The sequence below is a fragment of the Metabacillus halosaccharovorans genome (genome assembly GCF_002019635.1).
GTDB classification, from domain to species: Bacteria; Bacillota; Bacilli; order Bacillales; family Bacillaceae; genus Metabacillus; species Metabacillus halosaccharovorans.
Map to the genome: position 1 here is coordinate 57,672 of NZ_KV917372.1, position 230,686 is coordinate 288,357.

Annotated in this window: 217 protein-coding genes, 6 pseudogenes, 2 riboswitches and 1 other annotated feature (1 of these 226 running past the window's edge); of the genes and pseudogenes, 190 read left to right on the forward strand and 33 right to left on the reverse strand. The window is 35.2% G+C overall.

Features of this window, described 5'->3' with window-relative positions; all coding sequences use genetic code 11:
- Positions 1–443, reverse strand: the beginning of a protein-coding gene (locus tag BK577_RS14595; protein ID WP_078433628.1) for a DUF3231 family protein. The gene continues 565 nt to the left of window position 1, outside the view; 443 of the gene's 1,008 nt are visible here — the first part of the coding sequence; it begins with the start codon at positions 441–443; its stop codon lies off the left edge, out of view.
- A 285-nt stretch (positions 444–728) separates the two neighbouring features.
- On the opposite strand from BK577_RS14595, the gene BK577_RS14600 reads away from it, so the two are divergent.
- Positions 729–1,181 (forward strand): GNAT family N-acetyltransferase, encoded by a 453-nt coding sequence (locus BK577_RS14600; protein ID WP_078433629.1) that lies wholly within the window; start codon positions 729–731, stop codon positions 1,179–1,181.
- A 220-nt stretch (positions 1,182–1,401) separates the two neighbouring features.
- Entirely contained in the window at positions 1,402–2,157 is a 756-nt protein-coding gene (locus tag BK577_RS14605; RefSeq protein ID WP_078433630.1) for a class I SAM-dependent methyltransferase, read from the forward strand.
- 397 nt (positions 2,158–2,554) lie between these two features.
- Here the strand turns inward: BK577_RS14605 and BK577_RS14610 are convergent, their stop codons facing one another.
- Entirely contained in the window at positions 2,555–3,025 is a 471-nt protein-coding gene (locus BK577_RS14610) for a DinB family protein (protein ID WP_078433631.1), read from the reverse strand.
- Positions 3,026–3,749: 724 nt separating this feature from the next.
- Between BK577_RS14610 and BK577_RS14615 the strand changes: the two genes are divergently transcribed.
- The 13 genes and pseudogenes from BK577_RS14615 to BK577_RS14675 all read left to right on the forward strand — a co-directional run bounded on the left by BK577_RS14615 (position 3,750) and on the right by BK577_RS14675 (position 14,820).
- Positions 3,750–5,318, forward strand: a complete 1,569-nt coding sequence (locus BK577_RS14615) for a metal ABC transporter solute-binding protein, Zn/Mn family (RefSeq protein ID WP_078433632.1) — start codon at positions 3,750–3,752, stop codon at positions 5,316–5,318.
- A gap of 504 nt (positions 5,319–5,822) precedes the next feature.
- Positions 5,823–6,002 carry a hypothetical protein gene (locus tag BK577_RS14620; protein WP_078433633.1) on the forward strand — a complete coding sequence of 60 codons (180 nt, stop codon included), beginning with the start codon at positions 5,823–5,825 and terminating at the stop codon, positions 6,000–6,002.
- A gap of 253 nt (positions 6,003–6,255) precedes the next feature.
- Positions 6,256–6,924 carry a DNA alkylation repair protein gene (locus tag BK577_RS14625; protein ID WP_078433634.1) on the forward strand — a complete coding sequence of 223 codons (669 nt, stop codon included), beginning with the start codon at positions 6,256–6,258 and terminating at the stop codon, positions 6,922–6,924.
- 350 nt (positions 6,925–7,274) lie between these two features.
- A complete protein-coding gene (locus BK577_RS14630; RefSeq protein ID WP_078433635.1) occupies positions 7,275–7,832 on the forward strand; it encodes a CBO0543 family protein in 558 nt (185 codons plus the stop codon).
- Between the two features lie 517 nt (positions 7,833–8,349).
- Positions 8,350–8,997 (forward strand): ribulose-phosphate 3-epimerase, encoded by a 648-nt coding sequence (gene rpe, locus BK577_RS14640; protein WP_078433637.1) that lies wholly within the window; start codon positions 8,350–8,352, stop codon positions 8,995–8,997.
- Between the two features lie 148 nt (positions 8,998–9,145).
- Positions 9,146–9,565: a GNAT family N-acetyltransferase gene (locus BK577_RS14645; protein WP_078433638.1), complete on the forward strand. Its 420-nt coding sequence runs from the start codon at positions 9,146–9,148 to the stop codon at positions 9,563–9,565.
- A gap of 162 nt (positions 9,566–9,727) precedes the next feature.
- Positions 9,728–10,585 carry a PhzF family phenazine biosynthesis protein gene (locus tag BK577_RS14650; RefSeq protein WP_078433639.1) on the forward strand — a complete coding sequence of 286 codons (858 nt, stop codon included), beginning with the start codon at positions 9,728–9,730 and terminating at the stop codon, positions 10,583–10,585.
- A 482-nt stretch (positions 10,586–11,067) separates the two neighbouring features.
- Entirely contained in the window at positions 11,068–11,970 is a 903-nt protein-coding gene (locus tag BK577_RS14655) for a macrolide 2'-phosphotransferase (protein WP_078433640.1), read from the forward strand.
- Between the two features lie 271 nt (positions 11,971–12,241).
- Positions 12,242–12,565 carry a hypothetical protein gene (locus BK577_RS14660; protein ID WP_245823515.1) on the forward strand — a complete coding sequence of 108 codons (324 nt, stop codon included), beginning with the start codon at positions 12,242–12,244 and terminating at the stop codon, positions 12,563–12,565.
- Between the two features lie 271 nt (positions 12,566–12,836).
- Positions 12,837–13,049, forward strand: a complete 213-nt coding sequence (locus BK577_RS14665) for a hypothetical protein (RefSeq protein ID WP_078433641.1) — start codon at positions 12,837–12,839, stop codon at positions 13,047–13,049.
- Positions 13,050–13,271: 222 nt separating this feature from the next.
- Positions 13,272–13,349, forward strand: a pseudogene (locus tag BK577_RS25745) (AMP-binding protein); the annotation flags it as partial.
- 52 nt (positions 13,350–13,401) lie between these two features.
- Positions 13,402–13,851 carry a VOC family protein gene (locus tag BK577_RS14670; protein ID WP_078433642.1) on the forward strand — a complete coding sequence of 150 codons (450 nt, stop codon included), beginning with the start codon at positions 13,402–13,404 and terminating at the stop codon, positions 13,849–13,851.
- Between the two features lie 354 nt (positions 13,852–14,205).
- Positions 14,206–14,820 (forward strand): PH domain-containing protein, encoded by a 615-nt coding sequence (locus tag BK577_RS14675; protein WP_078433643.1) that lies wholly within the window; start codon positions 14,206–14,208, stop codon positions 14,818–14,820.
- A 178-nt stretch (positions 14,821–14,998) separates the two neighbouring features.
- On the opposite strand, the gene BK577_RS14680 is transcribed toward BK577_RS14675, so the two are convergent.
- From BK577_RS14680 to BK577_RS14690, 3 genes are all read right to left on the reverse strand, one after another.
- Positions 14,999–15,838, reverse strand: a complete 840-nt coding sequence (locus BK577_RS14680) for a multidrug effflux MFS transporter (protein ID WP_078433644.1) — start codon at positions 15,836–15,838, stop codon at positions 14,999–15,001.
- Between the two features lie 18 nt (positions 15,839–15,856).
- Positions 15,857–16,225 (reverse strand): nuclear transport factor 2 family protein, encoded by a 369-nt coding sequence (locus tag BK577_RS14685; protein WP_078433645.1) that lies wholly within the window; start codon positions 16,223–16,225, stop codon positions 15,857–15,859.
- A 104-nt stretch (positions 16,226–16,329) separates the two neighbouring features.
- A complete protein-coding gene (locus BK577_RS14690) occupies positions 16,330–16,791 on the reverse strand; it encodes a nuclear transport factor 2 family protein (protein ID WP_078433646.1) in 462 nt (153 codons plus the stop codon).
- A 219-nt stretch (positions 16,792–17,010) separates the two neighbouring features.
- On the opposite strand from BK577_RS14690, the gene BK577_RS14695 reads away from it, so the two are divergent.
- The 3 genes from BK577_RS14695 (at position 17,011) to BK577_RS14705 (ending at position 18,810) form a co-directional block, all read left to right on the forward strand.
- Complete coding sequence (locus tag BK577_RS14695; protein ID WP_078433647.1) at positions 17,011–17,559, forward strand: TetR/AcrR family transcriptional regulator; 549 nt, start codon at positions 17,011–17,013, stop codon at positions 17,557–17,559.
- A 264-nt stretch (positions 17,560–17,823) separates the two neighbouring features.
- On the forward strand, positions 17,824–18,309 hold the full coding sequence (locus tag BK577_RS14700; RefSeq protein ID WP_078433648.1) for a YsnF/AvaK domain-containing protein: 486 nt from the start codon (positions 17,824–17,826) through the stop codon (positions 18,307–18,309).
- Positions 18,310–18,378: 69 nt separating this feature from the next.
- A complete protein-coding gene (locus BK577_RS14705) occupies positions 18,379–18,810 on the forward strand; it encodes a YsnF/AvaK domain-containing protein (protein ID WP_169908290.1) in 432 nt (143 codons plus the stop codon).
- A gap of 599 nt (positions 18,811–19,409) precedes the next feature.
- Here BK577_RS14705 and dapA read toward each other — a convergent pair.
- Complete coding sequence (gene dapA / locus BK577_RS14710; protein WP_078433650.1) at positions 19,410–20,294, reverse strand: 4-hydroxy-tetrahydrodipicolinate synthase; 885 nt, start codon at positions 20,292–20,294, stop codon at positions 19,410–19,412.
- Positions 20,295–20,405: 111 nt separating this feature from the next.
- On the opposite strand from dapA, the gene BK577_RS14715 reads away from it, so the two are divergent.
- Positions 20,406–21,272 carry a LysR family transcriptional regulator gene (locus BK577_RS14715; RefSeq protein ID WP_078433651.1) on the forward strand — a complete coding sequence of 289 codons (867 nt, stop codon included), beginning with the start codon at positions 20,406–20,408 and terminating at the stop codon, positions 21,270–21,272.
- Positions 21,273–22,249: 977 nt separating this feature from the next.
- Here the strand turns inward: BK577_RS14715 and BK577_RS14725 are convergent.
- Positions 22,250–22,753: a CBO0543 family protein gene (locus BK577_RS14725; RefSeq protein WP_078433653.1), complete on the reverse strand. Its 504-nt coding sequence runs from the start codon at positions 22,751–22,753 to the stop codon at positions 22,250–22,252.
- Between the two features lie 310 nt (positions 22,754–23,063).
- Here BK577_RS14725 and BK577_RS14730 point away from each other — a divergent pair, with 310 nt between their 5' ends.
- From BK577_RS14730 to BK577_RS14740, 3 genes are all read left to right on the forward strand, one after another.
- A complete protein-coding gene (locus BK577_RS14730) occupies positions 23,064–23,528 on the forward strand; it encodes a DinB family protein (protein WP_078433654.1) in 465 nt (154 codons plus the stop codon).
- 272 nt (positions 23,529–23,800) lie between these two features.
- Positions 23,801–24,625 carry an AraC family transcriptional regulator gene (locus BK577_RS14735; protein WP_078433655.1) on the forward strand — a complete coding sequence of 275 codons (825 nt, stop codon included), beginning with the start codon at positions 23,801–23,803 and terminating at the stop codon, positions 24,623–24,625.
- Between the two features lie 140 nt (positions 24,626–24,765).
- A complete protein-coding gene (locus BK577_RS14740; protein ID WP_078433656.1) occupies positions 24,766–25,704 on the forward strand; it encodes a proline dehydrogenase family protein in 939 nt (312 codons plus the stop codon).
- A 583-nt stretch (positions 25,705–26,287) separates the two neighbouring features.
- On the opposite strand, the gene BK577_RS14745 is transcribed toward BK577_RS14740, so the two are convergent.
- From BK577_RS14745 to BK577_RS26625, 6 genes are all read right to left on the reverse strand, one after another.
- The gene (locus tag BK577_RS14745; RefSeq protein WP_078433657.1) at positions 26,288–26,587 is read right to left on the reverse strand and encodes a spore coat protein; all 300 of its coding nucleotides are present in this window, start codon (positions 26,585–26,587) and stop codon (positions 26,288–26,290) included.
- 17 nt (positions 26,588–26,604) lie between these two features.
- On the reverse strand, positions 26,605–26,805 hold the full coding sequence (locus BK577_RS14750) for a hypothetical protein (protein ID WP_078433658.1): 201 nt from the start codon (positions 26,803–26,805) through the stop codon (positions 26,605–26,607).
- 17 nt (positions 26,806–26,822) lie between these two features.
- The gene (locus tag BK577_RS14755; protein ID WP_078433659.1) at positions 26,823–27,959 is read right to left on the reverse strand and encodes a zinc-dependent alcohol dehydrogenase; all 1,137 of its coding nucleotides are present in this window, start codon (positions 27,957–27,959) and stop codon (positions 26,823–26,825) included.
- A gap of 15 nt (positions 27,960–27,974) precedes the next feature.
- On the reverse strand, positions 27,975–28,343 hold the full coding sequence (locus BK577_RS14760; protein ID WP_078433660.1) for a spore coat protein: 369 nt from the start codon (positions 28,341–28,343) through the stop codon (positions 27,975–27,977).
- Positions 28,344–28,360: 17 nt separating this feature from the next.
- Positions 28,361–28,606, reverse strand: a complete 246-nt coding sequence (locus tag BK577_RS14765; protein WP_078433661.1) for a spore gernimation protein GerQ — start codon at positions 28,604–28,606, stop codon at positions 28,361–28,363.
- A gap of 494 nt (positions 28,607–29,100) precedes the next feature.
- Positions 29,101–29,580 carry a CBO0543 family protein gene (locus BK577_RS26625; protein WP_078433662.1) on the reverse strand — a complete coding sequence of 160 codons (480 nt, stop codon included), beginning with the start codon at positions 29,578–29,580 and terminating at the stop codon, positions 29,101–29,103.
- Between the two features lie 434 nt (positions 29,581–30,014).
- Here BK577_RS26625 and spxA point away from each other — a divergent pair, with 434 nt between their 5' ends.
- The 18 genes and pseudogenes from spxA to BK577_RS14860 all read left to right on the forward strand — a co-directional run bounded on the left by spxA (position 30,015) and on the right by BK577_RS14860 (position 42,780).
- On the forward strand, positions 30,015–30,413 hold the full coding sequence (gene spxA, locus BK577_RS14775) for a transcriptional regulator SpxA (RefSeq protein ID WP_078433663.1): 399 nt from the start codon (positions 30,015–30,017) through the stop codon (positions 30,411–30,413).
- Between the two features lie 137 nt (positions 30,414–30,550).
- Positions 30,551–30,964 (forward strand): RrF2 family transcriptional regulator, encoded by a 414-nt coding sequence (locus tag BK577_RS14780; RefSeq protein ID WP_078433664.1) that lies wholly within the window; start codon positions 30,551–30,553, stop codon positions 30,962–30,964.
- A gap of 143 nt (positions 30,965–31,107) precedes the next feature.
- Positions 31,108–31,446: an IDEAL domain-containing protein gene (locus BK577_RS14785; protein ID WP_078433665.1), complete on the forward strand. Its 339-nt coding sequence runs from the start codon at positions 31,108–31,110 to the stop codon at positions 31,444–31,446.
- 61 nt (positions 31,447–31,507) lie between these two features.
- A pseudogene (locus BK577_RS14790) lies at positions 31,508–31,982 on the forward strand (Rossmann-fold NAD(P)-binding domain-containing protein); the annotation flags it as partial.
- 782 nt (positions 31,983–32,764) lie between these two features.
- A complete protein-coding gene (locus BK577_RS14795; protein ID WP_078433666.1) occupies positions 32,765–33,394 on the forward strand; it encodes a TetR/AcrR family transcriptional regulator in 630 nt (209 codons plus the stop codon).
- 42 nt (positions 33,395–33,436) lie between these two features.
- Positions 33,437–33,610, forward strand: a complete 174-nt coding sequence (locus tag BK577_RS26400; protein WP_078435260.1) for a DUF2197 domain-containing protein — start codon at positions 33,437–33,439, stop codon at positions 33,608–33,610.
- A 253-nt stretch (positions 33,611–33,863) separates the two neighbouring features.
- The gene (locus tag BK577_RS14805; RefSeq protein WP_078433667.1) at positions 33,864–34,778 is read left to right on the forward strand and encodes a phosphotransferase; all 915 of its coding nucleotides are present in this window, start codon (positions 33,864–33,866) and stop codon (positions 34,776–34,778) included.
- Positions 34,779–35,213: 435 nt separating this feature from the next.
- Complete coding sequence (locus BK577_RS14810; RefSeq protein ID WP_078433668.1) at positions 35,214–35,609, forward strand: hypothetical protein; 396 nt, start codon at positions 35,214–35,216, stop codon at positions 35,607–35,609.
- 234 nt (positions 35,610–35,843) lie between these two features.
- Positions 35,844–36,245 (forward strand): hypothetical protein, encoded by a 402-nt coding sequence (locus BK577_RS14815; protein WP_078433669.1) that lies wholly within the window; start codon positions 35,844–35,846, stop codon positions 36,243–36,245.
- Between the two features lie 62 nt (positions 36,246–36,307).
- A complete protein-coding gene (locus BK577_RS14820; protein WP_245823516.1) occupies positions 36,308–36,604 on the forward strand; it encodes a hypothetical protein in 297 nt (98 codons plus the stop codon).
- A 380-nt stretch (positions 36,605–36,984) separates the two neighbouring features.
- Positions 36,985–37,434, forward strand: coding sequence for a S1 domain-containing RNA-binding protein (locus tag BK577_RS14825; protein WP_078433671.1), 450 nt, complete (start codon positions 36,985–36,987; stop codon positions 37,432–37,434).
- Between the two features lie 409 nt (positions 37,435–37,843).
- Positions 37,844–38,716 carry an alpha/beta fold hydrolase gene (locus tag BK577_RS14830; protein WP_078435261.1) on the forward strand — a complete coding sequence of 291 codons (873 nt, stop codon included), beginning with the start codon at positions 37,844–37,846 and terminating at the stop codon, positions 38,714–38,716.
- Positions 38,717–38,841: 125 nt separating this feature from the next.
- Positions 38,842–39,339 (forward strand): annotated as a pseudogene (gene dfr, locus BK577_RS14835) (DfrD/DfrG/DfrK family trimethoprim-resistant dihydrofolate reductase).
- A 208-nt stretch (positions 39,340–39,547) separates the two neighbouring features.
- Positions 39,548–40,018: a DinB family protein gene (locus tag BK577_RS14840; RefSeq protein ID WP_078433672.1), complete on the forward strand. Its 471-nt coding sequence runs from the start codon at positions 39,548–39,550 to the stop codon at positions 40,016–40,018.
- 210 nt (positions 40,019–40,228) lie between these two features.
- A complete protein-coding gene (locus BK577_RS14845) occupies positions 40,229–40,576 on the forward strand; it encodes an ASCH domain-containing protein (protein ID WP_245823517.1) in 348 nt (115 codons plus the stop codon).
- A 285-nt stretch (positions 40,577–40,861) separates the two neighbouring features.
- The gene (locus BK577_RS14850) at positions 40,862–41,365 is read left to right on the forward strand and encodes a DUF402 domain-containing protein (RefSeq protein ID WP_078433674.1); all 504 of its coding nucleotides are present in this window, start codon (positions 40,862–40,864) and stop codon (positions 41,363–41,365) included.
- 51 nt (positions 41,366–41,416) lie between these two features.
- Positions 41,417–41,827, forward strand: a complete 411-nt coding sequence (locus BK577_RS14855; protein WP_078433675.1) for a GNAT family N-acetyltransferase — start codon at positions 41,417–41,419, stop codon at positions 41,825–41,827.
- Positions 41,828–41,958: 131 nt separating this feature from the next.
- Positions 41,959–42,780 carry a GNAT family N-acetyltransferase gene (locus BK577_RS14860; RefSeq protein ID WP_078433676.1) on the forward strand — a complete coding sequence of 274 codons (822 nt, stop codon included), beginning with the start codon at positions 41,959–41,961 and terminating at the stop codon, positions 42,778–42,780.
- Between the two features lie 685 nt (positions 42,781–43,465).
- Here the strand turns inward: BK577_RS14860 and BK577_RS14865 are convergent.
- The 3 genes from BK577_RS14865 to BK577_RS14875 are packed head-to-tail and all read right to left on the reverse strand — an operon-like array spanning position 43,466 to position 45,695.
- Positions 43,466–44,716 carry an FtsW/RodA/SpoVE family cell cycle protein gene (locus BK577_RS14865; RefSeq protein WP_078433677.1) on the reverse strand — a complete coding sequence of 417 codons (1,251 nt, stop codon included), beginning with the start codon at positions 44,714–44,716 and terminating at the stop codon, positions 43,466–43,468.
- Positions 44,713–45,144 carry a PadR family transcriptional regulator gene (locus BK577_RS14870; protein ID WP_078433678.1) on the reverse strand — a complete coding sequence of 144 codons (432 nt, stop codon included), beginning with the start codon at positions 45,142–45,144 and terminating at the stop codon, positions 44,713–44,715. The genes BK577_RS14865 and BK577_RS14870 overlap by 4 nt, the downstream gene beginning before the upstream one ends.
- Positions 45,145–45,146: 2 nt before the next feature.
- The gene (locus tag BK577_RS14875; protein WP_078433679.1) at positions 45,147–45,695 is read right to left on the reverse strand and encodes a sigma-70 family RNA polymerase sigma factor; all 549 of its coding nucleotides are present in this window, start codon (positions 45,693–45,695) and stop codon (positions 45,147–45,149) included.
- A gap of 78 nt (positions 45,696–45,773) precedes the next feature.
- Between BK577_RS14875 and BK577_RS14880 the strand changes: the two are divergent.
- A pseudogene (locus BK577_RS14880) lies at positions 45,774–46,102 on the forward strand (GNAT family N-acetyltransferase); the annotation flags it as partial.
- A gap of 605 nt (positions 46,103–46,707) precedes the next feature.
- The gene (locus BK577_RS14890) at positions 46,708–46,929 is read left to right on the forward strand and encodes a hypothetical protein (RefSeq protein ID WP_078433681.1); all 222 of its coding nucleotides are present in this window, start codon (positions 46,708–46,710) and stop codon (positions 46,927–46,929) included.
- An 11-nt stretch (positions 46,930–46,940) separates the two neighbouring features.
- On the opposite strand, the gene BK577_RS14895 is transcribed toward BK577_RS14890, so the two are convergent.
- Positions 46,941–48,061, reverse strand: a protein-coding gene (locus BK577_RS14895) for an IS3 family transposase (protein WP_139367353.1) whose coding sequence is annotated in 2 segments (ribosomal slippage) — positions 46,941–47,812 and positions 47,812–48,061 — 1,122 coding nt in all. Because the reading frame shifts where the segments join, the coding sequence is not laid out codon by codon here.
- A 642-nt stretch (positions 48,062–48,703) separates the two neighbouring features.
- Between BK577_RS14895 and BK577_RS14900 the strand changes: the two genes are divergently transcribed.
- The 7 genes from BK577_RS14900 (at position 48,704) to BK577_RS14930 (ending at position 55,122) form a co-directional block, all read left to right on the forward strand.
- Positions 48,704–49,504: a phosphotransferase gene (locus BK577_RS14900; protein ID WP_078433682.1), complete on the forward strand. Its 801-nt coding sequence runs from the start codon at positions 48,704–48,706 to the stop codon at positions 49,502–49,504.
- 268 nt (positions 49,505–49,772) lie between these two features.
- Positions 49,773–50,216 (forward strand): GNAT family N-acetyltransferase, encoded by a 444-nt coding sequence (locus BK577_RS14905; RefSeq protein WP_078433683.1) that lies wholly within the window; start codon positions 49,773–49,775, stop codon positions 50,214–50,216.
- A 99-nt stretch (positions 50,217–50,315) separates the two neighbouring features.
- Positions 50,316–50,616 (forward strand) — a sequence feature (23S ribosomal RNA rRNA prediction is too short).
- A 5-nt stretch (positions 50,617–50,621) separates the two neighbouring features.
- The gene (locus tag BK577_RS14910) at positions 50,622–51,164 is read left to right on the forward strand and encodes a HicB family protein (RefSeq protein WP_078433684.1); all 543 of its coding nucleotides are present in this window, start codon (positions 50,622–50,624) and stop codon (positions 51,162–51,164) included.
- An 881-nt stretch (positions 51,165–52,045) separates the two neighbouring features.
- On the forward strand, positions 52,046–52,816 hold the full coding sequence (locus BK577_RS14915) for a hypothetical protein (RefSeq protein ID WP_078433685.1): 771 nt from the start codon (positions 52,046–52,048) through the stop codon (positions 52,814–52,816).
- A 2-nt stretch (positions 52,817–52,818) separates the two neighbouring features.
- Positions 52,819–53,094: a hypothetical protein gene (locus tag BK577_RS14920; RefSeq protein WP_078433686.1), complete on the forward strand. Its 276-nt coding sequence runs from the start codon at positions 52,819–52,821 to the stop codon at positions 53,092–53,094.
- A gap of 464 nt (positions 53,095–53,558) precedes the next feature.
- Positions 53,559–54,104, forward strand: a complete 546-nt coding sequence (locus BK577_RS14925) for a CBO0543 family protein (protein WP_078433687.1) — start codon at positions 53,559–53,561, stop codon at positions 54,102–54,104.
- Between the two features lie 244 nt (positions 54,105–54,348).
- Positions 54,349–55,122, forward strand: a complete 774-nt coding sequence (locus tag BK577_RS14930) for a Cof-type HAD-IIB family hydrolase (RefSeq protein WP_078433688.1) — start codon at positions 54,349–54,351, stop codon at positions 55,120–55,122.
- A 204-nt stretch (positions 55,123–55,326) separates the two neighbouring features.
- Here BK577_RS14930 and BK577_RS14935 read toward each other — a convergent pair whose 3' ends face one another.
- Positions 55,327–56,562, reverse strand: coding sequence for an IS110 family RNA-guided transposase (locus BK577_RS14935; RefSeq protein ID WP_078433689.1), 1,236 nt, complete (start codon positions 56,560–56,562; stop codon positions 55,327–55,329).
- 341 nt (positions 56,563–56,903) lie between these two features.
- On the opposite strand from BK577_RS14935, the gene BK577_RS14940 reads away from it, so the two are divergent.
- The 7 genes from BK577_RS14940 to BK577_RS14970 all read left to right on the forward strand — a co-directional run bounded on the left by BK577_RS14940 (position 56,904) and on the right by BK577_RS14970 (position 61,934).
- Positions 56,904–57,386, forward strand: coding sequence for an NUDIX hydrolase (locus BK577_RS14940; protein ID WP_078433690.1), 483 nt, complete (start codon positions 56,904–56,906; stop codon positions 57,384–57,386).
- 139 nt (positions 57,387–57,525) lie between these two features.
- Complete coding sequence (locus BK577_RS14945; protein WP_078433691.1) at positions 57,526–58,056, forward strand: GNAT family N-acetyltransferase; 531 nt, start codon at positions 57,526–57,528, stop codon at positions 58,054–58,056.
- A 163-nt stretch (positions 58,057–58,219) separates the two neighbouring features.
- A complete protein-coding gene (locus BK577_RS14950; RefSeq protein WP_078433692.1) occupies positions 58,220–58,654 on the forward strand; it encodes an HIT family protein in 435 nt (144 codons plus the stop codon).
- Positions 58,655–58,754: 100 nt separating this feature from the next.
- Positions 58,755–59,384: a nucleotidyltransferase family protein gene (locus BK577_RS14955; protein ID WP_078433693.1), complete on the forward strand. Its 630-nt coding sequence runs from the start codon at positions 58,755–58,757 to the stop codon at positions 59,382–59,384.
- Between the two features lie 176 nt (positions 59,385–59,560).
- Complete coding sequence (locus tag BK577_RS14960) at positions 59,561–60,004, forward strand: NUDIX hydrolase (protein WP_078433694.1); 444 nt, start codon at positions 59,561–59,563, stop codon at positions 60,002–60,004.
- 103 nt (positions 60,005–60,107) lie between these two features.
- A complete protein-coding gene (locus BK577_RS14965) occupies positions 60,108–60,527 on the forward strand; it encodes a GNAT family N-acetyltransferase (RefSeq protein ID WP_078433695.1) in 420 nt (139 codons plus the stop codon).
- 573 nt (positions 60,528–61,100) lie between these two features.
- Complete coding sequence (locus BK577_RS14970) at positions 61,101–61,934, forward strand: hypothetical protein (RefSeq protein WP_078433696.1); 834 nt, start codon at positions 61,101–61,103, stop codon at positions 61,932–61,934.
- A gap of 88 nt (positions 61,935–62,022) precedes the next feature.
- On the opposite strand, the gene BK577_RS14975 is transcribed toward BK577_RS14970, so the two are convergent.
- A complete protein-coding gene (locus BK577_RS14975; protein WP_078433697.1) occupies positions 62,023–62,532 on the reverse strand; it encodes a GNAT family N-acetyltransferase in 510 nt (169 codons plus the stop codon).
- 817 nt (positions 62,533–63,349) lie between these two features.
- Here BK577_RS14975 and BK577_RS14980 point away from each other — a divergent pair.
- From BK577_RS14980 to BK577_RS15020, 9 genes are all read left to right on the forward strand, one after another.
- A complete protein-coding gene (locus BK577_RS14980) occupies positions 63,350–63,757 on the forward strand; it encodes a hypothetical protein (protein ID WP_078433698.1) in 408 nt (135 codons plus the stop codon).
- Between the two features lie 247 nt (positions 63,758–64,004).
- On the forward strand, positions 64,005–64,316 hold the full coding sequence (locus BK577_RS26405; RefSeq protein ID WP_245823518.1) for a hypothetical protein: 312 nt from the start codon (positions 64,005–64,007) through the stop codon (positions 64,314–64,316).
- Positions 64,283–64,609 (forward strand): HAD family hydrolase, encoded by a 327-nt coding sequence (locus BK577_RS26410; RefSeq protein WP_245823519.1) that lies wholly within the window; start codon positions 64,283–64,285, stop codon positions 64,607–64,609. The genes BK577_RS26405 and BK577_RS26410 overlap by 34 nt, the downstream gene beginning before the upstream one ends.
- An 88-nt stretch (positions 64,610–64,697) precedes the next feature.
- Positions 64,698–65,282, forward strand: a complete 585-nt coding sequence (locus BK577_RS14990; RefSeq protein ID WP_342743298.1) for a histidine phosphatase family protein — start codon at positions 64,698–64,700, stop codon at positions 65,280–65,282.
- Positions 65,283–65,602: 320 nt separating this feature from the next.
- Positions 65,603–66,379, forward strand: coding sequence for a DUF3891 family protein (locus tag BK577_RS14995; protein WP_078433700.1), 777 nt, complete (start codon positions 65,603–65,605; stop codon positions 66,377–66,379).
- A gap of 555 nt (positions 66,380–66,934) precedes the next feature.
- Positions 66,935–67,207 (forward strand): hypothetical protein, encoded by a 273-nt coding sequence (locus tag BK577_RS15005; RefSeq protein ID WP_078433701.1) that lies wholly within the window; start codon positions 66,935–66,937, stop codon positions 67,205–67,207.
- Between the two features lie 1,113 nt (positions 67,208–68,320).
- Positions 68,321–68,761 (forward strand): YaiI/YqxD family protein, encoded by a 441-nt coding sequence (locus tag BK577_RS15010; protein WP_078433702.1) that lies wholly within the window; start codon positions 68,321–68,323, stop codon positions 68,759–68,761.
- Between the two features lie 43 nt (positions 68,762–68,804).
- Positions 68,805–68,996 (forward strand): hypothetical protein, encoded by a 192-nt coding sequence (locus BK577_RS15015; protein WP_078433703.1) that lies wholly within the window; start codon positions 68,805–68,807, stop codon positions 68,994–68,996.
- 390 nt (positions 68,997–69,386) lie between these two features.
- Positions 69,387–69,785 (forward strand): multidrug DMT transporter permease, encoded by a 399-nt coding sequence (locus BK577_RS15020; protein WP_078433704.1) that lies wholly within the window; start codon positions 69,387–69,389, stop codon positions 69,783–69,785.
- Between the two features lie 867 nt (positions 69,786–70,652).
- Here the strand turns inward: BK577_RS15020 and BK577_RS15025 are convergent.
- The gene (locus BK577_RS15025; RefSeq protein WP_245823520.1) at positions 70,653–71,045 is read right to left on the reverse strand and encodes a hypothetical protein; all 393 of its coding nucleotides are present in this window, start codon (positions 71,043–71,045) and stop codon (positions 70,653–70,655) included.
- 1,949 nt (positions 71,046–72,994) lie between these two features.
- Here BK577_RS15025 and BK577_RS15040 point away from each other — a divergent pair.
- The 20 genes from BK577_RS15040 to BK577_RS15130 all read left to right on the forward strand — a co-directional run bounded on the left by BK577_RS15040 (position 72,995) and on the right by BK577_RS15130 (position 87,808).
- On the forward strand, positions 72,995–73,531 hold the full coding sequence (locus tag BK577_RS15040) for a GNAT family N-acetyltransferase (protein ID WP_078433708.1): 537 nt from the start codon (positions 72,995–72,997) through the stop codon (positions 73,529–73,531).
- A gap of 209 nt (positions 73,532–73,740) precedes the next feature.
- Positions 73,741–74,373, forward strand: coding sequence for a type 1 glutamine amidotransferase family protein (locus BK577_RS15045; protein WP_078433709.1), 633 nt, complete (start codon positions 73,741–73,743; stop codon positions 74,371–74,373).
- Between the two features lie 460 nt (positions 74,374–74,833).
- The gene (locus BK577_RS15050) at positions 74,834–75,280 is read left to right on the forward strand and encodes a GNAT family N-acetyltransferase (RefSeq protein ID WP_078435262.1); all 447 of its coding nucleotides are present in this window, start codon (positions 74,834–74,836) and stop codon (positions 75,278–75,280) included.
- A 206-nt stretch (positions 75,281–75,486) separates the two neighbouring features.
- Positions 75,487–75,714, forward strand: a complete 228-nt coding sequence (locus tag BK577_RS15055) for a nucleoside/nucleotide kinase family protein (RefSeq protein ID WP_078433710.1) — start codon at positions 75,487–75,489, stop codon at positions 75,712–75,714.
- A gap of 512 nt (positions 75,715–76,226) precedes the next feature.
- Positions 76,227–76,700, forward strand: a complete 474-nt coding sequence (locus tag BK577_RS15060) for a hypothetical protein (protein ID WP_078433711.1) — start codon at positions 76,227–76,229, stop codon at positions 76,698–76,700.
- A 165-nt stretch (positions 76,701–76,865) separates the two neighbouring features.
- Entirely contained in the window at positions 76,866–77,195 is a 330-nt protein-coding gene (locus BK577_RS15065) for a hypothetical protein (RefSeq protein WP_078433712.1), read from the forward strand.
- An 86-nt stretch (positions 77,196–77,281) separates the two neighbouring features.
- Positions 77,282–77,434 (forward strand): hypothetical protein, encoded by a 153-nt coding sequence (locus BK577_RS26030; RefSeq protein WP_169908292.1) that lies wholly within the window; start codon positions 77,282–77,284, stop codon positions 77,432–77,434.
- A gap of 226 nt (positions 77,435–77,660) precedes the next feature.
- Positions 77,661–78,215: an HAD-IIIA family hydrolase gene (locus BK577_RS15070; protein ID WP_078435263.1), complete on the forward strand. Its 555-nt coding sequence runs from the start codon at positions 77,661–77,663 to the stop codon at positions 78,213–78,215.
- Between the two features lie 205 nt (positions 78,216–78,420).
- The gene (locus BK577_RS15075; protein WP_139367354.1) at positions 78,421–78,762 is read left to right on the forward strand and encodes a hypothetical protein; all 342 of its coding nucleotides are present in this window, start codon (positions 78,421–78,423) and stop codon (positions 78,760–78,762) included.
- A gap of 435 nt (positions 78,763–79,197) precedes the next feature.
- A complete protein-coding gene (locus BK577_RS15080) occupies positions 79,198–79,716 on the forward strand; it encodes a sigma-70 family RNA polymerase sigma factor (RefSeq protein ID WP_078433714.1) in 519 nt (172 codons plus the stop codon).
- The gene (locus BK577_RS15085; protein WP_245823521.1) at positions 79,703–80,395 is read left to right on the forward strand and encodes a DUF3600 domain-containing protein; all 693 of its coding nucleotides are present in this window, start codon (positions 79,703–79,705) and stop codon (positions 80,393–80,395) included. Before BK577_RS15080 ends, BK577_RS15085 begins: the two co-directional genes overlap by 14 nt.
- Before the next feature lie 365 nt (positions 80,396–80,760).
- The gene (locus BK577_RS15090) at positions 80,761–81,417 is read left to right on the forward strand and encodes a DinB family protein (protein WP_342743300.1); all 657 of its coding nucleotides are present in this window, start codon (positions 80,761–80,763) and stop codon (positions 81,415–81,417) included.
- Between the two features lie 57 nt (positions 81,418–81,474).
- A complete protein-coding gene (locus BK577_RS15095; RefSeq protein ID WP_078433716.1) occupies positions 81,475–81,981 on the forward strand; it encodes a DinB family protein in 507 nt (168 codons plus the stop codon).
- Between the two features lie 412 nt (positions 81,982–82,393).
- Complete coding sequence (locus BK577_RS15100) at positions 82,394–82,834, forward strand: SRPBCC family protein (protein ID WP_078433717.1); 441 nt, start codon at positions 82,394–82,396, stop codon at positions 82,832–82,834.
- A gap of 524 nt (positions 82,835–83,358) precedes the next feature.
- Positions 83,359–83,847: a GNAT family N-acetyltransferase gene (locus tag BK577_RS15105; protein WP_078433718.1), complete on the forward strand. Its 489-nt coding sequence runs from the start codon at positions 83,359–83,361 to the stop codon at positions 83,845–83,847.
- 254 nt (positions 83,848–84,101) lie between these two features.
- Positions 84,102–84,584: a hypothetical protein gene (locus BK577_RS15110; RefSeq protein ID WP_139367355.1), complete on the forward strand. Its 483-nt coding sequence runs from the start codon at positions 84,102–84,104 to the stop codon at positions 84,582–84,584.
- Between the two features lie 93 nt (positions 84,585–84,677).
- Positions 84,678–85,697, forward strand: coding sequence for a phosphotransferase enzyme family protein (locus tag BK577_RS15115; RefSeq protein ID WP_078433720.1), 1,020 nt, complete (start codon positions 84,678–84,680; stop codon positions 85,695–85,697).
- Positions 85,698–85,776: 79 nt separating this feature from the next.
- Positions 85,777–86,610, forward strand: a complete 834-nt coding sequence (locus tag BK577_RS15120) for a hypothetical protein (RefSeq protein WP_078433721.1) — start codon at positions 85,777–85,779, stop codon at positions 86,608–86,610.
- Between the two features lie 207 nt (positions 86,611–86,817).
- The gene (gene fabZ / locus BK577_RS15125) at positions 86,818–87,243 is read left to right on the forward strand and encodes a 3-hydroxyacyl-ACP dehydratase FabZ (protein ID WP_078433722.1); all 426 of its coding nucleotides are present in this window, start codon (positions 86,818–86,820) and stop codon (positions 87,241–87,243) included.
- A 199-nt stretch (positions 87,244–87,442) separates the two neighbouring features.
- Positions 87,443–87,808: a hypothetical protein gene (locus BK577_RS15130; RefSeq protein WP_078433723.1), complete on the forward strand. Its 366-nt coding sequence runs from the start codon at positions 87,443–87,445 to the stop codon at positions 87,806–87,808.
- 174 nt (positions 87,809–87,982) lie between these two features.
- Here BK577_RS15130 and BK577_RS15135 read toward each other — a convergent pair whose 3' ends face one another.
- Complete coding sequence (locus tag BK577_RS15135) at positions 87,983–88,450, reverse strand: DUF3291 domain-containing protein (protein ID WP_078433724.1); 468 nt, start codon at positions 88,448–88,450, stop codon at positions 87,983–87,985.
- 358 nt (positions 88,451–88,808) lie between these two features.
- Here BK577_RS15135 and BK577_RS15140 point away from each other — a divergent pair, with 358 nt between their 5' ends.
- Both BK577_RS15140 and BK577_RS15145 read left to right on the forward strand, forming a co-directional pair.
- Positions 88,809–89,258, forward strand: a complete 450-nt coding sequence (locus tag BK577_RS15140; RefSeq protein WP_078433725.1) for a DUF1569 domain-containing protein — start codon at positions 88,809–88,811, stop codon at positions 89,256–89,258.
- A 148-nt stretch (positions 89,259–89,406) separates the two neighbouring features.
- Positions 89,407–90,192: an arylamine N-acetyltransferase family protein gene (locus BK577_RS15145; RefSeq protein WP_078433726.1), complete on the forward strand. Its 786-nt coding sequence runs from the start codon at positions 89,407–89,409 to the stop codon at positions 90,190–90,192.
- Positions 90,193–90,541: 349 nt separating this feature from the next.
- Here BK577_RS15145 and yidC read toward each other — a convergent pair whose 3' ends face one another.
- Both yidC and BK577_RS15155 read right to left on the reverse strand, forming a co-directional pair.
- A complete protein-coding gene (gene yidC / locus BK577_RS15150; RefSeq protein ID WP_078433727.1) occupies positions 90,542–91,324 on the reverse strand; it encodes a membrane protein insertase YidC in 783 nt (260 codons plus the stop codon).
- 34 nt (positions 91,325–91,358) lie between these two features.
- Positions 91,359–91,646, reverse strand: a complete 288-nt coding sequence (locus BK577_RS15155) for a hypothetical protein (protein ID WP_078433728.1) — start codon at positions 91,644–91,646, stop codon at positions 91,359–91,361.
- Positions 91,647–91,980: 334 nt separating this feature from the next.
- Here BK577_RS15155 and BK577_RS15160 point away from each other — a divergent pair, with 334 nt between their 5' ends.
- A complete protein-coding gene (locus tag BK577_RS15160) occupies positions 91,981–92,211 on the forward strand; it encodes a hypothetical protein (protein ID WP_078433729.1) in 231 nt (76 codons plus the stop codon).
- A gap of 247 nt (positions 92,212–92,458) precedes the next feature.
- On the opposite strand, the gene BK577_RS26035 is transcribed toward BK577_RS15160, so the two are convergent.
- Complete coding sequence (locus BK577_RS26035) at positions 92,459–92,611, reverse strand: hypothetical protein (protein WP_169908294.1); 153 nt, start codon at positions 92,609–92,611, stop codon at positions 92,459–92,461.
- A 94-nt stretch (positions 92,612–92,705) separates the two neighbouring features.
- Here BK577_RS26035 and BK577_RS15165 point away from each other — a divergent pair, with 94 nt between their 5' ends.
- From BK577_RS15165 to BK577_RS15205, 8 genes are all read left to right on the forward strand, one after another.
- The gene (locus BK577_RS15165) at positions 92,706–93,206 is read left to right on the forward strand and encodes a GNAT family N-acetyltransferase (protein ID WP_078433730.1); all 501 of its coding nucleotides are present in this window, start codon (positions 92,706–92,708) and stop codon (positions 93,204–93,206) included.
- A gap of 24 nt (positions 93,207–93,230) precedes the next feature.
- Positions 93,231–93,668 (forward strand): NUDIX hydrolase, encoded by a 438-nt coding sequence (locus BK577_RS15170; RefSeq protein ID WP_078433731.1) that lies wholly within the window; start codon positions 93,231–93,233, stop codon positions 93,666–93,668.
- Positions 93,669–93,832: 164 nt separating this feature from the next.
- Positions 93,833–94,840: a DUF3231 family protein gene (locus BK577_RS15175; RefSeq protein WP_078433732.1), complete on the forward strand. Its 1,008-nt coding sequence runs from the start codon at positions 93,833–93,835 to the stop codon at positions 94,838–94,840.
- Between the two features lie 114 nt (positions 94,841–94,954).
- Positions 94,955–95,401, forward strand: a complete 447-nt coding sequence (locus tag BK577_RS15180; RefSeq protein WP_180321222.1) for a hypothetical protein — start codon at positions 94,955–94,957, stop codon at positions 95,399–95,401.
- A 268-nt stretch (positions 95,402–95,669) separates the two neighbouring features.
- A complete protein-coding gene (locus tag BK577_RS15185) occupies positions 95,670–96,125 on the forward strand; it encodes a GNAT family N-acetyltransferase (protein ID WP_078433733.1) in 456 nt (151 codons plus the stop codon).
- Between the two features lie 186 nt (positions 96,126–96,311).
- Positions 96,312–96,800, forward strand: a complete 489-nt coding sequence (locus tag BK577_RS15190; protein ID WP_078433734.1) for a hypothetical protein — start codon at positions 96,312–96,314, stop codon at positions 96,798–96,800.
- 481 nt (positions 96,801–97,281) lie between these two features.
- Positions 97,282–97,755, forward strand: coding sequence for a GNAT family N-acetyltransferase (locus BK577_RS15200; protein ID WP_078433736.1), 474 nt, complete (start codon positions 97,282–97,284; stop codon positions 97,753–97,755).
- A 400-nt stretch (positions 97,756–98,155) separates the two neighbouring features.
- Entirely contained in the window at positions 98,156–99,259 is a 1,104-nt protein-coding gene (locus BK577_RS15205; protein WP_169908296.1) for a GerAB/ArcD/ProY family transporter, read from the forward strand.
- Here the strand turns inward: BK577_RS15205 and BK577_RS15210 are convergent.
- Positions 99,222–99,737: a GNAT family N-acetyltransferase gene (locus BK577_RS15210; RefSeq protein ID WP_078433738.1), complete on the reverse strand. Its 516-nt coding sequence runs from the start codon at positions 99,735–99,737 to the stop codon at positions 99,222–99,224. The two genes, BK577_RS15205 and BK577_RS15210, sit on opposite strands and share 38 nt — an antisense overlap.
- Before the next feature lie 153 nt (positions 99,738–99,890).
- On the opposite strand from BK577_RS15210, the pseudogene BK577_RS26415 reads away from it, so the two are divergent.
- The 31 genes and pseudogenes from BK577_RS26415 to BK577_RS15355 all read left to right on the forward strand — a co-directional run.
- Positions 99,891–100,045: pseudogene (locus BK577_RS26415) on the forward strand (MarR family transcriptional regulator); the annotation flags it as partial.
- Between the two features lie 20 nt (positions 100,046–100,065).
- A pseudogene (locus BK577_RS15215) lies at positions 100,066–100,355 on the forward strand (GNAT family N-acetyltransferase); the annotation flags it as partial.
- A gap of 91 nt (positions 100,356–100,446) precedes the next feature.
- Complete coding sequence (locus BK577_RS15220; RefSeq protein WP_078433740.1) at positions 100,447–101,001, forward strand: TetR/AcrR family transcriptional regulator; 555 nt, start codon at positions 100,447–100,449, stop codon at positions 100,999–101,001.
- Between the two features lie 84 nt (positions 101,002–101,085).
- Positions 101,086–102,546, forward strand: coding sequence for a serine hydrolase domain-containing protein (locus tag BK577_RS15225; protein ID WP_078433741.1), 1,461 nt, complete (start codon positions 101,086–101,088; stop codon positions 102,544–102,546).
- A gap of 353 nt (positions 102,547–102,899) precedes the next feature.
- Positions 102,900–103,098, forward strand: a riboswitch (cobalamin riboswitch).
- Positions 103,099–103,292: 194 nt separating this feature from the next.
- Positions 103,293–104,840, forward strand: a complete 1,548-nt coding sequence (locus BK577_RS15230; RefSeq protein WP_245823522.1) for an ABC transporter substrate-binding protein — start codon at positions 103,293–103,295, stop codon at positions 104,838–104,840.
- A 6-nt stretch (positions 104,841–104,846) separates the two neighbouring features.
- On the forward strand, positions 104,847–105,779 hold the full coding sequence (nikB, locus tag BK577_RS15235; RefSeq protein ID WP_245823523.1) for a nickel ABC transporter permease: 933 nt from the start codon (positions 104,847–104,849) through the stop codon (positions 105,777–105,779).
- Between the two features lie 13 nt (positions 105,780–105,792).
- Positions 105,793–106,620 carry an ABC transporter permease gene (locus tag BK577_RS15240; protein ID WP_169908298.1) on the forward strand — a complete coding sequence of 276 codons (828 nt, stop codon included), beginning with the start codon at positions 105,793–105,795 and terminating at the stop codon, positions 106,618–106,620.
- Position 106,621: 1 nt separating this feature from the next.
- Positions 106,622–107,341: an ATP-binding cassette domain-containing protein gene (locus BK577_RS15245; protein ID WP_078433743.1), complete on the forward strand. Its 720-nt coding sequence runs from the start codon at positions 106,622–106,624 to the stop codon at positions 107,339–107,341.
- Positions 107,341–108,111 carry an ABC transporter ATP-binding protein gene (locus tag BK577_RS15250; RefSeq protein WP_342743302.1) on the forward strand — a complete coding sequence of 257 codons (771 nt, stop codon included), beginning with the start codon at positions 107,341–107,343 and terminating at the stop codon, positions 108,109–108,111. The genes BK577_RS15245 and BK577_RS15250 overlap by 1 nt, the downstream gene beginning before the upstream one ends.
- A 98-nt stretch (positions 108,112–108,209) precedes the next feature.
- Positions 108,210–108,387, forward strand: a riboswitch (cobalamin riboswitch).
- Between the two features lie 140 nt (positions 108,388–108,527).
- Positions 108,528–110,150, forward strand: coding sequence for a precorrin-3B C(17)-methyltransferase (gene cobJ, locus BK577_RS15255; protein WP_078433745.1), 1,623 nt, complete (start codon positions 108,528–108,530; stop codon positions 110,148–110,150).
- A 9-nt stretch (positions 110,151–110,159) separates the two neighbouring features.
- Complete coding sequence (cobK, locus tag BK577_RS15260; protein WP_078433746.1) at positions 110,160–110,936, forward strand: precorrin-6A reductase; 777 nt, start codon at positions 110,160–110,162, stop codon at positions 110,934–110,936.
- Positions 110,917–111,591, forward strand: a complete 675-nt coding sequence (locus tag BK577_RS15265; protein WP_078433747.1) for a precorrin-8X methylmutase — start codon at positions 110,917–110,919, stop codon at positions 111,589–111,591. The genes cobK and BK577_RS15265 overlap by 20 nt, the downstream gene beginning before the upstream one ends.
- Positions 111,566–112,702, forward strand: a complete 1,137-nt coding sequence (locus BK577_RS15270; protein ID WP_078433748.1) for a cobalt-precorrin-5B (C(1))-methyltransferase — start codon at positions 111,566–111,568, stop codon at positions 112,700–112,702. The genes BK577_RS15265 and BK577_RS15270 overlap by 26 nt, the downstream gene beginning before the upstream one ends.
- A complete protein-coding gene (gene cbiE, locus BK577_RS15275; RefSeq protein WP_078435268.1) occupies positions 112,677–113,873 on the forward strand; it encodes a precorrin-6y C5,15-methyltransferase (decarboxylating) subunit CbiE in 1,197 nt (398 codons plus the stop codon). Before BK577_RS15270 ends, cbiE begins: the two co-directional genes overlap by 26 nt.
- Positions 113,870–114,574, forward strand: a complete 705-nt coding sequence (cobI, locus tag BK577_RS15280) for a precorrin-2 C(20)-methyltransferase (protein WP_078433749.1) — start codon at positions 113,870–113,872, stop codon at positions 114,572–114,574. Before cbiE ends, cobI begins: the two co-directional genes overlap by 4 nt.
- The gene (gene cobM, locus BK577_RS15285; RefSeq protein ID WP_078433750.1) at positions 114,574–115,356 is read left to right on the forward strand and encodes a precorrin-4 C(11)-methyltransferase; all 783 of its coding nucleotides are present in this window, start codon (positions 114,574–114,576) and stop codon (positions 115,354–115,356) included. Before cobI ends, cobM begins: the two co-directional genes overlap by 1 nt.
- Positions 115,349–116,482: a cobalt-precorrin 5A hydrolase gene (locus tag BK577_RS15290; RefSeq protein ID WP_078433751.1), complete on the forward strand. Its 1,134-nt coding sequence runs from the start codon at positions 115,349–115,351 to the stop codon at positions 116,480–116,482. Before cobM ends, BK577_RS15290 begins: the two co-directional genes overlap by 8 nt.
- The gene (locus tag BK577_RS15295) at positions 116,482–117,867 is read left to right on the forward strand and encodes a cobyrinic acid a,c-diamide synthase CobB (protein WP_078433752.1); all 1,386 of its coding nucleotides are present in this window, start codon (positions 116,482–116,484) and stop codon (positions 117,865–117,867) included. Before BK577_RS15290 ends, BK577_RS15295 begins: the two co-directional genes overlap by 1 nt.
- The gene (locus tag BK577_RS15300) at positions 117,836–118,465 is read left to right on the forward strand and encodes a precorrin-2 dehydrogenase/sirohydrochlorin ferrochelatase family protein (RefSeq protein WP_078433753.1); all 630 of its coding nucleotides are present in this window, start codon (positions 117,836–117,838) and stop codon (positions 118,463–118,465) included. Before BK577_RS15295 ends, BK577_RS15300 begins: the two co-directional genes overlap by 32 nt.
- On the forward strand, positions 118,462–119,223 hold the full coding sequence (cobA, locus tag BK577_RS15305) for a uroporphyrinogen-III C-methyltransferase (protein WP_078433754.1): 762 nt from the start codon (positions 118,462–118,464) through the stop codon (positions 119,221–119,223). Before BK577_RS15300 ends, cobA begins: the two co-directional genes overlap by 4 nt.
- Positions 119,217–119,771, forward strand: coding sequence for a nitroreductase family protein (locus BK577_RS15310; protein WP_078433755.1), 555 nt, complete (start codon positions 119,217–119,219; stop codon positions 119,769–119,771). Before cobA ends, BK577_RS15310 begins: the two co-directional genes overlap by 7 nt.
- Positions 119,772–120,011: 240 nt before the next feature.
- Entirely contained in the window at positions 120,012–120,842 is an 831-nt protein-coding gene (locus tag BK577_RS15315) for a class I SAM-dependent methyltransferase (protein ID WP_078433756.1), read from the forward strand.
- A gap of 70 nt (positions 120,843–120,912) precedes the next feature.
- Positions 120,913–122,112 (forward strand): CbiX/SirB N-terminal domain-containing protein, encoded by a 1,200-nt coding sequence (locus BK577_RS15320; RefSeq protein WP_078433757.1) that lies wholly within the window; start codon positions 120,913–120,915, stop codon positions 122,110–122,112.
- Between the two features lie 461 nt (positions 122,113–122,573).
- On the forward strand, positions 122,574–123,641 hold the full coding sequence (locus tag BK577_RS15325) for a sulfite oxidase (RefSeq protein WP_078433758.1): 1,068 nt from the start codon (positions 122,574–122,576) through the stop codon (positions 123,639–123,641).
- Between the two features lie 175 nt (positions 123,642–123,816).
- Positions 123,817–124,341, forward strand: a complete 525-nt coding sequence (locus BK577_RS15330; RefSeq protein ID WP_078433759.1) for a GrpB family protein — start codon at positions 123,817–123,819, stop codon at positions 124,339–124,341.
- Positions 124,342–124,601: 260 nt separating this feature from the next.
- Positions 124,602–125,165 (forward strand): RNA polymerase sigma factor, encoded by a 564-nt coding sequence (locus tag BK577_RS15335; protein ID WP_078433760.1) that lies wholly within the window; start codon positions 124,602–124,604, stop codon positions 125,163–125,165.
- Entirely contained in the window at positions 125,146–126,771 is a 1,626-nt protein-coding gene (locus BK577_RS15340; protein ID WP_078433761.1) for a DUF4179 domain-containing protein, read from the forward strand. The genes BK577_RS15335 and BK577_RS15340 overlap by 20 nt, the downstream gene beginning before the upstream one ends.
- Before the next feature lie 233 nt (positions 126,772–127,004).
- The gene (locus BK577_RS15345; protein WP_139367357.1) at positions 127,005–127,427 is read left to right on the forward strand and encodes a hypothetical protein; all 423 of its coding nucleotides are present in this window, start codon (positions 127,005–127,007) and stop codon (positions 127,425–127,427) included.
- A gap of 105 nt (positions 127,428–127,532) precedes the next feature.
- Complete coding sequence (locus BK577_RS15350) at positions 127,533–128,396, forward strand: GNAT family N-acetyltransferase (protein WP_078433763.1); 864 nt, start codon at positions 127,533–127,535, stop codon at positions 128,394–128,396.
- Between the two features lie 273 nt (positions 128,397–128,669).
- A complete protein-coding gene (locus BK577_RS25765) occupies positions 128,670–128,828 on the forward strand; it encodes a tRNA U-34 5-methylaminomethyl-2-thiouridine biosynthesis protein (RefSeq protein ID WP_139367358.1) in 159 nt (52 codons plus the stop codon).
- 169 nt (positions 128,829–128,997) lie between these two features.
- On the forward strand, positions 128,998–129,396 hold the full coding sequence (locus BK577_RS15355) for a GNAT family N-acetyltransferase (protein ID WP_078433764.1): 399 nt from the start codon (positions 128,998–129,000) through the stop codon (positions 129,394–129,396).
- 121 nt (positions 129,397–129,517) lie between these two features.
- Here BK577_RS15355 and BK577_RS15360 read toward each other — a convergent pair whose 3' ends face one another.
- On the reverse strand, positions 129,518–130,453 hold the full coding sequence (locus tag BK577_RS15360; RefSeq protein WP_078433765.1) for a helix-turn-helix transcriptional regulator: 936 nt from the start codon (positions 130,451–130,453) through the stop codon (positions 129,518–129,520).
- 117 nt (positions 130,454–130,570) lie between these two features.
- On the opposite strand from BK577_RS15360, the gene BK577_RS15365 reads away from it, so the two are divergent.
- The 9 genes from BK577_RS15365 (at position 130,571) to BK577_RS15410 (ending at position 138,377) form a co-directional block, all read left to right on the forward strand.
- Entirely contained in the window at positions 130,571–131,098 is a 528-nt protein-coding gene (locus BK577_RS15365) for a dihydrofolate reductase family protein (protein WP_078433766.1), read from the forward strand.
- A 12-nt stretch (positions 131,099–131,110) separates the two neighbouring features.
- The gene (locus BK577_RS15370; RefSeq protein WP_078435269.1) at positions 131,111–131,311 is read left to right on the forward strand and encodes a DinB family protein; all 201 of its coding nucleotides are present in this window, start codon (positions 131,111–131,113) and stop codon (positions 131,309–131,311) included.
- Between the two features lie 472 nt (positions 131,312–131,783).
- The gene (locus tag BK577_RS15375) at positions 131,784–132,011 is read left to right on the forward strand and encodes a cyclase (RefSeq protein ID WP_078433767.1); all 228 of its coding nucleotides are present in this window, start codon (positions 131,784–131,786) and stop codon (positions 132,009–132,011) included.
- Positions 132,012–132,451: 440 nt separating this feature from the next.
- Positions 132,452–132,919: a hypothetical protein gene (locus tag BK577_RS15380; RefSeq protein WP_245823572.1), complete on the forward strand. Its 468-nt coding sequence runs from the start codon at positions 132,452–132,454 to the stop codon at positions 132,917–132,919.
- Positions 132,919–133,452: a hypothetical protein gene (locus tag BK577_RS15385; RefSeq protein WP_078433768.1), complete on the forward strand. Its 534-nt coding sequence runs from the start codon at positions 132,919–132,921 to the stop codon at positions 133,450–133,452. The genes BK577_RS15380 and BK577_RS15385 overlap by 1 nt, the downstream gene beginning before the upstream one ends.
- A 947-nt stretch (positions 133,453–134,399) precedes the next feature.
- Positions 134,400–134,975: a TetR/AcrR family transcriptional regulator gene (locus tag BK577_RS15395; RefSeq protein WP_078433770.1), complete on the forward strand. Its 576-nt coding sequence runs from the start codon at positions 134,400–134,402 to the stop codon at positions 134,973–134,975.
- Positions 134,976–135,275: 300 nt separating this feature from the next.
- On the forward strand, positions 135,276–136,124 hold the full coding sequence (locus tag BK577_RS15400) for an alpha/beta fold hydrolase (RefSeq protein ID WP_078433771.1): 849 nt from the start codon (positions 135,276–135,278) through the stop codon (positions 136,122–136,124).
- Between the two features lie 32 nt (positions 136,125–136,156).
- Positions 136,157–137,218, forward strand: coding sequence for an alkene reductase (locus BK577_RS15405; RefSeq protein ID WP_078433772.1), 1,062 nt, complete (start codon positions 136,157–136,159; stop codon positions 137,216–137,218).
- A gap of 157 nt (positions 137,219–137,375) precedes the next feature.
- Positions 137,376–138,377, forward strand: coding sequence for an NADP-dependent oxidoreductase (locus tag BK577_RS15410; protein WP_078433773.1), 1,002 nt, complete (start codon positions 137,376–137,378; stop codon positions 138,375–138,377).
- A gap of 713 nt (positions 138,378–139,090) precedes the next feature.
- Here BK577_RS15410 and BK577_RS15415 read toward each other — a convergent pair.
- Positions 139,091–140,479 carry an MFS transporter gene (locus tag BK577_RS15415; protein ID WP_078433774.1) on the reverse strand — a complete coding sequence of 463 codons (1,389 nt, stop codon included), beginning with the start codon at positions 140,477–140,479 and terminating at the stop codon, positions 139,091–139,093.
- Between the two features lie 312 nt (positions 140,480–140,791).
- Between BK577_RS15415 and BK577_RS26420 the strand changes: the two genes are divergently transcribed.
- From BK577_RS26420 to BK577_RS15440, 5 genes are all read left to right on the forward strand, one after another.
- The gene (locus tag BK577_RS26420) at positions 140,792–141,787 is read left to right on the forward strand and encodes an alpha-L-rhamnosidase N-terminal domain-containing protein (RefSeq protein ID WP_078433775.1); all 996 of its coding nucleotides are present in this window, start codon (positions 140,792–140,794) and stop codon (positions 141,785–141,787) included.
- Positions 141,769–143,667: a family 78 glycoside hydrolase catalytic domain gene (locus BK577_RS15425; RefSeq protein ID WP_078433776.1), complete on the forward strand. Its 1,899-nt coding sequence runs from the start codon at positions 141,769–141,771 to the stop codon at positions 143,665–143,667. Before BK577_RS26420 ends, BK577_RS15425 begins: the two co-directional genes overlap by 19 nt.
- Before the next feature lie 106 nt (positions 143,668–143,773).
- Positions 143,774–144,730, forward strand: coding sequence for an alpha/beta hydrolase (locus BK577_RS15430; protein ID WP_078433777.1), 957 nt, complete (start codon positions 143,774–143,776; stop codon positions 144,728–144,730).
- A gap of 263 nt (positions 144,731–144,993) precedes the next feature.
- The gene (locus BK577_RS15435) at positions 144,994–146,037 is read left to right on the forward strand and encodes a quercetin 2,3-dioxygenase (RefSeq protein WP_425435946.1); all 1,044 of its coding nucleotides are present in this window, start codon (positions 144,994–144,996) and stop codon (positions 146,035–146,037) included.
- Between the two features lie 6 nt (positions 146,038–146,043).
- Positions 146,044–147,018, forward strand: a complete 975-nt coding sequence (locus tag BK577_RS15440; RefSeq protein ID WP_078433778.1) for an alpha/beta hydrolase — start codon at positions 146,044–146,046, stop codon at positions 147,016–147,018.
- A gap of 290 nt (positions 147,019–147,308) precedes the next feature.
- Here BK577_RS15440 and BK577_RS15445 read toward each other — a convergent pair whose 3' ends face one another.
- Both BK577_RS15445 and BK577_RS15450 read right to left on the reverse strand, forming a co-directional pair.
- Positions 147,309–147,542: a helix-turn-helix domain-containing protein gene (locus BK577_RS15445; protein WP_078433779.1), complete on the reverse strand. Its 234-nt coding sequence runs from the start codon at positions 147,540–147,542 to the stop codon at positions 147,309–147,311.
- An 11-nt stretch (positions 147,543–147,553) separates the two neighbouring features.
- On the reverse strand, positions 147,554–148,030 hold the full coding sequence (locus BK577_RS15450; RefSeq protein WP_078433780.1) for a DUF2975 domain-containing protein: 477 nt from the start codon (positions 148,028–148,030) through the stop codon (positions 147,554–147,556).
- Positions 148,031–148,275: 245 nt separating this feature from the next.
- Between BK577_RS15450 and BK577_RS15455 the strand changes: the two genes are divergently transcribed.
- The 34 genes from BK577_RS15455 (at position 148,276) to BK577_RS15620 (ending at position 210,626) form a co-directional block, all read left to right on the forward strand.
- Positions 148,276–148,596, forward strand: a complete 321-nt coding sequence (locus tag BK577_RS15455) for a PadR family transcriptional regulator (protein WP_078433781.1) — start codon at positions 148,276–148,278, stop codon at positions 148,594–148,596.
- Positions 148,589–149,185: a DUF1700 domain-containing protein gene (locus tag BK577_RS15460; RefSeq protein WP_078435272.1), complete on the forward strand. Its 597-nt coding sequence runs from the start codon at positions 148,589–148,591 to the stop codon at positions 149,183–149,185. The genes BK577_RS15455 and BK577_RS15460 overlap by 8 nt, the downstream gene beginning before the upstream one ends.
- The gene (locus BK577_RS15465; protein WP_078433782.1) at positions 149,186–150,139 is read left to right on the forward strand and encodes a DUF4097 family beta strand repeat-containing protein; all 954 of its coding nucleotides are present in this window, start codon (positions 149,186–149,188) and stop codon (positions 150,137–150,139) included.
- A gap of 150 nt (positions 150,140–150,289) precedes the next feature.
- Entirely contained in the window at positions 150,290–152,587 is a 2,298-nt protein-coding gene (locus BK577_RS15470; protein WP_078433783.1) for an ATP-dependent DNA helicase, read from the forward strand.
- Between the two features lie 264 nt (positions 152,588–152,851).
- Positions 152,852–153,136: a heterocycloanthracin/sonorensin family bacteriocin gene (locus BK577_RS15475; protein WP_308222708.1), complete on the forward strand. Its 285-nt coding sequence runs from the start codon at positions 152,852–152,854 to the stop codon at positions 153,134–153,136.
- A 145-nt stretch (positions 153,137–153,281) separates the two neighbouring features.
- Complete coding sequence (locus BK577_RS15480; RefSeq protein WP_078433785.1) at positions 153,282–155,180, forward strand: putative thiazole-containing bacteriocin maturation protein; 1,899 nt, start codon at positions 153,282–153,284, stop codon at positions 155,178–155,180.
- A 2-nt stretch (positions 155,181–155,182) separates the two neighbouring features.
- Positions 155,183–157,129 carry a TOMM precursor leader peptide-binding protein gene (locus BK577_RS15485; RefSeq protein ID WP_078433786.1) on the forward strand — a complete coding sequence of 649 codons (1,947 nt, stop codon included), beginning with the start codon at positions 155,183–155,185 and terminating at the stop codon, positions 157,127–157,129.
- Positions 157,130–157,146: 17 nt separating this feature from the next.
- Entirely contained in the window at positions 157,147–158,712 is a 1,566-nt protein-coding gene (locus tag BK577_RS15490; RefSeq protein ID WP_078433787.1) for a SagB family peptide dehydrogenase, read from the forward strand.
- Between the two features lie 427 nt (positions 158,713–159,139).
- Entirely contained in the window at positions 159,140–160,354 is a 1,215-nt protein-coding gene (locus tag BK577_RS15495) for an ROK family transcriptional regulator (protein ID WP_245823524.1), read from the forward strand.
- Positions 160,355–160,483: 129 nt separating this feature from the next.
- Positions 160,484–161,743, forward strand: coding sequence for an ABC transporter substrate-binding protein (locus BK577_RS15500; protein ID WP_078433788.1), 1,260 nt, complete (start codon positions 160,484–160,486; stop codon positions 161,741–161,743).
- 127 nt (positions 161,744–161,870) lie between these two features.
- Positions 161,871–162,812 carry a carbohydrate ABC transporter permease gene (locus tag BK577_RS15505; RefSeq protein WP_245823525.1) on the forward strand — a complete coding sequence of 314 codons (942 nt, stop codon included), beginning with the start codon at positions 161,871–161,873 and terminating at the stop codon, positions 162,810–162,812.
- 17 nt (positions 162,813–162,829) lie between these two features.
- Positions 162,830–163,642: a carbohydrate ABC transporter permease gene (locus tag BK577_RS15510; RefSeq protein WP_026560420.1), complete on the forward strand. Its 813-nt coding sequence runs from the start codon at positions 162,830–162,832 to the stop codon at positions 163,640–163,642.
- A gap of 28 nt (positions 163,643–163,670) precedes the next feature.
- Positions 163,671–164,648 carry an ROK family protein gene (locus BK577_RS15515; RefSeq protein WP_078433789.1) on the forward strand — a complete coding sequence of 326 codons (978 nt, stop codon included), beginning with the start codon at positions 163,671–163,673 and terminating at the stop codon, positions 164,646–164,648.
- 41 nt (positions 164,649–164,689) lie between these two features.
- Positions 164,690–165,700, forward strand: coding sequence for a Gfo/Idh/MocA family protein (locus tag BK577_RS15520; RefSeq protein ID WP_078433790.1), 1,011 nt, complete (start codon positions 164,690–164,692; stop codon positions 165,698–165,700).
- Entirely contained in the window at positions 165,697–166,671 is a 975-nt protein-coding gene (locus BK577_RS15525) for a Gfo/Idh/MocA family protein (protein ID WP_078433791.1), read from the forward strand. Before BK577_RS15520 ends, BK577_RS15525 begins: the two co-directional genes overlap by 4 nt.
- Before the next feature lie 62 nt (positions 166,672–166,733).
- Positions 166,734–167,573 carry a sugar phosphate isomerase/epimerase family protein gene (locus tag BK577_RS15530; protein WP_078433792.1) on the forward strand — a complete coding sequence of 280 codons (840 nt, stop codon included), beginning with the start codon at positions 166,734–166,736 and terminating at the stop codon, positions 167,571–167,573.
- A 92-nt stretch (positions 167,574–167,665) separates the two neighbouring features.
- The gene (locus tag BK577_RS15535) at positions 167,666–168,628 is read left to right on the forward strand and encodes a Gfo/Idh/MocA family protein (protein ID WP_078433793.1); all 963 of its coding nucleotides are present in this window, start codon (positions 167,666–167,668) and stop codon (positions 168,626–168,628) included.
- 534 nt (positions 168,629–169,162) lie between these two features.
- Positions 169,163–170,314: an enolase C-terminal domain-like protein gene (locus BK577_RS15540; RefSeq protein ID WP_078433794.1), complete on the forward strand. Its 1,152-nt coding sequence runs from the start codon at positions 169,163–169,165 to the stop codon at positions 170,312–170,314.
- A gap of 521 nt (positions 170,315–170,835) precedes the next feature.
- Positions 170,836–171,585: a thioesterase II family protein gene (locus BK577_RS15545; protein ID WP_078433795.1), complete on the forward strand. Its 750-nt coding sequence runs from the start codon at positions 170,836–170,838 to the stop codon at positions 171,583–171,585.
- 100 nt (positions 171,586–171,685) lie between these two features.
- Positions 171,686–172,381 carry a 4'-phosphopantetheinyl transferase family protein gene (locus BK577_RS15550; RefSeq protein WP_078433796.1) on the forward strand — a complete coding sequence of 232 codons (696 nt, stop codon included), beginning with the start codon at positions 171,686–171,688 and terminating at the stop codon, positions 172,379–172,381.
- 29 nt (positions 172,382–172,410) lie between these two features.
- Entirely contained in the window at positions 172,411–173,676 is a 1,266-nt protein-coding gene (locus BK577_RS15555; RefSeq protein ID WP_078433797.1) for an ATP-grasp domain-containing protein, read from the forward strand.
- 88 nt (positions 173,677–173,764) lie between these two features.
- Positions 173,765–178,288: a non-ribosomal peptide synthetase gene (locus BK577_RS15560; RefSeq protein WP_078433798.1), complete on the forward strand. Its 4,524-nt coding sequence runs from the start codon at positions 173,765–173,767 to the stop codon at positions 178,286–178,288.
- A gap of 28 nt (positions 178,289–178,316) precedes the next feature.
- Positions 178,317–179,735: an aminotransferase class I/II-fold pyridoxal phosphate-dependent enzyme gene (locus tag BK577_RS15565; RefSeq protein WP_078433799.1), complete on the forward strand. Its 1,419-nt coding sequence runs from the start codon at positions 178,317–178,319 to the stop codon at positions 179,733–179,735.
- A 29-nt stretch (positions 179,736–179,764) separates the two neighbouring features.
- Positions 179,765–187,033, forward strand: a complete 7,269-nt coding sequence (locus BK577_RS15570; RefSeq protein WP_078433800.1) for a non-ribosomal peptide synthetase — start codon at positions 179,765–179,767, stop codon at positions 187,031–187,033.
- Between the two features lie 42 nt (positions 187,034–187,075).
- Positions 187,076–194,422 (forward strand): non-ribosomal peptide synthetase, encoded by a 7,347-nt coding sequence (locus BK577_RS15575; RefSeq protein WP_078433801.1) that lies wholly within the window; start codon positions 187,076–187,078, stop codon positions 194,420–194,422.
- 109 nt (positions 194,423–194,531) lie between these two features.
- On the forward strand, positions 194,532–197,642 hold the full coding sequence (locus tag BK577_RS15580; RefSeq protein ID WP_245823526.1) for a cyclic peptide export ABC transporter: 3,111 nt from the start codon (positions 194,532–194,534) through the stop codon (positions 197,640–197,642).
- Positions 197,643–197,710: 68 nt separating this feature from the next.
- Positions 197,711–198,424: a thioesterase II family protein gene (locus tag BK577_RS15585; protein ID WP_078433802.1), complete on the forward strand. Its 714-nt coding sequence runs from the start codon at positions 197,711–197,713 to the stop codon at positions 198,422–198,424.
- A gap of 12 nt (positions 198,425–198,436) precedes the next feature.
- Entirely contained in the window at positions 198,437–202,897 is a 4,461-nt protein-coding gene (locus BK577_RS15590; RefSeq protein WP_078433803.1) for a non-ribosomal peptide synthetase, read from the forward strand.
- Between the two features lie 29 nt (positions 202,898–202,926).
- Positions 202,927–205,449 carry a non-ribosomal peptide synthetase gene (locus BK577_RS15595; protein ID WP_169908300.1) on the forward strand — a complete coding sequence of 841 codons (2,523 nt, stop codon included), beginning with the start codon at positions 202,927–202,929 and terminating at the stop codon, positions 205,447–205,449.
- 144 nt (positions 205,450–205,593) lie between these two features.
- Positions 205,594–206,112, forward strand: a complete 519-nt coding sequence (locus BK577_RS15600) for a sterol desaturase family protein (protein ID WP_078433805.1) — start codon at positions 205,594–205,596, stop codon at positions 206,110–206,112.
- Between the two features lie 16 nt (positions 206,113–206,128).
- On the forward strand, positions 206,129–207,586 hold the full coding sequence (locus tag BK577_RS15605; RefSeq protein ID WP_078433806.1) for an argininosuccinate lyase: 1,458 nt from the start codon (positions 206,129–206,131) through the stop codon (positions 207,584–207,586).
- Positions 207,587–207,660: 74 nt separating this feature from the next.
- Positions 207,661–208,695, forward strand: a complete 1,035-nt coding sequence (locus tag BK577_RS15610) for a cysteine synthase family protein (protein WP_078435276.1) — start codon at positions 207,661–207,663, stop codon at positions 208,693–208,695.
- Between the two features lie 34 nt (positions 208,696–208,729).
- Positions 208,730–209,167, forward strand: a complete 438-nt coding sequence (locus BK577_RS15615; protein ID WP_078433807.1) for a GNAT family N-acetyltransferase — start codon at positions 208,730–208,732, stop codon at positions 209,165–209,167.
- 110 nt (positions 209,168–209,277) lie between these two features.
- A protein-coding gene (locus tag BK577_RS15620; RefSeq protein WP_139367359.1) for an IS3 family transposase occupies positions 209,278–210,626 on the forward strand; the annotation gives its coding sequence in 2 pieces (ribosomal slippage) (positions 209,278–209,737 and positions 209,737–210,626; 1,350 coding nt in all).
- Between the two features lie 52 nt (positions 210,627–210,678).
- Here BK577_RS15620 and BK577_RS15625 read toward each other — a convergent pair.
- Positions 210,679–211,689, reverse strand: coding sequence for a DUF3231 family protein (locus tag BK577_RS15625; RefSeq protein WP_078433808.1), 1,011 nt, complete (start codon positions 211,687–211,689; stop codon positions 210,679–210,681).
- A gap of 196 nt (positions 211,690–211,885) precedes the next feature.
- On the opposite strand from BK577_RS15625, the gene aspD reads away from it, so the two are divergent.
- From aspD to BK577_RS15680, 11 genes are all read left to right on the forward strand, one after another.
- The gene (gene aspD / locus BK577_RS15630) at positions 211,886–213,511 is read left to right on the forward strand and encodes an aspartate 4-decarboxylase (RefSeq protein ID WP_078433809.1); all 1,626 of its coding nucleotides are present in this window, start codon (positions 211,886–211,888) and stop codon (positions 213,509–213,511) included.
- A 225-nt stretch (positions 213,512–213,736) separates the two neighbouring features.
- Entirely contained in the window at positions 213,737–214,222 is a 486-nt protein-coding gene (locus tag BK577_RS15635; RefSeq protein WP_078433810.1) for a YehS family protein, read from the forward strand.
- A 272-nt stretch (positions 214,223–214,494) separates the two neighbouring features.
- Positions 214,495–215,127: a hypothetical protein gene (locus tag BK577_RS15640; RefSeq protein WP_078433811.1), complete on the forward strand. Its 633-nt coding sequence runs from the start codon at positions 214,495–214,497 to the stop codon at positions 215,125–215,127.
- Positions 215,128–215,148: 21 nt separating this feature from the next.
- Complete coding sequence (locus tag BK577_RS15645) at positions 215,149–215,478, forward strand: hypothetical protein (RefSeq protein ID WP_078433812.1); 330 nt, start codon at positions 215,149–215,151, stop codon at positions 215,476–215,478.
- Positions 215,441–215,785, forward strand: coding sequence for a hypothetical protein (locus tag BK577_RS15650; RefSeq protein WP_139367360.1), 345 nt, complete (start codon positions 215,441–215,443; stop codon positions 215,783–215,785). Before BK577_RS15645 ends, BK577_RS15650 begins: the two co-directional genes overlap by 38 nt.
- Before the next feature lie 132 nt (positions 215,786–215,917).
- Positions 215,918–217,732: a LysM peptidoglycan-binding domain-containing protein gene (locus BK577_RS15655; RefSeq protein WP_078433814.1), complete on the forward strand. Its 1,815-nt coding sequence runs from the start codon at positions 215,918–215,920 to the stop codon at positions 217,730–217,732.
- A gap of 670 nt (positions 217,733–218,402) precedes the next feature.
- Positions 218,403–219,299, forward strand: a complete 897-nt coding sequence (locus BK577_RS15660; protein WP_078433815.1) for a fumarylacetoacetate hydrolase family protein — start codon at positions 218,403–218,405, stop codon at positions 219,297–219,299.
- Between the two features lie 44 nt (positions 219,300–219,343).
- Complete coding sequence (gene gucD, locus BK577_RS15665) at positions 219,344–220,816, forward strand: alpha-ketoglutaric semialdehyde dehydrogenase GucD (RefSeq protein ID WP_078433816.1); 1,473 nt, start codon at positions 219,344–219,346, stop codon at positions 220,814–220,816.
- Between the two features lie 195 nt (positions 220,817–221,011).
- A complete protein-coding gene (locus tag BK577_RS15670) occupies positions 221,012–221,770 on the forward strand; it encodes an SDR family NAD(P)-dependent oxidoreductase (protein WP_078433817.1) in 759 nt (252 codons plus the stop codon).
- A gap of 97 nt (positions 221,771–221,867) precedes the next feature.
- Positions 221,868–222,611 (forward strand): polysaccharide deacetylase family protein, encoded by a 744-nt coding sequence (locus BK577_RS15675; protein WP_078433818.1) that lies wholly within the window; start codon positions 221,868–221,870, stop codon positions 222,609–222,611.
- A gap of 355 nt (positions 222,612–222,966) precedes the next feature.
- Positions 222,967–223,890 carry a phytanoyl-CoA dioxygenase family protein gene (locus tag BK577_RS15680; protein ID WP_078433819.1) on the forward strand — a complete coding sequence of 308 codons (924 nt, stop codon included), beginning with the start codon at positions 222,967–222,969 and terminating at the stop codon, positions 223,888–223,890.
- A 238-nt stretch (positions 223,891–224,128) separates the two neighbouring features.
- Here BK577_RS15680 and BK577_RS15685 read toward each other — a convergent pair whose 3' ends face one another.
- From BK577_RS15685 to BK577_RS15695, 3 genes are all read right to left on the reverse strand, one after another.
- On the reverse strand, positions 224,129–224,773 hold the full coding sequence (locus tag BK577_RS15685; protein ID WP_078435277.1) for a ThuA domain-containing protein: 645 nt from the start codon (positions 224,771–224,773) through the stop codon (positions 224,129–224,131).
- A gap of 14 nt (positions 224,774–224,787) precedes the next feature.
- On the reverse strand, positions 224,788–225,501 hold the full coding sequence (locus tag BK577_RS15690) for an SDR family oxidoreductase (RefSeq protein WP_078433820.1): 714 nt from the start codon (positions 225,499–225,501) through the stop codon (positions 224,788–224,790).
- A 466-nt stretch (positions 225,502–225,967) separates the two neighbouring features.
- Complete coding sequence (locus tag BK577_RS15695) at positions 225,968–227,233, reverse strand: erythromycin esterase family protein (protein ID WP_078433821.1); 1,266 nt, start codon at positions 227,231–227,233, stop codon at positions 225,968–225,970.
- 306 nt (positions 227,234–227,539) lie between these two features.
- Here BK577_RS15695 and BK577_RS26040 point away from each other — a divergent pair, with 306 nt between their 5' ends.
- The 4 genes from BK577_RS26040 (at position 227,540) to BK577_RS15710 (ending at position 230,670) form a co-directional block, all read left to right on the forward strand.
- The gene (locus tag BK577_RS26040; RefSeq protein ID WP_169908304.1) at positions 227,540–227,704 is read left to right on the forward strand and encodes a hypothetical protein; all 165 of its coding nucleotides are present in this window, start codon (positions 227,540–227,542) and stop codon (positions 227,702–227,704) included.
- Positions 227,705–227,926: 222 nt separating this feature from the next.
- Positions 227,927–228,922, forward strand: a complete 996-nt coding sequence (locus BK577_RS15700) for a macro domain-containing protein (RefSeq protein ID WP_078433822.1) — start codon at positions 227,927–227,929, stop codon at positions 228,920–228,922.
- An 84-nt stretch (positions 228,923–229,006) separates the two neighbouring features.
- The gene (locus BK577_RS15705; protein ID WP_078433823.1) at positions 229,007–229,663 is read left to right on the forward strand and encodes a vWA domain-containing protein; all 657 of its coding nucleotides are present in this window, start codon (positions 229,007–229,009) and stop codon (positions 229,661–229,663) included.
- A 248-nt stretch (positions 229,664–229,911) separates the two neighbouring features.
- Positions 229,912–230,670 (forward strand): CPBP family intramembrane glutamic endopeptidase, encoded by a 759-nt coding sequence (locus BK577_RS15710; RefSeq protein WP_169908307.1) that lies wholly within the window; start codon positions 229,912–229,914, stop codon positions 230,668–230,670.
- The last annotated feature ends 16 nt before the right edge of the window (positions 230,671–230,686 follow it).

Here is a 230,686-nt window from a genome sequence, read left to right on the forward strand (position 1 = left end):
ATTCCTTTTGAAAGCATTACATTTACTATTGTATTATAAAGATCCAATGTGGAAGTTAAACACTTAGAGAAGAAAGATCGAATATCTTCGCGGGCAACATTAGAAATTAGCATACTATAGTTTACCATAGACAAACGACTCATCCCGTAAGCATAACTGACAGGAAATAAATCGAAAAACAAAGGTGGAGCTGAAAGATCAATGTCTTCATCGGAAAATCCCTTTGGAATAGGGAAATTCTCCTTTTTAAAAATATTCTTGATTTCCTCAATATGTTTTTGTGATATATCTAACGTTAATTGAATAATAGGTTTCACATCTTCGTTGTTCGACTGTTGCATGAAATGCTTCGAGAGACAGATAGACATGCTATCATTAATATAAGTGGCCCATAATCCTGCAATTTCTGTTGATGATAAACCTACAGTATGTTTAGTATTCATTTTGAAGAACTCCTCATAATATTGGATTTTTCTAAGATAAGTATTTCTCATAGGGGATCAACTTATTCTTCTTTCTTATATAAACGAGTTTTATAAATCGTTGGTGAAGTTCAAGAGCCAATAATCTTCAATATACGAAGGGCTGTTTTTGAATAAAGCCAGTGACTTCTTTATATAAATAGGCATTAAATAGAATAAAACTTGGAATCACAATTGGATATTTATGTTAATATAGGTGTGGAGTTGTGAAGAAGTCAGGTGATAAAAAGGATACGGGGGAAAGTTATGATAAAAAAAATTGATATTACTAATCCAATACTTGCCCAAGAAGTGTTACACATTCAACTACTTTCATATAAGGTAGAGGCAGAAATAATTGACTTTTATGAAATACCGCCATTAAAAGACACAGTTGACACTCTACAACAATGTGGAGAGACTTTCTTTGGCTATTTTATCAATGAAGAGTTATGCGGAGTCATTTCTATAACAGCAGAAAATGGAGTAATTGATATACATAGGTTAATAGTACATCCTAAACATTTTAGAAAAGGAATTGCCAAGATGCTATTGAATTTCATTGAAAGCAATCATGGAGGAAATGAAACGATGATAGTGTCAACTGGAACCAAAAATATACCAGCTGTAACCTTCTATTTGAAAAATGGATTTTTAAAAGCAGGAGAAACAAAAGTAACAGACCGCCTTTCTCTAACTTCTTTTATAAAGGAAATTTAATATGGTTTTATTAAGCAACTATCGGGAACGTATGGTAAAAGCCCGATTTTTCACTTTATATATTGAGAAAAATTAGTTATCACAAAAATCACGAGATATTATTAGGGATCCATAATGACGGAGGCAGATCCATCTACATAAGTGGTAGACTTAGAGAGAATAGAAGGGGTACTTATGTAAATCAATCTGAACTTACAATCGAGGGGAAGAAGGTAGTATTGTGAAAACAACAGAAAACTTTACCGAAAAGGCTGATATATATGCGAAATATCGCCCACATTACCCTATTGAATATATCAATTATTTATTTTCAGCAAACAAACTGAAAGAGGATCAAATTGTTGCGGATATTGGTTCAGGTACTGGGATTTTTAGCCTTCAGATGCTTGAAAAAGGTTTAAATGTTATTGGAGTAGAGCCAAATGATGACATGAGAAAGTTGGCTGAGCAATCATTAAAACGATTTTCTCGTTATACATCAATTAAGGCAACTGCTGAAAATACCACATTAGAAGGGGAAAGTATTGATTTAGTAACTGTTGCCCAAGCATTTCATTGGTTTGATAAAAAAGCATTCAAAATTGAATGTCAGCGGATATTGAAACAAAAGGCAAATGTCGCTCTTGTTTGGAATAGTAGAGATTTAACTAACCCAATTATTAAAGAAATTTCAGAAATTTGCCAAAAGACCTGTCCGAATTTCAAAGGATTTAGTGGTGGAATGGAGGAATCTCCACAAATGTTTAACTGCTTTTTTCAGGAAGGAAAGTATGAGTTTAAGAAGTATCAAAATGATTTGCAATATGATTATGAAGGGTTTTTAGGAAGGAATTTATCAGCGTCTTATGCTCCGAAAGAAAATGACAAAGAGTATAAACGTTTTGTTTTTCTTCTTTCAGAGTTATTCGAAAGGTACAGTGAAAATGGAAACATTGTACTCCAAAACATTACGCGAAGTTATCTAGGAAATGTCTAGAATGGCAGGTTAGGTAAAGAAGAATTTTACATACTATCAGAGTACACTTTTTCAATAACTATCTTAAAATGTTTCCTTATATGGATATGGACAGCTGCATTATAATGAATAAGGAAGTTAACGATTGTATAAATTGGAGGGATTTGGTTGGGGGAACGATGGATTCTCTAAACAATTAAATTGCTTACCAAAATGGCGTTGTGACCTTAAGAAAATGTTTATCGGCATTAAAGTGGGACTTTAGTTTTTTGTGAAAAATTGGTTATTAATATGTGCAATTCGCTTAAAGAATGATGTAGCAAACTCAACTTTTCTGGAACAAGAAAGAGTACCTTTTGCAGGATTAGAAAAGATCGAAAAAAGGTGCATCACTTTGTGAATACACCACTCAAACAAATTAATCCCAAATACGTATTCTTGGAACGCCTCCTGTTCGTAAATAATCCAATAGCTGTCCTGTATGGACAGATTCGTGATAGGCAATACGAAGTAGCATATCACCTAATTTCCTTATGTAGCCTACATCAGATCTGTCAATCAGTATGTTCTCTAAATCTTCTTGTGAAAAATCTTTAATATTATCGATAAACTGATTTCTATATGAATCTGCAAATTCTAATTCTGCTTTTACAGATGTGAAAGGCCGATTTTCGAAAGGGGAGTTGAAAATAGATAAACTACCTCTATTTTGAATGGCCAAATGATAGTAATATTCGCTTTCCAAAACATGTCTAATCATTTCTAGGCAATTCATGGCCTCCTGATCTGGCTTCCATAGAAGGTATTCATTTGGAATAGATGTCCAAACCTTTATACTTCTTCTTCGAATTTCATTAAAGTTTAAAAGAATTAAATCAATAGAGTTCATATAACTTCCTCCCTTAAAAGGTATACCTTAATTATACACGAATAAACGTTCGTGAAAATATTACTATAGAAGCAAAAAAATACGCATTTCATGTTAAGAGTAAAGAGCCATCTTCAACGATAGATGTGTTTTTCGGGAATAGCGCTTACTGGGAGAGCTGAAAAGAAAAATGTGTTATGCAAGACCACAACAGGTTTTTGTTTACTGGATGCTTATTTATCTGAGGATGCTCTGGAAGAAACGTATATAGGTTGGTCATGATCCACAGACGGCAACCCAGAATAGGTCTGTACTAAAGGATATTTTGGTGGAATAATTAGGTAAATGGGAATTATGACTCTGGAGGAGAAAAGTGAAGTTAATAAGAATATTTTTAGCGGCTTTCTTGATTAAAGTTATTTTGATATTAAGCATTTAACATTATCTTTCATCATTCAAAATTTGGAGTAAGGCTTAAACTTTTTCTACATGAATTTTGTTCCTTTTTCAACAATCACTAATTACTTTGATTCAAATAATTACATAGTTAGTAAAGCGCTAATCTTGGTAAGGGTGTGTGTTCTTTATCATGTTTTGTCCAGGATGTGTTTTTTGAAAAATTTTGCACCTGATTTAACAACCTCTTCACACCTGAACAAAATTGTCCTAAAAAGGAATAATTCCTATTTACAAATCGTAATGATTACGATATATTATTTTATGTGAAATAAAGAGGAGGATACATATGAGAAAAATATGGATGGCTTTTCCTAGTTTATTGATTGTCTTTTTCCTTGCTGCATGTGGTGGAGACAATGCAAATAGAACTAATGGTGAGGAGGAGGAAGCTTCTTCAGCAGAGCAGCTGGAAATTTACACAACGGTATACCCACTTCAGTTTTTTGCAGAACAGATTGCAGGCGAAGAAGCGTTGGTCGAATCGATTTTGCCCCCTGGTTCGGACTCCCATACATTTGAGCCGACTACAAAAGAAATGATAAACATTGCAGAAGCAGATGCATTTATTTTTAATGGTGCGGGATTAGAGACTTATGCTGAAAAAATCGCAAATGCGGTTGAATCAGAAGATGTGAAAATCATCGAAGCTGCCGTAGGAATTGAGTTGAATGAAAGTGATCACGACCATGACCACGATCACGACCATCACCACGATCATGGAGATCAGGACCCGCACGTGTGGCTTGATCCAATCCGTTCTATTAAACTAGCCGAAAATGTAAAAGATATGTTAGTAGAGTTAAGGCCTGAAAAAGAAGAATTTTTTAATGAGAATTTTGAGTCACTAAAAGAGGAGCTTGAGGGTCTTCATGAAGAATTCTCCACTCAATTGAAAGAGACGCCAGGCAATCACTTCATTGTCTCTCATGCAGCTTATGGTTATTGGGAGGAAGCATACGATGTACATCAAATTGCTGTCTCTGGCTTAAGTCCAACAGATGAGCCTTCACAAAAAGAGTTGGAGAATATTATTGAAACAGCCGATCAATATGGGTTACACTACGTCTTTTTCGAACAGAACATAACAACAAAAGTAGCGGAAGTCGTCAGAGAAGAAATTGGCGCAGAAACCCTTCGACTACATAATCTTTCAGTTTTAACAGAAGATGATATCGAGAAGGAAGAGGACTATTTCACATTAATGCGTCAAAACCTTGCTCAATTGACGACTGCATTGGCAGATTCGGCTGCTGTAGAAGTTGATGAACACGATCATGATCATAGTCACGAGCACAACCATGAATTAGACGAAGAGGCACAAAAAATCTATGATGGATATTTCGAAGATGATCAAATTAAAGATCGTGACTTATCAGACTGGGACGGTGACTGGCAATCCGTCTACCCTTATTTAATCGATGGAACATTAGACGAAGTATTCGCTCATAAAGCAGAAGAGGGAGATATGACAGCTGAGGAATACAAAGAATACTATACAATCGGTTATAAAACAGCCGTGGATCGCATTATCATTGAGGGAAATACGTTTACCTTCTTTGAAGATGGCGAACAGTCGTCAGGAAGCTACGTCTATGACGGCTACGAAGTGCTGACCTATGAAAAAGGAAACCGCGGAGTGCGATACATTTTCAAACTTTCTGAAGAACAGGAAGGAAAAATGCCAGCCTATATCCAGTTCAGTGATCACAGCATCGAACCAACCGATTCACATCACTATCACTTATATTGGGGAGATGACCGGGAAGCACTACTTGAAGAAGTAACTAACTGGCCGACCTATTACTTCTCTGATCTAAGCGGTGAGGAAATCGCTGAAGAAATGATGATGCATTGATTAGCAACCTTTAAGATAAATCAATACAAAAACGATTTTAGTCAAATATCCGGTGCCCCTATCCATTGGTACCGGATATTTTTTATGAAATACGGCACTGTTGAACAGTAGGGTTGTGCTGTGCAGCAATGGTACCCCTTTTGGCAGCTTCTTAATTTCGTGTAAAATATTTATTAGCACCACTAAAAATGAGAAGTTAATCGTCTTAATTCCTTGATAGTACTGGGATTGAGGCTTTTTTAGTGTACAGAAACCAAGGATATGCGTTATTAACACCTCTAGAGGAATGAAACATCAGATTCTAAACATATCTCTTTCTTCGGCATACGGGCCCGATTGTGGAAGATCTCCGTTAAGTATGCAGTAGACAACATATTGCGCAATAAATATGATGATTATGAGGTGACTTTGTGAACAATGTACTTAAGCTAACGGGCAAATTTAGTGGAAGAAGTTGGTTATTAGAGATAGAATTAATGAATAAAGAAATGGGGAGATTTGTGAATGAATAATTGGTGGTACAGTTTTTACTTCTTGATTTTAGGTGTCATTGCTTTTTTTACAGGAGAAATTATAACCTTTATAATGCTAGGCTTTATATTATTAAGCCTAAATAATATAAACAACACACTGAAAAAGATATACAAAGTTAATCAGCAAGATAAATTAGATTCAGAAGATTAGTTATTCTTATTGAAGTAACAGGGGCTTTTTTATAAAAAGGAACGCTCTTTTCGGTATCTAATTAAAAGGAAGTAAATGTTATTATTATATTAAAGATGGTTGCTCTTCTATTATAGTCGGAGAAAGCTTTGCTACAATATTAAAAAAGGTAAACTTTGGAGGCACACCACTGCAATAAGACTTATAACGAAATTAAGATCTTGATATATCCCGTCAAGGACATAGTATAAAACTAATAAAGGAGTTGTATAAAATGGATGGAAAAAAAGATACAGTAATAAAACGCTCTTCAAAAGCAGTAAACATTCTATCTCAGATCAATAGTGAAACTAAGCTAGGCGACTTACGAAAAATCGCGAAAGACATTAAAAAAGATCACGAACTAGCTATGGAACTTTGGTCAACCAAAGAGTTTTTGCCCAGACTATTAGCAATCTTAATTATGGACAAAAAACTTCTTTCACTAGATGTGCTAAATAAGCTTGATAAGGATATGCAGACTCACACTTTTGTTGAGCGAAATAACTTAATGGATTGGTTAATGGCTAATCAGCTTACCAAAGACAAGAAAAAAATTGCATTGATGGAGTCATGGGAAAATAGTCCTTCTGCTCTTCAAAGGCGAACTTTCTGGTATTATCAAGCGCGATTGAGATGGACAGGAAAAACACCACCTGATAACACCGCAGACTTGCTATCTGCATTAGAAGCTAATATTACGCAGGAAGAACCGGAAGTTCAATGGGCCATGAATTTCACCGCAGGCTGGATCGGCGTTTATGATGAAAAGAATCGTGCACGTTGTATTAAACTTGGTGAGAAAACGGGTCTTTACAAAGATGAAATAGTAGCAAAAGGATGTACTCCCAGCTATTTGCCGGAGTTCATTTCGATTGAAGTAAACAAACGACAGAATAATTAGTTACCTCTGAAAAATTTATTAGTGTTTAATGCAATAAATATAGGAATTCAAAGCCTCAATATGAAAATTGTAATAGGCTAGGACCGAAAAACGGAGAACCTCAACTTTATAATTATTATGGGTACTATACCTTTTTTCATCTGTGCGGTAATGATAAGGATAAAATCAATTACGAGGGAGATAAATGGTGCTTTTTTATACCTTTAAAATGAGGATAGATATTATATATACTTAATAATAAAGACTTTTTTCAGAAATGATTAAAGATTTTTAAATAATTACCAAGATTTTGGAAAAAATATCTTTGATATGGTGATAATTAGAGGAATTCTTATAGAAGGAACTAGATAATGATTATTCCAAAAGAAGCTGCAAAAAAAATAGATGATGTTTATAAGGAGTTAGTCAAGGCTGATCAAAAAGATCATGATATTTGGTTTGAATATGTGTTTTTATCTTGGCAATGGTGGTTTTGTATCATACTCTCAATTATTCCCTGGATTTTATGGTGGAAATATAGAAAAAAGGAGTCTACACATCGTTTATTATCCGGGGCATTTTTTATCATGTTCATTTCAATATTTCTAGATTCTTTTGGAGCAGAATTGGGGTATTGGGATTACCGATATGAACCACTGCCTTTCTTGCCATCTTTCGTACCTTGGGATCTAAGTCTTCTTCCTATTACTTTTCTAATTTTTGTTCAAATAAAGCCAAATATTTCCCCGATTTTAAAAGCGGTTCTCTACGCATTTTTTTGCTCTTTTGTAGGGGAACCTTTTTTTGAATGGCTTGGATTTTATCAATCATTAAAATGGAACCATCTGTATTCATTTCCTATTCATATTATAATATTTCTAATTGGGTATTTCCTTGTTAATGGAAAGAATTTTGAGGCATTAAAATAAAGATGAAGCAATAATTATTTTTTCCATCGATTTAATAGGAAGGTATCTGTTTTTTTTACTTTAAAAAGGGAGAGAGTTTGAAAGAAACAATAACCCAATTAATTTGAGTTATTGTTTTTCTTTTTATTCTCAATGTTTTTCCAAAAATAGTATAAAATCCAAGCCGCTATTATTGCGAATGTAGAGAAGCCTTTTTGTCTGATGGTAGGTAGATGAACAATATAATGCTAATGATAAGAAATGGAGGCATAATTAATAAATATTTCCTTCTGTCAATGTTCATTAGGCTTGCTCCTTACACTTTCATTTTGACTATATATTACGATGAAAAACAAAAAAGGTTTCAAGCTATTTCTTTAGATTCAATATATTTCAAAGGTTTAAAATTCAGTGATAGAGGTCTAAAGTAAACGGTCGTTCTAGTATAATAGTTGTGTGAATTCTTTGAATTATGGTAAACTTCCAAAGTGAATTATAGGTCTTAGATGACTCAATAACTACTTGGAGTGATAACATAATGTTGATAGCACCATCCATTTTGTCTGCGGATTTTGGACAATTAAAAAACGAATTAGAAAAAGTGAAAAATGCGGGAGCAGACTTATTGCATATAGATATAATGGACGGGCAATTTGTACCCAATATTAGTCTCGGTATACCAGTTATGGAGGCTATTACTACTTATTCTGATTTACCTAAAGATGTACACCTTATGATAAATAATCCAGAGAACTTTATAAAAAAGTTTATTGAATTAGGGGCAGACTATGTAACGGTTCATCCAGAGTCAACCGACCAACTTGATTATTGTTTGGAAATAATCAAGTCTAATGGAGCTAAGGCTGGCATCGCCTTAAACCCAGAAACTAGTTTCGAAGTCGTCCTACCCTATATACATGATATTGATTTATTACTATTTATGACGATAAACCCAGGGTTCGGTGGGCAAAAATTTATACATAGTGTAGTAGAAAAAATGAGCGAAGCGAACAGATACAGAGAGTTCCACAATTTAACTGACTTATTCTTTGAAGTAGATGGAGGAATAAACGAATATACAGCAAAAATATGTATAGAAAATAAAATTGACATTTTAGTTTCTGGTTCAACTATTTTTGAATCTAATGATATAAATAGAACAATTAATACCCTTAGAAATTCATGATGCTATGGGAATAAAAAAGCGGTTAATAAGACTGCTTTTTTTGTGTTTGAAATGGCTAAAAAGACATTTGGTTGAGGAAGAGGTGTAAATAAAATGATGTCGAATACATATTTATTGTGAAATTTGCTGGGACTTTGGAGGAGACATTTTGACAAAATATAAGATTGATTATAATACTCCCACATTGGAAGAATACAAGTATTTGTGTGAGTCTGTGGGATGGACTAATTATATGAATTTTGAAGTGGTGGAAACCTCATTAAGAAATTCTATTCACTGCATCACAGTCAAAGAAAATGACCAAATTGTAGGTATGGGGAGAATTGTTGGCGATGGGGCAATTTATTTCTATATCCAAGATATAATGGTTCATCCAGATTATCAGAAAAATGGGATTGGAAATGTAATAATGAATACTTTGGTTGAATACTTAAATACAAATGCCCCAGATAAAGCGTTTGTTGGTTTGTTTGCATCCGAAGGTACAGAAACGTTTTATGAGAAATTTAATTTTAAAGATTTTACCCCCAATATGACAGGAATGTTTACTGTAATTACAACAAAATAGATATTAATCTTAGGCAATCAAGCGCCATTCTTAAATTAGCATGTGCGCTCTTTCTCATGTTAATGGCAGATTGGAGATTTATTAGTGTGAAAATACCGTAAAACTGAAATGATCATAGTAAAAGAGACATTTTTTGAATTACTATATGAGGGAGAATTTAACTTGTTATATTATGTAATTGATTCTTTTACAGAAACGAAATTTGGTGGGAATCCAGCAGGCGTAGTAATCCATGAAAATTTAGACGAAGTGTTTATGCAGAAATTTTCTGCAGAAGTTCGCTTTTCAGAAACAGCATTTATTAAAAAAATAGACGATAAAAAGTTTGAAATAAAGTTTTTTACACCAACTTCACAGGTAGAACTTTGCGGACATGCTACTATTGCTTCCTTTAAAGCCCTATTGGACAGCCAGGCTATTGAAGATAACAATACATATTTTATGAAAACACTCGCTGGTTTACTCTCCGTTGAGGTGAATCAATCATTTATAATGATGGAGCAGGCTAAACCTAAATTAGGAAAAATATTTGATGATTATGATTATTTGTCTGACCTTTTTAATATTGATAAAAACCAAATAGGGAGTTTGAATTTCAATCTATTACCTCAAGCTGCAAGCACTGGTCTTTGGGATATAATGCTTCCAATAAAAACAAAGGATGCTTTGTATGCTTTAAATCCTGATTTTAAAGCACTTGCTGAATATACAAAGATCAATACAGTGGGTGGTGTCCATGCATTTACGCTTGACACAAAAGAAGGAATAGCAGAAAGTAGAAACTTTTGCCCACTCTATGGTATTGATGAGGAAGCCGCAACAGGTACTTCGAATGGGGCTTTAACATATTATCTCTTTTATAACCACGTATTAAATAAATATAATCAAGAGTACTCTTTCCTTCAAGGGTATAGTATGGGCAGACCTTCTACTATCATTACAAAATTAGTGAATAAAAATAATCCAAGAGTTATGGTAGGTGGGAATGGAATTATATTAACAAAAGGTAAGTTATACTAAGCATCATTTTTATATACCAAGTAAAAATCAAGCCAAATCATTCCTTAGCAAAAAAAGCTTACATTGCTAAAATATAAAAAACAAAATATTAATTTGATGACAAGAAGTGATAGATTGGTAAAGGGAGATGCTCAAAGAAAAATGATCTACTAGAATAGGGTGCTTTTCTAAAAAGTAGTGATTGTGAAGGTTTGAACTTTAACAATTAGATGCTTTAGTTCAATAGATCTTACACAAACATTTGCATTACCATAACATTGGTAATGCTTCTTTTAAATAAATTAGGAATTTTTTCTAAATGTTAATGGTATAATTTTACATAGTTAATCGCATGAGAATAATTCGCAGCAAATCCGAAATAAGATTTTCGTTCATTATTATTGAACAATTACACTAATAAAATATGGTTAATAATTGATTTTGACAGCAACAAAAAAGTAAAGGATTTTGTTGTTGGGGAAATTTGAGCAGGAAGTGATAAAATGAGTAACTCGAAAAAAACAGTTTTAGAGATTGCTGCTAGACAGGGGCTGTTCCTAAATCCTGATTCTTTAGAATTTAATGAATCAGGTCTGGACTTTCAGGTTGTATTCGGGGTTGATCAGCAAGAAAAAGAATGGGTACTACGATTACCAAGACGTGAAGATGTTATGCCAAGAACAAAGGAAGAGAAAAAAGCATTAGATTTGGTAGCTGAGCACATTATTGTTTTTGAGGCACCATATTGGTCAATTTATACAAACGAGTTAATTGCTTATAAAAAGTTAACTGGAGTTCCTTCGGGTACGATTGATCACGAGATTCAAAATTACGTGTGGGTACTTGATATAAACAATGTGCCAGATTGTTTTTTCAAAACACTTGGAAAAGCACTTGCAGCTTTGCATAATGTTCCTATAGAAAAGGCGAAGGCTGTTGGGTTAACTGTTCATACATCTGAAGAAGCAAGACAATCAATGAAAGAAAGAATGAATGCTGTGAGAAATAAAATTGGAGTAGGAGATTCGCTGTGGGCCAGATGGCAGTCATGGATAAGTAATGATGAAATGTGGCCAAAGAAAACAGGACTCATTCACGGTGATGTTCATGCAGGTCATATATTGATTGATCAAGCAGGAAACGTAACTGGTTTGATTGATTGGACTGAAGCAAAGGTGTCTGATGTATCGAATGATTTTGTCGTACTTTATAGGACATTTGGTGAAGAAGGTCTCGAATTGTTAATCAATGCCTATAAAGAAGCAGGGGGATATGTATGGCCCAAAATGAAAGAGCACATCATTGAATTAGAAGCTGCATATCCTGTTGCAATCGCAGAATTTGCATTTGTATCTGGTAGTGAAGAGTACTTGAATATGGCAAAACAAGCTTTAAAACTAACATAAGGAAAAGTTATGACCAACTAAGGGTAATTTAGATATTATAATTCAATTAAGAAAGTGATATCAATAAAGGACCATCAATAATAGAAGCACCATTCTGGAATAGGAAAGGTGCTTATTTCTGTGTAGGTCCAGATTAATCTTGTAATTGAGAAATAAAAGTTTGAAATGTTCAACTTGCAAGGTCGTTTAATAAGTATGATGGAGAATTAATGAAACTTTTATTTTTTATACCCGTATAATTATTAAGGCCTTATAGAGTGGAGGTGTCATTTTGGAAACCAATGTCCAAACGTCTCGAAACGTTAAAATTGTAACCAAAAAAGAAATAATTATGAGAAAATTACTGAATATAATAGGTATGTTCATTTTTTGTGGTTTAGCATTAAGTAATGTGACAAATCCACTCCCATCGAATGATGACACCAAAGAGTTTTTGCTTTTTATTGGTGGAAGTGCAAGTATCTATTACCTTTTAGTGAACATCTATTTCATAGGACAGATAGGTAGAAAGATTGTTATTACAATTCTTATTTTTTTAGGTTGCTTTAGTATATTTATGGCTTTTTATCTTGCAAATAATTCAATACCACACTAATGAACTAAACTATATTGAATTCTTATCATTGTTAAAGTAACGGAAGCTTATTTGCAATAGTGAACTTCAAATCTAAGCGGGAGTGTTGACGTTCAAATTCACATGATATCTAACTAGACTAAGCTAAACACTTATCCAATTGGATATAAAAGTGAACAGTTTAAAGAAATTCCCTATTTAGTTTAGTTTATTTATTAATATTGTATTATAATTGATTGTAAAGTATTGTTTAAGCTTATAAATTATTTTTAACGATAAAGGAGATATCTCAATGTCAAATCATGAAAATAATAACGAACAAAATACACAACCAACAGAAAAGAAGAAGGTTAGCTTACAGGAGTTAATGAAACAACAACTTGCAAATAAAAAACAAGCTCAACAAAATGGAAAACAAGCAAATAAAGGATTAGCTCAAAATCAAAAGATGAAAAGCCAGCAAGCCAAAAAAACTAGTAATACACGTAGGAAAATGGGGAGCTAATAAGAATATATTGGATCAAAAACACCGTATTGATGTTACAATCTACACGGTGTTTTTTATTTTTTAAAGATTACTCAAGGTAAAGTGTTTTACTATACATAATTATGAAATGGAAAAAGGAATTTAATGAAATTAGTAGAAATATGATATGAATAGTGATTTATATCAAGGTGTAAACGCGATCAAATGGTGGCACGAATGAAAATGTATTTAACAGATGAACCAACGACAGAAGTTTTTGAATCAGATACCTACGCAATTATGTATACGAGTGGAACTACAGGTCGACCAAAAGGGGTAAAATGTTATATGACATACCCGAAAACCTAATTTCACATAAGGAGATAAGATTATGGAAAAAAACAAATTACTAAAAATGGACAATGTCGGCATTGTTGTAGAATCCCTTGATGACGCAATCTCTTTCTTTGAGGAGATTGGTTTGAACCTCGAAGGGCGAGCCACTGTCGAAGGCGAATGGGCTGGTCGAGTAACCGGATTGGGTTCTCAGTGCGTAGAGATTGCTATGATGGTTACCCCAGATGGCCACAGCCGACTTGAACTTTCGAAATTTCTCACCCCACCTACTATATCAGATCACCGGACTGCTCCTGTAAATGCCCTTGGTTATCTTCGCGTCATGTTCACTGTTGAAGACATCGACGAAATGGTATCCAGACTCACTAAGTATGGTGCTCAGCTCGTTGGCGAAGTGGTTCAGTACGAGGACTCGTATCGGCTCTGCTACATTCGTGGAATCGAAGGACTTCTAATCGGTTTGGCGGAGCAACTCGGTAACTAATAAGTAAGTGATGTTTTATAAAAATCCTTTACTGAAGTATAGATTTCTGAAGTGGAAATTGTTACAGAAAAGCAGTGTGAAAGTAACTCGAAGAAGTCGGGTACTCATCATATAACACAGTATTCACGCAGAGAGCTCTCCGAGGCTTGGTCGCCAGGAGAAGAAACATACTTTTCATAATCGCGAATTATTAATACTTAAAGACACAATTGAAGATATGTTGATTAATTTGTTTAGCTATTCATTGATTTTTTTGGAAGTTGTGGCTAGACAAAAAGAGTGTTTCATTTTCTAGTCCTAGTTGTTATAATTTAGGAGTTCTTCAACATACAAATTTGAGAGGAAGGGATAAAAATGTTCAAAAAAATTGCTGCAGATGCGTTAGGCTTGTCTGATATTGGGACAATAATCCAGCCTTCGGACTATGATAAAACGGATGCTGATGATTATGTCATGCATGAAGATCAGGAGAAAATTTACTTTCTAATAAAAACAAAGGCGGACGAATATTGTTTTACAAATCTAGCGATTATCCATGTGGATGGTACTAGTGCTGCTTCCTCTAAAAGAACACTAAAACGTTATCCATATTCTCAGCATAAAATATCAGGGGTAATGCTTGAAACAGCAGGAAAACTCGATATGGATGTTGAAATTAAATTTCACATTGGAAATGTAAAAATTGATATTGATGTGAGAAAAGATCAAATCGAACAATTAAAAGATCTTTACAAAGCACTCCTTCAAATTTCAGAAATTACCTATGAAAATGGAATAACATTAGACTTTGCATCTCAAAGTTTAGATAAAGCTGTTTCGGTGTTACAAAATGCTAGAACAGATGATAACAATTTAGCAGATACATACAAAGGATTAACAGATTTCAGTTTTCAATGGTTAACTTCAGCTCGTGAAAAATACCATGAAAAAGATTTTGGTGCAATATTTGAGAAATATATAAATAACTAATTTAGGATTTACAAACGCTAAAATGATAAATTATAAGATATTGACTTAAATTAGGTTAGAAAGCCGGCCGCATTTCTTTAATAGAGAGCACTACAAAACGAATACATTTTATGGGGAAACGCCTGTTTGGCGTTTTTTTGTTTTATCGAAGAGATAATCCCAGCCTAGACTAAGGGATCTAAAAAGCTTCTAGCGAGGTATAAAAAACTCCCCCTTGAGCCCCTAACATTAAACTAATTCCATTCAAAGCAAATAGGATTGAAAACACTTGAGGGGATACACCATAAATGTTTTGATAAATAAAAGGGCTTCCTGAAATGTAAGCAAAACAGCCTCCAAATAAAATACCAGAAGCAAGACCATACCCCATAAATTTTCTATCTTTAAGCAAGGTTTTATAGTTTCTTAATAGTTCTTTAAAATTACTTGAGATACGTTTCTCTAATGGTAGTGTTTCTTTCACTTTCCAAACTGTCATAATGGTCAAGTATATACCAACAATTCCTGTTACAATAAATACTCCTACCCATGAAGTAAAAGAAATGACCCCACTACCTGCAAGTGGTGAAAGTAGTGGGGTAACACTAGTAATGGTTGTAAGAAGAGCAAAAAACTTTGTTAATTCAACACCATTATATAGATCACTAACGATTGCACGAGCAATAACAAGCCCTGCAGAAGCTGTAAATCCTTGTATAAAACGTAAAATAATAAAAATTTCAACGTTTGGTGAAATTGCACAGCCGACAGAAGATATGAAAAAAAGAATCATAGAGAATAGCATAGGTTTTCGTCTGCCATAAACATCACTTAACGGACCAATTACAATTTGACCTAAGCTTAATCCCAATAGGGCAGATGTTAAACTCGCTTGGACCAACGATGCGCTTGTTCCAAAGAACCTCATAATTTCGGGAAATGATGAAAGATACATATCAACAGTAAATGGGCCTAACGCACAAAAGACTGCTAATAAAAGTGCAAATCGAACCTCATGTTTATTTGTCTTCGAATTCAAATTTTTTACAACTCCTTTTTAAATATTTGTTGCTATAGCATTCACTGGATACCAATTGTCTCCTCGCTTGTCAAAATGCATTTCTGTTTTCATATTCCAAGTGTTTCTAAAACCATAAATTCTAGCATCAATTTTTGTATCACAAATGAGAATAGCCGTATTAGAATTTATTGTGATTGTTGTTTTTTGAGGCATAGTTTTGAAGTATTTCATTTCTTCGTTTTCTATTTGTTCAAGCCATTCTTGCTTACTTTGATGGTATCCAGTCATGTGTACCGATACATAGTCATCACCAAGGATTTTGTTCAATGTTTTAATATCTTTATTAACCATTGCATCATTCATTCGATTAAATACAGTTAGGATTTTTTGTTTATCTTCACTCATATTTGTACGTGTGACCTCCTTTTCGTCATCATTCAATCTTTTAACCAAAATGGGTCAATCTATTAATTGGACAACCCACTTTAGAAATTACTGAAAATAAGTAATTATTGACTTAATTCTTGTCTATCATTCCACACAAAATTTGAAGTTCTTTTAGCGATCAGCCACTGTCCGTTCTCATAGACGTATTCATCAATATAAGATACTGCTGAAGCGTTATTTATTTTCTTTCCATTTAAGGAGTTTATAAGATCTACCCGACAATAGAGAGCCCCTTCGGCTTTATCCCCGTTTATTTTCACAACATGTTGACCATTAATATGATAAACAGTCTCGAAATTCGATAGGAAAGCCTCAAAAGCTTCTCCAATTTGTTTAGTCCCCTTTAAACTTGAAGTTAACTCTCCGTTTACATAGGAATTTACTGTTGCATCTTTAGTAAAAAGCTCTGTTTGCTTCCAAACCTCTTTCTTGTCCGCTAGTATTGAGAAATTATCCACGAGTACTCTGAGGGCTCTTACGTTTTCTAATTCTTCAATTCTCTTTTCTAAATTTGTTTGAGTCATATTATTTCCTCCTAAATTTGATTGGTGTGGTCATTGCAGTATTTATATTGATTTTGTTGTGAAGAGTAAATCATTATATTCTCTGCTAAAAGACCAATTCTTAAATATGCAATAATCCTTTTTTGATGCGATATATGAGAGCATAAATTCGCATTGGAGTATTAATTCACAGTATCAAAAAAACTGTGTAATATTTTTGGATAATGTGGAGGTCATCAGGTGGTTAAAAAAGTGGATAGAAGAATAGCTAAATCTCAAGAAGCAATAAAACATGCTTTTATTGAATTAATCAATGAAAAGCATTTCGACAAAATTACGTTACAAGATATTGCTGATAGAGCGAATGTTAGTAGAAGAACCATTTATCTTCATTACATGGATAAATTCGATCTGCTTGATAAACTTATCGAAGAACACATTAAGAAACTTGAAGAAATGTTCGAATCGTTATCTGAAGCTGACTTTATTACTAGTGGTCAGACAATCTTTGAATATTTTCAAAAGAATTATCTATTCTTTTCAACGATGTTGGTTGGTGGAGGAGCCCGTATTTTTCGAGCACAATACATTGAGTTTTCTGTTGAACTGTTAAAGAATGAGGTCAATATTGGCGAAGGCAAAAATAAGGGATTGAGTGAAGATATTATTCTTCGATTTGTTTCTGCTGCTTATGTAGAGGTAGTGGAATGGTGGCTGAATAATGAAATGCCTTATCCACCGCGTGTCATGGCAGAACAAGTGGGGTTATTGGTGAAGAGGATTTTATAATTTTCTTATATTCATTAAATTAAGTCGAGATTCCGAAGGATGGTACTTACACTAACTGGCAGGATAGTTCAATAGGAGGAATGAAAATTCAATTTCTATATAATATCGTATTTGACTCAAATTTCAAACTTAAAAGTCCCTTTAATAAAATGTTCATTTTATTATATCCCCAAAAATTCTTTAACTTATTTCTAAAAGAATAAATATCCTTCAAGAGTACAATATATAAACGCAAGATTAAATCAACTTGTGAGGGGGATTTTTATGGGCGACTTTTTAGGTTTATTTGGTGATGACAAATCAAGAAATCAAGAAAATGATAATGAACCAAGAATTCAAGGTGATCAAACAAGCGGTGCATTACAGCTTCATAAAGAAGAGTTAGATATTACAAAAAATAATGTCGATGCAGGAGAAGTGGTCCTATCTAAAGATGTTGTTGAAGAACAAAAATCCGTTGATGTTCCTGTAATGCATGAGGAAGTTGTTATAAAGAGAACTCCGATTAATAATGAACGAAGTGATGAATCCATCAGCTCTGAGGAGACTATTCATATTCCTGTTACCCAAGAACAAGTTGAGGTAAACAAGTACACGGTAACTACTGAGGAGATTTCCGCCTCTAAACGTCAAGTTCAGGAAACTCAACAAGTTCAAGAAACTCTTAAACACGAAGAGGCACATGTTAATACAACTGGAAGTGTAGATATTAGAGATGGTTCAGGCTTTGAAGATATAAATAACAGCTAAAAACAATTACACCTTTTCATTACTTAATGAAAAGGTGTTTTAACCATTTTTTTTGGGAGGACATTAAAGTTGCATAATGAGCAAAATTCAACTCATGATCATCAAGAGGAAATAACGCTTGAATTACATAAGGAAGAATTTCAGGTAAGTAAAAAAATTATTGAAACAGCAAAAGTTAATGTATATAAGAAAACTTATACCATAGAAAAGCAAATTTTGGTTCCTGTAACCTATGAAGAACTAATCATTGAGAAAAAGATATTAAATCCCGAAAGTACCACGGATGCAAAAGATGAAACGATACGTATTCCTTTAAGTGAAGAGCGTATTGAGATAACGAAACACCCAATAATATTTGAGGATGTTGAAATTTATAAGAAAAAAATAGAAGAACATATACAATTAAATGAAACTTTAAAGGAGGAGAAACTTCATATTGATACTGTAGGAGATATAAGGGTAATGGTTGATAATCAAACATCAACTTCTGAGTTACTATGAAAATGTACATAAGAAAGACCCCAAGAGAGGAAGGTTGGGCTTCTTAATTGGTACATAAAAATTTCAAATGAAATATATTCACTTTAAATTATTTTATTTATTCATCCTTTTATTAATTACTTGCTTATTTTCCCTACAAGATTTTTTCAATGGCTTAACAAACAAGGTAAAGAAAGCTCTTTGTTGTAGGATAGAAAGTGCTTAATGAACTAACGGGCGCAGTTCTAAAATAAGAAATGCGCTATTTCTTTATGTGAAATAAGACACTATTATTCCATATTAGTTTGTATAGTATTACAAGAAGTGGTGGATTTCTGTCTTTTATTATCAACTATAAATTAGTGTATAATCTCTTTTTTTATGAAAACTTGAATTTTTTGTATATTATTTTTGTGATGAACAAAATGGAAACGACAGTATCCATTTTTCAGCAGCGTTTTTATAAAGTTCAAGATTTATCCATGAAGCAAGTTCATGAAATGCCATTTCGTGTATTAGGTCGACAATAAACCCTACTATGATAACGCTGTTAAAATTATTTCAAACATATCTGTTGATGATTTTTTTGTTTTGTAATTATAACCTGTCTCCTCGCCCGGTTATTGAGTAAAATTCTCCAGTATTTCATTCAACTGTTTTCTTAATTCAATGCTTATGGGACCCATTGGCAGTCGCAAGGTGTCCGTTGCTAAGATACCTTGTTTTGCAAGGACCCATTTTAGAGGTGAGGGATTGGATTCTTGAAATAAGCTTTTGATTAATGGACCTAGAGAGTCAAATACTCTTTTTGACGAAACCAATTCATTTTGATTAAAAAGTCTATAAACCTCCAAAAAAAGATCTGTATGAATATTTGCAGAAGCTAGAATTCCTCCTGAAGCTCCTTGCTCTAACATTGAATAAAAATTAATATCATCACCACAAAGTATGGGTTTTGTTTTATCTAGTTTAGAGATGAGATTAATGTTTCTAGTACTGTCTTTCAAACCAATAACACCATTCATATCCAATATTGAATTGACTGTATCCGTTGATAAATGAATGCACGTACGGGAAGGAACCTCATATGCGACCACAGGGACTCCCACTCGCACAACTTTTCGAAAATGTTCAAGTACCCCCTCTTGTGAAGGTCGGTTATAATAAGGAGTTACCACTAGGACCGCATCAGCACCAATTTCACCGGCAATTTCTGTTCTTTTTACTGTTGTAGCTGTGCTATTAGTTCCTGTTCCAACAATTATTGGAATCCTTTTAGAACACTTATTAAAGTATTGCTTCGTTACTCGGACTAAATCTTCTACTTCTTTCCAAGACAATGTTGGCGCTTCGCCTGTAGTTCCATTGATTACTAGACCACGTATATCATGGTGTAATAAAGATTTTAAATATCTATTATAGGAATCCCAATCCAATTCCTCGTTCGATTTAAATGGTGTCACCGTTGGAACAAATATACCTGATAAATCCTTCTCTTTTAACACTATACTCACCCCTAACTTTTGATTGACTTCACTATAACATGGTATTATTCATCGGTGTTAGCTATAATATGTGATAAGTATTATCAAAAATTTTGATAAGAGGGTGATGATATGGATATCACTTATTTCCAAACATTTCGGGAAGTCGCAGCTCATAACAGCTTTACTAAAGCAGCATATGAGCTTGGATACGCCCAATCAAGCGTAACGATGCAAATTCAGAAGTTAGAGAAATTATATGAAGTTAAGTTATTTGAACGGTATGGGAAAGGTCTTCGTCTAACTAATGCAGGCGAAGAGTTGCTGAGAATAGCTGCTCAAATGCTTGATTTGTTTCAACAATCAAAGGAACGTTTGAATATTCTAGAAGGGGGTACCCTTTCAATTGGCACTATTGATTCGTTAGCTTCATACTATCTCCCTTCCTTTATTCAAAATATCCGCCAAAAATATCCGACTATGAACATAAGACTTCAGCCTGATCATGAACCGTTAATTATCGGAAAAGTCAGGGAAGGAGAGTTCGATATCGGACTTTTGTTTGAAAACAAGCCGTCTGATTCAATTCTACGATATTTGAAAATAAGGGAAGAACCTCTAGTACTGATTGCTAATAAAAATCACCCCTTTTCAACCCTACAGACAATTACTCTCGACCATCTCGCTGAAGTGGATTGGATTATGCCAGAAGCAAGCTGTAACTATCGGATTATGCTAGAAAGAGTACTTCGGGAGAACAACATCAATTATAAAGTCGGTTTAGAGTTAGGAAATCCAGAAGCAATAAAGCGTTGCTTGATGACAGGATTCGGTATCTCATTACTTCCTCGAATTACTGTTTTAGATGAAATCCAAAGAGGGGACATAGTCGTTCTCCCCTTTGCACATCAGGACATCAGGCTAGACCTTCAACTGATTATTCATCCGAAGAAGTGGATTTCTAGGGTACTTAAAGATTTTATGGAATTACTTCACTAACGGGCGCTTTAGCATAACTATCCAAATAAAAAAGTCGGTTCCTTAGCTTACAGGAATACGACTTTTTAGGTTGCAATTTCCTTAACGTATAATACCTTCATTTTGTCGCCAGGACCCCAATAAGGCGCTTAGTTTGGTTAATATCACAATTTTAATTGTAGTATTTTCCATTAAAGGTTGAATTTTTAATGATGAAAGTAAACAAGAAATCTTACGAAGCTCTATATGGAGACGTAGTGAGGATGAGTGGAAGATGGTCTTTCACCAAGGAACAAAATAAGACCTTACAATTTGAAATTCTTATTCAACAATATAAGCTCGATTGCCGTACAACTTTACGCCAGAAAAGGGCCATTTTACGGGAAAATTCCTTGGGGAGGAAGGAGTTATACGCTTGATTTATTTTATAGAAATCTTGCAAGTTGTAGCTAGTGTTTTGCTTATTATAAGTGCTGGTTTCTATCTAAGGCATTTAGAAAAGACTAAAAGGCAAAGGCGGTAATGGATTTACTACCTTTGTTTAGTAATCATGAAAGTATTCGGGTATTGGATTTAGGATCTTGAGTAGGCAGAAATAGTATTCCAATTGCACAATAAATAAAAAATAAAAACGGAAAAGTTGTTTGTATAGATTATTGGATCAGCATTAGATAAATTGAAACTATATAGCGCAGAGTATGAGCTCGTTCATAGATATCACCACTTATAATTTATGGTATTAGCATATCCACGAAAAAAAGATTATGAATTATATAATGTCTATTGCGTTGCAGTTCTCATCAATTGTGAATGAATGATGCAAATAGCAACATAAATAAAGCTAGGATAATCCTAGCTGTTGGAGTTTTTTTTGATTCGTTTGTTTGTATCAAGAGTAATTTTTATAAGGATAGCACTAAATATACTGGAAAGTAATGCAGAGCTAATACCCATCCACATAATTGTTTTAAGCTTGCCTTTGTAATTTGGAAACATATTCATTCTCCTTTATGAGGGTTATTTTCAGGGATTTGTTTATTAGGAAGTTTTCTAATAATAGCTATAAAAGTTCTAGACATTAAAAATGTAAATGTCATGGAATAAAAACTAGTAAAGGCATTCCATCCCTTTTTGAAATTAATCAGACTTGTTCTAGTTTCAAAGAAATACTCGACTAATGCCATTGGTACACTAAAAAAAAGAGTCTTAATTAAAATTCCAAATAAATTCGATGATTTTGTTACTTGGTTGTAGTATACACACGCAATTGGATAGAGCAAATAATCAAATATAAAGCTAATGTCAAACGACTTAAATAACTTAACTGGATATGAAATATAGCCTTTTCTTACAACTAACTTATCCAGAATTGAGGAAAGATACCCTTTAAATAAAAAAATAAGCATCCAGTCTTTGACTGGAGTTTTTCTCATTAAATTGAAAAAAGAAATTAAACCAAATACTAATAAAAATCTTAGTGTGTTTTTTTCGAATTTATTCATAAGGTATCCTTTCAATAATTTTATTAATAAAGTTAATTTCCGATTAATCAATAATATTTATTCATTTATCTATCACTTTTTAGATTGATGCATTATGTATTTTAATACGCAATTCGAGTAAATTGTGTAATAGTGACCTTCAACAATCTGAGCGCATTTCATAAGAAGTATGCTTTCTTTTTTATTTCAAAGGATTCTAAACTAACTAAGGAGAATATAGGTTTTTATTAAGTATTGTAAAAATTGTAGATCAACTGTTTAGTCATTAGATTCATTAGTTTTGGTAAAGTGTAATAGAAGGAGAGAAGTTATGAATTGCAGTAGTGTTTTACATCAAATTGAATTCGCAGTAAATACAATAGTTCAAATTATTGGGAATTTAGACGAAGAAGATTTACAAGATAGACCTAATCCAAAGAAACATTCAATTGGAGAGTTATTAGAGCATTTAGCAGTAATTTTTGAGGCTGATTGGCGTATTTCCAATGAAGCATCAGAAGAAGAAATGATCAGTTATTATGCTGGAGTATCATATAATACCTTGGATTCGATAAAAGAAGGCTTAATTACAAATTTTTATACATTGAAAAATAATTATTTGAAATTGTCTAATGACGAACTTATCTCTGAAACTACGTCATATTGGGGGCTGACCTACACAAGATATGAGTGGTTATTAGAGATTTTAGCACACGTTTATCACCATAGGGGACAATTACACTCAATGCTTGTTCACTGTTGTGATAAAGACCTTAATATCTTAATGTTTGAATAATTCTTACTCCGTTAATTATGATCTTCTACAATAAAGTAATAAAGCGATTGTTGAAGATATAATGTTAAATTATTTCTAACTAAACTAATTTAAATATCATTCATGGGTTTATACAAACATGAAGAGAGGGAAGAAACACCCTATTATTTAATAAAACAAATGGTGTGGCAATTTTTTAATCTGCCATGCCATTTTTATTAGTCAATATCTTACAAGAGAGCCTTAACCAAGTGTGTTACACTAACAATCAGAAATCAAAGGAGGTTGTCCGTATGGGACAAGAAGAAAGAACAGTTCGTTTTGATTATGATTTACAAATAGAAGCTTATCGTTTTGAAGGTATTATGCAAAAGTTTCCGAACCACTTCCATGAATATTATGTAATTGGGTTTATAGAGAAGGGACAAAGACAATTATCTTGTAAGAACAAAGAATATGTAATAGGTACCGGTGATATTATATTTTTTAACCCTCTGGACAATCATGCCTGTAAATCAATTGACAACGAAACATTAGATTATAGATGCTTGAATATCAAGCCTGAAATCATGCGAGAGGTTACAAAAGAGATTATAGGGCAAGATTATCTTCCTACCTTTGCTTCTCCTGTTGCCTATCGTAGTGAAAAAGCTCAATTGTTGCATAATCTTCACCAGATGATTTTGGACGAAATATCAGGTTTTAAAAAAGAAGAAACTTTTTATTTTCTAATTCAACAGCTTATTGAAGAATATACGGAAGCCGTCAAAGATACAGAACCGAGAGCTATTAATCAAGAAATTGAAAATGTCTGTCACTACCTAGAAGTACATTATGCAGAACGTATTGCTTTAGATGATTTAGCAAAGATAGCTAATATGAACAAATATTCTTTGTTACGCTCATTTACCCGAATTCGGGGGATTACCCCTTATCGTTACTTACAAACGGTACGTATTAATGAAGCAAAGAAACGATTGGAACAGGGTGTAAAACCCCTTGATGCAGCAATAGAGACAGGTTTTGTAGATCAGAGTCATTTTAGTAATTTCTTTGTGGAATTTATTGGATTAACTCCCGGACAATACAGGGATATTTTTATTCAGAGTGAAAAATGATCTGCTTTAATAATTCCCTCATTCTTTCCCTTTTTCATTGGGGATTCAACTCAAATGTAGGGGTTTGATTTTAGTGGGTAAAAAGTCATCGTAGGAAAAACGTAATCCAAATAAGATAAACATAAGGAAGTGATTATTTTATGTTTAATGAAGAAGTTCGCTTTTCCAAAGCTCTCAAATCGATTGCTAGAGATCAAGAACTAAAAGCTTATTTTCAAAATTCAAAAGAACTTTTCCCGATTTTTATGAAAGGCGCTAACCGATTTGTGGCTGGAGAAACACGTAAGGAAGGGATAGAGCGTGTTATAAATCTATATAACAAAGGGTATCAGGTTTCCTTAGAATTTATTGGTGAAAATACAACAACCGCAGAAGAATGTATGCTTGCTAAAAATGAATTCAAAAAATTAATAAACGATCTCGGGAATAAACAAATGAAGGCTACCGTATCATTTGATCTTTCTCATATCGGAATGATGGTTTCTGATGCAGTAGCATTTACTAATTTAGAAGAATTAGCAAAAGAAGCACAAAAGCATAATATTCAATTAATGATAAGTATGGAAGAATCACAAAAAACAGATAAAATTTTATCACTATATAAAAGAATATCAAATTCATTCTCAAATGTTGGGATAACATTACAAGTTCATTTGAATCGTTCATCTGTTGACCTAATCGATCTATTGAAAACTTCGGGTAGAATACGTTTAGTAAAGGGAGCTTATCAAGAGGCTGAAGGTAAATATATTCCAAGATCCGAAGAGTTAAATAAACGGTATATAGAATTTGTATCTATGTGTATAAATAGTAATCACCTAGTGTCTGTTGCTACACATGATGAAAATATATTGTTAGACCTAAAAGCAAAAGGATTTCTTTATAGTCCAAATGTTGAAGTAGAGATGTTAGATGGGGTTCGACCTGATCTATTAAAATCTTTAAAGGAGGATAATATCCGGGCTAAAGTTTATGTAACATATGGTAGTGAATGGTATTTATATTTAGTTCATCGTATTGCTGAATATCCTCCGAATATTTATACTTTTATTTCAGATATGATTGAACAAAATAACTGATAGAGAAAAAATAAATACATACTAAATAATGAAATATTATTATCTATTGTTTCGCTATAATTTAGTATCATCAACAAATGGGGCGATTTCAAAGATCTAATTTCACGTTTTATCTAACTAAACTAAGTTAAATTCCTTTCCAGTTGGATATAATAAGAAAAAGTTTTTAAATAGGGAGGAAACTCCCTATTATTCTTAAACTCTTAACTTCTAGTAAAATATCTATTAACACAACTGAAAATGAGTAGATAAAACGTCTTAAATCCTTGAAAATACTCGAGTTAGACGTTTTTTATTAGATCAGGAACTAAAAGATAGGTGTTATTAACACGTTATATGGCTCGTTTCTTCTTTTGGTTTCCGGTATAATGTATTGCTTTATTAATTTGAATATCAGATGGAGAAAAGACAACTCGTAGTTATACGAGGTAAATAGTATGTTTTATGTTTCTTGCTAATAATAATATGCTTAATTATCATCGAGCGAACTATAAAAATAGGTATGTCATTTGGTGGGGAAATGGAGAATTTATATGATAATTAAGGAACTATTTTCATTAATAAAAATAGTTCCTCTACTAGGTTATAGGGTCGGTAAATTCATTGCTGTATTAATATTTTGTAAATTAAGTTTAATTTGTTCCTTGGTATCATAAGCATGATACCATCCTTTTGATACCATATAGTTCGATATTTTTTCATGCATGTCAAGGGCTTCCTCTAGGTGGCGAGTAAGAGTGTGTTTAATTTCAGGGGTTCCTGCTTCAGTAACTGCCATTGCATAGTTTCTAACACCACTTTTTGCTGAAATCAATAAGTCAGTGGCTATGACTTGATCAGACATTGCATTCATTCCAGTTAAATTTTCTACGATTGAGTTCATGTTTATTCAGCTCCTAACTAGTGCATTCCTTGTGCTTTAGATAAAATAGAAGAATATTCATCTAACTGACGACTTGCTATCGTAATGTCCTGCTGCATGATGTCTTTTAGCTCTTGATCGGATACGAGTGCTCTCATCGTTTTGGACTTTGTTAAGCAGGTTGTTTTAAATGAGGCTATTTCCTGAACCTCAAGCACTTCATGTAATGCATAATCCATACTTAAATTCTCCTTCCTTATGGTTTTAAAACGACTTTAATACAATTGTCTGTTTTTGTGTCAAAAATTTCATATCCACGTTTCGCTTCACTTAGTGGAAGAACGTGACTGACAACATCACCTGGATCAATCTTGCCAGTGGAAACTAATTCAAACATGTATGGCATGTAGTGGATCATCGGAGCTTGTCCAGAGCGTATATTTACATTACGCTGCATGATATCTCCTAGTGGGAATCCGTTATATCGACCACCGTACACACCTGTAATTTGGATGGTTCCTCCTTTACGAACGGCTTGGGAAGCCATAACAATCGCACTCATGGCACCACCTTGAAGCTTTAATCCTGTCGCAAGGAACTCCATTTCGGTCATTTTTCCATCCATGCCAACTGCATCAATGACAACATCCGCTCCGCCTTTTGTGATTTCCTTCAGATAACTTCCTACATTCTCATGGTCTTCAAAATTAACGATCTCAACTTTATTTGTACGTTTCGCATGTTCTAAACGGTATTTGACATAATCTACAGCAATTACTCGTTTTGCACCTTTTAACCAACAAAACTTTTGAGCAAAAAGGCCAACTGGTCCACAACCTAGAACAATCACAGTATCTCCATCTTTTACACCTGCATTATCAACACTCCAAAAGCCAGTGGACATTGCATCTGCAATAACACTTAATTTCTCATCAGGTTCTTCACAGCTTTCTGGTATTTTAAAATGAGTAAAATTGGCAAATGGGACTCTTAAGTATTCAGCTTGACCACCTGGGTAACCACCTGTATTACCAGAATAACCAAAATAGGCCCCCATATCACCATTATCATTAGAATTATCACATTGACTCTCAAGGTTGCTTTTACAATATTGGCATTCACCACAGGCAATATTAAAGGGAATAATAACGCGGTCGCCTTTTTTCAATTTAGTTACTTCCGGACCTACCTCTTCAACGATCCCCATTGGTTCATGCCCAATCACATAGTCTTCTTGCATATTTGGAATCATTCCATGGATTAAATGTAAATCAGATCCACAAATCGCCGTACTTGTTACTTTAATAATCATGTCGTCGGGTTTTTGGATTTTTGGATCTTCAACTTCTTTCACTTCAACATTTTTGATGCCTTGATATGTTACGGCTTTCATACTATATAACCTCCATTAATGTTCATCGGGTGTACGGTCAAACATCCCTTTTCGATTGGTCTCAACAGGAAATAGATTCATGTTTCCAACCATAATTATGTTATTTGCAGAAAGCTGATCCAATTTATATTGCTCTTTTAAATCATGTGGATGAAACCATTTTTTCTCAACCATAAGCTCAGTAATTTCTTGATGCATGGCGATGCTCTGCATTAATTGTTTTCGCAACATGGCTCTTAAGTCAGGTGAAGAGGTTTCGGTTAAAGCCACAGCCGTATTTCTTACCGCCTCTTTTGCACGGATAAGAAAATCCATTGCAAAAGTTGTATCTGCAAGCTCAGGAACATGTAACGAATTTATCGGGTCTAAATAGTCATTGTTCAATCCTTGTAACCTTCCTTTCAGTTGATAATTGGGGTTGGACGATTTTGTGGAACAGGAGCTTGAAAAGGCGCACGCTCATAAATTGCCTGTAACTCATTTAGTGCCTGGATGGATTGATCAACATCTTTTTTCATTAGGTTTCTAAGGTCTTGATCAAAAGCTAATCCTTGCATTAACTTTGATTTTGCGACACAAAGTGTTTTAAAGTTAATAACTTCATGTAAGTCCAAAGATTCGTGTGGAGCTAATTTTTGAGAATCCATTCAAAGTTATCCTCCTTTTTAATCTAGTACTTGAGTATTTTCCCCGATATAGGATAAATAACTCAAAAAAAATATTTGTGATAATTTTTAAATAAGGTTGGAGGATACTTAGATGGTTTGATGTAGGATTATTAAAAAAAATGGCATTTTCCACATACTTTGTTGGATTTTATGAAGATAGGGAAGGGTGATTCCTGCTTTAGGAAATGATGTAGAGAAACGAAAATGATTGAGGCTTGTGATTTTATTAATTAGGTTGCACAAGATATAGAGATTACGCTAAACTTCGAAGATGGACACCGAATTGTTGAAATTAGCGATTGATGCACTAACATTATACATTTAGTGTAACCCCCAAAAACTTTCCTTATTTATTATTACTTCGAGCAATTAGCATTTCTACGGAGTTTACCCAAAAAGTAGAGGGAGGATAAAAAGACCAGTATCAAATTGATACCGGGTAAAGGTCTGGAGATGTAACGTTTTGTGTAATCCTATTTTGTATTTATTCTGAAAAACCATCTTTGAAAGATACGCGAAAGAAAATAGCTCATATACATTGTTATAAAACTCCAATGCCATGACCATTTGTTATATCTAATTAAGTTGGTATATTGAACTGCAATAATTTCAAAGATCGTTATTATTGATGTGTGAAAACTGTAATAAAGAACTTTTATTATTTTGGGTTTATTTTCAGGATAATACAAATTAAACAATGCACATAATCCAGGATAAACAAAGTATTCAAAAGTGAAACTTGATTTTATTGCTTTTTTGAAAAATAAACGATTGGGATAGGAAATTAAATCCTTCTCTACTACAAGTAAACCAAAGATCCAAGTAATTACTTGTTTAAATAAGAACGAAACTATTGCTTCACGAATCCTTTTTCTTGGTACAAACTTGATCAATAATAACGAAGTAACTATCCAGGCTAAGAGCTCTATTGTATTATCTAATATTTTCTTCATCAATTATCACCCAACAATTAGGATTACCTATAGTGGAAAATGTATTAGTAATAAAACTAAAGGCTGTTTTAATATACTTTGTTGGTTTTTATGAAGACATCGAAATCATCAGATTGAAGACATTTAACAACTAGTGGCCATACTTTAAAAGTATGGCCACTAATAAAATTTAAATATAAAGGTAAATTAATTAATAAAATATTTATTTAGATAAATAATGGATCATAAATAAAAATTTACAGTTGACATCCTTAACTGTAATGATTAAAATTACAGTAAGGTATTAATAAAATTTACAAAGTGAAATTGTAAGTCAATCTGTTACACAAAATATTTTTGATTCTGAAATGTAATATTTTTTATTACAGTTTAAAAGAACGATTATTTAAGAAAATACTCATTAATGATTAGTATTTTATAAGGAGTGTATAAGAATGGTAAATCTATATACAACACCAAGCTGTACATCTTGCCGAAAAGCTAAAGCTTGGCTTGAGGAACATCAAATAGACTATGTTGAAAGAAACATTATATCTCAGCCTCTTACAATTGATGAGATTAAATCGATTCTTCGCTTGACTGAAGAAGGGACTACTGAGATTATTTCTACTAATTCAAAAACGTTTCAAGAATTAAATGTAGATATTGAATCTCTACCACTTTACAAATTTTATGATTTAATCATTAAGCACCCACAAATGTTACGTCGTCCAATTATCCAGGACGAAAAAAGATTGCAAGTTGGATATAACGAAGAAGAGATTCGACGTTTTCTTCCACGCAAGCTTCGAACATTTGTAAACATAAATACGCAAAGAGCTGCCAACGTATGAAATAGTTTGAAAATTATTATAGGCCTTAAAATCAATCATTCTTGACAATCTAATCTGTAACATTTAGTATTACAGTGTGTTAATTCATCATCTAAATTATGTAAAAAATACAAAGACTAGTCACAAGGAGGCAGGCCATGAATAGTGACTTTACTCTTGCCGTTCATAGTTTAACATATCTTGCTTTACAGCATGACCGTATGGCAACAAGTGATGCTATTTCTGAGAGTGCTGGTGTCCATCCGGTTCGTATTCGTAAAGTGCTAAGTTTGTTAAAAAAACATGGATTTATTAAATCAAAAGAAGGAACAGGTGGCGGATTTATTTTTGCACTAGATTTAAGTGAAGTGAATCTTTGGGATATATATACAATTACTTCTGAAGGTGCCCTTCAGCCTAAATGTCCTGAATCAAATAAGCAATGTATTGTAGGCAAAAACATGCAACATGTTCTTTTTGCAATTTTTACAGGTGCAGAAAAACATCTTGGTACGTTTTTGAAGGATTATACGATAAAAGAGGTTGTGGACCTAATTAATCAAGAATCATAAGTGGCTGCAAAGGATTAATCTTCTCAGGCTGCTTTTTGATATAAATGTAATAAAAACAGTTACAGTTTTATACGACGTATCTATAAAAGAGAAGGATATTCAAATTTTAATAATCTAAAATCATGTAAGAAGGTGAAAAAAACATGTCAATGAATAATCAGGCCAATTTAAAAACAGGTGATTGGATAAAAGGAAAGTTACAGGATGGAGAAATAATCATTGGTTATATCGAATCACTGGATTTTCTCAAAGGAACAGTAAGAGTATCAGTCATTAAATGTGAAGCTGTTGAAACAATTGGTAAAAAAATATCCATTTCACTTAAACAGGTTAAGAAATTGCCGATTTCTAAAGTGGTAAACAAGGAACAAATTCTTTTTCTAATAGACTTAGCATTGTCAACTGGCGATGAGGACTGGTTTATCGAACTTTCTGCAAAGTTAAACTCAATGAAGCAGCTTGTTAACGAAGCTAAACATTAAATAGATTTTGTCATAAGCAGCTACGAGCTTGAAGTATTAGTTGGACTCATCTACAATCATTCTTGCGTATAATTGGTATTTGGAAAACGAAATTGGTAGCATTCAAGGTGCTATGGCAGGAGCTCCATGGGTAACTTCTGCTGGAGCTTGCTGGAGCTGGTAAAGTTGGTTGGGCACTACAACAAGATTATGCAGATGCAGCGGCAGCAGTTCTTTTAGGTGAAGGGAACGAAAATACAGTTTATGAACTTTCTGGCCCTCTTTTAACTCAAGAAGAATTAGTGAAGGCTATTGGTGATGTATTAGGCAAAGAAATACCTGTACAACAAGTTGGTGACGAAGAATATGCCGAAATAATGAAAGGCTTAGGTTTACCTGAATTTGTCATTCCGATTGTAGTAGGAATTCAAGAAAGCATTCGAAATGGTTCACTAGAAATTGAAAGCAATGATTTTGAAAAAGTTCTTGGTCGCCCAGTTACGCCGATCAAAGGGGCACTTACACAAATTGTAAATGCAAACGCTCAATCAAAATAAAATAGATAATCCCCAAATTTAATCATGTAGATAACCGATCTTCGTACGAGAAAAGGTCGGCTTTTAATTAAGGAGGTATAGAAAGTTGATGTTGGAGTAAAATAGGTCATCCAGTAAAGTTCCGATTGACCTTATAATTCGGTCAAGAAACCTTTTTGGTAGAAGAGCTTGATATCAAATCCTTAGTTAGACAATTACTCTAATATTGCACAGGCTTAATTTATTTCATTACTTTTAATTAACTTTTTACATCCCATAGCCAAAAACGTTGATATTTCAATACTTAATTAACTCAGTTTGATTAGATTTACCCCTATTTATTCCCCACCCAATTTTGACAGGGTAGAGGTCAGGGGTTCGAATCCTTCTCGGATCATCAAGATGAGAAGCTTCAGTTCCTTATAAAGGGATTGGAGCTTTTTTTATTTTCACTTGTGCTAAAACTTTTTGTATGAAAATTATTATGAATATTTCTAGATACATATTATAAGTCTTTTTTACATTTCACCGTACTATTCTTTCTATAACGATAAGTGTTATTAACACGCCTTAAGGAAGAGAAGCACCGATTTCAATCCATAAATCTATCTTCATCAATCGGGCCATATTGTGGAGCAACACAGTTATGGTATTATGTCAAAGTTGGGAAGATATTGTGAAGGAAAGTACTTAAAGTATCTACTTCTTAGTTGTATAAAGGTGTTCAAAAACCATTTAGACAAAATTCACCTAAATGGTTATTTTTGTTTGAATCTTTTGTACGACCGTACTAAAATAAGTACATGAGTAAAAAAAATAATTCAACTAACCAAAAAGAAATGTCATTCATCGAAAAAGCCCGTAGAGCTCAAATTGTGGAATGTGCGATTGAAACAATCGCAGAAGTAGGTTACGCTCAAGCCTCTTTAGGACAAATTGCAAAACGTGCAAATATCAGTAAGGGGGTTATTACTTATCACTTTGCAAATAAAGAGGAATTATTGGAGCAAATACCTATCGAATACTATTTGGCTTGGCAAGCCTATATTACTCCAAGAATAGAAGCTCAAAAATCACCTAAAGAAATGCTTCAGGTGTATATTGAATCCAACCTTACATTTATAGATGAAAATCGCCAGCATGTTTTCGCTGTTATAGAAACGGTTTCTAATAAGAGAACTGCTGATGGTAAACTTCAGTTTGCAGCAGACCATGATGAAGCTATCTTACTTCCAATTGAAAATATTCTTACCCTAGGGATGCAAGAAGGAGTTTTCAGAGAATTTACCAGACCATCAGCAAGGGTGATGGCGTTAACAATAAGAAATGCCATTGACGGGTTCACCCTTGAATTAACGAGAAAGCCTAATTTAGATGTTCAGGAATATACTAAAGAATTGGTTACAATCTTCGATAAATCAACTAAAAAGTAATGTGTCACTTTGGAGGATAATATGTTACACAAAGAGGATAATATGTTTTACTATGAGGTACTCTGTTATAGTTGTAGAAAAGTATTTAGAGTATACGAAGGTTCACTAAACTATAAACTATTTAAGGAAAATAAGACTAAGTTTTTTTGTTGCGAAGATTGTAGTCATAAAATACGTATGGATGCAATTAAAAATTTCTTTAGATACTTAAAATAACGTTGCATAGTTCTATATCAATCTTCAGCAATCTAAGCGCTATTCTTGAATAAGGGTAGTGCTTTTCCTTTTAAGGGCCATATTCTGGAGTAAGAAAGGAAAATAAATGGTTCATCTTGAATTTGTAAGTTATGCCAGAAAAAGGGCAGGATTTGAATAAGTAAAGTGAGTAATGACGGAAGAACAAGAGCTCAATGAGACTGCCGCGAGATAGATCGTAGCCTCACTTTTGCAAGGGAGTCGATAAAGGGATATGGGAAGTTCGAATCAATGGGTTGCAGAATGGGAAGTATCTGAAGAATTAGCTCATAAATTAATAAGCAGTCAGTTTCCGCAGTTAGCTTCAAAAAGTGTACAAAAACTAGGACATGGCTGGGATAACACTGTTTTTCTTGTCGGGACGGAATATGTGTTTCGCTTTCCGAGAAGAGAAATTGCAATTAATTCTTTAAGGATGGAAGGAAAGATACTGCCAAAGCTTAAAAATTATTTTTCCATCGCATACTCGATACCTTTATTTTTTGGGGAAGGGGATTATGGTTATCCAGCACCCTTCTTAGGCTACCACTATTTATCCGGAGAGTTTCCAATCGGATTAACTGACAAGCAACGTGCGCGATCAGCAACTACGCTCGCGCAATTTTTAAAAAACTTACATGCATTCCCTGTGAAAATTGCCCAAGAAAATGGAGTTCAACATGACCATAGAAATCTGACTGATATTGCGATGCGTAAGGAAAAGATGCATAAATTCATTTCCGACATTGCGCATTATTTTAGTGAAGAAGAATATCATGCATTATTGAATTATTTGGAACAGCTCAGAACTGAAAAAGTGAAGCAAAAGCATGTATTCCTTCATGGTGACCTTCATTTTAAAAATATGCTGGTAGATGAGAATGGAAGAGTTTCAGGGATTATCGACTGGGGAGATATCAATATAGGACATCCTGCTTGTGACTTGAATGTTGTGTATAGCTTTTTACCTCCGGATGCACGTTCAGATTTTTTCAAAGAATATGGAGATGTTGATGAAGAAACGAAGATACTAGCTCGATTAATTGCTATATATATCCCAATTTTAATAATGATGCAGGCAATTGATGATAACGATGAGAGGTTAGTAGATGAAGCAAAAGCGAACATAAAACGTGCTCTCGCTTATTAAGAGATGTCATTACGCTAACGCAGAACGAGAGCTCAATACATTATAGGAAGGTTGCTGACAATCAAGGATCGGTGGCTATTCAGCAATCGAAGCCTAGTGTTGAAGATCTAATTTCACGTTTTATCTAACTAAACTAAGTTAAATGCCTTTCCAGTTGGATATAATAATGAACAGTTTTGAAGAGAGGGAGGAAACTCCCTATTATTCTTAAAGCCTTAATTTCGTGTAAAATATCTATTAACACAACTAAATTTGAGTAGTTAAAACGTCTTAAATCTCTGAAAATACTGGAGTTGAGACGTTTTTTTAATTGATCAGGAACTAAAGATAAGTGTTATTAACACGTTTAAAAGAAGAGAAGTACCGGATTCTATTCATATCTTCATCAATCAGGCCATTCTTGTTATTTTTAAAAAGTACAATGAAAAGCTAAATTTGTTATCTGTTTTTTCAGCAGAAGATGTAGATGATTGGTTACAGGAAAACGCTCTTGTAAAACAGAAGCCTACTACGATCTGTCCTATTGATTATAATAAAGCTGCTATCGTCATTGGTAACGAGGGGATACTTAGGATGAATGAGCAGATTCCCCCTAGTGGTTACGATTTAGGAACTGTTGTGATGGCTAATAATCGGTGGGTCATTCAATATGAATATAAAAGTTCGTATGAACAGACTATTGAGAGACACCATCAATTAACCTATTACGGACCAAGTACTTGGAGTATTTTTCAGGCACCAATATTATTATTTACTTTATTTAGTGTTCTGCTAGTATTTTGGTTATTCTTAAGGAGACAAAATAAACGTCTTAAAGATGTGATGGGATAATTTATATTTACAGTTCGCTTTTACAAAGTGCGTTTAGGTCATAAATCTAAAAGTTGAATTGAGCAAAGATAAATAAAGTAAAGGGTGCTTTACTAATTAGTTATCTTCAGCAATCAAGCGCCTTTGTGGAACAAGGAAAGGTGCTTATTTTAGTTAAAGTCCAGATGTTGTAAAAGCCTAAGCCTTATACATATAAAATTAGAATTAAGTAAGAATATATATATGGTGATATTATTGAATAATAAATTGTTGGTTACTTTACTAATATTTGTCGGGTTATTTTTAACAAATATTCAAATTGTTAAGGCAAATAATCAAGCAGATAATACTGTAAGAAATTTTCTTGAGGCTTTAGTGAAAAAAGATGAAAAAAAGGCCCAATCATATTTAATAGAGGGTGTGGAAATTCCAGAATTAAAAGAAAGTACACCTTTAGGTAGTATTGCTGGATTACCTTCACCGAAAAAGGGAGTTAAAGTAATTGTAGCTTATTTCAGAAGTGAATTAGGTGGAGAACGCATTGCTTTCATTTGGGAAGTAGCTGTTAAAGACGAAAAAATAACACAAATAAGAGTAATTCATGATGGTACAAATCCTTTTATGGAAGAAGCAAAAATAGAAAAAAATATGAAATGAAATTCAAAAAAAATATATTAGTACCAAGTGAATTTCCGTTTGAAATCACTGGTTGCAATGGAATGATTAATAACCAAGAATTAATACTACATTATACAAACGAAAGTATAAATGGGTTTCTAAAAATAACTGTTTCTCCAGCCTCTGTTGATTTAGATAAATATAAATGGAAAACAGATAAATTCTACACTTTGGATGATGGAACAAGAGCTCTATACAGAGGAGATTTTGATTTAGGATATGAAATGAGGTTCCAAAAAGATGGATTGCATTACAGAGTTGCAATCGGTAATAAGAAATATTTAAAGAAAAAATTCCAAGCTGAGGATTTAATAGAAATTGTTGAATCCATGCAGTGAGAAGTAAGTTCACTTCTCACTTTTTATTTATTAGGTCACAATAGTTTGACTTGTTATTAAAGTATTCTAAAGTTCAACAATTGCAAATCTTTTAAGAATCATCAATCTTCAGCAATCTAAGCGCAATTCTCTAATAAGGATTAGCGCATTTTTTTATTTGACTCTGTTAAACAATAGTATTGATTTTTGGAAATTCCAAAATTAAATTCAGAAGAACCATTCGATGGAAAACTAATGTATTAAGAAATGTGCTGTGCTTTTGGTTAGAAGGAACAAATTAGAACAAATAAGAGGAAAACAAAGCCAATTGATATTATAATTTCACTTAATTTGTTATAATGAATTGTTTTTAACATATATTGAGGGGGAACATTATTTTTATGTCAATTGAAGTAGGCAGCAAGGTACAAGGTAAAGTAACAGGAATCACTAATTTTGGAGCATTCGTAGAATTACCTGGAGGCTCAACAGGTCTTGTGCATATTAGCGAGGTAGCAGATAGCTATGTAAAAGATGTTAATGACCATCTTAAAGTAGGCGACCAAATTGAAGTAAAAGTGATTAGTGAGAAAGACGGAAAAACTGCCTTGTCCATCAAAAAAGCTATAGATAGACCCGAAGGACAAACCCCTTCTTATTCACAAGCCCCACGACGCCAAAGAAGCGTTGATAGCCGTTCCAAAGACTTTCGTTCAAAAGGCAATTTCAAATCAAAGGAAAGTTTTGAAGACAAAATGTCTCGTTTTTTAAAGACTAGTGAAGAGAATTTGTCTACCCTTAAACGTAACACTGGAGCAAAACAGGGCGGTAGAGGCGGAAGACGCGGATAATCTGCAGCGTTTTTAAATACTTCATCATATAGATTAGAGGCAAGCCTGAATAAATTGGCTTGCCTTCTTTGTTCAGCAATCGAGCGCTTATCTTGAAGAAAGATAAGTGCATTTTTCATGTTAAGGGCCAGATTGTTGAACATCTCTAAAAATGCTTGCGATAAATTAATGTAGATCCTGATTTAAGAAAGTCTCTAAAATAAACTTAAGCTATATTTAAACTATCTTTAAATGAAAATTAAATATTGGACTATAAAATGTTAAGTAGTTATAGAAAAGAGAGTACTTATCACAGAAAGAAGTGAAAATAGTGAGAACTTGGAAAAAGTTTAGATTTTGGATTTTTATTAGAAATATGTCATTGATTGTTACGGCGATATTTTTTATTTTGATAATATTCAATCAGATTATGACTGCATATGAACAAAATAAATATCCTCCGTTAGGTCAATTAGTTGAAGTGAACGGTGAGAAAATGCATGTATATACAAAGGGCGAAGGTGAAAACACTATTGTCTTATTAAGTGGTGCCGGTACAGCAGCACCTGCATTGGATTATGAACCTTTAATAAATGAAATGGCAAAGAATAATAAGGTCGTAGTGGTAGAGTCATTTGGATATGGTTGGAGTGATAAAACTGATAGCGAACGAACAGTTGAAAACATCGTAGAAGAAATAAGAGACGCACTTAATAAAGCAAATATAGAAGGACCTTATATATTGATGCCGCATTCCGTTTCTGGTATTTACAGCATGTATTATGCCAATAAATATCCTGATGAAATTAAAGCGATCATAGGTATTGATTGCACCTTGCCCCAAGTAGTGGAGTATTTTAACGAATCTGCTCCAACCATGCCCCGATATTTGAGTGCTTTAGTCCCGACTGGAATTGCAAGGCTGGCAGTATATTTGAATCCTGAGGAGTACCTTCCCAATTCGGATAAAGGAACTTATTCTGATGAGAATTTAAAGATTACTAAGAGCATTTCTGCCTGGAATCTTGGTAATAAAAATATAGTTGCTGAAGTTAATGAAATGGATCATAATATCGATAAAACGATTGATATGTCATTTCCTCCAGAGATCCCGGTCATGATATTTACTCAAAAAGATGACAAAGTGACAGAAGATGGGAAAACAATTGTGTCTTTTTATCAAACGCAAATAAGCCATTTACCTTCTAATAAGATTGTTGTATTAGACGGACACCATTATCTACATTGGTCTCGTTATAAGGAAATAAGCAAAAACGCAAATGATTTTTTAGATGCATTATAACGAATAGGATGCTTAAATATTTTAAATATGTTCTTCAACAATCTAAGTGCGATTGCTTAACAAGGAACATCAATAGAAATAAAAAATTACATGGTAAAATAGTCAAAAAAGGCTGTGTTTTATATATGAAGGTCTCTTTAATTGTTGCAATGGACAAAAATAGAGTAATTGGCAAAGTGAATGATATTCCATGGAGAATTCCAAATAATTAGGAATATGTTAAAAATATTACAATGGGACATTCAATCATATTAGGTAGAAAGAACCTTGAGTCAATCGGAAGGGCTTTACCTGACAGAAGGAATATTGTTCTGACCAGAGGTAAGGAATTTGACTTTGATGGTTGTGAAATTGTTTATTCAATCGAAGATGTTTTTGAGTTATGTAAAAATGAAGAAGAGATTTTTATTTTTGGAGGAGAACAAATTTAAAATATGTTCTTGCCTTATGTTGAGAAAATGCACATTACAAAAATACATCATGAATTCGAAGGAGATACTTTTTTTCCTGAAGTTAATTTCAATGAGTGGAAAGAAGCATCTATTGAAAAAGGGATTATGAATGACAAAAACCCTTATAAATACTACTTTCATGTTTATGAAAGAAAAACTTTATTCAGCTAAAGGGCGCTTTTCCGAAGTATGAAGTATGCTCTTTCAGAGTATATAGGACTTTTTTGTAGAACAATCTTTTAAAACAAAGGGGTAGTTGGGTTCAAGTAGGGGGTTGGTTTATTGTGGTAAAATATTATAAGTCAACAAAAAATGAAGAAAAAGCAACTTGTATATAACGACCAACTTGAACATAAAAATATGGAAAGAGGTGAATGAAATGAGTGATTATATTTTTACTCAATTACGGTTTATTCGCGCTAATACACTCAGGGATGTTGTAAATATTGACAATAAAATATCTGAGATAATACCAGTAGGCTCCAACAACAATATTAAGTGGAACCTTGGACATATTTATTTCATCCAAGAGAGATTTGCCTTTCATTTTGCAAAGGAAAACTTGTTGATGCCTGAACAATTTACAGACTCATTTCGTCCGGGCACAAAACCACGAAGCGATGGGAAGATTGAAGTGGAATTTTCCGAGATCATTCAGTTACTTGAAGGTCAGGTTGACCGGATCGAATCAACGTTCAGTAATCGATTGAAAGAAAAAACAGAAGAATCATATACAACATCAAAAGGGTTGCATTTATCTACTATTGAAGAGTTTCTAAGCTTTTGCTTATATCATGAAGGGATGCATTATGAGAAGATAAAGGTAATTAAGAAACTTATAAGATCATAACTTTCAAATTAAACACAAAAGTAAGTTGATGGAAATATTGATTCATTTCTAAAAATATTGCTGTAACCGTTGGATTTTTTATATAACATTTAACCACCTAATAATAGCATTTAGTTACTCCAGAATCTAAGCGCCATTCTTGAATAAGGATGTCGCTCTTTTTCATTTTTAAGGCCAGATTGTTGAACATCAACTTAAAGATTGTGAAGAATGCAGGTTAGTACAACAAGTAGATATAATACATATAGAGGTGAAGAAAAAGTGGTACATCAAATGGGGTTATATGGAGAATACTTCAAAGTTATTAAAGAAGGAAAAAAGAAGGTTGAAGTTCGTTTAAACGATGAAAAGAGGAGAAAAATCAAAGTTGGCGATACCATTGAATTCGTTAAATTTCCTGATCAAAATGAAACAATGAAAGTTCAAGTTACTGAACTAAGAAAATACGATATGTTTGAAGCTATGTATATGGATATTGCATTTCAAGAATTCGGCTGTGAAGGTTGGACAATGGAAGAAATGTTGAAAGGAACTTATGAAATATATACACCCGAGTAAGAAAATCAATGGGGTACATTGGCTATTACAATTAAGTATTAAGCCTAAAATTACTTCAACTAAAGAAGAATAATTACAATCTTCAGCTATATAAGCGCCATTCTGGAACAAGGATGAGTGCTTATTAGTATATAAAGCTCCTGATTGAAGATTCTCACTTATGAAAACGATAATCAAGATTTGGGAAATTTCATTTAAAAGCTGCAACATGTCAATTAAATAAGGAACTTCCTAATAATTAGGAGAATTATTTAGGATATAAATTATTTAAAGGATGATTTTAAATTGGATAAAGTTCTAAAAATTAAGGCTCTTAAATTCCCAGATATTCCTCACTATGAATGGGAAGGAGAAATACTTCACCAAACCTCTGACTATTTACTTCTCTTATGTAAACCAGGTCGGAAACTGATTCATCACAGTAAAAATAAGGTTTTTACTATCAACAATACCTCAATAGAATTTTATTCATTGAAAGAATGGTACACTGCTGCTATGGAAATTAAAAAGGAAGAGGTTGTTTCTGTTTACTGTAATATCGCAAAACCTTGCGTTTTTAATAACGAAGAAATCTGTTTTATTGATTTGGATTTGGATTACGTTTGGGAAAAGAACAATGAATGGAAAGTAGTTGATAAGGATGAATTTGAAGTAAATAGTATTAAATACATGTATACAGAAGAGTTAAAAGTTGGAGCTATAAAAGCACTCGCAAAGTTAAAAGAAGAAGTAAGAAAAGGAAATTTCCCATTCAATAATCAATTTACTTTCAACTTGAAAACTTACTAGTCAGATTGTCAAATGGTTTATCAATGCTCTTTTAAAGAAAAGGATAATTATTTGAAAAAAATACTCAGTGAAAAAATTGATCCATCTATACGGGAACTTCTTTCCTTTGCCACTTCAGATCATAAGATCGATCGAGAATATGAAAAATACTTGGGATCCTTAAACCGAATTTTATTTGGTTTTGAACTTAAAGAGGAAATTGTTGGTTGCATAGGGGTTGAAATTATAAATTCAAAAGAGTGTGTAATTAAACATATTGCTGTATCTTCAAAACAAAGAGGAAAGGGAATTGGTAGCAAAATGATTACATTTCTTACCGATCAATACCCATTTATCACTGCTGAAACGGATAAGGATGCCGTAGATTTTTATCGGAAATATGGCTTTTTTATAACAAGTTTAGGAGAAACATATCCAGGAGTAGAAAGGTTTTTGTGTGAATATAGAGCTAAAAGACTTTAATGGTATTTTCTAAGCAGTTTAATTCAATAACCATCTTCAACAAATATGGGCGATTTACAAATCGCCTTATTACTGAAGCGTTTTCACGCATTTATAGAACCTAAAAATAAATTACCGGGAGTTGAATGTTCTTGAGATACACTGATCGTTCTTTAAGAATACTAAAATATGCAGAATTGGAGGCTGAAAGGACGACCAAGGTTGTTTATCCAGTTCATTTACTATTAGGGATATTACTCGATAAGACAGGTGTGTGTGCTGAGCTATATATTAATTATCCAAGTCTTACTGAGATATTAAATGATCGAATAGAGCAAATGCAATTTGATATAGAAGATAAAGGGATTATTTATGAACCTTTTAATATTAATATTTCGCAAACCACGAAAACAGTATTGGAGCACGCAGATTTTCAAATGAAACGTTTCAAACAAGTTTATATAAATGAAGGACATATAGTAGATGCCATTTTTAAAAATAATGACCGTATAACTAAAGCAATAATTGATGGTTTGGACGCTTCTCGTATCCTTGAAATTGTGTCTGTTCCTAGAGATATGATTGTTTCTTTAAGAGATTATTCGTTTCCTACTATTCCAACAAGTGGTATAACATTTAGAAAAGCAAAACTAAGTGATGCTTCATCTTTAAAAATCTTTGTGGAAAAAGAATTTGGGAATGGATGGCTAGATTCAATTGAAAACGGTTTTTTAAAAGAAGATATACCTATTTTTATAGCTCAAGATGACCAAGGAATTATAGGTTTCGCTTGCTTTGATGTAGTTCGAAGAAAAAAAGGATTATTTGGTCCAATGGGTACCTCATTTTCAAATAGAATACAAGGAATAGGATATACGCTGCTTCATGATTGTTTAGTTGAGATGAAGGAAATAGGATATAAATATGCTGTTATAGGTGAAGCTGGTCCCCTTGAATTTTATGAAAAAGCATGAAATGCCGTTGCTATACCCAAAAAATTTACTGATTTTCAGCAATAAAAGCGCGAGTGTTGAAGATCTAATTTGACATTATTTCTAATGTAGCTAAGTTAAATGCTATTCTAGGTGGATATAATAATGAACAGTTTTGAAGAGAGGGAGGAAAATCCCTGTTATTCTTAAAGTCTAAACTTCGTGTAAAATATCTATTAACACAACTAAATTAGAATAGTTAAAACGTCTTAGATCCTTGATAGTAATGGAATTGAGGCGTTTTTATATTTGATTATGAACGAACGATAAGTGTTATTAACACGTCTTGGGGGAGAAACTAATAGTTACGTAGTAGACTGATTTTGTGCAATAACGATTCAGATAGATATGGAAAATATGAACAATAATCCGTTATGTTCTGGTATGATTTTGTATGAAGATTTGCGATATTGTGAAGTTATTCACTTAAACTAAACCAGCTAATAGTTTGCAGTAGAAGATATAGTTAAAAAAATTGATTTGCCTTTATCTATTAATATTAGTCTTACAATCAATGGAAAAACACAATCTTTTAAGTTCAGCTACGATTTTTGTGGTAGGGTGACTAGGTTTAAATAGAAATCAGCCTGTATCAATGGATATTTTTAATCTAAGATACAGGCTTTCGATTTCAATTTATATTTATATAGAGTATTTGGTAACTAAATTAATTTACCATTGTAGGTTCTACAATATCCTTTCTTCGATAAACGTTTAGAAAAAGGCCTAATAGTGCTGAGTAAACTAGCAATATGCTTCCTCCATAACTAATAAACGGCAGGGGTACTACCATGATTGGGACTATTCCAAAACCCATTAGAATGTTCCAACAAGCCGGAACAATAAATAATGCAGCCCCTCCAATTGCTAATAATCTGCCGAATAAATCCTTTGTTTTAAAAGCATTTAATGAAATCCGCAATATAAATACAAACAGTAGTAGACAAAGGAAAATTCCGAATGCCCAACCAAGAGAATGGACGAGAAATGGGAATACAAAATCTGTATGTGCTTCAGGAAGATTTAGATCATTGTAAAGTCCCTTGCCGAACCAACCAGCCTCTGAAAGGATATCTTTCAATGGTATGAGTGTATCAGAGAGGTAGCTATTAGGGAATTTAAGGATCATCGTTCTAGTGAAAATGATACCTATAAGCAAATTACCCATGGCTACTTTAATGGCAAATTGTTTATGAACATAAGAAAAGACATACATCGCTAATACGCAAAAAAAGTATATAATACTAAACATAAATTGTGAGAGCATAGTGGAGAGAAGGACTGGAGTCCAAAATAGGAATAATAGCATTCCTTGTTTTTTCCACCCCTTAAACTCATTAACTTTGGCAAAAATGCCAGCCCATGCTATGAAAAATAAAAATAAGGATATTGCTGGAGCATCAATGGTAATACCCCCTAAAGAAATCCATCTTTTTACTCCATTAAGGTCAATGCCAGCTAAAAGAGTTGTGAAAAATAAGATTAAGCCACCTCCATAAAAATACATCCACAAATTTTTCAGTTTCCTGTAATCAAAGAAAAGAAACCCTATCAGAGCAAAAATAGCAAGGACGAGCCAGACTATTTGATTTTTGATAAAAGAAAAACTAGGTACTGATACACCGCCAATCAGTGGAAGAAAACTTATGCCTGAAAGAATGACAAATAAAACAATAAGGAGCCAATCCATTTTCGGTTTGTGAAGATAATTCATGTTTTTACCAATCGTAAAGGGATCTCCCATTTCCTGTATTACCTTTTTATCTGCATCCTTTTTAGATAATCCTCTCTCTTGAAAGGATAGGCTTAGCTCTTCCATATGGTTACTAAGCTCCTTTTTGATCATACCGTGAGCTACCTTGGATTTCACTTTAGATGTTACTTTACTTAAATATTCCTCAAAATTAGAAGAACTCATAAAGAAGCCTCCTCAATTAAATGTTTAAGTGATGCTTCTTGTATAAAACCTCTATGTTCGTAAGCAGTTACATATTTTTTTCCTTTCGTAGTTAAGGAATAGTATTTCCTATCTTCAATCCACTTTGAAGTAATGATTTTCTTATTTTCAAGTAGATGTAAAAGGATATAAAGTTGACCTTCATCGCTTTTAAAGCTAAGCTCCTTTTTTCGAAAAAGTTGGGTGGAAATATCGTACCCTTGCTTTGCTTCATCTTGTAGTGAATCTAATATATTTTTAAGGGTTTCTACTTTCCAATAGTGAAGTTCTAGGTGAGATTGCTTCCTCCGGATCGTTTCTTTCACCGCAGTTTTTCTCTCCTCGGAAAAAGAAAAACCCTCAAAATTTTTTTTGAAAGAATTCTTTAAGTTATGGAATGGATCGTCCATGGCTAAACCTCCTTTTTCATATTGTTTTTTAATAATTCTCTGGCATGTTTTAATCTAGTTTTTAATGTATTACTATTTACTCCAGTAATCTTGCTGATATTTGCTAAAGAAAGCTCTTCATAGTAATGTAAAAAAACAACTTCCCTGTACTTTACTGGTAAACCCATAACAGCACTCATTAAACTGTTTGCTACATTTTTTGAGATAATTTCCTCTTCAACGTGTTTTGACTTGGATGGGATATAATCTAAAATTTTTTCGCTAAAATTTATTTTGCGATAATGCCAACTACGCAAGTAATCCTTACAATGATTAATGGCAATTCGATATAGCCACGTTTTTATTGATGACTTATTATTAAACTGACCTAGTTTTTCATAGCACTTAATAAATATCTCTTGCGTTAAATCCTCGGCTGTCGTTCGATTCTTTACATATGAAAAAACTAGATGCAGTACATCATCGCTGTAGTTAGCCATTAATTGGTCGATAATTTGTTCAGTATCTTCTATGCTATTAATATTAATTGCTATTTCTTCAAGTTCAGCCATCTAAGTTTCACCCCTTTCTCCATTTTAGACGAAGCAAGCACCATTTTGGTTTGGAAAATTCTAAAGGAAATATTTATGTTTACTGTTTGGGATAAAAATAAAATGTTTGGTATGGTTAGAGTAATTTCAGACCAAATAATGGCGGCTAATATAATGGATTGGTTGTTTTATCAGAATATAGTGGTAAAGGAATTGGTAAAAAACTCGTGGAACTCTGTGTTCAAAAGCTTCCCCATGGTGATTGGTTTGTACACATATCAGCTAACAATTTCAGTTTCTATGGAAATTGTGGTTTTCAAGTTAAGGACTTAACCCAAAATGGTACTATGTTTCACAGGAAAATTTACTTTTTTAAACTTAATAATTTAATTACAACTAAAAAGAGGTGCACAATGAACTTTCATTAAACACATAATGAATTATTTGAAAAGATATACTCCATTATGTCCTACTTTGATCTTAAATTTATACCGTAATACTCTTTCCATCATTCAAAATGAGGTAATATCATCAGTAGAATAATTTGAAGTGACTCATATTAAAAATTCAAATATGCTATTTGTTTGTAAGTATATTCTAGAAAAACTTTCATTGACTATAACTTATTTTTAGAACAAGTTTGTGGTTCATTGGTGATTTCTATAGGAAAAGAGCGGATATAATAGTGAACAGATATAAAAACCAGAAGGGGGAGGAAAATCCCTCTTAATCTCAAAATCTCAACTTCGTGTAAAATATCTATTTACACAACTAAAATTTCGTAGTAAAAGCGACTTAAATCCTTGATAGTAAAGGATATGAGGCGTTTTTTTATTGTATCAGGAAGGAACGATAAGTGTTATTAACACGTCTAGAGGGATGAAACATCAGATTTTAAACATATCACTTTCTTCAGCAAACAGGCCAGATTGTTTAACAACAAGACAAAAGATCATGTTAAAATCAGGAAGGAATTGTAAAGGGAGAAACTTGTATTTACATAGTAAATTAGAGGTTTTTAAAGGAGACCTATATGAACAAAGATAAAATAAAAATGTACATTTTTTTAATATTGGGTGGTATTGGCTTAGCTTTAGTTGGTTTAGGCGGTGTGATGTTTATTGAGATTGATAATATGAAGGGATACCTTACCGTTATTTGTGGATTCTTAATTACAATTAGCTATATAGAATTTTTGGAACGGAGAGCAGGAATAAGCAAAAAAATAATTTGGGTTAGAGCAATAGTTGGATAGTCAACAGTAAACTAGACAACTTTTTTAAGGTGTTCAAGTTTGAATTCTACTGGGCTTAGATATCCTAGTGTTCCATGAATTCTTTTGCTATTAAACCAATGGATATACGTATGCAATTCCTTCTCTAAATCTTCAAGACTATCAAAATGACGCCCTTTGATGAACTCAGTCTTAATGATTTTAAACGTAGCTTCTGCTACTGCATTATCATAAGGACATCCTTTCATACTTAAAGATCGATCGATATTAAATGATGCTAACGCATCATCAATCAGTTTGTTTTTGAACTCACTTCCTCGATCTGTATGAAAAAGCTTAATATTACGTAAATCTGTTTTTATTGAAGCTAAAGCACGGTATACCAACAGGGCATTTTTATTACGACCGACACTATAGCCGATAATTTCACGGTTAAAGAGATCAACAAATACACATATGTACTGCCATTTTTTATTGACTCTGACATATGTTAAATCACTTACTACAACTGATAATGCTTCTTCTTGTATAAATTTACGATCAAGTTCATTTTTTTGTTCCGATTCATTCGTGTCACGGGAATGTGGTTTGAATTGCGCAAGAGTATAAGTAGATACTAGACCCTGCTCGTTCATAATTCGCCCAATCCGACGTCTAGAAACGATCTTGCCGAGCTTCATCAATTCCTTTTTTATTTTACGAGTTCCATAGTTTTGATAGCTTGAATGGAAAATCTCTATAATATCGGATGTGATGTCATCCTCTGCCTGACGCTCTTTTGCTTCATAATAATAGGTGCTTCTAGGGATTTGAAGGACTTTACACATTGCTGATATCGAGTATTTGTGTTGATTATTCTTTATCACATTTACTTTCGTCCTAGTATCAGCGCGGCTTGCTTTAAAATGTCGTTTTCCATTTCTAGTTGCTTATTTCGTTTCCTAAGTTCAGCTAGTTCCTTTTGTTCGGCAGTTAAATTGTCTTTTTCTTTAAAAGAACCGGAGGTTTGACTTTGACTTATCCATTTGTCTAAAGAAGAAGGGGTAAGATCATATTCACGGATAATTTCTTTTCTTGGTTTGCCGCTGTTATAAAGCTGTACGATCTGTTGTTTAAATTCTGCAGTAAATGTTCGACGTTCTCTTTTAGTCATCGTAGATTCTCCTCGAGTATATTATCTGTAGTCTACTTAACCTTAATTTTTTTGTCTAGTTCAGTGTAGCCGATTCAGACAAAACGTCTTAAATCCCTAATAGTACTGGGGTTGAGCCGTTTTTTATAGATCAGGAACAAACGATAAGTGTTATTAATACGTCTAAAAGAAGGGAAGTACCGGATTCTATTCATATCTTCTTCAACAGATTAGGGAATATGAAAACAGATTTGTATAATATTGAAACATTTATTATTATAAAAACGTATTAAGTTGTAATAGGTGCTGCATTAAATGAAGTTTAAATTTGTAGGAGTTGACGTATTATTTTAGACACCTTATTTGGTATTCTAATTATTTTGTTCATACTGGGAATATGCTTTTTAATGATTTATAGGGGGGTAAAACAAATCTATAATACTTCAATTAAGTCAAAAAAGACAGTGATGCAGAGTTAATAAAAGAATTATATTCTTTAAAAGAACGAGTAGAGTTGCTCGAAAGAAAATTAGATAACAAATAAAAGTAATATACACTAATTTGTTATTCAAGTAACGGGTTAGTTCAATAATAATCTTTAAAAAACATGCGCGATTGTTTAGTAACCGGTTAGAAAATTTTGCTTTTGAAGAGGAGTAATTTATGAAAATTGGTCAACTCCTTGGAGTAGGTAATACTGCAAGTGTCTATGAATGGGGAAAATCTGAAGTTATAAAGATTTTCCATGACTTTAAGAGTGCAATGTATGAAGTAACAAAGGAAGCTCAAAATGCCAAAATGATAAATAATCTAAATGTAAGGGCACCTAGATTTTCTAACATTATGGAGTATGAGGGAAAGACGTGTCTTATCTATGAAAAGGTAGAAGGTCCCACGATGCTCAATTACATAGAACCAACGAGATTTTCTGTGTCTTATAACGCTAAGCTATTAGCACAAATCCATTTTGAAATACATCAGGTTAAGATCGATATTAATTCAAATTTGAAGACCGAATTATCAAAGAGCATTACTAACACTGAGGTAATCACGGAATCAGAGAGGAAAATTGTTCTCAGAATTCTTGAGACATTGCCTGAAGGAAAAGTTCTATGCCATTATGACTTCCACCCTGGAAACATCATTCTTTCTCCTAATGGCCCTATAATTATCGATTGGCTGAACGCTTTGGTTGGACATCAACTCGCAGATGTTACTAGAACATACATGATGATTAATTCTAATGCATTACCTCCCAATGCTCCTTCTTGGGTAACTGAGAGGAAATATCGTGATCTATTCGGTAAAGAATATTTAGATGAATACTTTAACCTTTCAGGCATTGACCGAATTCCTCTTGATGAGTGGCTTGTACCAATATTCGCATCTCGAATAAGCGAGTTAAAGGGCAAAGATCAGTTGGAAATAATAAATAATCTAAAATCAGCTATAAAGGAACAATGAGTATTGCTACCTTATACTACCTGATTTCACTAACGGAAACGTCCTGATTTAAGAATGAGGTCGATTACAGTTATTCCATTATAGAGCGCTTATCTTGAACAAAGATAACGCTTTTTCAATATTAGGGCAGATTGTGTAAGATTAAAGTCGAAATAGCTTTGATAATTGTGAAGAATTGTACTTAATGTAACGACGCAAGTTAGTTGAACAAAGAGGGAGAACTGATTAGCTTAATAAAACAAACTTATAGCTGAAAGGAGAATTTTTGGTGGCAGAAACTATAGTACCAATTACGTTGGATAAAATGGAACAATGTATCGAACTCTATATTAACGTTTTTAATAGTGAACCTTGGAATGAAAAATGGACATATGAAGTTGCTAGAGAAAGGCTTACTGATTTACTTCATACCCCTAGATTTCTGGGATTTTTATTATACGATAATGGAAATTTAATTGGTTTCATTGCAGGGAACAGTAAAAAAACGTATAAAGGATTAACCTTTTATTTGTCTGAACTTTGTATTAATAATCAAATCCAAGGTAAAGGTTATGGTTCAAAACTACTTCTTTATTTAGAAGATGAACTAAAGAAAAGACATATTCAAAGTCTTTATTTATTAACCGCAAATGGAGGACTTGCTGAAGCGTTTTATCTAAAAAATGACTATACTTTAAATGAGAATAGAATAGTAATGAAAAAGAATTTTTAAATAACCTACTTGCACGATTGTGCTAATTAACAAGAAATTAATGATCTTCAGCAATAAAGCGCTTTTCTGGAATAAGTAGAACCTGTTATTTCATGAAGGTTTCCTGAGGAAGGCTCGTCCGCTCAGGGTTAGTCGGGACCTAAGCCGAGGCCGAAAGGCGTAGGCGATGGCCAACAGGTTAAAATTCCTGTACCTCCTCCTCACCATTTAAGCAATGGGGGGACGCAGAAGGATATATTATAATTTTTATTATTTTACAATATAGCCTTCAACAATCGAGCGCTTTTTTGAATGTCACTTATTTTTAACTATCGGGACTAGACAGATTATCGAGGAACATTAGAGAATGACATTAATAAAATTCAAAGACTTCCATAGAGATGTGGTAAGGAAGGATGTATAGTTATGATAAACTCCGAAAAATTAGTTTATCCAGCATTCATAAAACAAGAATACGAAGGAATGTTTTGTGTCTATTTCCCTACTCTTTTTCCTAAATCGGGGTGGGATTATCCTTTATCACGTGGGAAAATCAAAAGTATAGCAATAAAAAATGCAGAAAGAGACTTAGCATTCTGTTTAGCAGGAATCTTATATGACAATGAAAACCTTCCTGTACCTATCTCAATTGAAAACAATTGCATTTGCGAAGGGGTGGAATTAATAGAGGTAGAGACATCGTTTGAACCGTATGCCGAAGAAATACAGGAGCATTTAAAAGGACGTCATTGGCATATTGGTTATTATGTCGAAGAAAATGATGAATATATAGAAGCAATTGGGTTTAAAAATGACAAAGGAACGTGGGACATTTTTTATGAGGATAATTCTGACGAAAAGGAGACTCCAGATGATAACATACTCTTTACCGTCAAATTACACTTTGAAGCCGAGGAGAAATTTAAACAATTTGTTCAGGATGTAATTCTAAAACGAAGAGGTAATTAAGATAGGACTAAGTTAATTAGTTGTTTTCTATATTCTTAGTTTAACTAAAGGGTCCTATCCTAGGTAAATAACTAACTTCCACAAAACCAGCTAATAGTAATAACTTGTAATCTTCAGCAATCAAGTGCAATTGCTGAAGATCTAAATTCACGTTTTATCTAACTAAACTAAGTTAAATGCCTTTCCAGTTGGATATAATAATGAACAGTTTTGAAGAGGGGAGGAAACTCCCTATTATTCTAAAAGTCTTAACTTTGTGTAAAAGATACATTAACACAACTAAATTTTAGTAGACAAAACGTCTTAAATCCCTGATAGTGCTGGGGTTGAGCCGTTTTTTTTAGATCAGGAACAACCGATAAGTGTTATTAACACGACTAGACGGATGAAACATCAGATTCTAAACATATCACTTTCTTCAGCAAACAGGCCAGATTGTTGAGGATAAACGTATATCATAATAGAGATTGTGAAGAATTGCACTTAAAGTATCGTTTTGAGAAGGGGGTTATATATAGTTATATGTTCTGCATTGGCTGTTTTTTATGAATGAATAGCAGTAGGTACTGACTTTTTTTATCATAATGGTTGGAATCTAATGTATTCTGCTTTAGTCTATCCTCTGTTATTTCTCAGTTTATTATGGAATTATTATTTCATTATGAAGCTAAAAAATAGGGCAACTTTAAAAAACACTTTACCATTTTTGTTGAACAGACAGGTGCGTTGATCCAGGAGGATTGGGCACCTTTTTTGTTAAATTCCTAATTGGACTAAAATGTTAGTTAGACATTCGAATGAATAAATTAACAAGTATTGTTTAATTTATAAATAGCCAATAAACTTCTTTGGTTAATTCAAAAGTTAAGAGATGATGTCACTTGGCACTTCCGAATAGAAGGAAATTATCCATTGTTAAATCATGGAGCAACAATTACCTTAAATTTACAAACCCCTGGGTAATTGCATGGTGGTCTGCTACTTTTCCAGGGTTTGGATATATATTAGTTGGGGATTTTGTATTAGGGTTTATCTTGATGATGTTCGAATTGGCGGTGAATACCTTGGCAAACATCAATAGCAGTATTTATTATTCTATGATTGGAGATTTTGATCAAGCTAAGGAAATTCTTGATAAGAAGTGGTTTTTAGCATATATGGCCATTTATGTTTTTGCCATATATGACAGCTATCGGAGGGCTGTTGAATATAATAAGGCTTATATTCTTGCTTATCGGGAGGAGAAACAGAATTTGAACTTTTTTGACCTTGCACCATTGGGAGTTGGTCATATAGACAAGGTCTCCCCTGCTAATTCAGTAATATGGGCCGCTCTGTCTTCGGGGATTTCCTCAATGTATTTTAAGAACATTCCTAATCTGATATTTAGTTTGTTTTGGATTGGTGTCCTGAGTTATAAGTCCAAGTTGCTGGAAGGTATTTATTATTCATTTATATTGGACTTTACAAAGGCTAAATCTGTGTTAGACCCTCAATGGTTTTTATTTTTCCCATCTGTCTATGTATTTGTTTTGTACCACACCTATTTAACAAACATTTACAGTAATAAATCTTATGATATGACACTTTCCAGGTTTCTAAAAGAAAATTTTCAAAACACTGATTTCCCTATGCCAATTAAGGAGGATTAATATTGTATATCATCGCAAGTTTTGATTATTCCCCTGCATTGGAAATTGCTATCACTGAGTTAATGGAGAAAGATATTCCACAAAGTAATATTCTTGCTCTACCGTTAGATAAACAAACGGAAGTCCCACGTTTATTTGATAGCATTCATTATGCTGATGGAACCAGTCTGGTAGACGTTGCTGGGATATTAGGTTGTATTTTTATGCTTCTTGGCTCTATCTACGGTTTTTTATTGGAATGGGGCCCATCATTTGGGGACTTATTGGTCTTGTTGTAGGGCTGGTTTCTGGATTTTTCATTAAGTGGTTATATATCAAGAATAAGTACAAAAGAAGCCTCAATAAAAGTAAAACTGAAGTTTTTTTGATTGTATATACAAAAGAGGAAACTAAAGTTCAAAATATAAAGGAAATTCTCTGGCAACATAACGCTCAGGGACTAACCGTATATTCTGGACATAGTATTACTCAACTTTAATTTAAGTTACAATGTGTAACCCTAATATAGAAAGTCAGTCATATACTCTTTCTTTTTAATTTATGGAAAATAAGAGATAAATTATAGGGATGCTAACGCCTTTGTATTAAACGTTTTTGGTTTATATTTCAGGAGTTTTTCTTTATTTATCCAATTACCAGACATGATAATGAAATAATTTATCTATATAGTCAAATGGCGTTTCATTTATATATTTATTATGTGATGGGAATGGTATATATCTTACGCTAAGGTGTGAAGCTGTTGAAAAAGTCAAATATGAATTATGAGTATATACAAATACTCCAAAGTAAATTGGAGGAATTAGAAACCCAGTATTGGTTAGAATACAATTTATTTTCCTTTCAATGGTGGATACTCTTAATAGTACTTATTCTTCCGTGGGTTATATGGTCTAGATATGTTGAACGTAAAAGAAGGAAGGAAATACTTTTATTTGGTGCTTTATTGATCATATTAGTGGGACTATTGGACGACTTAGGTGTTAGTCTTAATCTTTGGTCTTATCCGTATAAATTAACAAATTTAATATCAAGATTAGCAGCAATAGATTATGGAATTATTATTGTTGCACATATGTTCATTTATCAATATTTTAGAGAGTGGAAATCTTTTATTATCGCCAATGTGATACTTGCGGCTATTTTTACTTTTATAGCTGAGCCAATTACAGTATGGTTAGGTATATATAAATTAGATAATTGGAAATATATCTATTCGTTTCCAATCTATATACTTAAAACAGCACTAATAAAATGGATAGTAGATGTTCACTTAGAGAAACCTTAAAAATTTTTTAAAACAGTTTTTACTTGGTGATATATGTTTTAGAATATCTTGTACTTAATTGAATAATATTGTGAACAGTTTCACTTAAACTAAAGGGTAGCTATAGTTCAACAAGGAGTTGTTGCGGCAACTCCTATTTTTTATTGAACTAACGGAGCAGTTTAGTTGAAGAAGGATTTCCTACTTGGAGGTCGAATATAGATTAAGATTTTAATTATAACCGGAACTATTTAGGGAGAGGTTTATGAGTTATAAAATTGTTTTTTTCGATGTAGATGGGACTATTACACATCACGAAGATGGCAGCATTTCTTCTTCTACTATTAAGGCTATAAAAACTTTGAAAACCAAAGGGATAAAGGTGGTAGCTGCAACAGGAAGACCGTTATCAATGTGTAAAGAACTACAAGAATTAGGTATTGAAACGTTTATAACAGCAAATGGTGGGTACGTGAAGCACATTCAGGAAGTTATTCATAAAGTACCAATAGATAAAAGTATCATTCAAGAAGTTGTTGAATTTGCCAAGACAGAGAATAGTGGTTTGTCTTTTTATTCAGAAGAATTTAGTATGAATGGTGTAACAGAGAAGGAAATCTTAACTGCCTTGAAGGAAACTTTGTCTCTAGATGAGTATCCTGAAACTAATCGATTTATTCATAATGAAGAAGTATTTTTAATGTGTTTGTTTGCAAACGATGAAACAGTTGAGAAGTACATACAAAAGTTTCCGCAACTATCATTTAAAAGATGGCATCCCTATGTGCTAAATGTTTTGCAGGAGGATGTATCAAAGTCTCTAGCCATAGTGAAAACATTAGAATTTTTCGGTATCGATAAGTCTGAAGCTGTTGCTTTTGGTGACGGTGAAAATGATGTTGATATGTTGGAATTAGTAGGGCTTGGTATAGCAATGGGAAATGGAAATGAAAAATTGAAAAATGTTGCGGATTTTGTTACAAAGCCATCTAATAAAGATGGAATTGACTATGCATTAAAAAAGTATGGAATTATATAGATTTATTAAGACTTGGTTCAGACAGCGATGGTTCTATTAAAAAATATCGCTGTTTTTCTTATTGAGCTAAACCAGCTAATAGTTTGTCAATATTTTTCATTAAAAACTTAAAATATATCATGCTATACTAAAAATAAGCATGCCAAATAACCTTCCGTTTGTTTAGATTTGGAAGGTTTTGTGTTAATTAGTTAGATTTAGGTTCTAAGCAATATCTTGGAAAGTAGTTCTATTTTTTAAAAGTGCAAATATCCAATGTAAGAGTTTATTTACACAGGCAATAACAGCTACTTTAAAAGGCTTTCCTTCATCACGTTTCTTATCGTAAAATTCTCGCATTCTTTTATTGCGAGGTATGATTTCATCCGTCGTTTTCTTCTTACGACAATCTCTAATGGCACAACGAACAGCCATGTACAAGGCGTGTCTAAGTCTACTAGATCCTCTTTTAGTAATTCGGTTTTTGGTGGCAGAAAACTTACCAGATTCAAATACACTAGGATCAACTCCAGCGAATGCTACAAGCTTTTTTGGGTCATTAAATCGATCTATCTCCCCAATCTCAGAAATAATCGTTGCAGCGATTTTTTCTCCAATACCAGGAATAGATTTGATAATATTATATTCTTCAATATCTTTAGCGAGGGCATCTATCTCGGTCTCTAACTTTGCTAGATGCTCTTTGTATTGAAGAATCATTTTAATATACATACCAAGGCTTAAAATATGACTCTGATAGACTGCCTTTTCAAAAGGATTACGTGCAGCCGCAGCTTTAAGTTGAATCGCTTTTTCCTTTGCCCACCTGCTTGATCGACTCTTACAAAGACCCTTTATCTTGTCTGTAACTACTTCTTCGCTTGCATTCAAAATATCCTCAGAGGAAGGGAACTCTGAAAGAGTTAAAAGTGACACCACCGAATATAAATCTCCAAAAACCCCTTTATATTCAGGAAACACTTGTTCAAGCACTGCCTGAAATTGAAGCTTTGTTTGTATCATCACTCCAGTTATATTTTCATGTTGTCTAGTAAGGTTGCGAAGGTTTAATAACTGGACTCCACGCTTTTTATAAGGCTCTAATTCCTCCTTATAAAACAACTCACAGAGAAGATAAGCATCAATGACATCTGTCTTTACTTTTCTTAAGCTTGATGATCTAGCCTTATAGGAAATCAATGGATTGATGATAATTAATAAATAACCTCGTTCTTCCAAGTAATGAACTACTGGTGTTTGATAATGCCCCGTAGCTTCTAAAATTATTGAAGGTTTCTTGCCGGACTCTTTTTTCACATCCTCAAGAAACGAAACAAGTGAACTAAGACCCTCAACAGTATGTGAAATTTTAAAGCTCTTACGATAAGGTTTGCCTTTATCTAAAAATGCTTGAACTTGACTTTCCCCTTTTGAAATATCCAGACCAACGACTGGATTCATTCTAAATCTCCTCCTCCTAAACTGGTAATTTGCCAGTAACCCCTAATTCCTCCATGCAGTATCACAGCTTCGCTTGTTATACGAGATCTACGTCCCAACCAGCCTCAATCATGTTTCTACAAGTAGGGGGCGAACAGTTTAGCTGACGGGGTCGAAGCCCCACGGGCAGATACGTTCTACCCTGGCTACTGATATAATAAAACCATTTTAAAAAAGGTCAACCAGAAATATTTAGCATTCTGGCTAACCTTATAATACGAAAGGGCAGTTTAGTTGAACAAGGGATATTAATAATTAAATGAGAAATATAAATACTTTAGATGATAATTAGGAGGAGAAAAATGGGATATATCTCTGAAATACGAAAGTTTATTGGTAGTCGACCTATCATAAGTGTGGGAGCAACTATACTTGTGATAAATGAGAAAAAGGAAATTCTTTTTCAACATCGTTCAGATACTTTAGATTGGGGGTTACCTGGTGGCTCAATGGAGCTTAGGGAAACTCTTGAAGAAGTTGCTTCTCGTGAATTAAAAGAAGAAACTGGACTAATTGCTAATCGGTTTGAATTAATAGGTGTTTTCTCAGGTCCACGTTATTATTTTCGTTATCCAAATGGGGATGAGACATATAGTGTAATTAACCTATATCGTGCGATAGATGTAAGTGGGAAGTTAGAAATGAATGATGGGGAGAGTATAAATCTTGAGTATTTCAGTAAAGACAACCTTCCAGAGAATATTGAAAAAAGAGCAAAAGCTCTAATAGATAGTTTAGGAGATAGGTTATGGAATTTACATAATTCATTTGTAGATTGTTCTTAGGCTAAAGGGTGCTTTCCTTTAAAAACCAGATATTTCGGTGGCTCTTTCTTGTTGTGCTAACGAAGCAGGTTAGCTTAACAGGGATTTGTCCATAGGAAACGAATTATCTACCTATTCTTACTAAAAAGTGAGGAATATTATGCTGTTTCAAAATGGTAATTTAAAAGTTCGAAAATTAGAAGAAAAGGATAAATACCTTTTAGTGAAATGGCTTTCAAACCCATTGGTCCTTGAATATTATGAGGGTAGGGACAATCCATTTAATTTAGAAAAGGTTGAAAAAGGTTTTTATCCCCCTGAAGATGATGAAGTTAGATGTATTGTGGAGTTCAATGATAACGAAATTGGGTATATTCAATTTTATCAATTGGATGATGAAACGAAAAAAGACTATGGATATTTTAGAGAAAATGTTTATGGCACAGACCAATTTATTGGTGAAGTAGAGTATTGGAATAAAGGGATTGGAACATTACTTGTATCATCTATGGTTCATTTTTTATTTGAAGAAAAGAAAGCAGAAAGAGTAGTGATGGATCCTCAATTAAGAAATACAAGGGCTATTAGATGCTATGAAAAATGCGGATTTAAAAAAGTTAAAATACTTCCTAAGAATGAGTTTCACGAAGGTGAATATCAGGATTGTTGGTTAATTGAATACCATAAATAATTTTTTCTACTTCAACTATCGGGAGTGATAGTGAAAGAACGTGTATCGCTGCGGCGAGCTTTTTTGTTATAGAACTAACGATGCAGGATAGTTGAACAAAGAGGACTTTTTCTTCTTTATGTTGAATATCAGGATATTCACATTTTATAGGAAGTGATTAAATTTGAACTGCTTGGGATGTAACTTAGCTAATGGATTTGCACCTGTAAATGTAGTTCATGAGAACGATTTTATTTGTTGTATATTAGACCACGACCCATTTAATGAAGGGCACGTTATGATACTGCCCAAAAAACATTTTGAAGATGTTGATGAACTTGATGCACATACCGCAAACGCTATAATTAAGGCATCAAGGTTAATTTCAAAAGCTATAAAGACACTTTACAAACCTGATGGGATAACAATTTGCCAAAATGGAGGCATCTTTAGCGAATTATCTCATTTTCATATGCACGTTGTACCAAGGTATAAGCACCAGTCGTTTGCTGATTTTTATCTAGAAGTGCCTTTAAATAATGAAAGTCCGAAAAATAAATTGTTAGAAACAAGGGATGAATTAGTAGAAGTTATCGAAAAAATAAATCATACTTTTTAGTATTCCAGCAGTCCCTTTTATTATTGAGCTAAAAAGGCAGTTTAATTTAAGAAGGGAAATTTGAATCTTAATTGAATTTATATCAATTGAGGTGAGATAAATGGAGAAAAGTTGGAAAAGTGCATTGTCTAAAGTGTGTGAGATTTATTTCCAGTCAAATACAAAAATTGACTGGATATTAGTGGGTTCAGTTGGTTCTGTTTTGCAAGGTTGTAAAATGGAACCAGGTGATATAGATATTTATGTTAAACATATTGAAGGTGTCTCACAATTTGCTGAATTATTAAATGAGTTTTCCCTTCCTACTATAAGTGAAAATCGGCACGTTAATGATTGGTTATCTTCTAAAGAAGAACCTGTTTTTAATCAAACATTTCCATCGGGTTTCACCTGGACAAAAGGTAGATGGATAATTAATGGATTTAATGTTGAAGTTGTACATATATCTAATTCAGCTGGAATTCCCGACTCCTTAACAGGTGATGGAATATGGGAGGGTGGACAGTATATTTGGAGTCACTTTAAAAATGTGAGAATTGGTGAATACACTATTCCCACTGTACCACTAGAGATACAATTGGAATCAAATTTAAGAAGACAAAGGCAAGATAGAATTAAATCGATTTTATACACAATAATTCATAATGGATATGATGAAAAGTTGATAAAAAAAGCACTTTCTTCACACAATTTATCATATTTTTATTCTGAAGTAGGTTTGCCGAGTTAAATTTCAAATGGTTCCATATAAAGCTAACGGTAGAAAGAGTTGAAGAAAAGGGCTGTCGTTACGGCAGCCTTTTCATATTAGGTTAGGCATCCCTGTTGGAGAAGGAAAATAAAACCAAATGTCAAAGTTAGATAGTAATGAGAGTTATAAGGGAAGTGTCTAATGGAGGTCTATTTATGAGTACGCCAAAGCATATTATTTCAGCAGCCACTATTGTATTGAATGAACAAGGGAAAATTTTATTAATAAAAGGCCCACGTCGAGGATGGGAAATTCCTGGTGGACAAGTAGAAGAAGGGGAATCGCTTAAAGATGCAGCAATCAGGGAAGCAAAGGAAGAATCAGGAATCGATATTGAGATTACAAAATTTTGTGGAATATTTCAAAATGTAGATCGTTCAATTTGTAATACATTATTTTTAGGAAAAGCAATTGAAGGGGTTCCTACTACTAGTTCTGAGAGCCTAGAAGTAGGGTTTTTCCCAATAGAAGAAGCACTAGAAATGGTAAACTGGAAAAATTTTAGGAAGAGGATTGAATATTGTTTAAATGAACGAATTCAACCTTTTTATTTAGAGTTTAATGGTAAAGATAACGAAGGAATTATTTATGAACTCTAAAAGTTGTCTAGCTCTGTTTTATTAAAGGGCAGGATAGTGTAAGAAGGATTTATTTTATTCAGTAGCGAATTTAGTAATCTAAAAAGTTAAGGAGACTGGCATTTTGAAATCTCTAGAAATGGCTAAATTAATTGATTTAGATGATATAGTGAAGATTGATGAAGAAGTAATCGGTAACAAAAGCAGATGTGAATACATTAGGAAAGCGATTGAAGAAAAGAGATGTATAGTTGCAAATGATAAGAGCCGTATCGCTGGTATTTTAATATTTGATACTCATTTCTTTGATTGTAGCTTCATTTCACTGATAATTGTTAGACCAACTGAAAGACGAAAAGGATACGCTACATCGCTTATTGAGTATTTTGTAAATATTTCCCCAACAAAGAAAATTTTCTCTTCAACCAATAAATCAAATCTAAGAATGCAAGAAGTTTTTAAAGCAAATGGATTTTTACAAAGTGGATTTATTGAAAATTTAGATGAAGGAGACCCTGAAATAATTTACTTTAAATCTAAATAAGTTCTTGTTCAACTAAAGGGTGCATTAGTTGAATAACAATCTTCAACAATCTAAGCGCAATTGTTGAAGATCTAATTTCATGTTTTATCTAACTAAACTAAATTAAATGCCTTTCCAGTTGGATGAACAGTTTTAAAGTGAGAGAGGAAACTCACTCTTATTCTTAAAATATTAACTTCGTGTAAAATATCTATTGACACAACAAAATTCGACTATAAAAACGTCTTAAACCATTGAAATTACTGGATTTAGACGTTTTTTTATTTTGTCAGGAACGAACGATAAGTGTAATTAAAACGTTCTTAAGAAAGAGAAGCACCGATTTCAATCCGCATATCTATATCAATCAGGCCATATTCTTGAATAACATATTTGAAGAAAATTATTCTGAGTTAACATACTGTGATGATTTTTACTTTAATGAAGCAGTATAGTGTAAGAAGGGATCCTTTCACTGGATGTAATTAGCCAATTTACTAGTATGAATTATAAATGTCTCTAAATTATTAAAGTGGTCTTGGTGAATAACAAAAATGTTCTGTGGAATGATAAATGAAAAATGGGGTCTGAACAATGCCCAACTATGTACCTTATTTAATTCTTACTATTATTAGCTTAACTATATTGTTTATAATAATTGTTCATAAACGTCAATTTGGTATTGCAGTACTATTTCAGAGCTTTTCTGGAATGGTTTATGTAGCAGAATTTTTTGTCATGATTATCGGTAACTGCTACGTTTATTCTCCTAAAGTGCTCTCTCAACAATACTATGATCACGCACTAGGGGCAATTGTTTCCAACTTATTTGTCATTCCTGTATTGGGTGTAGTAACAGCGGTGTATCAACTTCGGTTACGTTGGAGCGTACTATTTGCTGTAACTTTGGTTGGAGTAGGGTGGTTATTTGAGTGGCTTGATATTTATCATAAAAATTGGTGGAGAAAAGAATATACGTTTATTGCGGTATTATTTTTTTTGTTATTAGCCAAGTTTTGGATGCGCTCTCTTCAGTCAGGTAAGAAATGGTCACGTTTTCTATCGTTATGGATGCAAGGATGGAGTGGTGTGGGTACTGTGATGTATATAATGTCAGTTGCCGCAATTCGCCATTATGAATATGGTATCTTTGATAATCCTTATCGTGATGACCTTTTTATCTCCTCAATTATGGGAATGCTTAAAAGTCTAATCTTTGTTGTAGGGGTTATACTTTTTCGAAAGCTTCGCTGGCGTTTACTTACACCTATTATGGTCTACGGAATTGATTTGCCACTGTATTACTTAGGGATATTAGTGGTTGAAATACCTTTTTGGATATATACAATCATTTATATCATACTGGCAACTCTTTTACTCTGGTGGTACTTGTATGCCTACTCTTATATTTGCAAAATGGCAAGATGATGTTAAGAGGCAGGGGTCTTCTTCTGCTTCCGAATTGGTTATGATGGTAATTTGATGGAAAAGCGACATAAAAAAGAAAAGGACATAACTAGTCCTTTTCAAGTGGAATTCTTAAATGCATTATATGTTGTTCGCCACTTGGTCCTATGTAGACTTCATTATGATCTACAAATCCAGTCTTTTTATATAGATTGATTGCAGCCGTATTTCGCTTATTTACACCTAATACTATTTCGTTAACATTTTTTAAATTCTTGCTAACAAAACAGGGTAATAAGTGAAGACCCTTCTTGGCGAAGCCATTACCTTGAAAGTCATGATTAATAGAGAAAGCAGTTAGTAACCTAGCATTCAAGTTCTTAGTGTATTTCAACACTTTTGCTCCACTTTCTAAGGCGAAATAGCCAACTGGAATATCTTTATTCAGTATTAAAACATGAATTGAATCTTTTGATAAGTTAGGATTATTAATTTTTTCTAATGGATAACAAGTGAATTGTAGCTTGTCTGGAGGTAAGTGAAAATTCGAAAGATATGGCTCGTAATTTTTATTATACTCAATCAATTGTACCAAATCGTTTTTAGTAGTAGGTTCCATGCGAATGCTCCTTTTTTTATATGTATTAATTCAATTATAGAATAAAGTAAAAACAGAAACAACTGTTCGGTGCACAAGTCGTTTTATTTTTTTAAAATAATCAGATTTATGAAAAATAGTTCAGCAGCAAGAAAATTAGTGATAAATAAGTTAGTTCGTAGTTAGCATAAATATTGTTGTAGTGATTTTCAGCAATAGAGCGAGAGTGTTGAAGATCTAATTTTACATTATTACTAAGCTAAGTTAAATGTTATTCAAGTTGGATATAATAATGAACAGTTTTGAAGAGAGGGAGAACACTCCCCATTATTCTTAAAGTCTTAACTTCGTGTGAAATTTCTATTAACACAACTGAAAATAAGAAATTAAAACGTCTTAATTCCATGGTAGTAATGGGGTTGAGGCGTTTTTATTATAGAAGGAACTAAGGATAAGTGTTATTAACACGTCTTAAGGAAGAGAAGCACCGATTTCAATCCATAAATCTATCTTCATCAAAAAGGCAAGATTGTTTAACACCGCCTGTGGCAGAGAAAATTGGTTTTAAAAAAGAAAAAGAATCATATATTTTCGATAAAAATCATTATATATATGCTAGAACCAGAAATTAGATAAGGAATGCTTATTAATCTAACGGAACATAAGTTCAATAACAATCTTCAGCAATAAAGCGCTGTTCTTGAATAAGGATAGCGCTGATTCTCATTCTAGGGAAAGGAAAATATATAAAATTTTTAAACTTAGAATTGGATATATATGTTAATATATATGAAGAATAAATTCTTATAGGGTATCTTAAAAGAAGAAGGAGTTTAAATTGAAGAAACTTATTTTTTTCGTTCTTCTACCACAACTATTTCTAACAGGATATAGCATTCTTAATAAAGTTCACCATAATGTAGAACTAGGAAAGTCCATATATTCTATAGTAGAAGATGTAAATAATACTGAAATCAGTATTAATAGTTTAGCTGATTTTGACTGGGATAAAGGCTTCCTTATTACACCTTACAGTACCCAAGAAGGTATAGATGAGCAATTAGGGGTTCATTTTAAAGATCCTAGTAATATTGATTGGAGAGACGATATATTTCTTTTGATTTTCATGAAAGATGATGAAGTTGTTCAATATGTAGAGATAGATCGTCAAGGTGATTATTTTAAATTAGGGGAAAAGGAGTATCTTACTCCTTCCGATGATGTGATAATTGTTGAAAGATATTAGAAGTATCTCTTATTATACTCTTCAACAAACGAGCGCCATTCTTGAATAAGGATGTCGCTCTTTTTCATTTTTAGGGCCATATCATTGAAGATTTTAAAAAAAATCTAATAATAAATAAGAGATATAGAGTTATGAGGATTTAAAAGGTATGCAGTGTCTACTAACTGACCAAAAATTAAATAAGCAGGATTTTCCAATATATTACTTGAAATTAATAGGAAAGTAGTATTTTGGGAGGATTGAATAGGTGATTAAGAAGATTGACTTAGTTTTAGACATTGCTGGAGTAATTGCAAGTAACTTCTCTCCAATTTATTGGGAGGAGTTATCTTCAAAATTCGAAGTTACATATGAAAAACTTATTAAGTTTAGAAAGGAAGTCCGTGATGAGTTTTGGACTGGAAAAATTACTGAACAAGAATTTTGGGAGAGGTTGATAGAAAGGTTCCCAACAATTGATGGTAGTTATGCCAAAAAAAATTATTATCTGTCATTAAACCCTTGCCTGCTCTTGAAGAACTCCCATTGTGGAGTAGGTTTGCAAATATCCACTTATTAAGTAATCATCATATAGAGTGGATTAAACACATCATTAGACCCGTTGGAAATTCCATAAAGAGTATAACTATTTCTTGTGATGTGGGACTTTGTAAACCTCAAGTCGGCATTTACGTAGAAGTTAATTCGAAATTTAGCAGCGAGGGAAAAGCGATATTCATTGATGACCAAGAAAAAAATTTGATTGTAGGCCGAAATTTAGGTTGGAATACTATACTTGCTGATGATAAAGGTAAATGGATTGAAAAAGTCACTCAGATATTAGTAAGCCAAAATACGCATTATTTAAATTAAGCAGTACTTATAAACTCCTGTTGATATGTTAATTGAAAAGGAAAAGGTATAAAAAAAATATTTATTAATTGGGTGAGTTTTATTAGGAGTGAAAAGGTTGGAGTTTATATTCATTAGACATGGACAAGGTGAGCATACAGTCAATTTACCAGCTAGTTTACAGAATCCAGACCCTGCATTAACAAAAGAAGGTATTAATCAAGCCAAAAAGCTAAGAAAAGAATTTCCATTATCAGAAAAAGATGTTTTGGTAATTAGTCCTATAAGAAGAACTCTTCAAACAGCAATGATATGGAGCGAAGGTATAAATTGCAATAAAATAGTAACTCCTTTGGTAGCCCCAAGAATGTTCCCTCAAAATCCAAATTGGGACAGTCTACCTTGTGATGCAATTTTAAAAAAGGAAATAATAAAAGATGAATTTTCATGTTTTAAAATAGATGATGAACTATTATTTGATTTATGGATAGAAGGAATAAATACATTGCCTGAGTTCAAATTTAATATATTAGCAGAAAAATTCATTAAATGGTGTAAGCAACTTCATAAAAGAAGGGTTTATATCGTCTCACATGATGGAACAATTACTTCATATAGACAGTTTATTACACGGAAACAACTATCAAAAGGTGATTTTCTTAAAGAAACTGGTTGGTTTAAAATTGAATGTTAATTTTTAGAATGTACTTATTTTAGTATAGGGCAAGATTCCTAACAAAGCTAAATGAGATACTTTAAATATAAAATTTAAAAAACACTGAATAGTGTCAGGGAAAAAGTTTTTCCATGAAATTCACTGAAGTTACGTGTTGATTTTGCTATGTACTAAGGATTGATTATTTCTACCTTTTTTTGACAAGTAAGCAAATCAGTCGGAAGTTGTAAAAAATATCATTACATTGACAGAAGATAAAGTATTCTTATTGGTGGTAAAGTAGGATAAAGCATCTCTTTCTTTAAGGATTACATATCAAAAACAAGGGGGTTATATGATTGATTATTAATGAACGAGAAAGTGAATTTGTAATAATAGAGCAACATAACCATGCTGTTTTATCAGGTGATCTCTTTAGCTATTTGCAAGAAGAGTTTTTTACAGGAAAGGAACTCAAACAAGATATTCTGTTTGCTACCCAATATCATGATTGTGCATGGATAGGACTAGATGCTGCCCCTCTTTGGGATGATAAAAAAAATTCTCCATACTCATTTATTAATTTACCTTCATCACTTAAACTTCCGCATTATAGATATGGGATTGACTGGATTGAACAACGAAACAAGTATGCTGCATTGCTTTGTAGTCGGCACTATTCATCTTTTTTTAGCAACAGTAAGAGTGAAGATGAGATTAAATACTTACAATATGAAAAGACACGGCAAAAGAGATTATGTCTAGAATTGGGTATAGCAATAGAGGATAGTAATATTCATCTTGAGATATTAAAATTTTTGGATAACTTATCATTATATATTTGCATTAATGATCCAGGTGTGCCAAAAAGTGATGAATTTCCTTGGTATCAAAATGGCTTTGAAGGTACAGAACTCTTTTCAGTTGAGAAAAGTGATAGAATTGTAGCATATTGGCTTAATGAAAGGTATATCGGCTTAACTCACTTTCCTTTTACACGGGCATTCGAAGTAACGGTGCCAACAAAAATAGTAAGCAAATGTGATATTAAAGAAAAAGGAATTATTGTAGCCTATAAAGATGTACCTTCAGTATTTCGTACCTTTAAAATAGGTCCTATGGGTTCAACCAGTTAAAGAACTATTCTGTAATCAAGCATTGATTTTCAACAATAAAGCACCATTTTAAACAAGGATGCTCTCTTTTTCATTTATAGGGCCAGATTGTTTAATATAAGATGAAAAATATATGTTAAATTTAGGAAGTTTTTAAGAAATGTACCTAAACTAAAAATCTAGAAAAGCTCAATAAGGAGAGAAGAGTATTTTTGTTAAAGTAATTACGTTATGTATTATCACCAGCTGTTATTATAATAGCGGTTTATGGACTCATTACTAAGAATTATGATTTTCAATCTCTTATGATATTACTTTTGAGTTTATTAATGTTGGTAATGGGATTAGAAGAATTTAATAAGAAGAAAAAAACACTTGGCTAGTTACTTATAGATAGCTGTTTTCATATTTTCTTTATTTGTATCAATTCAAGGTTTTTTTTGAATTAATAGGTGTGTTACTTACGAACTAATAAGTGTCTTTTATTATGTTGAGTCTGATCTATTTATTCAGAATAGTTAAAGTTGAACGATTAAGGGAGGTCCTTAATGATTATAAAGTTTAGGGGGGAACTGTTTGTTAAATGAACATTTTAAAGGATTAAGTATTATTTCATCTTTATTAGTAATATCAGGATTAATTCTGATGTTTTCAAGTATTTCTTTTGCAACTGCTATAGGGGATTCTTGGGTTCTTAATCAAGAAGATGGTGTCGCTGATACAAGCCGTTACAACATGATTGTTGAGACTTATATAAATAACTTTGTAATTACTGGAAGCATACTGTTTAGTGCAGGTCTATTAATAGCTATATTTACATACTTTACATCCGTGCTATTTGGAAAATAGAAAAACAACAATATCTTCTAATTGTTCTTTAATAATCAGGCTAGTTTTCTGAATGGAAAGGGATTTTTAAAAGGGAATCAAGGGAGGTACAATGGGCTTATTTTTTTAAAAAAACCAGCAGTCAAAGCAAGGCTCAAAAAACATTCATAAATTTATTTATTTTATTAATAGTATTAAATTTAATAAATATCTTTTTGTTATATTTGGCTGGGTTAAGTACAATGACCATTTATTTATATGTTGTATTTATAATATTTTTCATAAGGGAACTTATGAAGAGAAAATACAATAATGGGTAAAGTTCAGGAATTTTTTAAGAATCCTCAGCAATCTAAGCGCTTATCTTGTGTAAAAGATAGGCTTTTTGGGATTGTTAAGAGTTACACTTAAAGTAACAGAGTTTAGTTCAAGATGGAGTGATACAATAATTAAAAAAGTTAATGAGTGAGGTTAATTTGAGTATGGAAGAAATTTAGGGAAGATGGGAACCAGTTCAGAGTTTTCCGAAGAGAATTTATTAATAGAGTCTAATTGATAATAATAATGGTCTAACTTTACTATTTGAAACAGGGGATGAACTTATAGAAACGCCGATGAAGGAGTTTTGTATAGACATTATGCGATTTAGATAAGGAGTATGGGGTTCAATTTTATAGTAATTGGTCACTTTTCAGAGTGAAAAATTCTTCTTATCTTAATTGGTTTAAGAAAGAGGATTGTGGGAAGTGGGATTACCAATATGATGTGAAGCACTATGTATTTATGACATCCGATGATGTTGTTGAAGTTTTATCAAACTATTCACCATCAATTAGACTTTAAAGTGCAGATGAGTTCTTATTTACTATAGAATGCGTTTCATGAATAATGAAATGTGTCTTTAACTTAGATGCTTTGTTGACTTTTAACTAAAAGCAGATGATTTAGCAACCTATTTTCTGGGCGTTTAACTTGGACGACCAATTGCCAACAAAATCCTATAAAGTATAATATGAGAGTGAAAATACAGCAGAAGAACTCCTTCATATTATTTTATAAGTGTCACCAGTCCCTTTTATAGTTGAAAAATTTCAGTTAAATAGTAAGTCGAACTTCTTAACAGGAGGAAGAAAGATGAAAATTTATGTGGATGCAGATGCTTGTCCGGTGAAAGATATTATTATTTCTGAAGCAAGGAATTTAGAAATCCCGGTTATCCTTGTTACAAGCTTTTCTCATTTTTCTAATGCAGAACAGCCAACAGGAGTGGAAACCATTTATGTTGATTCTGGAGCAGATGCTGCAGATTATCGGATTGTGAAGTTGGTAGAAAAAGGAGATATTATTGTGACGCAAGATTATGGTCTTGCGTCGCTAGGTTTAGCAAAAGGAATTATCGTCCTCCACCATACGGGATTCAGTTATACAAATGAAAATATTGACCAATTATTACAAACACGTTATTTAAGTGCAATGACTCGAAAAAGCGGACAGCGAACAAAAGGACCAAAGCCTTTTACAGCAGAAGACCGGGAGCAATTTAGGGATCTATTTAAACAGGTTATTTCAAGTTGAAAAATTAGGCTAAACTCAGAGATTCAGAAAGGAGTTAAATATTTTGAAGTACATAAAATCGCAAATGCAACAACTAATTAAGGAAAATAAAGAACTGCATACCCGCTTTAAAGAACTGAAGTCAGAAATGGGACTTGAAAAAAACAATGCCCTCAAGGCCTTGTACCATTCAGAAGTTGCCGATGGAGGAAAGTACCAGGTAGCTTACCAAGCACTTGATCAGCCTAAAAAGTAAATTCTTTTCTATTGTTTATTCTTACTAAAAGTTTGTTATAAATGTTGGATCGTTATAAGTGAATTAAGTTAAAGGGGTGCTTATCTTTAAGAAGGATAAGTCCCTTTTTTGAGGAAGTTATTAAGCTAATGGGCAGAATCTCAAAGAAGAATATTCAATTTCTTAATAGAATAGTGATTATGGTTAGCTGAGTTTAGTTAAGAAGAGAAAGGTGAAATGAGAATGGACAAATTAAGATTTATGGGTAAAAGATAGGTTAAATCCAATTAAGGAAACACTATCAGATGTTATTCATTCTTGTATGATGGAAGTACTTGAATTTCCTTCGGATAAAAGATTTCAGCGTTTTTTTCTATATAAATTACAAGATTATATGAAAAGAGGGAACAAATGAAAACCAATTGGCTTTTGAGTAGTAGTGCGGTTGTGATGGGGTTTTTAGGGTTAGCAGGAACCTTTCTTCCCGAAGAAATTTCAAACATTTTAGGGATAGATCCTTTACCAATAACTAAGGTTATAATGCAAATCATTGGAGGACTATATTTAGGGTTTGCTATGTTAAACTGGTTCACACGTTCTGCCCGGACCGGTGGTATCTATAACAGACCTGTCGTATTGGGAAATCTGATTCATTTCATCGTTGTCTTTTTTGCTCTAATCCGCCAGTTGACGGAGCAATTTAACTTCATATTCGTTATTTTGATATTCATATATTTTGTATTTTCCGTATGTTTCATATTTGTTATGCGCTCGAATCCTTTTACTAACGATGTAAAGAAGTCTGTATAGCTAAAAAAACCCAATAATTTGAGTGAACAAGAAATTTATACTGACGGTGGTCGCTATTTAAGGTATGAACTGGTTTACACCTTCCGCACAGAATCTACTCTGCTTCCTTAATTAAAATACATTGTTTCACAATCTTATATAAACTAGTTTTGATTGGAAGTCCTAATTCCATAAAATAGTAACGTTAGTTGAATAACAATCTTCAGCAATAAAGCGCGATTGTTGAAGATCTAATTTCACGTAATGCCTTCCTAGTTGGATATAATAATAAACAGTTTTGAAGAGAGGGAGGAAACTCCCTATTATTCTTAAAGTCTTAACTTCGTGTAAAATATCTAATAAATAACTCAATTAAATTTGAGTAATTAAAACGTCTTAAATCCTTGAAAATACTGGAGTTAAGACGTTTTTTTATTTGATCAGGAACTAAAAGATAAGTGTTATTAACACGTCTTGTATATGAAACACTATTATTTTCACTTTTATCCATATCTCTTTCTTCATCAATCGGGCCAGTTTTGTTGAGGAAGAGTTGCTGATTTTACTATTTAATTAGAAGGTAAATTAATTTAAGATTAATCGTGGTGAACCGTATCATAAATAGAGGCATAAGCAAGAAGTATCATTTGATTCAGAGGAGAATCCTTGTGTTAATTTCACTAATTATCACAGCTGTGGCCATCTTCGTAAAAAAGACCTAGGCAAGGTGCAGGCCAAACCAATGAAGAATGTGCTTTGTACAGTCTATAGAGCAAGGTTATCGCTATTGTGAAGACAAATTGGACAAGTCTTCGACTCGGAAATCTCCATGTTTTCAGTTACTTCGCTTTCCTTCTCCAATGAAGAGGACCTCAAGTCAGTTCTTGGTCATTTAGTCGCTTCGGGCTTTTTCAACACTTTGTCCTGCCACAGTTGATACAGATAGATGGTAAACGCAAAACCGACCATCATAGCAACAATAGCTATTGTAGACAAAGTCGATTCACTCGAAACAAGCCCTATCCGTTGCCATATCGGGTAAACGATGTACATAAATAACCCGTCCAAAAGTATATTGACAGTCAAATACATCCAAAATTTCCCGAAAGTAAAGCTGAATACCCAGATAACTATAACTAAATATGCTCCATACACCCAAGGAACCGGGACGACTTTATCCCACCCGAATAGACTGGAACCTGTCTCTTTCCACCATCCGTAATGGTAAGCAGCTTGATATGCCAAGGTATGAATAACGGTCATAAATAGAGCTACTGGCATGTACCTGCGTATAGTATTCATTTTCAATAAAAACAAGGACGCCCAAGGCAATATCAAGAGGGACCAGAGAATAATCTGTTTCATGTCATAAATACCCCACATTTGTTTTATGTGTAGTGTTACTCGCGGTTCATATATTTATTCGATTTATCTGATAAATGTAACTGAAACACCGACTTGGTTAAGCAGAATAACATTCATTAACAATGTATACAATCAAGCATAACCAACAAAAACGAATGTCAATCCTTCTTGAACGACAAGGGGGATGATGTAGGGTACTTCCTGTAATGAACCTTATAGAAACTAAGAGATTAAATAAAGGTTTCTAATATCTTGTTAATATAGCCTATATTTATGACTCTTTTCGTATTAACCTTAAATGCCAAGGTAACCAAAAACCAAAAACAATATTAAATACAGGGATAGATATGCCATCCTTTTAACTTCATGTATCCAACTTGAACAAGCATCCATTCAGATAAGGAGGACAAAAGTGTAAAGAGAGTAACATATATCCATTTCTTTTCCTGTTTTAAATGGTTGAGAAAGATAACAGCATAACAAGATGGGATGACACCATAACTTATCAAATCACCAATTCCTTCTTGCATTGGTTTACGACCCAGATCAAAAACATCAAAGTAATTTAGATAAAGAACATATCTATTATTAATGCTACATAACCAACCATAAACCTTTTGCTAATAAATCTAAGTTTTATATAAATTTTTCCATGATGTGTCTCCTTTAAGATTGTTTACCGAAATCTAAAAATCAATTACTATTATTTGTTAATTTTTAATTGGATATACTCATAAGCCTTAAATCCATTTGTACTTCCTAAAAGAAGATTTATGTTTATTCCGCAAACAGGAGATATTGATTACAACAAGATAAAAAATTATGTTAAAATCAGGAAGGAATTGGAAAGGGAGAATCTTGAATTTACATAGTAAATATAGAGGTTTTTAAAAGGAGACATGTATGAACAAAGATAAAATAAAATTGTACTTTTTTTAATATTGGGAGGTATTGGCTTAGCTTTAGTTGGTTTAGGCGGTGTGATGTTTATTGAGATTGATAATATGAAGGGATACCTTACCGTTATAGGTGGATTCTTAATTACAATTGGCTATATTGAATATTTGGAACGAAGAGCAGGAATAAGCAAAAAAATAATATGGGTTAGAGCAATAGTTTCCATTATGCTATTTGCAGTTTTGGCCTTCGTTTTATTTTTCTAATCATAACGTTGATTGTTGCTTAAAATATTCAAAAGGTTATAATATCAAGCTTCAAGCGCTTTTGTTGAATAAAGGTTCGTCATATAATTGAATAATTGATGAAAATTGCGAAGTAAAAGAAGTTCTTAAAAATAAACTCCTATATATTTTTATTAGGGAAACGAGTCGATATTAAAATGATAGAAAAGCGAAGGGGAACCTGAACTTTCTACTCATTATCAGTACTATACCTTTTTTCATTTTCATCTGTGTGGTTATGTTTGGGATAAATGAATATAAAACGAACTCCACAACAGAAAAACGGGTTGAAAATATGTCCGACAGTGTACGTGGTTGATGATTTAATAAGCATGTATGATTTAGGAGGAATGACTTAAAGTGAAGTTATGAGATTACTAGGTCCACCAATTGAGACAGAATATTTTAAAAGTGAAGAAAATATTGTTTATTATCTTGGAAATGAAAGAAAAAATAAATAAATGGGGAGTTTGTGTATGAATAAGAGTAGTTATTCTTTTTGAAGTAACGATTGCAAGAGTTTTACAAAGGTTTGCTGCGGCAACTGCTTTCTTTATTGCCTTTAACGGGGCAGTTTAGTGAAATAAGGAAGATAATGACTTTACTAAGAAGAAACTTGTTAAATATAGATTAAGAACAAATATCTATAAGGGATTAGTGTTGCATAATTAGTGAGGTGGCGGAATGATATATTTAGAAGATAATAATTTAATTATTCGTTCCATGGTGAAAAATGATATAGAAAGATTTTTTGATGCTTTCAGAGAACAGAATTGGTATAAACCAATTGAATTATTCAATACCTACTATAACCAGCAGGAAAACACAGATATGTCAGTGATAATTGCTGAGGTCAATAATGAAGTTGCTGGCTATGTTACATTAGTACCTAATGCAAATGTAGGTCCTTTCGCATCAAGAAACATTCCTGAAATTGTTGACTTAAATGTACTCATAAAATTTCAACGAAATGGTATTGGCAACAAAATAATGGACGCTGCAGAATCTTTGGCAAGCATGGGAAATGATTATCTATCTCTATCTGTAGGATTACATTCTGGTTATGGCTCTGCTCAAAGAATGTATGTGAAAAGGGGTTATATTCCAGACGGTACTGGGGTTTGGTATAAAAATAAACAATTAGAACAGTACGCTAAATGTGAAAATGATGATGATTTGACCCTATATTTTTTTAAAAGACTTAAACAAAAGAAAAATTAACAATTACATTAAGAACTATGGTTGCGATACTTCAATTGAAAAATATCGCTTTTTTATTTAACTATAGGGGCAGGTTAGTTGAATAAGAAATAGACTTTTTGTTAAATAGGGTATACAATTACGCTTAAGGGAACGTATGTTCCTTAGGGTGAGATTGCTTCTGATGTGTAAAAAATAAACTATAAAATTTATGATTGGAGTGATATTGGATGCAAACAAAAAAAGTCTTTCTATATGTATTTAATACAATGTCGGACTGGGAATATGGATATTTAATTTCTGAACTAAACTCAGGAAGATATTTCAAAAAAGATTTAGTACCTTTAAAAGTAATTACAGTAGGAGCTAATAAAGAAATGATTACTACTATGGGAGGACTAAGCATAAAACCAGATATTTCCCTTGATGAATGTACTCTTGAGAGTAAAGACCTTTTAATTTTACCAGGAGGAACTACTTGGAATGAAGAAATTCATCAACCTATCTTGGAAAGAATTGGACAAGCTTTAAAGCTTGGCACTATTGTTGCTGCAATTTGTGGTGCAATTGAGGCCCTTGCGAATATGGGATACTTAGATACTAGAAAGCATACAAGTAATAATTTAGAATACACTAAAATGGTATGTCCTAACTATAAAGGAGAAAAGTTCTATGAGGTGGGATCTGCGGTATCTGATGCGAATTTAGTTACTGCATCAGGAATAGCTCCTCTGGAATTTGCGATGGAAGTACTAAAAAAATTAGATGTATTTGCACCAGATACATTAGATTCTTGGTATAGCCTAAATAAGACTCATAAACCTGAATACTTCTTCCAGTTAATGAACTCAATGAATAAATGAGTTAAAATATCAAATGGCATTTTTATTTTTTGAAATAATCTCCATACTTTGTACGATATCAAAGTATAATTTTTTACACATAATCAAAGTTTTTAGATAAGTTAACAGAGGTTGTTGATAATTGTAAACTATCGGGGGTGTTGATCCAAGCTGGATTTAATGCCCTTTTATGTTGAACTCCTTATTGTAGAAACGGGGCAGGTTAGCATAATAAGGATTATGGTTTTTCAAGGTAAAGTTATTAGGGATTAAAAATATTTTATACATAGGGGATGAGTTTTTGAAAGTTCATTACTATATTGCTTCAAGCACATCCTCAACAATCTAAGCGCAAGTGTTGAAAAGGGAGGCATTTATCCAAGAAGGATTGATGCCTCTTTTTGTTGAATTTCATTTTTGAAGGGAAGCGGTTTACTTGAAGAAGGAAATAGAAACTCTATTTGAGAGAGGTAGAATTGTAATGAATACGCGTAACGTTATTGAAAATGATTATCTTAAAGTTATAGCTGTTATTAATGATTGGTGGGGAGGGAGGGAAATGACACATTTGTTGCCCCGATTATTTTTTGAGCATTTTCAATCAACTAGTTTTATAGTTGAAGATGAGAACAATAGCTTACTGGCCTTTCTTATTGGGTTTGTATCTCAAACACATCCAAACGAAGCCTATATACATTGTGTTGGCGTTAATCCTGAAGTTAGGAATGAAGGATTAGGAGGAGAACTATATAATTTATTTTTCTCAACAGTTCGTAATTTAGGCTGCAATACAGTGAAATGTATAACTTCTCCTGTTAACGAGGGTTCGGTTGCATATCACAAATCACTGGGTTTTACTGTTACTGTAGGAACTGATTATGCAGGTAAAGGACAGGATCGTATTTTATTTTTAAAATATATAGGTTAATGTTTTAATCATTATATAAATTGACTTTATGCAACTATTTTGTGAGTTAATATCATAGTGATCTTCAGCAAAATCAGCTAATAGTTGTCAACATTGCTTCGTTCTACTCCGAGTACCGTTATATTAAAACTAAAAAAAAGTTCAACCAGTAAAACCTGGTTAAACTTATATTACGTACAAGCGCAAGAGTTGAAGAAGTAAGTGGGTTGCAGAGGCAGCCTTTTTCTTATTTTTCTTTAACTTGGGAAAGACCTAATGTGGATATTTTGTCTGATATGGATCATTGCACTTCTAGAGGTAGAAGAGCTAATCTTAATATGCTTAATACGATTACACCTAAAGCTGACTTCGTGGTTGATGGTACATTACAAGTTGTAGATATTGTAGATAATATTTTGGATAGTTTAAAAAATCCTTTTAAGCCTGGCAAGTAAATATGAAATACCGATTTTCAGCAATCTAAGCGCCATTCTTGAATAAGAGGGCGTCTTTTTTTACAGAAAAAAGGTTGAGTTAAACTTTTTGTTTTGAAATAATTGGTAATATACAACTAGTCATCTATGATTAAAAGGTGATGAACTATATAGGGGTGATTGTTTGAATAAGATTGCTGCAATAGGTAAATGGCTTGGGATACTTTCTTTAATATTGATTGTACTTTGATTTAATTTTATCCTCTCCTTCTTCTATTACTTAAAGTTAGGAGATAAACGAGCTATTAAACAGACTAAATTAGCAGCAGTCTTCTGCCTTTCTCTTAGTTTGTTAGTTCCAGCAATATATAGTTTATTTAAATAACGAGATGATGAATTATATATCTTTTTAGTTGAGATCTTCGAACTGCTCAAGAATAACAAACCCTTATTAGGTTTAAAGAACATATACTGGAATACATATAAAATGAAAATAATGGATAAAAGCTACGATAATGTTATGGAGGTGTACTTTGGATAAAAAACTGAAAAGATTTATTAGTTACTTATTTTTCACTACTATTCTGCTTATAATAATTTTTCTAGGATTAAGATACCAATCTATTTTATATACAATTAGTAAAGAAAATTATGATTTATTCCCTTATCTCCGATTTAAAGCCATTTTCCCACTATTTTTAGGTGTATTTATAGCAATTCCACATATTTTCAAAGCCATCTTCAAGACTGGAGAATGGTATATTAATTGGATTAGACTTGTTGTGTTGAGTTTCCCATTTTTGTATGCATCTGTTGTACCAGTATTGTATTTAACAGGAATAATTAATATGAGTTTCCCTTTTTTATCTTATATTATGGGTGGGTATTTTGGGAATGAAGCATCAACCACATTCGAAACAATAAATGGGATAATTGCAGGCTATGTTGTTTTTACAAGCATAGATAAAAAAGTTCAAAGAAAAGATAAATTAGTGTTGAATGAGTAAAATTTACCAAATAAAATCACTTGTTCACCAGTTGATTATAATAGTTTAATCACAAGATCTTCAGCAATCTGAGCGCGAATGTTTAATAACATTTGCGTCTTTTTATGTAAAAGGTTAGGAGAAGGAGTTTCATTAAGTAAAAGAGAAGTTTTCATAAGAATCATAATGTCGATCAAAATTATTCCGATTATGTGGGGTACAAAAAAGCGTTTAATAAAAGACCTTGTAGAGCAAGAAATTCATACTGTTCAAAAGATATTTGAACAGGGAAGTTATGTATCACAGTGGGATGGTCGTGGTGTGGATAAAAAATACGTATATCGTTGTTTTACAGATGGAGACTTACCACCTAATGGAATAAAAGATAATGATAAAATTCAGACTATACGGATTCAGGGTAATAATGATGTTGTAGGGCTATTAACTACCTATCAAGATTATCCGAACCCAAAGACAATGTATATAACAAATTTATATATTGATCTTGAATATTAAAAACTAGGATATAGGCAAGAGGTTATAAATGAATTGTTACGTATATTAAACAAAATGAATATGATGAAGTAGGTGCAAATGTTGCAATGAAAAATTGGTATGCTCTTAGATTTTGGGCAAAACTTGGTCTTAATAAAATAAATGAGGTTTTTGAAGATAAAGAACACTCTTCTGATAATTATGCTGATGTTGAATTAATAATGGAGCTATCGAAAAGTAGAGCAACTTCAGTTTGTTAAAATTAGTTCCATGTCGTTCTTCAACAATATAAGCGCCTTTCCGGAATAAGGTGAGGTGCTTATTTCCAATAAGCGAATAAATTTTAGAATAACAAGGATTAAGGATATGTTAAAGTTAGGAAGATGTTGTAAAGATATACTTTAACGAACAGACAGCTTCGTTGAAGTTGATTTAATATTAGATACATAATTCTTAGTGGGTGAGGAGTTCATTTTAATGAATAATATTCGTAAAATAGAAGCTATATTTTTAGACCGTGATGGAACAATTGGTGGTGATGATACTGTACACTATCCAGGAACATTTGAATTATTTTTTCATTCTCAAGAATTAATAAACAAATTAAGGGAAGATGGAATTAAAGTTTTCTCATTTACAAATCAACCAGGAATATCTGGAGGAAAAGCAACTCTACAAGATTTTATTGAAGAACTTACCACATTTGGCTTCGATGATACTTTTATTTGTCCACATAGTCACAATGAAGGTTGTATTTGTAGGAAGCCTAACATAGGAATGCTTACCGAGGGTGCAGTAAAATATAAACTAGACCTAGAAAATTGTGTTGTTATAGGTGACAGATGGAGTGATATGTTAGCTGCTTCTAGAGCTAATTGTATTAAAATACTTGTGAAAACAGGTGCAGGTCATTCAGCAATAAATGAACACTATGACAAAATTAAAGATATAGACATTGAATATGTCGCTGAGAATATTAAGGTAGCAATAGATTGGCTTTATTGCCAATTCGATATTATGGGTTCATCTTTTTCGCCTTGAGATAGTCAGATGCTTTAGATATCTTCAACAAACTAAGCGCCTTTCTGGAATAAGGGAAGGTGCTTCTTTAAGATTAACACCCAGATTTTTTGAAATTTATTCAAGATTCATTTGACATTAACGTAGCGTAATACTCTAACTATTTTAATATGGAGAGGTAAATTGAGTGTGTAATACATATGAATTTATTGAAACGAGGAAGAAGATGAGGAAATATTTATGTTTTTTGCTTTTTTGCATATTTTTCTTAAATGGTTGTAGCAATAATTTGCCTACCTATCAATCAGAGGAAAATTTCAAGTCCGTAGATATTGATGGTACTGAATATTCTCTACATAAATTAAGTTACGATGGAAAAACATATATCTCTGAGCCAGAACAGTATACTAATCCTGATTATTATGAAGGATTAGAACTTGGAAAACAAATAGGGAAAACGGATGACGATATGCAAATTTATAAAATTGAAAATGATAATAAACGAGTGGTATTGAAGGGTTTTATGTTTCCAGAGACATTTTATAAATTAGATAATGGCATAAACTAAACCTATCTGTTTATTTTGTTATTAAGGTAAAGGGAAATCTTATAGGGGTTTCCCTTCACTTTATCTAGTTATCAATATTAAACTTTAACAACAGCCTATTATTAAGTTACTATTACAGGTTTGAAATATTATCAAGGATAATATAAATGGTTAATCAACAATCTAGCGCGTTTGACGTACAACTTTAAGCCTGATAATTGCTATTATTTTACGGGAAAATACCTTGGGGAGGAAGGAGTAATACGCCTGATTCTTTTTGTAGTGTTTTAAGACACATTTCATTGAAGAGAAATGTGTCTTTCTTTTAGTGAAAAATATATTTTTGACAGTTAAGTACTATTTGAGTTAAATATTTTTAAAAAAATAAAATTACTCAAGCCAAAAGTTGAGGTTATTTGTCTAATAAATGTAAAACAAAAGAAAGGGGAATTTTGTTTGAACATACGCTTGGTTAAAAAAGCTCAAAAAGGGGATGACAAAGCCTTCTTGGAACTTTATCAGAATTTTGAAGAAGAAATCTATCGGACAGCTTATATTTATGTAAAAAATAAGGATGACGCTCTTGATGTAGTTCAAGATGTTGCATATCAATCATTTAAAAAGATAAATTCGTTGAAAAATCCTGAGTATTTCAAAACATGGCTTATAAGAATTACGATTAATTGTTCAATTAATGTAATTAGAAGAAACAAAAAGGTAATACCATTAAATCCTAATTATGAGACTTTGTTAGGTAAAGAAGAAGAATCCTTGCCTTTATTATCATTACAAGAATTAATGGGAATTCTTCAAGAGGATGAGAAGAGTGTTATACTATTAAGGTTTTATCATGATCGTACAATAAAGGAAATCTCAGATATATTAGATATACCTTTAGGAACTGCTAAAACTATTTTATATCGTGCATTAAATAAACTGCGTAAAAATTTAAAGGAGGTAGGTGGTTTTGAATAATCATTTAAAACAAGAATTAGCAAATATAGAAATACCAGCAGAACTTCACGAAAGAAGTAGTTTAGGTGTGAAACAAGCAAAGTTAGAAATGAAAGGTAAGTTAAAAACTTACATGAGAAAACGTTTAGTTGCTGGAGTTTTTGCGGCTTCTCTACTCATTCCAACTGGAGCTTGGGCTTTCCAAACAATTCTTGCGGATGAGTTTTATGGTTCATTTGAAAATATTAAAAAACATATATCAAGTGCTACTATGGAAGGTTATTTGCTTTTGGATGCAAAATTATCGCAGGCTAGAGGAGAGTTAGAAAAAGATGAATACCTACATTTTAAAGACTTACTAACTGAAATTACTACTTCTAAACTTGAATACGGTAATGAGTATGGATATATAGATTACTCTCAAATCCCTATTTCAGACCTAAACGACATTAGGAACGCATTATATAACATTCAACCATATTTTGATATATTAAACGGTCAAAAATTAAGTGAAGAGGTTTTGTCAGCTACTGAATATGATAATTATATAGATGCTTTAATGACATACGAACAAATAATGGCACAAAGTGGTATGAAAAACTCTGATGAAATAGATAAGATTCCAGTGAACTTAAGGGGAGAGTTCGCAAAAGCTGAATCTTTTATTATTTATGTTAATGATAAGCAACTTCAAAATTAAGAGAGTAGTTAACATTGTTTATATTTTTAGCAATCAGGCGTAATTTTGATAAAGATGTGCGCCTATTTCTTTTTTAACTGTTTAATCACTATAAATAAAATACCTATTAATGCTGCAATAATTAAAGTAAATAAAAGTATTCCTGCAGGATTCCACATTGACATATAAACTCCACCTCTCATTATAATGTTATTACAAAACACCTTTCATTTAAGATAATTCTATCACATACAATTACTATGTTTCTCATGAAATTTCTAAGTAATTTTAATTATAAATAAGCTAATATTTTGAATCGTGATCTTCAGCAATAATGCGCGATTCCAGAGAAATTCACGCTCATTTTTTATTAAAGGGCCATTTTCTTGAAAATAGAGAAGGAATTATTTGTAAGTAAATCGAAGTTAATTCAGAAGATGTTATTTAGTTTTGCATTAGGTCGCTACTCAACATTATGGAGGAAGAAAATTATAAAGAAAGTTGGAGATCTATTGGATTCAAAAGAGATATTGAAGCAGTTCGAACATGTGGCTAAATACTATATTGAAGAGTTAAGTAAATATTCGTTAGATGAGTTTACGAGGAAGCCTTCTGAGAGTGAATGGTCTTTAGGACAAATGTACAATCATTTAATAAAGGGCACTCTCTATCTTCATTTGAAAGCCATTGAGCAATGTGCTAATGCTAATGCTAATGCTTCCGATGGTGGTAATAAAACAGAAATAGGCGAATTGATTTTCAAAGAAGGAACGTTTCCTCCAATCAGAGTAAAAGGTCCAGATACACCGGATTTTACACCACTTAATCCTACAGGAAAAAAAGAAGTAAAGGAAGGACTGCTTCAAATCATTGAGAAAATGCGGGAGATAGAAAGAAAGCTCTCTGACATTCCTGCCAGCCAGAAAGTTCAGCACCGGGCAATGGGACATTTAAATGCCGAGGAATATTTTCAGCTAATCGAGATGCATTTCCGGCACCACTTACGTCAAAAAGAGCGTATTGATCAATTTCTTTTAAAGTAAGAAAGCAATCGTACTAATAACTTTTCTTAATTTTAAAAATCAGAGTGGAGTGAGCTAATGGAAAATAATCGCGCAAAGAAAATGTACGATTACCACGTTTGGGCTAACCAAAAAATGATCCAACACTTAAAGCAACTACCTAATAGGGTTTTTAATGACACAGTTAATAGTGTTTTCTCATCAATCTCAGATGTGCTAATTCACCTATATGCAACAGACATTACTTGGTTGGAGACGATGAAAGGAAGTAGTTTCCACGATACTGTTAGAGAAGTTGAACGTCGAAAGTCAGAAACATCAAGAGCGTCTTTAGATGAACTCGAAGTGGTCTATGATTCGCTTTCAAAGGAATATTACAGCTTTTTTGCAGAGCAGAAGGATCCAGAGCGAATCATCATTACAGAGCACCCTCAATATGGTCGCTGGGAGTTCATACTTGCCGATCTAATTCACCATGTAGTGAATCATGGAACCTACCATCGTGGAAATGTGACAGCGATGCTGCGTCAACAGGGTGAACGAGGCGTACCTACTGATTATGTATATTTTCTTTTTGAATGTTAGCGTTTTGTGATTATGCCAGAAAACGGCCCCTTTGTTTAATAAGCCGTTTATATAGTTCTTTTGGAAGAAGGGAGGAAACTCCCTATTATTCTTGATGTTTGAACTTCGTGTAAAATATCAAATAACACAACTGAAAATGAGTAGATAAAACGTCAGAGGGCTTTTCAGGAACATTGTTCAGTATGGATTACCCGAACTTACACTTTTGTCATATCCTTATATTTTTATGTGTTTATCAGTTATATTAGGGAAAAGGGAAATCAGCACTGAGATTACATATTAAGCACGGAGAATAAAACTAAAAAAGAAAGGTAGTTTTAATTAGTGATGTAAGTTGATGATTTTTATGTAATAATTGTTTTGTGAAATGTAAATTTTGCAATTTTCATACATAGTGAAAGTAGGGATCATAATGGCAACGGGAACACATACAGTAGAAATTCCAGTAGATGTACAAGCAGTTTGGGATTATGTCAGTGATCTTGAAAAATGGGCAACGTCAGTACCAGCCTATAAAGAACATGAAATTATTAATGACAAGCAATCTATTTGGACATTTGAAGGTAAAGTGAAAGGTATTAAAAAAACAATAAAAGCACAGGTAGATATTACCGAATGGAATGAACCTTCAAATATAAAGTTTGAACTAAAAGGTTTAACTGATAATTTCACAGGAAGCGGTCATTTTACTGCAGAAGATATGAATGGTAAAACAACCATGACTTGTACTGTAAACGTACATGCAGGTGGAATATCGGGTGCTGTGATAACACCAATTATTAAATGGGCTGTTCCAAAAGTAGCATCTCGTTTAACGGAATCGATTGCACGTAAAATTGCAGTATTCTCATAGTTTTCAATGAGTTGTAGCTACCATCTCGGAAGTGAAAAAAGTGTTTAGAGGATAGGATGTTGTCCAAAAAGGATGGCCTCCTTTTTTACTACCCCACAAATGGCCGCTTATTGACAAAAGGAAGAATTTTTTAAAAAATCCATTTGGAAATGCCTCTGACGGGATTCGAACCCGCACTCCTTTCGTAAGCATAGGCTAGGGAAAGAACACGCTTCCCTACGGAATTTCACCGACAGGAGTTCCACCTGACTCAGCTAATTTGCTTTTCGGTGCTTCTGAAACCCTTGCCTTGCGACCCGTTCCTACAATGTTTTACGGCGCTCTTCCCTTCTAGAGCTACAGAGGCTTAGTTATCTTAATATTATACGATCAAAATTAATTAATGAAATACTTTATTTTAAAAACAAAACTTTCCCTAACGAACGTGTTTAAGATTATCCAGCTGCCTTTCTGTTGATTTTCTTCTTGGACAATATTAAAAGAGAGAGTTTCTATATTTCCATTGGAAGAGGGTATGAAAAAATATGGAAATTAAAATCGCGATAGATACGGACATTCCTGTTGTTTACAATCTCATGTTAGAAGCGTTTGAAGAATATCGAACCTTTGATGTTCCTTCCAGTGCCTTAAATGAATCATTAGAAGCGTTACAAAAAGCTGTAAAGAGTAATTTGGAGGAAGCTTTACTATGCTCAATTAATGGGGTTTCGGTTGGTTCATGTAGATTTACAATGAAAGAGGATACTCTATATTTTTCACGGTTATCGGTGACACCATTAGCAAGAGGAAAAGGAATAGCGAAAGCAGTGTTATTGTGGCTTGAAAAATATGCTTACAACCATTCAATAGGAAAAATTGAATGCCGTGTCCGAGTGTCCCTACCTAAAAATATTAGTTTGTACAAGTCACTGGGCTATTCTATAACGAAAGAGGAAGCTGTGACCAACCCTAATGGCATTTTAGTGAACACTGTTGTAATGGAAAAAACTTTGATAAACAGTGTACCTCTATAAATGAAATCGTTTTTTGCCATTGCGTTAGAGGGTGCTTTAATCAATAGAGTCTTTAACAATCCAGCATTTTTGAAGGGGAACTAAACTCTGGTACTATCATTTTCACTTCTTCTGAAAACGGGCCAACGTGAAAAAGCCAGCCAAACATTTATCTGGATCTGTTAGTTCGACGCACTGATCCCAGAAGGAATTAATGCTTTTTTAGTTGAATATTATAAATGATTCATAAAGCTTTAAGAAAACAGGTGTTTTTTGTGAAACGAAGTGTAAAGGTATTATTAGCTGTTCCATTTGTCTTTGTTACGATATGTATTTTGTTTTTGTTTTACGTTTTTGTTGGTCAAAAGTATATTTATGCTAAAAAATATGCAAATGAACTCTTAGAATTTAAATTGCCGGAACAAACAGAAGTCATAGAACAAGATTTTGATTACGGAGTTCTCTATGGAGGTGGTCCTTGGGGAAGCGGAGGTTATCCAACTGTTGTTGCATACAAAAAGATAGTAACTAAATTGAGTGAAAAAGAAATATATAAACACTACCAGTCAAAAGAATTTGAAATATATTTCAATGGTACAGAAGAGTTAAAAAGAAACAGTAGTAATCAAATTTGGTACGAAGGAATAATGAAAGACAAAGATAGTCTGAGTATAGAACAAAATAATGAAGAACCAATTGAAGTTATTATTCAATATAGAACTGAATTTAGTTATCCACTTTTTATTGATTTATATTAATCTAAAGTGTAATTTCTCATTTTTACTGTTATTTTGATTTAACCTTATAGGAATTCTAACTGTTAAGAAAAAGTAAGAAGAGGTGGACCTAACATGAAGTTTGATAATAGTGGATTGAACCTCGAATTTTTTTCTCAGTTTATCGAAGAAAATTACCAAATTGGGAGAATAAGCTCTATTCGCTTTATACCAAAAGGGGAAGATGGGTACTGCTATTCAATTAAAACGGATCGTAATAATCATTATTTTGTAAAGGCTCAGAAATCTAATGAGCACTTAGATCTCTTCAATTCGTTAAGAGCTGTTTCAGATTTAAGGTACAAATATAAAAAAGACTACGTTGTTGCACCAATCCAGACATCACAACAAAAAAGCATTGTTACGTTCGATAATATGTGGATTTCTTTGTATCCATTTATTCAGGGTACATCTTTGTATGAAACAAGTGAATTTACTAGCCACTTAGAGCAAATAGCAAAAACGTTGGCAGATTTTCATAATGTTAGTATTCACAATAACCAATTACCTAAAGAAACGTTTCAAAATCCATTTGAGAAGAAAATTTTATATCTACTAAATGTAGCAGAAAAACAAGATTTTAGCTCAAATCTATGCAAGCGGAAAACAGCTTCATTGTTTATAAAAGAAAGAAAAGACATAGAGACTGCTCTTGAAAAAATGAGAACGGGCCAAAAAAAATTCTCACAAAGACAATTTAAACAAACGATCACTCATGGAGATCCTAACTTTTCTAATATATTACGTGGTCCAAATGAGAAACTCTATTTTATTGATTGGGGAGAAATAGCGTTTGCTCCTGTTGAAAGAGACTTGATGTTTTTCCTAGAAGTTGATGGTAAACCATTAGATTTCGAACAATTCATTTCTACTTACTTGAATAATCGTCCTGACACGATTATTCATCCTGAAATAGTTGAGTTTTATTTATATCGCTGGTGTTTACAAGAAATTGCAGATTATGGGTATCGTTTATTAGTTGAAAATAACGGAGTAGAAGAGGATGAGCATAGCTGGAAAGAGCTACAACCTTATCTGCCAATCCCTCATCTTACTATGCATGACAGAATAAAAAATATTGTGAATTTCCTTTAACTTGCTACTATATATAAACTTTTTACCATTCCCAAAGAAATATAGATTTAATCCAAATTAAGGAGCTGGTATAAAATGTGTGGGATTAGAAACTAAATTTAAAGAAAGAGACTTAGATATTCCAAAACATCGGCAAGAATTAATAGCAGCAATTGAGTTAGATTTAACAAATGATCGTAATGTCCTGGCTATTTTTTATGGAGGGTCAATCGGAAATCAAAACGCTGACCTATACTCGGACATAGACCTTCGTATTGTGGTTAAAGATGAAGTGTTTGAGGAATACAGGATTAACAAAAAACAGAGAGCGAAGAATTGGGGTAATGTTTTATTTTTTGAAGACTTTCCCTGGGCAACACATAGTATTGCTCATTATAATGCTTTTATAAAAGTAGATAATTTTTATTATAAAAACAAAGATATTAAACCGTCAGTATGGCTTCAAAATATTAAAATTGTAAAAGATTCTTCAGGATTGATAAATGACATATTGAAGGAATCATTAGCTTTATCTTACATTCCGACTGTTGATGAAATAGAGATTTGGAGAACGAAATTTATTGCTTATATTCATGAAGCCTATCGAAGAGTAATGAGAAATGAAATTTATTATGCTCTACACTGTATAGATAATGTAAGATTATCAATGACTACAGCTTGGTATATGGAAGCAGGAATACAACCTAATTCTTTTGGAGATTGGGCAAAACTAGAAGGAAAAAGAAGTAAACTGAATGACAGGCAATTATTTCTTTTAGCAGAATGGAATTGTAGTAGAAATGCAAATGACATACTAAAAGTAATGAAAAGTATAGTCCCTGAATTTATAAAAATACATAAAAGTTTATGTCTAAAATATGGGGTAGATGAAAATCCAGAATGGGTAAAAGAAATTTTGAATTTGGTTATTTAATATATTAGAAGCATCCAATAGCTGGGTGTTTTTTTGTTTTATTCATAAGCTAACAGGTGCATGAGTGAATTATAGACTAAATTCTGTATTTAAAGTACAAAGAAGTCCTGTTAAAAAAATTTCCAATATTAGTATAAACTATTAATACCAAGTGATAAAATAAAATAAATGATTTAAAAAAATATTATAGTTACGGGGGGTTAAATGATGTTAGATATTCAAAAAATTATGGAAGTTATTAGACATCGTTATCCATTTCTTTTAGTAGATAGAATTCTGGAATTAGAAGAAGGTAAAAGAGCAGTTGGGATAAAAAATGTGACTATGAATGAAGAATTTTTTAACGGAAACTTCCCTAATTATCCAGTTATGCCTGGTGTATTAATTGTAGAGGCTCTAGCCCAAGTAAGTGCAGTTGTGATGTTAACAAAAGAAGGAAATCAAGGAAGATTAGGGCTGTTAGCAGGTATAGATAAATGTCGATTTAAACAACAAGTGAAACCAGGAGACCAACTCCGTCTTGAGGTTGAAATCACTCGACTAAAAGGTCCTATTGGAAAAGGGAAAGGAACAGCTACAGTTGACGGAGAATTAGTTTGCGAAACAGAAATAATATTTGCGTTTGGTGATTAAAAGCCATTAATTCATAATTGGTTTTCAGATTGTTGGACAAAAGAGTATCTTACATAATTAACCCGTTAACTTTTCGTTTATGAAGACAGATTTATAGAAATATCTTAAAGGACTTGGTGTTTTGTGAAAAAATTGCAAGTGAAATTAGGTTCTTAACGACTTCATCAAGTTCAAGCAAAATAAGGGAGAACGCAATAATATGGAAAACATATCAAATGTAGATAAACTGGAATCAATAAAATCCTTTCAATCGACAATCAGAAAACTCGAAAAAACCTTGGTTACGATGACGCAGAAAGCTGCGAATACTAACTTAGTAAAGAAAAGACTTAAAGCCAGTTATATCGGCTTAGCTATACTGGAAAACGTTTGGAATCAAAAACCTCATCAATACTCCCTGGAAGATGTAGCAGAAGCTCGCAATGTTCTTACTGGCTTATTTCCATCAATTGAGAACAGTTATGCGAAGTTAAAGGCAGGCAGTTCCCAAAGAACACTTTTAGAACGCAGAATTAAAGCGATGGAGCTAGCTGTTCAAGCGATTGACAATCTTTCCAAAGACTAACTTATAGCTAAATAGAAATAGGGTAACAAGTAGCCTTCGCTTGTTCTAAAAGAATTAAGTTTTTTAACTGGATATTCATGTGAAAGTGTAATAAAAATGCACTTAAACGACAGTCAGGTTTGATCAATAAGGAGATACTCTGCTACCTACACAGAACAGGAGAATTGACCCCACCTATTTAAGCAAGATCTTCTCTCCAAATTCATCAAATGCGGATTTAAAGTCAAATGCAAAAGGAGCTGGTCCATGTTGAATATAAAAGTCATATCTCTTGAAAGCCTCCTTCCATGAAACATCCGTTACTTTCTCCGTCCACCACACCACATAATTTGGTTGTCTTGCTTGAAGAGAGTCAAACCACTTGTTCCTTTCACGTAAAGCGTTCATATGATGACCTGAATAAGTAAAACGGTATAAGGTTTGAAGATTTTTCCATACTGTTAGTGTGAGAATAGGGGGACCCTCTCCTTTGATTGCTTTCTCAGGGAAAAGGACTCTACTAGGTGAAAATTCTTTTATTAGATCCCCAGTTTTAGCAGCCTGTCGTATTACTTCGTTTCCGACCTCAAAAAATTCACGAGAGGCAGGATGTTCATATGAATGTTTTAACCTGCCCACTGTATAAATGGCAACAAAAGCCATCATAATCCCTCCATTTACTTTTTTTACCTACATATATTCTAGAATGACTAGATTAATTCATAATAGAACTTCGCAAGACAAAAATATGATGTCATAAAGTCAGTACAGGCTACGTTATTGAGGATAATTGCGCTTTTCTAGTCCAAGGCTTCAAAATTAAAAAATAATCTAATCTAACCATGATTCCAGAAGCTTTGAGCTAAGGTTATGTAATTGAATAATATGTTCAACTGTAATTGGAATATTATGTTATTATTGTTTTGGAATATTGGTTAAAAATGCAATCTATTGAATCAGATCAGAATAAATGAATTTTTTATGGCGATATTGAAATAGATTGGTAAAGGGAGTGGCAAAAATGAAAAATATTTTTATTCAATTGCATTCTGAGGAAATGTTAAACCGAATTGACAAATTAAGTCCAAATTCAAAACCACAATGGGGTACAATGGATGTTGCCCAAATGCTAGCACATTGCTCTGCCTTTCAAGACATTGCAATGGGACATTCTTTTCCAGCGAGAGGTTGGTTAGGGATATTAATAGGAAACTTTGTAAAACCAATCCTGTATAACGACAAGCCATTAGCCAAAAATATGTCCACAATTCCGACCATTTTGATTGAAGATGCAAAAGAATTTGAGACAGAGAAGGAAAAACTGAAACAAAAAATTATAACTTTCCAAAATAATGGTCCAAAGAAGTGTACGACACATCCTCATCCTTTTTTTGGTAAACTCACTTCCGAGCAGTGGGGGAAAGGAATATACAAGCACCTTGACCATCATTTAAAACAGTTTGGAGTTTAGTTAGTTTTTAGAAATATAAAGTAGGTGAATATATCTACCATCACTACGTTAAGATTATTAAGTTGACATGAATTCCTTTTCCATACAATACTGTAATTAGAACCTTGTAATATGAGGTTACTCTAGATATTAGGGGAATAAATGATAAATGGACAAGTTAAATATGCTGTTTCGTCATAGAATAGGTATCCCAGAAACTGAGAATGTGACCTTTGAACATTTGGACATTATTCTTGAAAAGACTGCTAGAACAATCCCTTTTGAAAATTTGTGTATCATAAATAAAAGGACAACTGATATTACAAAAGGGAATTTAGCAAATAAAATACTTAATCGAAACGGAGGTGGGCTGTGTTATGAGCTAAATTCTATTTTTTATTTATTCTTAGTTGAAAATGGCTTCAATGCGAGCCTCCTTCGAGGTGTTACCTATGATCCTATCGTTCAACAGTGGAGTAAAACTGGAAGAACACATGTAATAATAATACTAACTTACAATAATCAACAATATTTGATCGATACTGGATTCGGAGGAAACTTACCATTAAAACCAGTGCCACTAATTGGGGACACAGTTAAATCGAGTAATGGTGAATTCAGAGTGGAAAAGGCCAACACTGAGTATGGTAATTACGTTTTCTATATGAAGTTAAAACATAAGCACGATGAGTGGAAGCTTGGTTATGCTTTTGATACCACAAAAGTAGTTATGGATCTCTCAGAACTTAATGAAGTACAAAACATAATAGTAGAGCATCCCGCATCTAGTTTTAATAAGAAACCATTAGTGACTAGACTAACAGAACGAGGAAACATCATTTTAACAGATACTTCGTTCACAGAATCGATCGATGGAAAAGTACAAAAAAAAGAAATTAACAACAATATGTTCAACGATCTTATTAAGGAAAAGTTCGGCATTGAAAGTCAATGAAACTCCCTTAAAATCTTTATTCACATATTTAAACGATAGGGTACATTGTAAATCATGTAATTAAATTATTTACTAGTTTAATATACATATTCATACAATAGAAAGGATATGGTATATTACTATCCCCACTTAATAAAGACAACCACACTATCAATGTTTGACTTTATCTCCATAAGGGATTTCATTATTTCCGACTATTATAGTATCTGGACAAAAAATAAGTTCAAGTAGACTAATCGTCATATCAGTGTATGCTTGCCTGATTGGCAAGCCAGATGTCTCTATATTTTATCAACATATAAATAAAAAATAAGCCTGTTAGCATTGATGACTAACAGGCTTATTTTTGCTATACGGTTTCTGATTTAACTGCATTGCTTGGTTTTGGCTTGTATAATCTCTTTCCTAACATGGACTGAAAAATTAAGAAAATTCCACCGACTGCCCAGTAAAGAGGGAGTGCTGCCGGAGCATTTAGAGAGAACATCACGATCATAAGCGGAGATATGAGCCCCATAATTTTCATTTGAGATTGATTTTGAGTAGGCATATTCGACATCGATACTTTAAATTGTACATAGTAAACAATCCCCGCAATTGCCGTAATCCAAATATCCGGCTGTCCTAGGCTGAACCATAGGAACGAGTGTGTCGCAATTTCTTCTGAACCCCTGATTGCATAGTAAAACCCCATCAAGATCGGCATTTGAATAAGCATTGGAAGACAGCCGATAGAAAGTGGATTAACTCCGTGCTTTTTATATAATCCAACCATTTCCTGCTGTAGCTCTAGTTGTTTTTTCTGGTCTTTGGCAGCCTTAATCTTTTTCTGGATGTCATCCATTTCAGGCTTTAATAAGTCCATCTTTTCCTTCATTTGCTGTTGATTTTTATACTGTTTTAACATCAATGGCAACAAAATTAGTCGAATAATCAGTGTAATCAGTATGATTGACAATCCAAAGCTGCCATTAAATAAATTAGCGATACTATGAATGGCTGATCCAAATGGATGAACAAATACATTTTGAAAAAAACCATCCCCATTTGAATTCTGTGCAGAACATGCAGAAAGTACAAAGGCAGATATCATCACTACAATCATAACAAAAAGGTTTTTAGTACGTTTCATCTTTCTTCCTCCAGTCATTTTTTAAAAATGAGTTTTAAGAGAAAGAATGAAAACCTTCAGAATCGTCACCTGAACTTTCTTTTCTGCGAATATATCTTGCAATCCAACCTAATAATGAGTTAGACATCCACTCATAAATCTGCAGAATAGAAGGTGTTGATAAAGTTATATTTACCTTTGAAGACGAGGCACATGCTGTTTCGATAAAATCATATTCTACATGCCAAGTCCAAATATATTTAATCGTTAAGCTTAATAGAAAGCTAGCATATAATGTATATAAAGTGGAGATATTCAATAAATCCGAAATAATCTCGTACAAATTTTCACCCCTAAAAAGAACTGCTAAGAGAAGTATAATAAAAGATTAAGTGTAAAGCAATGGAATGAATAGCTAAAGAGGGATGCTTAAATAAACAAAGGATCCAGTAATGACAAGGATTTTAGTTGGGGCAAGTTTCCTTTCCTTTTAGTCTTTTCTAAATGTCTTAGTTAGAAACCAGCATTTATAATAAGCAAAACACTAGCTACACTTCGTAAAATTTCTAAATATGAATCAAACGTAGGACAAGATAGTGAATAAAAGTGAAACTTTTATCAAGTAATACCGTAAGTATATGAAAGGAAACAGAGATATAAAAAAAGGATGGTTTTTTATGCTATGGATTTACACACAAGATAAACAAAGATTGATAAAAGTAAATGAAGTCACTGTAAAAGGAAAGAAAATAGTAGGTGTTGTCAGAAATTCGACATATGAAGAGAATATTGATTTAGGGAAATACGAATCAAATGAAAGAGCTTCAGAAATCCTTCATAAAATATTTTTAGAAATTAAAGAATGCAGTAGTGCTGTATCTGTGGAATTCGCTATGCCCGAAAAGTAATTCTGAACTTGTTCAAAAAACGAAGAACGAAAACTAATTAGACCTAGAGTAATTTAATTTCTTCATTTTACATTATTTCTATAAAAAATATATTCTTCAACAGTTTAGTGCTTATCTGGTCAAGGAAAAGCGTTTATTTTAAATATAGGACTTACTGAGTTGATGGAAAAAAGCGACATAAACAGTTCTAGTAAGTAAACTGTTTTTATAGCTGCATCATCATTCTAAGGTTTGGTTTTTCCACTTTTCATTTTAAAAATCTATGACTCAGACTTAAAATGAAAAGACCTGCAAACGAACAAATAATATTGTAAAAGATATGTGATTCATCGTAAAAAGCTAAAACGGCAAACGTAACGAGAGAGATTCCGATGGATGCAAATAAGCTTCTTGCTTTCATTAAAAACACCTCCCATAAAAAGGTATGTGGAGGAGTAACAATAAAACACAAAAACATTGCATTAAAATCAATAGCAAAGGAGCTTATCTAAAAGGTGATTACTTTAAGAAATGTTCAAACTACAGATTTGGCACAGCTGTTACTTATTGAGAATGAAGGTTTTCCAATAGAAGAAGCTGCCACGAAAGAGGCATTTGTAGAGAGGATTCAGCTGATACCTGATACCTTTATTGTGGCAGAAAAGGAAGGAATGATCCTTGGTTATATTAATGGTCCTATTATGAATCAACCATATATTACCGATGATCTTTTTGAGAAAATCAAGGAGAATCCGAAAAGAGGCGGATATCAGGGTATTTTAGGATTAGCTGTGTCCAAACAGGCAAGAAAAAAAGGGGTTGCTCAGATATTAATGAAGAAAATAGAAGAGCTTGTTTTAGATAATGAAAGAGAAGGAATTTCTTTAACATGTAAACAAGAATTAGTTTCTTTTTATGAAAAAATGGGGTTTGTTAATCATGGCCTGTCTGAATCTCAACATGGTGGAGAACGGTGGTACAACTTGGTCAAATTAAGAGCGGCTTTGAACAGTTAATACTAAAATGGGGGAACTTTAAGTATGAAACGAGTAGATGTCACATATGTTCTTCTCTTTGATGAGCAGGAGAAGAATGTATTAATGGTTAAAAATAAGGGAGACCACTTTTCTTATTATACTCTTCCTGGAGGAGCAGTTGAACCAGAAGAAACACTAGCAGAAGCAGCAATTCGTGAAGTAAAAGAAGAAACAGGCTTAGATGTGGAGATAGATGGTGTTTTTTCTGTAAGTGAAGCGTTTTTTGAAGAAAGAGGACATCACGCGATTTTCTTCACTTTTAGAGGGAAAATAATTGGTGGCGACATAAATATTTCAATGCCAGATGAAATCGAAGAAATTACATGGATGGATTCACAGGAAGCAGAAGAGTACATACACATAACCAATTCAAAGGGATTGATAAAAAGTAAATCCTCAGTACCATATTTACTTAGAGAAAGAGTTATTCGAAAGTCTTGAATATTTTTGGCTTAACGAGTTTAAGCAATAGAGAGTTTATCTCAATTTTAACACCTTTACAAAGAGTTTGGATTTTCAATTAGCTTTTTGAAACTACAGAAAAAATTCATTAAATACCTTTTTATGGGGATAATACCAATAGTTATTAAACTGGAGGTATTTTTATGGAAGATCATCATATTCGTTTAACTTCGTCTGAAGTAGGTGGTTTGTGGGCAAATTATATTGCTGATACCATGTTTGTATGTGTTTATAAGTATTATTTAGCTAAAGCCGAAGATGAGGAAATCAAAAAAGTATTAATGCATGCTTTAGATTTAGCTCAACAGCATGTACGAGTTGTTAAGGAAATTTTTAAAGAAGAAGGTCATGCTATCCCTCTTGGGTTTACTGAAAATGATGTCAATGTGGATGCTCCTAGGCTGTTTTCAGATGAGTTCTTTTTATTCTATACAAAACATATGACAAAAGGGGCTCTAGTAACCTACGGTGCCGTTTTGCCAAATACATTCCGTAAGGACATTAGAGAACACTTTATGTCTTGCATTTCCTCTACAATGGAATTATTTAATGAGACAACAGATCTTCTTCTTACGAAGGGTCTGGAAGTTCGCTCACCTTATATTCCATATCTGCAAGAAGTAGATATGGTTGAAAGGCAACACTTCCTAGCTGGGTGGTGGGGGAAACAAAGACCTCTAACAGCCCCGGAGATTACTCACCTTTATTCTAATATTCAAACTAATTATATGGGTACAGCGGTTATAACTGGTTTCGCTCAGGTTACGAATTTAAAGGAAATTAGAGATTATTTCAGAAGAGGTAAAGAGATAGCAATGAAACAAATTAAAGTATTTGGTGAATACTTACATGAAAATAATCTCCCTGTCCCTATAACCTGGGATCCACTAGTTCAAGACATAACAGAATCTCCTTTTTCTGATAAATTAATGCTATATCAAATTTCCATGATGTCTGCTGCTGGAATGGGAAACTATGGAACTGCCATATCTGCCAGTCCAAGACGTGATATTGGTGCAGATTATGTACGTTTACAAGGAGAGGTCGGACTTTACGCAGAGGACGGTTTAAATCTCCTAATTAAGCATGCTTGGATGGAAAGACCCCCTCATGCAGTCGACAGAGATGAGTTAATGAAGAAAAAAATATAGATTTAAAATTGAGTATGACAATCATAGAAGTAACGAACTATAAAAATGTATGGTTTTGAATATTTCTCATATATGAAATCAAACAAAAAATATTTTAAAAAGGGTCAAACAAATGTGAATTCAAAAGAAAAATTGTTATGGAGTATAGCATTTCCAGGTTTCGGTCAATTACTTAACGGAAAGTATCTTAAAGGGATAATATTTATATTATTGGAAATTATCATCAATGTACAATCCCATTTTAATATGATTATTTATTTTAGTTTTAATGGGGATATAAGTAAAGCTATTGAACATACCGAATACCAATGGCTCATGTTTTATCCTTGTGTTTATTTCTTTTCGATGTGGGATGCTTATAAGGATGCAGGTGGAGGCAGAGATCCTTATTCCTATATTCCCTTTGTAGTGTGTGCGTTTTTTGTTACTGTTGGACTTATGTATTCAGCTAGAGTAAAGATATTTGGAATCAGTTTGGGAACAGTTTGGTTTCCGATGCTATGTGTAATTCCTGGGGTTTTTTTAGGGATTTTACTGAAAAAGATATTAAGAAATCTATAGTGATCCTACCCCTATACTGTTAAAGTTAATGTTCATAACGGGATCACGAACAAACATAAGTCTCTAGGTACAGCTATTCTAACATTCGGTGTTAATCCAGATTAATTAAGCAATAAATAGCAATTAAATTAATCGAATCCAAACATAATAAATAAAAAATGAGTAGATCACGTCAAACTTAATCTACTCATTTAACATTTCAAAAAAAGCTAACTTAATGAATAGGTAATATAAAAATATTATTAAAGACTTTTGTTCTGGAGGATATATGGAGAAATATAGAGTAAAGCAGATAAATGATCTGTTTAGATATGATTTAAATAGTTTAATAACGCGAAGCAAAGAGGAGGGTTTCCGTTTTATTGAAAGATTAGTAAATGATTATAAAAATGGGTCTAACACTTTTAACAATTCCGGCGAGGCACTGTTTGGTGTTTTTAACGAAAAAGAAGAACTAATTGCCATTGGTGGACTTAATATAGATCCTTTTTCTCAAAAACAATATATAGGTAGACTAAGAAGATTTTACGTTATGAAAGAATATAGAAGAAATGGAATTGGAAGTCTGTTGATAAAAAAAATCATTAACGAAGCAGTAAAGTATTATAAAATTTTAGTTCTCCACACAGATACCAAACAAGCTGATCTTTTTTATTCCTCTCTTGGATTTTTAAAGGAAGACCTATATCCAAATTCAACTCACTATATAGCACTGAAAAACTAAAGTGTTATTAAACTAACCAAATATCAGTCTAGTAAAGAGATTTCACAATCGGATGTGAGTGTTGTAGATCTAATTTTCATTAATTTTAAACAAACTAACTAAAACACTTATCACGTTTTTATCATATTTGAAAATTGACAGGAACGTTCATAGTATGATTTTTCTTTTGAATGGAGGAGTAAGGAATTGAAGAAGACATTTTTGATAACAATTTTCATTCTGGTCGTTCTATTAATTGGTATTTTTTCTTTTATAAAAATTAATCCTCCACTAGTTAGTGGAACAATTGCTTCATCAGGGGATTTAACATTCGTTGTTATAAGTATCGGAAATAAAGGTTTTAGTCATGTGAAAATTAACGACGTCCTAGTAAATAATAATGAAGAACCACAAGATAAAAAAATTCAGTTGAGCAATCCGTTAAAAGGCTTCATTGTAGCTGATGATTTAGAAGGGGAGGCGAGGGAGTATGGCATTACGAATATTAAAGATGTAGTAATTGAGCCAAATACCTCTCCATCATCACAGTTAGATGAAGTTAATAACGGTACTGCTACTGAAGATGATAAAAGTTATGGTTTAACTGTTATCCATAACAAAGAGATAAATATGGTGACTATAAACTATCGCTATTTGGGACTGTCTTTTGAAAAACGTGTACCTATTAATCAATAAATTTTTGCTAGCCACATTTAAGGTAAAATATTCTTCAGCAATAGAGCACTTATCTTGAATAAGGAAATGCTTTTTTAAATTTATAAAGGTCGGGATTTTATGGTGATATCAAGTGCAAAGGAGGTATATTATTTGGAATTGCAATTGTCTAAAAGTATAAATAAATACTTTTGGATCTTCTTTCCCTTAATATTTATTTTAAAAGGCTATTATCATATCTTTACCAGTTGGGAACTTCAATTTTATAGATTTAATGAACTTGAAGATTTTGGAACACTATTGTTTGTACTCGGCTTAAGTGCATGTGAGAGCGCTTTAATCATAGTCTTTTTATTATGGATATTGGAACTTCTAAAGAAAGTATTTATTAAACCGAACAGTAGGTAAGGAAGTATTATTGTTTTGATAGGTGTAAGAAATTTCCATTTTACGTGGAATATTAAAGCTGTACAAGGTAACGTTCTTAAAGGAGGAGATTTTTATGTCGGGTATTCATTGTAACTTTATCCGAGCTTCGGAAAAGGATATTGACAGCATTATTAGTTTACGAATAGCACTTTTAAGAGAATTAGGTGAAATAAAATCTAGCCAAGAAGAACAACGGGTAATAGCTTCAACAAAAGAATATTTGCAGCAAGCTCTCTCTAATAATGAATTTATCTCCTATATTGCAAAGTGTAACGGAGAAACCGTAGGTGTCAGTGGAGTAGTTATCATTAAAAGACCTCCCTATTTAGAAAATTTAAATGGTTTGGAAGCATACATACTCAATATGTATACAATCCCTCAACATCGAGGTAGAGGGATTTCAAGGAAGTTGCTTGAGCTTTGTATTGATGAATGTAAGAATATTGGTGTAAAACGTGTATGGTTACATAGTTCCGAAAATGGAAAACATCTTTATCAAAAAGTGGGATTCACTCCTAAAAATAATGAAATGGAATTGTTTATTTAATATATTGATAGTTGTAACTACTTAAGTGGATAAATATTTAAGGACTAGACTTAGAGAGCAGCTGTGGGAATAAATCATCTTTAAATACTCTGATGCTGTTTTTTAAAAACAGCTGTTAGCCAATTTCCAGGTGAAAATTTTCGTGATAATAGGTGAGATATTTTCCAAAGAACGATCACATTAAAACAAAATCTAGATATGTATCTATCATAATACAATTATGGTAAATGACATGCATAGGAATAGTGATTTTTTATGCTTTAAAACTTTAAAAAAAGACGAGTGGATAAAACTAAAATACCAATTAGAGGCTTATTGCCCTTTATTTTTAGACTAAAATGTAAAATTCGCGGAAAGAATAGGAGGTGTCTACATAGCTTGAAAAAAGGTGGAATCATTTTTGATAGAAAACATAAAAATCTCACCACTTCAATTCGGATTATTAGTGGTTATTTTTACGATAGGCAGCTCTATTCTCCTTACCCCTTCTGGACTAGCCAGTATAGCTAAACAGGATGCGTGGATAGCATCACTGTTCGGAATAGGAATATCAATGATTATCGTTATTTTATTTAGTATTTTAGCTAGACAATATCCGAGTTACAATTTTGCTGAGTACTGTGAAATAATATTGGGGAAATGGCTAGGTAAAATAATTGCTGTTTCATTTGTGTATTTTTCTTTTGTTGGTGCATCGAGTTTATTATTTGATATGGGAAATTTTATGGTTACTCAAATAATGCCTGAAACTCCAATTGAAATATTTAATATTGTGTTTGCACTTGTGATTTTGTATGGATTGAGACTAGGAATAGAAGTAATAGCCAGAACTGTGGAAATATTTTTTCCCTGGATCGTTCTATTATTACTCCTCCTTGTTATCGCTGTTATTCCTCAGATAGAGATGACAAAATTCCAGCCTATTTTTGAGGCGGATTTAAAAACAGTTTTTCATGGTGCCATTGTATATGCCAGCATTGCTGGGATGCCTTGTGTAGTGTTTACTATGCTGATACCATTATTACATACCCAAAAAAAGGTTTGCAGGAATTTCGTAACTGGTAATATCCTTGGCGGAATAGTTATTACAGTTATTACATTAACTAGTATTGGTGTATTAGGTGCTGATACAACTTCACGTGTTGCATTTCCAAGTTATGTGTTAGCAAAGAAAATCAGTTTGGCTGATTTTTTGGAAAGAATCGAAGTTATTGTTGCAATCATATGGTTTATAACCCTTTTCTTCAAAATAATCCTATATTTTTATGCAAGTATTATAGGTACAGCTCAAATTTTAGGTTTAACCGATTATCGGCCTTTTTTATTTCCGTTTGGACTGCTCTTAGTTACTCATTCACTCTTTATGTATCCTAATACAATTTACGAAGCTGAATTTAACAATAGGGTATGGGTGGCATTTGCTTTAACGATTGGGTTTCTTCTTCCAGTATTATTATTGGTGATTTCTATTTTGCGGAAGAAAATGAAAGCAATTTTAAAATAATAAATAATCTAGTCGGATATAAATAGTGTAAACCAATCTCTCTAGTAGATCGTTCTTTTAGCATTAAAATGTGTGGAATTCCATCTTCCATAAATATGGGAGATGTGGTTTGATAGCCAAGTTTTTTATAAAAACCCTCTGCCTGTGTTTGTCCGTGTAATTTAACCTGCAATACTCCTTTTTCTTCCGCAATTTCTTCCAATGCTTTAATAATAATTTTACCTAGCCCAAATTTACGGTACGGCTTTAGGATACATATTCTTTCTAATTTTCCTGCACCATCGACAACTCTTATTCTTCCCGTTCCGACTGGCTGATCATTGTAATGAACTAAAATGTGCTCACAAAGTCCATTCAATGTATCAAATTGATCAAATTCATCTTCTAGTGGTACGCATTGTTCCTCGACAAATACTTGTTTCCGAATAGTAAATACTGCCTTTAAATCTTCATTAAATATAACTCTTTTTACAAACATTTTTTTTCAGTCCTTTTAGATTAATATAGTTATTTTGTTGCAAATACAACAAAAAATAAACTACATTTAATTTAAAACATTTTTATTGTAAATGCAACAAAAATGAATGTATGGAGGTAATCATGAGAGAAATTTTACGGGAAATTGGTATGATTCATAAAAAGAGAAAATGAACATTCCAATAATGTGGCTTTAGAGGGAGTTACTGATAATGAAGTGGAGACCATTTATCATTTACTCCAAAGAGTAAGGAAAATGTAGAAGTCGATTGGGAATTTGTTAAGAAAGGAAACAAGAGAAATTATTGATTATTTAAGGGGGGCGACTAATGACAATAACTATAAAGAAATGCACCATTGAGAATCTGAGCATGCTTCAAGAAATTAGTTATGTACCATTTAATGAGACAATTAAGAATCATAATTCAACAGAAAATATGAATGCTTTTTTGGAAAGGGGATTTAACTTACATCAACTAGAAAAAGAGTTATCAAATATGAATTCACCATTCTTTTTTTTTATTTTAATGATGAAGTAGCTGGATATTTAAAGGTTAATATCAATGATACTCAGTCTGAAGATATGAGTGATGAATCACTTGAAATTGAGAGAATTTGGTTTGGTGTTACTTGTTGTTTTTCAAAAAGTTTGACTAAAGAGTAACTAGGTTTTATAATTTGGTTGGTTAACCAAATTATGGAGGTGGAATATGGGAAAGGAAGATAAGAAACAACGTATAATAGATGCTTCTTATAAGGTTTTCGCCAATAAGGGTTATAATAATGCATCAATAAAGGATATTGCAAAAGAAGCTGATGTAACACCTGGACTCATTCACTATTATTTTAAAAATAAAGAAGAATTGTTATTTTCCGTTCAGAATTATGTTCAAGAGGGATATCATAACAAGTACACAGGGAAAGATGTGAATGATGTATCTCCATTTGACACATTACACGAGATAAAATCAAGGTCAGAAGAGGATCCTGAATGGTACAGAATGCGTTATGAATTATATTCTTTAGGCTTAAAGAATAAGGATATTCAAAAAGAAGTAGCTTCAATTTTAAGCAATGGAAGAGAAAGCTTAAGTAAACCTTTACAGAAACTTAGTGAAGCGGAAAAAAATATTGAAGGAATAGCCAGTATTTTGTTAGCGTGTTTCGATGGTCTCGCATTGCAGAAAATGTTAGATAAAGATTTTAATATAGATGAAGCATATGAAGTGTTAGGGAAATTGGTCGAAATCTATTTGAATGAATAGATTTTTTATTAACGGACAAATTGGTTGGTTGACCAATTAAAATGTATTCTTTACAAACTACATGTGAAAAAGGTGTGTTGAAAAATGAAAAAAGTATTTCTATCTATAATGTTGTTTACATTGTTCGTTAGCCCTATCTCTGCAATCGCCATGAGTAACAATCAGGGAGAACTCATAAAAGAATTTATGGACAATGCTATCGAAGAATACAACATTCCAGGTGCATCACTTGTCATTATTAAAGATGGAGATTTAGTTTTTCAAGAGAATTGGGGTGTTCAAAGCAATGGTTCTCCTGTAACAAATGATACGTTGTTTACATTAGGTTCTGTTAGTAAACCTTTAACAAGCCTTGGAATTATGATGTTAGTTCAGCAGAATATTATCGACCTTGATCAGGCAATTGATACGTATATACCATCATTTACATACAATCGAAATGGTCATGAACATAAAATCACAATTCGCCATCTTTTATCACATACAAGTGGTATTAGCTCTTATGAAGGCTTAAAAATAGCTGAGTTAAACCTAAGAGGAAAAGACGCCATAAATGATGCAGTTCAAAAGCTTAATAACGTAGAACTCAACCATGAGCCAGGTGAAGTGCACCAATACAGTGCAGCAAACTACTTACTTTTAGGAAAGATTATTGAAAATGTCTCAAACCAATCTTTTACTGAGTTTTTGAATGACGAACTATTCTCCAAGCTGGGTATGAACCAGACTGTCTCGAATTATAAAAGTGCCTCTGAACTAGGATATCAACCAGGATTTCAATCATGGTTTGGAAAGCCTATACAAAGTGAGAACATATATGATGATAGTGGGGCTCCATATGGATATATTTCTTCTACATCCAATGATATGTCTAAATATATACAATTTCTAATAAAGGGAGAAGGCTTATTATCTAAACAACACTTTGAAACGTACATTTCCCCCCAAGTTTCAAGAAAAGAAGATATGTATTATGGATTAGGCTGGAGAATTTCTACAAAAGAAAATGATTCTTATTTCTTCCATGGAGGAGAAACACCTGATTCACGATCTGAACTATTGGTTAACTCTGAAAAAAATTATGGTTTCATATTGCTGACGAATAAAAATAATATTTCTGAAGTGCTACAAACAACTTATATGAAAGAAGGTATTAAAGCAATTATTGAAAACGGTAAGTTACCTGAAAGTCCAAAGGTAACTCATCAAATGCAATGGATGACATTATTTGTGACGATCTTACTTGCGTTGTTGTCTGTATGGAATCTATTTGTCTTAAAGAGGAAAAGCACCGTACGAAATAAATTGTGGATTGTCGTTGGATTAACGTCCATTATATGTTCAATTGCTTTAATCCCCGCGTTAACCTATATATTTGGTGCACCTTGGCATACCATTAACTATTATGCACCTGACACAGCTTTTTTAATTAAATGTCTAGTTGGTGTATTAGCTTGTAATGGGTTTTTATTACTTTCTATTATTATCTTAAAAAAGAAAGATTTCTTAGAGAAAAGAATCCATGAAGATGAAACTATTTCGTAACAGATTGATCGTAAAGACGCTTATTAGATAAAATGTAACCAAAGAGAAGGTAATCAGTTGATTTTGCAGAATACTACTTCGTATGTATCAGCAAATTTTCCGAAAGATGTGTTCATATTTGACATTTATCCAGAAGTTAGAAGGAGAAATTAAGGGTGCTTCTATTATATTATTAGTCTCAGATATATTAATAAAAAACGGGAAATATCGTTTGTCCCTTTTATGAATTGAAGTATAGAGGTTAAGAGTGTAAGGTTAAATATTAGTTGTAACCCTCTAAATATTTTTTGCAATTAACATAAGTCTTAATTTTTCGCCAATATTTCATTATTGTATGGTATTATGTAAAAAACTTCATAATTTTTTCTATAGGTGCTATCCTTCTTAAAGATAGATAGCTTAAAAGGGAAGTTTGGTGAAAATCCGACACGGTTCCCGCCACTGTAATTTTAGAGCAACTTGCATAATGTCACTGCTTTTTATGAAAAAAGCGGGAAGGCGCAAGTAGTGTAGAAGATAAGTCAGGAGACCTGCCTATACGAACAACACTGATAGACCTACGGGAGATTAGGGAGGTGGCTAGTTTTGCTTATTAAATTTTGTGGATTTATAGACACAACCTGTGTATCTTTCTAAGGCATTTCTGACCTCTTAAGTCAGAAGTGCTTTTTATTTTGGTTTATTTAACCTACGTGCACAAAAGTAAACAGCCCGTTGTAAACTATTTATTTTTAGGAGGAGAACAATTGAAGAAAAGCTACAAAAGTTTGGCTACATGGTTTTTTATGGCATTATTCATAATTGCATTAGTAGGTTGCTCTGCTAAAGAGGAAAAACAAGTAGCTAATGAAAATAAAGAAGTGGGTGAAAAGACAGCTAGCTTAGCGTTTACTTGGAGTCCATCAAGCTTAGATCCACATAGTGAAGATAGTTGGGAGGTAATGCGATCAGGAACTGCGGAAACATTAATTAAATTAGATGAAGATTTAACACCAATACCATGGTTGGCAAAATCATGGGAGCAAGCAGACGATCGTACTTGGTTGTTCCATTTGCAAGAAAATGTAACATTTCATAACGGAAAAGTAATGGATGCAAAGGCTGTAAAGAATTCTTTACAACGTGCCATTGAAAAAAATCAAGGAACAAAAGATTTATTAAAAATTGAATCAATGGAAGTTGTATCTGAAGCAGAGTTGAAAATTGAAACAACAGAAATCAATGCAGCTCTAATCTCAAATTTAGCAGCCCCAGGTACGATTGTCGTGGATGTAGATTCTCTAGATAAAGTGGATAGCTATCCTGCGTTTACAGGTGTATATATGATTAAACAATTCAACCAAGACGAATCTCTAATTGTAAATCGTTTTGAAGATTATTGGGGTGAAAAAGCAAAACTAGCTGAAGTAACGATTAAATTTATTGCTGACGGTAATACGCGTTTAATGGCTTTACAATCTGGAGATGTAGATGGTGCAACCGATATTTCAGTTGACAATATTGAAGTTTTAGAAAAAAATGAAAAATTTGAGGTTTTAACAGCTAAATCATTACGTACACACTTAATGATGTACAACTTGGAATCTCCAATATTTAAGCAACTAGCTATTCGAAAAGCTGTCGATTCATTAATTCCACGCCAAGACATTGTGGAAGCTGTTATGAAAGGTCAAGGAACTGAAGCAGTTGGTCCATTTTCATCAGTATTACCATTTGGACAATTAAATGAAACACAGGAGGACGTTTCTGTTGAACAGTTCATGCACCAAGATGGTTGGACAAAAGGCAAAGATGGGTTGTGGGAAAAAAACGGAAAAGTTTTTGAAGCCACTCTCTTATCATTCCCACAACGCCCTGAGCTAACTGTTATGGCAGAGGTTATCCAAAGCAAATTACTTGAACAAGGGATGAAAATAAACATTCGCCAAGTAGAAAATATTGATGAAACACTGGATAAGGAAGAATGGGATTTAGCAATGTATAGTATGCTTACAGCTCATACGGGTAGTCCAAATTTTTTCTTAGAGGTTTTCTATAAATCGGATAGTTCGTCAAACAAAAACCATTTTGCCTCACAACAAGTTGATAAAATGATCAATGAATTACACCAAACAACTGATACAGAAAAAAGTAATGCTTTAGCAATCCAAATTCAAGAGGAAATCGGAAAGGAAGTACCCCATTCATATATTGTATATCCAAATACTGTATTTGCAGTGAACAAAAAATTGAAAGGCTTTGAGGCATTTTCAATTGAGTATTATTACAATAATGCTAATGTTGACAAAGAATAATCGTATATGATGCAAAAATTTCTACTACAACATATTACTCAATTAGTTCTTGTTATTTTTTGTGTTGCGACGCTATCATTTTTATTGGTTAGAATTTCTCCTGGAGATCCAGCAACGATTATGTTAAAAGCCAATGGTGTTCCTGCTTCTGATGAAGCTATTTATGCACTAAAGAGTGAATTAGGCCTAACAAATTCAATAGGCATTCAATATATTGAATGGTTACAGCAAATATTTACTGGGCAATGGGGCGAGTCATTTGTTTCAGAAAAACCGGTCATAAGTGAGTTGTTTGCAAGGTTACCAGCTACGTTAGAGCTTGCATTTGCAGGGCTTGTCATTATGCTATTAGTAACCTTGGTTTTAGGAATCTCTACGGCTGTTTATGAAAATGGAGTAGTGGATAAAATAGGCCGTGTTTTAGCACTCTTAGGTTCAGCAATACCTACATTTTGGTTAGGATTCCTATTTATGTATCTTTTCTCGGTTCATTTTGGATGGTTACCATCAATGGGAAGAAATAATTGGGAACATTTAATTTTACCAGCGACAACATTAGGTTTAAGCCTTGGGACAGTATATGCGCGGGTTTTGCGCATGCAGATGCTGGAAATGTTGCAGCAACCATTTGTTAAGGCATCTAGAGCAAGAGGAATATCAAAAAACAGGGTTTTAATCTTTCAAGTATTAAAGCATGCGCTATTACCAATTGTAACGATGATTGGTACAAGCTTTGCATATATGTTAGGCGGAAGTATCATTGTAGAAACAATTTTTTCATGGCCGGGTTTAGGTCGATATGTCATAGAATCTATTAATATGCGAGATTATCCTGTTATTCAAGGTTACGTTGTTTTTGCAGCTATCATATTTGTCGTCATTCATATACTAGTAGATTTTATCTATTTACTCATTGATCCGCGTTTAAAAGTTCAATAGGAGGATGCAGATGATGTGGAAGAGATTCAAGCAAGTAAATATAGGTTTGCTTGCAGGGTGTGGTATCCTAGTTTGTTTTTGTTTGGTAGGATTTTTTGCACCATGGATTGCACCTCATGATCCGATAGCCATAAATTTGGCTGCTAGATTACAGTCTTCAAGTTGGGGTTATCCATTTGGAACAGATCATCTGGGGCGTTGTATCTTATCTCGTATTATTTTTGGTGTTCGAATAAGTATTACATCTGCTTTGATCATCATGTTCTTTACTATGTTAATTAGTGTTCCAATTGCGTTATTCACAGGTTATGTAAGAGGACGTACAGATCATTTTATCATGAGGATCATCGATAGCACTTTAGCCATTCCGGATATTGTGCTAACGATTGCGATTGTAGGTTTATTAGGTCCTGGGTTAGTAAATATGCTGTTCGCCATTGTAGTCGTTCGTTGGGCAAGTTATGTTCGCTTCATTCGGAGTCTGGTTGTGAAAATATCTCAAGAAAATTATATTCTCTCAGCAAGAATGGCTGGAAATACTCATTTTCGTATATTAAAACGTTACATACTTCCTCAAATAGGGATGCCTATCATGGTTTTTAGTGCTTTAGATATGGGTAAGATTGTTTTGAATATTGCCGGTCTTTCTTTTTTGGGATTAGGCACTCAGCCCCCCACACCTGATTGGGGTGCAATGCTAAATGATGCAATTAATTATTTCCAGACTTCTCCACATGTTATGTTCTTCCCGGGTTTATCTATTGTTTTATTTGTCCTCGCATGTCAGTTAGTTAGTGAAAAAATAGGGATAATGAATAGGACTGTAGGGAAGGAGGTATAAAATGGAGGAAGGAAGCCCATTATTAAAGGTTGAGAATATAGAAGTTACATATAAACATAGACAGCAGCAAAAAGTGATTATTCAAGATGTATCTTTCATGTTATATCCAGGAGAAATTGTTGCAATGACTGGTAAAAGTGGTGCAGGTAAAAGTATCGTTTCGAATGCATTAGTTGGATTGCTAGACAAAGGGTTAAGTGTAACCAAAGGACAAATTATGTTTGAAGGGAAAAATATTGTTGAATTTAGTGAGCAGCAATTTGAAAATTTAAGAAAAGATAGTATTGCCATGATGATTCAACATTCATTAGACGGATTAGACCCGATTAGACTAGTAAAAAAGCAGATGTTAGAGACAATACGACAGAGAAAGCTAGGTACAAATCAAGAAGTTGAACAACAATTACATCATTTGCTCACTCAAGTTGGTTTTTCCGAACCCGAACTAATTCTTCGTTCATATCCATTTGAGTTAAGCGGTGGAATGAGGCAGCGAGTATTATTGGCGATGATCGTAAGTTTAAAGCCGAAAATATTAATTGCTGATGAACCAACAACTGCACTTGATATAGTAAATCGTGAAAAAGTATTAAGGTTATTAAAACAGTTACAACGTAATCTAGGATTAACGGTACTTCTCATTTCACATGATGAAAACAGTATAAAAAAGTATGCGGATCGTGTCATTCATATGAATGAAGGAGGGGTACTTTCATCATAATGTTAGAATTAAAACAAGTGACAAAAGTGTATCCTATTCGATTTCGAAGAGGGAAAAGTAAGAAAAAAATGGCCATTAACAATGTTAACTTAACCATTTCAAAAGGTGAAAGCGTAGCGCTTGTAGGTGAGAGTGGAAGCGGAAAAAGTACCATTGCAAAATTAATAATGCGAATGGAGAAACAAACTTCCGGGCAAATTTTATGGAATGGACATAGCATTGACTCAAAACAATTAAAATTTAGTACATTCTATAAAAATATACAAATGGTATTGCAAGATTCTTCATCGTCATTGCATCCTAAAATGCGTATTGAAGAGATCCTCTCAGAGCCTATTCGTAATTTTTTTCCAGAAAAAAAGAATTGGTATGAAGAATGTAAGAAACTATTGGATGTAGTTGGCTTGGACTCGTCATTTTTGAAGTATTTTCCTAATCAATTAAGTGGTGGGCAAAAACAACGTATATGTATAGCAAAAGCTTTAGCCGTTAAGCCAAAACTCATTATTTTGGATGAATCTATCGCTAGCTTAGATCGTCCTTCTCAAGAGTCAATTCTAGAAATTTTGAGATTGTTTCAACTACAAAACGGAACAAGTTATCTATTTATCACCCATGATTTACAGTCCACTAAACAACTATGTAAACGTATAGAAGTAATGCATCAAGGGGAAATCGTAGAGACTATTACACATTGGGAACGCGGGCAGCTAAAGCACCCATATTCACAATTACTTTTTGATACCATGAGCCAATATAATGAAGCATGATATCAACTTAAAAAGGTATTTTCTACATAAGCTTTTATTATATTTACAAAAAATAGTATATTAACTTACGAGATTGTATGTTATATTAATAAAAAATTTAATAATGAATTTAAATAAGTGCTCACAAATGTGAGGTAAAAGGGAAACTAGTGAAAGTCTGGTACTGCCCCCGCAACTGTAAGAGCTGATGAAATTACAATACCACTGAGATATCGGGAAGGTGTAAGAGTAAAAAGAAGCTTAAGTCAGGAAACCTGCTTATTTAAACGACACTTGCTTTTCGGAGGGAGAAGTATAGGCGGGACAATGTTACCTATTGTTTTTGTGTTTTTAGTATGCTTTTTTTATATTGCTATTTCACATGCCTGTATTCCTTTTAAAAGGAGTGCAGGCATTTTTTATTTGGAGGTAAGTCTATGAATAAGGGGAAAATTTTTGTTGTTGGCTTTGGTCCTGGTGATCGTGATCATATTACAAATCGAGCTGTAGTTGCGTTGCAGCAAAGTGACTGTATCATCGGCTATAAAACATACGTAGAGTTAATTGAACATCTGGTAACAGCAAAATCCATTGTAAGTACAGGTATGACAGAAGAAGTGTCACGTGCACAGGATGCAGTAAAGAAAGCGGAAGCAGGGCAAATTGTCTCAGTCATTTCCAGTGGAGATTCAGGTGTTTATGGTATGGCTGGATTAGTGTATGAAGTGCTGATTGAGAAGGGCTGGACTGAAAAAGAAGGAATTGAGATAGAAATTGTTCCGGGAATTTCCGCCATTAATTCTTGTGCGAGTTTATTAGGTGCGCCCGTCATGCATGACTCATGCACGATCAGTCTAAGTGATCATTTAACACCTTGGACTGTAATAGAAAAGCGAATTGAAGCAGCTGCGATGGCGGATTTTGTTATAGCTTTATATAATCCGAAAAGCGGTCGACGGACACGCCAAATAGTAGAGGCACAACATATTCTATTAAAATATCGTTCTCCAGAAACACCTGTAGGGCTTGTGAAAAGTGCCTATCGTGAAAATCAAAATGTTGTGCTGACAACCCTGGATGAAATGCTGGAACATGATATCGGAATGCTGACAACGGTAATAATTGGGAACTGTTCTACTTTCTTTTATGACAATAAAATCATTACCCCTAGAGGTTATCAGCGTAAATATACGTTAGGGGAGGAAAAGCAAAGTTTAAAACCGCATCAGCGTTTGAAAAAGGAAGCCGAGCCATGGGCATTAAATCAAGAAACAGGGGAAGCGCAAGGTGGTTATGAACAAATTGAAAGGAAAAAACAAGAAGTTAGCTCATTAGATTTAGCCTTAAAGGCTTTATCATTGGTGTCAAAATCGGAAATAGAACCGCCGCAATTAGTTCAGCAGACGATCGAAGATATATTTGAATTCGCTGTTTCACCTGGTGTTGCCAATAAATTTATTACCCCAAAGCAAATGAGCGTATTGGCAGAAACCATTGGCGAGACAGGCACCATGGAATATACACCAGATCATCGTTTTTTACTAAAAGTTCCAACAGATAAGCCCGAATCGATTGTGAAAAAACTTGAACAAAATGATTTACTTGTCATGCCTGTCGGAGATGTTTTAAATCTAAAAGCTTGTGATTTTTGCTACGGTGAAAAAGCTGAATCTATTCCATATGCAGAAGAAATATCATCGAAACTGGGAGGATTGAAGCTTCCAAAAGAATTACATATTGGTTTCAACGGTTGTGGGATGGCCTGTTATCGGGCTGTATTCGATGATATCGGGATTGTTTACCGCAAGAAGAAATTTGATTTATTTATTGGCGCTAAGCCGGTTGGCCGAACAGCACATGCTGCACAGCCAGTAGCAGAAGGAATTGAGCCAGATCAACTGCTGCCATTATTAACGAAATTGATAGAAGAATACAAACAAAATGCACATCCAAATGAACGCCTTTTTAAATATTTTAAACGTGTGAAAAGAATTCAGTATTTTAACTATCAGGATATGAGCTCCAAAATTGAAGTCGAGCCGGCACCATGTGGAGATTAGGAGGAACACATGATTTTATTCTTAGCAGGCACAAGTGATGCGAGAGCATTAGCCATTCAATTGCAAAATCAAGGCTATCCTTTATTAGCAACAGTTGTCACAGAATCTGCAGCTGAAAGCTTACATGCACGCAATATTCCTTATCAAGTCGGGCGCTTATCTGTTGATGACATGATGGAAATGATTCAGAAGCAAAAAATGACCTGTGTCATCGATGCCAGCCATCCGTATGCGGAAGAAGCGTCGAAAACCGCAATGGCAGCAGCACTAGCATGTGAAATTCCCTATATTCGTTATGAAAGACCAGAAGAACAATTTATTTCTCCACTCATTACAGAAGTTGAAAGTTATGAAGAAGCAGCAAAATTAGCTCAATATCATAAAGGAACGATCATGCTGACAACAGGCAGCAAAACATTGGAAATATTCGCTGAATATTTAATACGCGATGAAATCCGCCTTATATGCAGAATGCTCCCAAATGTAGGAAACATGGAAAAATGCAATCGTTTAGGTATAAAACAAAAAGACATTATTGCGATACAAGGACCATTTTCTGAATCTTTAAATAAAGCATTATGTGAGCAATACAATGTGACGCTGATGATTACAAAGGAAAGCGGCAAAGTCGGATCTGTAGATGAAAAAATGGCAGCTGCTCTGCAATTAGGGATTCCTGTTATTTTAATCAAACGTCCTGCGATTAAATATGAAAATTTTTGTACTTCTTTTGAAGAAGTAACTCAATTATTGGGAGGTTTTATTCTTGGCAAACACAAACTTTAATACCAAATTTATTCCTGTAACAGTAGATCCAGACAAAATTTATGATTACAGCTTTTCCATTATCAAAGAAGAAATGGGCGAACATCCATTTACAGATGAGCAATGGTTAGTTGTTCGGCGTGTCATTCACGCTTCGGCAGATTTTGAGTTAGGCCGTAGTATGATTTTTACATCGGATGCAATTAAGGCAGGGATTCAATCCATTTTAGCGGGTCGTCATGTAGTGGCAGATGTTCAAATGATTGAAAGTGGTTCAGGTCGTAAGAGATTCCAAAAGCATGGAGGGGACTTGCATTGTTATATTGCGGATGATGATGTCTCAAAGGAAGCAAAGGCTCAAGGAACAACACGGGCTATTATTTCTATGCAAAAAGCAACGCGTTTACATCAAGGAGGAATTTATGCCATTGGCAATGCACCAACCGCGTTGCTGGAGTTAATTCGTTTAATAAAAGACGGAGTGGCAAAACCGGATTTAATTATTGGAATGCCCGTCGGGTTTGTATCAGCAGCAGAGTCGAAAGAGGAGTTAGCTGTGCTCGAAGGAATTCCATTTATTACGAACAAAGGGAGAAAGGGTGGCAGTACAGTGACAGTCGCTGCACTTAATGCCATTTCGATTATGGCGGATGAACGAGCAAAAGAAACGAAATAAAAAAGATCCTTCCCAAATGCGTCACGGCTACACGACAGGAGCTTGTGCAACAGCGATGACAAAGGCAGCACTGCAAGCTCTTGTCGTTGGAAAGGTACCAGAAGAAGTCACGATTTATTTACCGGTTGGTCAGTATGCAACATTTAAAGTAACAGCATATGAAGTGTTAGATAACAGGGTAATGTGTGAAACGATCAAAGATGCAGGTGATGATCCTGATGCAACACATCAAGCTCGAATTCAGAGTACTGTTTGTTATTCAGAAGAAAAAGGCATTCATTTAGATGGCGGGATTGGTGTAGGGAGAGTGACAAAAGCTGGACTGCCTGTACCAGTTGGCCAAGCAGCGATAAACCCTGTACCTCGTAAAATGATAAATGGTGTTGTAAAAGAAGCAATAGAAAGATATAAATTGGATTGCGGAATTGAAGTGGTCATTTCTGTACCTGACGGTGAAGAGATTGCTGAAAAAACATTGAATGGGCGTTTAGGCATTATAGGAGGAATTTCAATATTAGGTACGCGGGGAACAGTGGTACCATTTTCAAGTTCTGCTTATATGGCAAGTATTGTACAAGCGGTCAATGTAGCAAAAGAAGCAGGATGTGAGCATTTAGTTATTACAACAGGTGGACGCAGTGAAAAATATGCTATGCAGCAGTATCCTCACTTACCAGAAGAAGCATTTATTGAAATGGGCGATTTTGTCGGTTTTACATTAAAAAATATTGCGAGGAAGAAAATTCCGAGAGTCTCGTTAGTAGGGATGATGGGGAAGTTCTCAAAAGTTGCCCAAGGCGTTATGATGGTTCACTCAAAAAGCGCTCCGATAAGCTTTGAGTTTCTAGCAGGCATTGCCAATAAAGTGGGTGTTAATGAGGAGACGCAGCGAGAAATTTTACAGGCGAATACGGCTTCACAGGTTGGTGAAATGCTTAAGGGAAACGAAGCATTCTTTGCAACACTTTGCAAAAACTGCTGCTATTATGCACTGAATCATATGAATACTGACATGATCGTGTCGACAACCTTGTATGCCATGAATGGAGATTGTTTAGGAAAGGCTGAGAACATTGATGAATTGGATGAAGATGATTGGTATAGGGGATAATGGCGCGGAAGGATTGCTCCCCCAATATGTTGAGTGGATCAATGAATGTGATGTATTAGTAGGCGGAGAGCGTCATTTATCATTTTTCCCGGAATTTAAAAAAGAGAAAAAAGTAATCAAAGGTGGTTTAACAGCGTTAATAGTCGAATTGGAGCAAGAAACACGGAATGTCGTTATTTTAGTGTCCGGTGATCCACTGTTTTATGGGCTTGGCAGTTTACTTGCAAAAAAGCTTCCAATAAAAATTTATCCATATACCAGCTCAATACAGCTCGCTTTTTCTAAAATGCAGGAAAGCTGGCAGGATGCGTATATTGTTAGCTTGCATGGCCGCACCATTAAAGGATTTGCGCAAAAAATTGATGGGCGTAAAAAAGTTGCCGTTTTAACAGATAAAACAAATTCCCCTAATGAAATCGCATCATATTTAAAGCGTTTTGGTATGACAGAATATGATGCCTTTGTTGCTGAAAATTTACAAGGTGAGAAGGAGCGCTGCCGCTTTTTCGATTTAGACGAAATGGAACAAAGCTCCTTTTCTCCATTGAATATTGTGATCTTAAAACAGCGCACAACGGTTGAACGCGCTTCTCTTGGAATTCCGGATGATGCTTTTCTTCAAAGGAAGCCAGATAAAGGACTCATTACGAAAAGAGAAATCCGTACACTTTGTCTGCAGGAGTTAGGACTTAAAGAGAATAGCATTGTTTGGGATATAGGAACCTGCACAGGTTCAGTTGCGATTGAAGCAGCAAAAATAGCTCGGGAAGGTGCTGTGTATGCAATTGAAAAAAATGAAGGTGACCTTGAAAACTGTCTTCAAAATCAACTAAAACATCGTACAGATTTTGTTGCAGTGCTGGGGAAAGCACCTGACCGTCTGGATGAATTTCCAGACCCACATGCGATTTTTATTGGCGGTAACGGTGGAAATATGGAGCATTTATTACAAACATGTATTTCACGCTTACAGTCAAATGGACGCCTTGTTATGAATATTGCAACGATCGAAAATCTGGCAGAAGCGTTGCAACATCTAAAAATATTAGGATGTGAAGTAACGATATTACAAGCACAACTTTCAAAAAGTAAGCCAATCTTACATTTAACACGTTTTGAACCATTAAATCCAATCTATATAGTGACAGCAAAGAAAGGAAAAGAAGAATGAAAATAGGAACTTTATTTGGATTAGGTGTTGGGCCGGGAGATCCAGAATTAATAACAGTTAAAGCATTTCGCAGATTGCAGGAAAGCCCGGTCATCGCTTATCCCAAAAAATTAAAGGGCAGTAAATCTTATGCCCATCGTATTGTTGAAGTATATATTAATCCAGCGGAAAAAGAGATGCTTGGCTTGGTATTCCCCATGACAAAAGATGAGGATACCCTCCGTACTGAGTGGACGAAATCTGTGGAAGCAATTTATGGCTATTTAGCACAAGGAAAAGATGTAGCTTTTGTAACAGAAGGGGACCCTATGCTGTTCAGCACATTTATTCATTTAATGAACCTTATGAAATCGATGTACCCTGATGTTCCAATTGAAACGGTAGCAGGAATTTCTTCATTTAATGGTTCTGTTAATCGTTTAGGGATTGCATTGGCTGATGGTGATGATTATGTTGCTATGATTCCTGCTACGGAGGATATGGAAGAAATGCGCCGAGTGATTGAAACTCACGATGGGATCGTCTTTATCAAAGTAGCAAAAGTATTAGACGCAATGCTCAATCTATTAGAGGAAATGAATTTATTAGAAAAAGCACATGTGGTTACAAAAGTTACATCTGACGAAGAGGTTATTTGGAAGATCAATGAGCTTCAGGGTTCAGAATTAAATTACTTGTCATGTATGGTGGTGCGCAAATAATGAAGAAAATTTGGATTATCGGTGCAGGTCCGGGAGATCCGGATTTAATTACGGTGAAAGGCTTAAAGCTATTAAAAGAAGCGGATGTTGTGATGTATACCGATTCACTTGTAAGTGAAACGTTAGTAGCGGAAGCGAAGGAGTCAGCTGAAATAATCCGCACAGCAGGGATGCATCTGCAGGAAATGGTGGATTGTATCGTCGATCGTGTTCATGCAGGCAAAAAGGTTGTTCGTTTACATACAGGAGACCCCGCGATGTACGGGGCAACGATGGAGCAAGTAGCATTACTGAAGCAGTATGAGATTAGCTATGAAGTTGTGCCAGGTGTAAGTTCTGTTTTTGCATCTGCAGCAGCTGTTGGGGCAGAACTGACGATTCCAGATTTAACCCAAACTCTTATTTTAACACGTGCTGAAGGACGAACACCTGTGCCTGAGCGTGAAAAATTACAATCACTTGCAGGCCATCACTGTACGATTGCCATGTTTTTAAGTGCGACATTAACAAAGAAAATTACCAAAGAACTGCAGGCTGCAGGATGGGCAGACGATACACCAGTTGCTGTTGTGCAGCGTGCTTCGTGGCCTGATCAAAAAATTGTGCGGACAACACTTGCTGAATTAGATGAGGCAATGCGTGTGAATGGCATACGCAAACATGCGATGATTCTGGCAGGCTGGGCATTAGACCCGCATATCCATGAGAAAAATTATCGTTCGAAGCTATATGATAAAACCTTTACTCATGGGTTCCGCAAAGGTGTGAAGGAAAATGATTAGTTTATGTGAAGGTGAAATTCCTGTAATTGTAAAGCGAAAACCATATGCACTCGTCGCCATCACGAAACATGGAGTGGCACATGCAAGAAGCTACGCTGAAAAATTCCCGTATGCGGACCTGTATTATATGAAGAAATTCGAGCAGGGCGACGAAGACATGCGTCAAATTCAGTTATTTGATGGAACGGTCCGCTTATTATTGCCCGCTTTGTTCCAGCAATATAAAGGCATCATTTGCATCATTTCCCTCGGTGCTGTCGTACGCATGATTGCCCCGCTTTTAATAGATAAAAAGAAAGATCCTGCAGTGTTAGTAGTGGATGATAAAGGTCAATATGTCATCAGCGTATTATCGGGTCATATTGGAGGTGCCAATGCCTTAACACATGAATTAGCCCATGCGATCGGTGCTGTACCCGTCATTACAACCGCATCAGATGTTCAAAAAACGATTCCTGTTGATTTATTTGGCGCCCAATTTGGGTGGATATGGGATAGTGAAGAAAAGCTAACACCTGTTAGTGCATCGGTAGTTAATGAAGAGCATGTTGCGATCGTGCAGGAAACAGGAGAAAAAAATTGGTGGATGTACAAATGCTCAATGCCTGAAAATTTAATTATTTATCCAACGATCGAAGAAGCAATCAAAGCTAAGCCGCAAGCTGCACTGCTTATTACAGATCGATTAATTGAGGCACATGAAGAGGTACTGCTTGAGAACGGAGTTATCTATCGACCTAAATCAATTGTACTAGGTATAGGCTGTAATCGTGGTACAACAATGGAAGAGATTGAACTAGTCATAGATGAAACATTATCAGAACTTTGTTTAAGTAAAAAAAGTGTCAAAGCAATTGCGACCATCGATTTAAAGAAAAACGAAACAGGTCTGCTTGAATTAACAGCTAAACATAACTGGCCGTTTGTCACTTACACACCAGATCAGCTAAATGAAATTCCGATGCAAAACCCATCGGAAACAGTCTTTAAATATACAGGTGCGTATGGGGTCAGTGAGCCCGCTGCATTGCGGTATGCGAATGCGAAAGAGTTACTGCTGGAGAAAAAGAAAAGTGGAAATGTGACGATATCCATTGCACGTGTCAATTTTGAGGAGGTAATATGATGAATCGGTTTGTTCTAGCCGGCACTGGAAGCGGTGTTGGAAAAACTACGTTCACAATCGGCATCATGAGCGCTCTTATGAAGCGAGGTTTAATCGTTCAGGGCTTTAAATGCGGTCCAGATTATATTGACCCAACCTATCATACTGCTGTTACACAACGACCTTCTCGTAATATTGATAGTTTCATGATGTCACATGAAACAGTTCGCGCCATTGTCGCAAGAGCGAGCAAAGATGCAGATGCAGCTATTATTGAAGGAGTCATGGGCTTTTATGATGGCAAATCGCCATTAACAAATGAAGGATCTGCTGCTCACATTAGTGAGATTACAAATAGCCCCGTCATTTTAATTATCAATGCTGCTAGTATGGCTAGAAGTGCGGCTGCCATCGTCAAAGGGTTTCAAATGTTAGATGGAAATTCAACTATTGTTGGTGTAATTGCCAATCAATTAGGAAGTAAAAATCATTTTGATATTGTCAAAGCAGCGATTGAAAAAGAATGTGGAATTCCTGTCATTGGTTATTTGCCAAAAGGAGCTATACCGATGATGCCGAGCCGTCATCTAGGGTTAGTGCCAGCCATTGAACGAGGCGATTTAGATTCCTATTTTGATAGACTCTCAGAAGCAATTGAAGAAACAGTGGATATTGAACAACTGCTGGAAATTACGAAAACACAATCATTAGAAGTCTCTCCATCTATTTTTGATATAAAGCCGCGAAGACAAGAAGTACATATTGCAGTTGCAAAGGATGCCGCTTTTAACTTCTATTATGAAGAAAACTTAGAATTACTCCGTGCATATGGTGCCACATTGCATTACTTCTCTCCATTACAAAATGAGGAAGTTCCAGAACAAGCGCAGGGGCTGTATTTCGGCGGGGGTTTCCCGGAAGAGTTTGCTAAAATCTTGGCGGAAAATGAAGAAACTATGCAATCAATAAGAGCAGCGCTTAAGCGAGGATTGCCAACATTAGCGGAGTGCGGGGGTTTTATGTATTTAACAGAGGAAATTGTGAATCGTCAAGGACAGGTATTCCCGATGGTCGGGATTATTCCAGGACGTGTGCGGATGCAGGATAAATTAGCGGCACTTGGCTACCGGGAAATTACAGGTGTTCCGGGTAACTTTCTAATTAATGAAGAGGAGCAGGCAAAAGGGCATGAGTTCCATTACTCAACATACGAAGGGAAGCATACATCACCTGCTTATTTTAGTAAAGGCCGTTTTCGTGCTCATCAGGAAGGATATCTACATAAAAATATTGTTGCTGGATATACACACTTTCATTTTGCTTCAAATCCACAGATTGTGAAAAATTGGCTGACAGCATGTTTGGAGGTAAACAATGAATTATTTCCCACTATTAATGAATATTGACTATAAAAAGGTTGTTGTTGTCGGGGGAGGACAAGTAGCACGTCAAAAGGTGGAAGCACTGATGCCAACAAATGCGTTGGTGACGGTGATAAGCCCAGCGGTAACCGAAAAATTACATCACTATATTAAAGAAGGACATGTGACATGGAAAGAAAAAGCATTTGATCCTGCAGACTTAGATGATGCAGCACTGATTTTCGCCGTAACAAATGACGAAGAGGTAAACACTGCCGTGGAAGAAGCGGCCCAGCATTGGCAATTACTCAGCCGTGCCGATGCTAAAGGGCGTATTGATTTCATCAATCCAGCAGTCGTTCGCCGCGGTGATTTCGTTTTGACTGTATCAACGTCTGGAGCAAGTCCAGGTCTGACACGCCAAGTAAAGTCGGATTTAGAAGAGCAATTTGGAGGACATTACGCTCAGTATGTTTCTTTTTTAAAGGAAGCACGTCAGCGAGTTTTACAAGTGTTTACGGGGGATACGAAAAAACAGCTATTAGCAGAGCTCCTGGATCCACAGTTATTACAGTGGATGGAGCAAGGTGAAAAACAAAAATGTGAAGCGTGGCTGCAACAGCGAATAGGAGAAAAACGGTGAGTGGATTTGTATATATTGTAGGAGCTGGTCCTGGTGACCCAAAACTTTTGACGATTCGTGGATTAGAGTGCATTCAGCTAGCAGATGTGATTTTATATGACCGTCTGGTGAATGTTGAATTATTAAAACATGCGAAAGCAGACGCCGAGCTGATATATTGTGGAAAAGAACCTGGCAAGCATGGACTGATTCAAGATGAAATTCATCGTGTACTAGTGGAACAAGCTTGTCTTGACAAGCAGGTTCTCCGCTTAAAAGGCGGTGACCCATTTGTGTTTGGACGTGGGGCAGAAGAAGCCGCGATTTTACGGCAAGCGGATATTCCATTTGAAATCGTGCCAGGTATTACAGCTGGGATTGCGGCGCCTGCTTATGCGGGGATTCCTGTCACACATCGTGATCATGCAGCAAGCTTTACGATCGTTACAGGTCATGGCCGACCAGAAAAGGAGCAGGATTTTTTAAATTGGTCCGCGCTTGCTCAAATTGATACGGTGGCCTTTTATATGAGCATCGGCAATATCTCACATATTACGAAAAGCTTAATAACCTATGGCAAAAGTGAAACAACCCCTGTAGCCGTAATTGAATGGGGAACAACCAAAAATCAGCGTACGATTACAGGCAATCTCTCCACGATTTCACAAGATATTCAAATACATCGTATCACTAATCCAGCCATGATTTTAGTTGGCGAAGTGGTTCGTGTACGAGATCAAATTACCTGGTTTATAGAAAAGGAGCATGAATTATGTTAGATGCATTAAAAAATCGCCGCGCGATTCGCCAATTTAAAACGTGCGAAGTGGAACGTGACAAAATCGAGACATTACTAGAAGCAGCAACGTATGCACCAAATGACCGTATGCGTGAGCCGTGGCATTTCTACGTATTACAGGGAGACAGCTTAAAACGTTATGAGCATGTGGCACTTGATTATTTACAAAAACGTTTTCCAACAAAACCACATTTAGTGGAAAGCTCGATGGAAGCCATCACAAAAACTCCGCTTGTCATTGTGGTGACATCTGCCATTGTTGATCGCGATGAAGGTGCAACAAAAGATAATACCTTTGCAGTCAGCAGTGCGATTATGTCGATGTGGTTAATGGCCGAACAACTGGGTTTAGGAATGGTATGGCGTACACGCGGTGTAGGCTTAGTTCATGATACAGCTTTACATCATTTTGTTGGTGCATCAGATGAGGAGCAATTAATCGGGACGTTATGTATTGGGTATCCTGCAGAAGAAATTACTACCGAAAAAAAGCGTACACCATTTGCAGAAAAAACAACTTGGTTATAAGAGTGGTTGGAATGGTAGCAAGACAGGTGATGCTTTTAGCATATAAAGGCAACCGGAATAGGAATACAGAAGATATCTTAACAAGGGAAAAGCTAGGCAAAAGAAACTGCGTCGTGACGTGATCAGAATATGGGCAAGAGAAACTTGGGAAGCGTCAATCATTGCAGCCTTATACATCAGCTGCTGTTGAAAACACCAAAAGTATTGTCCAATTTGTTGTGAAAAAAGAGGAGAAATTCAATGATAAAACAATCCCTTTTGCAACTTGATTTTGAAAAGCTGTGGAAAGAAGGAATGTTAGACTGGCATGGAAAAATGCCAGAAAGAATGATTGATGATGAGATGGAAGAAGCATTTTGGGCTCAGTCCATGAAGAAAAAAACATATAAGCAAATTGATGGGTATGCAAAAAAAATATACGAAAAAATAAAACAGCATATTCCGCAAAATTCAACTTGTATCGAAATTGGTCCGGGATGGGGCAACTATACTTTCCAACTCCATCAAGATGTAAAACGGTTAACGTTGGTGGATGGTTCTGAAAGTGTGCTGACTTATTTAAAACAATACTTTGAAAACGATGCGAATGTTCAGTTCGTTCATAGTAAATGGGAAGAAGAGCAACTTGAGGAACATGATGTTGTTATGGGGGTGAACTGTTTTTATCGTATGTATGAAATGAATGCGGCGCTGAAAAAAATGAACAAGCTTGCCAAAAAACGCGCCATCATTGGTTTAACAACAGGACCTATACAGCCCCATTACGTACAATTAGATGAGCAGTTCGGCTATGATATTAAATACCCTCGCCGTGATTATATTACCATCGTCAATATGCTTTATCAGTTAGGAATTTATGCAAATTGTGAAATGCTCAAGCTGGAGCGTGAGTATCGTTATGAGACAATGCAACAATTATATGTAGCACAAAGCAAAAAAATCTTATCAACTAGGTTTGATATGGCACATGTAAAAGAATCACTCAAACGCTTTATAGTAATGGAGGATGGCCAGTATGTTTACCGTTATCCATTCTATGCTGCGATTATTAGTTGGGAGCCTGTGAGGTAAAATGACTAAGTTTCTTTTTGCCATTATTAATATGTGGACAAGATGATGGAAGAGGGGGAAATCACACTTTATGACAACCTGGAATTTAACGCAAATGCAGCGTCACATACTCATTTGCAATGGGGCAACCTGTATGGGAGCAGGAGCCGAGGCGGTAACGCAGCAAATTCGAGACGAAATTCGGAAAAACCGTTTAGATGAGGATATTCATACATCGCGGACACGATGTAACGGGCGCTGTAAAGATAAATGCGTCGTAATTGATTACCCAATAGGGACATGGTATTCGGTTCAACATGAAGAAACTGCACGTGGTATTGTGCATGAAGAAGTTAAAGAAGATGCTATCATTTATTCAATGGAGCAAGGTGTGCGGAAACGTGGCGAAGACCGCATAAAAGGAATTGAAAAATACAAGAAAGATAATGCACCGATGAAAAAAGCTGTATTATTTGTTGGACACGGCAGCAGACTGGAGGCAGGAAATGTAGAGGTTCGCGAATTTGTCGGGCAAATGAAAGAATACATTGATCCAGCCTTTTTAGTAGAAACATGTTTTTTAGAGTTTGCATCACCAAATATAGAAGATGGAATTCAGTTGTGTATTGAAAAAGGTGCAGATGAAATCCATGTCATTCCAATCATTCTATTACATGCAGGACACTCAAAACTGCACATTCCTGCAGAAATTGAACATGCGAAAGAACATTTCCCAGATGTTCGATTTACATATGGCCAAACGATAGGTGTTCATGAGGAAGTGTTTGAAATTTTGAAAACAAGACTTATTGAAGCAGGTTTTGATGTGGATCAAAAGCATGAGGACACGGCCATTTTATTAATTGGGCGAGGTGGCAGCGATCCATATGCTAATGGTGATTTTTATAAAATCAGCAGGTTATTGTGGGAGAAATTACATGTACCTATAGTTGAAAGTGCCTTTATGGGGGTAACGACGCCAACTGTGCAGGATGGGATAGAACGATGCATTAAATTAGGCGCAAAAAAAATTATCATGCTGCCATATTTTTTATTTACAGGAATTTTAATGGAAAGAATGTATAAAATGGCCGAACAGTTTAAGGAAACTTATCCGTATATAACAATTGATATTGCACAGTATTTTGGCTATCACCCAAAATTAAGAACGGTACTGTTGGAACGTATGAATCAGGCCATAAACGGTACTTCCACTGGAAATAAAGATTTAGAAAATTTCCGTAAATATGCGGAAGATCATGGGTATGAGCATCATCATCACCATAATTAGAGGAAGGCCAACCGGATTTGATTTTAATCCGGTTTTTCTTTGTTAATAAAAGTGCAAGTATGGTAACAAGTTCATTTAACGTAGTATATGACCCATGACAAGACATATCGGGGGAGTCAATGGTGCACTGGGAAGGGCAGAAATTATATCAAAAAATGTAAGGAGTACAAAGATGATGGCTAGGCTCTTAAAATGTAGTTATACCAACTTGGATGTCTGCAAAAGTGTCGTCATAACGGAATCTTTTCCGACTATTCACTCGGAACAAATATAAATTGAAGTGGTTTTTTGGGATCATGAGTTATATCTTTTTACGAAATGTTCTAGGATACATTTTGAATGGTAACTAAACATATCCCATCGGTTCTTAATTTTCCAAAACGACGAAATAATCTCTGAATGATTACTCATAAATTACATATGCATGAATTAGCAACTACATATAAAAAGAGGTGGCTTTTATGAGTAATTCTCATCAACATGAAGTAAGACCATACCTGACGACAAAGACGTTAGTTCCTGAAAACCAGGAAACACCTATCCATTTTATTAATGGCGATATAGTTAGTAATAGACTGTTTTATAGAAGAAATCATTTTCCTTATCCAAGATTTGCGTCTTCCTTTTATTTTCTGCCAATTGAGGGGCTAGTGCATAAACCAAAAGTTTTTTCTTTACAACAAATTTACTCATTGCCATCTAAAACGATAAAAGTGGTTTTAGAATGTTCTGGTGATAAGCGTGAGTTATTTAACCCAAAAGTGTATGGAGAGCAATGGGGACAAGGTGCGATAAGCCAAGGAATTTGGAAAGGTGTACCTTTAAGATCCTTATTGGCGTACACAGGATTACTTGATACTGCCAAAGAAATTGTTTTTGAGGGGCATGATTATGGAGAAAGACCTGATTCTAGCCAACTGTATCGTTTTTCAAGAAGTTTACCTATAGAAAAAGCCCTTGATCCCGATACCATTATTGCGTATGAATATAATAATCAACCGATCCCCTTCAAGCATGGTTTTCCGCTTAGGTTAATTGTTCCTGGATGGTATGCAATGGCATCTGTCAAATGGGTTAAAAAAATAATAGTGATTGATAAGGAATTTAAAGGACCTTTTCAAGCAGATGATTATGTTTACTTTCCGAACAAAGAGAACGATAGTGGAAAATTCCCTGTTACGACGAACAATGTTAACTCAACGATAAAATATCCTTTAAATAGGAAATTACTGCATTCAGGGGTGTATGAAATTACTGGCATTGCTTGGACAGGTAATGGTCATATTGCAAAGGTGGAAATTAGTTTTGATGGAGGTCAAACTTGGGATACATGTCAACTAACTTCTTCATCCGAGAAATATGCTTGGGTTTGTTGGAGTTATAAATGGGAGACACTTAAAAAAGGCGAATATACTATACTATCCAAAGCGACTGATTCTAAAGGAAATGTTCAACCATCAGAGCCGATGTGGAACAGAAAAGGTTATGGTTACAACGCCATAGATAGGATAAAAGTTAAGATTGAATAACACACATGTTTCACCTATTAATATTGAGTTTAAAAAAGATTACATACAAAAAAGATTGTATATTGTTAATCCTAAACTAACACGGCAGGTTATTTGAAGAAGGATTATTTTAAGTAAATGATGAATTTAGTAGGGTAAAAACATAGAAGTTAAAAAGGAAAGAAGTGCCTTATGTATGAGAAAAACCGAAATTGTCCCTTGGACAAAAAAATGGGAAGAATCTTACAGGAAAGAAGAGAAATTACTTAATGAAATCTTCATAAATGAATTGGTAGATATTTTTCATATTGGAAGTACCTCTGTACCAGCAATTGGTTATGCAAAACCAATAATTGATATTTTAATAATTGTTAAAAATATTGAAAATATTGATGAATACAATGATAAAATGCAAACTTTTGGATATGAACCTAGAGGTGAAAACGGTATTTCGGGAAGAAGATACTTTCCTAAAGGTAAAGATAAACGAACACACCATGTACATATTTATCAAATTGGTAACGAGAATATTGATAAACATTTAAGTTTTAAAAACTACTTATTGAATCACCCCGAAGAAGCAAAAAAATATGGAGAGTTAAAAATTGAATTAGCTATTAGGTTCAAGGATCATACACATCAATATCAAAAAGGAAAAGAAGCATTTGTTAATGAGCTTGTTGAAAAATCTCTCCGATGGAGGAACGAGAATAACAAGTAATTATTTTGTAGGGATCGATAGATTAGTTTCAACTATTATTTAATTGTATGTGGTAATGTTTAATCGAAGGGTTGTTATATTTCAGAGTGTTCAGGCTGTCGGTAAAGTTCCGACAGCCATTCTTGTGTCTAATTTAAGTATGCATATTTTATTCGGAAAATTATTTTCTAATGAAATGAAATTATTTTATTGATGAACTCGTTATAATAGATGAGATTTAAAAGCGAGAGATGCACATGGAGTATAGTCAGGAGGACAAAATGGAAGAGGAAATCCAATGGATTCAAGAAGTGCTATCCGGCAATAAAGATGCCTACGCACACATTATTAATAAATATAAAAATCAGTTATATGCCACAATTTTACGAATGACAAAAAATCCACAGGATGCACAAGACTTAGTACAAGAAGCATTTATCAAAGTATATCACCAGTTGGGTAAATATGATGGAAAAGGATCGTTTTCCAGTTGGATTTATCGGGTGGCGATCAACCATTGTATGGATGAGTTTCGAAAAAAACGTTATAAAATGAAGCAAGTAGAAATAAATGAAGAAAAAGTTGTGAATCCTAATAACCCGGAAATCATTTTCTTGAAAAATGAGAAAAATAGACAGATAGAACGATTAATTGCAACTTTACCAGAAGATGAGCGTTTAATTATTCTCTTACGTTATGTAAATGAACTAAGCTATATCGAAATAAGTGAGCTTGTCGATCTCCCTCTTTCAAACGTTCGTAATAAACTTCATCGGGCTAAGAAAAAAATGAGAGATACCGTAAAATGTGGAGGAGGCTATTTTCATGAACTGTCCAACGGGTGATAAACTTTCACAGTATGTTGATAATCTACTAATTGAACAAGAACATGTTGATATACGCACTCATTTAAAAAGCTGTGAAGATTGTATGCATGTAGTCAATGCTTTCACGGAGGAACAACAATTTTTAAAAGAAACTTTACAAACTCCAACTTTAGCTGATGATTTTGCTTCTTTAGTCCTCAACGAATTGGAGTCTTATGGTCAGACAGCTGTCCGTAAAAAGAGGAGTCCTTGGAAGCGTATGACGCTTGTCGCTGCTGGAACTGTATTAGTGATTGGGTTAGGAACAACACTACACCCTAGCTTTGCACAGTGGATAGGTGGCCTTTTCTCAACAGAGCAAGTGGATGAAGGTTTAAGAATGGCATCTGATGCAGGGTTAGTAAAACGAATCAATCAAGAAGTAACAGATAAAGGGATTACCTTAAAAGTGGAAGATGTTTTTGCCGATTCTTCCCGGGTGGCGTTATCCTATCAAATTTTAAATAAAAATGGACAATCACAAGATTCATATATTGAAATAACTGATTCGAAGAACAACATCATGGCAAGTGATCAAAATGGAAAAAAACTTGATGGATTAAGCATGGGTTGGTCAGAAGGAAGTGACTACGGGCTAATCGAATTTTCATTACGCGAACAAGAAGCATTGGAAAAGGTTACCGTAAATTTTGATTTAGTCGAGCTAAACGGAATTAAAGGTAACTGGGAGTTAGAGTTTCCTGTTGATTTAAAAGAGAGTCTTAAAAACACAACTACTCTCTCATTAAATGATGCAAAAACAAGCCTGCATGGTGTAACCATTAACATGAAGGAAGTTCGCTTTGCACCTTCCTCTAATGAATTATTGTATGAAACATCTTTTGTAAAAGAAGAACAAGTTAGAATAGAAGAAAAAATAAAGCAGCTTGAAGAGAAATTTGGTGTAGAAAGCACAGACTCCTTTACTAACTTTGGATCAGCCATTCAATATCATATTGAGAATGACAAAAATCAGGCTATATATCACCATAACACCTTCTTTGAAGATAAAGGACACACTAGTGATTTAGGAATGCTACAAGGTACTGGCCAACAGATGGGTCAAATCGGTCATAATGCGTGGAATGAGTCATTTATCCCGCAAAAAGAGAATGCCAAATTGACCTTTGTGTTAGATGGGGTTATAAAAACAGTACCTTCGGATTTTTCCATTAAAATAAAACCAAACGAGTTGAGGAAAAAACCTGTCTCATTTGAATACGAGGGTAATTATATAACGATTAAAAAGGCGAAAAAACAAAGTATGTATTCGCTACGTAAATCTCTAATCCCAATTAAAAAGGAAACGATGTTTAAAATTGAAATGGAAGGCGGCAAAGAAGCTCCGTCTTCAGATCTTGGAGCTTGGGTTATAGTGGATGACAAAGGAAAAAAATATTTCACTTATCCTAGCGGTTCCATTTTAGATGAAAAAGATGAGAACGGCCGCTATAAGACAACTATTGATCTCATTTCATATGATTTGGATGAAATTCCTGAAGAACTAACCTTACATTTACTTTCCGTGACTCGGTATTATGAAGTTAAAGAGAAGTGGAAGGTTCCGTTATATTCATCAAATTGAGACCCTCACCATGATGAGCTAAATTTCACCCTCAAGAGTTAAGTTCTTGAGGGTGAAATTATATACTACTTATGTATATGGCGCTAATAGCTTACTGGGAATTTTTCCGCTATAAGTGTTTCTACATAATATAGAACGTAACTGTTTTGTTCTACAAACTAGCAGATTGCTGCATACTTAATACACAAACGACCAGGTTGATGAACTACAATATTATAGAGCATTTGGATATATTGTGGAATGAAGTATCTGAAAGAATAAGTGACGATCATATTAATAGTGCGAAAATTTTTTATGATGAGGAAGATTTATTTTACAATAGATTGTTTGCAAATAGTTCTTGTTGTTTAAAGGATTATAGGGGAATTTATAAGGCATTTAAAGTCTGGTGGAGCAGTTTCGCAGGGCAGTTTTCTATAGAAAGATCTATTGACGAAAAAAGTCATGGATTATATGAAGAACTGAAAAGTTCACTATCCCAAAAAGGAATTATTCCAAAAAAAGAATTAAGTATTTGCTTAGTTTATGATGATTGTTTGTTATTTGATTTAGAGGTAACTTCTTATTTTGCTATTATTCCTATAAAAAATTTTTATGTTAATTATAATGATGTGGTTCACAACTTGGTGGCGCATATTGCTGAAGATAAAAATTAAAATTGCTTTGATATTGTGAAGTATTGTACTTAACGTATTGAAAACAAAAGGCTTATTACTCAATACACCGAATTTATAGATAAAATTGACTGAGGGTGAACGTTTTTGAGATACACAGATCGTTCTTTAAGGATTCTAAAATATGCAGAAATGGAAGCTGAAAGGACAACCAAGATTGTTTATCCAATTCATTTATTACTAGGGGTATTGCTCGAGAGGACAAGTGTGTGTGCTGAATTATATATTAATTATCCAAATCTTACTGAGATATTAAATAAAAGAGTAACGGGTATACAATTTGATAAGGATGATAAAGGATTTAATTATGAACCTTTTACACTAAATATTTCTCAAACCACGAAAAGAGTATTAGCGTACGCAGAGGATCAAATGAAGCGTTTCAAACAAATTTATTTAAATGAAGGACATATAGTGGACGCCATATTTAAAGTTAATGACAGGTTAACGAGAGCAATAATTGATGGATTGGATGTCTCTCGTATTCTTGAAATTGTGTCTCTGCCGAGAGATATGATCGTTTCTTTAAAAGATTATTCGTTTCCTTCCATTCCCAAAAGTAGAATAACATTTAGAAAGGCAAACCAAAAGGATGCTCCTTCCTTGAAAACCTTTGTAGAAAAGGAATTTGGAAATGGATGGCTAGATTCAATTGAAAACGGATTTTCACAAGAAAATATTCCAATTTTTATAGCTCTAGATAGGCAAGAGATTATTGGATTCGCTTGCTTTGATGTAGTTAGAAGAAAAAAAGGAATATTCGGTCCAATGGGTACATCTTTATCAAATAGAATGCAAGGAATAGGATATACTCTACTTCATTATTGTTTAGGTGAGATAAAGGAAATTGGATATGAATATGCTGTTATTGGTGAAGCAGGGCCTCTTGAGTTTTATGAAAAAGCTTGCAATGCTGTTGTTATCCCAAAAAAGTTCACTGATCATCGATAGAGCGCGTTAAAAAATGAACGAGCCTTTTTATGGAAGGATATCAAATAATAGAACTGTTACATTAGAATAACGGGTTAAATATCCTATAGTTAGTATTTGGGCTTAGGGTGAATACAATAATTCACAATTCAGAAATCAAACGCTAATCTTGAATAAGAATTATTTGATTGCTGCGGAGGCTTTATTTCTATATAGGTTTCAGCTTAAGAGGCTATTGAGTGAATTAATGATTTCAATTACGTAAATTATTTTCAAATTTATCAGGGGGAAATGATGAAGAATTTATTATTAGCAATTTTGGGTGCAATAGTTACTTGGTTTGTAATAAGTTTTTTTACACATGATTTAGAGTTTAATTATTTGGTTCCGCTTATCATAGGTATTGTAATTGGTTATGGTATTGGAAAAAGAGATAATGCGCCCACACATTGAATTTTTTCAGTTATTAACCGTGAAATTTAACAGATTTGTGAAGAACACTTAGAAAGGGAAAGAGGATTGTTAAGGATTTCACTAAAACTAATAAGCAGTGTAGTGAAAGGAGGAAAAGAGCTTCAATATATAGAAATATCATAATCTTGGTGAGTAAGGAGAGGTATAAATGAATGATAAAGTAATAATAAATATACCAATAAATACTAATGAAGTACCAGAATTAAGAGAGCTTGTTGGTTGGAGTAGACGAGACGAAGATTTCCCGACATTGTTTGAACGTTGTAATTTCTGGGCAGGGGTTAGAGACGAAAATGATAAACTGATTGCCTTTGGTTATGTTTGTGGTATGGGCTTAGAACATGGTTATCTGGAAGATATTATCGTTCATCCTTCTTATCAGGGGCAAGGAATTGGTGCTGCGTTAGTAAAGGAATTATTGCGTAAATCCAAACGTTTTGGATTAGGAATTGTAACGGTATCATACGAGCAGAACAAAACTAACTTTTATAATGCATGTGGCTTTACACCTGGTTCAGGAGGAGTTTGGCGATCATATACTGAATAATTCCTTCAACTAACGGACACTTTTCTTCAATCTTATTCAATCGAACGCCATTCTGGAACAAGGTTGTGCGCATTAATCATTTAAAAGGAAAATTATAGTATCCAGACACTTGAAGGCATCCTTAACTTTTATACATAGTTAAAATCTCTTCAGCTTGTTTTCGTAATCCATCTATTAATTCCATTGGTTCTATTATTCGTGCATGACGTCCAAGTCTTAAAAATAGGGGTGTTATAAAACCAAGTTCACCTTTATCAATGATTGTATCAATGTATCCAGTTCCATCTTCTTCTGTGACAACAAAACCCTCAAAATAAGGAACACTTTTACATTGACGTACACCCTCCATTGTTAAGTGTACATGTAACCGGATAGGTTTTTTTACTTCATGGAAGTCGAACCATTCTTCTAAACTCAGGAATTCAGCTTCACTTTTTTCGTTTGAAATGATTGAAAGAATACGATCTACTCGTAAAAGTAAAATTTTTTTCTTATCATAATCGTAAGCAGGCAAATACCATAAACCATCATGTGCATATACACCGATTGGTCGAATGTGTTTTTCCCTCATTCCTGTTTTGGATTCATATTGAATATGTACATCTCTATTCCCAATAGAATACTCTAACATTTCATTTAATAATGGCGAATCAATTGTTCGCTTAGGGTTCCAAAATGCAATATGTGAACGTATTTTATCTACTCTTGTTTTTGCTTCACTTTGAAGTGAGTTATATAATTTATGTTCAACCGAGGTAATCTCAGCATCAAATGGCAAACTGCGATAATATTTTAGCGATTGAAAAGAGAAGAAGATTGAAACAGCTTCTTCTTCAGTAAATAAAATAGGGGGAAGAAAAGAATTTGTTAATACGGTATAACCCCCATTCCGTCCTTGTTCAGCATAAATCGGCAATCCTATATCACATAAATCTACTATGTATCTATGTACAGTACGAATAGATATTTGGAATTCATCTGCTATTTCCTGCGCTGTAAATTTTTTTTTAGCCGTAACAAACATTAGAATATCTAATAAACGCTTGGATTTTGCCATTTTTCTCACCTTTTTTCGATAATCATGCCATTACTTGTCATGTTTTACAGTTAGTATAGTGTATACCTTATGATTTTATCAATAAGGGAAATGCTAAAAGAAAAAGGAGATCAAAGGATGTCACGTGAAATCGTTTTATTCATTGCCGCAAGTTTAGATGGGTTTATTGCAAAAGAAGATGATGACTTACAATGGTTAGAAGATACAGAGGGGGAAGGTGACGCAGGATACCAGGACATGTATCAAACCATTGATACAGTGATAATGGGGAAAAAGACGTATGATTATATAGCGAAACATATGGTACCATTTCCTTATCCTGATAAAAAATGCTATGTCTTCTCCACTACTGAAAAAGGTTCAAATGAATATGTGGATTTTGTGAATGAAGATGTAGTTGAATTTACAAAAAAGTTAAAAGCACAAGAAGGCTCTAAAATATGGATGGTTGGTGGAGGGTGTTTACTTGATTCTTTTTTAAAAGAAAATTTAATTGACGAATATATCATTACTGTCACACCTCATATTTTAGGTTCAGGTATTCCTTTATTTAAAGAAAAGAAACCACAAATCGATTTAAAGTTAGTTGATATAAAACGGTTTGGACAGTTTGCACAATTATATTATAAGGTGAATCAAGGTTAGAAATAACTTGGCATTCACCCCCGATCGAGCGCTTTTCTTGAATGGGAAAGGCGCTTATTTAATTATCGGAACAATTGGTTTATTGAAAAAGAGCCTTCTTGGAAAGCTGGCAGTGGATTTATTAGAGAAACGCCACATCAATTACTGTTTCATTCAATTACTCATGAATCACATCACAAAGGACAAATTGTTTCGATGATACGGTTACTTTGACATATTCCACAAAATACAGATATATTTTGGTTGTCTGAGAAGGAATTTTATAAAATACTCATCAGATATTACGGAAACCAGCTCAGCTCAATAGTCTTCCGATACGAAAGAAAAAAAGCTACAACAATTGCAGCAGCAGTTATATCAAATTGAGATTGAAATACAAAAATAGAAGGCAGAACAAAAATGAGAAGAGACTAAGTCAAAGAACCTAAGTAATAATCAAGATAGTTTGTCTATTAGTGAGGCTCAAAAGTTATATGAACAATTACAAGATGCGATCTAAAATCAAGGCTATCACTAATCAACATCCTGAACAAAGATAACTGAAATTCTTCACAAACAACCGGTAAGTTTATTATTAAAGTTCCGAGTAATGAAGGGTATCACCACTTAAATATAAGGAGTTATTTGTTCTTTAAACCAGAATATATATATAATACTCCGATATTAAAATAAAGGTGGATGAGAAATGAATAAAAGAGTTCTATTCGACTTTGAAATCGAGTTTACGAATGGTGGTGGAATTCAAGGACAGGAGTTCCGTCTTGATATTGAGGGAAATGATATCTCTGACGAAGAATTAGCAAGTTATATTGTAGAAGATATGAGATTGTTAATGGTCGGTGAAGTACGCATACTTAACAAGAAAATAATAAATGAAAAACATAAACGAAATCCTGCTGACGAGAATTATTGATTAATCATTTAACATAATTTCAAGAATAAACTGCCATTTGACTAACGATGAAGGGAGAGGAAATTCCCTTTATTATTAAAAATAAATTTCGTGTAAAATACATATTAACACAACTAAATGTGAGTAGATAAAAACGTCTTGATTCCTTGATATTATTGGAATGAGGCGTTTTTTTATATTAACGAACGTTAAGTGTTATTAACAAGTCCAGAGGAATAAAACACCAGAATTTATCCATATCTCTTCTTCCGCAAACAGGGCCTAATTGTTGAGGATTGTTTGAATGAATTTCCAGTTTGAATCGTTAATTTTTGCTTATAAGTACCTTTGAGAAGTAACGAGTTTAAACTTTACGTTGATTATGCATACGCAGAAGTATCAGGGGCATGATAAAAACACATAAAAATATATAATGGAAAGGACATTTTAACTTGGTAGTTGTGATATTTCTCTTTTTAGCATGGTTCTGTATTATGGTTCAAGTTAGTCTCTCAAAGAAGCTACCTTTGTCTGTTAACCTCCTTTTGTTTATGGCCATTGATGCTATCTTAACAAACAAACTGACGATTTCCGCGTTCAACCTTAAGCTATTCAAAATTAACACAAATAGCATTCCCCACTTCCTGTCTATGATCCTACATAATGATTTCACTGTTACTTTTGTTCTTCTCACCTTTGCTAACGTGTTTCTAACGACCTCTAAATCCAATATCCGCTGGGGAATATCAATCTATACGTTTTTGTTCCAAATATTCATCGGAGCGATGCTTCGATGGAATCACGTACTTACTGATAAAGGTTGGAATTTCTTTATGGAGTCAATAATGATCGTGATTGTTATGACTTATACAATTCTTTTAGGAAGACTTTTTCAACGAATGGCATCTAAGGAAGGATGGATTCGCTGATGGAAAACATCGTTTATGATAATCAATTCAATGGGAATGAGTGGTTCGTTATCGGTGTAGGTGTCATTGGTTTTGCATCGATTTGGTTGTTTCAACAGCGATATTCTCCTTTACAAACAACCTTTAACATACTTATAGGCGTTGCATTTGGACTCGTTTTTGATCATACGTTAAAGATACCTCCACTTGAACTTTACGATTTGGGAGACCAATCGAAATATCAATTGATGGATATTTTTTCTTATATGATGTATGCGCCGTTTGGATATTGGTTTATTTATGGGTATGAACAGATGCGAATGTTCAAAATAAAGACGATTGTTTATATTCTAATTTGGGCTATAATAGCTGTCGGGTTAGAATGGATGGGTGTAAAGATAGGTGTATACCATTACAAACACGGTTACAAATTGATTTATTCCTTCCCCATTTATCTTTTCTTGATGAGTATTCATATTTTATTGTATCGTACGGCATTTGCACAAGATCGTAGGCAGATTAATAGCAGCCGTCCACTATATAACAAAAAATGATTTTTCAACTGTGTAACATTATAATTTTGATCTAAATGTGTATCATCACCAGGAATCTTCAGTTTTTCTTTAGGATTTTCCTCAACTTGATTTTGGAATGTTTAAATGCAATTAGGCAAATGTGCCATAATAGTGGAATTTTTAACATCTAATCAGGTACACTGTCAACATAAGTTACCCCGACATATGGGAGGTACAGATGAGTTCAATAATCTTGTAATCGTACATAAAGATGTCCATAGATTAAGTGAAAAGACGATTGAACGATATAGGAACATCCTTCAATTAGATGGAAAATTATTGAAGTAGCTAAACCAATTTCGTAAAGTTTGTAATTTAGTTACGTTAGTCTAAAAGAAAAAGATGGGACGCCTAATGCGGTGAAAGTCGCACGTTGGGTGTGGAGCAGGGGAAAAGATGGAGATAATAGATCAAAGTCTTATCTATTGCTATTAAACGATCTGTTTGTTGAATAAGAATTTAAACCCTTCATTAAAATTAAAATAAAAAGGTTGAGTGTACAAATTTTATAGAATGAATCTATGGAATTTAAATTTGCACTTTTTTCTTTTTGCCTAATGTTAAAGAAACAAAATTTATTCTTTACCAATCGTTCTAGAAATGATATTATGAATTTGAAAGGTAATTAGCTAATTTTTGTCATAATGAGAACGTTCATTCTAAAAACGAACACTTAGCATTTTCTCTAGTTTACAGATTTAAAAATCCTTTTTTAAGGAGGTGATGCTGTTAAAACATATAGTTCATACAAAATTGGTGAATATGTAGTAACTCTTTAAGCTAATCTTTACTGTTCATTCTTAAAATGATATTATTGGCGAGGGACGAGAAAGTCAATATTCTTCACTTTGTTGATTGATGATTATCTTTGAAGTTAGCATTAAGATTTTCTGGTTACTCTAAGATTACTCAAAGGAAATGATAGTATGGCTAGAAATAAAGAATTTGATGAAAATGAAGTATTACGAAAAGCTATGGAACTATTTTGGAGACAAGGCTATGAAAAAACCTCCATGCAAGATTTAGTAGAGTATATGGGTATCCATCGTCGTAGCTTATATGATACGTTTGGCGACAAGCACACTTTGTTTATAAAAGTGTTGGATCATTATAATGAAATTATAGGAAATAGAATAGAGAATGAAGTAATCCAGCTGAATTCGGTAAAAGATGCTATCAGGCAATTATTTAAAATGATAATTGTCAGAGATAACCAACAACTTATTGGATGTTTGACCGTTAATACGGCAGTTGAGTTGTCTTTACATGATGAACAAGCAGCTGAAAAGGTAGTGGAGAGTTTTTCTAAGACCGAATTAATGCTAAACAATCTAGTGCTAAGAGGTCAAAAAGCTGGAGAAATATCTAAATATCATGATGCAAAAAAAATATCGGAATTTCTTCATAATTCCTTAGTAGGTCTACGTGTTATGACTAAAACTACCGATGATACAGAAAAATTAAATAATATTATTGATATAACACTCTCGGTATTAGATTAATTTTTTTACTCTTTTAAGAACGATCATTCTCAATAAGTCGATAATCAATCTAGCTATACTGCACTTTTCAAATATTAAGCAAAGTTTGCTTTGATACATTTATTAAAACAGTTAAAGACTATATGATAATTTAAATTTATAACTATAAAAGTAGAAAAAGGGTTATAATCTGACAATTTAAGTGATGGATTCACTTTCTTTCCACACCCTTTTTAGAACATTCATTCTAAAAAGGGGTGTCATTCAGCTAATTTATAATGAAAAATTAAGAACTCAATGTTCGAAGGAGAAGAAACTCAAATGACAACATTTACTATCCCATCTGAATCAGAATTTATCGAAGTTGAAGGTACTAGTTATGCTTATAGAAGGTTTGGTGAAAAAACGGGAGTACCTGTCGTATTTCTAGTTCACTTTAGAGGAACGATGGAAAATTGGGATCCTAATATGGTTGTTCCAATAGCGAAGGAACGTCCAGTTATCCTATTTGATAACAAAGGGGTTGGTGAGACGAAAGGGCAAACACCTGCTACGATTGCTGAGATGGCACAAGATGCAGGAAAATTTATAAAAGCACTTGGTTTAGATCAAGTCGATATACTCGGTTTTTCAATTGGTGGAATGGTTGCACAAGAATTGGCATTACAAGAAGGTAATTTGATTAGACGAATCATCATGGCAGGTACTGGACCTGAATCTGGAATTAATCCTGAGCTGGAAATATTTGAAAGAATGAATCGACACGGTGGGAATGCAGAGAATGCTTTGGATGACTTCATGTTTTTCTTTTACGGTTCAACTGAAACAAGTAAATCTGCGGGAATGGCATCTTTACAAAGAATTATCAATCAGAAAAAGGTTGAAAGTTCTGACCAAGTACAACAAGCCCAATTAAAGGCTTTGGCAAATTGGTCTCAACCAAAATCCAATAATGATTACAATTGGTTACAGAACATTAAACACCCTGTGCTTGTGACAAATGGTAATAACGATGTTATGGTTCCAACCAAAAATAGTTATATTTTAGCTGAGCACTTACCAAAAGCACAACTCATTATTTATCCTGATTCTGGTCACGGACACCTATTTCAATTTCCAGAACTATTTGCTGAGAACGTCAATTCGTTTCTGAATTCAACATCTCTATAAAAATTAATAACGATTAAAAAGGAGGAATTTAAATGAACAAGTTATTTGAATCAGTCAAAATTGGAAACATAGAACTAAAAAACCGTTTAGGTATGGCACCAATGACAAGGAGTAGAGCACTGCCAGATGGCACACCTAGTGATTTGGCAGCAGAGTATTACAGCCAGCGTGCATCGGTTGGGTTAATAATAAGTGAGGGCACTCAACCATCAGAGGATGGTCAGGGTTATACAAATACACCTGGTATTTATACAGAATCACAAATTGAGGGGTGGAAAAAGGTAACATCAAAAGTGCATAACGAAGGAGGACGAATCTTTGTTCAACTTATGCATGTAGGCCGTGTCTCACATCCTGACAATACGCCTCATCATCGTCAAGCTGTTGCCCCCTCTGCTATTGCGCCTAATACAGAAATATTTACAGTACAAGGGATGAAGGAGATTCCTACACCTAGAGCGTTGAGTGAAGGAGAAATAAAGGACGTTATAAATGAGTTTCGCCTGGCAGCACGAGCAGCGGTGGAAGCTGGTGCAGATGGGGTTGAAATCCACGGTGCAAATGGTTACCTTATTCAACAGTTCTTAAGTGAAAATGCTAATCAACGTCAGGATGCGTATGGTGGAACGATCGAAAATCGTTCAAGATTTGCCATTGAAGTAGCAAAAGCAGTTGTTGATGAGATTGGTCCAGAGAGAACGGGCATACGCTTTTCTCCTCAAGGAACACTAAATGGAATAGATGAGGGAGAAACAAGTAGTGAAATGTACCGTTATTTAATCAGCGAGTTAGATAAGCTCAACCTTGCATATCTACACATCATGCACTTCGGAAACGAATCATTATTACAAGAGATCCGTCAACTTTGGTCACAAGCACTTCTTGTTAACCGAGCAGGACGTACTTTAGACCAACTAACGGTAGACTTGGATAATAAAATTGCGGACGTTATAACTGTAGGGACTTGGATGATAGCCAACCCAGATTTTGTCGAGCGATTTAAATTGGATGCCCCACTAAATACACCTGATAGAAATACCATTTATGCAGGAGGAGCGGAAGGGTATACAGATTATCCGTTCTTAAAAGAATAAAACAGCCAAGGATTAACAGTTAACGGCATCGACAAAACTTGTAGGTTAATAATGGTGCTTTAGGATACAAAGACTAGAGTATCAAAGAATGAAATAAACGAATGATAAAAACCATCAATGCTAAGAGTTGGTGGTTTTTTAAGAGGAGATTGGGAATATGAAAGCCGCTCAAATACAAAAATACTCGAAAAATATTGAAGCACAGATTGTTGATATCCCTATACCAAGTATTAATGATAATGAAGTACTGGTAAAGGTAAAAGTTGCTGCAATAAATCCACTTGAAATATTAAATATTACAGGAAGTGTAAAATTAATACAAGACTATGATATGCCTCTGGTATTAGGAAATGAACTAACAGGAATTGTCGAAAAAGTGGGTAATCATGTAAATGGTTTTAAGGTTGGAGAGCCTATTTATACAAGACTCCCTATAGAAAAAATTGGGGCATTTGCAGAATATGTTGCAGTTGATGCTAAATCCATATGGCATTTGCCGAAAAATTTAGATTTCGTTACTGGAGCTGGTGCACCTTTAACTGGTTTGACGGCATATCAAGGCTTAATAGAAGAGTTAGAAGCAAAAAAGGGGCAAACAGTATTTATTCCAGGAGGATCAGGAAGTTTTGGCCAAATGGCAGTTCCTATAGCTAAAGCAATGGGATTAAAGGTGATTGTTTCTGGTAGTCCTTCAGCTAAAGAAAGAACGTTGAATGCTGGTGCAGATCAATATATTGATTATACAAAGGAAAATTATTGGGAAATCCTAGACGAAGTTGATTTTGTAATAGATACTCTAGGTGCTGATGAATTCGAACGCGAGTTATCCATTATCAAACCAGGTGGTCGTTTACTAAGTCTTCGTACTGCACCAAATAAACAGTTTGCTATAGATAAAGGTCTTCCTAAATGGAAGCAAATTATTTTTGGATTAGTTGGCTCGAAATTTGATAAGAAAGCAAAGAAAAAAGGTGTGCAATATCGCTTTATTTTCGTAAGAGCTGATGGAAAACAATTAGAAAAAATTACAAAAATCATTGAAGAATACAATATTGTTCCAGCCATTGACCCATCCAACTTTACAATTTATGACATTAATGATGCACTAAAATTAGTAGTGAAAGGAAAGACAAAAGGAAAAGTAGTAATTAAATTTTAAAGGTAAGTAGGAGAGGAAGTAACAATGTCAATTCAATCTTCTTACATTGACCTAATTGAAAAAAGAAAATCTTAAGACTTGGGGATGCTGACCCAGAAAGGTTCAATGCCTTTTTGATTAGTTTTCCTGTGGTAATAAGTAAGCACGAAATATGTTTTTAAAATTATCTGGTTATTAATAACTTAATGAAAAAATTCATTAAGTTAGCTTTATTAAGAGCCGGAAATACGAAACAACAAGCATTTGTTTTATGGTTTTTCTGATTTACTTGTTTTTTACAACTGAAAATGGCACACCGCAAGGTCCATATCTTAAAATTGGATATCTTTTGTATCCTCGGCTGAGTCATTAGCTTATCTTAAAGAGGACTTATATTTTTTTCCGAGCAATATACCGATTGGATTTTGTATCATGATATCGGAATGATATTGATAAAGTCATTATGGGGAACTATTGATTTAATAAGTAGATTTAGTTTCATAATGGTCTTCAGGCGAGTGTGTTTATGGAGGAATACATGAAAAAGATATCAACTATTTCTTTTGTGTCTCATAACAAAAATAGCCCATAAACCATAGGTTTAAAGGGCTATTCCTTATGAAAAATGAAAAATACCTGTAACTTTTTCTCTTCAGTAGGGTGTGAATAGCTATTTATAACAATCTCAACTGAATGATACGACAGCGTTTACAATAAATATATCAAACTTCCTTTTAATCAATAGAACCATTCTTCATCTTATCAATTTCTGAACGATATTTTTCCAATGGGTAATACTTCATACAAATAACAATCACCAAGCAAATAATAGCAGGGATACCAAATCGAACGAAGTTTAAAGTGAACATGGTTGCGTCCGGCTGTTGTCCAATCGCACCTGGGATATATCCAGAAACAGCTAGCAATGCTAAAATCCCTGAGTTAGTAATCGTGTTCCCACATTTTTGCGCAAATCCTTTAAGAGAAGCAATCGTTCCATTTAATGATGTTTTTTCTTTTAAATAAATGAAGTCAATTGTATCATTTACTAAAATATTCACCAATGCATTTGACATGGCACCAATAGCTGTAGCGATAAATGAGCAAACATATAAAACAATTAAATTATCACCAAAAATAAAAGCGATTCCATAAAAGAAAAATGTAATTAATTGTGTAACAAGCATGGCTCTTTGGCCGGTTTTAAAGATTTTCAAGGCGATTGGCATACATACCACCATAGAGACCAGTGCACCGATTGAAATGATCCCCATATATAATGAAATCAAGTCAGGTCTACCAATATAATACATCATAAAGTACACAGAAGAAGCGAACATAAATCCATATCCAACTGCTGCCAAACACCAAACTAAGATAAGAGGATAAATTTCTTTATGCTTAAACAATTTCTTTAAGTCCTTCGTAAATGGACTTTTTTCTGATGTTGTAATGTATTTTTCTTTCGATGTAATAAATAATCCCCAAAAACAAAAGATTGTAATGATACCGTAAATAACCATTAAAGGAATATAACTTCCTCCGAAAAATCCAGTAAGCTGCGGTGTAAAGGTTGAGCCAATTGTAAAGGCAATAGCGGTGAAAGCTGCACCTAACGTAATGACACTATTACGCTCTTTATCATTTTTAGTAACGGCAGGAAGAACAGCCATTTGTGGCATGGTTAAAGCCGTTGTACACATATTTAATAAAATATATAAACCACCTATATAAATAACTTTACCAATTCCATCTATTCCAGTAGGGTTGATAAAAAGTAGAACACTTGCAATGACGAAAATAATAGGTACAAATAAGAAATATGGTCTGTAACGTCCCCATTTTGTATTCGTTCGATCGGCAATCGTTCCCATAACGGGATCGTTTATGGCATCCCATAATGTAGCAACAAACATAATGCCGGCTGCAGCAGCTGCTGATATACCAACCGTATCTGTCATATAGATAGAGAAGTAACTAGCAATTGTGGCTAGAACCAGCATGTGGCCTCCATTTAGAGATGTAGCATGGAACCATTTAAATGCTGTTGATACTTCTTTTTCTGAGTGCTGATTTGAGACAGTAACTTCTTGTTGTTGAGTTGTATTTGTTTGTATAGACATCTTTCACACTCCTTATCATTTGTTATAAACGGCATAGCTTTAAAAAATATCAACAAGCGCTTGTTAAGTTGTTAATCGTATAGTAGCAAACGTTTACATAGAAAACTATAGTCAAAACAAAGATCTCGTTTGCTCAAATCAAAGATCTGGTTATTATGACTCTTGAAATTATAGAAAATGGAAAATATAAGAAAATATAACTATTAAATTTAAATCTTTGATTCGAGCAGTAATTTCTTTCATTTCACTATTATATATTCGTAGTCGTTTTGTTAAGATGAAAACAAACAGAGAAAGAAAGGGTCGAAGAAAATGTTGAAAATCAGTAATCCAACTTGTGAATATCAACCATTCCTGCTAGGAATCGACATCGCGAAACCAAGATTCTCATGGATGAGTGAATCAGACAAAAGAAATACAATACAAGCATCATATCAAATTATGGTGGCAGAAGATAATCAATTTAATAAGATAGTTTGGGATTCAGGTGAGCTAACGTGTGATCAAAGTACTCATATCAAATATAATGGAGAGCCTTTAAAATCCTTTACAAGATATTTTTATAAAGTAAGAATCTCGGATCAGTTTGGAAGATACTCAGAATGGAGTATGACGAACTGGTTTGAAACCGCTTTTTTAGAGGGTGACGACTGGAAGGCAAAATGGATTACACCGAAAAAGCAGGATGTTGAGGAGGAGGTATTTGCTCTTCGAAATACGTTAACCTTAAAAGACGACATTCAATCTGCACGGGTTTATGTGACATCTTTAGGTATTTACCAACTTTATATAAACGGAACTGAAATAGGCGATGCCTTATTAACACCAGGGTGGACCAGTTACCATCACCGCCTGCAATACCAAACATATGACGTCACAAACAATCTGGCAAAAGGCAGCAATGCACTTGGTATTTTATTATCTGAAGGTTGGTTCAAAGGAATGGGCTTTGATAAGCGGTATAAATATGGGGAAAACTTATCAGCCTTACTTGAATTGCATGTTGTTTATCAAGATGGTAAAAAAGAGATTTTCACGTCAAATGAAGAGTGGAAGTCAGGAGAAAGTGCTTTTGTAGCGGCAAGTATTTACAATGGTGAAACATATGATGCAAGACTTGAGAATAACTGGAGTAAAGCGGATTTTCTTGATGAAAGCTGGGAGCAGATCGATTGTTCTTTTAGACCTGATGCCAAGCTGGTTGCACAGCAAAACGAACTTGTTCGAGTGACAGAACGATTACTCCAATCGAATATATCGTTACACCGAAGGGTGAGAAAGTCCTGGATATGGGACAAAACATGGTAGGCCGGATGAGAATGCGTGTGACGGCACCAAAAGGAACAAAAATTATCCTTAAGCATGCGGAAGTGCTTGATAAAAATGGAAATTTCTATACAGAAAATCTTCGTACTGCAAAGCAGGAGGTTATCTACATTACAAAAGGTGATGGAGAAGAGACTTACGCCCCAACCTTCACATTTCAAGGCTTTCGATATGTAAAAGTAGAAGGGTATCCATCAGAAGATTTATCTTTGGATGATTTTACGGGTGAAGTCATTCATTCAGATATGGAACGTACGGGTGAATTTATCACAGATAATGAATTAATAAATCGCCTGCATAGCAATGTGGTTTGGGGACAACGAGGAAACTTTGTTGATGTTCCAACTGACTGCCCGCAACGAAACGAGCGACTAGGTTGGACTGGTGATGCCCAAGTATTTATTGGAACCGCTCTATATAACTACCAAGGAGCATCTTTCTTTAAAAAATGGCTGTTAGACTTAAAAGCTGATCAAAAACCTGATGGACAAGTACCTTTTGTGATTCCTGATATTATTCCGGGTAACCAAGTAGCTTCAGGATGGAATGATGCTGCGACGATCATTCCTTGGACAATCTATCAAGTGTACGGTGACAAGCAAATTCTTGAAGATCAATATGAAAGCATGAAAGCCTGGGTGGAAAAAGTACGAAGTCTTGCAACAAATGAAACAGTATGGAAGGCAAAAATTCAATTTGGTGATTGGCTGGCACTTGATGGTGATCCGCATTCACCAGTTGGTGCTACACCAATTCCGTTAATTGCAACAGCCTATCACGCATATTCCACCCATATTTTAGCCAAAGCAGCGTCTGTTTTAGGCTTTGAAAAAGATGCGGATGAGTACTTTGCTTTATATGAAAAAATCGTTACCGATTTCCAAGCAGAATTTACAACCGCAACTGGAAATGTGATCGGTGGTACGCAAACAAGCTATATCATCCCGCTTGCATTTAATCTATTAAAAGGGGATGCAGCACGAAAAGCTGCACACGAGTTACATCGTATGATCGTGGCAAATGATTACCACCTGACAACAGGATTTTTAGGAACCCCACATTTGTGTTCTGTACTATCACAACATGGTTATCATGAGACAGCATTAAGATTATTGCTTCAAGACGAATACCCGTCATGGCTGTTTGAAGTGAAAAACGGTGCGACGACGATTTGGGAACGCTGGAACAGTATGAATCCAGATGGTACGTTTAATGATTCCGGCATGACTTCGTTCAATCATTACGCATATGGAGCAGTGGCTGAATGGATGCATAACACAATCGCAGGTATTTCGGTTGATGAAACAACACCAGGCTATAAGAAGTTTAAAATTGCACCGAAAATCAATCCACTCGGCATGACTGAAGTGAAAGCCAGCTATAAGTCACTTTATGGCGAAGTGGTGAGTAAGTGGAAACTTAACGAAAATGAGGTCACTCTGAAAGTAACAGTTCCGGTTAACACAGAAGCGGACGTCATCTTACCAGCTCAGGCTTCAAACATCACTTTAGATGGAGACGGAAAACAACAATCAACATTTACTTTAGGTTCTGGAAACTATTTCTTTACCTTCCTGCTTGACGACGTAAATCAAAAGGTGTTTACAAATGAAAGTGTTTTAGGTGAGGTTATTTATTATCCAGAAGCAAAAGCAGTAGTTGAAAGTTACTTGACCAATTTTATGCACGGTGAAATGCCACCACACGTTGCGTTCCAAATGATGAAAGGGATGACGTTTGGAGAATGCAAAGTAACACCGGAGACTGGGATCACTTCTAGTCAAGTGGATGAAATACTGGGAAAAATCAATAAAATCGTGAATGGTACTTCAATAAATGAAAAACATCATGCTAAAATTTAAACAGGGAGTAATTGAAAATTCAATTATGATCTTGTAAAAAGCACATCAAGATAGCTCGCATTTGAAGTGATAGTAGTAAATGAACTGCAAACAAGGGGGAGAATCAATGAAATCTGAAGTGATAAAGTTCTATGATGACCGAGATGATGTAACATTAACAACTTATGTGATCGCAGATTCACCGGAATTATTGGGTGGAAAGAAGAGACCTTCTATTCTTATTTGTCCGGGAGGAGCCTATTTAGCTTGTTCTGACAGAGAAGCAGAAGCAGTGGCATTAAGGTTTGCGGCTATGGGATATCATGCCTTTGTCCTTCGATATTCAACCTATATGGGAGGAGAAGTTGGATTTCCAAATTTTCAAGAAGAAATGAAAGTGAAGGAACACTCCATTCACCCGACACCTATGAGAGAAATAGGTAAAGCGATGCTGACGATTAGGGAACATGCTGAAGATTGGCTTGTAGATGTAAATAAAATCGCTATCTGCGGATTCTCAGCTGGTGCACACAATTGTGCTATGTATTCCGTGTATTGGGATAAGCCTATTATGCATGAATATTTCAATGAAAAACCGGATATGTTCAAACCCGCCGCTACGATTCTGGGATACACTTTAAGTGATTATCTTTTCATGCGCTCATTCCCAAAAAGTCCTATTGATTCAAAGCTATTTGAAGCTGCTAATCTCGCATTTACAGGCAACAAAGAACCTGATGAGGAAACACTTAAAGAAATAAGTCCGGTTTTCCACGTGTCAGAAAGTACGCCACCTATGTTCTTATGGGCGACGTCAGAGGATACATTAGTACCAGCTCAACACACACTAAGGATGGCACATGCACTAGCCGATAAAAACATTCCTTATGAAGTTCACATTTATGAAAAGGGACCACATGGTTTAAGTCTCTCGAACCAGGCAACAGCTCAGGCAAAAAGCCAAATGTACCGCGATGCGTCTAGATGGATTGTTGAAGCGGAAGCGTGGTTGGAAAAAAGATTTGCTTTGGAACTACCTGAACTAACACCCTTTGAATTAATGGAAAAAGAACACAAGCGTTAAATATTTAAAATTTAAGATAATAAACAGGACGATACTGTATGAATATGATTCTTGCGTATCGTCTTTTCTTATATGTTTGAAATGGATAGGTTTGTGTTCGATAGAGTCATAGTGCTAGAGCATTTTTTCCGTTATTCTAATACTAGTTGCACACATTAGATTCGAGCAATAATCTCTTTGGTTTTAACATTATTTACCTTTGAAACAACTGCTAAAATAGAAAAGGTTGATTTGTAAATATAGACTTACGAGGAGGAATTATGTTGAGTAATTTAAATATGAAAACGCTACCAAATAACAAGGTACCTTATCTATTAAAAAGTGGAGAAGGAGAACGATATCTATTTGGAAGACAACTAGCAACAATAATTGCCAGTGGGGAAAGTACGGGAAATTTAGTAGAAATGGTCATTCTCTCCGGTGGAAAAGAAGATCATTTCCCTCTTCATAAACATGAACGAACTCATGAAGCCATTTATGTTCTACATGGCAGGTTGGAACTGGACATTTCTGGGCAAAAATATTTGCTTACAGAAGGAAACTACGCCTTTATCCCGGCTGGTACTATACATGCTTATAATATGCAAAGTCATCGAACACAAATTCTTTCCATCAGCTCAAAAGGGGAGATCTCAAGTTTATATCGTACAATAGGGAAGCCTTATGAAAAATATGTTCACCCACCAAAAGCGATCAATGAATTGTCACGAGAACAATATGAGGAAGCTTCACTCATTGCGGATGTTTCTTTTCTTTTTGACAAGCAAACAGAAGGTGCTGCACAAATTGTTGAAAATGGCTCTATTCCTGAGGAGGCAGCGCCTTTTATTCTTGAAACAGGGGAAGGAATCCGATTAGTTGCAGCAGAACAACTCTTTATTCTTGTCACAACACAAAAAAATACAAATGGTGAATTTATCACTGCACTAACAGAAGGACCTAAAGGAGATTTCATACCAGAACATTATCATGAAAAACATTCAGAAACTTTTTTCTGTCTAGAAGGTCAAATGACCATGACGGCAAACGGTGAGGAAATCGTATTATCTCCGGGGGATTTTCTGCATGTTCCAGCTTTTACGAAGCATTCATATCGATTAGATTCTCACTATACAAAGTTCATCGGCTTTTTAGCGACAGGATTGTTTGAACCATTCTTCAATACGTTATGTGATGTGTATGATGGTTATATCTTCCCAAGTGATCCGCCTCCATTCCGTTTTGACAGGATTCTTAAAACACTACATACACTTGATTTAAAACCATCAGGCGCTCCTCCGGTCAAAGAGCAGCCTGTAGAAGGGTGAGAAATTATGTTGCAATCAAGTGAAATCACAAATGATGAGGTTGAAATCATTCACGATTTGGTTTATTCCGTACAAAATGAAAAAGAGTTACTGGCTGACTTATATATCCCTAAAAACAGCCAATCCCCCCTTCCCGTCATTATTTGGCTCCATGGCGGAGGATGGCGCTTTGGTGACCGGAAGCTCGGCCCGGATTTCACAACTTATTTTGCAAGCCGTGGCTTTGCGATGGTCAGTATTGAGTACCGTTTAAGTGAAGAAGTCATTTTTCCTGCTCCTATACACGATGTCAAAACGGCTATAAGATGGGTGAAGACGATTGCAGAAACCTATGGTCTTGATTCGAATAGAATCGGCCTCTGGGGTTCATCTGCAGGTGGTCACCTTGCTGCATTGGCCACAACATCGGGCACGGAAGAGTTTATAGAGAATAACCCTGAATACCCTGGAATATCCAGTGATGTCCAAGCGGTTGCGATTGGCTATGGACCGGTAGACTTTCTTAAAATGGATGAACAAAATGAAAAGAATGGAATTATCGAAGAAGATCCCGAATCAGCCCAAATTCCAACAGATAAAAAGGCAACCGATCCTGATTCATTTGAATCATTGTTTATCGGTGCACCAATCTCATCATGTCCTGATCGTGTAAAAGCAGCCAACCCTATTACATATATAAAGCCAGGTATGTCACTGCCGCCATTCCTTATTATGCACGGTTTAAGTGACACTGCTGTTCCTGCAAAGCAAAGCGAAATGCTCTACCAAGCCATTGCGGCGGAAGAAAATGATGTATCTTTTTATCTCATAAAAGGACTTGGCCACGGTTTTCTCAACAGAACGAATTTAGATGATGATGGACCAAAACTAGCAAACTGTCACATTTCAAAAGATGGTGTCGAGACGAACAATGAAGAGAGAGCACATTTTATCTTCTGGACTATTGAACAATTTTTCGTGAGAACTTTAAAGAAGTTTTAACTAGAGAGGGTGTCCCAAAAGTATTGTCTTTTGGGTTAAATCCTCTTTTTTGAGTTTGAAACAATCTTAGATATAAGGTCGTAATTTGTCGGATTATGTCTAATAGTAAATAAAATTCAATAATCGCAAATAAATTTTCAAAATAGCAAATAAATTCCCGGAATCGAAAATAAATGTCCAAAATCGTAAATAAAACAAATTTTATCTGGAAAATGGTAGATTTCTAAGGGCCAGAGGGACAGGTACACTGTCCCTTTTTCCTACGAAAAGGTCAATAACCCGGTTCAGACTTAAGAAGGTGCATGACCACCCGCCTCATCATCACTTCTATACTCCAAAATATCACCAGGCTGACAATCTAATGCCTTGCAAATCGCCTCTAAAGTGGAAAAACGAACGGCTTTTGCCTTGCCATTTTTTAATATAGAAAGATTCGCCATCGTGATTCCAACTCTTTCCGAAAGCTCTGTTACACTCATTTTTCGTTTCGCCAACATCACATCGATATTAATAATAATTGCCATAGTATTCACCTCTAGACCGTTAAATCATTTTCAGATTTGATTGTAATTGCTTCTTGTAAAAGACGTTGAAGAACAGCAGCGAATACAGCGATAACGAGTGAAGCAAAGATAGGAATCATCCCAATGATGACAAGACCTGGCGCATCATCCAACTCTGCTAAAAGGAAAACAAATGGAATGATGACCACATACAAACCGCTTATGGTTAATGCGCAGAATTTGATCACCTTTAAAGCTTTAACAGACAATTCCGAGAAAGCGTTGTTTTTGTCAATATAGCTTAAAAGCTTAAATGCCTGGAACAAGGCAATGTAAAAAGGGATTACTGATACATACATTCCGATAACAATGGGATACAGGATATGAGCATAATCCGGATTTGCGGGGTTATTAGCTAATTGAACCAATCCAAAAATAATCAAAGCAAGCACAGGTGTTCCGATAAGGAAGACAGCTGCCTTTAAAAAGAGTGTTGAACCTATTTTCATAAAAAAGCACCTCACAGAATAATTTTCGTTTTTAAATTTATCACATAATTTATTGATTTACAATAAAACTTTATTTATATTTATGGTTTTTTTGTTGTTAAATAAAAATTCTACTCACATTTATGAAAGGTAAATACAAAATTATCCAAATTTAGAATTGACGAAATGATATTATACGTCATATAATATGTTTATTCTAATAATATACGTCGTATAATATTATAAAAGAAATTGGAGGTGTTCAAATGTCATTCCAATTGGGTTCCTCTTTACTTGATGCCTGTGTCCTTGCCGTATTAGCAAAAGAAGATGCATATGGCTACTCACTCACTCAGCAAGTACGTGAAATTATGGATATCTCAGAATCGACACTTTACCCGGTACTTCGCAGATTGCAAAAGAAAGAATTTTTAACAACATATGACCGACCATTTCAAGGAAGAAATCGCCGGTATTACCGGATTACTGATAGTGGAATGGAAAAGCTCCAAGAACTTCGCAGTGAATGGGTGGAACACAAACAAAAAATTGAATCTGTTTTACTAGGAGGAATAAATGGTGAGTAAAGAAGAATATTTGAAAAAGCTCCGGGCGAAAATCAAGAAATTGCCAAGTGAAGAAATAGAAGAAGCAATAGACTATTATCGTGAGTATTTTGATGAAGCTGGAGAAGAAGATACCAAATCAGTTATTGCAAGACTCGGTTCGCCATCCTATGTTGCATCTCAAATTTTGGCCGATTATGCAATAAAAGACTTGGATAACCAAAATAGTACAACGAAAAAGAACGTTTCAGCCATTTGGTTTATCATCCTTGCCATTTTAGCCTCGCCGATCGCTTTGCCACTTGTCCTTGTGATTATTTGTCTTGTATTTACCTTAATTCTTGTTTGTGGAGTAGCTATTCTTACTTTTTTTATCCTTGTTGTAAGTTTACCAATTAGTGGATTGTTCAGCTTGTTTGCTGGCGTGTCGGTCATAGTACAAGATTGGCAAACATCCATTTTCTTTAGTGGTATCGGCCTAATTTCCATTGGTATTGGTGTGCTATTATTTTCTCCTTTTCTACAATTCACCAAGAAGACTAGCTCAGGAATTGTGAAAGTATTGAAAAGGCTGTTAGATAAAATGATTAGACGCAAGGAGGGGATCTAAATGAAACACACGAAAATCGCACTCGCAATGATTATGATCGGAATCCTTCTTGCTGTCATAGGATTATTCAGTGGAACCAAATTTTCGATTATCAAAACAGATAATGGATTGAAAGCAGTAGGAAAAGAAGATCGACAGAATGGGGAATGGGTATTGGAAGAATTCAATAATATTGAGATAGATCTCGCAGATGCAAAACTAGAGGTAATTCCTTCTGATGAGTATAAATTGGAGATTGAGAGTTTGGAAGGGACAAAAATTACACATACAGTTAAAGATAAAACACTAACGATTAAAGATGGAACATCCCGTTCAGAATTTACATTTGCCATGAACTTTATTGGAAATATACAAAAAACAATGATTAAAATATATCTACCAGCAGATAAAAAATTTGACAATGTAAGTATTGCTAATGATTTTGGAGATATCATGCTGGACGGTATGACAACAGATAAATTGACGATCTTATCCAATGATGGAGATGTAGACATCAAGGAAATTCAGGCAATGGACGTAGCAATTCAAAACGATTTTGGCGACACTAATGCCTCGAACGTAAAAACAAACAAGTTAACGATAGAAATTAATGATGGGGACGCTGAACTTAATACACTTGATATTGCGCAAGAAGCTGATCTGACAAATGATTTTGGTGAAATTTCATTACGTGATTTTACTAGTCATGGAACAAAGATCGAAAGCTCTGACGGAGAAATTTATATAAATGGTGAACTCTTAGGAAAAACAAATATAGAATCCAGCTTTGGCGATATGAAGTTGGAATTAACGAATAAGGAAACCGAACTGAATTATCATATTCAGAATGATTTTGGCGATATAGTAGTAAACGGCGAAGAATTTGAAACAAAAACCACTAATAATGTAGATACGGATGATAAAATAACAATTCTTTCAAATGATGGTGATGTTGAGATCACATTAAATAAATAAAACTACCTGTAATTTTGACGGCAAACCGGTTGAAAAGAATCGGGATGCCGTCTTTTTTATTTATGCTTATATCACTCCATCCCCCTTCATTTTTATCAATGTCTGGTATACTTTATACGATACAACTAATCTTATCTATTAGGTGATAACATGCAACCTGAAATAAAGCTCTCTGTACGTTCATTAGTTGAATATGTGTATCGAAGCGGTAGTATTGATCAACGATTTCGGACTGCCACAACCCTTACGGAAGGGACAAAAGCTCATAAAGCCATACAAAGAACGTATCAAGAAAATGATGAGAAAGAAGTTTTTCTAAAAACAGAAATAAAGTATGAAAAAATAATGTTCATCATTGAAGGTCGATGTGATGGGTTGCTTTTTCGTGAGGATAAAATTTTTATTGATGAAATCAAGTCAACATCAAGAGATTTGAGTGAAATAGAGGAAGAATCATCACCTGTACATTGGGCACAGGCAAAGGTTTATGCCTATATCTATGCAAAAGATCATGGACAAAAAGAAATGATTGTTCAATTAACTTACATACACACTGTTACAGAAGAGCAAAAAAAATTTCAAAAACATTTTTCTTTTCAAGAACTTGAACAGTTTGTATCCAAGTTAGTGGAGCACTATTTTCCATATGCATCTCTTATGCAAAATCATCAATTGAGAAGAAATCATAGTATTAATCAATTATCATTTCCATTTGCCACATATCGAGAGGGTCAACGTAAGCTTGCAGGTGTAGTTTATAAAACTATCTCAGAGGAAAAGAATATTTTTGCTAATGCACCTACTGGTATTGGAAAAACCATTTCGACGATTTTCCCAACAGTGAAGGCGATGGGAGAAGGAAAACTGGATCGTATGTTTTATTTAACAGCAAAAACTATCACAAGACAAACCGCAGAAGAAGCTTTTTCACTTATGGAAAATAAGGGATTGTGTATGAGTGCTGTTACGATTACAGCCAAGGAAAAAATTTGCTTTAAAGAAGAAACCATTTGTCAAAAGGAGTATTGTGAGTTTGCGAATGGTTATTATGACCGTGTAAATGAGGCTGTTCTCGATATTTTCTCTCATGAAACCTTTATTAATCGACATAAAATCGAGGAATATGCGAGAAAGCATATGCTTTGTCCATTTGAATTTTCCTTAGACTTAGCATTTGTGGCGGATGCAATTATTTGTGATTATAACTATATTTTTGATCCGAAAGTGTCACTAAAGCGGTTCTTTGATGAACATAAACGACAGTCCGCCTTATTAATCGATGAAGCTCATAATTTGGTTGACCGAGCCAGGGAGATGTTTTCAGCTGAATTACAAAAATCCGATTTTCTTTCATTAAAACGTGCGTATAAGGGGTCTGGTTTGTACGAATCTGTTCATAAATTAAATAAATATTTTATTGAACTGAAGAAAAAGTGTTCTGAAAAAGGACATCTTGTGTGGCAGGAAGTAGATGAAGACCTAATCAACATGCTTGAAGAATTTATAGGCAAAGCTGAGATCGAATTATTGCAACCTTCAAAATCAGTAGAGGAAGCAGGTTTATTAGAAACTTATTTTGCCGCAACAGGATTTGTTCGAATATCAAATCTCTATGATGAACGTTATGTTACATATGTCGAAACAGAGAAAAATGAAGTTCATCTTAAAATGTTCTGTTTGGATCCTTCTCATCTATTACAGCAGGTTAGTAAGAAGTTTCGGACAACTGTCTATTTTTCTGCAACACTTTTACCATTTCAGTATTATTTGGATATGTTAGGTGGTACGTCAGAGGATTATACGATTTCGATTCCTTCACCGTTTGCAAAAGAACAGACAGAGGTATTCCTTCAACCGTTATCGACTCGGTACCATGACAGAGAACATACAAAAAAGCCGATAATTGATATGCTTTCAAAGCTTTTGAAAGAACGCAGTGGAAACTATTTGATCTTCTTTCCTTCCTATCAGTATATGAACAGTGTATATGAAGACTTTACTACTAGCTGTCCTGACATTCGTTGCATTTTTCAGACGAAAAAAATCAATGAAGAAGAACGTGAGCAATTTTTAAAAGAGTTTAAAGAAGAAAGTACGGAACCATTTATAGGCTTTGCTGTATTAGGTGGTATTTTTTCTGAAGGTGTTGACTTAAAAGGGAATAGGCTGAATGGTGTCATCGTTGTAGGTGTGGGTTTACCACAGCTGTGCCTGGAACGAAATATAATGAAAGATTATTTTCAAACAACAGGAAAAACCGGATATGATTACGCATATACCTTCCCCGGCATGAACAAAGTGTTACAGGCAGGTGGCCGATTGATCAGATCTGAGACAGATACCGGAGTAATAGTACTTGTTGATGATCGGTTTCTAACTCAGAAATATCAAGGACTTTTACCAAGGGAATGGAGGGATTTTGAATATGTTCAAAATCTCCCGGAATGATAAATAACTTAGTTATTTCAAGAGAAACGATTAGTCGTTTCTCTATTTTTATTGCATGCCGAGCAAGCCTTAATCTATTAAAATTTCATAAATAATTAGGCTCTTTCACCAGTAGCAATACCCACTCAACTTACATAATTTGTTTAAGAAGTATGTATCTGCCTAAAATTAACTTGAATTTAGTTGTCCGTTTCTCGTCACTGGTTCCAGGTAAGTATTATGAGGAGGTTTTACTTAATGAATAATTTTCAACAGGATCTTCAGATGTTAAATCTCGGAGATTACCAAGCTACTCAGGCCGTACCTTATGACCCGAATCAATATTATTATGATGATGAAAGACTGTACGTTGGTATTGGGGGGTTATTCCGCTGTTATAGTTGTTTTAGCTGTTATAACTGTTTCAACTGTTATAGTTGTTTTAGCTGTTTCAGTTGTTCTAATTGTGGAGGCCGTTGTGGCGGAGGTCGTTGTGGTGGAGGTCGTTGCAGTGGCGGTGGCGGTGGTCGCTGTGGTGGAGGCGGCGGAGGCCGTTGCGGAGGAAGATAAAATAAGATTCGTTAATAGATACGGAAAGCCTCTACATAGCAATGTAGGGGCTTTATTTGATAGACATAAGGGACAAATAGCCATACATAAGATTGTATTATTGTATTTAAAAAGACAATGGCAGCTGCGGCTAAGGAGGATCGATATGACAAATTTATACCCTTCTATGCGTCTGAAGGTGAAAAGGGACACGTTTTTTCTCCCTGAAGCCAACAGCGGTGTATATTTTCGGAATAATGTAAGTTCGTTTCGTATGGAAGGCAGTATGATTGATAAGTGGGTTGAAAAACTGATACCGATGTTCAATGGAGAAAACACTTTGGAGAGTTTGACAATAGGATTGCCAGGACCATATCGTGATCGAGTGTACGAAATTGCGGAAACATTGTATCAAAATGGATTTGTTAAAGATGTAAGTCGAGACCAACCGTATCAATTGTCTGAACAGGTCCTCAAAAAATATGCTTCACAAATTGAATTTATTGATAGTTTTGTAGATTCAGCCGCGTTTCGATTTCAAACGTATCGTCAGGTAAAAGCATTGGCAGTTGGTTCAGGAGATATGTTTGTTTCATTGATCTCAGCATTACTAGAATCCGGGTTACCTAAGTTTCAAACACTCATAACAGATAGGAAACAGACAAATATTCAGCGGCTGAAGGAACTCTTGACACATGCCCGAAAAACTGATTCGGAGGTTGCGGTAGAGGAGATCTCACTAAGTACTTGGAGAGAGATTGTAGAGCCGTTTGATTATATTTTATACGTGTCACAAGAAGGAAATGTAGAAGAGCTAAGACTTCTCCATACGATTTGCAGAGAAGAAAAGAAAGTGTTTATCCCGGCATTATGTTTACAACAGATTGGGATGGCGGGTCCTTTTGTTTTACCAAACTCAGAATATTGTTGGGAATCTGCATGGCGCAGGCTTCATCGAACAGAACTCTTTAAAGAAAATCGAATGTCCACTTTTTCCACAACAGCAGGGGCCATGCTTTCTAATCTCATTGTATTTGAATTGTTTAAAAACATTACCGGAGTGACGGAGCGGGAACAGAATAATCAATACTTTTTACTTGATTTAGAAACGATGGAAGGAAACTGGCATACATTTCTTCCTCATCCACTAAGTAGTGGAAATATAGGAATTAGAATTGTAGATGATTATGAAGAACGCATTCAGCGAGATTTAAAAAGAGAAGCTACAGGAAAATTACTTCTTTTTTTCAATAAGTTAACATCAAAAGCAACAGGGATTTTCCATACATTGGATGAGGGAGATTTGCTGCAGCTTCCGTTAGCTCAGTGCCGGGTCCAGCCAATTGATCCCTTGTCTGATGGACCTGCTGAGTTGTTGCAAAGTGTCATCAGTTCAGGACTAACGCATGAGGAGGCTAGAAGGGAAGCGGGGCTGGCTGGAATTGAAGCATATGGAATTCGATTAGCGGCCATGCTCGATCTGCCAACAAATGTTCAAATTGGAGCTGGTGAATCATTTACAGAAGGTGTCTATCGAGGATTACAAAAGTGCTTAGTACAGGAGATGAAAAAAAGTCAGAAGCACAATACCGTTTCTCTGTCTCCAGTCCTGTTGAATACAGTAGAAGATGAACGATGCAGGTTTTATTTACAGGCCTTATCAACGATCCAGGGTGAGCCGATGTTTGGATTAGGAGATGAAGTCCTTGGCTTCCCAGCAGTATGGATTGGGACGAAAAATGGATGGTATGGAAGTGTAGATACGAATATAACATTTACGTTAAGAAATGCATTGCAACTGGCTCTTTTTAAACAGCAAAACAATGAAGATCCCATAAATCTCCAAGGTTTAGTCGTTTCATCTGTAATGCTTGAAGAAAAAGCACCTAAACGATTAAATATACCTGATGGTCATGATCAGAAACGTTCTATGCTTTTGCAATCAGCAAAGGAAGTATTGGTTCGAAATGGAAAGCAACTTGATATTTTTGAACTTGAACTAGAGCCAAAGATAAAAGAAGGTTTAGCAGGGATATTTGGTGTAGTGGTACGAGAGGAGGAATGATGGTGAGTGCTGATTTGCTGGTTGTTGGTGAGGGCTTGTTAGCAAATCTTTTTTGTAAGGAACTATCCTCAGAATTTCTGATTGTCCGAAAGACACATATTGATCCAGTTGTACCAAAAACCATTGATTTAGCTCTGGTCTTGCATGATGAATGGAACCCTTCAATCCATCAAAACGCAGAAGATGTGTATCGGGCAAACAATACCTCATGGCTTCGAGGGTTTGTATCATTTGGAGAAGGCATTATAGGGCCTTTGGTTTATCATGAAATTCCAGGTTGTTCTCAATGCGCCGACCTTCGCCGCATTCTAACCGAAAGACATCGCAGAGAGATGTGGCAGATGCATAAAAATTTAGAGGACTCTGGAAAAACACAACCTGAAGCCTGGATATCACGGACAGGGTTATTACAGATGGTTTATCTCCTTAAAACAGAGATTCAGAGGTTTATAAAAGAAAAACAGACTCAACCAGAGAAGAGAATGGGTTTCATCAACCTAAAAACATTGAAGAGTTCATGGCATTCCTTCCTGCCCGTCCCACAATGTACGGTATGTAGTTCCATACCTGACGATTCACCGGAATTAGCTCAAATTTCCCTTCAGCAAAGTCCGAAACTAAGTATGGAAAGTTACCGTACCCGTTCATTAGATGATCTGAAAAACGTGCTAGGCAGAGACTATCTTGATTCTCGTACAGGACTGCTAAATGAAAAGATGTATAATCTCGTGCCTCCATTTGCGGATGTAAGTGTCAATTTACCTTTATTTGAGGGAGATGAAGGTACAGCCGGACGTACAAATTCTTACGCTGCAAGTGAATTAACAGCCATTTTAGAAGGATTGGAAAGATACTGTGGTCTCGAGCCCCGTGGAAAACGGACGGTGGTATATGATTCTTATAAAAATGTAAAAGATCAAGCATTAAATCCCCAATCGGTTGGTGTACATGAAAAAGAACAGTATCAACGCACAGGGTTCCCCTTTGAAAAATTTGATCCTGATCGTCCAATGAATTGGGTCTGGGGCTATTCGTTTTTGATTGAGCGGCCGATTCTCGTCCCAGAGTTACTTGCTTATTACAGTTTGGGCTGCGGATCACGGGGATTTGTCTATGAAACGTCCAACGGATGTGCACTAGGAGGAAGTTTGGAAGAAGCCATTTTTTACGGCATTATGGAAGTGGTTGAGCGTGATTCGTTTCTAATGACTTGGTACGCAAAATTATCTTTACCACGTATCGATCCATATTCTGCTGAAGATGAAGAACTAAAGTTGATGGTTGAGCGGATGGGTACAGTTGGAGGATATGATCTATATGTATACAACTCTACAATGGATCACGGAATTCCAAGCATTGTCGCATTAGCAAAAAACAGAAAGCAAAAAGGGTTAAACCTAATCTGCGCAGCAGGGGCTCATTTGGATCCTGTTCGTGCTGTGAAAACCGCTGTTCATGAGCTGGCTGGCATGATGTTGACACTAGATGAGAAATTGGAGGCAAATAAAGAGGAGTATGGCCGGATGTTACAAGATTCTTCCTTAGTACATCAGATGGATGACCACGGTATGCTGTATGGCTTACCACAAGCAGAAGAACGGCTGCATTTTTTACTTAACAATAACTCACCGATAAAAGCATTTAACGATGAATTCAAGTGGAAGTCAAACCATGCTGATCTTACCGATGATCTTCAAGATATTCTTCAAGCGTTACGGAGTGTAAACTTGGATGTCATTGTCATTGATCAGACTACACCGGAACTTAAACAAAACGGATTACATTGTGTAAAAGTGTTAATTCCCGGAATGGTACCGATGACCTTTGGACATCATCTAAAGCGCGTATCAGGTTTAGAGCGGATATTGCGGGTCCCAATGGAATTGGGGTATACGACAGAACCACTGACATATGAAAAGCTTAATCCACTTCCACATCCGTTTCCATAAGAAGGGAGGATGGAAGGATGAATCTTGATGAGTTTTTGCACAATCTCCATTTTGACGCCGATAAGGCAAGCGTACCAAACTGGGAAGTAGATTGGGAAGATGGCCCACTAGCTTATAAGCTTTATTATGACTTACCCGAAATCCCGCTTTCTTTGGATATCCCATTAACGCTGGAGAGTCAGGATGCTCCCAAAAAGCCGGATCTTAGGAAAATCGGTCACTTGCTTTGGTATGTTTATGGGATGACCCAATTTAACCAAACTGTTTTTAAAATGGATTCGACTGAGAGTAAGTTAGATGTGATGCAATCTTATAGAAGGTTTGCTCCATCTGGTGGAGGTCTGTATCCCAACGAACTATACGTCTATTTAAAAATTGACGACTTACCTGAAGGTATTTATCATTTTGATCCTTCACACCACCGCTTAGTCTTATTGCGAGAAGGCAATTTTGACGATTATCTTAGCCGCTCACTAGGATACCGATGTGATCTTACATCATGCTTTGGCACTGTTTTTATCTCCACGATGTTTTGGAAAAACTTTTTCAAGTACAATAACTTTGCTTACCGGCTCCAAGGGTTAGATACAGGTGTACTGATCGGGCAGCTATTAGAAGTGGCTAAGCGTTTTGGATTTGCATCAGGTGTGTACTATCAATATCTTGATCGTGCGATTAATCATCTTCTTGGGCTCGCGGAACAAGAAGAGAGCGTATATGCAGTTATACCGTTATCAGTTGAACCAACCATTTGGTCAGGAAACCGTCATGGTGTGAATGTCTTAGCTGCTGAATTGGTAAGAGAATTAACTCCTCTAAACCATAAACATTACGTTAAATCAAATAGAATAAAAGAATTTCCGATGTTATTAAAAATGAATGAAGCTTCTATGCTAGATTCTACTACTTTTCGATGGATCGAGGAAAAGGAGAATAGAACAGTTGAGGGAAAGGTGGTACCTTTACCTCTGGTTAAACGGCTTTCGCATGATTTCAAATCTACCTGTCAAAAGCGAATGTCACCTGATATGGATTTCATTTTAGGAAAGGTAAGTCTAAACCAACTTGCCCACCTTCTAAATGAGGCGACAGCATCTTTCTTTTATCGTAATGACGTGGACGAAAGATATCAAAAAGAAACACGTGTCTCTATTTTTGCCTGTTTGTATAATATAGAAGGAATCCCAAATGGAGCTTATTTCTATGACAACAGTGCGCACGCATTGCGCCTGGTAAATCCAGGGGACCACAGGCTTATACTGCAATCCGGCATGTCTTTAGGTAATGTAAATCTCCTGCAAGTACCGATCACCATACATGTTGTCGGTGACAAGGATTACGAGAAAGATTCACTTGGCTACAGAGGATATCGAATTCAACAAATGGAAGCGGGGATGTTGGTTCAAAGATTATTATTGGCAGCATCAGCCCTTGATATGGGTGGTCATCCGCTCCTCGGTTTTGACGTTAATCTAAGCGATCAACTATACAAATTGGACTGTCTTGGAAAAACAAGCTTCATTCAAATCCCAATTGGTCCTTTTCGACAAAGGCCTTGGTTGATGGGAAGGCTTCATACTTGATAGAATTAAGACCTCAGTTGAATGAAATACGAATAATAAAATATAAACCTTGATTGGCTCTTGCTATTCAAGGTTTTTTGGTTCTTAAGAATATAGATTCGATCTTTTTTTTAATGTTTCATAGATAATTTATATAAGAAAAATAATACAAGAGAATAATGAACTTTCAATAAATTAAGAAAAATGAAAAATAAAGCGTTTACATTATTAGTTTTATCATTTAATATACTTAATAAAGGCACTGGAGAAAGTAAGTAATGAAAAATTGTTGTGAGGATGTCTTACAAACATGTCGAAATAATCAGAATTCACAAGTAATCTCATGAATAAGGGTAATTACATAGTTTAAGTAAAATAATGTCATGTCTTATGAGGGAAACTAAATAAAGGCACTGGAAAAAGTAAGTGGTGAAAAGAGGATAGATAAATGGAAATTCAACGAACAGGGGACTTAAGGTTAATACAGGAGCTAAATCGTTCGCTAATACTGGATACAATTCGTAAACGTGGCGCAATCTCAAGAACTGAAATTGCCAAAGCCATTAAGGTAAGTCCAACAACGGTTACATCTGCTGTAGCTGAGCTCATAAATGAAGGGCTTGTTTATGAGGATGGAGTGGGAAGTTCAAGTGGAGGAAGGAAGCCGGTATTACTTCGTTTTAACCCTAAAGCACACTCAGTCATTGGTGTATCGATCACGAACTCTTTTATTAAAATTGCAGATATGGATCTTGAAGGGAACATTCTAAAAAAAGAAGTACACCCTACGAACAATTGCCTTGGGGATGAGATGATTCAGCTTTTACTAGAAATTGTTGAAAGCTTTACGAAGACTAAGCCGGATCTTGAAAAATGCCAGGGGATTTCGATTATCACTCCAGGGATCGTGGATGCAAATAAAGGGGTCATTTCCTATAACTCAAAATTAAAACTATATAACGTTGAGTTGAAAAAAATAATTGAGGAGAAAATTGGCTTACCTACTTTTGTTGATAATGACGCAAATGCATATGTCTTAGCAGAAAACTTTTTTGGATCATTCAGCCATTATAAAGATTTACTATATGTAACAATTGGTGATGGTGTAGGGTCCGGTATTTTAATAAATGGTTCGATTTATCGCGGTTTTCTTGGCAGCTCAGGAGAATTTGGTCATACAACAGTTGTTCAAGACGGAGTGAAGTGTGATTGTGGCAACAAAGGTTGTCTAGAAAACTATACAAATTGGCCGACCATATATTCAAAAATCGTCTCCGCGATTATCACGACAGGTTCTAATACAATCATTAAAGAGCTTTCACAAAATGATTTAAACAAAATCAAACCTAAGACATTTATTGAGGCTGTTAACCGCCAAGATGAATTGGCAGTGGAAATTTTGGAGGAAGTTGTAAAATACTTATCTATTGCTGTAACAAATATTGTTCATATGTTTAATCCACAAGTTGTGATCTTAAGTGGAAGTATTGTTCAAGATAATCCGCAGCTCTTAAAACGAATCAATGAAATGGTAGCAAGTAAGGTGATTCCGGTATTAAAAGATCGGGTCAACATCCAAAGTACATCACTTGGACCGGATTTTGAATTACTCGGATCGGCAGCTGTGCTGCTTCATGGAAAGTTTAAATTTGAAATTTCTTAAAATATCTTAATCTTTTAAGGGGGTGGTACTACTAGAATGACGCTACATCTTAGAACAACAGATCGTTTTTCAGCTTTACTCTAGGTTTTGGTTTGTAAATCAAAGTTATAAAAAGGGGTGCAGGGAAAAATGAAAAAGATAGTCAGTTGGTTAGTGCTAACATTAATGGTTATGTCTTTAGTAGCATGTAGTTCGAATTCTAGTGGTGGAAAAGATAAGAAAACGCTAGAGGTTGCATTATGGGATGAAAATGCAAGCGATGCAGTTGATGCTTCAATCGAAGCTTTTAAAGAAGAACACCCGGATGTTGAAGTAAATGTGACGTATACGCCTTTTGCAGATTATTGGACGAAATTAAAAACAAGTTTAGGTGGCGGAAGTGGACCGGATGTTTTCTGGATGAATGGTCCGAACTTCTATCAATATTCAACACAAGGGTTAATCAAAAACCTTGAACCATTTATTTCCGAAGATGCTTCATTTAACAAAGATACTTATTTCCCGGCTGTTGTTGATCTTTATTCATTAGAAGGAGAGTTATACGCTGCCCCTTATTTTGTTGATGCTGTTGGTCTATTTTATAATAAAGAAATTTTTGACGAAGCAGGCGTAGAATACCCGGATGAATCATGGACATGGGAAGACATAAAAACTGCCGGAGAAAAATTAACAAACCCCGACAAAGGCATATATGGTTATGCTGCACATACTGTATCAAGTCAGCCAGGTTACTACAACTTAATGCACCAAGCAGGCGGCTTTGTGATCAGTGATGATAAAACGACTTCAGGATTTAACACCCCAGAGGCTAAAGAAGCTTTCACCTTTTTAAAAGAATTACAGGATAAAGGTATATCTCCATCCACACAATCTCAAATCGAAACAGAAGTTGATCAATTATTTATCTCAAATAAACTTGCAATGATACCGGCAATCAATGTTAAGGCCTCTACATATACAGAGGAATTAGGAGATTCCGTCGGAGTTGCACCACTTCCGGCTGGTAAGCAGGAAGCAACAATTGTTCATGGTATTGGCTGGGCAATGAATGAAAAAACAAAAGATGAAGATTTAACATGGGAATTAGTGAAGTATTTATCAAATGAAGATGGAAACCGCGTAATTGCTGAAACAGGTTTCTCAATCCCGGCGATTAAATCGATGAGTGATGTTTGGAAAGAATCATTACCATCGTTGGATTTACAAGTCTTTATTGATGCTCAAGAGTCAGGAGCTGCTTATCCAGTATCAAAACGTACCGCAGAATGGCAAGATGTTGAAACAAAAGAAATCCAAGCAGCCTTTTTAGGTCAACAGACAATTGACGAGGCGTTAGAGAAAATTGGTGCAGAAATGAATGCCATATTGGAAGAAGAACAAAAAGAATAATAGGTTTGAGAAGGGTCTATCACATATGAAAATGGCAATATCCCTTCTCAATCTAGATGTCTAATCTCTTCCCTTTATAGAATGAAGGGAAGAGAACAAAAAATCTTAAACGGAAGGAGAGATTTAGTTGGAAAATTCGTTAGCTACAGAGAAGAGACAGGAACCGGTTTTACCAAAGGTGAGAAAAAAGAAACCGAATAAAGAAGTATTATGGGCATATCTATTTATAGCTCCGACTGTTCTTGGCCTTTTCGTCTTTTATATGTTTCCGGCGATTGCGTCTTTTGCTCTCTCGTTTACGAAGTGGAATGGCATTAGTACTGCAGAATACGTCGGGCTGGAGAATATTATGACATTACTAAGTGATGAATCCTTTATTCGTTCAGTGCTCAATACAGTTGTTTTTACGATAGTCTCTGTTCCGCTCTCTGTTATTTTTGCTCTTATTATTTCTCTGCTGCTGAACCAAAGAATCAAAGGAATGGTGATGTACCGTACCCTTTACTTCTTACCTGTTGTCACGATGCCTGTCGCAGTTGGAATGGTTTGGAAGTGGCTATATAACACGGAATATGGACTCATTAATTACATGTTAGGTTCATTAGGACTTCCACAACCTTCATGGTTGTTTGATCCAAATATTTCTCTGATTTCCGTTATTTTAGTATACGTCTGGATGACGGTCGGAAATAATGTCATCCTCCTATTGGCTGGATTACAAGGAATCGATAAAACTTATTATGAAGCAGCACAAATTGACGGTGCTTCAAAAATTAAGCAGTTTTTCAACATTACATTGCCTCTAATCACACCAACTTTATTTTTCGTCTTCATCACAGGGATGATTAGCTCGCTCCAAGTATTTGATTTAATTTATATCATGATTGGGGAGAGTACGGCCCTGTTAGATCCATTACGGACAGTTGTGTTCGGGGTATATGAAACAGGCTTTGAGTATTCACAAATGGGCATGGCTTCTGCACAAGCTTTCCTCTTGTTCTTAGCTATTCTGGCGGTTACAATCATTCAGTTTGTCTTCCAGAAGAAGTGGGTTCACTATGATGGATAAAAAGGAGTTGTTAACAAATGAAACTAAAAATAGGTAATCATATATTGCTGATTTTCGGGGCATTTATCATGATTGTACCATTTTTATGGATGGTTTCCACTTCGCTGAAAACATTTGGAGAATCTATGCAGGTACCGCCAACCATCTTACCGAAAGAATGGAAATTTGAAAACTATGCAGAAGTTTTTGAGAGTGTTAATTTCGTCAAATACTATATAAACACGATTGCTTTAACACTTGGCAGAACGATCGCACAGTTGTTCTTATGTTCGCTTGCTGCATTTGCCTTTGCACGATTAACATTTCCGTTTAAAAATACGATATTTATCGCGATTTTATCTGTATTGATGGTACCTCCACAAGTTATTTTAATTCCAAATTATGCGATCTTAACACAGCTTGGATGGATTGACACGTTTTATGCGTTAATCGTACCAGGCATGTTTAGTGCCTTCGGCGTCTTTTTGTTAAGACAGTTCTTTATGGGAATACCAAAGGAACTGGACGAAGCAGCAACGATGGATGGATGTTCATTGTTCGGGATCTATTGGAGAATCATTCTCCCAAATGCAACACCGGCACTCATTGCACTAGGGATCTTCACTATCCTTGCAGCATGGAACGATTTCCTCTGGCCGCTTGTGATGACGAGTTCTGAGAATATGAGAGTTCTTTCAGTTGGAATTGCTGCATTCCAAGGACAATATTCAACTGATTATCCGTTACTGATGGCTGGAGCTGTACTTTCAACAATTCCAATGCTGATCATGTTTATCTTGTTCCAAAAACATCTCATTTCCGGAATTGCCTTACAAGGTGTTAGAAGATAGGTTACTAGAATTGCTTAGGAGGATACAGATGAGCTTAGAGAAAAAAGATCTAGCAATCGGGGTGGATTTAGGAGGAACAAAACTATTAGTAGCGCTCATCTCGGTTGATGGAAAGGTAATCAGCGAACTGGAATGCAAAACGTCTATACACGATGCAGATCATATTTCATTTACTCTAATTAACGCGATTACACAATTAATCCACCATGTAGATAGGAGTAGATTAAGAGGAATTGGCGTTGCTTCGGCGGGTGTCATAGATTCTAAGCGTAAGAAAATAGTCTATGCTAATAATTTAGGGTTGGAAAACTATCCGATTGGAGCCTTGCTTGAAGGTCACTTTCAACTTCCGGTTCGTGTCTGTAATGACGCGAATTCCGCTGCCATTTCGGAATGGATTTGGGGTGCAGGTATTGGAAAAAGAAATCTTATCTATATTACCGTGAGCACAGGCATTGGGGCAGGAATTATTAGTGACGGCAAACTGATAACTGGTATTCATGATAGTGCAGGTGAATTTGGACACATAACCATCGTTCATAAAGGTGAACGATGTGGGTGTGGAAACAAAGGGTGTTTAGAACAGTATGCTTCAGGTACAGCACTTGCAAGGCTGGCAAATCAACGACTAAAGAATTCCACCAGCCTGCTACATGATCTTAAAACAGGATCAACAGTAACAAATAAAGAGATTGCGATAGCTGCTGAAAAAGGTGATCCTTTTTCGATCTCATTGCTTCATGAAGTTGGTGAATATTTGGGGGCAGGTGTAACGAGCTTAATCCATTTATTCAATACCGAGGCCATCGTTTTTGGTGGTGGAATCATGAATATGTCAGACTTTATTTTACCTACAGTTGAAGAATATGTAAGGGAAAATAGCATCACTCAAATGAGCAGGGATGTTGTGATCAGCAAAACGGTGTTAGGGAAAAGAGCTGGCATTATGGGAGCATCAGGTTTATTTTTTCTACATGATGAGTCTGAACCAAGAATGAATGTATAAGTAAAGGCGTATTCAATTATTCATATAAAGGGGAGTTGCTTGTGTTTAAAACACTTGTTATTGGAGCTGGAACAATGGGATCCGTTCATGCTGAAGGTTACGAAAAATTAACAAACATTGAGTTAGTGGGAATTGTTGATACTAATTATCCAAAAGCACTTAAGCTGGCAGAGCAGGTTGGGACTAAAGCATTTCATACATATGAAGAGGCAGTAGCAAGTATTGGAGAGATTGATGTCGTGTCCATTTGCTTGCCGACCCCGCTTCATAAAGAATACTTGATGAAGGTTGCTGATCAAGGCAGTCATGTTGTTTGTGAAAAGCCTCTTGCAAGAACGTTGACAGATGCAAAGGAAATGATTGCCTACTGTCAAGAGAAGGATGTAAAACTGTTTGTTGGTCATGTTGTACGGTTTTTCCCTGAATATGTTAGAACAAAGCAATTACTTGATGCGAATAAAATCGGATCTCCTGCAGTGGTCAGGACGTCAAGAGGTGGGGGTTTCCCCAATGCCTCAAATGATTGGTACGCTGATTTTAACAGTAGCGGCGGCTTGGTTTTAGACATGATTATTCATGATTTTGATTACTTAAGATGGTGTTTTGGTGAAGTCGAACGTGTATACGCAAAAAGCAGCAAAGGGCGTGTGTATTCACGAGTAGAGTATGCGCTCGTCACATTGAGATTCAAAAGCGGTATCATTGCACATGTGGAAGGAACCTGGGCACATCAAAACTTTACAACGAAATTCGAAATTGCTGGGAAAAGTGGAATTATTGAATTTGATAGCTCAAAGGTTCAGCCTGTTGTGACTGGACGGAATAGCAGCAGTACAGGTGGTGTTGCCGTTCCTGAAAGTCCGTTAAAAGATAATCCTTATTTTATGGAACTGCAGCATTTTATACAGTGCATAGAGAACAACGAACAACCAATTGTAACGGCGGAGGATGCACTGAAAGCAATGGAAATCTCTTTAGCAGCTTTAGAATCAATTGAAACAGGTAAACCGGTTGTCTTAAATGAGGAAAAAGTAAAGGAGGTTATTCGATGAAAGTCGGAATCGTTAGTTTTGCTCATGGCCATGCATTCGGATACGCTTTCGCACTACAAAAAATAAACGGAATTGAACTAGTTGGAATTGCAGATGACAATCAAGAACGTGGTGAAAAAGCTGCTGCTCAATTTCAAACGAAGCACTATGAGAATTATCATGAATTATTCGATCAAGATATAGAAGCTGTTATTATTACATCTGAAAACAGTCTTCATATGGAGCATGTTGTAAGTGCTGCCAGAAAAGGGATTCATATCTTATGTGAAAAGCCGTTAGCTTCAAAAGTAGAAGATGCGAAAAAAATGATCCAAGTTTGTAAGGAAAACAATGTCATTCTCCAAACTGCATTTCCGGTAAGATTTAACACACCAATCATAAACGCAAAAAAAATAATCGATAGTGGCGAGCTAGGGAAAATCATTGCAATTAAAGGAACAAATCGTGGAACAAATCCGGGAGGCTGGTTTGTCGATAAGGACAAATCAGGTGGAGGTGCTGTCATCGATCACACGGTCCATGTTGTTGATGTGATTCGTTGGTATACAGGTGCAGAAGTAACAGGAGTGTATGCTGAAGTTGATAACAAAATCTCGGATTATAATATTGATGATTGTGGCTTATTGACAATGGAATTTGATAATAACATGTTTGCCACATTAGATTGCAGCTGGTCCCGTAACAAAACCTACCCGACATGGGGAGATGTCACATTGGAGATCATCGGCACAAATGGTACGCTTGCAGTTGATGCCTTCGAACAGAAAACAGCTGTCTATAGTAATCAAGACGGTGCACAGTGGGATTTCTGGGGAGACAACATGGACGATGCGTTAGTCGCTGATTTTATTACAACCGTCAAAGAAAAACGGGCTCCTTCCATCACTGGTGAAGATGGTCTAAAGGCGTTAGAAGTAGCGATCGCAGCCTATGAATCTTCTGAAAAGAAACGACCAGTTTCTCTTGTTTAAAAAATTGTATAGGTCATTTCTAGTTAAGGGGATGACCTCTTTTCATGAAGGGGTGTTTTTACATGTTAAAAGGGATCAATCAATGGTGCTATCCAGAAGGAACTCCACTTGAACAAGTATTTGAATATAGTCGTGACGCAGGCTTTGATGCAGTGGAATTAAACGTTTATGATGCTGGCGGTATAGGACTAACAATGGAAACAACCGAAGAGGAAGCAAAGCAGATCGTACAGCTCGCAGCTGCCTATGACTTAAAACTGAAAAGTCTATCAACAGGTTTATTATGGCAAAGTACACTTAGTCACGCTGATGAATCTGTAAGGGAGCAAGGCAGAAAAGTGGTTGAAAAACAAATTCAATTAGCATCTGTTATGGAAATTGATACTGTTTTAGTCGTCCCGGGGGTTGTAACAGATACAATAACCTATTCTGAATGCTATGACCGCAGTCAGGCTGAGCTTAGAAAACTGCTTCCAATAGCAGAAAAGTACAATGTTATGATTGGTATAGAAAATGTATGGAATAAGTTTTTACTTTCACCACTTGAAATGGTGAACTACATTGACGAATTAGACTCTGATTATGTAGGAGCATACTTTGATGTCGGAAATGTATTGCAGTTCGGCTACCCAGAGCAATGGATTCGGATTTTAGGACATCGCATTAAGAAGATACATGTTAAAGATTTTAAAACTTCAGTTGGAAACATTACCGGTTTTGTCCCATTACTCGCAGGTGATGTCAATTGGCATAATGTCATTAAAGCACTTAAAGAAATTGGCTACAATGATACGTTAACAGCTGAAATCACACCATACAAACTTGATCCTCGACCATTAGCAGTTGATACATCAAGGAATCTGGAGTTCATTTTTAATTTGCAAGAATTGGTGACGCGTTAACGATGTGGACCAGAAGAACTCTCTTTCAACCTATCTATCAAGTAGGGAGTCTTCTGTTTTTTATTTATATTTGACCTTAAGGGGGAAGAACAATGCCGAAAGTAAAGGTTGGATTTGTTGGCGTAGGAGGAATAGCTGCTGTCCACCTGCGAAACATTGCAAAAAACCCGGATGCAACGGTTGCTGCGGTTTGCGATATTGCTGAGGAAAATGCACGACGAGCAGGGGAAGAATATGGGGCAAGCGCCTATACAGACTTTGATGTGATGCTTTCAAATGAGAACCTGGATGCCTTATTTATCTGTGTTCCTCCATTTGCACATGGTGACATGGAGGAGAAGGCAGCACGCCTTGGGATTCATTTGATGGTTGAAAAGCCGATAGGATTGGATAAGAATTCCGTCGAGAAAAAGTTAGAAGCAATAAACGATGCCGGTATTCTATGTGCGACAGGCTATTGTTTACGCTACTTAGATACTGTTGCAATCGCAAAAGAATTTTTGTCAGGAAAAGAGATTGCCATGGTAAGAGGCTATTATTTAACATCCTTTGTCAAAACGCAATGGTTTAGGGAAATGGAAAAATCAGGCGGACAGCTTGTAGAACAGGCCACCCATATTGTAGATTTAATGCGTTATTTAGCTGGAGATATCGTTTCGGTTTCTGCTGATATGAATCTACATGTCTTAGAAGGTATACAGGGAATGAATATCCCTGATGTTTCATCTATTAATGTTACGTTTGCAACGGATGCGGTAGGACATTTAGATTGTTCCCTCACACAGCCTGATCACAGAATGGGCCTGGAGGTAATGGGAAATGGTTTCAGAGTGGAAGTGAAAGGAACAGATGTAACGATCATTGATGGAGAGAAAACAACGACTTATACATCAAAGGTTAATTTCTATGAAATACAAGATCATGCATTTATTGACGCAGTCAAAACGAAAAATAAAGATTTCATTCTATCATCCTATGAAAATGGACTTAAAACACTAAACGTAACTCTTGCAGCTAATAGATCAAATGAAAAAGGTATAATTGTTCAATTATAATTCAGAAACGAAGTCTGAAATTTAATATGGTTTCAAATAATTCTTATCGAGACAGAAATTAGAGTTTAGAAGCAACTTAGAAGAGTTTTGACTGTAGAGTGTTCCAACACCTTACAGTCTTATTTATTTTATTAAACGAATATTTTAAATATCGACACTATTTTAAAGCGCTTAAAAAGTGTAAAGATAAATGGAACATTTTCCACGTAGTTTTAAAGAGTTGATTAAAAGAGAGAGAAGGAATTAAAGATTGATATAGGATATTAGATTTTTATTTAGTTTTATAGCAACTTTAAGATTATTTTGATAAGTAGAACATAAATATAAACAGGGGAACAATAATAAAGTTTTATAGTGAAAATATTTTATAAGGGGTGATAGCCGAAAATAGAAAACGATGTGGATTCTGGTGTTATTATTTTGCCATGAAGTATTAATGCAATATATAACCTTCTTACTATTTCAAAAGCAAATTTTAAAATGTATATCCTTTACAGGAACTAAATAATAGATTGATATAAAGGAGAGAATTATATGGATATGTCAAATATAGCCAATAAAGAAGTTGAGAGACTGGAATGGTGCAAGCTACCAGGTAAAAGGATACGTGCTGCAGGGTGTAATGCACGCCTTGGTGTTCATGGAGATAGTGTTCCTTTAGATCTTGTCCGGGTAACAATTGGAGGGCAAGAAGCCTTTGGGTGGTCCCGTATTAATGAACAACGAGCACAGGAACTTTTAGGCAAAAAGGTTGGTGAGTTATTTAATAATAGGGGAGACGTAAGTCCCCTTCATTATGATATTGAATTTCCACTATTAGATTGGCTAGGAAAAATAAAGAACAAGCCTGTTTATAAGTTATTATTAGGCGACACAGATTTAAAAATAAGTGTCCCATGCTATGATACTTCTCTTTATTTTGATGACCTCCACCTCGAGGACGATGATGATGCGGTAAAACTTATTCAATCGCAGGCTTTAGAAGGAAAAGCACGGGGTCATCGAGCATACAAAATTAAAGTTGGACGGGGAGCAATGCACATGCCTCTAGATAAGGGGACAGAAAGAGACATTGCCATTATAAATGGAGTTCGAGAAGCAGTAGGCCCTGAGGCTAAAATTATGATTGATGCTAATAATGGTTATAATTTAAACCTTATTAAATATGTTCTGAAGGCAACTGCCCATTCGAATATCACATGGATTGAAGAAGCCTTTCATGAAGATCCACCTCTTCTTGAAAATTTAAAGAATTGGATTCAAAGTGAGGGATTGAATGTACTTGTAACAGATGGAGAAGGAGATTCCGCAGCGCAAATTGTTGATTGGGCGAAACAGGGATATTTAGATGCAATCCAGTATGACATCCTTCACTACGGTTTTCATAAGTGGAAAAATTTAGGTCAGGAACTTGATAAAGTAAATGTATATACAGCACCACATAGTTATGGGTGTGTATATGGAAATTATGTATTGGGGCATTTAGCACCACTAATTAAAGGATTTTTATTCATCGAGTGGGATGAAATAAATGTTGAAGGAATCGATGGTTCTAACTACATTATTAATGAAGGAAAGGTGGAAGTGCCCGATAAACCAGGATTCGGTATTGAATTGGATCATCATTTTTACAGTAAAATGGTAGAAAAATCCGGATGGAAAGTTTGTAAAAAACTTGTAAGGTAATTTCAAATAAAGATCCACACCTTTATTAAATAGGAGTGGATCTTTATTTGCTTATATCGGTAACTTATCCGCTTATTTCCATAGTGACCATCTAGTGGATTTGATCGTTCATAATAAAGTTGTATATTGATAGAAATGATTTCCTTATAAGTTTATTGTTTAAATTTAATAGTAAATAAAAAATTAATATTGTAAATAGTTGAAAAGTTTTGGCTGATTGATCGATTCAAGATAATGACATCGAAAATCAATATACAGTAATCACAAATATAGTCTTTAATATAGGACGTAATACCTTTTTAATTGTGTGATTCATATAGGATAACCCGTTTCTTTATGCTTATATAAAATAAAATTACTATAAAAATAACTAGGAGAAATACCTATTTCTGTATAAATAATCCCCATACTTTGGCATTATGTTCATTTTCTTCCAGTTGGTTTATAATTTAGAATATTGAAATAATTATTTATTTTCCTTAAAAATCAATATTATTTATCCGTAAAAGGTGGAGAGACAAATGGGTAACACCTGTTCTTCCTGGTTCGTGTGCAGAAATCCTCGAGCTTTCCCGAAAATTAAGCTTTTTTGTTTTCCGTATGCAGGTGGAGGAAGTTCCATTTATCGACATTGGGACTTTAATGAGGATATTGAAGTGCATGCAGCCATTTTGCCAGGTAGAGAGACAAGATTCACTGAAATGCCTATTAGTCAAATGGATCTTCTAGTTTCCAAGCTTTCGTATGAATTTCGTGAATACTTAGATACACCTTTTGCTTTTTTTGGACACAGTATGGGAGCGCTCATAGCATATGAATTAGCACATAAGATACAACAAGACTATAGAATTTTACCCACCCATCTGTTTCTATCTGGAAGAAGTTCACCACAATTAGAGAATCAGCAACCACCCCTTCATAATATGCCAAGAGAGATGTTTCTAAAAAAGCTACGATCTCTTGGAGGGACTCCAAAGGAGATTCTTGAGAACCCTGAGGCGCTTGAACTTTACGAACCTGTTCTTAGAGGGGATTTTAAACTTTGTGATACATATAACTTTATTAATAGAGAGCCATTAAAATGTCCAATGTCAATCTTAGGTGGCTATCAGGATAATCTTACTTCGATGGAAAGTTTGGAAAAATGGAGTGAATTAACTACGGGTACAGTAGTGGTGAAAATGTATGATGGTGATCATTTTTTCATTCGCACTCAAGATGCAAAACTACAGCAGTATATCTACCATCGTTTGACATCTTTTTTATCGTGAAAAGCAATGAGTAAAATATAAAAGTCTGATTCAACAAACATATTCGTTTTTGACTTAGATGAAAATCATTTTGTGAAAATAACTTTTGAGGTTAATGTAAATGGAAATTGTTGCAGTACGAATTGAAGATGTCGATCAGTGCTTGTGTAATAGATTAAGTACCTACTTGAGTCCTGACAGGAGAAAAATGCTTCGTCACTTTAAGTTTCCCGAAGATCAATGGCGATCGTTATTCAGTGAGTTGCTTGTTCGCACTTATGTGATGGAAAAATGGGGATTAAGTAATGACACGATCACTTTTGTTAAAAATAAGTTTGGAAAACCCGCAATAGCTGGATTTCCAAACTTACAGTTTAATCTATCACACTCAGGTCATTGGGTAGTAGCAGTCTTTGATGAGTTACCTGTTGGAATCGATATTGAAGAAATTGTACCAATTGATCTTGCAATAACGGATTACTGCTTCTCACAATTTGAAAAGACGCAATTAGATGAACAACCAGAAGAAAACACACTGGCGCATTTTTATAAGGTGTGGACATTAAAGGAAAGTTATATAAAAGCAGTTGGCAAGGGATTATCAATACCACCTCAGTCATTTTCGATCGTTTTTGTTGATGAGAAAATTAGATTGCAGACCAGTTCTGACAATGAAAATTTGTGTTTTCATCAGTATGAAATTGATGACAGTTATACGTTATCAGTTTGTGCCCGGACTTCCGTATTTCCTGAACAAATACATAGGATATCATCAAATGATTTAGCATTTCGTTTTCAAAATATAATCTCAAACTAATGGTTGTTTAAGTTATGGAGTGATAAGTGATGAGGAAAAAACTTCTTTTTGTGGAGTCTAATACGACAGGGACCGGAATGATCTTATTAAATAAGACGAAAATATGGGGGTATGATCCTGTATTTTTAACACAACGTCCAGATGTTTATGTGGGATTGAATGAAACAGGTTGCGTAATTATATCCTGTGATACAAACTCTGTTACTGACTTAATCCAAGTAATCAAATCAACCTTCACCTCTGAAGAAATTGCCGGAATCATGACGACAAGTGAGTATTATTTAACCATTGTTTCAGAACTAACTAAGATATTTGGTCTGCCTGGAAACCCTCCCGATGTATTGACCCTATGCCGTAATAAGTATAAAACACGGCTTGCTTTATCAGAGGCAAAAATAAAACAACCAATGTTTAGAGCTGTTCATTCTGATGAAGAGTTAGAGGAAGAAATATCAAATATCGGTCTGCCGTGTGTGGTTAAGCCTACAGATGAAAGCAGTTCTAACGATGTTCGTGTTTGTGAAACAAAAGAAGAAGCAGTCAAACAATTCCACGTAATTATTAATAAACCTCATAATGCACGTGGACAAGCACCTTCTAAAATAGTTCTTGTAGAAGAATTTTTACATGATCAAGAATATAGTGTTGAAATGTATACGTGGCAGGGTGTATCAAGTTGTGTTGGAATAACAGAAAAACATGTGAAAGGATATCCATATTTTATTGAATACAAGCATATCTTTCCTGCGCGATTAACGAGTGATTTAGAGAGAGAAATCACTCAGACTGTAACAGCAGCATTAGAAGCAATTGGATTTGTCAATGGCGTAACACATACAGAGATAAAATGGACAAAACAAGGTTGTGCAATTATTGAAATAAATGCCAGACCTGCAGGCGGAATGATTCCGGAATTAATTCAAGCTGTGACAGAAGTTGATTTGCTGCAATTGCAAACTAAGAGTGCAATCGGTGAAAAACCGCTTATCAAAATAAACCATACAGGATGTGCGGGGATTCATTTTATCGTTTCCGATCAACCTGGTGAATTAGTAGAAATTCTAGGAGTCGATCAAGTTAAGAATTTAGATGGAATACAGCAGGTTACTCTTATTTCAAAAGCAGGAGATCAAATCCACGTTCCTAAAAATGCATCACATCGTCTTGGTTTTATTATTGCAAAAACAACTTCATATGAAGATACAAGTCTACTATTGGACAGAGCAATAAACATGATAAAGGTGGATGTGAAACAAGAACAACAGTCTCAATTAATCTCAAATCTTGATATATGATAAGCGTGTTATTTTTGATATGGGTACAGATCTTGTCAGAAATAATAGAAGTTGAGGATATTCAGTTGAAGAGGAGGTATTTACCTTAATGATTCATCTAACTGATGAAAAGGAACGCTATTATCCGCTAAGCCATCCGCAAAAAAGGATTTGGTACGATGAAAAGTTGTACCCTGATACGTCGATTCATCATATTTGTGGTATTGGAGAAATTAAAGGGTATGTAGACGCCAAACTACTGATCCAATCCATTCACACTGTCATTCAAAAGCATCAAGCATTTCGCCTTATCATAGCCCAACAGTCTGAGAAAACATTCCAATCGGTTTCAAACATCCATGACACAAAAATTAATGTTGTTGACTTTCGTCGTGCAGCTGATCGGCAACATTCATTCAATCAGTGGCTACAAGAACAGAAGAATACGCCGTTACTATTGAATGGTCAACCGCATTATTATTTCGCAATTTATCAAATGGACGATGATCATTGGGGAATTTTCGCTAAATTACATCATTTCATTTTTGATGGTTGGTCTATGGAGATTTTGACGAAAGAAATTGGCAGCAACTACGAGAAGTTATCAAAGGGTGAACCTATTTATCACATAGAAAATACCTCTTATATAGAATTCATTAATCGAGAAAAGAAATACCTCGATTCTAAACGTGCAACTAAAGACAGAGCATATTGGCTCAATAAATTTCAATTAATTCCGGAGCCAATTTTTCAGTTTAACGCTGATCAGCTCCAGGCTAAAAGAAAAGCATATTCTCTTGACAGTAAATTAACAACTTCCATTTATCAATGGACGAAAAAGAATAATTGTTCAGTAAATGATTTTTTTGTTTTTTTAGTTTCTTTATCTATACATAAATTGTACGGAAGGCAGAAATTCACAATCGGTATGCCTGTGTACAATCGCTCAGGTGCTAAGGAAAAACAGACAATTGGTATGTTTACGAGCACCATTCCTTTGTTATTCCATCTAGATCAAAATACCTCAGTACTTGACGTCCTTTCAACGGTCAAGCGAGAAATCCGCAATTCCTATTATCATCAAAAATACCCATTCGACCTCCTGATTCAAGATCTGCAGCTTAAGAAGCACGGGTATGATTCTTTGTTTCAAGTAGTTGTTAATTATTATCCATTTTCTCCATCTAATCAAATGTTCAGTAACAATTTCGAATTAACCGAAATACACCCGGGTCAGCAAGTATTCCCATTGCAAATTGTCATAAACGAATGGGCGGAAAACCAACTTTCATTGGAATTTGATTATCAAACATCTGTTTTTCGCGAGACTGATATTGATCAGATGTCTAGTAGACTAGTTCAATTAGCACAATTAGTGATGGAAAACACGAATTCCATTGTTCGTGATCTTTCTATCATTACTGAAGAAGAACGAGAAAAAATGCTAGTTTCATATAATCAAACAACAAGACCTTATCCAAAAGATAAAACGGTTGTGGAATTGTTTGAGGAGCAGGTTAGGCTTACCCCGGAAAAGGTTGCCCTAAGCTGTGGGACAAACCATTGGACCTATGAGGAACTGCACAATAGAATTGGTCAACTTGTAGGTAAGCTTGCCCAAATAGGTATTGGACCTGAGAGCAGAATCGGAGTATATGGCTCACATTCTATGGAACTTATTGCCGGAATTTTCGCCATTTTAAAGGTAGGGGCAGCATATGTTCCGATCGAGTATACCTATCCAGCCGAGCGGATTACAGAAATTATAGAAGACAGCTGTTTGACTTGTATCGTGATAAATATCGATCTTCCAGAGGAGATTCACTTTGATGGTCAGATTTTACATGTAGCAGAGTTGGAGAATATAGATGAAACGATATATATAGATCATCATGTCAGACAGCCTGAACCACATGATTTGGCTTATATGATCTATACTTCTGGTTCAACAGGAAGACCCAAAGGTGTAATGATCAGACATAGCAGCCTGACAAATTACTGTTGGTGGGCAAATAGGGTGTACGTAAATGAAAAACCAGCTGTTTTTGCTTTATATTCCCCCTTATCATTCGATTTAACTGTCACATCCATTTTCACGCCACTAATTGGAGGCCATGAAATTCGAATTTATAAAGAACCGAAAGACGGGTTCGTACTATTTGATATTTTACAAGAAAACAAAGTGACCGTACTTAAACTTACACCAGCTCATTTAGCTCTGCTTCATGAGAAATGTTATAAAGACAGCTCAATTCAAACGCTAATTGTCGGGGGAGAAAATCTTAAAGTATCAACAGCGCAAACAGTATATGATCAGTTTCAAGGAACCATTTCTATTTTTAACGAATATGGACCGACAGAAGCAACAGTCGGTTGTATGATTCATAAATATGATCCAAAAACAGATACCGGTCATTCGGTACCGATCGGCAAACCAGCTGATAATGTGCAGCTATATGTCCTTGATGAACATCACCAGCCTCTACCAATGGGAAGCATTGGTGAGCTTTACATCGCCGGTGATGGAGTGGCAATAGGCTATTGGTGTCGTGATGATTTAACAAAAAGTCATTTCATAGAAAATCATTTCTTAACATGTAAGAGATTATACAAAACTGGTGACTTGGTACGTTTTAACGAGCACGGGTTACTTGAATATGTAGGTAGAAAAAATCATCAAGTCAAAATAAATGGATACAGGATCGAATTAGAGGAGATAGAAGCCCGATTATTAGCTTTACCAGCTATCACACATTCATATGTAACGGCATGGGAAATGCCAGATGGACGTAAGCAGTTGTCTGCTTACATTGTTTCTACGGAAAATATGGACCCATCTGTCATAAAAGCAAGCCTGAGCTCTTCACTACCGGCATATATGATTCCGGTGCATATCATGTCTGTGGATGAAATTCCATTAACAACAAATGGAAAAATCGATCGTTCGAAACTTCCAGATCCTACTGGTAACCAAGAGGAAATGAACCAGGAAGCTTTCATTTTTTCTGATAAAGAAGGCATGTTAGTAGCTGCTCTTGAGGATGTACTGGGAATTAGTCCTATTGGGTTGGACCATCAATTTTTTGAACTTGGTGGTGATTCGATTAAAGCGATTCAATTATCAGCTCGTTTGAACACAATCGGTTATGTGCTCAGAACGAGAGACATATTAGCTTATCCGCATATTGGGACGATGGCATCTAATATGAAAAGAAAAGAACATGCCAACATGGAAGATGAACAAAAACCAATTGAGGGGGAACTGGACTATTCCCCGATCTATCATTGGTTCTTTAATCAAGGTTATCAACAGCCGGAATATTACAATCAATCTGTATTGCTGCGACTTGATAAGTCAGTACAATCCAAAGACATCGAAACAACTATGGACGTTTTAGTACAACATCATGATAGCTTGCGGCTTAATCTTCGTTCTGATGGTGTTTTCTATTATAACTCAAAACATTTAGATGAACATGTGCAGCTAAAAACCTTTGATTTGTCTGAATTGGCTTACCAACACCAGCTTCATAAAATGGCTGAAATTGGTAGGGAGTTAAAATCCTCATTTGATCTTGAAACCAGTTTATTAATTAAAGCGGCTATCTTTTATTTAGGAGATCAAGGCAACCGGCTTTTAATTACCGCACATCATTTTGTTGTTGACGGTATTTCATGGAGAATTTTGCTTGAGGATTTGGCAACAATTTTATACAGCAAGAGGCAATTACTAAAAATCTCGCTTCCATCAAAAACAAGCTCGTATCAAAAATGGACGAAACAGGTGACAGAATATGCTGACAGCTTACAAACTGAAAATGAGTGCTATTGGACGAAAAACATGGCACATCAAAGCCCCCAACTTATTGTCAGATCGGACGGAAGTAAACAACTAATGAAGCAGACAGCAACAGTCAGTCAAAAAGTGAGCAAAGATGTAACAGAACAATTATTGTTCCATACGAATACTGCTTACCAAACAGAACCAGTTGATTTATTACTAAGCTCGCTTTCTATAACAATGTCGCAAATAACAAATAACCAATCCATCCTTTTCGAGATGGAAGGACATGGGCGAGAAGAAATGAACGATGAGATCGATGTTTCCCGCACAGTGGGGTGGTTTACAAGTATTTACCCTGTTTTAGTAACATTACCAAATTTTGAGTTAGCCGATCAGATTAAAACAGTGAAAGAACAGCTTCGCCAGATTCCGAATAAAGGATTCGATTATTTAGTAAAACGCTATATAAGTAAGCAACAGCTACCGAAAACGAACGAACAACAGATCATTCGCTTTAATTATCTTGGTGATTTTAACAATTTGGAGACTTCTGACCTGTTTACTTTGTCAGAGGAATTCACAGGTCATGACCTCGGACAAATGAATAACTTCAACGTTTTACTAGATATATCTGTGATGATCATTGAAGGTCAGCTGCGATTGTCTGTGACATATGCTACTAGTCAATTCAGTGAGAAATGGATATCGAGCTTTATGGATGAGTGGATCAACAAGCTGACTGAAATCGTGGATCATTGCTTGAACAAACAAAATATTGAGTTTACTCCATCTGATTTTGACACGGTTAAGTTAGATCAGGAAGATTTGGACTTACTATTAATGGACTAAAAATCTCCCAATAGAAAGAAGTGTTTCTGTGTCGATAAATGCTTATTACAAAGAAGACATTGAAAATTTAGAAATGTACCAACGATTGATTCAATATTGGAGCATTATTTTTGACAGGCGTGAGAAGATCGATGTGTTGGATAATATGAACTTTAATATCAATCTATTTCCTGAAATTTTCACAAGAACCGAGATGGCAAATCTGCACTCAATCGAACCTGGCTATACATCACCGGACGGCTATACAGAGATGCATGAATTAATCCGTGCACTGGAATTAGCTAGACTACTCGAGCATGTACCAGGCCGGGAGGAGATTGCGAGAAAACTAGTGTATCAGGCGGGAATCGGCTGTGGAAATGGCTGTACAAATGTCATGAATGGTGTAATAAATGCCATTTTAAAGCACAAGCAAGAGGAAGGAATGACGGAAAAACCCGAAGTGGTTTTAATTCTACCTAACTATACCGTCTATACAGCCCAGCTTTCAAATCTGCAAGGTAAAGTAACACCTCGATATGTACATACAAAACGAGAGAATCATTTTTTACCAACTTGTGAAGAAATAGAGAGTGTTATTTCTCCTTCAACGGCAGCTGTTGTTATTACTTATCCCAACAATCCTGCTCAATCAACGTATGAAGGCGATAATGTGGAAGAATTAAAGAAAATCGTGGAGCTATGCCAGGAAAATGAAGTATTTCTTATTGCAGATAACATTTATCAAGACCTTGTCTTCCCCCGGGAGAGGGGGTTTACAGAAATCTTTAATTTAACCGACCGTTTGGAATATGTTGTTAAAGTATACGGATGCTCGAAGGATACACCTTTTTATTCCGGTTATCGTACTGGATATTGGTTTGGAGATCCACGCCTTACAGAAAAGTACAAATATATGATTTCATCCATGGAAAACAGTTTGAATACTCATTCACTCGTTTACTTTGCATTGAATTTATATTTTAAATACAAAAAGATCGTTAAAGAGGAACCAGTCCTTGAAGATATGAAGTTTTTTACGCAAGGCTTATTCGGATGGAGTCAGCAAGTAAGTGGTGAACAACTTTTTAATAAAATGACTGAATTGGATTTGTATCAAAACTATAAAACTAGGATTAAACGATCAAACGATATTCAAGAGGATGCATTAACACAGCTCATTGATTTTGTAACACAGTCCAATGTGTTCACTGATTATGTAAACCAGAAAATCGGTAATGTATTTTTTATCAAAATGAATCCTAAACTACATTCCGATCATGACCATGCTTTTTTTAATAAATTATTTAATGAAGCAAAATGCGGGGTGCTTCCAGGAAATGTATTCGGGATTCCGGCACATTCCAATGAAACGTGGTTTCGCATCACTCTCATTCATGATCATGTGGAAAATATCATTCGAAATTTACGGAAGATTGAAAACATGTACACACATCAGCATGTCTAGAAAGATAAGCATTTAAGGGAGGGTAGAACATGACTCAACAAAAGATCAATAGCCTGATTGAAGATATTATTGCATTGTCGCCAACACAAGAAGGTATCTTATACCATTGTTTGAAGGAGCCTGAACTTCCACTATATATTAGCCAAGTGATGCTTCAGGTGGAAGGAACAGTGGTAAAGGAACGATTGGAACAGGCATTGGAAATTGTTTCACAGGAAAATGAATGCTTGAGATCTTTTTTTCGCTGGGAGAAAATCAATCAGCCCGTGCAAATTGTCATGAAAAAGATGGCAGTCAAAATTGAAGAAGAGGACATTTCCGCATTATCCGCTGCAGAAAAAAAGAACGAAATCGAAATCATTAAAAGGCGAGAACAAAAGAATGGGTTTGATTTAACAAAAGGACCGTTACTGCGGATAGTCTTATGCCGAGAAGACGTAGGGAAGTACCGTATATTACTGCAATTTCACCATATCATTTTGGATGGCTGGTCACTCGGACTGCTGCTTAGTGAATGGTTCCAATCCTATGATCAAATCAACAAAAACGAAATAGTAAAGAAGCAGAATAAACCAAAATATAAATCATACATAAAATGGCTGCAAAATTACAACCATGAACAAGCAGGGGATTTTTGGAAACAAGAGCTGAACACATTATCAACGTATACAAAATTACCTACCCGTTCATATCGTAAGCAATTGGACAAGATGATTGAACATGAATGTTTCTCTATGGAAGAAATAATGCCGAAGATTGAAGCTTTTTCCAAAGCCTATGGGGTTACGGTAAATGCAGTGATCAATGCTGCTTGGGGGTTAATGCTGCAACGATACAATAACAGTGATGAAGCCATTTTCGGCTTAACTGTTTCGGGACGACCGGAAGAGTTAATCGGGGTTGAGCAGATGGTCGGTTTGTTTATCAATACGATTCCTGTGATTGTAAAAAGTGAAGGAAACCTAACAGCGGTTAATTATGTACAAAACGTTCATCAGCAATTAGTTCGACACAAAGAAGGCGAACACTTACCACTTAGTGACATCCAATCTGTTTTTCAAAGAAGTGGGACTGAACCACTTTTCAACCATTTCCTGGTGTTTGAGAATTATCCGCTTGATCAACAACTTTCAGAAGGCAACTATACTGGTTTTACCATTACAGGCTATGAGGAAGCAGAAGTAAATCATTACGAGTTAACTGTCTCTTTTCTGTTAGCAGGCAAACCGGAATTAAAACTTGATTATCAAGCAGATTTGTTTGATAGGCAGACAATTCAAAAGATGGCAAAGCACTTTTTCGTCGTCTTAGATCAGATCACAACACGTCCTGATGAAGTGTTGTCATCTATAGAACTTGTGACAGGAGACGAGAGAAATCAACTCTTACAGAAATTTAACCAAACCGAAACATTTTATCATAATCAGGAGAAGACTGTTTATGAATTGTTTGTTCAACAAGCACAAGCAACACCTGAGTTGCCGGCAGTTGTATACAATGATGATCAGATCATTTACCGTGAGTTAGCAGCAAGAGCGGAACATCTTGCAAACCATCTTCAACAACAAGGTGAAGGAGAAGGATCTATCGTGGCCATTTTGATGGATTGGTCGACAGATATGATAACAGCCATCATGGGAGTGCTTGGTTCAGGTAGTGCATATTTGCCGATAGATCCTCATTATCCTGAGGAACGAATTCGATACATTATAAACAATAGTCAAGTCAAAACGATTGTAACGTCTGAACAATACTTGGAAATGGCGGGTAGCATGGCATCATCTACTGTTATTCTTAATGATGGTAACTGCCAAACTTTCAACAATGAAACAACAAGTAAACAAGAAGAAACAGACAGGAAGGTCGTTAATTTTTCATTAGCATATGTCATTTATACATCAGGATCAACTGGACGGCCAAAAGGGGTTATGATCGATCAACAGGCATTTACCGAATTTGTCCTTTGGGCTGTGGAGGAATACGAACATAAAGTTGGCTATCAAGTATTGTTATCCAACTCTTATGCGTTTGATAGCTCGGTCCAGCAAATTTTTCCGCCTTTAGTTTCAGGGGGAACCTTGCATCTGCTTAACCCAAATGTCCGTAAAGATGCAAAGCAGTATTTACAATATCTAAAACAACATAAAATTAACAACTTGGATGAAATTCCTGTCGTGATGAACGTGTTGGTGGAGCAGGCTGAGGAAGAGGATGAAATCCCAGTTTTACCTGCATTAACATCCTTATCCCTAGGAAGTGAATATGTACCAATAAGTCTTGTTCGGAAATGTAAAAAGTTGCTTAATTCTAATGGGAAAATCATAAACGGATACGGACCTGCCGAAACTACGGTCGAAACATGTACCTATCATTTTGCAGGGGATGATGAAAACGAAATCTCACTTGTTGGTAAACCCCGCAGCAATTTAACCGTCTATATTCTGGATAAGGATCACAGGTTATGTCCGGTTGGTGTTCCTGGTGAAATTTGTGTTAGCGGAATCGGTTTATCAAAAGGGTATCTGAATCAATCAGAACTAACGGATGAGCGGTTCATTCCAAATCCATTCAGTGATGTTCCTGGAGTCAAAATGTACAAGACAGGTGATGCCGGCCAGTGGTTGCCTGATGGGAATGTTCAATATATTGGCAGAATTGATAATCAAGTCAAGATTCGCGGATACCGCGTTGAACCTGGTGAGATTGAAGATGCGCTGCTTCAACATCCTTTGATATTGGATGCTGTCGTGGTCGTACAAGGAAACAAGCAGAATCATCCAGTCCTTTGTGCGTTTCTGAAATCTGCCAAGAAGCCTGAAATACGTGAACTGAAAACATTTTTGGGATCCAATTTACCGGACTATATGATTCCAGCCTTTTATCAATATGTTGAAGAGTATCCAAAGACACCTAATGGAAAAATAAACCGTCAAGCACTTGAGCAATTTGAAATTGAACAAGATCAAGGAAACCAAGACAATAGTTTGCCACGTCATGAGTTGGACAGCAAACTTGTTGAAATTTGGAAAAGTATCCTAAACCAACCTAGTATCGGGATCCATTCTAACTTTTTTGAACTTGGTGGTAACTCCATTCAGCTAATGAGGATCTATAGCAAGATAAAGAAAGAAATGCCGGATATTTCACTAGAAATAAGTGATTTCTTCACTTATCATACGATAGCTGAATTGTCAGATTATTTAGCGGAGCCAACTAAGAATAGCGGAACGGAATCCCTTGATTTTGTTAAGGATCAGCAAAATAACGAGATGAATAACAAAGATATCGCGATTATCGGGATAGGAATACGCTTACCGGGCATAACTGGACCTGACTCTTTCTGGGAGTTGCTGAAAGAGGGCCGAGAAACAATAAAAGAAATCCCGCAATCTAGAAAAAAATTAGATCCAACAGGATATAAAGGAAAGAACTATTTACGGTACGGCTACCTAGAGGGAATTGATGAGTTTGACCCTCAGTTTTTTGATATTTCTCCAAAGATCGCAAAATATATGGAGCCTAATCAAAGAATAATGCTTGAGACAACATATCATACTTTGGAAGATGCGGGTTATACTCGTGAACAAGTAAAAAATCGTTCAGTTGGTGTCTTTATGGGGGCTGTACTGCCAACTTATCATCAATATTTAGACGTAAAGATAGATGAATTGTTTGCTAGTAACCTTCCGGCCAATTTAGCAGGACGCTTGTCATACCATTTTGGATTTAATGGACCTTCTTTAGTCATAGATACGGCATGTTCATCTTCTTTAGTTGCTTTACACACTGCCATACAATCATTACGAAACAAGGAATGTGAAATGGCAATGGTAGGCGGTATTCATTTGGATATTTCACCTGTAAACCGTGAAGAAGCGATGGAATCCAGTATCGTATCACCAACAGAAAGCTGCAAGCCATTTAGTGATGAAGCAGATGGAACTATTGGGGGAGAAGGGTGCATCTGTGTACTCCTTAAACCAGTTGAGCAGGCTTTACATGATCATGACAGGATCTACTCTGTTATTAAAGGAAGTGCAGTTGTTCAGGATGGTGCCAGATCAAACGGCATCACATCACCAAGTCCTGATGCACAAGCAGAAACATTGCTGCATGCGTGGAAGGATGCGGGTATCGATCCATCTACGATTTCCTATATTGAAGCACATGGAACTGGAACGAAGCTTGGCGATCCAATTGAAATCAAAGGTATTCAAAAAGCATACCAATCTTATACCGATCAGAACCAATTTATCGGCCTCGGATCGGTTAAATCGAATATAGGTCATTTGGATAGTGCTGCAGGATTAGCAGGCTTGGCAAAAACGGCCCTAAGCTTGAAACATAATCTAATCCCGGCAACCCTTCATGCATCCAGTTTAAATTCGTTTATTCATTTTGAACAATCACCTGTTTTTGTTAATAGCGAATTACGTCCTCTAAAATCACAAAGCACTCACCCTGCGAGAGCCGGAGTTAGTTCCTTTGGATTAAGTGGAACAAATGTACATGTCGTGTTGGAAAAGTTTGAAACAACATCATCGGAAACAGTTGAAGTGAAAACGGACCATGACAAAGGTCCATATCTGATTACAGTGTCAGAATCTTCCGAACGTTTATTAACAAAGAAAATTGATGATCTTCATACGTATTTGGAAGAAAGGAATGATCTTCTCCTTCAAGATCTCAGTTACTCGCTAAATTGCCGTCGAAGTCAACATCGTTATAGGTTTTCAACGATTGTTCAAAATGTATCAGAATTGAGTAACAAGCTGGTGATGATGACAAATGCAGATATATATGAGACGAAACAGCCAAAACCTGTAACCGTATTGTTGCAAGATTATGAAGAGGGTTCCGAAAAATTGTTCGCAGAATTATGTCAATCAGGTCTCTTAAGCAGCGAAGAGGTCGAAGAATTCAATAAATATATAGCGAATTATTCTGATCAAGATTATTTACAACGAATAGTAAGTTATCTTTCCTTTTTGATCGGTATAACAAAGCTGCTTAGCCGAATTGGATTAAACTTTTCCGTGACTGGATTAGGAGTTGGAGCTGCAGCTGCTGATATTCTCGATGGATCGACAACGTTCGCAGACATAGTGAAAAACATAAATAAATATGAAATTGATGCATTGATAAGACATGAAATTAAAAAAGAAGATACCATTCTTTCGGTCGGTTTACGTCCATCTGAGGAGCTCTATTTAGACGAACAGAATGAAGGGAAGATCGATGTCTTTCCATTAGAAAAAGGAAAGGCTAGCTTTCTAACTACTCTTTCTCATCTTTACCAAACAGGACATAATTTGTCATTTGAGGCAATTCAATCCGGCAATGTCATCTCACTACCAGTCTATCCATTTGTGCGTAAATCGTATTGGTTTGATATGAGTCAAGTGAGAAATAAAACCAAAAATATGACTCATGTTTCAAAAAATGAAACAAAAGAAGAAGATCCTTTACTACATCAATTGGTATGGACCCCTGTTGAATTAATTAAAGAAAAAAAACGGAAAATCGATGGATCTATTTTAATTGCCGGTCATAATGATGTTTTGCAAAATAGGCTTGCTGAAAGGTTACGAAATGACGGTTTAACAGTCGTAAAAATCAACTATGGAACCCGATTTAATCAACTAAACGAAGAAGAGTTTGAGATTAATATTCTTAACCCTCTAGATTTGGAAAACGTGTTAAATGTACTGGAGAAAGACGGCCATAAAATAGGTGCTTATGTCCGCTTGCCAGATCATAACCTGATTGTAAATAGTCAAGATCCGATCTATAGACTTCCTGGGCAGTTCGCTTCAATAGTAGACCAGCATGTACAACCTGTGTCAGATCTAGGAAAACAGTTAGGGTTGAGATCAAAGGAAAAACCGATCTTTATGTTTCAACTCACCCTTAATACCGACAAAATAGTTCCAGGAGATACTCCTGTAAATCCGCTGCAAAGTTTTACAGTATCACTTAACCGGAATCTCAATCAGGAATATGAACAGTTAAACGCTTATTGCATTGATTTTTCTGAGAATGAACAATCACCAGAGATGATTGCTGATTGCATGTATGAAGAGGTGATTTGGGAGCAGGAATTGAAGGAATCTGCTTATCGCAGTGGTATTCGCTATGTGAAACAGTTACAAAGACAAAAGATCACGGTTCCTCCGAGGGAATTTTTCCGGAATGACGGAATATACCTTGTCACAGGTGGTACAGGTGGAATTGGTATGGAAATCTGCCATTCAATCGCAACAAACATACATGCTACCCTTCTAATCCTTGGAAGGACTGAACATGAAAAGTTAAATCAATCCCAGCTTGACTCTTTAAATCAATTATCAGATATGGGAGCAAAAGTCGAATACTATACAACAGATATAGCGGATTACGAAAGTTTGCGTTTAGTTATTGAACAGATTAAGACAACTTACGGGAGAGTAGACGGAGTTATTCATACAGCCGGTTTGAAAGGGAAGCGTGTGTCACTTCAAGATGCCACACTTGATGACTTCCATGAAGTCTATGACGCAAAAGTATATGGCACAGTTTTTCTGGATCTGTTACTGAGTGATCAGATGCTCGATTTCTTCTTTTTATTTTCGTCTGTTGATGCGGTATTGCCAGAAGCGAATCAAAGTCCATATTCAAGTGCGAATTATTTTATGGATCAATATGCTCTAAAACAAAGGCAATATGGACGGAATTTCATTTCCATTCAATGGGGCGGTTGGCAGTTAACAGGAATGGGAAAAGCAGCAACAGAAGTTAATGACCAATCCATGATTCATAACATCAAACGATTATCACCACTAATCCTAGGTTTTGATCCGAAGATTGGTGTAGCTGCTTTCCATAAATTGCTAAGGACGAAATCAAGCCATACTCTAGTTACAGGATTCAACAGTCAGGATTTGGAAGAAGTAAAAAACATTGCCTTTTTTGAACTGTCAAAAGAACTACAGGATGACATGCAACAACCAGTTGAACAGACGAGCACTAGTGAATCGATTGAAGAAATTAGGAGTTTTGTTGCGACTACTTGGACCAATGTATTGGAATTAGAAGAAGAGCCTGATATACATGAAAACTATTTTTCCTTTGGCGGGGATTCCATACAAGGAATCGATATTGCCTACGAATTATCACAAAAGTACCAACTTCAGCTTGATGCAAATATATTGTTTCAACATGATACGATCGATTCTCTTAGCCGGTTTGTTCATAGTCAAGTAAATATGCCGAAATCTAAAGAAACGATCAGTTCCATTCCTAAAGCAACACCTTTATGAAACGAGAGTGACAAGTAATAGCAAGGAAAGGAAGTTCACAAGATGAAAACACAAACTGACCAAACTTTCGATAAATATGAAGTCTCTCATACTCAAAAGCGTTTTTGGTTCTTGGACCAGTTTGACTATTCCAATGATGAATCGATCCGTTCAATGTCAAATGTTTCAACGGTGTTTACCCTTACCGGACAATTGGACGTTTCCATCTTTCAAAAAACGATTCAAGATCTTACAGACCGGCATCAATCGCTGCGAACGTGTTTCAAAGAAGAAAATGGAACTCCCTTGCAGCTTGTTTTTCAAAAATTAGACATATCAGTACCTGTTAAAGTAGTGAATCCTGATCAACCAGAAGTCCAAGTGGAACAATGGATCCAAGAAGAATTAACTACACCTTTCGATCTTAGAGAGGCTCCATTGGTAAGAGTATTGCTATACAAGCTTTCCACCGAAAAACATGTATGCTTAATCGTTGCACACCATAGCATTGCTGATGGATTGGCACTTGACATTATCCTTTCAGAGTTAATGGCTTTGTACCGTGCGAATGTAAACATGATGACAAATCCGCTCCCTGAACCGAACATTCAATATAGTGATTATGCCCATTGGCATAATAGCATGTTACATCCGTCAACAGGTGAACTTGGAGACCAAAGGGAGTTTTGGTTGAATACATTAGCAGGTGAGCTTCCTGATCTAAACTTTCCACTAGATCGTCAACGTGAAAAAGAAAGGTCTTATAAGGGAGCGGCCGTTCCATTAGTTATTGAAGGCGAATGGCTCACAAACTTAAAAAAAGCGTGTGAACGATTGGATGTCAGTGTCTATATGTTTTTGCTTGGAGTTATGAATGTGCTCCTCGCAAAATATACCCGCAATGATGACATAATTGTCGGAACTTCGTTTTCCGGCCGATTCCATCCTGAACTTAAGTCTGTGATTGGCAGCTTTATCAATACGCTGCCGGTCCGCAATCAGGTAAAAGGAGAAGAAACATTTCATCAGTTTGTGCAACAAATCAAAAAAGTTGTGTTAGGAATCCAGGAAAATCAAGCATATCCTTTTGATAAAATCGTTGAAGATTTAGGAGTACAACGAAACAGCAGCAGACACCCAGTCTATGATGTTCTTTTTGAAATGCATACCCTGCATTCCGATGAAAAAGATGTGAGGGAAATAGTACCTGGTTTGTCGATCTCATTTGAACATTCACTTAATACAATCCGTTACTCTCCGTTTGATTTCGCTTTTGAATTGTTTCAAAAGGAAGGAAAGATCGAAGGGTATATTCAATACGCAACAAGCTTGTTCGATCAAGAGACAATGGAAAAATTGGGCAATCATTTTCTAAAGCTTGTTCAACAGGCAATCGAACAACCTGACAAACCAATTTGTCACATGGACATGCTCTCAGATCAAGAACGAAACCAAATTTTGAATGATTTTAATCACTTAACAATGGATTTCCCAGTACATGCATCGTTTCCTAAGCTGTTTGAAGAAATGGTACGTAAAATGCCGGATCGTTATGCTGTTTCTTACCTAGATGAAAAGGTAACCTATAAAGAATTGAATGAAAGAGCTAACCGATTAGCCCATTTCCTTATCAGTCAAGGTGTCAATTCGGGTGATATAGTCGCAGTTATGAGTGAGCGTAATATTTTTTGGTTAACATCTTTACTGGCCATATTTAAGTGTGGTGCGGTTTATGTACCAATTGATCCGAACCTTCCTGACGAACGAGTGATGTATGTTTTGAACGATAGCGCCACAACATGTCTAATTACTCAAGAATCATTTGTAGAACGAGTTGTTGCATTAGACACAGCTAAAATAGAAACAGTTGTTTGTCCTGATATGTTCGGGCATGAACTACATGATTTAGCTAAAACTCACGAGCTTGTTACAGGTCAACAAATCTTAGCTTTTTCGTCAGATGATCCTGAACTGGAGATACGTTCCGATCAACCTGCATATATGATTTATACGTCTGGTTCAACCGGAAATCCAAAGGGAGCGATCGTGCGACATAACGGGATGATCAATCATCTCTATTGCAAAATAGACAGTTTGCAATTAACACAGGAAGATATTGTTGGACAAAATGCATCCATTAGCTTTGATGTATCAATCTGGCAATCATTAGTTGCACTTCTTGCCGGTGGAGAAACATCCCTTATTACATTTGAAGCAGGCCGTGATCAGGCGTTGCTATTTGAACATTTACGCACACATCATATTACTGTAATTGAAACCGTACCATCTTTGCTATATGCATTCTTAGATACAGTTAATGGCATGAAAGAGCACGAACGCAGTCTTCCCAATTTGCGTTGGATGATTACAAATGGGGAGGAACTCCCAAGTAAATTAGTGACAAGCTGGTTTGAAATGTTTTCTGATATCCCATTGATTAACGCATATGGTCCGACTGAATGCTCTGATGATGTTACACAGCATGTCATGAGGAAAGAAGAGAATAATGAGCAAAAAAATACGCGCATACCAATAGGCAAGCCTCTTCCAAATATGCGTTTGTATATTGTGGATCAATTTAATCAATTAGCGCCTATCGGAGTTAAAGGTGAAATCTTGATCGCAGGCATAGGGGTAGGCAAAGGATATTGGAAAAATGAAAATTTGACTGAACAGAAATTTATCGATAACCCATTTGCACTGCAAGACAATGAAAAAACAGCATACCGGACTGGTGACCTGGGTTGTTGGTTACCGGATGGAAGTCTTGAGTTTACAAGCAGAATCGATTTTCAGGTAAAAATACGTGGGTTCAGAATTGAGCTTGGAGAAGTGGAAGCAACAATCAACCAACATGAGCAAGTTAGTGAAGCAGCCGTTATTGTCAAAAAACAAAATAACGGAGATTCCATTTTAATTGCATTTTATACAAGCAAGCACCAACTGGAATCAAATCAGCTGCGAAGCTATTTGCAGGAAAAGCTTCCTTATTATATGGTACCTGCAATCAATATCAAGATTGACAAAATGCCTTTGCTGACAAGCGAGAAAATTGATCGTAAAATGCTTCTGCAAATGGCGAAGCAGGAAATTTCAACAAATCCTAAATCGGTTGAGTTGAACACGACGACCGAACAAAAGCTTTCACTTATTTGGATAGATATTTTGGAACAGAATCAAATAAGTAGAGAAGATCAATTTTTTCATATTGGCGGAAATTCAATCAATGCAGTTAAAGTTGTCAATCGTATTCGCGATCAATTTGATATTTCAATGGCCCTACAGCAAATATTTGTTACACCTGTCCTTAAAGATCTGGCAGCTGCTATTGATCTTGAAACAGGTAAAGAAATGAAAATAACCAGAAATCCCATTCGTCAATATCCTAAGAAAGAAGTATACGATTTGGCTCCAGTTCAATTGCCTGAATGGTATCTTCACGAGCTTGAACCAGAAAATCCGTTTTACAATGTGAGCTTTGAATTAATGTTTACCGGTGAGATGAATTTAGCAGCATTTGAGAAAGCATGGCAGCATCTGATAAATCGACATTCGGCATTACGCATACGTTTTCGAAATGCAGATGGAGTACCTCAGCAAATCGTAACTGGTGAGCTACCGTTTAAACTAGATAACATTTATGAAAATCGGAACCATGTATTAGAGAATGAAATGAATGACGATATTCGAAAAGTTGCGTATACCCATAATAATCAGGTGTTTGATTTTGAAAAGGGACCATTATTTTCAGTTAGATTAGTGGAATATAGACAAAAGCAATTTTTGATGATGTTTGCTGCACATCACATTATTTGGGATGAGACTTCTTCTATGAATCTTGTTTCAGAACTTAGCGAACTATATAATGCTTATTCATTAAACAGAATACCAGATTTACCCCAACTGCAAATTGAATATACTGATTACGCTGAATGGATGAATTCATCAATCCGTGATGGGTCTCTTGAGAGAGAACGCCAATATTGGTTGAACAAATTTGCTGATGTTCCTCCTCCACTTGAGCTGCCGACAGATTATCAGCGGCCTCCAGTCGTTACGTTTAATGGGGGAACGATTCTTGCCAATATTGACAATGATTTACAGAAAAAGATTGAAGACTACTGTCAGCAAAATGGCATGACACTGTATATGTTTTTGCTATCGGTACTCAATTTACAGCTGCACCGACTTAGCGGACAAAATCGTTTCACCGTCGGTTCGCCAATCGTCAATCGGGATGACATTAATCTTGAGCATATGATCGGATTATTTGCTACTGCTATTCCATTATCTTGCAACATTACAGAGAAAATGACATTTGCACAATTGGCTGAACACAGTAAACAAACAGCCATTGAAGCATATGAAAATCATCTTTATCCGAGTAATTTCGTCATCGACCAGTTGCAAATAGATCGGGATTTATCACGATCTAAGCTATTTTCTGTTATGTATGGATTGCAGAATAATAAACAGAAATTATTAACATCACTTCATTTTGAAGGCTTGAGCTTTAACCCGCGTATCTTTGACTTTGTTGAAGATAGCTCACGATTTGATCTTTCATTTGCATTTGATGAGCTGGAACATGGTATCGAAATCAATTTGAATTATAATAGTGATCTTTTTAAGAAATCGACAGCAGAGCGTTTGGTCGAGCAATTCATTTTGCTAACAGAGCAGGTAATTGCTTCGCCTGAATTGGCAATCAAAAAGTACCAAATGGTTAATGAGATTGAGAAGCACAAAATGACGGTTGAGTGGAATAAAACCGAACAACCATACGAGAATCAACTGTGCATTCATGAACTAATTGAAAAACAAGCAGCAAAAACGCCGGATATACCTGCGTTGTATAAACAAGGGAATACGTTAACGTACAATCAGCTAAACGAGAAGGCAAATCAATTTGCTCATTATTTGGTTAGTGTAGGTGTGAAGGCTGAAGAAAAGATCGGAGTCATATTCGAACATTCTGCTGAGCTAATCATTTCACTTCTTGCCATCATGAAGGCAGGAGCAGTGTATGTACCGCTCAACCCAGAGTTGCCAGGCGCTCGGAAGCTGGAAATCTCGAAAACAGCAACACTATCATACATTGTTACAAATAGCTTTAATAGCTCTAGCATAGAAGAGTTCAATGGAAGAATTCTAGAATATGATCGTATTCAGCTACCACTGTCTACTATGCCAAAAAATAACGTCGATAACCAGATAAGTTCTCATAATCTTGCGTACGTATTGTTCACATCAGGTACGACGAATAAACCTAAAGGAATAGAAATTGAACATCGGGGTGTTGTTAATCTTTTCACATGGTTAACGCAAGAGTATCCGCTTAAATTAAAAGATTCAGTGCTGATGATGACACCATATTCTTTTGATGCCTCATTATTAGAAATATTTTGGCCTTTAACTCAAGGGGCTAAAATTGTTATTCCACAGCAGAACGAATTGAAAAATGTGATTGCACTAGGTGAGCTGGCCTATCAACATCAAGTAGCATTTCTACAATTTGTTCCGATCATGTTGGAGGAATTTATACATGCACGACGAAATAACGACATTCCTGAGTTACCGTTTTTACGGTATGTCATTTGTGGCGGAGCACCATTAACCCGAAAAATACATGACAAATTCAAGGAGCAGTTCAATTGCCGATTAAGCAATCATTATGGGCCAACCGAAGTCACTATTGATTCAGCTGTATTTGTATGTAACAGGGAATTTGAAGGTGATATCGTGCCAATTGGCAAGCCGATCGCTAACACAAAAATGTATGTGTTAGACGAATGGTTAAATATTGTACCGGTCGGTGTACCAGCTGAGTTATATATTCAATCCGATGGTCTGGCCCGCGGCTACTTGAACGATCCTATAAAAACGGAAGAAAGCTTTATTGATCACCCATTTTCTAATGAACCAGGTAGCAGACTTTACAAAACTGGAGACATTGTCCGCTATTCGAAAGATGGAATGATCCAGTATATCGGACGAAAAGATAATCAAGTAAAGGTCCGCGGCAATCGGGTGGAATTAGAAGAAGTGGAAACCGTGCTTATGCAGCATCCTGAAATCGGCCGTTCAGCTGTCTTACATCAGAAGGACGAACGTCAAGATGGACTGATTGCTTATGTCGAGCTTGCAGATGAAATGAAACTGTTCAATGACGACAAAAAGCTCAATCTGTTTACGATTTCACAAATGCCTGGGTTACAGGATGGGATGAATCGTCTGCATAGACAAGCTTGGCCTGCTTATTTCTTCGGAGATGAAATCATGGTAGCAAATTGGCCGAAATTATTTCATAGATTTCCAGATTATCAGTTTACTTTAACACTGGAAAATGGGGATATTGCAGCTGTCGGGAATACCATACCGATCAGATGGGACGGCACACTTGAAGATCTTCCTGATGGGTGGGATGACGGACTGGTACGCGGCATTGAACAATCGGATAAGAATACCATCCCAGACACCTTACTTGTGTTAGCTGGTGTTGTTAATGAAAACTATCAAGGTCAAGGCTATGCATCCTTACTTATCGAAGCATTCAAGAAGATTGCTGCTGGACATAAGCTGAAACGTATCATCCTGCCTGTTCGTCCAACGGGTAAAAGCTTATATCCTAAACATTCATTTTCTGAATATTGCCATCTTACTAGAGAAGATGGATTACCTGTTGATCATTGGTTGCGAACACATATCAAAGCAGGCGGGGAAATCTTGAAAAATGCGGAAACCTCACAACAAATTGAGGGTAGTATAGAGGATTGGGAACATTGGGCAAATACGACATTCACAAAAACCGGCTATTACCACCTAAAGGATACGTTACAACCAGTTTGGATTGACATTGAAAAGGGATGTGGAATCTACCAGGATCCAAGTGTATGGTTCCAACACTTTCTACCAGCTAAAAAAGAAGAAGGTGGCTGGACACCAATAAACCCTGAAGGACTGCTAGATGATATAAAACAAAGGCTACCGGATTACATGGTGCCACAGCAGATCATCTTCGTTAAGAAAATGCCGTTAACAGCAAACGGTAAAATAAACAAAAAAGCACTAATTAAGCAGGAAACCATCCAGGAACAAACACGGGAATTGGTAGCTCCTCAAACAGAAACAGAAGCAGTTATTATGAAAATTTGGAAAGAAATATTACAACTAGAAGAGATCGGAGTAACTGACAGTTTCTTTGAACTAGGGGGACATTCCTTAAAAGCAACTGCAGTTGTCGCTCGGATTAATTCAACATTTGAATGTGCGCTCTCACTTCGGGAAATGTTTGAAGCTCTCACGATCCGAAGCTTGGCACAAGTTATTGAAAACAAAAAGACCGAACCGAGCAATGACACAGGGATTCGTTTTAAAAAGGTCGAACGTCGTGTAAGAACAAGAAATTAAAGACTTTTTTTTAGAATAGTTTGGTTAGATTTTGATTTCTAGAGAAAGAAAATAAGGAACACAAAAATTAGATCCGGAAGATAACGGTGAATTGAAGGGAGAATAACCATTGAATTCTCCATTTTTACAAAAACTAACAATCTGTTTTTTAATGATGATTCTATTTCTGTTATTTCCTCAAAAAGCATTCACCATTGCAGATGTTCAACCAAACGTATCACCTGAACGGATAAGTGAAATCGAGCAGTGGGTAGAGGAACAAATGATGAAAGCAGAAATACCCGGCATGTCTGTCACGATTGTAAATGGAAAAGAGACATTGTATCAGCAGGGATTTGGTTATTCTGATCTATCCGAAAAGACACCAGTGTCAGATGCAACTGTTTTTGAAATCGGCTCTAATAGCAAGGCCTTTACAGCTCTTGCGGTGCTGAAGCTTGAGAAAGAAGGAAAGCTGAAACTAAATGATCCTGTTGATCACTATATCCCTTGGCTAAAGGCTACGTTTAATGGAAAACCTGCGGTGATTACAATCGAGCAATTGCTTCATCATACCAGTGGGATTCCATTTGAGACAATAGGAAAGCTCCCAGAAGGCTATGGTGAGGATGCACTAGAGAATACGGTACGTATCATCGAAGATTACCAGTTAAACAGGGAGCCTGGTGAAAGTTTTGAATATGCAACAATCAATTATGATGTTCTTGGTCTTGTGATTGAAAAGGTTACAGGACAAGCCTTTGCCGATTATTTGGGGGAACAAATCCTTAAACCTTTAGGACTGACAGATACATTTGTATTGAAAGAACCTGGTGTACTTGAGGAAGCAGCGACAGGATATAAATTTGGCTATACAGATCCACGTCCATATGAACCTCCATTTTATGTAGGGAATGCACCAGCGGGATATGTCATGAGCAATGCTCGGGATATGGCTTTATGGCTTAAAATTCAACTTGACACTGTACGTGAAGGAAGCTTCGATTTCTCTCTAATCGATGCTTCCCATCTTGCAAACCGCTCTGTCAAACCGGACTTCAATGGTTCCTCTTATGCTGCAGGATGGGATGTGTTTCAGAAGGGTGAAGGTGAAATCTCACATGCAGGAAATAACCCTACTTTTTCATCGTTTATTAGTATGCGTCCAGGAGAGGAAATTGGGGTTGTTGTTTTAGCGAACATTAACACAGATTACACCCAGGTCATTGGTCAAGGAATACTTCATCAATTGATTGGAGAAGAACCACCATTGTTAACGTCAGACACATACAAAAAAGTAGATTCCATTGCAGTTGGACTAATTGTTGCCTTGCTGCCGATTAGCATCATTGTCTTTATATATGTGCTTACAACAATTAGAGCAATTATTAGAGGAGAACGACACGGAGTTTTTAACAAGATCCGATCTTATTTCTCTCTTTTGCTTCATTTGCTTGTGCTCGGAGCTGCGGCAATGGCTATTTATAAAGTGCCTGACATTTTGTTTTATAAGCTGACATGGCGGTTTATCCAAGTATGGATGCCAGAAACAGTATTTACAGCTGTTTGGCTTATCATCATAGCGGGAGGCTTATATGCGATTTATTCATTGCTTCTCACCTTTTTTCCAAAGAAAAAGGAGAAATCTTTTTTAAAACCCATTGTCCTTGGAGTGGTAAGCGGAGTAGGGAATGCCTTTGTTATTTTTATCATTAATGAATCAATCGTCCGAACAAACAACTTAACAAATGGCTTGCTTTTCTACTTTGTCATAGCCATTTTGATGTATGTGGTCGGACAACGCTATGTAAGGGCTATACTCGTGAATCTGACTAACGAAATTATATATGAAAAAAGGATCGAGCTAATTGATAAGATATTGAATACACGTTTCTCAATATTGGAAGGAATTGAACGCGGACGTGTTGAGGCAACACTTAACAATGATACTGAGGTCATTAGCCGTTCTATCGGTATTGTGATTTCAGGTGCAACGAACTTAATAACACTTGTTTTTTGCTTTCTTTATCTAGGTGTGATGAATGTATACGCGTTGTTTCTTTCCATTGCAATCATCGTCTTTTTAGCCATTCTGTATTTAGTAGTCGGTAACCGGGCCAACAAAATCATGGAGGAAACACGTGATTTGCAAAATGTATTTTTCGGATTTATCGCAGATATGCTGAGTGGTTTCAAAGAGCTTACACTGAACATCAAGAAACGTTGTGATTTCCGCAAAGGACTTCAGGAAAGCTGTAATAGTTACAAAGAAAAGCGAAATATATACCAGTTGCGTTATTCCGATATTTTCGTATTAGGTGAACTGTTATTTGTCCTGGTCATTGGCTGCGTTGTTTTTGTTTTTCCAGAGATCTTTAAGCAGATGGATCAAATCATGCTTAGTAACTATGTATTTGTTTTTTTGTACATGACAGGCCCTGTCAATCAGCTGCTTGATAGTGTCCCTCATTTTGCGCAAATTCGAGTAAGCTGGGACAGAATCAAGCAGATGAATAAAGAGTTGAATTCACTGGAGGAACATCCAACTGATGGCCTTAATTTCAATGAATCTGAGTCTGTTCAATTGAGGATGAATGACGTGACATACAGCTATAATGGGGCAAATGATATAACTCATTCAAGCTTTGAGGTAGGTCCGATCAATTATGAGTTTCGAAGTGGAACCATTGTTTTTATTACAGGGGGAAATGGAAGTGGGAAATCCACACTCGCTAAGCTTCTTACAGGATTGTATGAACCAGATGCTGGTCATATAACCCTAAATGGAGACTCGATTTCACCTATTGAATTAGGGCAATACTATTCTGCAATTTTCGGAGATTACCATTTGTTTGATCGTTTTTACGGAATAGATTGGCAAGCGAAGGAAGTTGAAATGAATTACTACCTGGAACGTTTGGAATTACAAGATAAGCTTAAGATACACAATGGGGTGTTCAGTACGACGAAGCTATCAACTGGTCAGAAAAAAAGGCTGGCCCTCCTCATCACCTATCTTGAGGACAAGCCGATCTGTCTTTTTGATGAATGGGCCGCAGATCAAGATCCTGAATATCGTCGTTTCTTTTACGAAGTCCTATTGCCGGAAATGAAAGCCGACGGGAAGTGTATTATTGCTATTACCCATGACGATCATTATTTTCATCTTGCTGATCACATGATTAAGATGGACATGGGACAAATGTCGGTAATGGAACCGGCAGCTCAGAGATCTTTTTAAATAGAATTTATAGTTGAGAGGATAGATCTTTTTGTATCTCCTCATTGGAGAAATAGAGGTGAAAACGAATGAAAACCATTTTGTTTTGCATTCCTTATGCGGGTGATTCAGCGACCATTTATATGCAATGGAAACAACTACTTGGAAACCATATTGAACTTTATCCACTTGAACTAGCCGGGAGAGGAGCCAGATATGACGAACCTTTTGATTCGAATTTCACCAGCATGATGAACGATCTTGCAGCACAGATTAAGCAATATGCAAAAAATAAACAATATGCGATATTTGGTCACAGCATGGGGGCGGTCTTGGCTTATGAACTCTATTATTTGCTAAGTGAAGAGAGGTTTCCACAGCCTCGGCATTTATTTCTTTCCGGCCGGCCGGCACCTGCCCAAAATGTCCGAAAAAAAAGTTTTTTATCCAAGCTTGTTCATGAGAAGGTTGGAGAGTTATTTCAACAAAGTAGAGATATACCAAATGAGATCGCGAAACACCCGGAACTGGCTAAAAAATTCAGACAAGTACTTAAATCAGATCTTCGCATTATGAATACATATAATTCTATGCCCAAACAAGAAAAAATGAAGTGCCCCGTCACCATTTTTAGCGGGAAGAAGGATGAAATCAGTGAGGAAGAAATACTAGCGTGGAGAGATCATTCTAACAATGATTGCAAGATTGTATGGGTAAAAGGTGATCATTTTTTCCTGCATACCAGAAAAGAAGAATTGGTCTCAGTCATCAATCAGTCGATTCCTGAAATAATTTCTAGTTAGGAGAATGACAAGATGGAAATGAAACAATGCTACGAGACTTCGTCTGCACAGAGACGAGTGTATATTCAGCAACAATTCAATCCGCAAAGCACTGCTTATAATCTTCCTACTGTATTTAAAGTAGAGGGGAAATTGGATAATAACCGTCTGGAAGAAGCGATGGTGAAGCTGATCAGGCGACATGAATCATTGAGAACCACTTTTGAAGCTGATCTTAAAAATAACGATATTTCTCAAATTATATTAGATAGCGTGTCTTTTAAGTTAGACGTGTTGAATGCAGAAGAAGATAAACTTCATGAATGTATAGACCAGTTAATTAAACCCTTCCAATTGGATCAAGCACCACTATTTTGTGTGAAAATCATTTACACATCAGAGGATAACTGTTACCTGTTTTTTGATATCCACCACATTATAGCGGACGGCATTTCCATTCAAACAATCATGAAAGAAATGATGCTGCTATATAAGGGAATGGAACTGCCACCTGTTGAAGTACAATATGTCGATTATGTTATGTGGCAAAACGATTTGTTTAACCAGCAAGGAATCCGCAGCCAAGAATGTTATTGGATGAGGCAATTCAATGACGAACTCCCAGTTTTAGATTTACAAACTGACTTTTTACGTCCGGTTAAAAACGAAGGGTTTGGCAAGTATGTTTATTTTCAAATAGAAAAACCGGTCATCAATCAGTTGAAAGAGCTTGCCCGCAAGGAAGATGCGACATTGTTCATGGTCCTTTTCAGTTTATATACAACCCTACTGCAGCGATATACATCCCAAACTGACATTGTTATTGGAACACCAATTGCAGGTCGCAGGCATGCAGAGCTGGAACCAGTGATTGGGATGTTTGTCAATACGCTCGCCCTTCGTATTAAATCAAGGGGGACGATGTCATTTCGCCAATTGCTATCAGAAGTGAAGCATACAGCACTAGCAGCATATGAAAATCAAGATTATCCATTAGATCAAATGGTCGAAAAGCTTAAGATCAATCGTTCGTCTGACAGACATCCTTTGTTTGATACCATGTTTGTTTTGCAAAATATGGATACAGCTCATGTTGATATGGATGGCTTACACTTTCAACCTTTTGAGCTAAAGACATGCAGTGCCAAATTCGATCTTACCTTAGAGTTAACGGAAAAAGACGGATTGATATCTGGAAAGCTGGAGTATAATGCGGAATTGTTCGAAAAACAAACAGCAGAAAGGATCACACAGCATTTTACGAATATTGCCGAACAAGCTGCTGAAATTCCTGATCAACTTCTCCATCAGTTTGAAATCATGGGCTTTGAAGAGAAGAAGGAGATTCTTGAAGAATTCAATGATTCAGCAACAGATTTTCCACTTAAAACAATTTCGCAATTATTTGAGGAACAGGTAACTCTTCATCCTGATCAACCTGCTGTACTTTACGATGGGGATAGTTATACATATCGTGAATTAAATGAAAGAGCTAACCAACTCGCTCGTACATTACATGCTAAAGGAATCTCGAATTCAAAGGCTGTTGGAATAATGGCTGAGAGATCCATGGAATTAATCGTTGGTATGCTTGCCGTTAGTAAGACAGGAGCTGCTTATGTTCCAATTGAACCGGATTATCCTAGTCAAAGAATTTCAAATATGCTAGAAGACAGCGGAAGCGAATGGCTTTTAGTACAAGGAGCAATCAAGCAGGATATTCCTGATCATTTGGAGATCATTGATTTACAAAACCCAATGCTGTACACAGGAGAGAAGTACAATCATAACTTATCCACTGATCCAGATAGCACTGCGATTATGATCTTCACTTCAGGAACATCTGGCAGACCAAAAGGAATTATGGTGACGAACAGGGGGATATCCCGTCTTGTCAAGGAAACTAATTATGTAGAATTAAATCACCAAACACGAATGCTTCAAACCTGTGCATTAGGATTTGACGTTTTTACATTTGAAACATGGGCACCGTTACTAAATGGAGGACGTCTTTATTTAACAAATAAGGAAATATACCTTGATGCTGAAAAATTAAATCCCTTTTTATTAGAACATAAAATCAATCTCATGGTTCCAACTACAGCGCTCTTTAATCACTTGCTAAATCAAGACCCGAATATTTTTAATACACTCGATACCATTATAGTTGGTGGGGAAGTGATGTCACCTCCACATGTTCGCTTACTTAAACAGAATCATCCAACTGTGAAGCTAAAGAATGGTTATGGACCAGCTGAAAATACAACATATACGAGCATTTATGATGTAACAGGTTTCGAAACGGGAAGTATTCCAATCGGAAAACCTATTTCGAATACGAGCTGTTATGTTTTAGATCCTTTTCTTCAACCTGTACCAGTTGGCGTGGCAGGAGAATTGTTTATTGGCGGTGATGGAGTAGCGAGCGGGTATGCGAATCGAAATGACCTATCAGAAGAAAAATTCATCACTGTTCCTTCTCTTCAAGGGAAAAGGGTTTACCGGACTGGAGATTTAGTGAAATGGCGTTCTGACGGTCATTTAATCTACCTTGGTCGACAAGACGATCAGGTGAAAATTAGAGGGTATCGAATCGAGCTAGAAGAAATTAATCAACATGTATTGGGGCTCCCGAACGTTTTGGAATCTGTTGTGATACCGATAAAGACAGCGAATAAAGAAACAAAGCTATGTGCTTATTATACTGCAGAATCATTGATTACCTCTTTGGAAATGCGAAATATGCTTTTGCAGCAACTACCTGATTTTATGGTTCCTGAACTTTACATGCAGGTAGAAAAAATGCCATTGTCAGCGAATAACAAAATTAACAAAAAGGCATTGCCAATTCCTGAATTTGCACCAATTCCTACAGAAAAGCAACAAGTTGAGGATGAATTGGAACGAGCCGTTGCACAAGTGTGGCAGGAGGTACTAGCAATAGATGTAATCGGTGTTAACGATAATTTCTTTGCAGTCGGAGGACAATCCTTAAAAGCTACTCTTGTTGTAGCAAAACTCCGTAAGGTATTAAATGTGGACATTGGCTTAAATGATTTGTTTCTACATCCAACAATCAAAGATTTAGCTAAGCTGCTTCGAAGTAGAGAAAAAGTGAGTGCCGGGATAGAAGTAAAATCAGTTGAGAAACGAGAGTATTACCCTGCAACATCTCAACAAACACGAATGATGATTGTTGACAAAATGAAGCGGGTCTCTGATACAAGCCAAAACATTACAGATATCTATTGGGTAGAAGGAAAACTGGATATTAATCGGGTGAGAGATGTATTTCAACAATTGATCGACAGGCATGACTCGCTAAGAATGTCTTACCACCTAACGAAGAAAGGTCTGATGTTTAAGGTAATCGAAAAGCTAGAATCAGAACTTACAATGTTCAAGGGAACGGAGGAGCAAATACCAGATCTTATCAATACTTTCGTTCAACCGTATGTTCTTTCGGAAGCTCCTTTGTTCAGAATCGGTCTGATTGAAGTAGCTGATGATAAGCATCTACTAATCTTTGATATTCATCATAGTATTTCAGATGGTTTTTCTTTGGGTTTATTAGTTAAAGAGTTTGTTACCTTGTTCCATGGAGGTCAACTGCCTAGATTAGAATTTCAGTATAAGGATTATGCAATATGGCAACAGTCCTTTACCAAAACAGAAAAATGGGAACGACAAGAAGAATTCTGGTTAGAGGAAATGGATGGGACCATCCCAACCATGAATTTGCCACTGGATTTTCAGCGTCCATCTGAAAAAACGTATGAAGGGAAATTGTCGGATTTCCAAATTTCAGAAAAACTAACAGAACAATTAAAGCAAGTGGCAGTGAATGAAAACACCACACTCTATACCGTATTACTTACTGCTTACTATACATTATTATACAAATATTCAGGTGCGGAAGATATGATCATTGGTGCTCCTGTTGCAGGGCGCAATCAAGCGGAATTTCAGCAAATGTTTGGTTTGGTGACAAATACACTGCCGCTCCGTAATTACCCTTCCGCACACAAAACATGGCGGCAGTTTTTACAAGAAGTACGGCAAAATACAATCCAGGCATTTGAAAATCAAGATTATCAGCTAGAACAGTTGTTAGAAAAATTGGGAATTAGCCCTTCAGTTAATCGTAACCCTTTATTTGATACACTCTTTGTTTTGCAAAATATGGACATTCCACCAATTAACCTGGAAGGATTGCGTTTTGTTCCATATCTTCAACAACGAAACACAAGTATTATAGATTTGATTTTAGTCGCGAAAGAAGAATCAGGCAGAATCACTTTTACATTTGAATACTGTACCCAGTTATTCAAAAGAGAAACGATTAAACAAATGGAAGTACATTTTATCACCCTCTTAGAAAGTATGGGACAAGGTGATTTAGACAAAACGCTGATTCAGCTCCAGCTCAATGCTGACAAAACTGTAAACAATGATCAATACAGGAATAATTTAGCCGATACATTTTCGTTCTAATTCAAATGGCGAAACGGGGGAAGGAAACGATGTTTGTTTTAACAGAAGAAACGGTCAAAATGAGAGAGTTTTGGGTGGAGCAGCTCTCAGGTGAAAAGCCATCAAACATGCTTTTACCTGATGAACTCAGGACGCCCAGCACGATGCAGCCTGCAATCGGTATGGTAGAAACGAATATAGTTGATGATACATTTAGAAGCCTTACACAATACTGTAAAGAATCAGACTTTCTCTGGTATTGCTTTTTGTTCTCCGGTCTAAACGTGTGCTTATATAAATACTCAGGCTATCAGGACTTTCTAATAGGTTCGCCTCATCAAGATAAAATGAGCAAGAATGAAAGCATCCTGCCAATCCGTAGCGAAATAGATTCGGAAATGAGTTTCAAAGAATGGGTGCTTCAAGTGAGAGAAAGGCTGGCTGTTGCATATGAATTTCAGCAGTTTCCATTAGATATGCTGGTAAGTGAGCTTGGATTATCTGTAGATAGTGGAACAAATTCTTTGATTAATTTGGTCGCTTCATTTGAAGGGTTACACGCTCCATTTTCAAGTGAAATAAATGGACAAACAATCCAGATTTTATTCAGTCGAAGTGGGGGAAAGCTGGGGATCAAGCTGCAGTATCCTTCTGAGTATTATGCGAAAGATTCCATCAAACGATTCGTACACTCTTTTAAACATGTTCTTCAATCAGCAGTACGTCATATCGACAAACCTATCAAGGAATTGTCGATATGCCTGCCAGAAGAAGAACATATTATCTTGAACGAATTCAACATACAACTTCCGAAGGCTGAAGGAAAAAAGACAATAGTTGGATTTTTTGAACAGCAAATCGCCAATCATGTTGACAAGGTCGCTTTAATTGATAAGAACAGACAGATGACTTATAGTGAGCTAAATCATCAATCCAACAAGTTAGCGGCTGTTCTTAAAAAAAATTGGAACATCAAGCCTAATGAATTTGTAGCAGTTTACATGAATCGCGGGATAGATTATATCGTATCGATTTTGGCTGTCTTAAAAGCGGGTGGAGCTTATGTCCCACTTGATATCGATTATCCAAATGAGCGGATTCAATATATTTTAAAAGATAGTAAGGCAAAATTATTACTTACTGATCATGAAACGGAAAACCTGTCAACTGATTCAATACCTATCTTACAAGTCTTTGATTTACTGGATGGAGAAGAGCAACAACTAGACATCTCGTACTCTACTAAATCAGAGGATTTGGCTTATCTGTTATATACTTCGGGAACAACAGGATTTCCAAAAGGGACATTGATTGAACAGCGCAATGTCATTCATTTAGTAGTTGATCAGGACTATTTAACATTCAATTCTCAAACATGTATGTTACAGGCATCATCTGTTGTGTTTGACTTATCAACTCTCGAAATATGGGGGACCTTACTAAATGGTGGTACCCTGGTGCTCGTAGACAAACAAACCTTAATAGAACCTATGAAATTAGAAACTGCCATACAGAATTATAAGGTCAACTCAGCTATTTTAACAACTGCCCTTTTTCATCATGTAGCAAGCCATCGACCGGAGTTATTCAAAGAACTTACCCAATTATTAACAGGAGGAGAGACCCTATCAGCTGTATTAGCAGACAAAGCTCTCCAAATGAACCCTGAACTTAAACTGGTTAATGCTTACGGACCAACAGAATGTACAGTGTTAACAACAGCACATGATGTGAAAATTGGTGAAAAAGGGAATATTTCAATCGGCAAACCAGTCAAGGGTACAAATGTCAAGATAATCGGGGTAGACGGAAAGATTCAGCCGATAGGGGTTCTTGGAGAATTGTGCATAGTAGGTAATGGTGTAGGTCGAGGTTACTTAAATAAACCAGAAACAACCTGCGAATGTTTTATACCAGATACGGATCAGGAAAATCGCTTGATGTACAAAACAGGTGACCTTGCAAGATGGCGTGAAGATGGCAGCATTGAATTTCTAGGACGTAAAGACCGACAAGTGAAGTTACGTGGATATCGCATTGAACTTGGTGAAATTGAAAATTGTCTCCTTAATCACAAGGATATCCTTGAAACAGTCGTTCTTCCAATTGAAGTAAACAAGGAACAAATACTGTGTGGGTATATCGTTCAAACAGCTCAATCGGATGCGGATGTCTACGATCTACAAATGTATTTAAAGCAAACCTTACCAGAATATATGGTTCCTGCTGCATTTGTTCCGGTTCACCGAATTCCATTAACAGTAAGTGGCAAATTGGATGTTACTAAGCTTCCAGTACCGACTGAACTTCATTTTGGTATCCAACAAGAAAAGGATGATAGATTACCCCAAAGTGAGGAAGAAAGAAAGATTGCAGCAATTTGGTCCGATATATTAGGGATTCACCAAATCACACTTGATCACAATTTCTTTGAATTAGGCGGGCACTCACTCAAGTTAATTCTGCTTGCTGAACAGCTGCAACAAGCCGGATATCCCGTCAATACAATGGATTTGTACAAATACCCGACTATTGGTAGTTTCCTGGAAAACCACTGGAAGCAGAGAAATTAATGAAGCTTTTCTAAAAACGTTACCTTTTGACTCTGGATAAAGGAGAAAGAGATAGCACTGGATTTAGAATACTAGCTTTCTAAAGTAGGTCTTTATCTTTCTTCCATTTTTTAATCTTCTTTAGAGAGCGGGGATAAATCTCTCATGATTTTACTAGTAAAACTGGTAATTTATTTTTTAATCTGGAGTTTATATTCATATTTGATACACAGAATTGCCCACATCCCTAGTAAGAAAAATCCATTGCTAAAAATCCATCTTGTTCATCACAGGGTAAAGTATGATGATTCATTTCTCCCTGAATGGCCAAATTTTTTCTTCTGGTTCGGATCATGGCGCGCTTCACTGGATGTTTGGATCACGTTGACACTTCCAGTTGTCATCATTGCAATAATAGACCCTGTACCCGGTGTGATTTTACTCGTCTTTCATTATATTTACGAGGTATTTTTGGCTGGAAATGTTGTCGATCATAACCCGAATATTAAAGGAAGGATTACGCGTTACTTTGCAATTGGGCAGTATCATGTCAGACATCATGAGGTTTATCGTGCTAATTACGGTTTTTTTATTACCTTATGGGACCGTCTATTCGGTACAGTTCATCAGAAGCCAAGTCATTCACAAAAAATGAAAAATAAAGACATGACACAAATGAAATGAATGGAGGGAGAATGGGATGAAAGTAGATAATTTGTTACATGATGAGACACTATCAGGAAGAATTTCGGCTTCTCCAAGCATGCTATTGCATGAAGAGATATTAAAACCCCAATTTGATTATGAACTGAAGCATTTATTACCTTATTATATTCAGATCGAAGAAGTCATGACAATTGAATATGAACGATTGGGCCTGATAAGTAAAGAATCGATGGTTGAAATCGTCAATCTGCTAAATCAAATAACAAAAGAAAATATCACGGCAGATCCAAAAAGTAATATGTCTGACATCTGCTTTGCTATCGAACAGTATGTAGAATCAAGAATGGAACATCCTGTCCCTAATTGGCATGTTGACCGCAGCAGGAATGATGTACAAGCAACTGCACAGATCATGTTTGCTCGTGAAAATTTAGTGACTATCATGGAAGAAATAACAGAACTTATTGAAGAAGTGTTGGCACTATCCAACGACAATTTGTCTGTTCCTATGCCAGGCTATACCCACTATCAATCAGCCCAAATTATTACAGTTGGTTTTTACTTTACAGCTGTTAGTGAAGTCCTGCATAAGTCCTTGAATAGAATGATAAAACTCTATGATGAAATTAATAAATGTCCATTAGGGTCTGGAGCAATGTCAGGCATGGAGCTTGAATGGAATCGAGCAGAAATGGCAACTAAACTAGGCTTTCAAGATTCATCACATGCATTAGTATCTGTAGCTTCAAAGGAATGGATGCTTCAAATTGCTGCAGAATGTTCGAATTTAGCAACTGTAATAAGTCGATTTATCACAGACCTCATTACTTGGGGCAGCAGTGAATATAAATTCTTTGTTTTGCCTGATGAAATGTCAGGGATATCATCAGCTATGCCGCAAAAAAAGAATTATCCGATTCTTGAACGAATCCGCGGGCGTAGCGTACATATCAATTCCTATTATTATGACATGCTAAATGCCCAGCGTAATACACCTTTTACAAATCTTGTAGAGACAGCTAAAGAAGGGGGAAGCAATTTTTACCCGATGATTACTTGTATGAAAAGTGTGTTAAAGCTTTATACGGCAGTGATCAAAGCGATGAAGTTCAATAAAGAACATATGTATGAAATGTGTGCAAATGATTTTTTTGGAGGTTTTTCTCTAGCAAATTTATTAACTTTGCAATGTTCCATTCCATATCGTCAATCCCAAATTATATCAGGAAAATATATAGTAGCCATGAATGCACAAAATCGTAAGCCAAATGAAGTAGAGCTTTCATTTTTAAATGAATTATGCGAAAAGTATGGGTATAAATCGTCACTCACAGAAGATCAGTTAATAGAAATCTTTAGCATCACGGAAAGTCTTTCAAGAAAAAAGACTAAAGGCTCAACAAATCCACTTGAAATCAAGCAATTGATTGACCAACAAAAAGCTATTTTAAGAGAACAGAAACAGCAAATTGTTGACCTTAAAAGGAAATAAAAAACAAGAGTGGAATTTCGATTGCCTAGCTTCTGGGTAGAAAAAGTAAGAAAAATATGACTGAGGGTGTGAGGATCTTGTATCAAAACATTATTGAAACCATTGGTAATACTCCTTTAGTAAAACTTCGTCTTGATAAACAGTCGATTGGGGAAGTTTACGCAAAATTAGAACTACAGAACCCATTTGGTATGAAGGATCGAGTGGCAAAGAACGCAATTCTTGCAGCAAAGGAATCCGGTGAATTACAGGATGGCCAACCTATCTTTGAAAGTTCATCAGGCACATTGGCATGCGGAATCGCACTAGTCGGTACTTCACTTGGCCACCCTGTCCATATTGTCACAGATCCAAGATTAGATTCCATCACTCTAGCAAAATTACACTCTCTAGGTTGTCATGTGCATGTGGTGGATAAAATGGGAGCTCAAGGTTGGCAAGGAGGCCGCTTGGAATTATTACATAGATTGTTGGAGCAACACCCGGATGGATATTGGTTAAGACAATATGAAAATCCCTCTAACCCTGAATCATATACCGGTTTAGCCCAAGAGTTGATTGATGATCTTGGACAAGTAGATATCTTGATCGTTGCAGTCGGAACTGGAGGATCCATCTCCGGGACAGCTAGGGAATTAAAAAAATACAATCCAAATTGTAAAGTAATCGCTGTTGATGCAACGGGAAGTGTTATTTTTGGACAACCAGATAGGCCAGACCGCCTGCAGGGCGGTATTGGGAACTCATTAGTTGCCAGAAATGTTGATCATACTTTAATTGATGAGGTACACTGGCTAAATGATCAAGAGGCATACGCTGCTACACATGTGCTCGCAAGACACGAAAAAATATTTGCAGGCAATTCTTCCGGTTCTGTTTATGCTGTTGCACGGTGGGTAAGCCGCTTTGTCGAACCAAACACGAAAATAGCTGCTATATTTCCGGATCGCGGTGACCGTTATGCAAACACTATTTACAATCATGATTACCTTAAAACGAAAGGAATTAATGTGGAACTCACCTTTGATCCAAAACAAGTAGATAGAAATGATGTTGTTCATTCATGGTCTTACGCATCATATCGTGAAAATACAGTTTTGAAAATATAAACCCGACTACAATTAGAAATGAGTTGATGTATAAATGAAAATAACATTATTTGAAGAAAAGGACCTCCTGGCATGTACGAACACATTTATGGAAGTCTTTAATCAGGAACCATGGAATGATAAATGGACAAAGGAAACGGCTAACAATTATTTAGCAGACTTCACACATACACCCGGCTTTAAAGGGATTGTCGCTTATGATGAGGAAGAAATGATAGGATTTCTTTTCGGAACTCTAAAACATTGGTGGAGTGGAGACGAATTTTTCATCAATGAAATGTGTGTAGTGGCAGACAAACAAAATTCAGGCATTGGATCAAAGATGATGAATGACTTAATAAAAGAATTAGAAAAAGATGGGGTAAGCATGATCTCACTATTAACTGACAGAGGGATACCGGCTGAAGACTTTTACAAAAAACACGGATTTTCTGAAATAGACCGATTAGTGTTTTTAAGCAGGAGCATGTAAGGGACAGAGGGAAAGGGACAGAGGGACAGGTTTGTTGTCCCAATTTGGGACAACAAACTGAGGTGCACCCCAATTGTTAGACACACTTAACAATTGGAGGTGCTTTTTTCATGAAGAAATATCGCTTAGAAATTAAACTACAAGCTATAAATACCTACCTGGAAAGTGCGGAATCCATAAGAAAAATAGCTAAGAAATATAAGATTAGTAAATCTATGTTACATAGGTGGATAGTGAGATATCAAATTCATGGCGCAGCTGGCTTACAAGAATCCTATACAAATTACTCTGTTGAGTTTAAAATGAACGTACTTACCTATATGAGAGAGATGGGAGCGTCCATCGAAGAAGCTACGGCAGTATTTAATGTTTCTTCCTCTTCTGCGGTGCAACGCTGGAAGGATTTATTTGAAACACACGGAATTGACGCTCTTCAACCAAAGAAAAAGGAGCGTTCAATGTCTATGAGTAAAAAATCTAAGAAAAAACCAGTAGAAGGATCAGAAGAAGCACTACGTGCTGAAATAGAACAGCTTAAGATGGAAAATGAATATTTAAAAAAGTTACAAGCCTTAATTCAGGAAAAGAAAAACTTATAGATAAAGACAAAGCGCAAGTGATCTATGAGTTAAGGCAAAAATATAAAATTATTGAGTTAATAAAAATCGCTGATATACCACGTAGTACATATTATTATTGGATAAAGCAAATAGATCGACCAGATAAATATAGTGAAGTGAAAAAAGAAATCCAAAAGATTTTTGGAGAACATGAAGGACGGTACGGCTATCGTCGTATTACGTTGGCATTACGAAATAAGAAAATTACCGTAAATCATAAAACGGTCCGTCGCTTAATGAATGAGATGGAATTAAAGTGTTTAGTTCGCGTGAAAAAATACCGCTCATATCGGGGAGAAGTAGGTAAAATTGCACCTAATATTTTAAAACGTAATTTTAAGGCAACTAAACCCAATGAGAAGTGGGTAACTGATGTGACAGAATTTCATTTACATGGGGAAAAGCTATATTTATCTCCTATTCTGGACCTGTACAACGGTGAAATTATCGCTTATAACATTGAAAAGCGCCCTGTTTATTCCTTAGTATCTAAGATGTTAGAAAAAGCTTCTGAGCAATTAAAAGACGGAGATACACCTATCCTACATTCAGACCAAGGATGGCATTATCAAATGAAAAAGTATCGACATGTATTAAAAAAACAAGGGATTATACAAAGTATGTCTCGAAAAGGGAATTGTTTAGATAACGCAGCTATAGAAAACTTTTTTGGTTTATTAAAGAGTGAATTACTTTATTTAAAAGATTTTGAAAGTATGGAGCATTTCAAACTAGAATTAGAGAAATATATTTATTATTACAATCACAAGAGGATTAAGGAGAAATTAGATGGTATGAGTCCGGTTGATTACCGAACTCATACTCAAAAAGTCGCTTGATAACTTATGTCTAACTTTTTGGGTTCAGTTCAAACCTGTCCCCTCGTCCCTCTTATTCACTTCCTTTAATAATTCTGTTTCGGTTTTCCATTTGTGGAGGTTCTTCAAACCATCCGTGTCTGAATTTAATTTCAATTCCTTCTTGGGCATAAGTATAAACATCTTTTGCGATAAACATGGTTTTCATCACAATGTCATTTCTCATACTGAAAAAAGCACCTGTTCCGGCACCTACAAGGCCAAATCCATTAAGGATGTAGATACAATGCATCATAAGCTTATCAGAAAAAGGAGGGACAGTGGAGGTAGTGACTGTTGCTCCAGAGACTGCAGAAAGTTGAACATCACTCTCCAAAAGAATTTTTTCCATGATACTCACTTGTTTTTTTGCAAGTTCTTTTCCTTTTAAAAAGTATTTTCTAACTTCTTTGTTTTGTGCACATTGAGCAAAACCTGTTATAAGATGCATTCCAATATTATTTACTTCAAGATTGTGATGAATGATACCAACTTCAAGGTCATTTAAAGGTCTCTTGTCGCCAAAGAGCTTGAAGCCTTCTTTATATTTTTTATCTTTAATAAATTCCGTCTTTTTCGGCATAGTTACTTTCGGAGGAAGCGCAAGAATGCCCCTTTCAAGTAAATAAGTAGTTGATAACTTATAAATCTTTTGAGTAACGGTGGTAAGGCCCTCATAAATCGCCATCACTCTTTTATTGTAGGTCATATTCATACCTAAAGTGTAAAGACCCATACTCACTTCCTTTAATACACGGACAAACATTATATCAAAACCATTGTCGTATAATTTGGGAGCATCTAAAAAAACATCCTCTTTTGAAAAACCAATTGGTTTAACCATTCCTTGTTCAGAAAATAATTCTTCCATCTCGTTTACATAAAAATTTAGCTCCTGCCATAATCCTCCCAAAATATTCCTAGCTTGTGGGTCATCTGATTTTTCAATAAAGTATTCCAAAAATCTCATAATCAAGGTCTTTTCTTGATAGGTCTGCCAGATTGATCCTATTTCGGATACATTAATGGGATTCGTTTGAACCAAATAGAATACCTCCTTACTTAAATGACTGAGTATGTATAGTTACCTTATAAAATTCCCAATAAAAAGGAAAACATACTCGTGGACGGGGTCCTTGTCAATAGCTCACAACTTTTATTTCATTTACACATAAACATTTCAATGGTTGAAGATATTAAAAACTATCAACTCAACGTAATAAATAACTAGGAGGATTTTGATGGATGAACAAAAGAATGAACATCGTGTGTCAGCGAAAATTAGTCCATTCGAATTAAAGGACAAGCTAATTGATTTAGCTAAAGGAAAAATGAGAATAACGAGAACAATGCTTGATGCTGGTCGTGGAAATCCAAACTGGATTGCAGCAGCTCCCCGGGAAGCGTTTTTTGCCCTTGGTCAATTTGCTGTGACAGAATCCAGAAGAGTATGGGATGAAGGCGATTTAGCCGGAATGCCAAGCCGAATTGGAATAGCTGAACGTTTCAATCAATATGTACAGGAAAATAATCACGTACCGGGAATTACATTGCTCAAAAATATCGTTGATTACGGAATCAATACAAAACAGTTTGAACCAGATGAATGGGTATATGAGTTGGTAGATGGAATCATTGGTGATAATTATCCTAATCCTGACCGGATGCTTGTTAGAACCGAAAAAGTTGTACATGATTTCATATCTCAAGAGCTGTGCGGTAGTGACACTTCATGTGGTTCGTTTGATTTATTTGCTGTTGAAGGAGCAACGGCAGCGATGTGCTATACGTTTAACACTTTATATAAAAATCACTTGTTACCTATAGGATCGAAAATAGCAGTAATGGTCCCGATTTTTCCGCCATACATAGAAATTCCGGAGCTACCGGACAATGATTATGAACTTGTCAATATTAACGCAACTGAAATAGATGAAGAAGGACACCATACATGGCAATATCCATATGAGGAATTAGAAAAGTTAAAAGATCAGGACATCAAAGCGCTCTTTTTAGTAAATCCAAGCAATCCACCGTCTGTTGCAATCAAAAAAGACTCGATCGAACAAATCATTCAAATAGTAAAACAACATAACCCTAATTTAATGATTATATCCGATGATGTGTACGGTACGTTTGTTGAAGGGTTTCGTTCGCTAATGGTAGATTTACCTTTTAATACGATCGGAGTATATTCATTTTCCAAATATTTTGGTGTAACAGGTTGGCGATTAGGTACGATCGCGATTAACAAGAAAAATGTGTTTGATAAATTGATTAATGAGCTACCGGAAGAAGAGAAAGTTGTTTTAAATAAGAGATACGCTTCCCTTACCCAAAATCCGGAAAACCTTACCTTTATAAATCGAATGGTAGCAGATAGCAGGGACGTAGCAATGAACCACACAGCTGGTCTATCTACACCACAACAAGTGCAAATGGCGATATTCTCGATCTTTGCTTTGCTCGATACAAAAAATGAATACAAGCAAAAAACAATAGATATCCTACACAGAAGAATGAATCTATTATATGAAGGACTAGGATTACCGAAGAAGCATTTACCGAATGATGCAGACTATTACACAGAGATTGATTTGGAAATCTGGTGCCATCATCATTATGAAAAAGGATTTATTGATTACCTGAAAGACAATTATAAACCGGTCGATATCTTATATCGCCTTGCCGAAAAGTCAGCCATTGTCTTATTAAGCGGTGAAGGATTTTTAGCCCCAGAATGGTCTATTCGTGTGTCACTTGCTAATTTAAATGATGAAGCATATTCACGTATTGGTCAGGAATTAAAAAATGTGCTTGATGAGTATGTGGTTGAATGGAAAGAGAAAGAGGGAATCAGAAATTAGGAAATTCTTATTCAGCGTAATGACATGATTGGAAGCGATTTTCATTTTCAATATAGTAGAATTCATCATGCACTAATCCTCACTTTATTCTTGATTCTATTAATTAAAGGATAAAATAGTGGGTGATGTGGTGCATTTTTTATTTCTCGGAAATGTGATAAAATGAGACAGCTTTCATTCACAGAAACAAAATTTCAATTTAGGGAAAAATAAGGAGATCATTATATGGATAATAACGATATATTAATTCGGTTGAGATATGCGCTGGAAATAAAAAATAAAGAAATGGCAGAAATATTTAAACTCGGTGGAGAGGAGGTATCTGTACCAGAGGTTATTCAGATTCTCACCAAGACCGATGAAGATGATGAAAATAGTAATCAAATACTATGTACAAATACTATGTTAGATTCATTTTTAAATGGCCTTATTGTTTTCAAAAGAGGGCCAAAACCGGGACAGCCTGATTCACCTGCACCAACCCCATTTAACCGTGAAAATGTGAATAATCTTCTGTTGAAAAAAGTCAAAATAGCATTGTCATTAACAACAGAGGATATGATAGATCTTTTTGCAGGTGCTGGAATAAGGGTTACAAAGGGTGAACTTGGCGCTTTATTACGTAAAGAAGGGCATAAGAATTACATGGAGTGTGGAGATAAATTTGCCAGAAACTTCTTAAAAGGGCTAGCTATCAGATACAGGGGATAATAAGCGTTACGTAATGCAGGTTGTGTCATCATACATATTATTACGAAGGTGCGGCAATACAATAATGTGAAACTATATGGATTAGACTGTTTAGTGTTAAAGCACTGAATAGTCTTTTTTTATTCCTCAATTATTTTTGGCTTCCAGTTCATGCGGGACAAGGGACCTGTCCCTCTGACCCATATTTTTAGATAAAATTGCTAGAAATACCTAAGAAACTGAGTGGAATAGTAAAGGTAAACCCTCAAAAAAGAATGTTAGGAGGATTTTGAATGAAAAGATATATTTACTTATTCATGATGTTATTGTCCTTGTTACTAGTAGCTTGCGGAAATAATGATCAAGAAAATAATGCGAGTAATGATAAAGAGTCTGCGAAACAAAAAGAAGAACAAACAGAAGATGAATCAGTGGATGTTAAGAAAGGCCTTTTAAATGTGGAAGTTACATTACCAGCTTCTATGTTTGAGGGCGAAGATATTGACACGGTTATAGCTGATGCAAAAAAAGAGGGCGTCAAAGAAGTAACAAAAAATGAAGACGGTTCTCTTACTTATAAAATGTCGAAAGCGAAACATAAAGAAATGATGGAAGAATTAAAAACAGGCATTCTTGAAACAATTGAGGAAACAAAAAACAGTGAAGATTATGTATCCATCAAAGATATTACTCATAACGATTCTTTTTCAGAGTTTACTCTAGTGGTAGAAAAAAGTGCTTATGAAGACAGTATGGACGGGTTTGCTGCATTTGGTTTAGGTATTTCAGGCATGTACTATCAACTTTATAATGGTGTAGATCCCGATGATTACAAAGTAACCATTTCCTTAAAAGACGAAGCTAGTCAAGAAGTATTTGATGAAATTGTCTATCCGGATGATTTAGAAGAAGAGGGTACCGAATAAAAAGGAAAGGGTGGATGCAAATTGAACAAACAAACATATAATCTTTTCATCATCTTGGTGTTGATCATTTCTATCCTAGGTGGTTGTGGACAAGATACTAAAGATATATCGGTTAATGAAGAAGAGACAGAACAAGGTGAGACAGAAAATACAGAAGCATCAGAGAAGAAGGAAGAAACAGAAGCAAAATTAGGATCCAGATCCAACCCGGTGCCGTTCAAAAAAACAGCAACAGTTGACGATGAGTTATACAATGACGAAGGTGAAGCTTTTCCAATTAAATTTGATTTAACAGTAGTTGAAGTAGAACGTGGTGACGCTGCCTATAAAAAAATTAATTTCTATGAATGAATACAACGAAGCTGCTCCAGAAGGATATGAGTGGGTGTTAGCAAAAACAAAAGTAAAATTTGTTGAATCTGAAACAGAAGACTTGGCCTTTCATATTGATGGAATCATGAATTTTACAATGGTAAGCGAAAACGGAGATATTTATAGTGGTGATATCATTGGTACTACTGATCCTGACTTTAGCTTTGAAATGTACGTAGGAAGTGAAAAAGAAGGCTATATATCAGGGCTGGTAAAAACAGGAGAAAAAGCACAACTTCGGTATGAAGAAATGTTAGGTGGAGAAGTTTTCTTTAATTTGCAATGACTCATAATGTCCCTTTAAAAACAGCAGATAGATCCTGCTGTTTTTTATTCATCATTTTTATAAAAATTATATTGAAAAATAGCATTGTTTTAATTTCTTGATAGAAACTACAAAAAAGGGGGTTGATTTCATATGGATAATAATCCTAGATTTAAACTCGAGAGAATGAACAATCAAAAGGATGAGTATAAAATTGTCCTTTATTTAGATAACTTATCTGAGTTTTCTAATGAATTAGGAACAATACCAAGAGAAAGAAAAGATGTTATAACAATAGCTAAACAGATTGTAAAAGTAAATTATCCAAATCTTAAAGTAAAGATGGTAAAAGTAATTATTGGCGGAATTGCGGTTACTTCCTTGCCTTTAGTTAGTGACAATTCACCTAGAGTCCAAGCAGAGGAACGAACAAAATCCACTATTACACAAGATGGTTCGGTTTATTATCAAGTTTTGTCTGGTGATACTCTTTGGAATCTATCTAAAAAATTTAATACGACTATTGATCATATCAAAAGAGCGAATCATTTAACATCTGATATCTTACGATTAAACCAACAATTAATTATTCCTAAAGCCTTCCATACTGTAGAAACTGGAGATTATTTAACAGTACTAGCGAAGGAATACGGAACGACTGTTCATGCGATAAAAACAGCAAATGGGTTAACATCAGATTCGACTCGACTCGGTCAAATTTTGACGATACCTATTGTTATGAATGCTCAAGGTAGTAATTCAGTATCTTCACAATCTCCACCGGTTGCGACAAACAAAAACCAGCCAACAACGTATACGGTGGTTCCAGGTGATACACTCTCCCACATTGGAAAGCGGTACGGAACAACAGTAGAAGCCTTGCGTAGTACCAATCAATTAACATCAGATTTATTGAGAGTGGGACAGACAATCACGATACCTAAAAGTGGAGTCTCAACACCAAAACCAGACAATAAAACTCCTGGACCGGAAACAAGTAGGTACACAGTTGTTTCAGGTGACAATCTTTCAACAATCGCAAAACGATTTGGCACAACTGTGGATGTGTTACGTAGAACGAACAATTTAACAACAGATCTGTTAAGAATTGGACAAATACTAACGATTTCAACTGGAACTGCAGCCAAACAAGAACCTGTGCAAAAACAGCCAACTATACCCTCTATAACTGAGCAAGCACGATCTACTTTTACTTATAAAGTTCGCTCAGGTGAAAGCCTTTCAGTTATTGCGAAACGGTTTGGAGTCACGGTAGATGCTATCCGTTCAGCAAATAGATTAAAATCCAATGTTTTACAAATAGGTCAAGCATTAAAGATACCAAATGGCATCAACGGGCCGACTAATACCAGTGGAAACTCGGTTACGTATAAGACACATACAGTGGTTTCGGGAGATAATATATGGGATTTAAGTGTTCGTTATGGAATCCCGCAAACCGAGCTTTTAAAAGCCAATAAATTGACTTCAAGCAGTAGGCTCAGCATAGGCCAAAAATTAAAAATTCCAGTTCACAAAATAGGTGTTAAAGAAGTGGTAAGTGCAAAACATGGTGAATACCTTGATTGGTTCTCTGAAGCTCAATATGTTTTCCCAATCGGTAAAATCGCCAAAGTTACGGATTTGAGTACAGGAAAGAGTTTTAGTATTAAGCGGACCATCGGCTCTGGACACGCTGATTGTGAAACATTAACTGTAAATGACAGTAAAATAGCTAAATCTGTTTGGGGTGGTTATTCATGGATTCCCAGAGCCATTCTCGTTGAAGTAAATGGAAGAAAAATTGCTGGGAGCATGACGTTTTACCCTCACGAGCGAGAATATATAGCTGGTAACGGGATAACAGGTCACTTTGACGTTTATTTTGGAGATAGTATTAGACATAAAGACGGATTGCTGGATCGATCACATCAAGTACAAGTTGAACGAGCAGCTGGACTGAGGTAAGTAAACAAATTAAAAAGGCTTAGGTAATAGGGAATTCGTTTAAATAATTGAATCAATAATGCGCAAGTTTCCATCGAGGACTTGCGTATTATAAAAATTGAGATGAGGTTTCTTTTTACATTTGTGTTTGTGCTGTTTTTTGCTTGACATAATGTTTTATTTTAATGCGCTTGTATATACCTATATAAATTTGCGCATTATTTTCACATAAGAAACCTTTTGTATCAAACTTTACAGGTGAGATAATTGTTGGACAAATTAAAAACAAAAAGCATAGGGGAGTTTAATTAACCTGTTTAGAGTCAAAACATGTTAAGTAGTAGTTTTAGACTCCACATTAAAAATTGGAAAATTCTTATTGAAAAATAAAACAAAATATTATAATATGAACCTATCGTTTTATAATATAATTGAATGTTCTATATTATAAAACAACATATTTTGTAATGTCCAAATGTAAGCGTTGCAATACTTAATTTTTAAGTAAGTATATTTTTTTTATTAGTAGTAAGATCATAAGTTAAGAGAATGGGAAGTATTCCTTAGGCTTCGAAATGGTTGAATGAGGTAATTAGGGTATGGATACAAAAGGATATGATAAATGGGCCTTAGCCTATTTTTATCTATATAACAAAACCTAGTTTTATAATATAAAATAGGAGGGTTTTTAATGAGAATTATCCGTTATAAGAAAAATGAAGCAACACTTCAATTAGCAGTCGTTACTAATGAAAGTTTTGTATTTGATTTACCATACCCGGATTTTATGTCTTTTGTTCACGAAGCAGAGAAACAAGGGAAGACAGTATTAGCATTGGCTCAAGAGTTTACTATTAATGAGCCAGTTGAAAAATATGAAAATACGATTCTAACAACACCGCTTGATGCACCAGAAGTATGGGCAGCTGGGGTTACATACGAAAAAAGCCGTGATGCTAGAAATTATGAGGCAACAGAAGGGAAACTGGATGCTACGACATTTTATGATAAGGTTTATGATGCTGAACGTCCTGAGATTTTCTTTAAATCAACTGCAGCACGAACGGTTGGTCCGGGGCAGGAAGTTTATCTTCGATCAGATTCGAATTGGCAAATCCCTGAGCCAGAATTAGGATTAGTTATAAATAAAGACGGAAAAATTCTAGGGTACATTGCTGGGAACGATATGAGTTGCCGTGATATTGAAGGAGAAAATCCTCTTTATCTTCCACAAGCGAAAATGTGGAAAAATTCATGCTCAATTGGACCAGCAATCTTACTAGCGGATGCAGTAGATGACCCGTATGAATTAACCATTACTTGCCGCATTTTCCGTCAAGATGAAAAGGTGTTTGAGGGAATGGCTTATGTAAATCAATTAAAAAGAAAGCTTGATGAATTAGTTTCATACTTGGTACTTGATAATGAAATCTATGATGGCACAGTACTATTAACTGGAACTTGTGTCGTTCCTCCTAATGAATTCACATTAAATGACGGGGATATCATTGAAATTGAAATTTCAGGAGTTGGCACTCTTAGAAATCCGGTTAAACAACTAGTAAAAAAAGAATCTGTTGCTAACTAAGGGAGATTTTAATAAATTAATTTTTTAATAGGGAGTGGAATTTTGTGAGTCAAACAAAAACAGCAGCAAAAACATTTTTAAATTTTATTAATAATGAATGGAAACAATCTTCTGATCATGATATAATTGCAAGCTTTAATCCAGCAAATAAAGAAGAGGTTGTCGGTCTTGTACAAAAATCTTCTGACGCTGATTTAGACGAAGCTGTAAATGCAGCACATAATGCCAAAAAAGGGTGGCGTAAGTTAGGCCAAGTTGCTCGCGGGCAATTGCTATATAAAGTGGCCAATATTATAGAGGAAAATCTTGAGGATATCGCAGAAACGATGACTCGTGAAATGGGTAAAACATTACCAGAAGCAAAAGGGGAAACAGCAAGAGGAGTGGCTATTCTCCGTTATTATGCAGGAGAAGGAATGCGTTCAGATGGGGACACAATTCCATCAACAGATCCTGATGCACTTATGTTTACAAGAAGAACTCCATTAGGTGTTGTCGGTGTTATAACACCATGGAACTTCCCAGTAGCTATACCTATTTGGAAAATTGCACCTGCATTAGTATATGGAAATACCGTTGTGTTCAAACCAGCTACAGAGGCTGCAGTAACTGCTGCGAAAGTTGTTGAATGCTTTGCAAAAGCAGGATTCCCACAGGGGGTTCTTAATTTCATTACAGGTTCTGGATCCGTTATTGGCCAAGGACTTATCGATCATCCATTACTTAATGGCATTACGTTTACCGGCTCTGAAGGTGTTGGCAAAAATGTTGCAAAATCAGCAACAGAAAGAGGGATTAAATTCCAACTTGAAATGGGTGGTAAAAACCCAGTAATCGTAGCAAAAGATGCCGATTTACAATTAGCTGTTGATGCTGTATTAAGCGGCGGATTGAAGTCTACTGGACAAAAATGTACGGCAACAAGTCGTGTGATTGTAGAAGCAGATATTTATGATCAATTTAAAGAATTACTGCTGAATAAAATCGATGAAATTACAATTGGTGATGGATTAAAAGATGGTATTTGGATGGGACCTTGTGCGAGCGAGAGCCAATTCAACACCGTATGCAGCTATATTGAAAAAGGGAAGCAGGAAGGCGCCTCACTTATTTATGGTGGTGAAGTGCTAACTGATGACGAATATCAAAATGGTTTCTTTGTTCGTCCAGCAGTCTTTGAAAATGTAAACTCTGACATGAGCATTGCACAAGAAGAAATTTTTGGACCTGTATTAGCGTTAATGAAAGTAGATTCGTTAGAAAAAGCAATTGATGTTGCTAATGATTCTAAATACGGTTTAAGTGCGTCCATCTTTACAAGAAATATTAGCTCCTTCCTAAGTTTTATTGATGATATGGAGGCAGGTCTTGTTCGTGTCAATGCGGAAAGTGCTGGTGTTGAGCTGCAAGCTCCGTTTGGAGGAATGAAGGCTTCAAGTACAGGCACTCGTGAACAAGGTGAAGCAGCGAAAGAATTCTATACTTCAATTAAGACTGTTTTTGTGAAAGGTTCTTAAAGCTAAAAATGTAATTATCAAATGACTCCTTAAGCCTCAGGTTGATTCTTGCTCTGAGGCTCTCTTTTTAAGCTTAATCCAAAATTGGAACAAAACAACAAAAGAATGGCAAAGAAATTTTAATCTTCACAGCAATTGTTAATTGCGCTTGTTCCAACCAGCTATTTTAAAATAAAAGAATAGAGAGGTGTTATTATGGATTCATTTAAAGGCCAAGTCGTATGGATTACTGGTAGCAGCACAGGTATCGGAAGATCTGCAGCTATAGAATTTTCTGAAAACGGAGCAGATGTTATTGTTCATGCAAACAGTAACATTGATCAAGCACAATCTTTAGTAGAAGAAATTCTATCAAAAGGCAAAAGAGCTTTTTTAGTACAAGGTGATGTTTCAAACAAAGAACAAGTGGAATCAATGGTTCAAAAAATTGATCAAGAATTTGGAAAAATTGATATATTAGTAAATAATGCGGGTGCATTAATTAAAAGATCTAGATTAGAAGATTTAGATGAAGAGTTATGGGATCAAATTATGGATGTAAACTTAAAATCTGTCTATCTCGTAACGAAAGCAGTGCTTCCACTTATGAAAAAGCAAGGAAAAGGCAGAATTATTAATATTACTTCGATCGCGGCAAAAAATGGAGGCGGCGCAGGTAGTATTGCATATGCAGCATCAAAAGGTGGAGTAAGCACATTAACAAAAGGGTTAGCCAAGGATTTAATTGAATATAATATTTTGGTTAATGCAGTTGCACCCGGAGTAATTACAACTCCATTCCATGACAAGTATTCTACATTAGAACAAAGAGCAAAAGCGGTGGAACAGATCCCAATGGGAAGAGAAGGAACCGCTGAAGAGACTGTAGGTTCTATCTTATTTTTAGCATCAAAATATGCTAATTATATAACTGGAGAAATAATAGAGGTTAATGGCGGACAGTTAATGAGCTAGTTAGATTATAGAAGATTGGAAGAACATGTTGAAGTTATAATGAAGAAATATTGAGGAACAATAACTGGAAATAAATGAATGTAAGGTGAGGAATTCTGTGAAAGCCATTACAATATTTTTTCTTTGTTGTCTCATCATCATGCTTCCATCAAAAACTAATGCACAACGAAAAGTCCCAATTTTAATTTACCATTCAATCGACGAGTTTAAAGGCAGTGGTTCAAAAGAATTATATGTAACCCCGCAAAACTTTGAGAAACAAATGATTTATTTACGAGATCACGACTTTACTTTGTTAACGTTTGATAGGTGGAAAGACATTGAGAAAGTGAAAAAACCTATTTTTATTACCTTTGATGACGGATACAAAAATAATTTACATGCATTTAAAATCCTTCAAAACCTAACAAATGAACACTTTAAACCAACGGGAACGATTTTTGTTATATCGGATTTTATTGGAAGTTCAAATCGATTATCGGAAGCTGAAATAAAAATGATGGTCGATTCAGGTATCATCTCCATTCAATCTCATACGGCAACACATCCAGATTTAACGAAAATAAATGAATTTGAAGAAGAGCTAAAAGGATCTAAAGATAAAATTCAAAAAATAACAGAGAAACCTGTCATTGCACTTTCATATCCATACGGCAATACAAACGACAAAGTTATTGCAGAAACTAAAAAGTATTATTCGTTTGGACTCACAACAACTCCTGAATTATTTTCGGAAGAGGGATATAAAGATGAACTTTATCTTTTACCACGTCTTTATGTTAAATATTCAACGACCATTGATGAGTTTGAAAAGGTTGTTGAAGGTAGGAAGATGGAGTAAGGGTTTGTACAACAGGTTCTATAATAACTTTTTGTTTACATTAAGGTGTAGTCTTTAAGTGAACTAGAATAATATTATGTAAACTAAATTTTAAAATAATGTCTGGATGATATATAAAACGATCGTTACTCTTGGGCTATAAACGGCAATAGGTTGGGTTATTTGCTTTGCTCAACTAAGCTAATACCCTTGAAGTAAGTAACTATGTATGTCTGTTTAGTGTTTGTTATATGCTTTCAAAACAGGGAGAATCATCAAAAAAAGAGAAATATTGTAAAAAATGATAAGTTAACAACTGTTGTAAGCACTTCATTATTTTGGATCTGTTCAAACTTAAAAGTAAGGGGGATAAAAATTGACGAAATATAAGGTACTAAATCAAGAACAAGTCAATCAGTTCATTGAATTAGGTTGGGTAAAGGTTGAACAAGCTTTTCCTAAAGAGGTGGCGTTGGAAGCTCAAAAAATTGTATGGGAGAATGTTGAAAAACGAGGAGTACTAAAGAATGATCGATCAACTTGGACTGAAGAAATGGTTCAATTAAATGAAAACTATGAACATGATGAATTCCAGAAATGTAATACAAAAAGATTTGCAGATGCAATTGAAGATCTTGTCGGTGAGGGGCGATGGGCGGACAAGACAGTATATGGTGAGAGTGAAAAGAAGGTTGGCTATGGATGGTGGCCAGTTAATTTTTCTCAAGGTGCTGAGAAACCATGGAATGTAGCGAATACAGGCTGGCATTGGGATGGTATTCATTTTCGTCATTATATTGACAGTCCGGAACAAGGTCTGCTTTGCTTAAATTTATTCTCTGAAATAGGAAAACAAGGTGGAGGCACGCTTGTAGCAGAAGGTTCACATAAGGTTGTTGCAAAATTTCTTTCCAAGCAACCAGACGGAATTGAGCTTGGAGACGGCATTCGTACTCTGAATGAGCAGCACCCGTGGTTTTCCGAATTAACTGCCTCTAATGAGCGACAGGGTGATAATTTTGAACAGTATAGGATAGAGAAATTCATGGAAAATCCGTATTTTGATGAAGATGGAATCAAGCTTCAGGTCGTTGAGACCACCGGAAACCCTGGTGATGTCATTTTATGTCATCCGTTTTTATACCATGCTGCATCACAGAATCATTCAGGCGTTCCTCGTTTCATGTGTAATCGGACCACTCCACTAACTGAGAGAATAAACTTAAACCGGCCAGATGGGAACTATTCACCATTAGAGTGGAGTATTAAATCGGTTATACATAAAGAAGCTGCGATCTAATTAAATTTGCACATCATATTAGTAGAGGAGATGCAAGTATTTAGAAGCAGCCCCTCTATCTTTTAGATTAATACGATTAATTCTGCAAAAAGTAAAAACGCTATTATTATCCTTTAATATAATAAGTAGGATATACGAGATGCATTTGTTGTGTAAGAAGTTTAAGCCATCACAAGTTTGGATACCACATAATGGATGAAGGGGGAGGGACAATTCACCTGTCCCTCCGATCCAGTGTTTATTTAGATATGGTCCAATTAATTTTTTCTGCTAATAATTTAGAGACGTTTTCATTTAACATCCCATCTTTCGTATGAGCTGGAGTAAAACAGCAGACTTTTCCTTTTCCATAGGAATGTTTCCAGCCTGCAATGGAATCACCATCTACACCTGTACTCCAAAGGTCTACTTCTGTATTTGCTACATCACACTGGACAAAATACTGCTCATCCGAAAGGGAAAAAGTATTATCTCCACTTTTTTCATTTTCCTTCAACATGTAGGTAACATCCTGAAGTCCTGGTGGGTGATAGTCAAAATATCCGCGTAGCATTTGAATGTATTTGCTATCAGGTTCATATCCTGCTGAACCAGCATGCCAAGCTATGACATTCCCTCCATCTTCAACATAATTGACAATCTTTTTATCCAATTCATCCGTTAGCCAAGTGAACACGCGTTCATCTTTGGGATTTAATTGATCCATTTTAGCATTGATGAATAAGTCAGGCTTTTCATCGAGGGTTTCTGAAAGCTCCTCATGCGTTATGAATTGAAGATTTACTTCCTTGTTTGCAAGTCGTTCTATTGCTGCTTCTAATCCAGCCTTTGCATCATCAGCATTATGCCAATAATCTCCTAGTAATGCTACTATTTTTACCATCATTTATATCACCCTTACCAATTCAATTTATTCCCTTGATAATCGATGTACATATGTTCTTCAATTGCAGGGGCCTTTAATATTTGCTCTTTAATTCCAGTTGCCGATTCAATTGCATCGATCGTTGCATCTGGATTAAACTCACCGAATATATACGTTCTTACATATCCTGGATGGAATGCTAAAACCTTAACTCCAAATTCCGCTAATTGATTTTGTAATATCGTTAATTGCATGTTTAAAGCTGACTTGGACATACAATAGCCATATTCCTTTTTACGCCAAGAATCTGTTAAGCTAGCAGCTTCTGAGGAAATATTCGCTAGTATTTTACGATTTCCTTTCATCAATAGGGGTACCACTGATTTTGAAACACGAAGTGGTCCAAATACATTCGTATCAAAAAGCTTCATCATATCCTCGTAATTGAACTCCCCAAATATATCTTCAGAACGGTCTTTGTACATGGCGGCATTATTAATAAGAATATCTAGTTGACCAGCTTCTTTTTCTATATAATTAGCGACCTCATCCACAGATTTCTGATCGGTAACATCTAATGAAACAATGTCTAAATCCTCACCAAATTCCTTTTTTAAGTCATCAAGCTCTGTCCAATCTTTCATATAACGACCAGCAAATACTTTAAAATTTGATTTTAGAAAAACCTCTGTCAAAGCTAGACCTAATCCTCTGTCAGCACCTGTTATGTAAACAGTCTGTTTCATTTTATTCCATCTCCCTATGTCTATATAATGAAAACACTTACATCAATACATTATTCTCCCTTTGAGTAAATTTTCCTTGTTATTTCTAATAAAAAATGGACTTAAAACTTCAACTGATGAAAGAAATGGGGATGTTAGAAGGATTCCTAATAAAGGGATTAAATACATTGGGTATTTAGAAAGTTTTTTGTGACTTTAATATTAGGGCAAAATTGATTGTTGAGATTGTAAGTGAGGCGGAAGAAAATCTTCGAAGTGGAAGAAAATTTGATCGAGGCTGGAAAGAAGAAATTGAACGTGATTAACTTGATCGTTCATGAAACTGATAAAACTGAAGAAAAACAGGGGCACGGTTCTCTTGTTTATAAAATAAAACATTTGAACCGTACCTCATTTTTAAAATTTTATTAAGAATTCAAATGGGAAGTATTAAAATAGAATATAAAAGCTCATTCTCCACCTAGTTTCACTCGATCACTTTAGTTGGTGTAGCTTTTTTCACTATGATTACACCGTCATAAGCCTGATCAGGTACCATTTCAATCGTATAAAACATCTTTATAAACCTATACCATGTGCGAAAGTCGTCCCCTATATTCGCCATTTTTTGCTTCTTTGAAATGATGGTAGACAAATCATCTGACTCTCGGCTCTTTTCAAAATCAACATAAAAGATATTTTGCTCAACGTCACTGAATGCATCGACTAAATCATTATGACTTTCTAGCGTGAAAATTTTTCGTTCGTTAGAACCTCCGTTCTTTGCTAGAAATTCGCTGTTCATAAATTCAGTACCAATTGCAAAATACTTCTCTCCATATACCTCATCTACATAATGTCCCATCGATTTATAGCCGGCAGGTGAGGCAGACGTTTTTTCAACATGGCCATTATGTCCAGAGAAGAATACTTTCTCATTTCCACGTTCTTTTTCAAATTCAATAATCCATTGTAAGTTTTCAGCTAAAAATTGATCGCGAAGATGTGTGTAATCTTTATCATTTAAAAACAGCTGTGTACGCTGCTTCATATTTTGTGCATTAGCTGTGGCAAAAGCAAAGTCTTCTGGAGACGAATGTTCTACGTAAATTGTTTTATTTGATTGTAAGTCTTGTATGATATCATTGATCGTCTGATCTAGTTTTTCTAATTGTTCAATTGTTAATTCACGCATTGTTTCGTTGGAGACATGTTTCAATTGATCTTCATACTTAGTTGCAGCGTTCTTGTTTATAATTGCAAAATAATCAAGCAGTTCCTTTTTAGTGAAGTCATAGCGCTGCATATCATTACCATAAAAACGAATTTTTTCATCCTCTTTAACCGATTTGTTATAATCATGCATCCATTGAACTAAATCAATCATTTGTTCAGTTTTATAAATACTATAATCAAGTGTATTTACAGCATCCTCAGCAGTACCTTCACCATTTATTATAAAGTTGTTAATCTGCTGCCCGCCTCCGAAATCTCCCTCCAAGATAAAGACGCGAACATTTTCCTTTTTCATTAACGTTTCAAAGACCTGTAGCTTTAACTCTTGAAATTCAACATTTCCATGTGTCGCTTCACCAAACCCTATAACTTCAACATCATCCGGAATGTCCATTTGATCCACTGTTGAAATATATTGATCCGCGTTTTCTATGGCTTCGCCTTTCCCACAACCTGATAAAAAAGCAGTAAAAGAAAGCACTGCTATGAATAAAGTACAGCTTTTTAAAAATGTCATTATTATCCTCAACTTTCTACTTTTTCTGAGAAATTCTTTGGATCCCCTTAATTAAATGTTACATCACTAATGTTAAATTTTGTTTAAATCTGGATTATTTATATTTAAATAAGGTTAAGTGTTTAAAGATTGAGATGTTATGAATATTGATACATAAATAAAATAAATCATCTCGAAAAACAGGATATATTACTTATCGTTAGATAGTATAATAGATCTATGGGGCGAGGAGTTTATATATAGTCAGAATAGGTCCTATCGCTCTTATAGGGGGCAAGGAAAATTAAATAAAAGGAGTTAATAAACATGAGTAAAGAGCAGGCAAAACCAATGTATTATGATGGTTCGGGTAATGCAAGTTTATCTCCAAAGCTAACGACGAATACTACATATATTATTAAACCTGATTATGATCCAGACACTCTTGTGAAACATCCTTATTTTCCTTATATGAATCTGCCTAGATATTAAATTATCATGATTGCAAGACAAGTTTTTGTATTGTATGACTGTTTGGTGTATCAGCACTGAGCAGTTTTTTTATATTCAAAAGCATAATAAAATTGGTTACATAGAAGGAAAAATGATTTACATGTTAAACTTATCTCAAGATATAACCAATTTTTAAATTACATAAAATCAAAAACGCATTATGTGTTTCAAAGAAAGCTTTAAAGAAAGGAGACTAAACCCATGCCATTGGAACTTGTCCGCAATGACCTTACAAAGATGAACGTAGATGCAATTGTTAACGCTGCAAACACAGAATTGAAAATGAGTGGAGGTGTTTGTGGTGCTATTTTTCAAGCTGCCGGCATTAATGAGTTAAAAAAAGCATGTGATGAGATTGGGAGATGTGCTGTTGGACAAGCTGTCATCACAGATGGATTTAACGTATCTGCAAAATACATCATTCATACACCAGGACCTATTTGGAAGGGTGGTTCACATCAAGAAGCACAACTGTTGAAGAAGTCATATGAGCATTCCCTGGAGCTAGCTGAAAAATATAACTGTGAGTCGGTTGCCTTTCCATTGATTTCGACAGGTATTTATGGGTATCCAAAAGAACAGGCATTACAAATTGCTGTTTCTACAATCAGCACGTATTTATTGCACCATGACATGCTTGTATATTTAGTTGTGTTTGATAAAACTTCATTTAAATTAAGTCAAAAACTATTTACATCAATCAATGAATATATTGATGAGCATTTTGTTGAGGAAGCAGAAGTTACGTTTAGTCGTCGCAATGACCGTTTTGGAATGGAGTCTGAGGCTATCTTAGATGATCTCTATGAAAAACAGAGTGAGCTGGATTTTAGTCTGGCACATCTGGTAGAGGAACTGGAAGAGTCATTTTCACAGCGTCTGCTTCGACTGATTGATGAAAAAGGGATGACAGATGTTGAGACCTATAAAAGAGCAAATGTTGACCGTCGGTTGTTTTCCAAAATACGAAAAGCAACGGATTACACACCAAAAAAGAAAACAGCCATTGCTTTTGCGGTTGCGTTAAAACTAAATGAAACTGAAACAAACGATTTACTGTCTGCAGCGGGTTATACATTGTCACGCAGTAGTAAATTTGATGTGATTATTGAATTTTTTATCCAACAAGGCAAGTATGATATTCACGAAATAAATGAAGCACTATTTGCTTTTGATCAACCTTTACTAGGCGCTTAAAATGTCGCTTTCAAAGCGACCAATTCATGTTGAAATCTTAGTATCCTACATTTATAAATAATGGATAAGTGGAGGATGCAGAAGATGAAAAAAAATATAACAGAAATCGTTTTTATTTTAGACAAAAGCGGGTCTATGGCAGGACTTGAAACAGACACGATTGGTGGCTTTAATTCGATGCTAAAAAAGCAGAAAAAAGCTGGAGGAGAAGCTTTTGTCACAACTGTATTATTTAACCATCATTATGAGATTTTACATGATCGCATCAATGTTAGAGGTATTTCTCCATTGGATGAAAAGGATTATGAAGTAGGTGGGACCACTGCATTACTGGATGCAATTGGCTTTTCTATTCAAAAAATCGTCAATGTACAAAAACACACAGGTAAGGAAGAACGGGCAGATAAGGTGCTTTTCGTCATTACAACTGATGGAATGGAAAATGCAAGTAGTGAATATTCCCATACCAAAATAAAGAAAATGATACAACATCAAAAAACGAAATATGGATGGGACTTCATCTTCCTAGGGGCGAATATTGATGCCATTGCAACGGCTGCACAGTTTGGAATTGAAGAGGACTTTGCTGTTGACTATCTTGCAGACAGTTCAGGAACAAAATTAAATTATGAGTCTGTAAGCGAAGCTGTCATAAATCTTCGGAGTGGGAAGGAAATTGATCGAAGTTGGAAAAAAGGAATTGAGCGTGATTATGAGCGTCGTTCACAAAAAAATGATTAAATAAAGAGGAGATCCTTATTTGTTATAAATTAGAGATAAATTTATATTAGAAGAAAGTAATTCCCCGCCTCGATATTAAGCGGGGAATTTTTTTATCCGGGTGAATCTAGTTCGTTTATTTAAAAATATAATTTATGTCTACCTAAGTTTACTGTTTCCAATAAATGGTGGACCATTTGACCTGTCCCTCTGTCCCAACTGGATATTTATGTTAAAATTTGAAATGAAGGTTGAAAGGGGGGATGTTTATGTTAGTTGTTATTGCGGCTTTGTTTTTTATAGGTATTATATCTATTTCTTATCATCAAGTCGTTTTTTCGTCTTTTGTATTTATTGGATTCCTATTTTTGTTTATTACCAATAAGGAAAAGCGATTTATAACTTCTCTATTGTTATCATTTTTAATTAGTTTTGTCATATTTATCGTTTCTAATCATTTCATTGATGCGTTGACAATTTCAAAGGAATTCAAGATTATTGTTAATCGTCTTTTGCTTGTTGTGATTCTAATAGGAATCGTATTTCATTTACTTCTCTACAAGAAGAAAGTGTCTTGGTATAATTCAAAACCTGATTGGAAAGATCCGATTATCTTGCCGTTTCATAAGATTAATATATTTTGGTTTTGGATGATTGGAATAGTAGTTAATGGAATAGTATATTTATATTTTATTGTTCAAAAAGATGTAGATTATATCGCATCGCTTTTCTGGTTTTGTCTATTTTTTTCTCTGATAAATGCAGTTTTAGAGGAAGTTATTTGGAGAGGGGTTATGCTTTCGGCTATCAGTGAAAACACATCGAGAGGGTTTGCTGTCTTAATTACAAGTGTTGGTTTTGGACTTCTCCATCTTGCAATTGGTTTTTCTATTCCCCTTAGTTTGTTGATTTCAGTTGCAGGAGTCATATACGCAATAATCACACTTAAAACAAACAGCATCTATCCGAGTATTATTTTTCATATCGTCATTAATATTGGAATGGTATACAGCGGATTTATTATTTAGGGTACATATATTAGCT

Coding starts and splice junctions, on each gene's coding strand:
- BK577_RS15010 (WP_078433702.1), top strand. CDS start 68,321: ATGAAAATTTATGTGGATGCAGATGCTTGTCCGGTGAAAGATATTATT.
- BK577_RS15495 (WP_245823524.1), top strand. CDS start 159,140: ATGGAAATTCAACGAACAGGGGACTTAAGGTTAATACAGGAGCTAAAT.
- BK577_RS15250 (WP_342743302.1), top strand. CDS start 107,341: ATGTTAGAATTAAAACAAGTGACAAAAGTGTATCCTATTCGATTTCGA.
- BK577_RS15635 (WP_078433810.1), top strand. CDS start 213,737: ATGGATAATAACGATATATTAATTCGGTTGAGATATGCGCTGGAAATA.
- BK577_RS14780 (WP_078433664.1), top strand. CDS start 30,551: ATGAATAGTGACTTTACTCTTGCCGTTCATAGTTTAACATATCTTGCT.
- BK577_RS15605 (WP_078433806.1), top strand. CDS start 206,129: ATGAAAGTAGATAATTTGTTACATGATGAGACACTATCAGGAAGAATT.
- BK577_RS14675 (WP_078433643.1), top strand. CDS start 14,206: ATGTTCAAAAAAATTGCTGCAGATGCGTTAGGCTTGTCTGATATTGGG.
- BK577_RS26420 (WP_078433775.1), top strand. CDS start 140,792: ATGTTGAAAATCAGTAATCCAACTTGTGAATATCAACCATTCCTGCTA.
- BK577_RS15220 (WP_078433740.1), top strand. CDS start 100,447: ATGGGAAAGGAAGATAAGAAACAACGTATAATAGATGCTTCTTATAAG.
- BK577_RS15395 (WP_078433770.1), top strand. CDS start 134,400: ATGGCTAGAAATAAAGAATTTGATGAAAATGAAGTATTACGAAAAGCT.
- BK577_RS15095 (WP_078433716.1), top strand. CDS start 81,475: ATGGAAAATAATCGCGCAAAGAAAATGTACGATTACCACGTTTGGGCT.
- BK577_RS14910 (WP_078433684.1), top strand. CDS start 50,622: ATGATAAACTCCGAAAAATTAGTTTATCCAGCATTCATAAAACAAGAA.
- BK577_RS15160 (WP_078433729.1), top strand. CDS start 91,981: ATGCTATGGATTTACACACAAGATAAACAAAGATTGATAAAAGTAAAT.
- BK577_RS15560 (WP_078433798.1), top strand. CDS start 173,765: ATGATTCATCTAACTGATGAAAAGGAACGCTATTATCCGCTAAGCCAT.
- cbiE (WP_078435268.1), top strand. CDS start 112,677: ATGAAGATGATTGGTATAGGGGATAATGGCGCGGAAGGATTGCTCCCC.
- BK577_RS15130 (WP_078433723.1), top strand. CDS start 87,443: ATGGAAAACATATCAAATGTAGATAAACTGGAATCAATAAAATCCTTT.
- BK577_RS15065 (WP_078433712.1), top strand. CDS start 76,866: ATGTCGATCAAAATTATTCCGATTATGTGGGGTACAAAAAAGCGTTTA.
- BK577_RS15640 (WP_078433811.1), top strand. CDS start 214,495: ATGAAAAGATATATTTACTTATTCATGATGTTATTGTCCTTGTTACTA.
- BK577_RS15200 (WP_078433736.1), top strand. CDS start 97,282: ATGTCGGGTATTCATTGTAACTTTATCCGAGCTTCGGAAAAGGATATT.
- BK577_RS26040 (WP_169908304.1), top strand. CDS start 227,540: ATGAGTAAAGAGCAGGCAAAACCAATGTATTATGATGGTTCGGGTAAT.
- BK577_RS14610 (WP_078433631.1), bottom strand. CDS start 3,025: ATGAACTCTATTGATTTAATTCTTTTAAACTTTAATGAAATTCGAAGA.
- BK577_RS26400 (WP_078435260.1), top strand. CDS start 33,437: ATGTTTTACTATGAGGTACTCTGTTATAGTTGTAGAAAAGTATTTAGA.
- BK577_RS14665 (WP_078433641.1), top strand. CDS start 12,837: ATGTCAAATCATGAAAATAATAACGAACAAAATACACAACCAACAGAA.
- BK577_RS15475 (WP_308222708.1), top strand. CDS start 152,852: ATGTTAAATCTCGGAGATTACCAAGCTACTCAGGCCGTACCTTATGAC.
- BK577_RS15595 (WP_169908300.1), top strand. CDS start 202,927: ATGTTTGTTTTAACAGAAGAAACGGTCAAAATGAGAGAGTTTTGGGTG.
- nikB (WP_245823523.1), top strand. CDS start 104,847: ATGATGCAAAAATTTCTACTACAACATATTACTCAATTAGTTCTTGTT.
- BK577_RS15175 (WP_078433732.1), top strand. CDS start 93,833: ATGGAAGATCATCATATTCGTTTAACTTCGTCTGAAGTAGGTGGTTTG.
- BK577_RS14805 (WP_078433667.1), top strand. CDS start 33,864: ATGGGAAGTTCGAATCAATGGGTTGCAGAATGGGAAGTATCTGAAGAA.
- BK577_RS14730 (WP_078433654.1), top strand. CDS start 23,064: ATGAATTGCAGTAGTGTTTTACATCAAATTGAATTCGCAGTAAATACA.
- BK577_RS14830 (WP_078435261.1), top strand. CDS start 37,844: ATGACTGCATATGAACAAAATAAATATCCTCCGTTAGGTCAATTAGTT.
- BK577_RS15575 (WP_078433801.1), top strand. CDS start 187,076: ATGAAAACACAAACTGACCAAACTTTCGATAAATATGAAGTCTCTCAT.
- BK577_RS15690 (WP_078433820.1), bottom strand. CDS start 225,501: ATGAAACAGACTGTTTACATAACAGGTGCTGACAGAGGATTAGGTCTA.
- BK577_RS15040 (WP_078433708.1), top strand. CDS start 72,995: ATGATATATTTAGAAGATAATAATTTAATTATTCGTTCCATGGTGAAA.
- BK577_RS14740 (WP_078433656.1), top strand. CDS start 24,766: ATGTTTAATGAAGAAGTTCGCTTTTCCAAAGCTCTCAAATCGATTGCT.
- BK577_RS15515 (WP_078433789.1), top strand. CDS start 163,671: ATGAGCTTAGAGAAAAAAGATCTAGCAATCGGGGTGGATTTAGGAGGA.
- BK577_RS15470 (WP_078433783.1), top strand. CDS start 150,290: ATGCAACCTGAAATAAAGCTCTCTGTACGTTCATTAGTTGAATATGTG.
- BK577_RS15290 (WP_078433751.1), top strand. CDS start 115,349: ATGATTAGTTTATGTGAAGGTGAAATTCCTGTAATTGTAAAGCGAAAA.
- BK577_RS15480 (WP_078433785.1), top strand. CDS start 153,282: ATGACAAATTTATACCCTTCTATGCGTCTGAAGGTGAAAAGGGACACG.
- BK577_RS25765 (WP_139367358.1), top strand. CDS start 128,670: ATGAAGAATTTATTATTAGCAATTTTGGGTGCAATAGTTACTTGGTTT.
- BK577_RS14715 (WP_078433651.1), top strand. CDS start 20,406: ATGGATATCACTTATTTCCAAACATTTCGGGAAGTCGCAGCTCATAAC.
- cobK (WP_078433746.1), top strand. CDS start 110,160: ATGATTTTATTCTTAGCAGGCACAAGTGATGCGAGAGCATTAGCCATT.
- BK577_RS14725 (WP_078433653.1), bottom strand. CDS start 22,753: ATGAATAAATTCGAAAAAAACACACTAAGATTTTTATTAGTATTTGGT.
- BK577_RS15185 (WP_078433733.1), top strand. CDS start 95,670: ATGGAGAAATATAGAGTAAAGCAGATAAATGATCTGTTTAGATATGAT.
- BK577_RS15025 (WP_245823520.1), bottom strand. CDS start 71,045: ATGCCAGTAGCTCTATTTATGACCGTTATTCATACCTTGGCATATCAA.
- BK577_RS14755 (WP_078433659.1), bottom strand. CDS start 27,959: ATGAAAGCCGTAACATATCAAGGCATCAAAAATGTTGAAGTGAAAGAA.
- BK577_RS14840 (WP_078433672.1), top strand. CDS start 39,548: ATGAGTGATTATATTTTTACTCAATTACGGTTTATTCGCGCTAATACA.
- BK577_RS15405 (WP_078433772.1), top strand. CDS start 136,157: ATGAACAAGTTATTTGAATCAGTCAAAATTGGAAACATAGAACTAAAA.
- BK577_RS15425 (WP_078433776.1), top strand. CDS start 141,769: ATGGGACAAAACATGGTAGGCCGGATGAGAATGCGTGTGACGGCACCA.
- BK577_RS14625 (WP_078433634.1), top strand. CDS start 6,256: ATGGATGGAAAAAAAGATACAGTAATAAAACGCTCTTCAAAAGCAGTA.
- BK577_RS14960 (WP_078433694.1), top strand. CDS start 59,561: ATGAGTACGCCAAAGCATATTATTTCAGCAGCCACTATTGTATTGAAT.
- BK577_RS14935 (WP_078433689.1), bottom strand. CDS start 56,562: ATGAATCCAGTCGTTGGTCTGGATATTTCAAAAGGGGAAAGTCAAGTT.
- BK577_RS15115 (WP_078433720.1), top strand. CDS start 84,678: ATGAAGTTTGATAATAGTGGATTGAACCTCGAATTTTTTTCTCAGTTT.
- BK577_RS14620 (WP_078433633.1), top strand. CDS start 5,823: ATGAATAATTGGTGGTACAGTTTTTACTTCTTGATTTTAGGTGTCATT.
- spxA (WP_078433663.1), top strand. CDS start 30,015: ATGGTAAATCTATATACAACACCAAGCTGTACATCTTGCCGAAAAGCT.
- BK577_RS15590 (WP_078433803.1), top strand. CDS start 198,437: ATGGAAATGAAACAATGCTACGAGACTTCGTCTGCACAGAGACGAGTG.
- BK577_RS15465 (WP_078433782.1), top strand. CDS start 149,186: ATGAAACACACGAAAATCGCACTCGCAATGATTATGATCGGAATCCTT.
- BK577_RS14890 (WP_078433681.1), top strand. CDS start 46,708: ATGAACAAAGATAAAATAAAAATGTACATTTTTTTAATATTGGGTGGT.
- BK577_RS15600 (WP_078433805.1), top strand. CDS start 205,594: ATGATTTTACTAGTAAAACTGGTAATTTATTTTTTAATCTGGAGTTTA.
- BK577_RS15660 (WP_078433815.1), top strand. CDS start 218,403: ATGAGAATTATCCGTTATAAGAAAAATGAAGCAACACTTCAATTAGCA.
- BK577_RS15555 (WP_078433797.1), top strand. CDS start 172,411: ATGAGGAAAAAACTTCTTTTTGTGGAGTCTAATACGACAGGGACCGGA.
- BK577_RS15100 (WP_078433717.1), top strand. CDS start 82,394: ATGGCAACGGGAACACATACAGTAGAAATTCCAGTAGATGTACAAGCA.
- BK577_RS15170 (WP_078433731.1), top strand. CDS start 93,231: ATGAAACGAGTAGATGTCACATATGTTCTTCTCTTTGATGAGCAGGAG.
- BK577_RS15510 (WP_026560420.1), top strand. CDS start 162,830: ATGAAACTAAAAATAGGTAATCATATATTGCTGATTTTCGGGGCATTT.
- rpe (WP_078433637.1), top strand. CDS start 8,350: ATGTTGATAGCACCATCCATTTTGTCTGCGGATTTTGGACAATTAAAA.
- BK577_RS26030 (WP_169908292.1), top strand. CDS start 77,282: ATGAAAAATTGGTATGCTCTTAGATTTTGGGCAAAACTTGGTCTTAAT.
- BK577_RS15655 (WP_078433814.1), top strand. CDS start 215,918: ATGGATAATAATCCTAGATTTAAACTCGAGAGAATGAACAATCAAAAG.
- BK577_RS15415 (WP_078433774.1), bottom strand. CDS start 140,479: ATGTCTATACAAACAAATACAACTCAACAACAAGAAGTTACTGTCTCA.
- BK577_RS14745 (WP_078433657.1), bottom strand. CDS start 26,587: ATGAACTCAATCGTAGAAAATTTAACTGGAATGAATGCAATGTCTGAT.
- BK577_RS15075 (WP_139367354.1), top strand. CDS start 78,421: ATGAGGAAATATTTATGTTTTTTGCTTTTTTGCATATTTTTCTTAAAT.
- BK577_RS15430 (WP_078433777.1), top strand. CDS start 143,774: ATGAAATCTGAAGTGATAAAGTTCTATGATGACCGAGATGATGTAACA.
- BK577_RS15695 (WP_078433821.1), bottom strand. CDS start 227,233: ATGACATTTTTAAAAAGCTGTACTTTATTCATAGCAGTGCTTTCTTTT.
- BK577_RS15050 (WP_078435262.1), top strand. CDS start 74,834: ATGAATACGCGTAACGTTATTGAAAATGATTATCTTAAAGTTATAGCT.
- BK577_RS15540 (WP_078433794.1), top strand. CDS start 169,163: ATGGATATGTCAAATATAGCCAATAAAGAAGTTGAGAGACTGGAATGG.
- cobJ (WP_078433745.1), top strand. CDS start 108,528: ATGAATAAGGGGAAAATTTTTGTTGTTGGCTTTGGTCCTGGTGATCGT.
- BK577_RS15365 (WP_078433766.1), top strand. CDS start 130,571: ATGTCACGTGAAATCGTTTTATTCATTGCCGCAAGTTTAGATGGGTTT.
- BK577_RS14945 (WP_078433691.1), top strand. CDS start 57,526: ATGCTGTTTCAAAATGGTAATTTAAAAGTTCGAAAATTAGAAGAAAAG.
- BK577_RS14615 (WP_078433632.1), top strand. CDS start 3,750: ATGAGAAAAATATGGATGGCTTTTCCTAGTTTATTGATTGTCTTTTTC.
- BK577_RS15105 (WP_078433718.1), top strand. CDS start 83,359: ATGGAAATTAAAATCGCGATAGATACGGACATTCCTGTTGTTTACAAT.
- BK577_RS15410 (WP_078433773.1), top strand. CDS start 137,376: ATGAAAGCCGCTCAAATACAAAAATACTCGAAAAATATTGAAGCACAG.
- BK577_RS14750 (WP_078433658.1), bottom strand. CDS start 26,805: ATGGATTATGCATTACATGAAGTGCTTGAGGTTCAGGAAATAGCCTCA.
- BK577_RS15445 (WP_078433779.1), bottom strand. CDS start 147,542: ATGGCAATTATTATTAATATCGATGTGATGTTGGCGAAACGAAAAATG.
- BK577_RS15140 (WP_078433725.1), top strand. CDS start 88,809: ATGAAAAATATTTTTATTCAATTGCATTCTGAGGAAATGTTAAACCGA.
- BK577_RS14940 (WP_078433690.1), top strand. CDS start 56,904: ATGGGATATATCTCTGAAATACGAAAGTTTATTGGTAGTCGACCTATC.
- BK577_RS15300 (WP_078433753.1), top strand. CDS start 117,836: ATGAATTATTTCCCACTATTAATGAATATTGACTATAAAAAGGTTGTT.
- yidC (WP_078433727.1), bottom strand. CDS start 91,324: ATGAAACGTACTAAAAACCTTTTTGTTATGATTGTAGTGATGATATCT.
- BK577_RS14655 (WP_078433640.1), top strand. CDS start 11,068: ATGAGTAACTCGAAAAAAACAGTTTTAGAGATTGCTGCTAGACAGGGG.
- BK577_RS15455 (WP_078433781.1), top strand. CDS start 148,276: ATGTCATTCCAATTGGGTTCCTCTTTACTTGATGCCTGTGTCCTTGCC.
- cobM (WP_078433750.1), top strand. CDS start 114,574: ATGAAGAAAATTTGGATTATCGGTGCAGGTCCGGGAGATCCGGATTTA.
- BK577_RS14600 (WP_078433629.1), top strand. CDS start 729: ATGATAAAAAAAATTGATATTACTAATCCAATACTTGCCCAAGAAGTG.
- aspD (WP_078433809.1), top strand. CDS start 211,886: ATGGATGAACAAAAGAATGAACATCGTGTGTCAGCGAAAATTAGTCCA.
- BK577_RS26625 (WP_078433662.1), bottom strand. CDS start 29,580: ATGAAGAAAATATTAGATAATACAATAGAGCTCTTAGCCTGGATAGTT.
- BK577_RS15535 (WP_078433793.1), top strand. CDS start 167,666: ATGCCGAAAGTAAAGGTTGGATTTGTTGGCGTAGGAGGAATAGCTGCT.
- BK577_RS15705 (WP_078433823.1), top strand. CDS start 229,007: ATGAAAAAAAATATAACAGAAATCGTTTTTATTTTAGACAAAAGCGGG.
- BK577_RS15525 (WP_078433791.1), top strand. CDS start 165,697: ATGAAAGTCGGAATCGTTAGTTTTGCTCATGGCCATGCATTCGGATAC.
- BK577_RS14735 (WP_078433655.1), top strand. CDS start 23,801: ATGGGACAAGAAGAAAGAACAGTTCGTTTTGATTATGATTTACAAATA.
- BK577_RS15615 (WP_078433807.1), top strand. CDS start 208,730: ATGAAAATAACATTATTTGAAGAAAAGGACCTCCTGGCATGTACGAAC.
- BK577_RS14870 (WP_078433678.1), bottom strand. CDS start 45,144: ATGGACGATCCATTCCATAACTTAAAGAATTCTTTCAAAAAAAATTTT.
- BK577_RS15210 (WP_078433738.1), bottom strand. CDS start 99,737: ATGTTTGTAAAAAGAGTTATATTTAATGAAGATTTAAAGGCAGTATTT.
- BK577_RS14690 (WP_078433646.1), bottom strand. CDS start 16,791: ATGACTCAAACAAATTTAGAAAAGAGAATTGAAGAATTAGAAAACGTA.
- BK577_RS14630 (WP_078433635.1), top strand. CDS start 7,275: ATGATTATTCCAAAAGAAGCTGCAAAAAAAATAGATGATGTTTATAAG.
- BK577_RS14975 (WP_078433697.1), bottom strand. CDS start 62,532: ATGGAACCTACTACTAAAAACGATTTGGTACAATTGATTGAGTATAAT.
- BK577_RS15225 (WP_078433741.1), top strand. CDS start 101,086: ATGAAAAAAGTATTTCTATCTATAATGTTGTTTACATTGTTCGTTAGC.
- BK577_RS15330 (WP_078433759.1), top strand. CDS start 123,817: ATGAGAAAAACCGAAATTGTCCCTTGGACAAAAAAATGGGAAGAATCT.
- BK577_RS15530 (WP_078433792.1), top strand. CDS start 166,734: ATGTTAAAAGGGATCAATCAATGGTGCTATCCAGAAGGAACTCCACTT.
- BK577_RS14795 (WP_078433666.1), top strand. CDS start 32,765: ATGAGTAAAAAAAATAATTCAACTAACCAAAAAGAAATGTCATTCATC.
- BK577_RS14825 (WP_078433671.1), top strand. CDS start 36,985: ATGTCAATTGAAGTAGGCAGCAAGGTACAAGGTAAAGTAACAGGAATC.
- BK577_RS26035 (WP_169908294.1), bottom strand. CDS start 92,611: ATGAAAGCAAGAAGCTTATTTGCATCCATCGGAATCTCTCTCGTTACG.
- BK577_RS15550 (WP_078433796.1), top strand. CDS start 171,686: ATGGAAATTGTTGCAGTACGAATTGAAGATGTCGATCAGTGCTTGTGT.
- BK577_RS15020 (WP_078433704.1), top strand. CDS start 69,387: ATGAAAACCAATTGGCTTTTGAGTAGTAGTGCGGTTGTGATGGGGTTT.
- BK577_RS15375 (WP_078433767.1), top strand. CDS start 131,784: ATGAATAAAAGAGTTCTATTCGACTTTGAAATCGAGTTTACGAATGGT.
- BK577_RS15440 (WP_078433778.1), top strand. CDS start 146,044: ATGTTGCAATCAAGTGAAATCACAAATGATGAGGTTGAAATCATTCAC.
- BK577_RS15045 (WP_078433709.1), top strand. CDS start 73,741: ATGCAAACAAAAAAAGTCTTTCTATATGTATTTAATACAATGTCGGAC.
- BK577_RS15320 (WP_078433757.1), top strand. CDS start 120,913: ATGACAACCTGGAATTTAACGCAAATGCAGCGTCACATACTCATTTGC.
- BK577_RS14970 (WP_078433696.1), top strand. CDS start 61,101: ATGCCCAACTATGTACCTTATTTAATTCTTACTATTATTAGCTTAACT.
- BK577_RS14845 (WP_245823517.1), top strand. CDS start 40,229: ATGCAGGTTAGTACAACAAGTAGATATAATACATATAGAGGTGAAGAA.
- BK577_RS15360 (WP_078433765.1), bottom strand. CDS start 130,453: ATGGCAAAATCCAAGCGTTTATTAGATATTCTAATGTTTGTTACGGCT.
- BK577_RS15145 (WP_078433726.1), top strand. CDS start 89,407: ATGGACAAGTTAAATATGCTGTTTCGTCATAGAATAGGTATCCCAGAA.
- BK577_RS15700 (WP_078433822.1), top strand. CDS start 227,927: ATGCCATTGGAACTTGTCCGCAATGACCTTACAAAGATGAACGTAGAT.
- BK577_RS14785 (WP_078433665.1), top strand. CDS start 31,108: ATGTCAATGAATAATCAGGCCAATTTAAAAACAGGTGATTGGATAAAA.
- BK577_RS15500 (WP_078433788.1), top strand. CDS start 160,484: ATGAAAAAGATAGTCAGTTGGTTAGTGCTAACATTAATGGTTATGTCT.
- BK577_RS15335 (WP_078433760.1), top strand. CDS start 124,602: ATGGAAGAGGAAATCCAATGGATTCAAGAAGTGCTATCCGGCAATAAA.
- BK577_RS14875 (WP_078433679.1), bottom strand. CDS start 45,695: ATGGCTGAACTTGAAGAAATAGCAATTAATATTAATAGCATAGAAGAT.
- BK577_RS15295 (WP_078433752.1), top strand. CDS start 116,482: ATGAATCGGTTTGTTCTAGCCGGCACTGGAAGCGGTGTTGGAAAAACT.
- BK577_RS15570 (WP_078433800.1), top strand. CDS start 179,765: ATGACTCAACAAAAGATCAATAGCCTGATTGAAGATATTATTGCATTG.
- BK577_RS15400 (WP_078433771.1), top strand. CDS start 135,276: ATGACAACATTTACTATCCCATCTGAATCAGAATTTATCGAAGTTGAA.
- cobI (WP_078433749.1), top strand. CDS start 113,870: ATGAAAATAGGAACTTTATTTGGATTAGGTGTTGGGCCGGGAGATCCA.
- BK577_RS15545 (WP_078433795.1), top strand. CDS start 170,836: ATGGGTAACACCTGTTCTTCCTGGTTCGTGTGCAGAAATCCTCGAGCT.
- BK577_RS14930 (WP_078433688.1), top strand. CDS start 54,349: ATGAGTTATAAAATTGTTTTTTTCGATGTAGATGGGACTATTACACAT.
- BK577_RS14700 (WP_078433648.1), top strand. CDS start 17,824: ATGGGCGACTTTTTAGGTTTATTTGGTGATGACAAATCAAGAAATCAA.
- BK577_RS14765 (WP_078433661.1), bottom strand. CDS start 28,606: ATGGATTCTCAAAAATTAGCTCCACACGAATCTTTGGACTTACATGAA.
- BK577_RS15585 (WP_078433802.1), top strand. CDS start 197,711: ATGAAAACCATTTTGTTTTGCATTCCTTATGCGGGTGATTCAGCGACC.
- BK577_RS15270 (WP_078433748.1), top strand. CDS start 111,566: ATGAACGAGCAAAAGAAACGAAATAAAAAAGATCCTTCCCAAATGCGT.
- BK577_RS15325 (WP_078433758.1), top strand. CDS start 122,574: ATGAGTAATTCTCATCAACATGAAGTAAGACCATACCTGACGACAAAG.
- BK577_RS15135 (WP_078433724.1), bottom strand. CDS start 88,450: ATGGCTTTTGTTGCCATTTATACAGTGGGCAGGTTAAAACATTCATAT.
- BK577_RS15490 (WP_078433787.1), top strand. CDS start 157,147: ATGAATCTTGATGAGTTTTTGCACAATCTCCATTTTGACGCCGATAAG.
- BK577_RS15355 (WP_078433764.1), top strand. CDS start 128,998: ATGAATGATAAAGTAATAATAAATATACCAATAAATACTAATGAAGTA.
- BK577_RS15315 (WP_078433756.1), top strand. CDS start 120,012: ATGATAAAACAATCCCTTTTGCAACTTGATTTTGAAAAGCTGTGGAAA.
- BK577_RS14955 (WP_078433693.1), top strand. CDS start 58,755: ATGGAGAAAAGTTGGAAAAGTGCATTGTCTAAAGTGTGTGAGATTTAT.
- BK577_RS15240 (WP_169908298.1), top strand. CDS start 105,793: ATGTGGAAGAGATTCAAGCAAGTAAATATAGGTTTGCTTGCAGGGTGT.
- BK577_RS14900 (WP_078433682.1), top strand. CDS start 48,704: ATGAAAATTGGTCAACTCCTTGGAGTAGGTAATACTGCAAGTGTCTAT.
- BK577_RS15710 (WP_169908307.1), top strand. CDS start 229,912: ATGTTAGTTGTTATTGCGGCTTTGTTTTTTATAGGTATTATATCTATT.
- BK577_RS14685 (WP_078433645.1), bottom strand. CDS start 16,225: ATGAGTGAAGATAAACAAAAAATCCTAACTGTATTTAATCGAATGAAT.
- BK577_RS14820 (WP_245823516.1), top strand. CDS start 36,308: ATGATTAATAACCAAGAATTAATACTACATTATACAAACGAAAGTATA.
- fabZ (WP_078433722.1), top strand. CDS start 86,818: ATGTTAGATATTCAAAAAATTATGGAAGTTATTAGACATCGTTATCCA.
- BK577_RS15310 (WP_078433755.1), top strand. CDS start 119,217: ATGTTAGATGCATTAAAAAATCGCCGCGCGATTCGCCAATTTAAAACG.
- BK577_RS14670 (WP_078433642.1), top strand. CDS start 13,402: ATGGAAAAAAACAAATTACTAAAAATGGACAATGTCGGCATTGTTGTA.
- BK577_RS15670 (WP_078433817.1), top strand. CDS start 221,012: ATGGATTCATTTAAAGGCCAAGTCGTATGGATTACTGGTAGCAGCACA.
- BK577_RS15245 (WP_078433743.1), top strand. CDS start 106,622: ATGGAGGAAGGAAGCCCATTATTAAAGGTTGAGAATATAGAAGTTACA.
- BK577_RS15450 (WP_078433780.1), bottom strand. CDS start 148,030: ATGAAAATAGGTTCAACACTCTTTTTAAAGGCAGCTGTCTTCCTTATC.
- BK577_RS15685 (WP_078435277.1), bottom strand. CDS start 224,773: ATGGTAAAAATAGTAGCATTACTAGGAGATTATTGGCATAATGCTGAT.
- BK577_RS14865 (WP_078433677.1), bottom strand. CDS start 44,716: ATGAGTTCTTCTAATTTTGAGGAATATTTAAGTAAAGTAACATCTAAA.
- BK577_RS15385 (WP_078433768.1), top strand. CDS start 132,919: ATGGAAAACATCGTTTATGATAATCAATTCAATGGGAATGAGTGGTTC.
- BK577_RS15340 (WP_078433761.1), top strand. CDS start 125,146: ATGAACTGTCCAACGGGTGATAAACTTTCACAGTATGTTGATAATCTA.